This window comes from Oryzomonas rubra (genome assembly GCF_008369015.1).
In the GTDB taxonomy this organism is placed as follows: domain Bacteria; phylum Desulfobacterota; class Desulfuromonadia; order Geobacterales; family Pseudopelobacteraceae; genus Oryzomonas; species Oryzomonas japonica.
In genome coordinates, this window is the sequence record NZ_SRSD01000005.1 from 171112 (window position 1) to 353860 (window position 182749).

The 182749-nt window shown below is 61.2% G+C and carries 162 protein-coding genes, 1 pseudogene and 2 riboswitches; of the genes and pseudogenes, 57 read left to right on the forward strand and 106 right to left on the reverse strand.

Going from position 1 to position 182749, the window contains the following annotated elements:
* Nucleotides 1-62: 62 nt before the first annotated feature.
* The 3 genes from gatB to gatC all read right to left on the reverse strand — a co-directional run bounded on the left by gatB (nt 63) and on the right by gatC (nt 3663).
* Entirely contained in the window at nt 63-1505 is a 1443-nt protein-coding gene (gene gatB, locus ET418_RS09770; protein ID WP_149307420.1) for an Asp-tRNA(Asn)/Glu-tRNA(Gln) amidotransferase subunit GatB, read from the reverse strand.
* A gap of 255 nt (nt 1506-1760) precedes the next feature.
* Entirely contained in the window at nt 1761-3218 is a 1458-nt protein-coding gene (gatA, locus tag ET418_RS09775) for an Asp-tRNA(Asn)/Glu-tRNA(Gln) amidotransferase subunit GatA (RefSeq protein WP_149307421.1), read from the reverse strand.
* A 157-nt stretch (nt 3219-3375) separates the two neighbouring features.
* On the reverse strand, nt 3376-3663 hold the full coding sequence (gene gatC / locus ET418_RS09780; protein ID WP_149307422.1) for an Asp-tRNA(Asn)/Glu-tRNA(Gln) amidotransferase subunit GatC: 288 nt from the start codon (nt 3661-3663) through the stop codon (nt 3376-3378).
* Nucleotides 3664-4175: 512 nt separating this feature from the next.
* Here gatC and ET418_RS09785 point away from each other — a divergent pair.
* From ET418_RS09785 to ET418_RS09800, 4 genes are all read left to right on the forward strand, one after another.
* A complete protein-coding gene (locus ET418_RS09785) occupies nt 4176-5678 on the forward strand; it encodes a histidine kinase (RefSeq protein ID WP_149307423.1) in 1503 nt (500 codons plus the stop codon).
* A 168-nt stretch (nt 5679-5846) separates the two neighbouring features.
* Nucleotides 5847-7382, forward strand: a complete 1536-nt coding sequence (locus tag ET418_RS09790) for a VCBS repeat-containing protein (RefSeq protein ID WP_149307424.1) — start codon at nt 5847-5849, stop codon at nt 7380-7382.
* A gap of 130 nt (nt 7383-7512) precedes the next feature.
* Nucleotides 7513-8835 (forward strand): ATP phosphoribosyltransferase regulatory subunit, encoded by a 1323-nt coding sequence (locus ET418_RS09795; RefSeq protein WP_149307425.1) that lies wholly within the window; start codon nt 7513-7515, stop codon nt 8833-8835.
* A gap of 142 nt (nt 8836-8977) precedes the next feature.
* Nucleotides 8978-10270 carry an adenylosuccinate synthase gene (locus tag ET418_RS09800; protein WP_149307426.1) on the forward strand — a complete coding sequence of 431 codons (1293 nt, stop codon included), beginning with the start codon at nt 8978-8980 and terminating at the stop codon, nt 10268-10270.
* Between the two features lie 74 nt (nt 10271-10344).
* Here ET418_RS09800 and ET418_RS18140 read toward each other — a convergent pair whose 3' ends face one another.
* From ET418_RS18140 to ET418_RS09825, 5 genes are all read right to left on the reverse strand, one after another.
* Nucleotides 10345-12321, reverse strand: coding sequence for a TraB/GumN family protein (locus ET418_RS18140; protein WP_188055459.1), 1977 nt, complete (start codon nt 12319-12321; stop codon nt 10345-10347).
* Nucleotides 12322-12549: 228 nt separating this feature from the next.
* Nucleotides 12550-13374: an AAA family ATPase gene (locus ET418_RS09810; RefSeq protein ID WP_149307427.1), complete on the reverse strand. Its 825-nt coding sequence runs from the start codon at nt 13372-13374 to the stop codon at nt 12550-12552.
* Between the two features lie 4 nt (nt 13375-13378).
* On the reverse strand, nt 13379-14134 hold the full coding sequence (locus ET418_RS09815) for an NADH-quinone oxidoreductase subunit B family protein (RefSeq protein ID WP_149307428.1): 756 nt from the start codon (nt 14132-14134) through the stop codon (nt 13379-13381).
* Nucleotides 14073-17627 carry an alpha-amylase family protein gene (locus ET418_RS09820; protein ID WP_149307429.1) on the reverse strand — a complete coding sequence of 1185 codons (3555 nt, stop codon included), beginning with the start codon at nt 17625-17627 and terminating at the stop codon, nt 14073-14075. Before ET418_RS09820 ends, ET418_RS09815 begins: the two co-directional genes overlap by 62 nt.
* A 95-nt stretch (nt 17628-17722) precedes the next feature.
* On the reverse strand, nt 17723-19666 hold the full coding sequence (locus tag ET418_RS09825; protein WP_149307430.1) for a tetratricopeptide repeat protein: 1944 nt from the start codon (nt 19664-19666) through the stop codon (nt 17723-17725).
* A gap of 181 nt (nt 19667-19847) precedes the next feature.
* On the opposite strand from ET418_RS09825, the gene ET418_RS09830 reads away from it, so the two are divergent.
* Nucleotides 19848-20693, forward strand: coding sequence for an HDOD domain-containing protein (locus tag ET418_RS09830; RefSeq protein WP_149307431.1), 846 nt, complete (start codon nt 19848-19850; stop codon nt 20691-20693).
* A gap of 19 nt (nt 20694-20712) precedes the next feature.
* Here ET418_RS09830 and ET418_RS09835 read toward each other — a convergent pair whose 3' ends face one another.
* Nucleotides 20713-20898: a hypothetical protein gene (locus ET418_RS09835; protein ID WP_149307432.1), complete on the reverse strand. Its 186-nt coding sequence runs from the start codon at nt 20896-20898 to the stop codon at nt 20713-20715.
* A gap of 165 nt (nt 20899-21063) precedes the next feature.
* Here ET418_RS09835 and def (ET418_RS09840) point away from each other — a divergent pair, with 165 nt between their 5' ends.
* The 3 genes from def (ET418_RS09840) to ET418_RS09850 are packed head-to-tail and all read left to right on the forward strand — an operon-like array spanning nt 21064 to nt 23332.
* Nucleotides 21064-21579 carry a peptide deformylase gene (gene def / locus ET418_RS09840; protein WP_149307433.1) on the forward strand — a complete coding sequence of 172 codons (516 nt, stop codon included), beginning with the start codon at nt 21064-21066 and terminating at the stop codon, nt 21577-21579.
* Nucleotides 21576-22535, forward strand: coding sequence for a methionyl-tRNA formyltransferase (gene fmt / locus ET418_RS09845; protein ID WP_149307434.1), 960 nt, complete (start codon nt 21576-21578; stop codon nt 22533-22535). The genes def (ET418_RS09840) and fmt overlap by 4 nt, the downstream gene beginning before the upstream one ends.
* The gene (locus ET418_RS09850; protein WP_149307435.1) at nt 22535-23332 is read left to right on the forward strand and encodes a DUF116 domain-containing protein; all 798 of its coding nucleotides are present in this window, start codon (nt 22535-22537) and stop codon (nt 23330-23332) included. The genes fmt and ET418_RS09850 overlap by 1 nt, the downstream gene beginning before the upstream one ends.
* A gap of 45 nt (nt 23333-23377) precedes the next feature.
* On the opposite strand, the gene ET418_RS18540 is transcribed toward ET418_RS09850, so the two are convergent.
* The 3 genes from ET418_RS18540 to mtnA are packed head-to-tail and all read right to left on the reverse strand — an operon-like array spanning nt 23378 to nt 27865.
* Complete coding sequence (locus ET418_RS18540) at nt 23378-23632, reverse strand: GSU3128 family (seleno)protein (protein ID WP_274596130.1); 255 nt, start codon at nt 23630-23632, stop codon at nt 23378-23380.
* A gap of 18 nt (nt 23633-23650) precedes the next feature.
* Nucleotides 23651-26821 carry a bifunctional [glutamate--ammonia ligase]-adenylyl-L-tyrosine phosphorylase/[glutamate--ammonia-ligase] adenylyltransferase gene (gene glnE, locus ET418_RS09865; protein ID WP_149307436.1) on the reverse strand — a complete coding sequence of 1057 codons (3171 nt, stop codon included), beginning with the start codon at nt 26819-26821 and terminating at the stop codon, nt 23651-23653.
* 3 nt (nt 26822-26824) lie between these two features.
* Nucleotides 26825-27865 carry an S-methyl-5-thioribose-1-phosphate isomerase gene (mtnA, locus tag ET418_RS09870; RefSeq protein WP_149307437.1) on the reverse strand — a complete coding sequence of 347 codons (1041 nt, stop codon included), beginning with the start codon at nt 27863-27865 and terminating at the stop codon, nt 26825-26827.
* A 282-nt stretch (nt 27866-28147) separates the two neighbouring features.
* On the opposite strand from mtnA, the gene ET418_RS09875 reads away from it, so the two are divergent.
* Nucleotides 28148-30676 carry a helicase C-terminal domain-containing protein gene (locus tag ET418_RS09875; RefSeq protein ID WP_275937953.1) on the forward strand — a complete coding sequence of 843 codons (2529 nt, stop codon included), beginning with the start codon at nt 28148-28150 and terminating at the stop codon, nt 30674-30676.
* 98 nt (nt 30677-30774) lie between these two features.
* On the opposite strand, the gene ET418_RS09880 is transcribed toward ET418_RS09875, so the two are convergent.
* Nucleotides 30775-31263 carry a hypothetical protein gene (locus ET418_RS09880; RefSeq protein WP_149307438.1) on the reverse strand — a complete coding sequence of 163 codons (489 nt, stop codon included), beginning with the start codon at nt 31261-31263 and terminating at the stop codon, nt 30775-30777.
* 98 nt (nt 31264-31361) lie between these two features.
* Here ET418_RS09880 and ET418_RS09885 point away from each other — a divergent pair, with 98 nt between their 5' ends.
* From ET418_RS09885 to selB, 4 genes are all read left to right on the forward strand, one after another.
* Nucleotides 31362-32282 (forward strand): metal ABC transporter substrate-binding protein, encoded by a 921-nt coding sequence (locus ET418_RS09885; RefSeq protein WP_149307439.1) that lies wholly within the window; start codon nt 31362-31364, stop codon nt 32280-32282.
* A gap of 1 nt (nt 32283) precedes the next feature.
* Entirely contained in the window at nt 32284-33219 is a 936-nt protein-coding gene (locus ET418_RS09890) for a sensor histidine kinase (protein ID WP_149307440.1), read from the forward strand.
* Nucleotides 33220-33232: 13 nt separating this feature from the next.
* Nucleotides 33233-33937 (forward strand): response regulator transcription factor, encoded by a 705-nt coding sequence (locus ET418_RS09895; RefSeq protein WP_149307441.1) that lies wholly within the window; start codon nt 33233-33235, stop codon nt 33935-33937.
* Between the two features lie 256 nt (nt 33938-34193).
* Nucleotides 34194-36104 carry a selenocysteine-specific translation elongation factor gene (selB, locus tag ET418_RS09900; RefSeq protein WP_149307442.1) on the forward strand — a complete coding sequence of 637 codons (1911 nt, stop codon included), beginning with the start codon at nt 34194-34196 and terminating at the stop codon, nt 36102-36104.
* On the opposite strand, the gene ET418_RS09905 is transcribed toward selB, so the two are convergent.
* Nucleotides 36101-38113: a molybdopterin oxidoreductase family protein gene (locus ET418_RS09905; RefSeq protein ID WP_149307443.1), complete on the reverse strand. Its 2013-nt coding sequence runs from the start codon at nt 38111-38113 to the stop codon at nt 36101-36103. The two genes, selB and ET418_RS09905, sit on opposite strands and share 4 nt — an antisense overlap.
* A gap of 113 nt (nt 38114-38226) precedes the next feature.
* On the opposite strand from ET418_RS09905, the gene ET418_RS09910 reads away from it, so the two are divergent.
* From ET418_RS09910 to ET418_RS09925, 4 genes are all read left to right on the forward strand, one after another.
* Complete coding sequence (locus tag ET418_RS09910; RefSeq protein ID WP_149307444.1) at nt 38227-38787, forward strand: glycine cleavage system transcriptional repressor; 561 nt, start codon at nt 38227-38229, stop codon at nt 38785-38787.
* A 3-nt stretch (nt 38788-38790) separates the two neighbouring features.
* The gene (def, locus tag ET418_RS09915) at nt 38791-39297 is read left to right on the forward strand and encodes a peptide deformylase (RefSeq protein WP_149307445.1); all 507 of its coding nucleotides are present in this window, start codon (nt 38791-38793) and stop codon (nt 39295-39297) included.
* A gap of 8 nt (nt 39298-39305) precedes the next feature.
* Nucleotides 39306-39854, forward strand: a complete 549-nt coding sequence (amrA, locus tag ET418_RS09920) for an AmmeMemoRadiSam system protein A (RefSeq protein WP_149307446.1) — start codon at nt 39306-39308, stop codon at nt 39852-39854.
* A 130-nt stretch (nt 39855-39984) separates the two neighbouring features.
* Nucleotides 39985-41166, forward strand: coding sequence for a methyl-accepting chemotaxis protein (locus tag ET418_RS09925; protein ID WP_149307447.1), 1182 nt, complete (start codon nt 39985-39987; stop codon nt 41164-41166).
* Between the two features lie 290 nt (nt 41167-41456).
* On the opposite strand, the gene ppdK is transcribed toward ET418_RS09925, so the two are convergent.
* Nucleotides 41457-44117 (reverse strand): pyruvate, phosphate dikinase, encoded by a 2661-nt coding sequence (ppdK, locus tag ET418_RS09930; protein ID WP_149307448.1) that lies wholly within the window; start codon nt 44115-44117, stop codon nt 41457-41459.
* A gap of 136 nt (nt 44118-44253) precedes the next feature.
* On the reverse strand, nt 44254-44694 hold the full coding sequence (gene gspG / locus ET418_RS09935) for a type II secretion system major pseudopilin GspG (protein ID WP_149307449.1): 441 nt from the start codon (nt 44692-44694) through the stop codon (nt 44254-44256).
* 441 nt (nt 44695-45135) lie between these two features.
* Here gspG and ET418_RS09940 point away from each other — a divergent pair, with 441 nt between their 5' ends.
* The gene (locus ET418_RS09940) at nt 45136-45402 is read left to right on the forward strand and encodes a cytochrome c7 (protein WP_149307450.1); all 267 of its coding nucleotides are present in this window, start codon (nt 45136-45138) and stop codon (nt 45400-45402) included.
* 91 nt (nt 45403-45493) lie between these two features.
* On the opposite strand, the gene ET418_RS09945 is transcribed toward ET418_RS09940, so the two are convergent.
* The 8 genes and pseudogenes from ET418_RS09945 to thiS form a co-directional block, all read right to left on the reverse strand.
* Complete coding sequence (locus tag ET418_RS09945; protein WP_246153016.1) at nt 45494-46360, reverse strand: HhH-GPD family protein; 867 nt, start codon at nt 46358-46360, stop codon at nt 45494-45496.
* Between the two features lie 137 nt (nt 46361-46497).
* Nucleotides 46498-48555, reverse strand: coding sequence for an excinuclease ABC subunit UvrB (gene uvrB / locus ET418_RS09950; protein WP_149307451.1), 2058 nt, complete (start codon nt 48553-48555; stop codon nt 46498-46500).
* 15 nt (nt 48556-48570) lie between these two features.
* Nucleotides 48571-49980, reverse strand: coding sequence for a Ni/Fe hydrogenase subunit alpha (locus ET418_RS09955; protein WP_149307452.1), 1410 nt, complete (start codon nt 49978-49980; stop codon nt 48571-48573).
* Nucleotides 49981-50163: 183 nt separating this feature from the next.
* A complete protein-coding gene (gene gltX, locus ET418_RS09960) occupies nt 50164-51564 on the reverse strand; it encodes a glutamate--tRNA ligase (RefSeq protein ID WP_149307453.1) in 1401 nt (466 codons plus the stop codon).
* 120 nt (nt 51565-51684) lie between these two features.
* The gene (gene mnmL, locus ET418_RS18300; protein ID WP_218043387.1) at nt 51685-52614 is read right to left on the reverse strand and encodes a tRNA modification radical SAM protein MnmL/YtqA; all 930 of its coding nucleotides are present in this window, start codon (nt 52612-52614) and stop codon (nt 51685-51687) included.
* Between the two features lie 9 nt (nt 52615-52623).
* Nucleotides 52624-53241: pseudogene (gene thiE, locus ET418_RS18305) on the reverse strand (thiamine phosphate synthase); the annotation flags it as partial.
* A 203-nt stretch (nt 53242-53444) separates the two neighbouring features.
* Nucleotides 53445-54224, reverse strand: a complete 780-nt coding sequence (locus ET418_RS09970) for a thiazole synthase (RefSeq protein ID WP_149307455.1) — start codon at nt 54222-54224, stop codon at nt 53445-53447.
* 89 nt (nt 54225-54313) lie between these two features.
* Nucleotides 54314-54514 (reverse strand): sulfur carrier protein ThiS, encoded by a 201-nt coding sequence (thiS, locus tag ET418_RS09975; RefSeq protein WP_149307456.1) that lies wholly within the window; start codon nt 54512-54514, stop codon nt 54314-54316.
* Nucleotides 54515-54615: 101 nt separating this feature from the next.
* A riboswitch (TPP riboswitch) is annotated at nt 54616-54715 on the reverse strand.
* A 167-nt stretch (nt 54716-54882) separates the two neighbouring features.
* Between thiS and ET418_RS09980 the strand changes: the two genes are divergently transcribed.
* From ET418_RS09980 to ET418_RS10000, 5 genes are all read left to right on the forward strand, one after another.
* Nucleotides 54883-55209, forward strand: coding sequence for a PilZ domain-containing protein (locus tag ET418_RS09980; protein WP_149307457.1), 327 nt, complete (start codon nt 54883-54885; stop codon nt 55207-55209).
* A gap of 67 nt (nt 55210-55276) precedes the next feature.
* Nucleotides 55277-56368 carry an AAA family ATPase gene (locus tag ET418_RS09985; RefSeq protein ID WP_149307586.1) on the forward strand — a complete coding sequence of 364 codons (1092 nt, stop codon included), beginning with the start codon at nt 55277-55279 and terminating at the stop codon, nt 56366-56368.
* Between the two features lie 98 nt (nt 56369-56466).
* A complete protein-coding gene (locus ET418_RS09990) occupies nt 56467-56787 on the forward strand; it encodes a flagellar FlbD family protein (protein ID WP_149307458.1) in 321 nt (106 codons plus the stop codon).
* A gap of 3 nt (nt 56788-56790) precedes the next feature.
* Entirely contained in the window at nt 56791-57537 is a 747-nt protein-coding gene (locus ET418_RS09995; RefSeq protein ID WP_149307459.1) for a flagellar motor protein, read from the forward strand.
* A 6-nt stretch (nt 57538-57543) separates the two neighbouring features.
* Nucleotides 57544-58329, forward strand: coding sequence for an OmpA family protein (locus ET418_RS10000; protein WP_149307460.1), 786 nt, complete (start codon nt 57544-57546; stop codon nt 58327-58329).
* 329 nt (nt 58330-58658) lie between these two features.
* Here the strand turns inward: ET418_RS10000 and ttcA are convergent, their stop codons facing one another.
* Entirely contained in the window at nt 58659-59489 is an 831-nt protein-coding gene (gene ttcA, locus ET418_RS10005; RefSeq protein ID WP_149307461.1) for a tRNA 2-thiocytidine(32) synthetase TtcA, read from the reverse strand.
* Nucleotides 59490-59493: 4 nt separating this feature from the next.
* A complete protein-coding gene (gene metX / locus ET418_RS10010; protein ID WP_149307462.1) occupies nt 59494-60609 on the reverse strand; it encodes a homoserine O-acetyltransferase MetX in 1116 nt (371 codons plus the stop codon).
* Nucleotides 60610-60666: 57 nt separating this feature from the next.
* A riboswitch (SAM riboswitch) is annotated at nt 60667-60765 on the reverse strand.
* A gap of 267 nt (nt 60766-61032) precedes the next feature.
* Here metX and ET418_RS10015 point away from each other — a divergent pair.
* Complete coding sequence (locus ET418_RS10015) at nt 61033-62013, forward strand: hypothetical protein (protein WP_188055461.1); 981 nt, start codon at nt 61033-61035, stop codon at nt 62011-62013.
* A 108-nt stretch (nt 62014-62121) separates the two neighbouring features.
* Here ET418_RS10015 and ET418_RS10020 read toward each other — a convergent pair whose 3' ends face one another.
* The 8 genes from ET418_RS10020 to ET418_RS10055 form a co-directional block, all read right to left on the reverse strand.
* A complete protein-coding gene (locus ET418_RS10020) occupies nt 62122-62451 on the reverse strand; it encodes a DUF3147 family protein (protein WP_149307463.1) in 330 nt (109 codons plus the stop codon).
* Entirely contained in the window at nt 62439-63146 is a 708-nt protein-coding gene (cobI, locus tag ET418_RS10025) for a precorrin-2 C(20)-methyltransferase (protein ID WP_149307464.1), read from the reverse strand. Before cobI ends, ET418_RS10020 begins: the two co-directional genes overlap by 13 nt.
* Nucleotides 63146-64369 (reverse strand): precorrin-6y C5,15-methyltransferase (decarboxylating) subunit CbiE, encoded by a 1224-nt coding sequence (cbiE, locus tag ET418_RS10030; protein WP_149307465.1) that lies wholly within the window; start codon nt 64367-64369, stop codon nt 63146-63148. The genes cobI and cbiE overlap by 1 nt, the downstream gene beginning before the upstream one ends.
* Before the next feature lie 91 nt (nt 64370-64460).
* Entirely contained in the window at nt 64461-64958 is a 498-nt protein-coding gene (locus tag ET418_RS10035) for a DUF3124 domain-containing protein (protein WP_149307466.1), read from the reverse strand.
* Between the two features lie 44 nt (nt 64959-65002).
* A complete protein-coding gene (gene def / locus ET418_RS10040; protein WP_149307467.1) occupies nt 65003-65530 on the reverse strand; it encodes a peptide deformylase in 528 nt (175 codons plus the stop codon).
* A 20-nt stretch (nt 65531-65550) separates the two neighbouring features.
* Nucleotides 65551-66075: a shikimate kinase gene (locus tag ET418_RS10045; RefSeq protein ID WP_246153025.1), complete on the reverse strand. Its 525-nt coding sequence runs from the start codon at nt 66073-66075 to the stop codon at nt 65551-65553.
* Nucleotides 66068-66385 (reverse strand): MTH1187 family thiamine-binding protein, encoded by a 318-nt coding sequence (locus tag ET418_RS10050; protein ID WP_149307468.1) that lies wholly within the window; start codon nt 66383-66385, stop codon nt 66068-66070. The genes ET418_RS10045 and ET418_RS10050 overlap by 8 nt, the downstream gene beginning before the upstream one ends.
* A gap of 185 nt (nt 66386-66570) precedes the next feature.
* On the reverse strand, nt 66571-67527 hold the full coding sequence (locus tag ET418_RS10055; protein WP_149307469.1) for a rhomboid family intramembrane serine protease: 957 nt from the start codon (nt 67525-67527) through the stop codon (nt 66571-66573).
* 203 nt (nt 67528-67730) lie between these two features.
* On the opposite strand from ET418_RS10055, the gene ET418_RS10060 reads away from it, so the two are divergent.
* Both ET418_RS10060 and katG read left to right on the forward strand, forming a co-directional pair.
* Nucleotides 67731-68165: a Fur family transcriptional regulator gene (locus ET418_RS10060; RefSeq protein ID WP_149307470.1), complete on the forward strand. Its 435-nt coding sequence runs from the start codon at nt 67731-67733 to the stop codon at nt 68163-68165.
* 189 nt (nt 68166-68354) lie between these two features.
* Nucleotides 68355-70565: a catalase/peroxidase HPI gene (gene katG, locus ET418_RS10065; RefSeq protein ID WP_149307471.1), complete on the forward strand. Its 2211-nt coding sequence runs from the start codon at nt 68355-68357 to the stop codon at nt 70563-70565.
* 164 nt (nt 70566-70729) lie between these two features.
* Here the strand turns inward: katG and nifK are convergent, their stop codons facing one another.
* The 6 genes from nifK to ET418_RS10095 form a co-directional block, all read right to left on the reverse strand.
* Nucleotides 70730-72199 carry a nitrogenase molybdenum-iron protein subunit beta gene (gene nifK, locus ET418_RS10070; RefSeq protein ID WP_149307472.1) on the reverse strand — a complete coding sequence of 490 codons (1470 nt, stop codon included), beginning with the start codon at nt 72197-72199 and terminating at the stop codon, nt 70730-70732.
* A gap of 79 nt (nt 72200-72278) precedes the next feature.
* Nucleotides 72279-73724: a nitrogenase molybdenum-iron protein alpha chain gene (nifD, locus tag ET418_RS10075; RefSeq protein ID WP_149307473.1), complete on the reverse strand. Its 1446-nt coding sequence runs from the start codon at nt 73722-73724 to the stop codon at nt 72279-72281.
* Between the two features lie 58 nt (nt 73725-73782).
* On the reverse strand, nt 73783-74649 hold the full coding sequence (nifH, locus tag ET418_RS10080) for a nitrogenase iron protein (RefSeq protein WP_149307474.1): 867 nt from the start codon (nt 74647-74649) through the stop codon (nt 73783-73785).
* Between the two features lie 361 nt (nt 74650-75010).
* Complete coding sequence (gene nifV / locus ET418_RS10085) at nt 75011-76141, reverse strand: homocitrate synthase (RefSeq protein ID WP_149307475.1); 1131 nt, start codon at nt 76139-76141, stop codon at nt 75011-75013.
* Between the two features lie 160 nt (nt 76142-76301).
* Nucleotides 76302-77111, reverse strand: coding sequence for a GNAT family N-acetyltransferase (locus ET418_RS10090; protein WP_149307476.1), 810 nt, complete (start codon nt 77109-77111; stop codon nt 76302-76304).
* 19 nt (nt 77112-77130) lie between these two features.
* Nucleotides 77131-78003, reverse strand: a complete 873-nt coding sequence (locus ET418_RS10095; protein ID WP_149307477.1) for a radical SAM protein — start codon at nt 78001-78003, stop codon at nt 77131-77133.
* Nucleotides 78004-78342: 339 nt separating this feature from the next.
* Here ET418_RS10095 and draG point away from each other — a divergent pair, with 339 nt between their 5' ends.
* On the forward strand, nt 78343-79248 hold the full coding sequence (gene draG / locus ET418_RS10100; RefSeq protein ID WP_149307478.1) for an ADP-ribosyl-[dinitrogen reductase] hydrolase: 906 nt from the start codon (nt 78343-78345) through the stop codon (nt 79246-79248).
* Nucleotides 79249-79385: 137 nt separating this feature from the next.
* Here the strand turns inward: draG and ET418_RS10105 are convergent, their stop codons facing one another.
* The 4 genes from ET418_RS10105 to ET418_RS10120 form a co-directional block, all read right to left on the reverse strand.
* Nucleotides 79386-79949, reverse strand: coding sequence for an ANTAR domain-containing response regulator (locus tag ET418_RS10105; protein WP_149307479.1), 564 nt, complete (start codon nt 79947-79949; stop codon nt 79386-79388).
* Nucleotides 79950-80082: 133 nt separating this feature from the next.
* Nucleotides 80083-82056: a heterodisulfide reductase-related iron-sulfur binding cluster gene (locus ET418_RS10110; RefSeq protein ID WP_149307480.1), complete on the reverse strand. Its 1974-nt coding sequence runs from the start codon at nt 82054-82056 to the stop codon at nt 80083-80085.
* Between the two features lie 215 nt (nt 82057-82271).
* Nucleotides 82272-83600 carry an electron transfer flavoprotein subunit alpha gene (locus tag ET418_RS10115; RefSeq protein ID WP_149307481.1) on the reverse strand — a complete coding sequence of 443 codons (1329 nt, stop codon included), beginning with the start codon at nt 83598-83600 and terminating at the stop codon, nt 82272-82274.
* 150 nt (nt 83601-83750) lie between these two features.
* Entirely contained in the window at nt 83751-84566 is an 816-nt protein-coding gene (locus ET418_RS10120; protein ID WP_149307482.1) for an electron transfer flavoprotein subunit beta/FixA family protein, read from the reverse strand.
* 487 nt (nt 84567-85053) lie between these two features.
* Here ET418_RS10120 and gdhA point away from each other — a divergent pair, with 487 nt between their 5' ends.
* Nucleotides 85054-86400 carry an NADP-specific glutamate dehydrogenase gene (gdhA, locus tag ET418_RS10125; protein WP_149307483.1) on the forward strand — a complete coding sequence of 449 codons (1347 nt, stop codon included), beginning with the start codon at nt 85054-85056 and terminating at the stop codon, nt 86398-86400.
* 244 nt (nt 86401-86644) lie between these two features.
* Here gdhA and ET418_RS10135 read toward each other — a convergent pair whose 3' ends face one another.
* Together ET418_RS10135 and ET418_RS10140 are read right to left on the reverse strand one after the other, a co-directional pair.
* On the reverse strand, nt 86645-87460 hold the full coding sequence (locus ET418_RS10135) for a DUF169 domain-containing protein (RefSeq protein ID WP_149307484.1): 816 nt from the start codon (nt 87458-87460) through the stop codon (nt 86645-86647).
* Nucleotides 87461-87481: 21 nt separating this feature from the next.
* Nucleotides 87482-87952 carry a MarR family winged helix-turn-helix transcriptional regulator gene (locus ET418_RS10140; protein ID WP_149307485.1) on the reverse strand — a complete coding sequence of 157 codons (471 nt, stop codon included), beginning with the start codon at nt 87950-87952 and terminating at the stop codon, nt 87482-87484.
* Between the two features lie 179 nt (nt 87953-88131).
* Here ET418_RS10140 and ET418_RS10145 point away from each other — a divergent pair, with 179 nt between their 5' ends.
* The 5 genes from ET418_RS10145 (at nt 88132) to ET418_RS10165 (ending at nt 94676) form a co-directional block, all read left to right on the forward strand.
* Complete coding sequence (locus ET418_RS10145) at nt 88132-90366, forward strand: ATP-dependent helicase (protein ID WP_149307486.1); 2235 nt, start codon at nt 88132-88134, stop codon at nt 90364-90366.
* Nucleotides 90367-90677: 311 nt separating this feature from the next.
* A complete protein-coding gene (locus tag ET418_RS10150; RefSeq protein ID WP_149307487.1) occupies nt 90678-91142 on the forward strand; it encodes a (2Fe-2S)-binding protein in 465 nt (154 codons plus the stop codon).
* The gene (locus ET418_RS10155; RefSeq protein WP_149307488.1) at nt 91139-93316 is read left to right on the forward strand and encodes a xanthine dehydrogenase family protein molybdopterin-binding subunit; all 2178 of its coding nucleotides are present in this window, start codon (nt 91139-91141) and stop codon (nt 93314-93316) included. The genes ET418_RS10150 and ET418_RS10155 overlap by 4 nt, the downstream gene beginning before the upstream one ends.
* Nucleotides 93313-94080 (forward strand): XdhC family protein, encoded by a 768-nt coding sequence (locus ET418_RS10160; RefSeq protein WP_149307489.1) that lies wholly within the window; start codon nt 93313-93315, stop codon nt 94078-94080. The genes ET418_RS10155 and ET418_RS10160 overlap by 4 nt, the downstream gene beginning before the upstream one ends.
* The gene (locus ET418_RS10165; protein ID WP_149307490.1) at nt 94077-94676 is read left to right on the forward strand and encodes a nucleotidyltransferase family protein; all 600 of its coding nucleotides are present in this window, start codon (nt 94077-94079) and stop codon (nt 94674-94676) included. The genes ET418_RS10160 and ET418_RS10165 overlap by 4 nt, the downstream gene beginning before the upstream one ends.
* Nucleotides 94677-94706: 30 nt before the next feature.
* On the opposite strand, the gene bfr is transcribed toward ET418_RS10165, so the two are convergent.
* A complete protein-coding gene (gene bfr / locus ET418_RS10170; protein WP_149307491.1) occupies nt 94707-95174 on the reverse strand; it encodes a bacterioferritin in 468 nt (155 codons plus the stop codon).
* Nucleotides 95175-95356: 182 nt separating this feature from the next.
* Between bfr and ET418_RS10175 the strand changes: the two genes are divergently transcribed.
* The 4 genes from ET418_RS10175 (at nt 95357) to ET418_RS10190 (ending at nt 98478) form a co-directional block, all read left to right on the forward strand.
* Nucleotides 95357-96985 carry an ABC-F family ATP-binding cassette domain-containing protein gene (locus ET418_RS10175; RefSeq protein ID WP_149307492.1) on the forward strand — a complete coding sequence of 543 codons (1629 nt, stop codon included), beginning with the start codon at nt 95357-95359 and terminating at the stop codon, nt 96983-96985.
* Nucleotides 96986-97115: 130 nt separating this feature from the next.
* A complete protein-coding gene (locus ET418_RS10180; RefSeq protein WP_149307493.1) occupies nt 97116-97316 on the forward strand; it encodes a cold-shock protein in 201 nt (66 codons plus the stop codon).
* Between the two features lie 91 nt (nt 97317-97407).
* A complete protein-coding gene (gene greB / locus ET418_RS10185) occupies nt 97408-97893 on the forward strand; it encodes a transcription elongation factor GreB (RefSeq protein WP_149307494.1) in 486 nt (161 codons plus the stop codon).
* A 150-nt stretch (nt 97894-98043) separates the two neighbouring features.
* The gene (locus tag ET418_RS10190; protein WP_149307495.1) at nt 98044-98478 is read left to right on the forward strand and encodes a hypothetical protein; all 435 of its coding nucleotides are present in this window, start codon (nt 98044-98046) and stop codon (nt 98476-98478) included.
* 94 nt (nt 98479-98572) lie between these two features.
* Here the strand turns inward: ET418_RS10190 and ET418_RS10195 are convergent, their stop codons facing one another.
* The 11 genes from ET418_RS10195 to pruA form a co-directional block, all read right to left on the reverse strand.
* Complete coding sequence (locus ET418_RS10195) at nt 98573-99643, reverse strand: NADH:flavin oxidoreductase/NADH oxidase (RefSeq protein WP_149307496.1); 1071 nt, start codon at nt 99641-99643, stop codon at nt 98573-98575.
* A 53-nt stretch (nt 99644-99696) separates the two neighbouring features.
* Nucleotides 99697-100236: a DUF2284 domain-containing protein gene (locus ET418_RS10200; RefSeq protein WP_149307497.1), complete on the reverse strand. Its 540-nt coding sequence runs from the start codon at nt 100234-100236 to the stop codon at nt 99697-99699.
* A 91-nt stretch (nt 100237-100327) separates the two neighbouring features.
* A complete protein-coding gene (locus ET418_RS10205; RefSeq protein ID WP_149307498.1) occupies nt 100328-100765 on the reverse strand; it encodes a hypothetical protein in 438 nt (145 codons plus the stop codon).
* 13 nt (nt 100766-100778) lie between these two features.
* Nucleotides 100779-101102: a peptide chain release factor family protein gene (locus tag ET418_RS10210; protein ID WP_149307499.1), complete on the reverse strand. Its 324-nt coding sequence runs from the start codon at nt 101100-101102 to the stop codon at nt 100779-100781.
* A 37-nt stretch (nt 101103-101139) separates the two neighbouring features.
* On the reverse strand, nt 101140-101559 hold the full coding sequence (locus ET418_RS10215) for a DUF4124 domain-containing protein (RefSeq protein ID WP_188055463.1): 420 nt from the start codon (nt 101557-101559) through the stop codon (nt 101140-101142).
* A 100-nt stretch (nt 101560-101659) separates the two neighbouring features.
* Entirely contained in the window at nt 101660-102130 is a 471-nt protein-coding gene (locus ET418_RS10220) for a hypothetical protein (RefSeq protein ID WP_149307501.1), read from the reverse strand.
* Between the two features lie 115 nt (nt 102131-102245).
* Nucleotides 102246-103451, reverse strand: a complete 1206-nt coding sequence (locus ET418_RS10225) for a class I SAM-dependent rRNA methyltransferase (protein WP_149307502.1) — start codon at nt 103449-103451, stop codon at nt 102246-102248.
* Nucleotides 103452-103617: 166 nt separating this feature from the next.
* Nucleotides 103618-103941, reverse strand: coding sequence for an AzlD domain-containing protein (locus ET418_RS10230; RefSeq protein WP_149307503.1), 324 nt, complete (start codon nt 103939-103941; stop codon nt 103618-103620).
* Nucleotides 103938-104639 (reverse strand): AzlC family ABC transporter permease, encoded by a 702-nt coding sequence (locus ET418_RS10235; protein WP_149307504.1) that lies wholly within the window; start codon nt 104637-104639, stop codon nt 103938-103940. Before ET418_RS10235 ends, ET418_RS10230 begins: the two co-directional genes overlap by 4 nt.
* Before the next feature lie 231 nt (nt 104640-104870).
* Nucleotides 104871-105755 (reverse strand): DMT family transporter, encoded by an 885-nt coding sequence (locus tag ET418_RS10240; protein ID WP_188055465.1) that lies wholly within the window; start codon nt 105753-105755, stop codon nt 104871-104873.
* 182 nt (nt 105756-105937) lie between these two features.
* Nucleotides 105938-108952: an L-glutamate gamma-semialdehyde dehydrogenase gene (gene pruA / locus ET418_RS10245; RefSeq protein ID WP_149307506.1), complete on the reverse strand. Its 3015-nt coding sequence runs from the start codon at nt 108950-108952 to the stop codon at nt 105938-105940.
* Nucleotides 108953-109157: 205 nt separating this feature from the next.
* On the opposite strand from pruA, the gene ET418_RS10250 reads away from it, so the two are divergent.
* On the forward strand, nt 109158-109871 hold the full coding sequence (locus ET418_RS10250; protein WP_149307507.1) for a FadR/GntR family transcriptional regulator: 714 nt from the start codon (nt 109158-109160) through the stop codon (nt 109869-109871).
* 100 nt (nt 109872-109971) lie between these two features.
* On the opposite strand, the gene ET418_RS10255 is transcribed toward ET418_RS10250, so the two are convergent.
* The 6 genes from ET418_RS10255 to ET418_RS10280 form a co-directional block, all read right to left on the reverse strand.
* On the reverse strand, nt 109972-111159 hold the full coding sequence (locus ET418_RS10255) for an ABC transporter substrate-binding protein (protein WP_149307508.1): 1188 nt from the start codon (nt 111157-111159) through the stop codon (nt 109972-109974).
* 30 nt (nt 111160-111189) lie between these two features.
* Nucleotides 111190-111468 (reverse strand): hypothetical protein, encoded by a 279-nt coding sequence (locus tag ET418_RS10260; RefSeq protein ID WP_149307509.1) that lies wholly within the window; start codon nt 111466-111468, stop codon nt 111190-111192.
* Nucleotides 111469-111530: 62 nt separating this feature from the next.
* Nucleotides 111531-112928: a hypothetical protein gene (locus ET418_RS10265; RefSeq protein ID WP_149307510.1), complete on the reverse strand. Its 1398-nt coding sequence runs from the start codon at nt 112926-112928 to the stop codon at nt 111531-111533.
* 71 nt (nt 112929-112999) lie between these two features.
* A complete protein-coding gene (locus tag ET418_RS10270; protein ID WP_338045080.1) occupies nt 113000-113743 on the reverse strand; it encodes an ATP-binding cassette domain-containing protein in 744 nt (247 codons plus the stop codon).
* Nucleotides 113730-114518, reverse strand: a complete 789-nt coding sequence (locus tag ET418_RS10275; RefSeq protein WP_149307512.1) for an amino acid ABC transporter permease — start codon at nt 114516-114518, stop codon at nt 113730-113732. Before ET418_RS10275 ends, ET418_RS10270 begins: the two co-directional genes overlap by 14 nt.
* A gap of 51 nt (nt 114519-114569) precedes the next feature.
* On the reverse strand, nt 114570-115313 hold the full coding sequence (locus tag ET418_RS10280) for a basic amino acid ABC transporter substrate-binding protein (RefSeq protein ID WP_149307513.1): 744 nt from the start codon (nt 115311-115313) through the stop codon (nt 114570-114572).
* 237 nt (nt 115314-115550) lie between these two features.
* Here ET418_RS10280 and ET418_RS10285 point away from each other — a divergent pair, with 237 nt between their 5' ends.
* Nucleotides 115551-116471: a DMT family transporter gene (locus ET418_RS10285; protein WP_149307514.1), complete on the forward strand. Its 921-nt coding sequence runs from the start codon at nt 115551-115553 to the stop codon at nt 116469-116471.
* A 6-nt stretch (nt 116472-116477) separates the two neighbouring features.
* On the opposite strand, the gene trmFO is transcribed toward ET418_RS10285, so the two are convergent.
* The 5 genes from trmFO to ybgF form a co-directional block, all read right to left on the reverse strand.
* Nucleotides 116478-117779, reverse strand: a complete 1302-nt coding sequence (gene trmFO / locus ET418_RS10290; RefSeq protein ID WP_149307515.1) for a methylenetetrahydrofolate--tRNA-(uracil(54)-C(5))-methyltransferase (FADH(2)-oxidizing) TrmFO — start codon at nt 117777-117779, stop codon at nt 116478-116480.
* The gene (topA, locus tag ET418_RS10295; RefSeq protein WP_149307516.1) at nt 117780-120104 is read right to left on the reverse strand and encodes a type I DNA topoisomerase; all 2325 of its coding nucleotides are present in this window, start codon (nt 120102-120104) and stop codon (nt 117780-117782) included.
* A 70-nt stretch (nt 120105-120174) separates the two neighbouring features.
* A complete protein-coding gene (gene dprA / locus ET418_RS10300) occupies nt 120175-121269 on the reverse strand; it encodes a DNA-processing protein DprA (RefSeq protein WP_149307517.1) in 1095 nt (364 codons plus the stop codon).
* 87 nt (nt 121270-121356) lie between these two features.
* Entirely contained in the window at nt 121357-122364 is a 1008-nt protein-coding gene (locus ET418_RS10305; protein ID WP_149307518.1) for a LysM peptidoglycan-binding domain-containing protein, read from the reverse strand.
* Nucleotides 122365-122416: 52 nt separating this feature from the next.
* A complete protein-coding gene (ybgF, locus tag ET418_RS10310) occupies nt 122417-123130 on the reverse strand; it encodes a tol-pal system protein YbgF (RefSeq protein WP_149307519.1) in 714 nt (237 codons plus the stop codon).
* 359 nt (nt 123131-123489) lie between these two features.
* On the opposite strand from ybgF, the gene ET418_RS10315 reads away from it, so the two are divergent.
* From ET418_RS10315 to ET418_RS10325, 3 genes are all read left to right on the forward strand, one after another.
* Nucleotides 123490-124725 carry a peptidase U32 family protein gene (locus tag ET418_RS10315; RefSeq protein WP_149307520.1) on the forward strand — a complete coding sequence of 412 codons (1236 nt, stop codon included), beginning with the start codon at nt 123490-123492 and terminating at the stop codon, nt 124723-124725.
* Complete coding sequence (locus ET418_RS10320) at nt 124722-126449, forward strand: phospholipid carrier-dependent glycosyltransferase (RefSeq protein WP_246153018.1); 1728 nt, start codon at nt 124722-124724, stop codon at nt 126447-126449. The genes ET418_RS10315 and ET418_RS10320 overlap by 4 nt, the downstream gene beginning before the upstream one ends.
* Nucleotides 126450-126605: 156 nt before the next feature.
* Nucleotides 126606-127775, forward strand: coding sequence for a DegT/DnrJ/EryC1/StrS family aminotransferase (locus tag ET418_RS10325; RefSeq protein WP_149307521.1), 1170 nt, complete (start codon nt 126606-126608; stop codon nt 127773-127775).
* A gap of 252 nt (nt 127776-128027) precedes the next feature.
* On the opposite strand, the gene ET418_RS10330 is transcribed toward ET418_RS10325, so the two are convergent.
* Nucleotides 128028-128582 carry an Hsp20/alpha crystallin family protein gene (locus ET418_RS10330; protein WP_149307522.1) on the reverse strand — a complete coding sequence of 185 codons (555 nt, stop codon included), beginning with the start codon at nt 128580-128582 and terminating at the stop codon, nt 128028-128030.
* 208 nt (nt 128583-128790) lie between these two features.
* Between ET418_RS10330 and ET418_RS10335 the strand changes: the two genes are divergently transcribed.
* From ET418_RS10335 to ET418_RS10370, 8 genes are all read left to right on the forward strand, one after another.
* Complete coding sequence (locus ET418_RS10335; RefSeq protein ID WP_149307523.1) at nt 128791-130047, forward strand: glutamate-5-semialdehyde dehydrogenase; 1257 nt, start codon at nt 128791-128793, stop codon at nt 130045-130047.
* Between the two features lie 19 nt (nt 130048-130066).
* Entirely contained in the window at nt 130067-130471 is a 405-nt protein-coding gene (locus tag ET418_RS10340) for a CoA-binding protein (RefSeq protein ID WP_149307524.1), read from the forward strand.
* Between the two features lie 188 nt (nt 130472-130659).
* Nucleotides 130660-132465, forward strand: coding sequence for a translational GTPase TypA (typA, locus tag ET418_RS10345; protein WP_149307525.1), 1806 nt, complete (start codon nt 130660-130662; stop codon nt 132463-132465).
* Nucleotides 132466-132956: 491 nt separating this feature from the next.
* The gene (locus tag ET418_RS10350; protein ID WP_149307526.1) at nt 132957-135716 is read left to right on the forward strand and encodes a bifunctional nitrogenase iron-molybdenum cofactor biosynthesis protein NifEN; all 2760 of its coding nucleotides are present in this window, start codon (nt 132957-132959) and stop codon (nt 135714-135716) included.
* Nucleotides 135717-135933: 217 nt separating this feature from the next.
* Nucleotides 135934-136320, forward strand: coding sequence for a nitrogen fixation protein NifX (gene nifX / locus ET418_RS10355; protein ID WP_149307527.1), 387 nt, complete (start codon nt 135934-135936; stop codon nt 136318-136320).
* Nucleotides 136321-136372: 52 nt separating this feature from the next.
* A complete protein-coding gene (gene fdxB / locus ET418_RS10360) occupies nt 136373-136636 on the forward strand; it encodes a ferredoxin III, nif-specific (RefSeq protein WP_149307528.1) in 264 nt (87 codons plus the stop codon).
* 59 nt (nt 136637-136695) lie between these two features.
* Nucleotides 136696-137025 carry a NifB/NifX family molybdenum-iron cluster-binding protein gene (locus ET418_RS10365; protein WP_149307529.1) on the forward strand — a complete coding sequence of 110 codons (330 nt, stop codon included), beginning with the start codon at nt 136696-136698 and terminating at the stop codon, nt 137023-137025.
* Between the two features lie 52 nt (nt 137026-137077).
* The gene (locus tag ET418_RS10370) at nt 137078-137875 is read left to right on the forward strand and encodes an NAD(+)--dinitrogen-reductase ADP-D-ribosyltransferase (RefSeq protein ID WP_149307530.1); all 798 of its coding nucleotides are present in this window, start codon (nt 137078-137080) and stop codon (nt 137873-137875) included.
* Nucleotides 137876-138015: 140 nt separating this feature from the next.
* On the opposite strand, the gene ET418_RS10375 is transcribed toward ET418_RS10370, so the two are convergent.
* From ET418_RS10375 to ET418_RS10515, 29 genes are all read right to left on the reverse strand, one after another.
* The gene (locus ET418_RS10375; RefSeq protein WP_149307531.1) at nt 138016-138246 is read right to left on the reverse strand and encodes a YgaP family membrane protein; all 231 of its coding nucleotides are present in this window, start codon (nt 138244-138246) and stop codon (nt 138016-138018) included.
* 76 nt (nt 138247-138322) lie between these two features.
* A complete protein-coding gene (locus ET418_RS10380; protein WP_149307532.1) occupies nt 138323-138754 on the reverse strand; it encodes a C-GCAxxG-C-C family protein in 432 nt (143 codons plus the stop codon).
* 80 nt (nt 138755-138834) lie between these two features.
* A complete protein-coding gene (locus tag ET418_RS10385) occupies nt 138835-142050 on the reverse strand; it encodes an efflux RND transporter permease subunit (protein ID WP_149307533.1) in 3216 nt (1071 codons plus the stop codon).
* Between the two features lie 3 nt (nt 142051-142053).
* Nucleotides 142054-143169 (reverse strand): efflux RND transporter periplasmic adaptor subunit, encoded by a 1116-nt coding sequence (locus ET418_RS10390; RefSeq protein ID WP_149307534.1) that lies wholly within the window; start codon nt 143167-143169, stop codon nt 142054-142056.
* Nucleotides 143166-144512: a TolC family protein gene (locus ET418_RS10395; RefSeq protein ID WP_149307535.1), complete on the reverse strand. Its 1347-nt coding sequence runs from the start codon at nt 144510-144512 to the stop codon at nt 143166-143168. The genes ET418_RS10390 and ET418_RS10395 overlap by 4 nt, the downstream gene beginning before the upstream one ends.
* 183 nt (nt 144513-144695) lie before the next feature.
* Entirely contained in the window at nt 144696-145283 is a 588-nt protein-coding gene (pal, locus tag ET418_RS10400) for a peptidoglycan-associated lipoprotein Pal (protein ID WP_149307536.1), read from the reverse strand.
* 194 nt (nt 145284-145477) lie between these two features.
* On the reverse strand, nt 145478-146758 hold the full coding sequence (tolB, locus tag ET418_RS10405; RefSeq protein WP_149307537.1) for a Tol-Pal system beta propeller repeat protein TolB: 1281 nt from the start codon (nt 146756-146758) through the stop codon (nt 145478-145480).
* Nucleotides 146759-146768: 10 nt separating this feature from the next.
* Nucleotides 146769-147521 carry a cell envelope integrity protein TolA gene (tolA, locus tag ET418_RS10410; RefSeq protein ID WP_188055467.1) on the reverse strand — a complete coding sequence of 251 codons (753 nt, stop codon included), beginning with the start codon at nt 147519-147521 and terminating at the stop codon, nt 146769-146771.
* 34 nt (nt 147522-147555) lie between these two features.
* Nucleotides 147556-147969: a protein TolR gene (gene tolR / locus ET418_RS10415; protein WP_149307539.1), complete on the reverse strand. Its 414-nt coding sequence runs from the start codon at nt 147967-147969 to the stop codon at nt 147556-147558.
* A gap of 3 nt (nt 147970-147972) precedes the next feature.
* Nucleotides 147973-148644 carry a protein TolQ gene (gene tolQ, locus ET418_RS10420; RefSeq protein WP_149307540.1) on the reverse strand — a complete coding sequence of 224 codons (672 nt, stop codon included), beginning with the start codon at nt 148642-148644 and terminating at the stop codon, nt 147973-147975.
* Between the two features lie 81 nt (nt 148645-148725).
* Nucleotides 148726-149511 (reverse strand): TIGR00282 family metallophosphoesterase, encoded by a 786-nt coding sequence (locus ET418_RS10425; protein WP_149307541.1) that lies wholly within the window; start codon nt 149509-149511, stop codon nt 148726-148728.
* A gap of 74 nt (nt 149512-149585) precedes the next feature.
* A complete protein-coding gene (rny, locus tag ET418_RS10430; RefSeq protein ID WP_476703886.1) occupies nt 149586-151133 on the reverse strand; it encodes a ribonuclease Y in 1548 nt (515 codons plus the stop codon).
* Nucleotides 151134-151237: 104 nt separating this feature from the next.
* Entirely contained in the window at nt 151238-151831 is a 594-nt protein-coding gene (locus tag ET418_RS10435) for a 5-formyltetrahydrofolate cyclo-ligase (RefSeq protein ID WP_149307543.1), read from the reverse strand.
* Between the two features lie 315 nt (nt 151832-152146).
* Nucleotides 152147-152419 carry a cell division protein ZapA gene (locus tag ET418_RS10440; RefSeq protein WP_149307544.1) on the reverse strand — a complete coding sequence of 91 codons (273 nt, stop codon included), beginning with the start codon at nt 152417-152419 and terminating at the stop codon, nt 152147-152149.
* Between the two features lie 96 nt (nt 152420-152515).
* Entirely contained in the window at nt 152516-152692 is a 177-nt protein-coding gene (gene zapB, locus ET418_RS10445) for a cell division protein ZapB (protein WP_149307545.1), read from the reverse strand.
* A gap of 118 nt (nt 152693-152810) precedes the next feature.
* Nucleotides 152811-153881, reverse strand: coding sequence for a signal recognition particle-docking protein FtsY (ftsY, locus tag ET418_RS10450; protein WP_149307546.1), 1071 nt, complete (start codon nt 153879-153881; stop codon nt 152811-152813).
* The gene (locus tag ET418_RS10455) at nt 153881-154237 is read right to left on the reverse strand and encodes a roadblock/LC7 domain-containing protein (protein ID WP_149307547.1); all 357 of its coding nucleotides are present in this window, start codon (nt 154235-154237) and stop codon (nt 153881-153883) included. Before ET418_RS10455 ends, ftsY begins: the two co-directional genes overlap by 1 nt.
* Before the next feature lie 119 nt (nt 154238-154356).
* On the reverse strand, nt 154357-157887 hold the full coding sequence (gene smc / locus ET418_RS10460) for a chromosome segregation protein SMC (RefSeq protein WP_149307548.1): 3531 nt from the start codon (nt 157885-157887) through the stop codon (nt 154357-154359).
* A gap of 304 nt (nt 157888-158191) precedes the next feature.
* Nucleotides 158192-158419: a hypothetical protein gene (locus tag ET418_RS10465; RefSeq protein ID WP_149307549.1), complete on the reverse strand. Its 228-nt coding sequence runs from the start codon at nt 158417-158419 to the stop codon at nt 158192-158194.
* A 351-nt stretch (nt 158420-158770) separates the two neighbouring features.
* Nucleotides 158771-159232, reverse strand: coding sequence for a hypothetical protein (locus ET418_RS10470; RefSeq protein ID WP_149307550.1), 462 nt, complete (start codon nt 159230-159232; stop codon nt 158771-158773).
* Between the two features lie 58 nt (nt 159233-159290).
* A complete protein-coding gene (locus ET418_RS10475) occupies nt 159291-161177 on the reverse strand; it encodes an ATP-binding cassette domain-containing protein (protein WP_149307551.1) in 1887 nt (628 codons plus the stop codon).
* A 145-nt stretch (nt 161178-161322) separates the two neighbouring features.
* Complete coding sequence (locus ET418_RS10480; protein WP_149307552.1) at nt 161323-161553, reverse strand: DUF1653 domain-containing protein; 231 nt, start codon at nt 161551-161553, stop codon at nt 161323-161325.
* Complete coding sequence (locus ET418_RS10485; RefSeq protein ID WP_149307553.1) at nt 161550-162524, reverse strand: homocysteine S-methyltransferase family protein; 975 nt, start codon at nt 162522-162524, stop codon at nt 161550-161552. The genes ET418_RS10480 and ET418_RS10485 overlap by 4 nt, the downstream gene beginning before the upstream one ends.
* Nucleotides 162525-162611: 87 nt before the next feature.
* Nucleotides 162612-163703 carry a type IV pilus twitching motility protein PilT gene (locus ET418_RS10490; protein WP_149307554.1) on the reverse strand — a complete coding sequence of 364 codons (1092 nt, stop codon included), beginning with the start codon at nt 163701-163703 and terminating at the stop codon, nt 162612-162614.
* Nucleotides 163704-163885: 182 nt separating this feature from the next.
* Complete coding sequence (locus ET418_RS10495) at nt 163886-165538, reverse strand: ATPase, T2SS/T4P/T4SS family (RefSeq protein WP_149307555.1); 1653 nt, start codon at nt 165536-165538, stop codon at nt 163886-163888.
* 60 nt (nt 165539-165598) lie between these two features.
* Nucleotides 165599-166975, reverse strand: coding sequence for a replicative DNA helicase (dnaB, locus tag ET418_RS10500; protein WP_275937954.1), 1377 nt, complete (start codon nt 166973-166975; stop codon nt 165599-165601).
* 19 nt (nt 166976-166994) lie between these two features.
* On the reverse strand, nt 166995-167420 hold the full coding sequence (locus ET418_RS10505; protein ID WP_149307557.1) for a chemotaxis protein CheW: 426 nt from the start codon (nt 167418-167420) through the stop codon (nt 166995-166997).
* Nucleotides 167417-168697 carry a methyl-accepting chemotaxis protein gene (locus ET418_RS10510; protein ID WP_149307558.1) on the reverse strand — a complete coding sequence of 427 codons (1281 nt, stop codon included), beginning with the start codon at nt 168695-168697 and terminating at the stop codon, nt 167417-167419. The genes ET418_RS10505 and ET418_RS10510 overlap by 4 nt, the downstream gene beginning before the upstream one ends.
* 25 nt (nt 168698-168722) lie before the next feature.
* On the reverse strand, nt 168723-169628 hold the full coding sequence (locus ET418_RS10515) for a CheR family methyltransferase (RefSeq protein ID WP_149307559.1): 906 nt from the start codon (nt 169626-169628) through the stop codon (nt 168723-168725).
* A gap of 244 nt (nt 169629-169872) precedes the next feature.
* Here ET418_RS10515 and ET418_RS10520 point away from each other — a divergent pair, with 244 nt between their 5' ends.
* Nucleotides 169873-170673, forward strand: a complete 801-nt coding sequence (locus ET418_RS10520; RefSeq protein WP_149307560.1) for a hypothetical protein — start codon at nt 169873-169875, stop codon at nt 170671-170673.
* The gene (locus ET418_RS10525; protein WP_149307561.1) at nt 170670-171557 is read left to right on the forward strand and encodes an NlpC/P60 family protein; all 888 of its coding nucleotides are present in this window, start codon (nt 170670-170672) and stop codon (nt 171555-171557) included. The genes ET418_RS10520 and ET418_RS10525 overlap by 4 nt, the downstream gene beginning before the upstream one ends.
* Nucleotides 171558-171702: 145 nt before the next feature.
* Here ET418_RS10525 and ET418_RS10530 read toward each other — a convergent pair whose 3' ends face one another.
* A complete protein-coding gene (locus tag ET418_RS10530; RefSeq protein WP_149307562.1) occupies nt 171703-172479 on the reverse strand; it encodes a uracil-DNA glycosylase in 777 nt (258 codons plus the stop codon).
* 106 nt (nt 172480-172585) lie between these two features.
* Between ET418_RS10530 and ET418_RS10535 the strand changes: the two genes are divergently transcribed.
* On the forward strand, nt 172586-173494 hold the full coding sequence (locus ET418_RS10535) for a zinc dependent phospholipase C family protein (RefSeq protein ID WP_149307563.1): 909 nt from the start codon (nt 172586-172588) through the stop codon (nt 173492-173494).
* A gap of 11 nt (nt 173495-173505) precedes the next feature.
* Here ET418_RS10535 and coaBC read toward each other — a convergent pair whose 3' ends face one another.
* Nucleotides 173506-174711 carry a bifunctional phosphopantothenoylcysteine decarboxylase/phosphopantothenate--cysteine ligase CoaBC gene (coaBC, locus tag ET418_RS10540; RefSeq protein ID WP_149307589.1) on the reverse strand — a complete coding sequence of 402 codons (1206 nt, stop codon included), beginning with the start codon at nt 174709-174711 and terminating at the stop codon, nt 173506-173508.
* 13 nt (nt 174712-174724) lie between these two features.
* Nucleotides 174725-175348, reverse strand: coding sequence for an MBL fold metallo-hydrolase (locus ET418_RS10545; RefSeq protein WP_149307564.1), 624 nt, complete (start codon nt 175346-175348; stop codon nt 174725-174727).
* 75 nt (nt 175349-175423) lie between these two features.
* Between ET418_RS10545 and ET418_RS10550 the strand changes: the two genes are divergently transcribed.
* Nucleotides 175424-175609: a ferredoxin gene (locus ET418_RS10550; RefSeq protein WP_149307565.1), complete on the forward strand. Its 186-nt coding sequence runs from the start codon at nt 175424-175426 to the stop codon at nt 175607-175609.
* Nucleotides 175610-175633: 24 nt separating this feature from the next.
* Entirely contained in the window at nt 175634-175792 is a 159-nt protein-coding gene (gene rd, locus ET418_RS10555) for a rubredoxin (RefSeq protein WP_149307566.1), read from the forward strand.
* 81 nt (nt 175793-175873) lie between these two features.
* Here rd and ET418_RS10560 read toward each other — a convergent pair whose 3' ends face one another.
* Nucleotides 175874-176053 (reverse strand): hypothetical protein, encoded by a 180-nt coding sequence (locus tag ET418_RS10560; RefSeq protein ID WP_149307567.1) that lies wholly within the window; start codon nt 176051-176053, stop codon nt 175874-175876.
* Nucleotides 176054-176107: 54 nt separating this feature from the next.
* Complete coding sequence (locus ET418_RS10565) at nt 176108-177181, reverse strand: pyridoxal-phosphate-dependent aminotransferase family protein (RefSeq protein ID WP_149307568.1); 1074 nt, start codon at nt 177179-177181, stop codon at nt 176108-176110.
* A gap of 440 nt (nt 177182-177621) precedes the next feature.
* On the opposite strand from ET418_RS10565, the gene ET418_RS10570 reads away from it, so the two are divergent.
* Entirely contained in the window at nt 177622-179475 is a 1854-nt protein-coding gene (locus ET418_RS10570; RefSeq protein WP_149307569.1) for a cytochrome c3 family protein, read from the forward strand.
* 392 nt (nt 179476-179867) lie between these two features.
* Nucleotides 179868-181352: a cytochrome c3 family protein gene (locus ET418_RS10575; protein WP_420819520.1), complete on the forward strand. Its 1485-nt coding sequence runs from the start codon at nt 179868-179870 to the stop codon at nt 181350-181352.
* A gap of 71 nt (nt 181353-181423) precedes the next feature.
* On the opposite strand, the gene ET418_RS18145 is transcribed toward ET418_RS10575, so the two are convergent.
* The gene (locus ET418_RS18145) at nt 181424-181588 is read right to left on the reverse strand and encodes a hypothetical protein (protein ID WP_188055469.1); all 165 of its coding nucleotides are present in this window, start codon (nt 181586-181588) and stop codon (nt 181424-181426) included.
* A gap of 10 nt (nt 181589-181598) precedes the next feature.
* Nucleotides 181599-182549, reverse strand: coding sequence for a thioredoxin-disulfide reductase (gene trxB, locus ET418_RS10580; protein ID WP_149307571.1), 951 nt, complete (start codon nt 182547-182549; stop codon nt 181599-181601).
* Between the last annotated feature and the right edge of the window lie 200 nt (nt 182550-182749).

Consider the following 182749-nt stretch of genomic DNA (forward strand, 5'->3'; position numbering starts at 1 on the left):
GCAAATCGGGTACATAAAACAGCGAGATGCGGCGCGAAACCATCCGTGACGGCTACCGGGTATTATCCTTTGAGTTTGGCCAATAAAAGCTCGTTCACCACCGCCGGGTTGGCCTTGCCCTTGCTGGCCTTCATGACCTGCCCGACAAAGAAGCCGAACACCTTTTCCTTGCCCCCCCGGAACTCTTCCACCTGGGCGGCATTGGCGGCAATGATCTCATCGATAACGGCTTCAATCGCTCCGCTGTCGGAGACCTGGGCCAATCCCTGTTTTTCCACGATCGACTTGGGGTCTCCGCCGTTTTTCCACATCTCTTCAAAGACCGTCTTGGCTATCTTGCCCGAAATGGCGCCGCTGTCGATCAGCTTGATCAGTTCGGACAATTGGCGCGGGATGACGGGACATGCCGCGATGGACGTTCCCGAATCGTTGAGCGCCCGGGTCACCTCGCCCATCAGCCAGTTGGATACGGCCTTGGCGTTGTGGTGAAAGGCCACGCACTCTTCAAAGTAATCGGCCAGTTCGTGGCTGACGGTGATAACCTCCGCATCGTACTCCGACAACCCCATCTCGGTGATGAAACGCTGCTGCCGATGCTCGGGGAGTTCCGGCAATTCCTTTTTCGCACGCTGTACCCAATCGGCGCCGATTACCAACGGCACCAAGTCGGGATCGGGGAAATAACGGTAGTCGTGGGCCTCTTCCTTGCTGCGCATGGAACGGGTCGCTCCACTGTTCGGGTCAAACAGGCGCGTTTCCTGAACCACGCTGCCCCCGTCCTCGATCAGGTCGATCTGGCGCTGGATCTCATACTCGATGGCCTGTTTGACGAACTTGAACGAGTTGACGTTCTTGATCTCGGCCCGGGTGCCGAGGGTATCGGAACCGACCGGCATGACCGAGACGTTCGCATCGCAGCGAAAACTTCCCTCTTCCATGTTGCCGTCGCAGATCCCCAGCCAGGTCACGATCCGGTGCAACTGTTTCAGATAGGCCACCGCTTCATCCGATGAGCGCAAATCCGGTTCGGAAACGATCTCCAGAAGCGGCGTGCAGGCCCGGTTCAGGTCAACCCCGGAGCCGTTCTCCAGGCCGGGAACGTCGCCATGCACCAGCTTGCCCGCATCCTCTTCCATGTGGATACGGGTGATGCCGATACGCTTGGGTCCCTGCCCTTCCAACTGGATATCGAGCCACCCCTTGCGGCAGATCGGATCCTCGAACTGGCTGATCTGGTATCCCTTGGGGAGGTCGGGATAAAAGTAGTTCTTGCGGGCAAAGACGCTATGATGGGCGATGGTGCAATTGGTGGCCAGCCCGGCCCTGATGGCAAATTCAACCACCTTCTTGTTGAGCACCGGCAAGGCGCCCGGCAGCCCCAGGCAGACGGGGCAGGTCTGGGAGTTGGGCTCGGAACCGAAGGTCGTGGAACAGCCGCAGAATATCTTTGACCCGGTTTTTAGCTGGGCATGGACCTCAAGGCCGATAACAGGCTGAAATTTCATATGTAATTACTCCAATAAAAATGTAAACTGCACTGCGAGGTTGAATCCGCCACAGAGACACAGAGACAATTGGTCATACACAAGGGGCGGCGCTTGGGGCAAGGCCCGTAGCTCCCCTACTTCAACAGGCTCAGGTTGTTCAAAAATAGTCAGATCGTCGCACCCGCAGAAAAGCCCCGCGGAAGCGTAGCAACGCTACGCTGCACAAGGGGTTTTCGAGGACGGCGGCGAGATGGCTGTTTTTCAACAACCTCTTTATATCTCCGCCTTCCTCGTATGCCACTCCGTGGCCTGCTCAAAGGCGTGGCCCGCACGCAGGATGGTCTCCTCGCCAAAGGGCTTGCCGATCAGTTGCAGGCCGATGGGGAGGCCGGAAGCGGAGAAACCGGCCGGCACGGACATGGCGCAGGTACCGGCCAGGTTGACCGGGATGGTGAAGATATCCGACAGGTACATCTGCAGCGGGTCATCGACCATCTCGCCGATCTTGAAGGCCGGCGTCGGCGCCACCGGGGTCAGGATCACATCCACATCCTCGAAGGCGCGGGTGAAATCGCCCATGATCAGCGTGCGCACCTTCTGGGCCTTGACGTAATAAGCGTCGTAGTAACCGGAGGAGAGGGCGTAGGTGCCCAGCATGATGCGGCGCTTGACCTCGGCCCCGAACCCCTCGCTACGGCTTTTGGTCATCATGTCGATCAGTCCTTCGGCCTGCTCGCTGCGATGCCCGAAACGGACGCCGTCGTAACGGGCCAGATTGGAGCTGGCCTCGGCAGTGGCGATCAGATAATAGGTCGCCACGGCATAGTCGGTGTGGGGCAGGGATATTTCAACGAATTCCGCCCCCAGCCGGCGATAGGTCTCGATGGCCCGGTCCATGGCCGCCTGAACGTCCCGGTCGAGGCCATCGATATAGTACTCCTTGGGCAGGCCGATCCTCAGGCCCTTGATGTCGCCGGTCAAGGCGGCCGTGTAATCGGGAACCGGCGTGTTGACACTGGTGGAATCCTTGGAGTCGTAGCCGGCAACCGCCCCCAGCATGATGGCACAATCGGTTACGTCACGCGTGATCGGGCCCACCTGGTCAAGGGAGGACGCAAACGCGATCACGCCGTAGCGCGAGACGCGGCCATAGGTGGGCTTGAGGCCGACGCAGCCGCAGTGGGAGGATGGCTGACGAATGGAGCCGCCGGTATCGGTGCCCAGGGTCGCCGTTGCCTGTCGGGCGGCAATGGCCGACGCCGAGCCGCCGGACGAACCACCCGGGATGCGGGCGGTATCCCAGGGGTTGCGGGTAACGCCAAAGGCGCTGGATTCGTTGGATGATCCCATGGCGAATTCGTCCTGGTTGAGCTTGCCCAGCAAAACGGACCCGCAATCGCGCAGCCGCTCCCAGGCGGTGGCGCTGTAGGGGGGGATAAAGTTATGGAGCATGCGCGAACCGCAGGTGGTGCGGATACCCTCGGTCAGAAAGATGTCCTTGAGGGCCAGGGGAATCCCCGTGAGTACGTGAGCATCTCCGGAAGCGATGCGCCGGTCGGCGGCCGCCGCTTCAGCCAGGGCCGACTCAGGGGTCCGGGTGATGAATGAACCGACACGGGGCTCAACCGACTCGATGCGCGCCAGCATGGCCCGGGTCGCTTCGGCCGAGGACAACTCCCGCGCATTCAGCTTTCCGTGCAGTTCATGGATGGTAAGTTCAAAAATATCCATTTGAATGACATCTCCGATTCAAAGCGTTTCTCAACAATTATCCCGCATGTAACGCAAACGAAACATTACGGCAACCTCATCTCCAATTTTGCAGCGTATGGTGTGCAACTTATGTGCTTTGAACCTTGCGGCAAGCAGGCCCGCCACACAGGCATCATCATTCGATGACCTTCGGCACGCGGTAGAAGCTGTCGGCCCTGTCCGGAGCATTGGCAAGGGCCTTCGCGACACCAAGGGAAGGGCTGGTTGCGTCCTCGCGGAAAGCGTTTTCCACCGGAACGGCATGGGAGGTGGGACGGATATCGGCGGTGTCGAGTTCATTCAACTTTTCCACATAGCCGAGAATCGCATCCATCTGTCCGGCAAAAAGGTCCGTTTCGGCCTTGTTCAACTCCAGGCGGGCCAAACGGGCCACATACTCAACGTCGGCAACCGATATTTTCATGACACCATGCTCCACTAACAGAGAAATTAGTCCTTGCGAGGACTGTTTTGTAGCATGAAACAGGACTCTTGACAACCACGTTCACGGCACCGCCCAAGGGCTGCGAAGCCCCGTGGAAACCACTTTTTGCTTGACTTCGGTTTTATTTATTGTATATTTTGCACAACTTTTTAGAACATATCCTGAAACAGACGATCCGCCAAAATAGCTATCCTGTTGTTATATTGTCACTTTTATCATTTCAAGCGACAACGACCAAGGGAGCGAATGACACTGTGAACCGTTTCGGAGAATCATCGAAAAAAGCGCGAAGGTCTTCTATTACCTCCAGACAACCTGTCTCAGACAGGATGTTTGGAGGTATTTGTGTTTTATAGCCATGATTTCACAGCAGTTACTACGTTGCCTGATGCCAAATTTTGCAATGAAAGGTGGTGATCATCGAAAACGAAATTGATCTGTTTGCAGCTTGCAGTAGTACCAGCATTTAATAAAAATTGAAGGAGGCACACATGAGTATCAAAAAAAGAATTCTGGCAGTTGCAGCAGCAAGCGCCCTCGGCGCCATGGCCGCTGTGCCGGCAATGGCATTCGAGAACGAATTCCACGGCAACTACACCTTGAAGTATTTCCTGGACAACTATGAGAACGGTAGCGGCGGCACGATCCTTTCTCCGAGCACCTCTGGCGCGACTAACCACTATGTCGCGCCTACAACAGGAAACACCACGCAAAACCTCAGACCCAACAACTATTTCGAGCAGCGCGCCCGCCTGTTCTACACCGCCAAAGCAAACGACGATCTGAAACTGGTGACCGGTTTCGAGATCGACTCCGTCTGGGGCGACAGGGCTCAGGGAGCAACATTCCGCAACAGCGGCGCCGCCCTGGAATCAGACGCCGTCAACCTGGAAACCAAGTGGGTTTACCTGCAGTTCAAGATACCATCCACCCCCACCACGGTTACTGCCGGTGTCCAGCCTTTCAAGGACAACATCAAGGGAATCTTTGCCGATTTTGATGCGGCTGGTGTCGTCACCGCAACCAAGCTGGACAATGCAACCGTTGTTGCCGGCTATTTCCGCGGTTACGATGGTGCCTACAGCGGAAGCGGCGTTGACAACAATATCACCAAGACCAATGTCCTCGGTTACCAGGATCTGCATATCGGTACCGTTGCGGTCAAGTATGCCCTCAGCAAGGACGCAAACGTCGGCCTCGACTATTACATCTATGACGATAGCCGCGGCACTCTCTCCACCAGCGACATCATGCTGCATACTTTTGGTCTCTACGGCGATGCAAAGGTTGGCCCCGTGGCCCTGAGCGGCTTTGTCGCCTACCAAGGCGGGGTCCTCAAGAACCTCAGCGGCACTGCTGACAGTGCCTACCTGAACGCCTTGGCCTACAATGTGGCCGCCAAAGTCGCCGTCGGCCCAGGCACTCTGCGTACCGCGCTGCTCTTCACCTCCGGCAACAGCAACAACACCGGCAAGCACCTCACCGGCTGGGTCGGCACCGCTCAGTCGCAGAATGCCACCTGGGCAGGAAACAGCGGCACCTGCAGCTACAACGAGTCCGGCATGATGCTGCTCAACCGCAATGCTGCCTCCCAAGGCACCACCACTGACTATGGCATCGCCTACAATACGGGTAACGGCACCACCCCCGTCAACGCACAGGGGATGTACCTCTACACCCTTGGTTACGACATTAACGTGACTCCCAAGGCCTTTGTCAACACAAACCTCGGTCTCCTTTGGGCTGCCCACACCAACAGCCTGAAACCGTATGACAAGAAAACTGGCCTCGCGAATGCCACCAACTTCCAGGGTACTGAAATCAACGTGGAAGCCGGCTACAAGATGTACGACAACCTGACCGCCAAGATCCAGGCTGCTTATGTCGTGCTGGGTGGCTACTATAATGGTTCGTCTACTATCGGCACCGCTGCTGCTCCTCATGATCCGGATAACCCCTACACCGCACGCGTTGTGCTGAGCTACGCATTCTAAACCGTTTCATCTGTAATAAACCCTTGAGGGCGGGAGCAATCCCGCCCTTTTTTTTTGACATGTCCGGCCTATTTTGCGATAATCCCACGGCCTACTGCTCTTCATCATCTCAATGCAAAATTAACCGTCCCGAAACAAATGTTCCCCGAAACAGGCTGAGGAGAAACCATGAAAAAATTGATCGTACTGCTTGCCGTGCTATTCCTTCCGCTGGTGGCACTGCCGGCTTTTGCAGCCCAGGTGCGGGTGTTCGTGGCCGACATGAACGCCATCGGCGTGCCGAACAAAGATGAGATGAAAGCCACACTCCAGGCCCTGCTGGCCGCACGTCTGAACAGCGACAAGATCATAGCCGTCGGCAGCGCGGCCGAGGCCGATGCCGTGGTGAGCGGAACCTATATCGTTCTGGGCAAGGTGTTCAGCATGGATGCCATGGCCAGGACGAGCGCCGGCAAAACCCTGACCCGCGCCTACATCCAGGGCGACAGCAGTGAGGAACTGATCCCGTCGGTGGGAAAACTGGCGGAAAAACTGGCCGCCGAACTGGACAAGGTTTATTTCAGCGGGCAACCGGCACCCGGCGCTCCCGTGGCCGCCATTCCCAGGGTTGCAGCAGCAGTCACCGTAGCCGCTCAGGCACCGCTTGCTGCGCCAAAGTCCGATATCATCAAAAAAGAGCAGGTCAGCGTGGCCCCGGTCGGTGAGTTCATCAAACCCAAGGAAGTGGAACAGGGGAACATCGGCGGCTGGCAGAGCAAGCGCCTCACCGGGGCCGCCAATCTGGTGGCCCTGGGAGCGACCCTGCCCGACGGCAGCAGTGAGGTATTTCTGGCCGAGGACCGACGCCTCTCGTACTACCGCAAGGGCGGCGATATGAAACTGGTTGCGGAGACGGAATTCAGGAGTTCCGAGAAGATCCTCTCACTGGATACTATTGCAGGCAGCAAGGGCCTTGAGATCTACGTGACGCTCATTCGCGGCGACGAACTCGCCTCCCAGGTCTGGCAGGTGCAGGGCGACAAGCTGGTGAAGCTTGCCGGAGACCTGTCCTATTTCTTCCGCACCTTCAGCTTGGCCGGCGGGCCGAAAAAACTCTATGCCCAGGCAATGGGCCGCGATGCCGATTTCTATGGCGAGGTATTCGAGGCAAACCGCTCCGGCGACGAAATCTCCCTGAAAAACCCCATCAAGATGCCGCGATTCGGCGACATCTACTCCTTTAACCAATTCCGCGACCAAGACGGCAAGATGCTCACCGCGGTCATCAACCCGGATGGCTACCTGATCGTGTATGACCAGGACCGGAAAGAGCTATGGCGCAGCAACGACAAGTTCGGCGGTTCGGAACTGTATTTTCAGAAAGAGGACACCAGCGTCAATGCCCGTGTGACGGGTGATAAGTACCGCTGGATATTCATGAACATGCGGGTTCAGGTAACGGCCGGAGGACTTATCCTGGTGGGTAAGAACGACGGGTTCTGGGTGCTGGGCAATGCCCGGGCCTATAAGAAGGGCACGGTCTACTGCATGGCTTGGAATGGTTCGACCCTGGAAGAAAAGTGGCGTACCCGCGACACCCAGAATTACATGCCGGACTATTATTTCGACGAGGCCAAAAACGAGCTCTTGATCCTGCAAACCGTGCAGCGCTCCGGGGTAACAACCCGCGGGGCGTCATCCCTGGCGATCAAGATGGTGGAATAGCCCACCCACCCGGCCCTAGGCAACACGGACCGGGAAGCCTCCCCTCCTTGGACGGCTTCCCGGTCCGAATTCTTTGTACTCGTCGCAGGCCGGGCGTGTGAAAGACAATCCTTTTCAGGAATAGATCTACATGACCATATTATCACCCGACATTTCACTCCCCCGCGGCGTCAGCGACTTCCTGCCCGACGCCGCCGCCAAGATCGGTTTTATAGAAGCGAAGATTCGCCACGTCTTCGAGCTGTGGGGGTTTCGGCGCATCATCCCCCCCAAACTGGAATATGAAGATGTGCTGACCATCGGCATGGGAGAGGAGCTGAAGGGCAAGACCTACCGTTTCGACGACCGTCAAACCGGGCGCCTGCTGGCTTTCCCGCCGGATATTACGCCGCAGATCGCCCGTATCGTGGCGACCCGCCTGTCCGGCTGGCCCCTGCCCCACCGCATCAGCTACAGCGGGCGTGTCCTGCGTCAGACCGAAAGCCAGACCGGCCGCAGCCGGGAACTCTTTCAGTCGGGGGTGGAACTGATCGGCCTCGACTCGCCCGAGGCTGATGCGGAAATGGTGACCATGGCGATCGAGGCCATGCAACAACTCGGCTTCAACAACTTCAAGATCGACCTGGGACAGGTGGAGTTCTGCCGCGGGATCATGGCCGCCTCCGGCCTGGACGGCCAGCCGCTGCGGGAATTGCAGGAGGCTATCGCGCGCAAGGATGTGTCGGCCGTGTCGAAGGTGCTGGCCGCCAGCACGGTTACGGAAGCATCCCGTCGTGAGATCGCGGCCCTGCCGCGCCTTTTCGGCGGGCGCGAAGTAGTGGCGGAGGCAGAGAAAGTGGTGGTCAACCAGCGTTCCCGCGCGGCGCTTGCGAACCTGCGCCAGGTGTTGGATATCCTGGATATCCACGGGGTCAGCGACCACCTGACCATAGACCTGGGAGAGATCCGTGGGCTGGGCTACCACACCGGCATCACCTTCGAGGGATTTGTCAGCGGTCTGGGCGAACCGGTCTGCAGCGGCGGCCGCTACGACAACCTGACGGCCCGCTATGGTTTCGCCGCCCCGGCCACCGGCTTTACCTTTAACGTGCTCAGCCTGCTCCAGGCGCTGGAACGGCGACCCGACGTTGAGGCCAGCACCACCCGCGACTTCCTGTTGTTCAACAGCCGCGACGACCGGCGCGAGGTACTGGAGGTGGCGCGCCTGCTCCGTTCCCGCGGCTACACCGCCGCACGGGACATCATCCGCAGGGAGTACGAAGACTCTCTGACCTATGCCCGACGTATGAATATCCGCAGCATGCTGATCATTGGAGATGAAGCGTGCGGCAACGACACCTATACCGCCGTGCGTGTCCGTGACGGCAAACGGTTCAACATCACCAGGGAAATGCTACTGAACGAAGATCTTGTTACTTTTATTGAAGAAAACCAGCAGGCTATTGAAAACTAAGGTTGTTCAAAAATAGTCAGATCGTCGCACCCGCTAGACAAGCCCTGAGGAGGCGTAGCAGCGCTACGCCGTACGAAAGAGCGTTCGAGGATGGCGGCGAGATGGCTGTTTTTCAACAACCTTCATAGGGAGACCACGAGACATGGCAAACGTTGTAGTTGTAGGAGCCCAATGGGGCGATGAAGGCAAGGGCAAGGTTGTCGATATCTACACAGAGCACGCCGATGACATCGTACGCTACCAGGGGGGCAACAACGCCGGTCACACCCTGGTGGTGGGGAGCGAAAAGGTCGTCCTGCACCTGATCCCCTCGGGCATACTGCACGAGGGCAAGCGCTGCATCATCGGCAACGGTGTGGTGCTGGACCCGGAGGTATTCATCCGGGAGATCACGAAACTGAAGGAGTCCGGCCGGATCAGCGACGATTCCTGCCTACTGCTCTCCGAATCGCTGCACATCATCATGCCCTACCACAAACAGATCGACATCGCCCGTGAGACACAGAGCGGCGACAAGAAGATCGGCACCACCGGCCGGGGCATCGGCCCCTGCTACGAGGACAAGATCGGCCGGCGCGGCATCCGCCTGATGGACCTGCTTGACAAGGACATCTTCACCCGCAAGCTGCGGGAGGTACTGACCGAGAAAAACGTCATCCTGGAAAAACTGTTGGGCGAGGCGCCCTGCGACTTCGATGCCATCCTGGCCGAATACAGCGGCTATGCCGAGGTGTTGAAGAAGTACGTCGCCGATACCTCGCTGGTCCTCAGCAAGGATCTGAAGGCCGGCAAGAAGGCGCTCTTCGAAGGGGCACAGGGGACACTCCTGGACGTGGACCACGGCACCTACCCCTACGTCACCTCGTCATCCACCTGCGCCGGCGGCGCCTGTACCGGCTCCGGGGTCAGCCCGCGTGATATCCACGAAATCATCGGCATCTCCAAGGCCTATGTCACCCGCGTGGGGAGCGGCCCCTTCCCGACCGAACTGCTGGACGCGACCGGCGAGCAGCTGCGCCAGGACGGCGGGGAATTCGGCGCAACCACCGGCCGGCCGCGGCGCTGCGGCTGGTTTGACGCCATGGTGGTCCGCTATGCCGTGCGGGTCAACGGCCTGACCGGCATTGCCCTGACCAAGCTGGATGTGCTCTCCGATTTCGACACCGTCAAGATCTGCACCGGCTACACCTGCAACGGCAGGACCCTGGAAACCTTACCCGCAAGCCTGGAACTCTTCGAACAGTGTCAGCCGGTCTACGAGGAACTGCCCGGCTGGAAGAGCGATATTACCGGAGCCCAGACCTACGGAGACCTGCCGCAGAAGGCCCGCGATTACGTCAAGCGCCTGGAAGAACTGGCCGGCTGCCCGATCGTGCTGGTTTCCGTCGGTCCGCGCCGCGACCAGACCATCATCCTGCGCAACCCGTTCGAGTAACCGGGCCTTTGACCAATAAAAAGCCCCCCGAGGTCTGAAGACTTCGAGGGGCTTTTTATTGTCCGCCCCACCCGCTACCAGATATAATCCTTAGCGATCTCCCGCTTGTCATGGCCGAACAACAGGTGCATCACCCTAATCCGCTTCAGCGCGGGGGGAGACAGGCTCCCCAGGGGGATGTAGACAATCTTCTTCCCCATGCCGGCCGCTATGCGCTTGAAGATGCTGCGCGGCGGACGGGCGGCCGCATAGACCACATGGGGGTCCGGCGAGTAATCGAGGGCGGCCATGAGGAGGATTTCGGCCTTTGTCCCCCATCCCCGGTATGATGGGTCCTGCCACACATCCCGCATCCGGCGCGGCGGATAGGAGAGCAGCAGCCCGCCGTACTCGCAACGGCAGATGCCCGGTCCGCTCACGTTGTCGCTCGGTTCGGTGGCGTAAAAGGCCATGTCGGATTCCTGTTCGTGCTCTCCCAGCCAGGTCATGGCAAAAGGGTAGCGGTTGCGGCGATCCTCGTCGAAGATGACCACCACACTTCCCACGCCGCCTTTGATCCGCATCCGTTCCCACACATAGATACGCCCGTCGTGGGGTTGGTTGCGGATCGTTTCGCGCAGGTCGATGCCGTCCAGCAGCGAGGTGCTCAGGGGTTCCACCCGGCTCTGCTCCTCGGAGAGTTGCCGTATCCCGGTCCGCCGCAGAAGCTTGCCGTAGTTTTCGATGATGATGTCTTCGGGCGGCCAGGAGCAGATCGAACCGTCGTTGAATCCCTCCAACCATTCGCCCGGCCGCTGTTCCCGTTTCCGCTTGAGGAACCGCAAGCCGGAGCGCCCCTTGTCCGATCGCTTGCGGGGGCGAAAGCGGATCGTGCGGCTCTGGTCCCACAGGTCCTCGACCCGCAGGCGCAGCAGCGGAATCTCCGCATCCTCCCGTTGCCAGGGATAGCATTCGGCCAACCGCCAGAAGGCGTAGGCGAAGTTGTCGTCCACGCACCCCCGGGCAGCGGCCAGGAGCTGGAAGAGGTCGGGGAGCAACTGTCCCGAAAGGGCGGCATAGTTGCGACAGAAACGAAAGAAGGCCCGTTTCTGCCAGTAGTGGATCGGTTCTCCCGTTTCCTGCCGGTAATGCCGGGCGGCCTGTTCGAACAGGCGCAGATGGATACGCTGCCGGTCCGGCATCTCCCCGCTCGCCCCCACCTTTCGCGCGCTGCTTTCCATGGCCGCGCGCATGACCTCCTGTTCGGGAATGGCCTGTTTCCCCCCCGCGATCAACTCAAGCGCGTTAAAGTGCCGCCGCAGGGAGGGCGCCGCCTCTTTCCGCTCCGGCGGCAGACCGTTGCGGCGCATCTCGTAGATGGCCGAGGCAAAGGGGAATTCGCCCATGACCTCTCCGCAGGAGTCGGGGTGGAGGTTGAAAATGCGGACATCGTTGCGGCGCACCCTGCCCAGCGGTTCGCTGCGCGGTTGCCCGTAAAACTCCTTGATCCGCCCCACATGGGCCATGCCGCCCACAAACAGGATGCGTTCATGGCACTGTGCCAGTTGTTGCAACCGGAAAGCCATCCCCTGTTCGCGCCGGAGGTCCTCGCGGCACGGTGCTGCACCCTCTGTGGCGCGGCAGTATTCCCGAAAATAGTCGGCCAAGCCGATGCGCTGAATGGCATAGGAATCGGGTAGAAACTCCTTCACCGCCGGGTAGTCGTCCAGGTCGACATCCACCAGGTGGAGCGGGATCGCCTGTTCCAGGGCGCAGCGGGCGGCCTCCGCCAGCGGGTCTGCCGGCTCCACCAGCAGATGGATGGTTCTGTTTGGGGCGGCGTTGGAAGCGGAACGGGGGATGGTATCGTAGGAGATAACCGAGACTTGGGGCAGTCTGCGTACCGCCTGGATGAAACGTTCCTCCAGGGTGGAGGGTAGTTCAATGGCGATGCAATCGGGCCGGACCTCTTGGACGGCCTGGCGCACCAGATGGGCGAACTCCATACGGTAATGCAGTATGGGCAGGGCGTGGACGGGGCCGAAGGTTTCCAGGTGGAGGCGGCTGGGCATAAGTCAAAACTCTGAATTTTGAAAGCGGCGGTTATGCACCACAAAGGCACAAAGAGCACAAAGGATTCACAAAGTTGCCGGCGAAACGTCATTCGTCCAAAAGGTGAGTCCAGCCAATCATAAAATTGTCATATAACCAACTGAAATCATTCTTTGTGTAGCTTTGTGTCCTTTGTGTCTTTGTGGTGAACTACTTTTGCAGGTTGAATGCAGGAAACTCGGCATGCGTCAGGGACGATCCAGGTATTCCAGGGCCTCGCCCCCCAGCACCCGCTCCACGGCCAGCGGGAGCAGCTCCACCGCCTCCGTGCCCTGCATGCGCATCATCTTGAGGGCGTAGCGGGCGATGTTGATGCCGTCCCGCACGGAATAGGCTTCATCGGCGGCATGGGCGCGCTGCAGGAAATCCACCACGTACTGGAGGATGCGGCCGCTGCTGAAGGGGAGGTTCTCCCTGAGGATCAGCAACTCCTCGTCGGCAGCCGGAAAGTCGATGTAGATCTGGGGCTGGAGCCGGGAGTGGATGTATTCCGGCACCTCGAAGGTGGAGGAGTCCTCGTTCATGGTGACGACGATGCGAAAATCCCGGGCCGCCGGGATGCGCAGGCCGGTGACGATGGACTCCACGTAGCGGCGGTCATCCAAGAGCGGCGCCAGTGAGGCCCAGGCCTTCTCGCTCATGCGGTTCCCCTCGTCCAGGATCAGCACCCCTCCGGCGAGCATCGCCGAAACCAGGGACGAGGCGGCGTACTGGATCTTCCCGTCCGGGCTGATCACCGGCGAGATGATCAAGTCTTCGGGCCGGGTATCCATGGTGGCCTGGTAGAGATAGACCGGCCGCCCCAGACGCAGGGCCGCTGCATAGGCCAGGGTGGTCTTCCCAACCCCCGGCCGCCCCACCAGGCGGGGATTGAAGGGGATGTCCCGTGCGTCGATCACCATCCAGGCCGCCAGCAACTGGGTGAGCAACTCTTCCTGCCCCACCCATTTCAGCGTAAGGTTCACCGGCGAGGCAAGGTTCAGGGCAATACCGTCTATGGTCGTCTGCTTCATCGGTCTATCTCCTCCCCAACAGCCGCAGCAACCCGTCCAGGATGGTCAGGGGATGGGGTGGGCAGCCGGGGATGTAGAGATCCACCGGCAGAAAGGTATCGACCCCGTCATGCACCTCGTGGTGCCCGTGAAACGGGCCGCCGTCGATGGCACAGGCCCCGGCGGCAATGAGCACCTTGGGGCCGGGGATCGCCTCCCAGGTTTTGAGCAGGGCGATGCGCATGTTCTCCGTAACCGGCCCGGTGACGAACATGCCGTCGGCATGACGCGGCGAGGCCACGAACTGGATACCGAAACGCCCCAGGTCGTACCCGACCGTGGAGAGCACATTGGTGTCGGCCTCGCAGGCGTTGCAGCCGCCGGCGCTCACCTCCCGCAGCTTGAAGGAGCGGCCGTACAGGGACACCAACTCTTTGCCCAGGTCATGGGCCAGCCGACGTTCTTCCCCCTCCCGGACCACCAGGTCCTCACGTTCCGACGTGGCCAGCTTTTCGTCGGCGGTGAAGCGCACCGCGCCGGTGGGGCAGGCCCGTTCGCATTCGGGGCAGAAGAGGCATTTGCCCAAGTCCACGGCCAGACCGTTGGCGTGGTAGATGGCAGCCACCGGGCAGGCCTCGGTGCAGCAGGTGCAGCCGGGCGGGCACCTGGCCGGGTCGAGCTGCGGATACCCCCGGAACAGCTCCGGCAGGGACGCCGGCTCAGCGGGGTAGCGTGTCGTCCGATGTTTTTGACGTATGCGCTCGAGCGTCGCCTTGAGCATCAGCGCCCTTTCCCTTGTCTCGTTTTGCCGGAGTTCCAGCGCCGGTTTTCAGCGTCGGTTCCAATAATTGCTGAAACAGGTTGCTGCGGTAGCCGGCATGGGCGGCCAGAGCGCTACAGGCCTCCCGTTCCCGGCCGGCCGCGGTCAACCACGCCGAGACGGTGCGGCTGGCCGGCCGTTGCAAGGCCAATTCCACCAGGCCGATCACGGTGAGCCATGCGGCCAGTTCCTCAAAGCGCTCCTTGTTGAACCACTCGACGCCGCCGCTTTCGTGAACCAGCATGAAATCACGGCAGGCCGGGGAGGAAAAAGCTCTCGCCATGGCAGCCAGTGGCACCCCGACCTGTCCGAGGCCATCCGGGGCGGCCTCTGCCAGCAAGGCTCCGAGGAGTTGAGCGGCACGGTGCGCTCCCTCCCGGCCCGAATCCTCCTCCAACGTGCGGCGCAGGGTGCAATCGAGCCCAAAGGTATCCAGGCACTCCGCCCCGGCATCTCGCAGGAGCAGCCACCCCAACAACACCCGGGCGCCCACGGGGGCATCCAACAGTCCCACCAGCCCGGCATGCGCTGACCGGGCGGCCTTGGCAGCGGGTTTCAGCGCCGTGAAGGCCGTCATGAACTCGTGCCAGACCGCTACGGTCTTCAGCACGGCATCAGCCCCGCTCACGCCCCCAGCCAGGTGGGCATGCAGGACCGCCAGGAAACGCTGGGCGGCCCGCGCCACATCGGCCGACTTTGCCGGAACAGCGCTCTCCCTGGGCACCGGGACCAGTTGCAGCAGGGCCCGGAAGGCGGCATTCAGGGAGGCGTAACGCTGTTGTTTGCGTTCGTCTTCCAGATTTTCCACGCCGCGGCCGCCCAGGGACGCACAGAGATTCCGCCAGCTTCCCTCTCCATCGTCGCGGATTTCCCGAAAATCCATGAAGACGTGGAACTGGTATTCGCCAAGCTCCACATAGAGCCCCTTGCCCGCCAGTTCCTGGCCGCTACGCACATACTCCAGCCCCTGGGTGTGGTCGCGGAAAGCGTAATAGAGATGATCGTCCGCCGTAACGCCGAGGGCGGCGCCCAGTGTCGTCCGGCGCAGTTCGGCGGCATCGCCGTCGGTCTTGACGGCAAACGCGGCGGAATCCTTGATCCATCCCGCGCAACTGGCGTACCGGTTGTGGTACAGGACCAACGCACGCTGTTCGCCCACCCGGTTTGAATAGGCGAAGACATTCTCGTCAACCGCCTGGCCGGCGTAGAAATCGTACAGCACGAAGTTCTCCGCACCGGAGAAAAGCCAGCGCCGGCGCAGCAGCGGGAATATCCACATCTCGTGGCCGCGCACCAGCCCCGCGTCAACCGCCTCGTCCCAGTAGGCCCGTTTGTACTCCATGCCGTACTTTTCGTGGAAGCCTTCGATCTGGCCATGGCCGAGCATGGGCAGCCCCGGCATGGTGGCCAGCAGCACACAGGCGCCAAAGTACTTGCCTTGGGCCCCGAACTGCTCCACGGCGGTCTTCTCGTCCGGGTTGTTCATGAAATTGACGAAGCGTTTGAGCACCTCGGGATTGAATTCCAGGACATTCTTGATGGTCTGACGGTACTTAGCGTTTTCCTCCATCTTGAGCATGTTCATGAAGGCGCTGTTGTAGACCCGGTGCATGCCCAGGGTCCGCACGAAATAGCCCTCCATCAGCCAGAAGGCCTCGGCCAAAAGCAGGGTGCCGGGCGCCTCGGCCGCCACCCGGTCCACCACCTCGCGCCAGAACTCCACCGGGAAGAGGGCGTCGAACTCCTCACGGCTCATGCCGTGTTCGGCCCGGGACGGGATACCGCCCCCCAGGCCGCGGATCGGGAACCAGAGGCGCTGGTAGTGCTTCTTGGCCAGGGTCATGGCGGCGTCGAAACGGATGATCGGAAAATTGTGGGCCACATGCAGGATGGTCTGGATGACCGCTTCCCGCACCTCGGGAATCAGGTAGTTGAGCTGGGCCGTGTCGTTCCAGGGGATGCTGGTGCCGTCGTTGCCGTGGTAGATGTAACGGATGCGGCCGGTGGCGTGTTCGATCAGCCGGAAGACCACGGCGGCATCGGTCTTGGTCCAGTAGCCATCCTCGATCTGGATGCAGGCGTCGCCCGAACGGGACAGGTCATCGCCATTGAAGTGATAGGTGGGAAACGGGGGATAATCGGTCTGAACGAACCAGTCCGGGTGCTGGATGACCCAGCGGGAATAAATGCCGGTATGGTTGGGGACCATGTCGCTGGCCAGGCGGATGCCCCGCTGGCCGGCCCGCTCCCGCAGGCTGCCCAGCGCATCCCATCCCCCCAGATCCGCGGCGATCTCGTAGTCGTACAGGGAATAGGCCGAGGCGATGGCATCGGAATTGCCGCACAACTGTTTGATACGCTGGGAGGCCGGCGAACGTTCCCACACCCCGATCAGCCAGAGCCCGGTGATGCCAGCGGCCGCCAGCCGGTCCAACTCCCCGTCCGGCACCTGGTCGAGGCGGGTGATGGGCCAGCCGTACTGCTTCGAGAGCTGGTCGAGCCAGACATAGACCATCTTGGCGATCAGCACCACGTTGGACATCCAGTCCGCATCCGGCGAGAACCCCTCGTACTCGGGGTAATCATAGCCGCCGAAGACCGAACTGCCCCCAGCCTGCCCCTGATGACCGGCCCGGCCGAACTCCAGAACCGGCGGCGGTCCCGGCTCCCCGGCACCGCCCCACTCCCGTTCCTCTTCAACCAGGATATCGAAGGCGACCGCCACCTCTTCCAGCAGTTCCGGCGGCAGCAGCTTGGCCCATTGGGTGCGGATAAAGCCGAGTTGGCCGGCGAGCGAGGTGGGGGCCGAACTGATGGGCGCCCATAATGCCTCGCCCAGGGTACAGCGCAACTCAGCCAGAAGAGGACCCTGTTTCAGGGCGGTCTGCATGCCGGCGGCCATGGCCGGGTACGCGGTTTCATTCGCCAGGACCCGGTCGTCGAGGAGAGGGCGAAAGCTGTCGAGGGCCGGGTTTTGGGCGGCCAGCCTGAGCAGCAGCAGTTCCCGCAGGACCAGGCGGCGCCCCCTTTCACCGGCGGCACCAAGCCACTCGTCGCTCTGCTGCACGCCTTGCAGGACATCGTCCGGCGGGAAGAGCGCCACGAAACGCTCCAAGGTTGCCACCGTTCCAGCCCCGGCGGGATCATACCCCCCGCGTTGCAGGGCATCCACCATCACCCCCGGTGTTGCGCGCTCCCCATAGACGTCGATGATATGGCGGTAGGCCTTGAGCAGCATGGCGTACAGGACAAGATGGCCGGCGGAAACCGGCGGCGCAGCGGAACCTTTGCCGCGATTCAGCTTGAAGGCGAGTTGGCGGTAAAACATGACGGCGGGGATGCCGCGGATGGCGATGAGTTGCGAAAGCGCTCCCAGGTCGAGGTCGCGCCAATATTGGGCGGATATCTGGATGGTGCGGGGGAAGTAGGCTAGCGCGCTGCTCAGTTCAGTCATATCTGTGTCCAGCCGTGAGCGTGAGGGGTACGGCGGCGGGAACGGCGGAACGGGACTGCCCGTAATCCGCCGAACCGATGAACGCAACATGAGTGCTAATGCTTTTTCTTGGCTTTGCTCTTTTCCGTTTTTGTGGACTTGCCGCTCTTGGACGCTTTCGTCTTCTTTGTCTTTTTGGCCTTGATTTTCTTGCTCTTGCCGCTGATTTTGCTGCTGATTTTTCGCGGTTCCGGGCTGAACTCGTCACGGATATTGTTCAACAGCACCGAGGCTTCTTCAAGGGAGGGATCGGCCTTTTTGGCCGCTTCGAGTGCCACTTTTGCCTCTGTGAGCCGGCCGGTCTTCAGATAGAGGCGTCCCAGCGCGTTAAGAGAGCGGGCGTGGTCCGGTTTCAGCGCCAGGGCCTTTTTATAGCAGGCAATGGCGTTTTCATAGTCTTTCTTGAAATCGTAGATCAGGCCCAGCTTGTAATGGTTGTTGGGGTCATCGGGGAAGAGTTCCGCCGTGCCCTTGAGCAGGTCGGTAATCTCATCGTAGCGCTTGTCCTTGACGTAGAGCGACACCAGGGCGTTGCGTGTTTCCACGTCGTCTTTCTGTTGCGTCAGCACCCTTTTGTAATGCTCGATGGCCTTGTCGTTCAAACTTTTGGTCTTGTAGAGGGCGGCAATCTCCCGGTTTGCGTCCACGTTGTCGGGCGACTGCTTCAGCACCGCCAGATACCCTTCGATGGCCAGATTCGTTTCCTTGTTGCGGGCAAAGAGGCGAGCCAATTTGAGCTGGATATCGGGACTGTTCGGCTTGAGCTTGAGGAACTCGCCGTACTGCTCCACCGCCGGGGCGTTGCTTCCACGGTTCAGGTAGATATCCGCCAGGCGCAGCCTGGCGTCGGCGTTCTGCGGTTTGATCTGAACAGCCTGCTTGTAGGCGACCACCGCCTCGTCCAGCATATCCTGTTTTTCATAGAGAATGCCGAGATTGAGGTACACGTCACTGCTGGTGCTGTTGCGGTAGGCCGCTTCCTTATAGGCCGCAATGGCTTCGTTATCCATACCCGCGGAACGGTACAAATTGCCGAGTTCTTCGTACGCCGCCACGGCATCGGGTTGATCCTTGATGGTCGTCTTCAACCTTTCGATCGCCTTTTCCAACTCTGCCTTGGGGCGGGGTTCGACAACCGGCTTGGCAACGGCAGGTGCCGTGGAAGCGAGCGGGGGCGGGACAATGGCCGGGGCGGGTGGAGTGGCCGGGGCCGGTTTGCCTTTGCCCCCCAGGAGTTTTTCATACTCGGCCTGTTTGCTATCGCCCTTTTTCGTATAAATATCGGCCATCATCAGATGGATCTCGCGATTTTGCGGGCTGGACAGCGAACCTTTTTTGAGTTCGTCCAGCGCCTTGTTCAGATCGTTGCGCTCCAGATGGATGGCGGCAATGCCCATATGGGCCTTTTCGGAATTCGGATCGGCCTGGAGCGCCCGGCGATACTCCTCCAGCGCCTTAGCCTGTTGGCCGATGGCGACGTAGATCTCCGCCAGGCCGGTGAACACGCTGGCGTCCGTGGTCAGTTCGCGGCCCGCTTCATTGAAGTGATAGATGGCCAGCGGGTAAACCTTGCGCTCCGCCAGGATCAGGGCCATGGCCTTATGGTATTTGGGATTGGAAATCGTCGCCAGGCCGCGGGCCAACTCCACCGAGGCCTCGTCGTTCATCCCTTTCTGGGCGTACAAGAGCCCCAGATTGCCGCTTGCCAAGGGGAAAGACCGTTCCAGCTGCAGCGCCTTGCGATACTCCGCAATCGCGCCATCCAGATTGCCGACCCGCTCTAACTGCAGGGCAGTGACGTAATGACCGGCGGCGCCGTCGGGGCAGATGGAAAGGATCTCCGCCTCGGCCTGACGCACCTGGGCTTCATCGCGAAGCGCCCCCAACTGCCCGGTAAGTTCCAGGGCCTTGGGGCATTTGTCGGCCCCGAACCCCCAGGTGAAACCGGTCAGCATGAGTACCGCGCAGGGCAGGGCAAGATATGAGCGAATCATTGGCATGTTCTTGGATTGTCCTTGGCAAGATCGATGTATTGGGAGCGGATTATACATGGCGCCCGTTCAAAATTCAATTATTTAGGCAAATATCTTTGATTATTTACATTTTTATGCAATAATTCTCCGCGTGTGAGACCTGCCGACCGCACACGCCCGCAGCCGGTACGCATTAAGGAGCAGAGAGATGAATCAAGAACTAGAGACGTTGATCATGAATGCCAGCGACCTGCCCACCATCCCGGTGGTTGCGACCAAGGTCATGCAGCTTATCGGAAGCGAAACCACCACATCGGAAGAGTTGGCCAAGATCGTGGCGGCCGACCCAGCCGTTGCCGCCCGCGTCCTGAAGATCTCCAACTCCTCATTTTACGGGTGCCAGCGTCAGATTCAGACGCTGTCCCACGCCATCATGATCTTAGGCTTCAGCACCTTGAAGAGCCTCGTGGTAGCAGCCTCGGTCAAACAGGTGTACAAACCCTATGGCTTGACCGAGAAGATGCTGTGGGAACACTCCTTCGGCGCCGGCCTTGCCGCCCGCATCATTGCCGGCGTAACCCGACTGGTGAATGAGGAGGAGGCATTCCTGGGGGGGTTGTTCCATGACATCGGCAAGATCATCATGAATACCATGGACAGCCAGCAGTTCCAGGCCGTCATGCAGAAATGCTATAATGATAGAATATCGTTCCTGGAGGCCGAACGACAGGTCTATCCTTACAGCCATGCCGATGTAGGGGCACTGGTAATCAAAAAATGGAACTTCCCCACGATCCTCATGCAGGCGGTCCAGAAACATCACACCTTTGATTTCGCCGACGACGAGGACCCCTATCAAATGCGCCTGACCAGTGTCGTCGGGCTGGCAAATCTCTTTTGCCACCGGGTTGGAGCGGGCATGCGCGAACCGGAGGAGATTTCTCTCCACGAAACACCGCCCGCCATCATTCTCAACATCGACGAGGAAGAGATGAATTTCCTTCTGGAAACCTTCGTGGAGTCATTCAACCGGGACAAGGTCTTCTTCAGCTAGAAAAGGCACCGGAAACGCTTCAGGGACCGTTCCCCGCCTTTTCTTCCAGCGCCTTTTCACTGGCCTCCCTGGAAATATCGACACGGTCCTCTTCAGGCTCATTCCGGTGCCCCACCCCTTTTCCCCGCTTGAGGACGCCCCCGCCCTGGGAGCTGTTCCTGCCGGTTTCCTTCACCCCGCTGATACCCCTGACCGAATCCGTCATATCTCCCCCACGCCGTCGACCAAGATGATAAATTGATTTTTTTCCTCTGAAATAGTATCGTTATATTTTATATGATGTCAAAATAGTCGCTGAGTCTCTAAACTCTCAACTCAGGCAGCGCCCCACGATGGCGCCGAGCATACCGAACACGCCGCAAGGATGTCTATGATCCGTACAATTCTCACCTATCCCAATCCCGAACTCAAAAAGAAGTCGGCACCCGTCACCGTGATCAATGATTCCATCCAGCAACTGGTCAAGGACATGGCAGAAACCATGTACGACGCACCGGGGGTCGGCCTGGCCGCCCCGCAGATCGGCGTACACCAGCGCATCGTGGTGATCGATGTCTCCGCCAAGGACGAACCGCCGGCATTGATTGTAGCAATCAACCCGGTCATTGTCCATGCCGAGGGGGAAGCCTACGAAGAGGAGGGATGCCTTTCCGTTCCGGGTTACTCCGCCAATGTCCGCCGGCATGCCAGCGTCGTGGTCAAGGGCCTGGATCCGGCTGGAAACGAAAAAACCTGGCGGGCGGAAGATCTGCTGGCCATCGCCTTCCAGCATGAGATCGACCATTTGGACGGAATTCTTTTTGTCGATCACCTTTCCCCGCTCAAGCGCGACCTGTTCCAGCGCAAGTTCCGCAAAGCCGCCGAAGAGAAAAGGGGCGACAAATGACCGGCTGGCGGATAATTTTCATGGGGACTCCCGAATTCGCGTGCCCCACACTGCAGGTCCTCATCGACCGCGGCGAAAACCTGCTGGCAGTGGTCACCCAGCCGGACCGGCCCAAAGGGCGCGGCCAGAAGCTGATGCCGCCGCCGGTAAAGGAAGTGGCGCAGCGTCACGGCATCCCGGTGTACCAACCCCTCAAGGTGCGCGACCCCGCCTTCATCGAAGAGATCCTCCGGCTCGAACCGGATGTGATCGTGGTGGTGGCCTTCGGGCAGATTCTTCCCAAGGCGCTCCTGGAAATCCCCCCCCATGGCTGCATCAACGTTCACGCTTCGCTCCTGCCCCGGTACCGTGGGGCCGCACCCCTCAACTGGTGCATCGTCAACGGCGAGAGCGAAACCGGCGTTACGACGATGCTGATGGATGTCGGCCTGGATACCGGCCCGATGCTGCTCTCCCGGGCCACCCCCATTGACGAGAACGAGAATATCACCGCTCTCCACGACCGCATGTCCGTAATGGGCGCGCAATTGCTGGCCGAGACCCTGGACGGGCTCAAGACCGCCTCCATACCGCCCCGGGAACAGGACAATGCCGCATCATGCTACGCCCCCATGCTGAAGAAGGAAGACGGCCTGATCGACTGGTCCCGCGACGCCCGCGCCATCCACAACCAGGTGCGCGGCCTGAGCGTCTGGCCCGGCGCCTATACCTTCATGGACGGCCATGTGCTCAAAATCTACCGCACCCGGGTCGGTAACGGCAGCGGCCAACCCGGCACGGTGTTGCGGGCGGCCAAAGGCGCGTTCGAAATTGCCTGCCTGGCCGGGAGCATCATTATAGAGGAATTGCAGACGGCAGGGAAAAAGCGCTTGGATGCTGCCAGTTTCCTGGCCGGCTACCCGGTTTCGGAAGGCTCCCTGCTTGGGACAGAAACCAGTGGCGGAGAGACACCGTAATGACCGACACACAAGGGACCACCACCCCACCCCGCAAACGCCTGTTCATCTCCCTGATGGGCTTCACCTGCCTGATCGTGGTCGGCCTGACCTTTCTTGCCTGGTGGGTCCCCAATCGCGGCCTTGCCAACATCCACCCCCAACTACCCCACATCGTCGGCATCGTCGTGGCGGCGCTCTCGGGGGTGGCCATCCTGGGGACCGGCCTGCTGGTGCTGACCACCGCCCTGGGCAAGGATATCTTTTTCACCCGTTTCATGCGCCTGGTGGTCATCAAGTTTCTCCTGCCGATGATCGAACTGGTCGGCCGGGGGCTGGGGCTCGACAAGGACAGCATCCGCCAGTCCTTCATCGCCATGAACAACAGCCTGGTCATCTCCCAGCGCCAGAAGGTCAAGCCCGACCGCATCCTGGTGCTGCTCCCCCACTGCATCCAGTTGTTCGACTGCGAGATCAAGGTCACGGGCGACATCAAGAAATGCGTACAGTGCGGCCGTTGCGACATCAAAGGATTGGTGGGCATCGGCAAAAAATACCATGTGGACATCTCCGTGGCCACCGGGGGCACACTGGCCCGCAAGGTGATCGTGGAGAAGCGCCCGAAACTGGTGTTGGCCGTGGCCTGCGAACGTGACCTCACCTCCGGCATCAAGGACTGTTATCCCTTGCCGGTAATCGGTATCCTCAACGACCGCCCTTTCGGCCCCTGTTTCAATACCACCGTCGATATCAACAAAATCGACGAGGCGTTGAGCCAGGTGATCCTCCAGGAAGAGCCAGCTTCAAAAACCGCCTGATACATAAAAGATACGGGCGGAGACCTCCCCCGCCCGTATCTTTTGCTATTCCTTTTCTATCTCCGCCAGCATGTCCAGAGCAAAATTCTTGGCCCTGCCACCGGGGGCTATCGCGCCGTAGGCGATCGCCTCGCGGAGTTCCGCATCCGTAGCGCCATGGGACTTCGCGGCCGCGAAGTGCTTCTTCAGTCAGGTGGGGCACCCCACGGCGATGGCGCATCCCACACGGATCAGCTCGCGCGTGCGGCCGTCCAGCACCTCTTCGTACTCATAGTCAAGGAACTTCTTGCGGATGTTCATGGCTTCCCCCTCTCCTTGTTACGCCAATTCCCCCAGGATCCGGGCGTAGCAGTCCCGGATTTTCCCGGTGATCTCCTCGTAATCGCTGATCAGCGCCGCGCCCGGGTTTTTCAGGGCAGGATCATAGCCCAAGCGCCGGGCCAGCTTGTTCAGGTAGTTTTTCGACCCGGCCAGATCGTTCACCGAGTAGTCGTGGATGATGCGCAGGCGATTTTCCAGCTTGCGCAGGAAGGTGAAACCGGAGAGCAGCACCTCGGCGCCGTTTTCCGGCACAAGGCCCAGCCCCCCGATCTCCCTGAGGGCCACGAAGGTACTGGTGGTGCGCAGTTCAGGATACCGGCACCCGTACTTGAGTTGCAGATACTGAGTGACGAACTCCACGTCAACGATGCCGCCCCGGCCGGTCTTGATATTGTAGCTGCCGTCCTTTTCCCGCGCCAGTTCGTTCTCCATGCGCATCCGCAGCCGATGGATCTCGCGGCGTCCCTCGTCATCGATCGAGGTCCCGTAGACCGTATGACGGATCACGTCGTGCAACTGGACCCCCAGATTCTCGTTTCCCAGCACCACCCGCGCCTTGGTAAGCGCCTGGCGTTCCCATATCTGCGCCTCCTTGCGGTGATATTCCAGGAATGAATCCAGGGAGGTGACCAGCGGTCCGGCGTTGCCCGACGGTCGCAGGCGGGTGTCGATCTTGTACACATATCCCTCGCGGGTCTGCATGCTCAGGATCGAGATGATCTTTTGGGCTAGTTTGGCAAAGTATTCGTGGTTGGAGATCTGTTTCTCACCGTTCGTGGTACCCTGGCGATCATAGACGAAGATGATGTCCAAGTCGGAATGATAGTTGAGGTCGCCTCCCCCCAGCTTGCCCATGGCTATCACCGCCAGGGACGCCTCGGCATCGTTCCCCTCGAAGCGGAACATCGGACGGCCGAAACGCTTCAGATCCTGCACCGCCAGGCGGTAGGCCGCCCCCAGGCAGGCCTCGCCCAGCACGGTCAACTGGGCAGTGGCCTCTCCCTGGCCCAGCTTGCCATGGATATCGTTCAAGCCGATGCGCAGAAATTCCTCGTTGCGGTATCGCCGCAGCACGTCCAACTGTTCTTCGAAATAGTCGGACCGCTCCAGCAGGCCCACCAGTTCCCTGTCCATCATCTCCCGAGGTTTGAGCGTGGAGGCATAACTGCGGGCCACCATACTGTCCAGCAGTTCAGGATGGCTGATCAGGATCTTGGAGAGGAATTCGGACATGCCGAACAGTGAAACCAGCAGCTTGAGCGTCTCACGATTTTCGGCCAGCAGGGCATAGTAGGAGGAGCGGGTGCCGATGATGGCCAGAAAACGTTCCAGGTTGGCAAGGGCCATATCGGGGTCGGGCGACAGGAAGATCTCCTGTAACAGCAGGGGAGCGATCTTTTCCAGGGTGCGGCGGCCGCGCTCGGTGAGGTTGCCGCTCTCAGGACCGCGCCGCAGCGCCTGGAGGTTCTCGTAGGCACGCTCCACGTCCTCGAAACGGCGCTCGGCCAGCATATCCTTGACCAAGTCGGGATCGGCCTTGGCATCGAGGAAAAGGAGCACCTTGGGGTCCACATCCTGTTTGAGCTTCTCGTCGCGGGAAAGGAACAGATTGCCGTAGATGGAGGATACGTTACTGCGATGCTCCTCCAGGGTTTCCATAAATCGTTCCGGGCCGTTGGGGCGCAGAAAACCGCAACGGCGGGCCAGGGCCTCCAACTCCTCCTCTTTGGCGGGTAGATTATGGGTCTGGCGCTCCTGAACCACCTGGATACGGTGTTCGGCCGTGCGGAGAAAACGGTAGGCCTCGGAAAGTCTGCGATGGTCGTCGTCCGTGATCAGGTGCGCCGCCAGCAGGGTGTCCAACGCCTTGAGTGAATTACGCTCCCGCAGATGGGGATTCTTGCCGGCATAGACCAGTTGCAGGGCCTGGATGAAAAACTCGATCTCCCGTATCCCCCCACGCCCCAACTTGAGGTTGGCCTCCCCCTCCATGGAGCGGGCCAGGGAGGCATCGATCCTCTGCTTCATGTTCTTCATATCCTCGATCAGGTTGTAATCGAGGTATTTGCGGTAGACGAACGGCTGGAGCATCTTCAGCAACTGATTGCCCAGTTTCAGGGAACCGGCCACCGGCCTCGCCTTGAGCATGGCCGTACGCTCCCAGGACTGGCCCCAGGATTCGTAGTAGATCTCCGCAGAACGCAGGGAAATCGCCATATCGCCGGACTTGCCCTCCGGTCGCAGCCCCACGTCCACCCGAAAGACGAAGCCATCCTCGGTAACCAGGGAGAGCGCCTTGCTGATCATCTCCCCCAGTTTGTTGAAAAAGGTGTGCAGGGAGACAACCCCCTTCCTCACACCGGGGCCGTTCTCTATGCCACTGGTCTCTCCACGGTCCGACTCATAAAAATAGATGATATCGATGTCCGAGGAGAAGTTCAGTTCATCCCCCCCCAGCTTGCCCATACCGATCACGGTCATCTCCGCTTCCCGGAGGCCGTCTTCGTCCTCCACCAGAGGGATACCGTACTCCCGGATCAGACAACGGCGGCAGACCTCGTAGGCCACCTGCAGCGACGCGGCCGCTAGGCTGGAAAGTTCGCCGGTCACCTCCTCCAGGGAGGCCAGGCCGTTCAGATCGCGCGCGGCGATCCGCAGGATCTCGGCCCGTTTGAAACAGCGCAACACCCTGAGCAGTTCCGTGAAATCGGTCCCCTCATCCACCCGGGAGCGGAGGGTGGCCAGCATCTCCCCATCCTTGCGGGCAAGATCGACGGCGTTCTCCAGAAACAGCCAGCGGAATGTGGCGGGGGTCTTGTAGATCAGGTTGACCAGGAACGGGGAGGAACCGCACACCTGGATGAATTGTCCCAGACGCTTTCGGCGCTGGGCAACTTCGGCCAAGTCTTGGGTGGGGATGACGCCGGTCAGGCGTTCAAAGGCGTTGAGCGCCATGTCGGGCAAAGGGGTCAAAAGCGAGCCGACAATAATGCGGTGCAATGCGTCGACGGAAAAGTGCGACCCGGACAGGATGGCATTTTCTGCCGAACGCTCACCGTGGAGATAGCCGTGGAACTCCAGAAAGGAGGCTAGCGCCCGTGCCCGGTCGCCCTGGTCGGCAAGGCCCATGATGCGGCTGAACTCATGGGAAAAACGTTCCACGTGCATAGGTCAGATACCCGCGGCCTTTCTGAGCCCGAAGAGGTAATCACCGCTGACGATCCCTTTTTCGGTGATAATGGCGGTAATGTAACGGGCCGGCGTAACGTCGAAGGCGGGGTTGCGCACACTGACCCCCGCCGGGGCGATGGCAATACCCTTGATGTGGGTTACCTCGTCCCTGTGGCGTTCTTCGATGGGAATCTGGCTGCCGTCGCTCAGGGAGAGATCCAAGGTCGATATCGGCGCGGCCACATAGAACGGAATGTTGTTCTCTTTGGCCAGCACGGCCACCGAATAGGTGCCGATCTTATTGGCCGTGTCACCGTTGGCGGCGATCCGGTCGGCCCCCACCACACAGCAGGTAATCTCGCCCCGGTTCATGAAAAACCCGGCCATGTTGTCGGAGATCAGGGTGGCGGGGATTCCCTCCTTCACCAGTTCCCAGGCGGTCAGTCGAGCCCCCTGTAGCCAGGGTCGGGTTTCATCGGCAAAAACCTTGATATTCTTGCCCGCCTCATGGGCGGCCCGGATCACCCCCAGGGCGGTGCCGTAGCCGGCGGTCGCCAGGCCTCCGGCATTGCAGTGGGTCAGGATCGTGGCCCCCTGGGGGATCAGGGTGGCGCCCCATTTGCCGATATTGCGGCAGATGGTCAGGTCCTCCTCCTCGATGCGGATGGCCTCCTTTTTGAGCGCCTCCCGGATCTGATCGAGGCTCTTGCCGCGGTGGGCCTCGGCCACCCGCTTCATGCGCTCGATGCCCCAGAACAGATTGACCGCCGTGGGACGGGTGCGGGCCATGATCTCGCAGACGTTCTCCAACTGGCGAAAAAAGGACTCATGGGTATCGGCGATGATCTCCCGCGCCCCCAGGGCGACCCCCATGGCCGCCGCAACACCGATGGCCGGGGCTCCCCGGATGATCATACCCTTGATGGCCTCGGCCACGGATTTAAAATCCTCATAGGTATTGTAGACCTCTTCCCCCGGCAGACGGGTCTGGTCGATCATGATCACGGCGTTGTCACGCCACTCGATGGTGCGGAAGGACATACAAAGCTCCTTTAGGTTGTTGAAAAACAGCCATCTCGACGCCGTCCTCGAAAGCCCTTTCGTGCGGCGTAGCGCTGCTACGCCTCCTCAGGACTTCCTGCGGGTGCGACGATCTGACTATTTTTGAACAACCTCAGTTTTTCAGCAGTCTGTTAGTACAATAGTGCAACCGCTTGATATATGTATCACGGAGGCCCGGACTCAGGCAATCATTTCAACCGGGCACCGCACCCTTTTTCCTTGCCGCTCCCCGGCAGCGCTGCTAAACTTGATAAAATCTGTATGAAAGAAGTCCATACCCCCATGCACAAGTATTTCAGCGACGACGCGTTGCTGCTGATGCGCCACGAGATAGAGGCGGCCGCCGGCAACGAGGTCTTTTTCATCGGCCGGGCCACTATCGAAGGCATCGTTTTTGAGGTTGAGGCCATCGCCCGCGGCAGCAAACAGGCCGTACCGGCCATCCTCACCCGTGCGGCCTGCGGCGACGTGGTCATCCACAACCACCCCTCAGGTGACCTGACCCCCTCCGGGGCCGACATGGACATCGCCTCGGTGGCCGGCAACCAGGGGATCGGTTTCGCGATCATCGACAACGGTTGCACGCGCTGCTATCAGGTGGTATCCCCCTTTACCGAGAAAAAGGGGGAGTTGCTCTCCCTGGACGAGATCGCCCGGGTCTTTGCGCCGGACGGCATGATGGCTCACCTCAAGGGGTACGAGCAGCGGGACGAACAGGTGCGGATGGCCTTTGCCGTGGCCGAGGCGTTCAACCACGACCGGGTGGTCCTGGTGGAGGCCGGCACCGGAACCGGTAAATCCCTGGCCTACCTGGTGCCCGCCATCCTCTGGGCGGTGCGCAACAACCAGCGGGTGGTGGTTTCCACCAATACCATCAACCTCCAGGAACAGTTGATCCGTAAGGACCTCCCCTTTCTGGCGCGCAACTCCTCGATGGAATTCAAGGCGGTGCTGGTTAAGGGGCGCGGCAACTATGCCTGCCTGCGCAAGCTGGAAAACGCCGAGGCCGAGCCCTCCCTGTTCCCGGACGAGGCGGCGGCGGAGTTGACCGCCATCATCGAATGGAGCAAAAGCTGCCAGGACGGCTGCCGCAGCGATCTGGCCTTCACCCCGCGGGAAGGTACCTGGGAGGAGGTCTGCTGCGAGGCGGACCAGTGCAGCCGCTCCCGCTGCAAGCATTTCAACCGCTGTTTCTTCTACCGGGCCCGGCGCGATGCCTCGGCCGCCAAGGTGCTGGTGGTCAACCATGCCCTCTTGCTGTCGGACATTGTCCTGCGCAAGGAGACCGGCTACGACGCCACCGCCATCCTCCCCCCCTTCACCCGCCTGATTTTCGACGAAGGGCACCACCTGGAGGATGTGGCCACCAACCACCTCTCCCTGATAATATCCCGCGGTGGTATCCTGCGCCAGTTGTACCGACTGGTCCCCCCGAAGGCCAACCGCAGTGGCCTGTTGACCATCATCTCCGCCCGCCTGGCCCGGGATCTGCCGGACACCATGGAGGCGCTCTATACCGAACTGTCGGCCCTGCTTGAGAGCCACCTGCTTCCCAAGGCCCACGACCTGACCGGCCTGACCGAGCAGAGCATGGATTGGCTGGCCCTGGCCGTTGAGCGGGAGGCAGGGGGCGAAGGGGGGCGGGAGCGCAAGCTGCGGATCACGCAGACCCTGGAGCAGGGCGCTTTCTGGCAGGAATGCCGCCAACGGGCCCACGCTCTGGCCGATGCGGTGAACGACTACACCTCGGCCCTGCGCAGCCTGTTGCGCCGTTGCGAAGACCTTCCGGACAAGCTGCGGGAGAAGATGGCCGACCAGTTGCTGGATGCCGGCGGCATCGAAGGGCGCCTCCAGACCATGGCCGACGGCCTCCTGTTCTTCATCTCCGATGCCGAAGGCTACTGCCGCTGGATCGAGGCCCGTTCCGGCCACCGCGGCGTGCAGGCTCGTCTCTGCGCCGCCCCGCTGGACATCTCGGGCCAGGTCAAGGAGACCATCCTGGACCGGATCAAGACCATCATCGTCACCTCGGCCACCCTGACCGTGGGGGGCGATTTCGGCTACCTGAAGAAACGTACCGGCTTTGGCCTTCTGGCGCCTGAGCGCCTGGGAGAACTGCGTCTGGCCTCTCCCTTCGACTACGCCTCCCAGGTCTTCGCCGGCATCCCGGAGGACATGCCCGAGCCGACCGCGCCCGGGTTTCGCCAGGCGCTGGAGGAACGCATCCTGCAAGCCGTGACCATCTCAAAAGGGGGGGCCTTTATCCTGTTCACCTCCTACGACCTGCTCAACCGCGTCCACGGCGCCCTGGCCCCGGAACTGGCCAGACTTGGGCTGGTGGCCCTCAAACAGGGCGAAACCGGCCGCCATGCCCTGCTCTCCCGCTTCCGCAAAGAGAACAATGCCGTACTGTTCGGCACCGATTCGTTCTGGGAGGGGGTGGACGTCAAGGGGGAGGCGCTCAGACTGGTGATCATCGCCCGGCTCCCCTTCCAGGTGCCGACCGAGCCGGTACAACAGGCCCGCACCGAACAAATCCAGGCCGCCGGCGGCGATCCGTTCCGCGAATTTTCCGTGCCCCAGGCGGTCATCAAATTCCGCCAGGGGTTCGGTCGCCTGATCCGTAGCAGGGATGACCGCGGCGCGGTGCTGATCCTCGACCGGCGGGTGACCACCAAGAATTACGGCAGGATTTTTCTGCGCTCTCTGCCCGATACGGCGCTGGTGAAAGGTACTACGGAGGAGGTCTTCAGAAAAATGGCGGTGTTTTTTGGCGAGCCCGCCTCGTAAGGGCGTAGCCGATTCCACCGCGCAAGGTGGTTGCTGCGCACGGCAAGGGGATACAGCATGGCGATATCGCCGCCGCGATCCTTCTCAGGGCGTCCCGGTCACTCCGCCTGTTTCAGACGCTTCCTGACACTGAAATTAAAACATTGGAAGTAGGACAGGCAGGCGAAGAGGAACGAGAAGAGAGTACAGGAAAGCACCAGCGGCGCCGCCTTCGCCTTTGCCTGATCGGGGGCCATGACGACGAAGGTGAGAAAAAAGATGACGGCGCAGGATTTCCACAGGTCGCCCATCAGGCGTCTCTTACGCAACGCGGCCAGTTGTTCGCTGGACAGGCCGGGCACGCTCCCCTCGATCTCGATCCCGGCGTCGCGCCAGGCAAGCCGGTAAATCGGATAGATCAGGATCAACTGGACCACGATGGCGGTGACGATACTGGTGATGAATTGGTCCGGCCGGCCGCGCAGGGCAAAGAGCCTCTGGAAATTGAACGCCATATATCCCAACAGGGCAATCAGCACAACCTGGACAACGCGGTAAACAATCATGGTGCGGTGAACCCGCTTTACATCGGGATTGAGCATGGTCATTTATTCTCCCCGGTGGTAATAATGGATTGCGTTGGCGGCGCCCTGAGTTTATAACAGAATAACACGGTTATACGCAAGCCTTCATAAGGAGCTGTCAGATGGTGGTAACATCGCTCAGAACGATCACGATCGTGATCCTCTGGCTTACCGTTCTCCCCTTTGCCGCTTCGGCGGCCGATGGGCCGATCAGGGTGGTCGGCACGGTATCCCCCTTGAGTGACATTGTCCGCAAGATCGGCGGGCGGCATGTGGTGGTGTCCACCGTCCTCGCGCCCGGGATGTACCCCTCCGAATACGTCTTTCGCGAAGGGTACCTGGCAAAAATGAAAGGGACGGAACTGGTCATCCGTATCGGGGAGGGGGGAGACCCCTGGAGCGACCGCCTCATCGCGGCAGTCGGAGCAAACGTGCCGGTCATCAACGCCGCCCGTCAGGAGGATCTTGCCGTCGCGAACCGCTTTGCCAGGTCGCGGGAACCGGCTGTTGCCGGAGGTCCCTCCATCCCGCAACTCTACGTCTGGCTGGACCCGCGGATCGTACGCGACCGCATCGCTCCCGCCGTACTGCGGGCTCTTGTCGAACTACGCCCCGCGCGGGCGGCGGACTTCAAACGCAATTCCCGCCGCTTCTTCTTTGAACTTTCAAAGATGGATAACGAAACCGGAGCCCTGCTGGCGCAGATGCCTCCCAAACCCTTTATGGCCCAAACCGGGGCCTGGAGCTTTCTCTTCAACCGCTATGGCCTGATGCCTGTGGAGGTGGTCGTGCCCGATGAGAGGACAGAGATCAGCGCGGAAAGGATGTCGCGGATGATCGCCAGGGGCAGGCTGGCGGGGGTGCACCTGATCTTCCGCAACCACCGCCCCCCTACCCGACCGCTCACGCAGATCGCCAAAAGGATCGACGCCGCCCTGGTGCCCCTGGGGGTGATGGGAAACGAACATCCGGATATGATGAACGGCAGCTATCTTGAGCTGATGCAGGTCAACATCAAAAAACTGCTCATGGCGTTCCACTGACATGCGACTCCTCCGACGCATATTGAATCCGGTCATGGCGCTGATCGCCGTCCAGGTGGTCTGGATCACCCTGGTGGTCTGCTGGATCTATTGGTTCATCGGCAAGCACCGCGAGTTTCGCAAACTGGCGGAGAAATACCGCCCGGAGCTGTTGGGCCAGGGGTACAATTGGCCGGTCATGGTCGAGGGGCTGGCCATGCTGGTGGCCATACTGGTCGGCGTGTACGTCATCTTCCACTTTTGGAACCGCCAGTCGAACCTTTACGCCCAGCAGCGTAACATCATCTCCCAGGTGACCCATGAACTGAAATCGCCCCTGGCCTCCATCCAGCTCCACCTCGAAACCATCCGCCTGAGACGACCGTCCGAGGAAAAGCTGGACAACTTCGTGGGCACCATGTTGGCCGATACGGAACGCCTGCACTACCTGATCAACAACCTGCTCATGGCGGCGCGCCTGGAACAGCGCCGCAAACCGCCCGAGCGGCGCCTGACCGATATTTCGGCACTCCTGGAAGAGCATGTGGAGCGGGAACGCAACAGGTTGGCCCAGGGGGGGAATATCTCCCTGGAAACCGAGGCGGGGCTCAAGGCCTCCGTCGATCCCGAAGAAATGGGCATGGTGCTGCGCAATCTTTTTGAAAACGCCGAACTCTATTCGCCCGAGTCCCCCGATATCTCCGTAACACTCAGCAAAGCAGGGGTTCATCTCATTCTCTCGGTCAGGGACTGTGGGCGTGGCTTGGAATATAAGGAACTGAAAAAAATCTTCGAGATGTTCTACCGCGTCCGCCAGACCGACGAATATGTGCGGGGGACCGGGCTGGGGCTCTATATCGTCCAGTCGGTCATCAAGGGATACGGAGGAACGGTCGGCGTAACAAGCGAAGGGCTTGGCAAAGGAAGCACCTTTACCATCAAAATCCCCGCTGCTTGAGGATATGCAGAGTATGACAAACGATAAACCCCACATCATGCTTGTCGAGGACGAGATCCACCTGGCCCGCGGCATCTGTTTCAACCTTGAGGAGGAGGGTTGCCGCGTCAGCCATTTCGACTCGGGCGAAAAAGCGCTGGTCACCCTGGAGGTGGAACATTTCGATCTGATCATCCTGGACGTCATGCTGCCCGGCATGGACGGCTTCCAGGTCTGCCGCGCCGTGCGCAAACTGGACCCGCGCGTGCCGATCCTCATGCTGACCGCCCGCTCCGAGGATAGCGACCGGGTGGAAGGGCTGGAGAACGGGGCCGACGACTACCTGACCAAACCGTTCAACCTGATGGAGTTTTTGCTGCGGGTGAAGGGAATGCTGCGCCGGTCGTCCTGGTATCGCCCCGACCCGGTGGAGGAGGGGTACCGCTTCGGGGCCAACGAGGTGTTTCCGCTTTCCTACCGCGCCCGCACCGCCCAGGGGGAGATCGATCTGACCGAGATGGAGGTGCGCGTTCTTGCGCTCTTCTTTCAGAAGGAGGGAGAGATCATCCCGCGGGGCGAGTTGCTCCAGTCGGTCTGGGGCTACACCAGCGACACCGAGACCAGAACCCTGGACAACTTCATCGTCCGCCTGCGCAGGTACTTCGAGCCCGACCCCGGCAAACCGGTCCATTTCCAGACCGTGCGCGGGGTGGGCTACCGCTTCAGCCGGCAGGCATAACACCCCTTTTCCCGTCCCCCTCACGGGACTGAATCCTAGCAGACTGTTGGAAAACTCAGGTTGTTCAAAAATAGTCAGATCGCCGCACCCGCAGAAGGCCTTGCGGAGGCGTAGCAGCGCTACGCCGCACAATTTCACTCGTGGAATTGGACCGCGAAGGCGCCCGAAGGGTGAGGCCAAAGGCCTCAGTCACAAAAGGGACTTCGAGGACGGCGACGAGATGGCTGTTTTTCAACAACCTCCTGAAGGAAATCCCATGAAACATCTCATTCTCGGCACCGCCGGGCACATCGATCACGGCAAAACCTCGCTGGTAAAGGCCCTGACCGGCATCGACACCGACCGCCTCAAGGAGGAGAAGGCCCGCGGCATCACCATCGAGTTGGGATTCGCCCACCTCGAACTAGCGGGCGGCATCCGCTTCGGCATCGTGGACGTGCCGGGCCACGAAAAATTCGTGCGCACCATGGTGGCCGGCGTGGGGGGGATGGACCTGGTCATGCTGGTGATCGCCGCCGACGAGGGGATCATGCCCCAGACCCGGGAGCACCTGGACATCTTGCGGCTTCTGGGAGTGAAGAGCGGACTGATCGCCCTGACCAAGCGGGACATGGTGGACCCGGAGTGGCTGGCCCTGGTCACCGAGGAGGTGCGGGAATTCACGGCCGGCAGTTTTCTGGAAAACGCGCCGATCATACCGGTCTCGGCGCGCACGGGCGAGGGGCTGGATGCGCTGAAGGCAGAACTGGGCAGACTGGCGGAACTGAGCGCGGAAAAACGGCGGGAAGGGCACTTCCGCCTGCCGGTGGACCGGGTCTTCACCATGGCCGGCTTCGGCACGGTGGTGACCGGCACCCTGCTCTCGGGCGAGATCAGGGTGGGCGACGAACTGGAACTGCTCCCCTCGGGCCGGGAAGGACGGGTGCGCGGCATCCAGGCCCACGGCAGCAAGGTCGATACCGGGATGGCCGGACAGCGCCTGGCGGTGAACGTGCAGGGCGTGGACCTGGATCAGGTGCACCGGGGCAACGTGCTCGTGCCTCGGGGGGTCTTCCGGGCGACCCGGACGGTGGATGCGCGCCTGGACCATCTGGCCTCGGCGCCGCGGGAGTTGAAACATCGCGCCACCCTGCGGCTCCATTCCGCCACCTACGAAGTGCCGGCCCAGGTGATCCTGCTGGACCGGGACACACTGCTGCCGGGGGAGAGCGCGTTCGTGCAGTTGCGCCTCAAGGAACCGGCCTTGCTGCTGCCGGGGGACAGCTACATTCTGCGGGTCGCCTCTCCCGCCACAACGGTGGGGGGCGGCCTGGTGCTGGACCCCTTTCCTCCCCGCCGACGCCGGCGCAGCGACGAGGCACTCCAGTTGCTGGGGGTGCTGGGAAGCGAAGAACACCAGCGCATCTGCGCCCTGCTCGTCAGCCAAAGCCTGCTCTCGGGGATCGCTTTCGAGGAGATCCTGTTCCGTTCCGGCATCCCGCGCAAAGCGGCCGAAACAGCCCTGTCCGGGCTGCTCACCTCCGGGGAAATCCTCCAGGTGATCCGGGAGCCACGCACCTTTCTGTCACGGGAGGCGTTTGCGACCCTGAAGAGCGGTCTGCTGGGGGAGGTCACCGCCTTTCTGGCAGCCAATCCGCTCAGGGAGGGGATGGGCAAAGAGGAGCTCAAGACGCGTCTGCCCAAGAGGAGCGACCAGCGCTTCTTCACCCCGGTACTGTCGGCCATGGAACGGGACGGCGCCCTGATCTCCGACCGGGATATCGTGAAACCGGCCGGCCGGGCGGTGCAGAGTTCCACCTCAAGCGACAGCTTGGCCGGAAAGATCACAACGTTCCTGGGGGAAAAGGGGAACGAGCCGCCGACGATCAAGGAGACCATGGAGCGGTTCCGCTGCGACGAGAAGACCGTTCGCGACAACCTGGCCCTCTTGGTCAGGAAGGGAGAGGCGGTGCGCATCTCCAGCGACCTGTTCTATGCCGCCCCGGCCCTGAACGGCCTGCGGGAGAAGCTGGTGGCCCTCATCCAGGCCAAGGGGGAGATCACCCCGCCCGAATACCGGGAACAGACCGGTCTGTCGCGCAAATTTCTCATCCCGCTGTTGGAATACTTCGACAGCGAGAAGCTGACCATCCGGGTGGGGGATAAGCGGGTGCTACGGAAACGCTAACCTCCCCGCACCTCCACCGCCACATCGTACAACGTGCTCCCCCGGCCACCGTCGGTCAGGCGTTGGGACGTCAGGGCGTTCACCCCCCGCTCGCCGGGGCAGAACTCCCGCCACCAGACCCCTTCCGTGACCACGGTCCCTGCGGGGACCCAATCCGTCACCCTGAGGACAAACGCCACCTCGCCGAGATTATTGTAGGCCGTCACCCGTTGGCCGTCACACAACCCCCGCCCAGCCGCATCCAACGGGTGCATCCGCAACGCCACAGGCCCCTGTTTCTCACGCAGGTCGTCCTGCTCGTAAAAGCTGGAATTGAGGGCATAGGGGGTGGTTGCCGGCTGCAGCCACAGGGGAAAGCCGTCACCTGCGGCATGGGTGGGGAGCAGGCGCGGCAGGGGCTCCGGCTCCCGGATGTTCAAGATCTCGATCCTGCCGGAGGGGGTCTTCCAGTCCCCTTTGGGATTCGAGGGGGGCGTTAGTAGTACCGGCTCCCCATCCCGCAGGCGTTGGGTCGTCTCCCGATCCCGCCATGGGGTGTCGAAGTCAAGCAACTGTTCAACCAGATCGTCGGCCGACAGCCTGAAAAAGGGCTCGTCCCATCCCATGCCGGCTGCCAGGAGCGAGAACACCTCCCAGTTGGATTTGGCCTCCCCCACCGGCGGTATGGCTGCGCTGCAACGCTGACTATGGTAGCCGCCGTAACAGCGGTACAGGTCCGGCTGTTCCAGGGACGTGGTGGCCGGCAGGACGATGTCGGCATAGCGGGCCGTATCGGTCAGGAAGCGCTCATGCACTACCGTAAACAGGTCGTTGCGCTCAAGCCCCCTGATGACGGCGTTCTGGTCGGGGGTCACGGCAGCCGGATTGGAGTGATAGACGTAGAGGGACATGATGGGCGGGTCGTCCAGTTCGGTCAGCGCACTCCCCAGTTGGTTCATGCTCACCAGGCGCGTCGGCCGCTCCATGAACTCCTCCCGCGTGATCCGGTGCAGGGGGAAGGCTCCCCCGGTGGAGGTGCCGGGAAACACGCCGCCGCCGGGGCGCTGCCATGCCCCGCTGACGGCGGGGAGGCAGGCGATGGTGCGGACAGTCATGGCGCCGTTGCCGTAGCGGGAGAGACCGCTCCCCAGGCGGACGAAGGGGGCCTTTGCAGCCACAAACTCCCGCGCCAGGCGCTCGATGACAGCGGCGGGCAGGCCGCAGACCTCCGCCATCCGCTCCGGGGTGCAATCGGGGAGCACCTTTTCGGCGAACTCCTCGAAGCCGAGCACGTTATCCCGGATAAATTCTCGATCCGCCAGGCCGTCCCGGACCATGACGTGCATCATCCCCAGGGCCAGGGCGCCATCGCCGCCGGGGCGCACGATAAAGGCCTCGTCCGCAGCCTCGCAGGTCGGGGTGCGGTAGGTGTCGATGGCCCAGACACGAGCGCCGCGCCGCCGCGGCGCCTGGACGTCCCGCATGGCGTGGATGCTGGTGGCGCTGGCGTTGATCCCCCACAGGATCACCAGATCGCTCTGCTCCACCTCCTCCGGCTCCATAGCGGGGGTGTCCCCCATGACCGCTTTCCACCCCGCGTCCTTGGCCGGGGAGCAGATGGTCCGTTCCAGGCGCGAGGCCCCCAGCTTGTGGAAGAAGGGGTGCCCGCTGTTCCTCTGCACCAGCCCCATGGTGCCGGCATAGGAATAGGGGAGGACGCATTCCCCCCCGTAGCTGGCGATCAGCCCCTTCCAGCAGGAGCAGATGCGCTCGATCGCCTCCGGCCACGAAACAGGTTCGAAGCGCCCCTCCCCCTTGGGACCGGTGCGCATCAGCGGGGTCGTCAGGCGGCGCGGCGAGTGGACCGTACGCTCGTAGTGATGCATCTTGGGGCAGAGCAGGCCGCGGGTCATGGGGTGGTCGGGGTCGCCGGCGACACGCACGGCACGGCCATCCTCCACCTCCACCAGCAAACCGCAGGCGTCGGGACAGTCGTAGGGGCAGACGGAACGAACAATGTTGGGGCTCATGGAGATTTTCCTTCCTGATATGCGGGATAAAATATTATACTTGGATTTTCTTTCTTGTGCAGACCAAATCCGATTCCGTCACGAAGACCATGACCGAATCCCGTGGGGGTTATATGACACCGCAGCCTGACATCCTGCATTATGCCGTATCCGTTGTCGGCAAGGACCGCACCGGCATCGTTTCCGGCATTGCCGCAGCGCTCTTCCGCTTGGGGTGCAACCTCGCCGACTCCAGTTGCACCATGCTGGCCGGCGAGTTTGCCGTGATCCTGATCGTATCCCATGTAAAGCCGTTCAGCAAGAGCCGCCTCTACGACGAACTGAAGCCGGTTTGCGACGGGCTCGGTATGTCCCTGGCCGTACGCACCCTCCAGGCCGACGAGATCGCCCGCCTGGAAACCCCGGGGGAGATCTGTCTGATCTCGGTCTACGGAGCCGACCAGCCGGGCATCGTCTACCGCGTGACCAATGAACTGGCGGAGCGGGGCGTCAATATCACCGACCTGAATACCAAACTGATCGGCACGGACGACGAGCCGGTCTACGTGATGATGCTGGAAGCGGCCCTGCCGGACGGGCAAACCCCTGAAGAGCTTGAAGCGCTGCTGGGAGATCTGAAAAAGGAGCTGAACGTGGAAATCGGCGTGCGGGTGGTTACGCCGGTGGCCTTCTGACATATGGCAACTCAACCTATTCTGCGCTATCCGCACCCGGTGCTCAAAAAGCTCTGCCACCGGGTTATAACCATTGACAACGCGATACATGACCTGATCCGGGATCTACTCGACACCATGCGCGAGGGACCGGGATCGGTGGGAGTGGCGGCGCCCCAGATCGGGGTTACCCTGCGGGTCTGCGTGGTGGACGTGTCGGCCAGCCGGCACGGCAAGGACAACAACCACGGCCAACTGTGCATGATCAACCCGGAGATTACAGCCCGGAGCGGAACGGCCGTCATGCGCGAGGGATGCATGAGCGTGCCGGACTATACCGGGGATGTGGAACGGGCCACCGAGATCACGGTCAGATACGACGAACCGGACGGAACGGAGCGGATTTTCACCGCAACCGGATTCGAGGCGGTGGCCATCCAGCACGAGATGGACCACCTGGACGGTATCCTGTTCCTGGACCGGATCGTCAGCCTGAAGACCGGGCTGTTCCGGCGCAAGAACTACAGGTAGGAGGCGTTATGGCGGAACTTTTGACCAAAAGGGAACAGAAGGAACTGCTGAAGATTGCCCGCAGCACCATCGTTGCCTATGTCGCCACCGGGCAGATCCCCCCTGCCGGGACCACCTCAAAGGGGCTCGCCTGCGAAAACGGCTGTTTCGTGACCATCAAGCAGCACGAACGCCTGCGAGGCTGCATCGGCAACTTCGTCTCGGACAAGCCGCTCTACAGCCTGGTGCAGGAGATGGCCGTGTCGGCCGCGACCCGCGACCCGCGCTTCTACCCCATGAAGTCCCAGGATCTGGACGATTTCAACCTTGAGATATCGGTACTCTCCCCTCTGGAGAAGATCACATCGGTTGATCAGATCCAGGTGGGAAAGCACGGCATCTATATCGTCAAGGACAGCTACCGGGGCGTTCTGCTCCCCCAGGTGGCCACCGAATACGGTTGGGATCGGGACACCTTCCTGAAACATACCTGCATCAAGGCCGGTCTGCCCGAGAACGCCTGGCAGAAGGAGTGCGACATCTACATCTTTAGCGCCCTGGTGTTCGGCGAGCAGTAATCGCGAAGCGATTTCTCCAACAGGGGCTGACATCGCATCATCCGGACCCGTGGCATGTCGTCATGGGATACCCCTGAGCCGATGGTATGCCGGCACACGGTCCAAACATTGCACAGAATGGGGACGTTCAATGAAAACTCTCTGGAACATGTATCTTAACCTGACCATCCGCGTCCGCATCATCATCCTCTGCGTATGCTACAGTTTCTGCATCATCGCAGCCGGAGCGGTCGGCCAGACCCAATCCCTCTCGGCCACATCCCTGGCCGTCATACTCTTCACCATTCTCGGCACCCTGTTCAGTTGGATCAACATCTGGTCCATCACCTCGCCCATCAACAGGACCATTGGCTATCTCAAGGAGATGGCCACCGGCGACCTGCAGCGGGATATCCAGATCAAACGCAACAATGAGGTGAGCGCCATACTGCGTTCCCTTCGGGAACTTCAGCACTCGATGCGGGGAATCGTCATGGGGATCCAGACGACGTCGGGCCAGATCGCCGCTTCCTCGGAGCAACTGCGGCAGACCTCCGCAACCATCGCCGACGGCACCGAAAGTGCCGCCACCCAGGCCGCCTCGGTCAGCGCCGCGGTCGATAACCTGGCGACCGCGAGCACGGACATATCCACCAGATGCCTCGAAATGTCCGACATGGCCAGGGAGGCGGAGCAGGTGTCACGGGAGGGGGAACAGATCATTTCCGGCATGTCCGGAACCATGGGGGCCATCGAGGGGGTAATCACCGAGACCACGGAGGCGGTAAAATCCCTGGGGGACAATTCAACGCGCATCGGCGACATCCTGGCCACCATCGGTGACATCGCCGACCAGACCAACCTGCTGGCCCTGAACGCAGCCATTGAAGCGGCGCGGGCAGGCGAGCAGGGACGCGGATTTGCGGTGGTCGCCGACGAGGTGCGCAGCCTCGCCGAGCGGACCACGTCGGCGACCCGCGAGATTCAGACCATTATTGACGCTCTCCAGAAGGATGTCGGAAACGTGGTCTCTTCCATGGAGCAGAGCTCAGGCAGCGTACGCGAAGGTGGCGAAGGGGTACGCCACTCGTGCGAGGCCATTGGCGCAATCCTCCGTCAGATCGGCGTCCTCCACGGCCAGGTGTCCCAGGTGTCGACCGCCGCCACCGGCCAGTCCACAACCACCTCGGCCATAACCGAGAACATGCATCTCATTACCCGCGTCATCAGCGAGGCAGCCTCCGGGGCGGAGCAGACGGAGTCGGCCGCCTCCGGCCTGGCCACGTCGGCCGCGGAACTCCAGCAGATGGTGAACCGTTTCAAACTTTCCTAGCCACGTTTATACCTGTGGCAACCACTTTTCGAGCAGTTTTGCCACGAGCCTGGAATGGGAACGTAGTCGATATCTAAAAAGAGGGGTAATTTAAAATAATTGCCCGCCAGAGCGGCGGTGCCATGGTAGAGTATATTCTCTCAAAACGACATAATGAAGAACGCTTTTGAAAAATATACCTGCATATTCAGTGCGTTAAAATTTTAATTCCCAACAACGCAACGAAGGCCCCCCGGAGAGAACTATTCCGGGGGGCCTTCGTAATCAGGCTCTGTTGCGGGGAAACGGAATCAGGGGGCCAAGGCCGCGTGGGCCGCCGCCAGCCGGGCGATGGGTACCCGGAAGGGGGAGCAGGAGACGTAGTCCAGCCCGGCCTCGTGGCAGAAGATGACCGAAGACGGGTCGCCGCCATGTTCGCCGCATATGCCCAGCTTGATCTTCGGGCGAGTGGCGCGCCCCTTCTCCACCGCAATTTTGACCAGCTGGCCGACGCCGTTCTGGTCCAGCGACACAAAAGGGTCCTCCGCCAGGATACCGTGGTCCACGTAGAACGGCAGGAATTTACCGGCATCGTCCCGGGAAAGGCCAAAGGTGGTCTGGGTCAGGTCGTTGGTGCCGAAGGAGAAGAATTCGGCCTCGCCGGCGATCTCGTCGGCGGTCAGCGCCGCGCGGGGCAACTCGATCATGGTGCCGATCAGGTACTCCAGCGTGACGCCGTACCGGGCGATGACCTCGTCGCAGATGGCCACGGCGTTCTGCTTGAGCACCTGAAGCTCCTTGACCGTCGCGATCAGGGGGATCATGATCTCCGGGACGATGGAGAACCCTTCATTCTTGACCAGTTCGCAGGCCGCCTCCATGATGGCCCGCACCTGCATGTCGTAGATTTCGGGAAAGGTGATGCCCAGGCGGCAGCCGCGATGACCGAGCATCGGGTTGAATTCGTGCAGGAACTCCACCTTGTGCCTGAGGGCGCCTACCGGCACCTTCATGGTCTTGGAAAGCTCCTCCAGGTCCTTTTCCTCCTGGGGCAGAAACTCGTGCAGCGGCGGGTCCAGCAGACGGATGGTTACCGGCAGCCCTTTCATCTCGCGGAAGAGGCCGATAAAATCCCCCTTCTGCATGGGCAGAATCTTGGCCAGGGCCTTTTCGCGCCCTTCCAGCTCCTCGGAGAGGATCATCTCCCGGACGGCCGCGATACGCTCGGCGTCGAAGAACATGTGCTCGGTGCGGCACAGGCCGATTCCCTCGGCGCCGAACTGACGGGCAACCTTGGCATCGTGGGGGGTATCGGCATTGGCACGGACCCTGAGCTTGCGGTAGGTATCGACCCATGCCATCAATTGGGCGAAGTCTCCGGTCATGGCCGGGGCGACCGTCGGCACGGCGCCCAGCATCACTTCGCCGCAGGACCCGTCCAGGGTGATCGTGTCCCCCTTCTTCACCACCACGCCGCCCCTGGCCGTAAAGGCTTCGCCGGCGTAGTCCACCTTGATGTCGCCACAGCCGGCCACGCAGCATTTCCCCATGCCGCGGGCCACAACCGCCGCGTGGGAGGTCATGCCGCCCCGGGCGGTGAGGATACCCTGGGCGGCGTGCATGCCGTGGATATCCTCGGGGCTGGTCTCGATGCGCACCAGGATCACCTTCTTGCCCACCTTGGCTTCGGCCTCGGCTTCATCGGCGCTGAAGACCACCTGGCCGGAAACGGCGCCCGGCGAGGCCGGCAACCCCTTGGCGATGATCTGCTTGGCGGCGGCGGGATCGAGGGAAGGGTGCAGGAGCTGGTCGAGCTGGGAGGGCTGGACCCGCAGGACCGCCTCCTTCTCGTCGATCAGCCCTTCCTTCACCATATCCACGGCGATCTTGATGGCTGCCGGCGCGGTGCGCTTGCCGTTGCGGGTCTGCAGCATGAAGAGCTTGCCCTTCTCGATGGTGAATTCGATGTCCTGCATGTCCTTGTAATGCTTTTCCAGGGTGTCGCGGATATCCGCCAACTGCCGGTAGCATTCGGGCAGGACCTCCTCCATGGAGGGTAGCTTGCCGTCCTTGTCCTTGACGCGGTTGATCGGCTGGGGGGTGCGGATGCCCGCCACCACGTCCTCTCCCTGGGCGTTGACCAGGAATTCGCCGAAGAAGTAGTTTTCGCCGGTGGAGGGATCGCGGGTGAACGCCACGCCGGTGGCGCAATCGTCGCCCATATTGCCGAACACCATGGATTGGACGTTGACGGCGGTGCCCCACTCGGCGGGGATGTTGTTGAGCTTGCGGTAGGTAATGGCGCGCGGGTTCATCCACGAGCCGAAAACGGCGCCGATGGCCCCCCACAGCTGTTCATGGGGATCTTCGGGGAATTCCTTCCCCAACTCATCCTTGATCTTGAGCTTGAACGCCCCGACCAATTCCCGCCAGTCGGCGGCCGTCAGCTCCGTATCCTGGTGGACGCCCCGCTGCTCCTTCTTCTGTTCCAGCAGGTGTTCGAGGATATCCTTCTCCATGCCCATGACCACGTCGGAATACATCTGCACGAAACGGCGGTAGGCGTCATAGGCGAACCGTTCGTCCCCGCTCTGGGCGATGATGCCCTGGACCGTGGTATCGTTGAGGCCAAGATTGAGGATGGTGTCCATCATACCCGGCATGGAGGCGCGGGCGCCGGAACGGACGGAGACGAGCAGGGGGTTCTTGGGGTCGCCGAATTTTCTCCCCATCAGCGCCTCGACCTTTGTGAGGTTTTCGGCCACGGTCGCGGTCAGGGATTCGGGATACGCCTGGTTATTCTTATAAAATTCGGTGCAGACCTCGGTGGTAATGGTAAAGCCGGGGGGGACCGGAAGGCCGATACTGGTCATTTCCGCCAGATTGGCCCCCTTGCCCCCCAACAGATTTTTCATCTCTGCCCGACCCTCGGCCTGGCCGTTGCCAAAGAAATACACATACTTCTGCGTCATAGTGCTGCCTCCTCAAGGATGATAGAGAACCGTGCTTTAGACCGGCTAAAAACTTTTATTCATAATTAAAATAATAGGTTAGGCGGTCAACTATAACGCAGAAAAACAAAATTTCAACCTTAAATGCGAAAAAGGGCTACTTCAGATCCCAACTGTTGATATCGGCGTTCTTCCCGTCGCCCCCTTTGGCTCCGTCGGCACCGTAGGAGTAGAGGTCGTAATCCCCGTGTTCGCCCGGCGACACATAGAGGAAGTCGTTGCCCCAGCCATCCTTGGGCACGTTCTTGCTCTCCAGATAGCCCCCCTCCTTGAAGTTCTTGGGGATAGCCCCCACGGTCGGCTTTGTCACCAGGGAGTTCAACCCCTGTTCCGTGGAGGGATAAGCGCCGTTGTCGAGCTTATAGAGCTTAAGGGCCGACTCCAGGTTTCTGATCTGGGTCTTGGTGGTCTGGATCTTGGCGTCATCGGTGCGGCCCATGATCTTGGGGCCGACCAGCGCAGCCAAAAGCGCCAGGATGACGATCACCACCATGATCTCGATGAGGGTGAAGCCGCGCCTGTTGTTGAGTTGTTTCATATCTCCGTGTCCTCCATCTGTGTGATTCCCTGCTTCTAGGGATTTTACATGAACAGGGCCGCATGGCAAGGCTTTTTCAGGCCGCCGCCATCTATCCCAAAAGAACAAGCCACCACCTCAATTGCGGTAGAGAACGGGCACATCCCTCCGGCGCCAGTTCAACCAACCAAAATGATTTCAACATATTATGACATCATCATCTTTTGGCACATGATATGTATATAACCAGTGTAACAAACTGCGGAGCATGAGAAAATACCGACGTCTCGCTGACGCAACCGCCCGTGCCCCGGGCGAATCGGCAGCCGGAAGCCGCAGAGAAAGCACGGCGCGCAGCCGACAAAGGCGCGGATAAAAAATAGATTGACGGACCTCGGCCTTACAATGCATTATCGCGTATACAAATTTTTGCAGCACACCACCTTCAAGGAGAGAGAAATCATGAAAAAGACCGTAATCGCCATCCTCGCCATCGCAGCCTTTGCCGGGACCGCTTTTGCCGCCGACGTGATCACACTGAAAAGAGGCGTCACGTTCAATCACAAGGCCCACCAGGAAATGCTGAAGGACTGTACGAAATGCCACGCTTCCGCAGCCGGCGGCAAGATCGAAGGGTTCGGCAAAGACTGGGCTCACAAGACCTGCAAAGGTTGCCACAGCACCATGGCCAAAGGGCCGACCTCCTGCAAAGAGTGCCACAAGCAGTAACCGTTTGAACGGTTGACGACGTTCCATGGGAGGGCAGCGACGATGCTGCCCTCTCCTCGTTTTAGTGTCCCGTGCGGTTAGTCGTGGGACACTACCCCCTGATACCCATCCCCTTCCCCTGTTTGCAGAGAAATCCCTCGCGCTGCATGGCTTCAAGATTGCTCTGCACCGTTTCCTGCTCGGCCCCAAGCAGTTTGGCCAACGCCAGGGCCGTTATACCCGGATGTTCCATAACCGCCCGCAACATGCGGCTGCGCAACTGGCGGTTCGACCCCTCGAATCGCGACTGTCGGGTGTGGTGGGCGCTGCGGCGGCCGGGATTGGGATGGCTCTGCTTGAGCATCACGCCGTAGTCCATCAACCCATAGAACCATGTGCGGGGGTCGCCTCTGTCCAGAGTCGCCGCGACCAAGGGCATGATCTCCCGGTCCCCTACTTTGTCCCTGTTGTGGAAAAAGAAATGGATGAAGACCGTGCGGATATTGGTCTCGATGAACGCCTCTACCGCACCGAAGGCAAAGGTCGCCACGGCCCGGGCCGTGTACGGGCCGATACCGGGCAGGGATTCCAACTCCTCGATTGTTGTGGGGAATTGGCCAGCAAAGCGGTCCACGATCTCCTCGGCGCACCGCTTGAGGGCCAGGGCGCGGCGGTTGTACCCCAGTCCCTGCCACACCCGCAATACCTCCGGCAAGGGCGCGGCGGCAAGGTCGGCGAGTGTGGGAAAGGCCGCCAGGAACTCGGCATACTTGGCCTTGACCCGCTCCACCTGGGTCTGCTGGAGCATGATCTCGGAGATCAGGATGCAATAGGGGTCGCGGGTCTCGCGCCACGGCATGGGGCGGGGGTTGGCGTGGTGGTAGGCCAAGATACATTTCTGGAAGGCCTTGACCGTTGCAAGGTCGAGGGTGCCGGTTTCGTGGTAGCGGTTGGTGAGATGTTCAGGGTTCAATGTCAAACTTTGATCCTATGATCCAAACGGCAATTCTGCCACAGAGACGCAGAGACACGGAAAAAGTGAAGCGTGAATAGGTGAAAGGTACAAACCCTGAAGCCGCCAGCCCTTCACTCTTCACTCTCCACCATTCACGATCTTCACCGCAAAGCCAACTCCATCTCCTCCAGCCGCTTGATCCGGTCCCGCAATCCTGCGGCGGTTTCGAAATCCAGCGCCTTGGCCGCCGCCAGCATCTCCTTGCGCAGCTTCTTGACCAGCTTGGGGATTTCCTTGGGCGCCACATACTCCTCGGTCGTCTCGGCCACGCCGCTCGCCGGGGTGTAGTAATCCTTCTCCTCGATGGACCCCAGGATCGTGCCCATCCCCTTTTTGACCGTCTCGGGGGTGATGCCGAACTCCTCGTTATAGGCCAACTGCTTGACGCGACGGCGCTCGGTCTCGTCGAGGCAGGCCTGCATGGAGCGGGTCACCACATCGGCGTACATCAGCACCCGGCCGTCCACATTGCGGGCGGCCCGGCCGCAGGTCTGGATCAGGGAGCGGGCGGAACGGAGGAACCCCTCCTTGTCGGCGTCCAGGATGGCCACGAGGGAAACCTCCGGCAGGTCCAGCCCCTCCCGCAGCAGGTTGATGCCCACCAGCACGTCGAACTCCCCCATCCTCAGGTCACGCAGGATCTGCATCCGCTCGATGGTGACGATGTCCGAGTGCAGGTAGCGCACCTTGACCCCCAACTCCTGATAATAGTTGGTCAACTCCTCGGCCATGCGCTTGGTCAGGGTAGTCACCAGCACACGTTCACCCTTGGCCACGGTTGCCCGGACCTCGTGAAGGAGGTCGTCCACCTGGCCGAGTGCAGCCTCCCTCCCTAGTTTAGGGGGGGATTGAGGGGGGGTAGCCGTCGCCGGGCGGATCTCGATCTTCGGGTCCACCAGCCCGGTGGGGCGGATGACCTGTTCCACGAAGACGCCGCCGCTCCGCTCCATCTCGAAATCCGCCGGCGTGGCCGAAACGTATACCGCCTGGCGGATGCGCCGTTCGAACTCCTGAAAATTGAGCGGCCGGTTGTCCAGGGCCGCCGGCAGGCGGAAGCCGTACTGCACCAGCGTTTCCTTGCGGCTGCGGTCCCCCCGGTACATGCCCCCAACCTGTGGAATCGTGATATGGGACTCGTCCACGAAGAGCACGAAATCCTCGGGGAAGTAGTCGATCAGGGTGTAGGGGGGCTCCCCCTCCGTGCGCCCGTCGAAATAGCGGGAATAGTTTTCGATCCCCTGGCAGAACCCCATCTCCTCCATCATCTCGATGTCGAAGAAGGTGCGCTGCTCGATGCGCTGGGCCTCCAGCAGCATGTTCCGCTCCCCGAAATAGCGGAGGCGCTCCCCCAGGTCCACGCGGATCTGCTCCACCGCTTTTTCCAAGGTCTCGCGGGTGGAGACGTAATGGGATGCCGGATAGATGGCGCACTTGGGCAATTTCTGGAGCACCACCCCCCGCAGGGGGTCGATCTCGCTGATGGCCTCAACCTCGTCGCCGAAGAACTCGATGCGCAGCGCCTTGTCGCTGTCGTAGGCGGGGAAGACCTCCACCACGTCGCCCCGCACCCGGAAGGTGCCGCGGTGAAAGTCCATGTCGTTGCGTTCGTACTGGATCTCCACCAGCTTTTTCAGCAGGGTGTCGCGGCCGTACTCCTCTCCCTGGTGGAAGAAGATGTGCAGGCTGGCATAGGCCTCGGGCGAGCCGATGCCGTAGATGCAGGAGACCGAGGCCACGATGATCACGTCGCGCCGGGTCAGGAGGCTGCGGGTGGCCGAGTGGCGCATCTTGTCGATCTCGTCGTTGATCGATGAATCCTTCTCGATGAAGGTGTCGGTGGTGGGGAGATAGGCTTCCGGCTGGTAATAGTCGTAGTAGGAGACGAAGTATTCCACGGCGTTGTCCGGGAAGAGCTCCTTGAACTCCCCGTAGAGCTGGGCTGCCAGGGTCTTGTTGGGAGCCAGCACCAGGGCCGGCCGGCCGGTCTGGGCGATGACGTTGGCCACGGTGAAGGTCTTGCCCGAACCGGTCACCCCCAGCAATACCTGATGTTGGTCGCCGCGCTCGATCCCTTCCACCAGTTCGGCAATGGCCTGGGGCTGGTCGCCGCGGGGGGTATAGGATGTGGTCAGGTTGAAGAGGGATGCACTCGAACTCATGGGGTTATTCTAGCCTTACCGGACAGCCCTGTCCAGCACCTTCCCGTCGGCCGATCTCAGCATGACGGTCATGCCCATCCTGCCGACCGCATGGGTGGCGCAGGAGAGGCAGGGGTCGTAGAGGCGGATGCCGTGTTCGACCCGGTTAAGGAGCCCCTCGCCGAGCGCCCCCCCCTGGAGATGCTGCCGGGCGATGTCGGTGATGGTCCGGTCCATGGCGCGGCTATTATGGGCCGTTGCCACGATCAGGTTGACCCCGGTCAACAGGCCGTCACGGTCCACGTGGTAATGGTGGATCAGGGTGCCGCGGGGGGCCTCGGTGACGCCGACCCCCTCGGAGGCATTCACCCCGGCCCGGGCCAGGACCTGGCGATCGACGCACAGCGGGTCATCCACGAGGCCCGCGATGCGCTCCACGGCATAGAGCATCTCGATCAGCCGGGCCTGATGATAATCGAGGCTGGCGGTGGCGGTCCGCCGCCCCCCCAGAAGTTCCTTGCGGGCTTGCTCCGCCTGGGGCGCAGCGGCGAACGGGGCCACGGAAAGGCGGGCCAGGGGGCCGACACGGTAGAGGCGATCCCCGCCAAAAATACATTCCGTGGGCTTCAGGTAGCTGTCGGTGGCCACGGTCTCCCGGATGGCGGCGGCGTACTCCTCCGGCGCCAGGTCGCCGACCGTCCCGCCGGCCGCATCCGCGAACCGCAACCGGCCGCTGTAATGGTCGAGGCACCCGCCCACGCCCACCAACCCCAGGAACAGGCTGGGGAAATCGCCGCAGGGCCCCATCTCGGACCGAAAGCCCTCGCTCCGTTCCTGCCACAGATCGAGGGCAAAGCGCGTCAACTCCCGCGCCTCGGGGAGCAGGGCGACAATGGCGTCACGCCCCTCCTCATCCAACGGCTCCCCCATGCCCCCTGCAACGATATGCTCCGGGTGCAGGCGGCCGCCGCCGATCAGGTTGACGATCTCCTGGCCGATCTGGCGCAGGCGGACGCCCTTGCGGATGACCTCGGGGCGGTGGCGCGCCAGGCCGACGATATTCCGTTCCGTGGGGTCGCTGTCAAGGCCGAGGACGATGTCCGGGGCGGAGAGGTGAAAAAAGCTGAGGGAATGGCTGAGGATCAGTTGGGCCAGGGAGAGAATTCGGCGGAGGTGCTGCGCTGCCGGGGGGATGGCTACCCCCATGAGGCGTTCCCCGGCCATGGCCGCAGCCAGGGCGTGGCTGACCGGGCAGATGCCGCAGATCCGGGCGGTGATGGTCGGCATCTCCCAAAAGGGACGCCCCAGGCAAAAGGATTCGAATCCGCGGAATTCCCGGACGTGCAGGCGGGCCTCCGCCACCTGTCCGGCCCCGTCCAATTGGATGGTGATGGCGGCGTGCCCCTCGATGCGGCTCACCGGGGATATGGTGATGGTCGTGCCCATGGTGAAGAGTGTACCACGTTTCGGGGGGATGTCCGGCGGAGGGGGGTGGGACGGTCCGCCTGTTTCCTTTTCCCCTCATCCGCCCCTGCGGGGCACCTTCTCCCTTGGGGGGAAGGGTTATGTCCCCCTTTCCCCCGGGGAGAGGGTGGCCGAAGGCCGGGTGAGGGGAAAAAGCGGGTGGTGCTACGCAGCCACGGTTTCCCTGGCCCTGGCAATCCGTTTGACTGCCTCCCCGATCCCCAGGGTGACGACGATCTCGCCGATACCGGGGGCTTGGCTGCCGCCCGAGAGGGCGACGCGTACCGGCTGTCCCACCTGGCCCATCTTCCACCCCTTGTCGGCGCAGATCTCCTTGAACAGGGCGTCGATATCCTCGGCCGTGGCGGTGGCGACGGTTGCCAGCCTTTGGGCCACCGCGTCGTAGACCGCCCGCAGGTGTTCCTTGTCGAACTTGGCCAGGGCGGCCTCGTCGTAGGCGTCGGGGGCCTTGAAATAGAAGGCGGCCCGGTCGGCCATCTCTTCCAGGGTCTGGGCCCGTTCCTGAAGCGTCTTTACCACCGCGGCCACCTCGGGCCCGCCCTGGGGGTCGATGCCGCGTGATTCCAGATGGGGCAGGAGCAGCCCGGCCAGACGTGCCGGATCGCCGGTCTTGATGTAATGGGCATTCAGCCACAGCAACTTCTCCGTGTTGAAGACGCTGGCGGAGCGGCCGATGTTGGTGATGTCGAATTTTTGGATCATCTCCTCGCGGGTGAAGATCTCGTCGTCGCCATGGCTCCACCCCAGACGTACCAGATAGTTCACCAGCGCCTCGGGGAGAAAGCCCATGTCGCGGTAGGCCATCACGCTGGTGGCGCCGTGGCGCTTGGAGAGACGCGCCTTGTCGCTCCCCAGGATCATGGGAACGTGGGCGAACTGGGGCACCGGAAAGCCCAGTGCCTCGTAGAGTTGGATCTGGCGCGGGGTGTTGTTGACATGGTCGTCGCCGCGGATCACGGTGGTGACCTTCATGATGGCGTCGTCGATCACGACGCAGAAGTTGTAGGTCGGCGTACCGTCGCTGCGCTGAATGATCAGGTCGTCAAGCTCCTCGGCCGGGAAGGCGATGCGCCCCTTGATCAGGTCGTCGAAGGCCACCTCCCCCTCCTGGGGGGCGCGGAAGCGGACCACGAACGGCTTGTCGGCCGGCTGCTCGCCCAGTTCGCGGCAGGTGCCGTCATACTTGGGCTTGCGCCCTTCCTTCATGGCCTGTTCGCGCTTGGCCGTCAGCTCTTCGGCCGTACAGTAGCACTTGTAGGCCTTGCCCGCCTCCAGCAGCTTCTGGACATACTCCCGATAGAGGTCGAAGTTGTCGGTCTGGTAGAAGGGGCCCTCGTCCCAGTCCAGCCCGAGCCATTCCATGGCCTGCAGGATGGCGTCGATGGAGGCCTGGGTGGAACGTTCCACATCCGTGTCCTCTATGCGCAGGATGAAGGTGCCCCCCTGTTTTCTGGCCAGCAGCCAATTGAACAGGGCGGTACGGGCTCCCCCCACATGGAGGTAGCCGGTGGGGCTGGGTGCGAAACGGACGCGCAGGTCGGACATAGTGAATCTCCTTGACTATTTTAAGTGCGGCAGAGGCGTGGCATCTTTGCGGACGGTTACTATAGCACCGCCGGGCGGTCGAAAAAAGCACTTTCCCGGCGGAAAACGAATACATCCCCGCTAGCCGACCCGATACCCCTGCCACGTGCCGCGCCGCCGCAGTTCGTTGACCACCGCGAACCACATCTGGTTGTTCTTCAGCCCCCATCGGGGAGCGACACAGATCGCCAGCGGTGCCGAACCGTACAGACGCTGTATCGTGACATGGGCCGGCAGCCGTTCCAGAAAATCGGCGGCCGCGGCCACGTATTTCTCCAGGGTGAGCGGTACGAATTCGCCCCGGCGGTACATGGCGGCCAACTCGGTCCCCTCGACGGCATGGAGCTGATGGAGCTTGACCGAGTCGATCGGCAGGGAGGCGATCAGGTCGGCGCTTTTGAGGAAATCCTCCCGCCGTTCCCCGGGAAAACCGTGGATCAGGTGGGCGCAGATGTCAAAATTCCGCCCCGCCGCCCGTTTCACGGCCGTGCAAAAATCGTCCACGGTATGGCCGCGATTGATACGCGCCAGGATGGCGTCGTCCCGGGATTGCAGCCCCAACTCCAGGCAGACGTAATGATCGCGGGCGATCTCCGTCAACAGTTCCAGCGCCCCGTCGGTCAGGGAGTCGGGCCGGGTGCCGACCGAGATACCGATCACATCGGGATGGGCCAGAGCGCGGCGGTAGAGGTCGGCCAGCACATCCGCGGAGGCGTAGGTGTTGGTGTATTTCTGGAAATAGACGATGAACTTCTCGGAGCCGAGACGGTGCCGATGGTAGGCCATGCCCGCCGAGAGCTGTTCTTCCAGCGGGATGACCGGCTGGGTGTCCTTGGGGGAGAAAGAGACGTTGTTGCAGTAGATGCAACCGCCGGTCCCCTTGCTGCCGTCCCGGTTGGGACAGGTGAAACCGGCATCCACGTTGACCTTGCTGATCCGGCAGTCGAAGCGCCGGCGCAGGTAATGGCCGTAGGAGTTGATGCGCAGTTCGTGATGGACGGCGGTGGGCAGCGGGTTTCCCAGGTTTGCCAGGAGTTCCCGGGTTGCGCGGCACGGGTCGGGGGCGGCGCTGACGGCCGAAATCAAGGCGATGTGGGAACAGCCGGCTTTCCGAACTGCGGGCAGGTTCTCCGGCTTCACGCCGCCCAGGGCAAACACCGGGACCGGCAGCGCCTCCACCGCCCGCTGCAGGACTTCACACCCCAACGGCTCCCCATAGGCCGCCTTGGAGGGGGTCGCAAAGACCGGGCCGAAGGTGATGAAATCCGCCCCGTCACGCACCGCTTGGCGCGCTTCAGCCAAGCCGTGGCTGGAATAGCCGATCAGCATCGCCCGACCGCAGCGGCGGCGCACCTCGGCCACGGGTGCGGAGGCCGCCCCGAGATGGACGCCGTCGGCCCCCACCGCCAGGGCGACATCGACCCGGCGGTTGATGAAGAGCAGGGCTCCGAACTCCCGGGTCAGTACCCGAAGCGCCCGGGCAAGTTCCACGTACTCGCCGTCCGGCAGGTCCTTGTCCCGCAGTTGCACGGCGCGCACCCCGCCGGCCAGAGCGGCGCGCAGCACGTCCAAAAGCGGCCGGCCGGCGGTCTGGGTGCGGTCGGTAATCAGGTAGAGAGGAAAATCAATGGGTTTCATGGGTACATGGTGAACATAACGTAAGAGAAGCCGTGAAGGTGTCACGGATTCAAGTATCAGGCAGTTTCCGATTCGGAAAGGAGGTATTTTTCGTCCAGGCAAGGAAATCGAGGGATTGCGCGGAGGCGTACATCGGTACGCCGCACAAGCAAGCCCGAAGATTGACGCCGCATGGGCGAAAAAGAACCCTTTCCGGGCGGAAACTAGACAATCATGCCGTCCAGCGGGCTGGATGCGTTCGCATAGAGCTTGCGGGGAATCCGGCCGGCCTTGTAGGAAAGCCGTCCCGCCTCCACGGCCAACTTCATGGCGCGGGCCATGGCAATGGGGTCCTGGGCTCCGGCAATGGCGGTGTTCATGAGCACGGCGGCGCAGCCCAACTCCATGGCGACGGCCGCATCGGAGGCCGAACCGACCCCGGCGTCCACGATCACCGGGATTTTGACCGACTCCAGGATGATCCTGATGTTATAGGGGTTGCGGATACCCAGGCCACTGCCGATGGGGGCCCCCAACGGCATAACCGCAGCGCAGCCGATATCCTCCAGCTTCCGACACATGATCACGTCGTCGCTGGTGTAGGGGAGCACGGTGAAGCCTTCCTTGACCAGGATCCGGGCGGCCTTGAGCAACTCCTCGTTATCCGGGAACAGGGTCTTCTCGTCCCCCAGCACTTCGAGCTTGACGAAATCCGACATGCCCGCCTCGCGGGCCAGGCGGCAGGTGCGCACGGCGTCGTCAGCCGTGTAGCAGCCGGCGGTATTGGGGAGCAGGGTGTATTTCTTGGGGTCGATATAATCCAGGAGCGATTCCTTGCTCCGGTCCAGGTTGACCCGCCGCACCGCCACGGTAATAATCTCGGCCCCCGAGGCCTCCAGGGCCGCGGCAGTCTGTTGAAAGCTGGCGTACTTGCCGGTGCCCACCATCAGGCGGGAGGTAAACTCGCGGCCGGCGATCGTCCATGTATCCTTTTGGGTTGTCATAGCAGAATGTCTCCTTGTGCAACAACGTGTTGACTTCAGGCGCAGGGGGCTGACGCGCGATTTTTCCCCACCGTTCCCCTACCCGTTTTTCATCCTCCGCCCACGAAGTGGACGACCTCTATCCTGTCCCCCTCCGCCAACCCACGGCTGTCGTAGGCCGCCTTGGGAACGATAGCCAGGTTGACCTCCACCGCCACCCGTTCGCGCGGGAGTTGCAGATGCTTCAGAAGCCCGGCGACCGTGCTCCCCTCGGCGATGTCAGCCTGTTCGCCATTCAGTGTAATGTGCATGCTTTCTCCTTCAGCGCCCGGTACGAACTGACTGCACGGGTCACGAACAGGCTGTTGAACAACCTTCTAAAACGCAAAAAGCCGCGGAAGCGGCTTGGAACATCTGAATGTTTGCGCTTCCCTACGCCGGCATTACCCGGATCAGGTACTAAGGGTCGCGACGCACCGCCGCTCTCAGTCGAAACTCCCCCAGCGTTTACATTAACCTAGTGTATTGACGCGGCTCTGTCAATTGAATTTATACCGGCACAGGAGCGAAAATAAAAAACTGAAACCCGCGTTTTTTCGATTCTTCTCCCGCATCCGCTATTTTGTGATATAGTCTTGGCGCTTTTGTCACATAATAAGCTCTTTAGTTTGAGGCCATAATGACCGAAAAGAGGATTATACGGCGGCTCAAAAAGCGTTTAACGATCCGTTTCGGCATAGACGGCGCCAACCGTGTGGCATTCAGCGAGGATATATCGACAACCGGCATGTTCATCAAAACCGCCAATGTCTGCCCGCCCAACAGCAGAATCAGGATCGAATTTACCGTCGATGACCATCTGGTTCAGGTTGATGCCCGGGTCATGTGGGCAAAGAAAGTGCCGCAAAACCTCTTCCACCTGGTCAAGAAGAGCGGCATGGGGGTGCGTTTTTTACATTTCCAGGCCGGCGAAGAGCACTTCCTCCGGTTTCTAGAAGCGGCATAACCACGGTTGGCGGCAGACGGTCGGACTCTCGACGGTTTTATGGCTTTGGGAAGGATGGCAGAGTATGGTGTGCAAAAAGATATTCATAGCCGCCACCGGCCAGCATTGCGGCAAAACCACCATCAGCCTGTCGCTCATGCATCTGGCCCGCAAAAAATATGAGCGGGTCGGCTTCATCAAGCCGATCGGCCCCAAGTGCATCGAGTACAACGGCCTGACCATGGACATGGATGCGGCCATGGTGGCCAGCGTTTACGGACTGGATGAGGACGCGCACCTCATGTCGCCCATGACCCTCACACCCGGTTCGACCAGAAAATTCCTGGACGGCAAGATTGCCCCGGAAACGCCCCGCATGCTTATCACCGGCGCGATTCGCGAGCTTGAGCAGAAATACGATTTTCTGATCATTGAGGGGGCGGGCCACGGTGGCGTCGGATCGGTGGTCGGGGCGAACAATGCCCAGGTGGCGACCATGGCGGGCGCACCGGTGCTCATGGTTACCAACGGCGGCATCGGCAACGTGGTAGACGCCGTGGAGTTGAACCTGGCACTCTACGAACGGGAAAAAGCCGACGTTCGCGTTGTCATGGTCAACAAGCTGCTGCCGGAAAAGCGCGAACGCTCCCTTGCCTATCTGAAAAAGGCCTTTAGCGGAAGCGACCTGCTGGTGACGAGCGCCTTCGATTACAGCCCGGTCCTGGCCCATCCGACCTTGCAACATGTGGCTCAGATGCTCGGCCTGCCGCTCATGGGGAACCCCACAGAGAGGAGCCGCATCTGCCATAATATCCAGTTGGGAGCGGCATCGTCGCAGCGGGTCATCGACCATCTTGAGGAGTCCACGCTGCTCATCGTGACCAGTTCGAGGGATGAGTTGATTGTCACCGCCTCTTCGCTGCACCATATACCGGATTTCAAAAAGCGCCTGACCGGCCTGGTCATCAGCGGGCACGCACCCATGTCGCTCATCACCCAGCAGATTCTCGACGACAGCAAAATCCCCTATATCCGCGTCGAGGAGACCTCTTCGGAGGTTTTCTACCGCCTCAGGGAGCATGTCTCGAAGATCGGCCCGGATGACCTGGAAAAGATCGAGCTGATCAACTCCACCTCTGAACGTTACATCGACTTTGCGGCTATCGATGCATTGTTGTAACGAACGATAATGTGCCGCTTTCAATTTCAGGCAAAAACTTCTTGACCTGACACGGTTTTTGATATTTATAGACAAACATTCATATTTCCGGTGGTATTATGATCCCATTGACCCGTCTGGACAAGCAGGTGATGTATGTCAACCCCGACCACATCGTCAGTATCGAGGAGACACCCGATACGGTCATAACACTCTTCAACGGTTACCACTTCATTGTCAAGGAACCCGCTACCGACATCATCACCAAGGTCGTGGCATTCCGCGCCAGGATCATTCGACGCGCCGGAGGCCCCGCAGGCAAGAAGTACCTCGATAAGACGAAAAAAAATCTTTTTAGCAGTGCCACGCTGAACAGAGACCGTTCCATCGCCAATCGCGACGAGCACGAGCGCGTTCCATTTCACAGCCAGGAATTCTAGGACATGGATATAGCAACACTTATAGGTTTGTTAATGGGATTCGGGGCCGTCTTCGGCGGCGCTGCGTTGGAAGGGCTGCACATGAGCGCCCTGATTCAGCCGACCGCAGCCCTGATCGTTCTTGGTGGCACCTTTGGAGCCACATTCGTAAGCTTCCCGCTTCCTGCCATCATCAAGGCCTTCAAGGATGTCAAAAACGCCTTCCTCCCCCCCAAGGTCGATCACGAGGCGGTTGTCAAGGACATCATCAACTATGCCACCAAGGCGCGGCGCAACGGCCTCATATCGTTGGAGCAGGAGGCCCAGTCTGCCAAGGACCCCTTCATCAAGAAAGGGATTTCGCTGGTGGTTGACGGCATTGACCCGCAAAAGCTGCGGGAAACCCTGGAAGCCGACATCATGTCCTACGAAGATCACACCAAACATAGTGTCGAGTTCTTCGAATCGGCTGGCGGCTACTCACCGACCATCGGTATCATCGGCGCCGTCCTCGGCCTGATCCATGTCATGAGCAACCTTTCCGACACCTCCAAACTGGGGGCCGGTATCGCCGTGGCCTTTGTCGCCACCATCTACGGTCTGATGGTGGCCAACATCGTCTGCATCCCCATCGGCACCAAACTCAAGATCCGCATGAAGGAAGAGGTGCTGCGGCGGGTCATGATCCTTGAGGGGTTGATCGCCATCCAGAACGGCGAAAACCCGCACTTCATCGAACAGAAGCTCAAAGCCTTTGTAGGCGCCCACTAATTCGCCATGGCACTGAAGCGAGAACCCGAAAAGCATGTAAACCACGAACGCTGGCTGGTCTCCTACGGCGACTTCATCACCCTCCTGTTCGCGGTATTCGTCACCCTGTATGCCATGTCCCAGACCGACAAAAAAAAGGTCGAGGAGGTCATGCAGTCGCTTCAGCAATCCTTCGGCATGGTCACCGCCGGCGCGCCCACACCCAAGATCAACGTCATCCAGTCCAAACCGATCAGCATCATACCGACCATCAAGCCGGAGATGTCCGTTGCCCCGTCCGGAAGGTCACGGAGCGGCCAGGCCCGTACCCGAGCCGAGGAGAAAGACTTCCGCCAGATCAAATCTTCCATAGAGGCTTATCTGGTGAAACAGGGCGCCCAAAGCAAGGTCAACCTCACCATTACCCGGCGGGGCCTGATCGTCAGCCTCAAGGAGGCAGGCTTTTTCGATTCCGGCCAGGCCCAGATCAAACAGAGCGCCTATGAACTGCTCAACACCATCGCCGAGGTCATGACCCAGTATAACAACCCGCTGCGGATCGAGGGGCATACGGACAACGCCCCCATCAGCACCGCCCAGTTCCCGTCCAACTGGGAACTGTCCACCACCCGCGCCACCAATGTCCTCAAATACCTCCTCAAATACTACGACGCGGAGCCCGAAAAGATATCCGCCACCGGGTACGGGGAATTTCGCCCGGTCGCGGACAACTCCACACCTGAAAACCGTGCCAAGAACCGTCGCGTGGATATGGTCCTGCTCTCCGGAGAGGGCGAGCGCGGCGAGCCTTAAGAGGTTGTTGAAAAACAGCCATCTCGCCGCCCTCCGCAGGGCTTGTCTAGCGGGTGCGACGATCTGACTATTTTTGAACAACCTGAGTTTCGCCATTCACACCGGCCGGCAATTCCTTATCCACGTCATCATGCCTTAGAACGCCCTAAGGCGGTCCTGCTCCCCCCAAAATCACTGCATTTTCAGCATGCGACATTTACTGTCGCACCCCCATGCTATTGTTTCCTAAAACAATGTGGAGGTGCTCGATGGAACCGATGGTATTGCTGGGATTGATCGTAGTGGCGTATGGCGGGTATGTTGCGTGGCTTGACCTGCGGAAGGATGTTTCAGCCGTGCTGCCCATCCGTGCCGCCAGGCGGGACGGACGTGCACGGGTCGGGGAGCGCTACCTGCAATCGCCGATCAAGAAGGTGGCGGGGGTGTACGTTTGAAATTGCCTTCAACAGGCTGTTCTTGACGTGGGGAATATCCTTTTCCAACTCTTTCAGAAGCCGCTTCATCCGCTTGCGTTGCAGGTCGGCGGTGCCGCAGACCGGGCAGCAGCAGCAGACCACCGGCAGGGCGGCTTCGTGGGAAAAACGGATGATATCCTCTTCGGGCAGATACACCAGCGGCCTGATCACCACGGTCTCGCCGTTGTCCGCCAGCATGGAGGCGGCCATGGACTTGAGCGAGCCGACAAAGAACTGGTTCAAGAGCAGGGTTTCGATGAAATCGTCCTGATGGTGTCCCAGTGCCAGCTTGTTGCACCCCAACTCCTGGGCCGCCGTATAGAGGGCGCCGCGCTTGAAGCGTGCGCAGATCGAACAGTAGGAGGAGCCGGGCCGGCGCTTCTCATTGATCAGGGTGTAGTGCTCGGTGGGCACCATGCGGTAGGTGAAACCGTTCTCCCGCAGGAACCGCTCGATGACGTCCGTGCGGTAACCGGGGTACCCGGAATCGATGTTGACCGCCACGATCTCGAATGAAACGGGCGCGCGCCGCCGCAACTCCTCCAACAGCAGCAGCAGGGTATAGGAATCCTTCCCCCCCGACACCGCCACGGCAATACGGTCCCCCTCCTCGATCAGGCTGAAGTCGGCAACGGCCCGGCCGACCCCATGCCGCAACCTTCTGAGAAGTCCCTTGTTTTTGAATTCGTCAAGCGCCAGCGTCATAGCGTTACAAGCCCCCGCTTTGTTCCACACGGGAGAAGAAGTCCCGCACCAAGGGGGTAAAGGTTTCGTGTTCCAGCAGGAAGGCGTCGTGGCCGTACGCGGAGGTGATCAGGTGATACTCCACCGGCTTCCCGAGGCCGCGCAGGCACTCCACCATCTCCTCGGTCTGGTAGGCGGGATAGAGCCAGTCGGAGGTGAAAGCGAAGAACTGCACCGGTGCAGCGACCGGGGCAAAGGCCTCGGCCAGCGATTCATACCCCAGGGCCACGTCATAAAGATCCAGCGCCTTGGCCAGGTACAGGAAGGAGTTGGCGTCGAAGCGGTCCACGAAGTTGTAGCCGTTGTAATTCAGGTAGCGCTCCACCTCGAACTGGCCGAAAAAGTCGAACTGGCCGTCCTTGGCCGAGAAACGCCGGCCGAATTTCGTATTCATGGATTCGTCCGACAGGAACGTGATGTGGCCGATGCCCCGGGCCAGGGCCAAACCGTCCTTGGGATTGTGCTTGTACTCCCCCTTGCGCCAGGTAGGGTCGTTGAAGATGGCCCAGCGGGCAACGGCGTTGAGGGAGATGGCCTGGGGCGAAGGACGCGGCGTCGTTGCCAGCATAATGGCCGAGGCGACGCTCCCGGGATGTTGGGTGGCCCACTCCAGGGCCTGCATCCCCCCCATGCTCCCCCCCATGACGCAGAGCAGCTTTTCGATGCCCAGGGCATCGATCAGCAGCTTTTGGGCGCGCACCATGTCGCGTACGGTGATGACCGGAAAGGCGAGGTTGTAACGTTTGCCGGTTTTGGGGTTGATTGAGGTGGGGCCGGTAGAGCCGTGGCACGAACCGATTACATTGGAGCATATTACGAAATAGCGGTCGGTGTCCAGCAGGCGCCCCGGCCCGACGATGGCGTCCCACCAGCCCGGCTTGGTATCTTCTTCCCGGTGTTTGCCCGCCAGGTGGGCGTCACCGGTCCAGGCGTGTTCCACCAGGATGGCGTTGGAACGGGATGCGTTGAGGTGGCCGTAGGTTTCATACACAAGCGTGATCGGGGCAAGGAGGCGCCCGCTGTCCAGCCTGATGCCGGACTCGAAGGTTCTGGATTGTGCCGTGACGATGCCGACGGACATGAAAAAACCCCTTCACGCGGTATGAGAAGGGGCTGAAACGCTACGTTTACAGCACACCCCTCATCTTTGCCTTTCGGCAGGAATTAGCACCTGACGCCTCATTGGCCGGTTGCTGTGGCTTCGCAGGGCCTTTCCCTCCACCACTCTCGATAAGCAGGTCTATCGAACAAGAATAGTGGAAGAACACGAACATTGTCAACCAAATATGCTGCCGCAGTAACCAGCGTGCCGCCCGCCCTGCGACGCGCGAGGGGAGGAGCGTGGTGGGGTGCGACGGCCCCGTATCCGGCAGATGATGGCGAGACGGGAAAAACCTGGCCCAAGGCGGCTCCCTGCGGTGTCAAATTAGCTGGAAAAGGGGCGGGGCATCTGATATAAAACATGCTGAAATCATGAAGGATCAAGCACGTCCGAGGAGGAAATATGAAACGCCTGTTCTTGTTGCCGTTTTTGGCGGTGATGTTCGGTTGCGCCCAGAATCATTTCAATGTCCCTGCGGAACATTTTGCTGCACAGGTCAAGGTCCTCGGCGTGGCGCCCATCATCGTCGATGTGAACTCCGAGATCAAACACCCCGAGAAAGAGCAACTCGTCGCCCTGCTTGGCGACATGAACCGCAAGTATGAGCAGCAACTCGTGCGCAAGCTCAAAGCGACCGGCAACTTCTACACCGTGGCGCTCCTGGACGGCGACCCGCAGCGCATCTTCGCCAATCTCTTCTTCCGCAGCGAAAAACGGGACGACGCCACCATACGGTATAATAAATACTTTTGGAAAACCGACGAATTGCGGGACTACCTCAAGAAAAACAATCTGGATGCGGTCATGTTGTTGGTAGTCAGCGGCCTCACCCAGAACGAAAAGGTGTATTCCAACACCCTGCTGGCATCCCAGACCAGCGACTATAACTACCTCATTCTGACTGCCCAGATACTTGACGGCGACGGCACCATCCTCTGGGAGTACCCCAACTTCCGCGGGCGGATACTATCATACTCGCCCCTGATCAATCTCCAGTATCCCGATTTCAGCGAGGCGGAAGCCAACTTTTCCAGCAGGGCCGACCTGAAGTTCAAAACCATCGACGGCATCAGGCGAACACTGGACCAGCGGCAAAAGGACCTCCTGCTGCGGGAGACCCAGGAATCCGAGGTCTACGGCAAGCAGTTCGGGGATATCGTCTCGCTGCTGAAATATGATTCCGACGACGAGAAGAAGGGCACCATACCGGCCAGCAAGCCGGTGCCCCGCCTGGCGGAACAGCCGAAGCCGGTCGAACAGCCCGCCCCACCCGCAGCGGCAAGCCAGCCTGCCGCCGTGCCGTCCGTTGCTCCGGCCGCACCTGCTACACCGGCCGCGCCAGCCACCGACGAGATCGTCCCCGCCAAAGGGAGCACGCTATAACGCATTGTTCTACCGGACTTATCCAGTTAGGGGGTCATGCCCAGAAAACAACAACGCCTTTCCGGTTCTATTCGGAAAGGCGTTGTTGTTTATGACGTTACACTATTCTCAGCGCAAGAGCCATTGGTGTACGAGCGCCCCTCCCAGCCACAGGACGCCCCCCATGCCCAACGCCGCCGGCAGCCCCATCCCCTTGCGCAGACAGAGGTATGCCGCCGCAAAAAAGGCGCAGGTGGGCACCAGGCCCCACAGCACCCCCTTGAGATAGCCGTCGATGAGCGCTCCGTCTCCCGGCCGGTCCGTGGCCAGCCAGACCAGGACGATCAGGCTGATGAGCGGCATGGCGGCGATCAGCCCCCCCAGGGACGGGACGCGCCTGCCCAGCAGTACGCAGGCGATGATGAGGAGGTTGGTGGCGGCAAGCTTCAGCAGGAACATCTGATGATCATCAGCGACAGGTAATCGGGCGCATGGGCGGCGATCTCGGCAAAATCGGTCAGGACCTTTTGGCGGTCGCTCCCGACCCGTTCCACAAAAACCGTGCTCTGTTCGCGGCCCGTCTGCCGGATAAGCTCCAGAATATCCCCGAAGACCGGCTTGACCTTGAGCAGCACGACCGTTTCGAACCGCGCCAACGCCTCGGCGATCTTCTCCACGCCGGCGGTGGCGGGGATGACCGCCATCTTCTCATCGGCCTCCACCAGCGGTATGCCGGCCGCGGCCGCGGCCGCGTTGACACTGGAGATGCCCGGGACGATCTCGATGGGGATCTGGGGGCAGATTTCCCGCAGGATGCGCTGCAGATAGATAAAGGTGGAATAGAAGAGCGGGTCGCCGATGGTCACGAAGGCCACATCCTTGCCGTCCTCGGCCCGGACGGCGATCAGGGCGGCCGCTTCCTGCCAGGCGTGCAGCAGACGGGCCTTGTCCGAGGTCATGGGAAACTGGTGGACGATGACCTCCTGGCGGCTTTCATCCAGAAAGCCGCGGATCGTCGCCAGGGCGACGCTGGCCTCGGAAGGATTGGATACCGGCGCAAGGATCACGTCCGCCTGGCGCAGGACGCGCTCGGCCTTGCGGGTCAGCAACTCGGGATCGCCGGGGCCGACACCGACGGCAAAGATCGTTGCCATTACTCGTTCCCCTTGCGGGCGGTGATCACGTAGACCGGGTTCTGGGCCTCGAACATCTTGTACTCGGTCAGGTTGCGGGTCTTGGCGATATTGACGCAGGCCGCCTCGGTCGTAAAGCCGTGGTCTTCCAGAAATTCAACCGACTTGGTCAGGGTATCCAGGGTCACGGCGTTCAGCACCACCACCCCCTCCGGTTTGAGGCGGCCGTCCACCGCAATGATGATCTCCTCCAGGTGCCCCCCCGAGCCGCCGATGAAGACCCGGTCCGGGTCCGGCAGTTCATCCAGGGCGTCCGGCGCCTCCCCTTCCACCAGCTTCACGTTGCGGGTCGTGAACTTTTTCAGGTTCTCCCGGATAAAGGCCAGGCACTGGGCGTTCTGCTCCACGGCAAAGATACGGCCATTGGGCATCAGGTTGGACGCCTCGATGGAGACGGAGCCGCTGCCGGCCCCCACGTCCCACAGCACCAGGTCATCCTGCAACTGGAGTTTGGCCAGGGTGACGGCCCGCACCTCCTGCTTGGTGATCAGCTTCTTCGAGGTCTGGAACTCCTCGTCGTCGATGCCGATCAGGGGGTAGTGGGTGAGATTCGGCGCGTAGGTCCGGATCAGGATCAGGATATTGAGGCCGGAAGGCTGCAACGGCAACTCCAGTAGGCCGCGCACCGAGGTTTTGGTGAACTTCTCTCCCGGCAGCCCCAGGTCCTCGCACAGCCACGCCTCATACCCCTCGGCGCCCCGCTCGATCAGTTCGGCTGCAATGGCGGCCGGGGTATTGTTCTTGTCGGTCAGTACGCACGCCTTTTCAGCGGCCACGATCTTGTCCACCGCCGGTTGCAGGCCGCGGCCATGCACCGACACGAAGATGGAATCGTCCCACGGTTCCTTGATGCGGGCAAAGGCGTACTGCATGCTGGTGACATTGGGGAATATCTCGATGCGTTCCTTGGCCAGGTTGCGCAGCAGGAAACGGGATACGCCGAAGAAGGTGGGATCGCCCGAGGCCAGTATGGCCACGCGCTTTTCGGTCTTTTTCAGAAAATCCAGAATGTCGGAAAGCTCGCCGAAGGGCATCTTTTCGCCGGCGAAATCGGGAAAGCAATCCAGGTGCCGCTGGTGGCCGATCATCACCTCGGCCGTGCCGATGATCTCCAGCGCCTTGGAGCCGAAGCCCTCCCAGCCCGTGATGCCCGCCCCCACCAGATAGATCTTCTGCTGTGTCATTGCCTGCGTCCCCCGCATGGGATTCAAACCTGCTTGTGGGCAGGGACTATAGCATCCCGGCCGGTAAAAATCATCTCTTTACTGCCCGATGTCAGCGCGTGTTCTCTTTAATCACCTGCCCCGGACTGACAAAGGAGATTCCCTGCCCGGATCTGGCGCCGATCATGACGCACTCCACGATGGGCGTGTTGATGACCTTGTGGGCGTCCCAGCGGACGACGAAATTGGCGCCGAATCCGCCGGCCGTATCCTGCTCACCCAGGTAGATATACGTGGATCCCAGCGGCGGCAGCGTCAGCGGCGCGGCAAGGTGCGAGCGGAGCAGTTTGCCGCCGGTGTCGTAGTAGTCTATGGCGGTGACCCTCATCTGGTTGTACAGGTCCACATTCCGGATGCTCAGCATGGTCGCCAGACTGAAAGGCAGCGCTTTCGGCCCGCTGAACACATTGGAATAGACCGGCACGTACACGGTCTGTCCCTTTGAAAGCCGGTATTCGCCGGCAGGAGAGGCGGCCGAGGCAGGATGGTAGCCGAAGATGGCCAGGAGAAGGGCCAACCCTGCCAGCGCGATACGTGGGTGGTGTTTCATGTCATACTCCTCAATGGGGACTGGAATTCAACGGCACCTCCGGCTCAGGCCGAGACGAGCCGCAGGTACTCCCGTTCGCTGATCAGGTCACGGCTGTTTGCGACCCGGTCGAGGAAGACCATGCCGCTGATGTGATCGTATTCATGCTGGAAGACGCGGGCGATGAAGCCGGACAGCTCCTCCTCGCACACCCCGCCCCCGCGGGACAGGTAGCGCACGCCGATGCGCAGGCTGCGCGGCACCAGACCGCGGATGCCGGGCACGCTGAGGCACCCCTCCCACCCCTGTTCGCTCTCATCGGACCGCCACAGGATCTCGGGATTGAGCATGGCGGTGGGTGCCATTGCCGGGGCCTGGGGGTAGCGGGGAGTGGGGCGGGAAGCCACGATGAACAGGCGCAGCGGCTCGAAGACCTGTGGGGCGGCGATACCGACGCCATTGGCCTCGGTCATGGTCGCCAGCATGTCGTCGATCAAGGTCTGGATGAGCGGATCGGCCGGGTTGCCGACACAGGCGGTTTCCTGGCGGAGAACCGGCTGGCCCAGTTGGGCGATCTGGCGAAGAATAGGCATGGAAATTTCTCCTTTACCTCCTAGCCCGCCACGTGCAGCGTGCCGAGGATCTCGGTGCAGACCAGGTCGTGCCCAAGCCCGTGGCAGTCGATCACCACATCGGCACACGCCAGGTAGAGCCTGCGGCGTTCTTCGAAGAGTTCGGCAAAGCTCTGGTCCGGGTGTTTCGCGATCCCTCGCCTCCCCAGGTTCAGAGCCCGCGACTCCAGGGTAGCCAGGTCAACATCCAGGAAAACGACAACCCCGTTCTCGGCCAGATGCGCCATGGCGGGCCGGCTATAGACCGCGCTCCCTCCCGTGGCGATGACGTGCCCCCGGCACTCCAGGCCGAGCAGGATGCGTTCCTCGATCTCCCGCAGGGCCAGATACCCCTGGGAGTCGATGATGCTCTGGAGTGAACGGCGCTCGCAACTCTGGATAAGGACGTCGGTGTCGATGAAGTCCAGCGAGGCCAGCTTGGCGAGGATAACGCCGACCGTGCTTTTGCCCGCCCCCGGCATGCCGATCAGCACGATATTGGCGGTATCGCCCCGCCGGTCAGACACCTTCAACCGCCCCTCCCAGCTTACCCTGCACGCTCTTCACCTTGTCTTCCATGGTCTGGATACGATCCGTGCGCGTCCCGACCCTCATGGTCGTGGAGATCCGGGGGGCGCCCATGCCATGCACGACCTCGTGGCACCGTTTGACCGCCGCGAACACCGCATCCCACTCGCCTTCGATATTCGTCCCGTTCGCATGCAACACCCCCTTCAAGCCCGCCTGGGAAATGACCTTTTCACAGGCAGCCACATACGGCGATAACGATACGCCCACACTGATCGGTATGATACACAGATCCACAATCACGTTCATGGAGAACCTCCCTCCCCGCCACCCACGGGTATCCTGTCGAACCGCGGCCATCCAAAATCCGTCTGCACCCGGCATTCTTGCTTATTATAGCATTTGTTTTAGGATTGCTATATTCTTGTTTGCCATTTTGGTCCCAGGCGAGCCGCTTGCAGCCTGCCAGATGGAGCGGCGAACAGTTCTCCGCATTACTCCCCGAACGCCAGCGCCGCCCACCAGGCGGCAATGACCACGACAGCGCTGAGCAGCGCCAGCAGGACGTTCATCAGGCGGCCGGGGCGGCCGTACCTTCCCAGCAGATACTCCGTCAGCAGGCCGAGACAGGTCCCGAACAGAAAACCGAACAGGTGCGCCCCCAGATCGGTATTTTTCCCCTCTGTGCCGAGCAGGGCCAACAGAGCCAGGGCCGACGCCACGGGGAGCGGCCAGCGCCGTTGCAACTGCTGCCGGTACCGCACCAGGCTGAGCGCCGCCAGAATGCCCACAGCGCCGAATACCGCGGTGGAGGCCCCCACCGAACTATGGCCGGGTGCCTGAACGTAGGCATTGGCGAGGTTACCGAGGATGCCGGCCCCCAGGAGCAGGCTCCAGGCCAGGCCGGAGCCGAGTTCGCGACAGAGGAAGAGGACAAAGATGCCGCCGATGGCCAGGTTGCTGACCAGGTGCAGGCTGTCGGCGTGCAGCGTCAGGGCGGTCACGAGCCGCCACCACTGACCGCCCCTGATCTCGGCGGCCTGGGCGGTGCCGAGCGCAACCCAGTCCGGTTGGGAAAAAGTGAGCAGCATGCCTTCAAGCTGAGTCAGGTTGTGGAAGGTTGCCAGGAGCACCAGAATGGAGAGGGTCGCCAGGGTATTCTCGGCCAGGGGATGGGCTGGGAGAGCCGCCGGGGGCCAGTCGCGGTTTTTCTCCTCAAAGAGCCGCAACTCTTCCCGGGCCCGCTCCAGTTGGCTGGCCGGCACCGACAGGCATAAGCCGCCCCCGCTGCGTTCGAGACGGCACGGCACGGAGCGGGCATCCAGGACCAGCGCCCAGAGCTGGACTCGCCCCGTGGAAGGAGGCATGATCGCCGACGATGCGACCGGCCAGGGAGTGACCTCCGACCATTCTTCCTCGTATGGCTCGCGTATTTCGCCCGTGTGTTCCATGGAGTAACTATAACCACCCATGCCACACTTTACCAGGGTACCGCTTAAAATTGCGCCGGCCGTGCCGCCTCCCTGCGAGGGCGATGGTGGTTTATCGGCAGCGGCATGCACGTGCCGCCCACGCGTTGCTTGACACGCCCGCGGCAAATAGTTATTATTCTTATATAGTAATAGTAACTTCAACGTGGATCAGAGGACGGGCTATGGACGCTTTGCAGGAGCAATTACGGCGGTTTGGGAATGCCTGCCGGGAAGCCGGTCTTAAGCTCACCCATCAGCGCCTGGAGATTTTCAGCGAACTGGTCCGGTCACCCGACCACCCCTCTGCGGAAGCGCTTCACCAGCGGTTGCGCAAAAAAATCCCCACCTTGTCGCTGGATACGGTGTACCGGACACTGGCAACCTTCGCACGGCATGGTATGATTACCAAGGTGGAAACCGTCGAGAGCCAGGGGCGCTTCGAGGTGACGCTCGCTCCCCACCACCACCTGATCTGCAGCAGATGCAACACGATCATGGACTTCCAATGGCCGTCCATGGACGAAGCGACGCTTCCGGAAGCGGTCAAAGATTGGGGCAGGATCGACAACCGGAGCGTAGTGGTCTATGGAATCTGCAAAAACTGTCTGGATGGCTAGCTGCCACCAGAGGTCGGTATTTTTTTATCATATATATAGTAATTTTTACTATCTAGTAAATATACTTAAAAAATTCCATACATCGGCAATGATGTTTAAGGCGGCGCCTGTTACCCAAGCGGGCTCCCGGGAGGGCCAACCGGTTCACACGGTATGGCAGGCATAATCTACCATGAAAGGAGAGCAGCGATGACGAAAGAGAGCAAGTGCCCGGTAACGGGCAGAGCTGGCAGGCCCACTGCCGGCAGTGGGCCCTCGAACCGGGACTGGTGGCCGAACCAGTTGAACCTGAAGATCCTTCATCAGCATTCTCCCCAGGGCAACCCCATGGGCGAGGGGTTCAACTACGCCGAGGAATTCGGCAAACTCGACCTTGAGGCAGTGAAGAAGGACCTCTTTGCGCTCATGACCGACTCCCAGGAGTGGTGGCCGGCTGACTGGGGGCACTACGGGCCGTTCTTCATCCGCATGGCGTGGCACAGCGCGGGCACCTACCGCACCGGCGACGGCCGCGGAGGCGCGGGGTCCGGCGGCCAACGCTTTGCGCCCCTCAACAGTTGGCCGGACAACGTCAATCTCGACAAAGCGCGCCGTCTGCTGTGGCCGATCAAACGGAAATACGGCAGGAAGATCTCCTGGGCCGACCTGATAATCCTCGCCGGCAACTGCGCCCTGGAGTCCATGGGGTTCAAGACCTTTGGCTTCGGCGGCGGGCGCGAAGACGTCTGGGAACCGGAAGAAGATATCTACTGGGGAGGTGAAAAGGAATGGCTGGCCACCAGCGACAAGCCCAACAGCCGCTACTCCGGTGAGCGGGATCTGGAAAATCCCCTCGCCGCCGTGCAGATGGGGCTGATCTACGTAAATCCGGAAGGCCCTGACGGCAACCCGGACCCGGTCGCCTCCGGCCGCGACGTTCGAGAGACCTTCGCCCGCATGGCCATGAACGACGAGGAGACCGTCGCGCTCATCGCCGGCGGGCACACCTTCGGCAAGTGTCACGGCGCCGGACCGGCGTCACATGTGGGTCCTGAACCAGAAGCCGCCCCCATTGAGGAACAGGGCCTCGGCTGGAGGAGCAGCTTCGGCAGCGGCAAAGGCGGCGACATGATCGGCAGCGGCATCGAGGGCGCCTGGAAACCGAACCCGACCACCTGGGACATGGGCTACCTGAACACGCTGTTCAAATACGAGTGGGAACTGGTGAAGAGCCCGGCCGGCGCGAATCAGTGGCTGGCCAGGGACGTGGCCGAAGAGGACATGGTGGTTGACGCCCACGACCCGTCGAAGAAGCGCCGGCCGATGATGACCACGGCGGACCTCTCCCTCCGCAACGACCCGATCTACGAGCCGATCGCGCGGCACTACCAGCAGAACCCCGAGGAATTCGCGGACGCCTTCGCCAGGGCGTGGTTCAAGCTGACCCACCGCGACATGGGACCGCGCTCGCGCTATCTCGGCGCGGAAGTGCCCGAGGAAGACCTCCTGTGGCAAGACCCGGTCCCCCCGGTCACTCATCCATTGATCGACGAACGGGACATCGCCTCCCTCAAGGGCAAGATCCTTGCTTCGGGCCTGTCCGTCTCCCAACTGGTCTCCACGGCCTGGGCGTCGGCTGCCACATTCCGCGGCTCCGACAAGCGGGGCGGGGCGAACGGCGCGCGCATCCGCCTCGCACCGCAGAAGGAGTGGGAAGTCAACCAGCCGGCCCAACTGAAGACGGTGCTGCAGACCCTCGAGGGGATCCAAAAGGAGTTCAACGGAGCGCAGTCGGGCGGGAAAAGGGTTTCACTCGCCGACGCGATCGTTCTGGGCGGATGCGCCGGCATCGAGCAGGCTGCGAGGAATGCCGGCCACGAGGTGACCGTTCCCTTCACGCCGGGACGCACGGATGCGTCTCAGGAGCAGACCGACGCGGCGTCGTTCGCCGTACTCGAGCCGATTGCAGACGGATTCCGCAACTACCTCAAAACCGCATACACCGTATCGGCGGAGGAGTTGCTCGTTAACCGGGCGCAGTTGCTGACGCTGACCGCCCCCGAGATGACGGTTCTCCTTGGCGGCATGCGCGTCCTGGACACCAACGTCGGCCAGTCCCGGCACGGCGTCTTCACCAAGCGGCCGGGGACGCTCACCAACGACTTCTTCGTGAACCTGCTCGACATGCGCACCGCGTGGCAGGCAGCCCCGGAAGCCGACGGCGTGTTCGAGGGGCGTGACCGCACGAGCGGCGAACTCAAGTGGACCGGCACCCGCGTCGACCTCGTCTTCGGTTCCAACTCCCAACTCAGGGCCCTGGCGGAAGTCTACGGATGCGAGGACTCCCAAGAGAAGTTCCTGCACGACTTTGTAGCGGCGTGGAACAAAGTAATGAACCTTGACCGTTTCGACCTCGTCTGAACCGGAGTTGGGTGAGAAGCCGCACCGGCATTGGTACATGCCGGTGCGGCTTTTTTATGCATCCATCTTTTCTGTGCCATTGTCCCGGCCGCGGCCTCAAAACGAAAGAGGCGGCACCATGGCCGCCTCCCTCTGTTATCTGTACTGCATGGATTCCATCCAACCTACCGCATCAATTCGAACAGACGATCCTCACACGTGTCATCCTTGATATCGATAAACTTGTTGCAGATCTCGGTCATCATGTTGATGGCGCCCTGGTAGCCGATCAGCGGGTAGCGATGCTTGTTGACCCGGTCGAAGATCGGGAAACCAAAGCGGAACAGCGGAACCTTTGCATCGCGGGCGGCGAACTTGCCGTGGGAATCGCCGATGATGCCATCCACCGGATCGGTCATCAAAAGGCTCCGCAGGTGCCACAGGTCCTTGTTCATGTAAATCTTGCACCCCTGGCCGAACGGGGAGCCATCCAACAGGGCCTGCAGATCCTTCTCGACCTTCTTGTTACCCCTGCTGCAGAGGATGTGGTGCGGACGGGCGCCCACTTCCAGCAGGAAGGAGACGTAGCCCATCAGGTAGTCCGGGTCTCCGTACACGGCGAACTTCTTGCCGTGGATGTACTGATGGGAGTCGGTGATGGCGTCCACGGCGCGGCCGCGCTCGTTTTTCAGCGAGGCCGGCACATCCTTGCCGAACAGCTCGGCCACCTTCATGATAAAGGCGTCGGTCTTCTCGATCCCCATGGGCATCGGCAGGGAAGCATGCTTCCCGGAGAAGTTGTCCTTGACCCAGCCGAAGGTCTTGGCAGTGGAGTAGGAGCCGATGGCAATGGTGGCCTTGCAGTTGATGGAGTCGGCGGCGTCATCCAGCTTGGTGCCCCCGGCGTAGAGATGGTAATTGCCGTCGCAAGGCGAATCGAAGCTGTCGGAGATGTCGGCCAGGACGGTGTAGGGGATGCCGAAGGCCTCCAGGATGCGTTTGTACTCCCGGTAGTCGCCGGTGTTGAAGTCGCAGCCGGGGATCAGGTTGAGCTTGCCGGTGCAGCGTCCTTCAATCTGCTTCCCCTCGGTCAGGTTCTGCAGGATCGAGAGCAGCATGGAGTCGTAGCCGTTGATATGGGTGCCGCTGAAGCTGGGGGTATTGGCGTAGGGAACCGGCATCTCCTTGGGCACAAATCCCTTCTGCTTGGCGTTCTTGATGAAGGCGGTCAGGTCGTCGCCGATGACCTCGGGCATGCAGGAGGTAAAGACCGCAATCATCTTCGGCTTGTAGATGGCATAGGCGTTTTCCAGCCCCTCGTGCAGGTTGTTCTGGCCGCCGAACACCGCGCCGTCCTCGGTCATGGCATCCGATACGGCCGGAGCCGGTTCACGGAAGTGACGGTTGAGGGTCGAGCGGTAGTAGGATGCGCACCCCTGGGAGCCGTGGACAAAGGGGAGCGTCCCTTCAAAACCGTGGGCTGCCAGCTGGGCGCCCAACGGCTGGCAGGCGTGAGCCGGGTTGATCACCAGAGCCTGACGGGCAAAGTTTTTCTCTTTATACTCATCCGTATTGATCCATTCTTTGACCCGCTCCACCTCTTCCGGCGGCGTCTCGACGATCGTTTTGACTTCAAGTCCTAGTGCGTTTGACATGATTTATCTCTCCTTAAGCCGTCCGGGACCAATCTGTCCACGGTACGGTTATTTTTTCCCGTAGGGGCAACCGACATGATCAGAAAGGCGCCTTCACCAGCTTCCATGTCGGGCTGTTAATCGCCATGTCAACATCGCGGGCAAACACCTCGAATCCCTTGTAGCCGTGATACGGACCGGAATAGTCCCAACTATGCATCTGGCGGAAGGGGACACCCATCTTCTGGAAGACGTATTTCTCCTTGATGCCGGAACCGACCAGGTCGGGCTTGAGGGCGGCGGCAAACTTCTCGAACTCGTACTCGGATGGGTCGTCGTAGACCACGGTGGCGTCCGGCATCTCCGGCGCGGTACGGTCATAGTCGTCCGTGTGGGCAAATTCGTAGCCGGAGCCAACGCAGTCCATGCCCAAGTCCTCGTATGCGCCGATGGTGTGGCGCGGACGAAGTCCACCAACCAGCAGCATGACCTTCTTCCCATCCAGGCGCGGCTTGTACTCGTCGACGATGGCCTGCATGATCGGGTCATATTTGGCTATCACCGCCTCCACCTTGGCTTTGATGGTGTCGTCGAACAATTCGGCAAGCTGCCTGAGGCTGTTACGAATCTTGGTCGGGCCGAAGAAATTGAGCTCGACCCAAGGAATACCGTATTTCTCTTCCATAACCTTGCACATGTAGTTCATGGAGCGGTAGCAGTGGATGACGTTGAGCTTGACCTTGTGGGTGGCGGCGATCTTCTCCAGTTCGCCGTCGCCGGTCCAGACGGACTTCACGTTGAAACCGCACTCTTCGAGAAGCGGCTTCGTTGACCAGGCATCGCCGCCGATGTTGTATTCGCCGATCAGGGCGATGTCATAGGGGCTTTCCGGTTCGGCGTACTCGCGGGTCCCAATGATGAAGTCGCGAATCGTATCGTTGGAGATATGGTGCCCCAACGACTGGGAGACACCGCGGAACCCCTCGCAGTTACAGGGGATGATGGGGATGTCCAGCTCCTTGGCCGACTGTTTGGCTACCGAGTTGATGTCATCGCCGATCAGGCCGACCGGACATTCGGAAAGGACCGAGATCCCCTTGGCCAGCGGGAACAACTCATGGGCCTCTTCCAGCAGGGTCTTGAGCTTTTTGTCGCCGCCGTACACGATGTCCTTTTCCTGGAAATCGGAGGTAAACTGCATCGGGAAGCTGGTAACGCCGGTGATGCCGCTCATCATATTGCGGCGGGTGCCCCAGGAATACCAGCCGCAGCCGACCGGACCATGAGAGACGTGGACCATATCGCGGATCGGTCCCCAGACCACCCCTTTGGCGCCGGCATAGGCGCAGCCGCGGGCGCTCATGACGCCGGGGACGGTCTTCTTGTTGGACTTGACGCAGGCTGAACCGGATGCCGGGTCATTGGCGCCCAGATGCGGGGCGCGTTTCTTTTTGGCCTTTTCGGGGTATACCGACAAGGTTTCGGCGATCAAGGCTTCCGTCGATTCCTTGGTGATACCTTCAACTTTTCGTATCTTGTCTGACATAATAGGTCTCCTCTGATTATGAGAGGCGAATCCAGCCTCTGCTGTATGCCTTCCGAAACTAGGCCGCTGCCTCTGCCACGCCGACGATCGTTTCATCCTCGACTTCCATGACGCCGAACTCCATCAGAAGTTCTTCAAGTTCTTCCATCTCCAGCGGGGTCGGAACCACCAGCATCTTGTTGTCGGCGATCTTCTGGGCCAGGGTACGGTACTCCTGGGCCTGTTTGTGTTCGGGCGAGTACTCGATGACCGTCATGCGGCGCAGCTCGGCGCGCTGCACCTGGTTGTCGCGGGGCACGAAGTAGATCATCTGGGTACCGAGCCGTTTTGCCAGGGCCTCGATCAGTTCGTCCTCCCGGTCGGTGTTGCGCGAGTTGCAGATAAGTCCCCCGAGGCGAACCTTGCCGGAGGAGGCGTATTTGAGGATACCTTTGGCGATGTTGTTGGCAGCGTACATGGCCATCATCTCGCCGGAGGTGACGATGTAGATCTCTTCGGCCTTGTTCTCACGGATCGGCATGGCGAACCCGCCGCAGACAACGTCGCCGAGAACGTCGTAGAAGACGAAATCCAGGTCGGGGGTATAGGCGCCGTTCTCTTCCAGGAAGTTGATGGCAGTGATGACGCCGCGGCCGGCACAACCGACACCCGGCTCGGGGCCGCCGGACTCGACACATTTCACATTGCCGTAACCGACCTTCATGACGTCCTCAAGCTCCAGGTCTTCGACCGTGCCCAACTCGCGAACCAGATCCATAACCGTATTCTGGGCCTTGGCATGCAGGATCAAACGGGTGGAGTCGGCCTTGGGGTCGCAACCGACGATCATGACCTTTTTGCCGATGGATGCCAAGCCGGCTACCGTGTTTTGTGTTGTCGTCGATTTGCCGATGCCGCCCTTACCGTAGATTGCGATTTGTCTCATGATACTGCTCCTTTCGCTCACCAATCCGTGAGCCTTCGAGATATGTTCGGGGCAACAAAAAAGGCGCCCCATTCCTCTGAATGGCGGCGCCTTTGCCGAATTCGATTATTGCTATTACCAAGCATGCCGAATGTTTTGTTATTGGCTAATGCATCCTGCATGCCAATTTGTAACCAGCTGAATTCAAAGCAACTCAGCCAAAAACTCTTCCACAGTGCCGAAGGAGCGCTTTCAAACTGCTCATATATTATGCATCCATGCATACTCCCGGTTCGCCCTCCACCTAACGGGTATGCCCACAAAAAAGGCACCATGGTTGGTGCCTTTCGTGTGATGCGTTCCTGCCCGTAGAAAAACAGGGTCAAGCGGCTTTCTTCAGGCCATACAGCTTGATCAACTGGTTGTTGTTGAGCGGCCGCCGCGTCTGCTGGGCAATCTTTCTTACCTTGTCCATCAGGTGCATGGCCTCGGAACGGCTGATGGCAATACCCATATCCTTGTACCGTTCGATCAGCCCACTGGTGCCGGAATGCTTGCCCACCACGATCTGCCGCACGAGGCCCACTTCGGCCGGGTCGAATCCTTCGTAGTTTCTGGGGTCCTTGATGACCCCGTCGGCGTGCAGCCCCGATTCGTGGGCAAAGACCCGTTCGCCGACCACCGCCTTCCAGGCCGGCAGCGGCCGATTGGAGGCCTTGGCCACAAACAGGGACAGTTCCCGGAAACGGTGGGTATCAATGCCGGTGTCGATGCCGCTGGCATGCTTGAGCCCCATAATTACCTCCTCCAGCGCGGCGTTGCCGGCCCGTTCCCCCAGGCCGTTGACCGTCGTATTGACGAATTGGGCACCGGCGCGGATACCGGCAATGGCGTTGGCGGTGGCCATCCCCAGGTCGTTATGGGTATGCACCTCGAGGGGGAGTTCGGGCACGGCCGTACGCAGGGCGCGCACCATGTCGAACGTGCCGAAGGGATCGAGGATGCCCAGGGTGTCGCAAAAACGGAAGCGGTCGCCCCCCATGGCCCAGGTGATCTGCATCAGTTCGATGAGGAAGGGGATATCGGCCCGGCTGGCGTCCTCCCCGCCGACCGAGACGTACAGTCCCTTCCCCTTGGCGAATCCCAGGGCCACCTTGAGCTGTTCCTTGACCCACTCGCGGGTCTTCCTGATTTTGTTGCGGATCATGATATCCGAAACCGACAGGGAGATATCCACCGCCGTGACGCCGCTGTCGATGCTGGCCTGGATATCCGGCACCGTGGCCCGGTTCCAGGTGATCAGCCGGGCATTGAGCCCCAGGTCCACCAACGCCCTGACATCGCTCTGCTCATCCTTGCCCATGGCCGGGATGCCGCATTCCAGCTCCTGTACGCCGATGGAGTCGAGCATGCGGGCAATGGCGATCTTATCGCGCCTGCTGAAGACCACGCCTGCGGTCTGTTCCCCGTCCCGCAGGGTGGTATCGTCAATGATGATGGTTGGCTCGCTCATAGTCGCCTCCTTCGTTAGGCTGTTGAAAAACTCAGGTTGTTCAAAAATAGTCAGATCGTCGCACCCGCAGAAAGCCCTGCGGAGGCGTAGCAGCGCTACGCCGCACAAAAGGGCTTTCGAGGATGGCGGCGAGGTGGCTGTTTTTCAACAACCTCTTAAATCATCCACAACTGCCCATGGTTGCCAAACCGTAGATGTACTCCGGCCGATAATCCGGCTTGACGCCGGCATACATGAGTACATTGGTACCATGATCCCTGAAGCCCCGTTCCTGGAGCAGTGCAACCGCTCCCGAGTTGCAGGCCGGGGTGTCGATATATACGGTGATGCCCGCCGGCAGGCTGCTCAGGGCCTCGTCGAGCAGGCGCGCCGCCCGATCCGGCGAAACGGCGCTGAACGGTCCCAGCTGCACCGCCTGGCCGCAGGGCTGAATAACCGCAAAGGCGGAATCCGCCGCCAGAACCGTCCCGCGCCGGCAGGTAGCGGCAAGCAGACCGTCGCGCCGATCCCCCCACCCGAGCCGGTCAAGGGCCGCGTCCCACGCCCCTGTCGCGGCAGGGGCCGTATCCGTTGGCGCGCCGGCCCTGCCGGTCCAGCGGATGATGGTGTCGGTGCTGTTGAATCCATGCTTTTCGTACAGGGCCTTGCCCATTTTCGAGGCGGTCAGCCAGAAGGTCTCGGCGCCGGCGCCCCGCAGGCTGTCAAACGCCCCGAGGAACAGCGCCTCGCCGATGCCGGTGCCGCGACAGTCCCGATCGACGATAAGATTGCCGATCCAGCCGCTGCAATCGTGGCGCAGGGAGGTCACGAAACCGACGGCAGCACCCGACTCGTCCCGTGCCGAGAGGCAACCGTCAGGGAACGCAGACAGCAGGAAATCGAATTCCCACGGTTCCGCCACCCAGTTCTCACCGGCGGCCAGCCTCAGAAAGCGAGGCACATCCTCTTTTCGAAACGGCTCGATGGTCATGCCCGACAACTCCTTACCCCTATGCCTGCGGCGGCACCGCGCAGGCGGATTCCCCGACCGTCACATCCTGCCCGATCAGGCCGATGGCGTCGGCGCGGCACTGCTTGCAATGGCTAAACTGCCCGATGATGGTCTCGTTGGCCTTGCGCACCTCCGCCAGCCGCTGTTCGTCGGGCGCTTCGATATGTGCCAGTTCCGCCTGGGGAATGAGCGGCATGATGTTCATCACAAAGGCGCCCAATTTCTTGACCCGCTCCGCGATCAACGGCACCTGGTCATCGTTAACCCCCGGCACCAGCACGGTATTGACCTTGATGGTCAGCCCCAGTTCGGCGGCCCGCTTCAGCCCTTCGAACTGGTTGGCGATCAGGATTTTGGCGCCCTCCACACCGGTATAGTGGTGGCCGTGATAGATGACATGGCGATAGATCTGGGCTCCGACCTCGGGCTCGACGGCGTTGATGGTGACGGTCAGGCTGTGCAACCCCATCTCGTACAGACGGTCGATGGACTCGGGGAGCAGCAGGCCGTTGGTGCTCATGCACAGCATGAGGTGCGGGAATTCCTTTTTGACCAGTTCGAAGGTTTCAAAGGTCTGTTCGTTGGCCAGCGGGTCGCCGGGGCCGGCGATGCCGATCACCTTGATGATCGGCCCCACCACCGGGCTGGCCATTACCTCCCGCACCTTGACGATCGCCTCCTGGGGGGTCAGCAGGCGGCTGGTCACACCGGGCCGGGATTCGTTGGCGCAATCATGCTTCCGGGTGCAGTAACCGCACTTGATGTTACACTGGGGGGCCACCGCCAGATGCATGCGGCCGTTTTTGTGATGGTTGCCGCCAAAGCAGGGGTGCCCTTGAATCCTGTTCTTCATGTCACATGCACTCGCCATGGGTATGCTCCTTTCAAACAAAAAGCCTGCGGCTCTCTCCGCAGGCTCCGTTGCCTTGTCGCTGAGTTGATTTCATGTCCTCTGATGCGTCCTACGCATAGGGGTAAGGCATAGAGCGTGCCAGAGAGTCATTTTGATTTAAAATTATGCTGCAAAGGCTCGTATAACGGCCCATTGCCATCCGATCCCCCAAAGTTTTACCCTTTGGTGGCGGCGGAGCGGGCCGAGATAATGCCTATTTATTGAGCACTAATATTATTTTGCATTCTGGTTTCGCTTTTGCAGGCCTTAGCAAGGATGCGTTGAAGTTCTGCCAATTCCCCTCTGGACGGTTGCCCCATGTTCAACCTGTACAATCCCGCAGAAATCAGCAGCAGAGCCACGGCAGCCTTTATCGGCATGGCCATCGGCGACGCCCTCGGCGCGACGGTCGAGTTCATGACGGCGTCGGAGATTGCCGCAAAATACGGCACCTTCAAGGAAATCATCGGCGGCGGCTGGCTCCGCCTGAAGCCGGGGCAGGTAACCGACGACACCGAGATGGCCCTCTGCATCGCCCGGGCAATCGTCGAAAACCAGGGATGGTCCGTGGAGAAGATCGCCCACAATTTTGCCGCCTGGCTCAAATCCCGGCCGGTGGATTGCGGCGACACCTGCCGCAAGGGTATCCGCGCCTACATGTTGAACGGCACCCTGGAATCGCCCCCGAACGAGTGGGACGCCGGCAACGGCGCTGCCATGCGGATCGTGCCGGTGGCGCTCTTCTCCCTCCCCGACGGTGAACTGTTGAAGAAATATGCGCTCGAACAGGCCCACATCACCCACAACAACCCCCTGTCGGACGCGGCCTGCATCTGCCTGGGAGAACTTCTGCACCTGGCGATCTGCGGTGCATCCCGGACTCGTCTGCGCCGTCAGGCCGACGGCCTGGTGGCCCGATTCCCCACCTTTCATTTCGAGCCCTACCGGGGGCTGGCCACCGGCTACGTGGTGGATACGCTCCAGACCGTCTTTCATTGGTTTTTCAAGGGGAAGAATTTCGAGGAGTGCGTCGTGGGGACCGTCAATCAGGGGGCTGACGCGGATACGACCGGCGCCATCTGCGGCATGCTGGCCGGGGCCTACTACGGTATGGAAGGCATTCCCCAACGTTGGCTGAAGAAGGTGGATAGGAACGTGATTAGCGAGATCAACATGCTGGCCGGGCGGCTTATTGCCGCCAGCCCGGCGGGAAGTATGATGTAGACCATGTTTTACCTTTAGCTGGACCCAGGTTGTTCAAAAATAGTCAGATCGTCGCACCCGCAGAAGGCCCTGCGGAGGCGTAGCAGCGCTACGCCGCACAAAAGGGCCTTCGAGGACGGCGGCGAGATGGCTGTTTTTCAACAACCTTTTAGGATGCCGTCCGCAACCTGGCGCAGGCTCTTGCGTTTGTCCATAGCCAGCTTCTGCATGGCGCGATAGGCGTCGGCCTCGCTCAAGCGCTGTTTTTCCATCAACGTCCCCTTGGCTTTTTCAATCACCTTCCGATTCTCGATGGTTTCCTTGAGGTCTTCGATCTTTTCCTTGAGGTCCTCCACCTGCTCCGTATGGGCCAAGGCAATCTCGATCGCCGGGATGAGATCCTGCTCCCGGAGCGGCTTGGTTAAAAAAGCGGCAATTCCGCTCTCCGCTGCCCGTTTCGCGGTCTGGGCATCGTAGCAGTTGGTCAGGAGCATGATGGGGATCTTGAGCTTTTTCTTGATCTCTTTTGCCGCGGTTATACCGTCCATTATGGGCATGGCAACATCCAGCACCGCCATATCGGGAAAGCTCGCCATGGCCATCTCCACGGCGCTTTTGCCGTCCCCGCACTCCAGCACATCCTCGAAGCCAAGATCCATGAGCATGGCCTTCAGGCTCATCCTGATGAGTGGCTCATCGTCGCATATCAAAACTGTTTTCATGTATCATCCTCCCGGTAACCATCGGATACGGACTTGATGTGCATCTAATATGCCATTGTCCACAAAAAAGCCCCGGCATTTACCGCCGGGGCCACGAATTTGCACAATTGTTTCAGTCCCTTATCCAGCAGGCTTACCGGAGCGCCGCCTCGGCCAGGACCTCCGCCACGTCGCGCACCTTGACGCTGTCGGCCTTCACGTCCTTGAGCCCGTCCTCGAACATGGTCAGGCAGTAGGGACAGGAGACACAGATGGTGTCCGGCTTCTCTTCCAACGCTTCCCTGACCCGAGTGAGGTTGATCCGCTCGCCGGTATGCTCCTCCATCCACATCCTGCCGCCGCCGGCCCCGCAGCAGAAGGCGTTGTTGCGGTTACGCTCCATCTCGACCGGGGCCGCCCCGGTAGCCAGCTCGATCACCTCGCGCGGCGCGTCGTACACGTCGTTGTGCCGCCCCAGGTAGCAGGAATCGTGGAACACGGTGGCCCCCAACTCCGCGGACGTCCCCTCCAGCTTGAGATGGCCGTCCTGCACCAGGTTGCGCAGGAACTCGCTGTGGTGGATTACCTCCAGTTCGAGCCCATACTGCTTGTAATCGTTTTTCAGGGTCGAGAAACAGTGGGGGCACTGGGTGATGACCTTCTTGACGCCCCGCTCGGTGAAGATCCGCACGTTCTCTTTGGCCATGCGGTCAAAGACGTACTCGTTGCCCAGGCGGCGCAGACTGTCGCCGCAGCATTTTTCGTCCTTGCCCAGGATGCCCCAGGAGACGCCGGCCTTGTCCAGCAGTTGGGCCAAGGCCACGCTGACGTGCTTGCTGCGCGAGTCGAACGAACCGGCGCAGCCGACGTAGAGCAGGTACTCGGTGGTATTCTTGTCGAAAGGCTTGACCTCCATCTGGGCGCACCACTTGGTGCGCTCCGACGGGGCGATACCCCAGGGGTTGCTGCGCCCCTCCATGTTCTCGAACAGATTGAGCAACTCCTCGGGGAAGCGGGCCTCGTTCTCCACCAGGTGGCGACGCATCTTGACGATCTTGGGCATCTGCTCGATGAAGACCGGGCAGGCCTCCATACAGGCTCCACAAGTGGTGCAGCCCCAGATCACCTCTTCGGCCACGCTCCCCTCGCCCCCGTCGCCGATCAGGGGGATAGCCGGCGTTGCCCCCTGCTTGAGCAGGGCGCCGTTCTCCAGCAGGTTGACCTTGATATCGTGGACAACGGCCCGCGGGTTGAGCGGCTTGCCGGTGATATTGGCCGGACAGACCTTCTGGCAGCGGCCGCATTCGGTGCAGGCCATGGAATCCAGCAGGTCCTTCCAGGTGAAGCGGTCCGCCTGGGCGACGCCAAAGGTGTTGCCGCTGACGAACTCCTCGCGGGGTTGGGTATTGGGCTTCTCCAGCCGCCGGAAGAAGCAGTTGGGGATGGCGGTCAGGATGTGCATGTGCTTGCTGTGGGGCAGATAGCACATGAAGAGCAGGAGGGCGGCGGCATGGGCCCACCAGCTGACGCCGAACACCAGGGCTCCGGCGGAGGGTGTAATCAGGCCGGCCACAAAGCTCGAAACCGGCATATAGGTGCGGGCAACGGCGAGATAGATCACCGGCATGTGGGATATTCTGGCCCCGTTGATGCCGAAGTTGGCCATCATCAGGGTGGCGATCAACGCCAGGATGAAGAATGCCTCGATGGTGCGGGCCTCGGGATAGGGAGGCGCGATGATCCGCCTGACCATGGCGATGACCACCGCCACGAGGGCCAGAAGCGACACGATATCGATCACCAAGAGGAGCGGGAAATAGATGCCGTCGGGCAGATGCGCCAAGCTGATGGACGGGAAGACGCCGTGCAGCAGGAACTCGGTGTTGGAGACCAGCAGGATGATGAAGGACCAGAAGATGACGAAATGATTGAGGCCGAATGGCTTGGCCAGGACCCGTTTTTGGCCGAAGGCGTACTTCAGCATTTCGCCGATGCGCTGGCCTATGTTGTCGAACCGGTTCTCCGCCTGGCCTAGGGCCACCAGGCTGAACCTGCGCCAGCAGCCCCAGGCAAAGATGCCGAGGGAGATGATCAGGAGGGGGGTGAAGATGGTCGGATTGGGTGTCATGTCTAAACCTCGATCTTTTGCAAATGAAAACTGCCTGAATCCGTGATGCCTGAGTGCCGCAGTGACCGGAAGAGCCGGAGCCCGCACGTCGCCCGTGTCGTAGCAAGCCACTCACTCTGCCGGCCCTCCGACGGGTTGCCGGCATCTTCTTAACGGCAAAGGCTGAGGCCTTCCGGACACGGTGGCATGGAGGCGTCACGGATTCAGGAGCTATGTTAGTGGGTACTTTGCTGTTGTTTCAATTCCCGGATCCGTTTCGTTATGGCCGGCACCACCTGGAACAGGTCGCCGACGATGCCGTAGGTGGCGACCTCAAAGATCGGCGCCTGGCGGTCGCGGTTGATGGCGATGACCATGTCCGAGTCCTGCATGCCGACCAGGTGCTGAATGGCGCCGGATATGCCGCAGGCGATGTAGATCTTGGGGCGGACGGTCTTGCCGGTCTGGCCGACCTGGCGGTCACCCGGCATCCAACCGGCATCCACGGCGCTGCGGGAGGCGCCTACCACACCGCCCAACTCTTCGGCCAGCTCCTGCAGGATGGTGAAGTTTTCGGGCGCCATCATGCCGCGGCCGCCGGAGACGATGAAGTCGGCGCCGGTGATGTCCACATGGCTCTTGCTCGTGGCGTCGCGGATGATCTCCATGACCTTCGTGAGGATGCTCTCCTCCGGGACCACGAAGTCCACCCGGACGATGGTGCCCGTGGCCCCCTCTTTCCGTTCCGGCATCGACATGACATTGGGGCGGACCGTGGCCATCTGGGGCCGGAATTTGTCGCACATGATGGTTGCCATGATGTTGCCGCCGAAGGCCGGGCGGGTCTGCATCAGGTTACGCTTGTCGTCGATATCCAGACCGGTGCAGTCGGCGGTCAATCCCGTCCCCACGCGGGTCGCGACGGCCCCGGCCAGGTCGCGCCCCATGCCGCTGGCGCCCATCAGAATGATTTCAGGCTTGTACGTGGCAATCAGATGGCAACAGGCCTCGAGATACGCCTCGGTGCGATAGTTGCGGTACACCGGCGCATCCAGCAGGTAGACCTTGGCAGCCCCGTGGGCGAAGGCCTCGGTGCAGAGGTGCTCCACCTTTTCGCCGATCACCAGGGCGCACAATTCGACCCCCAGGGATGCGGCCAGCCGAGCCCCCGCCCCGAGCAGTTCCCACGAGACCTTGGCCGGCTCCCCCTCGGTCTGTTCGACGAAGACCCAGACCCCCCGGTAGGCGGCCAGTTTTTTGGCCAGGGCCGCGGCCTCCTCGTCCACCTCTTCTTCGGCCGGAGCGGCGACTGTCGCCAGTTGCTCCAGTATCTTCAACTCCTCGGGGGTAAAGAACATCTCCAGGGCGCTGGCCGGGCAGATCTTGACGCATTTGACGCAGCCGATGCATTTTTCCGGGATGATGATCGGCTCGCCGGCATCGTTCATCTCAATGGCATTGACCGGGCAGACGCTCTGACAGCGGGCGCCGCAGGCGATACACTTGCCGGCGATGAGGTGCGCCTTGCCCCGGGGTTTTTTCACTTTGGGTTGCGATTCACTCATGGGAATTCCTTGGATAAAATGTGAATGGTGAAAAAAACCTTCAAAAAAACAGGTGAATGGTGAATCGTGAATGGTGAAAGAAACTTCAAGCATTTGTTCACTATTCACTATTCACGTTTCACAGCTTCACAGCTTCACAGCTTCACAGCTTCACAGCGGCAGCATATCCTTCGCCAGCAGCTTGTCGATCAAAAGTGCCGCCGTACCCTCGGGATCGGCGTAGCCGTCTCCCAGGATCTCGCCCTTGACCCGCTCCGGCGAGAAGATCTTGCTGACCCAGGTAGGCGACCCCTTGAGGCCGATGGACTGCTCGTCCAGCTTGAGGACCTGATTGTTCCAGACCTCCACCTGGGCATCGGCCGCGGCCAGGCGCATGGGGACGCGGGGATAGCGCGGCCGGTTCAGTTCGCGCACCACGGTCAGCATGGCGGGCAGGGGCGCCTCCACGATCTCGTGGCGTCCTTCCAGTTTCCGGCTGACACGGATGCGTTTGCCCCCGACGTCCAGATTGTCGATGCGGTCCACCAGGGTGAGCTGTTGGTAGGCGAGGCGGGTGGCTATGCCGGGGCCGACCTGGGCCGTATCGCCGTCGATGGTCTGCTTGCCGCACAACACCAGGCCGACCTCGTCCACCTCGCTGTTCAGCTTGCGGATTGCCGCCGAAAGCACATTGCTGGTGGCCAGGGTATCGGCTCCGCCGAAGACCCGGTCGGAGAGCAGGATGGCCATATCGACCCCCAGGGCCAGGGCCTTCCTGAGGGTTGCCTCGGCGTTGGGCGGCCCCATGGAGAGGACGGCGACCTTGCACCCAAAACGGTCCTTCAGGCGCAGCGCCTCTTCCAGGGCATGGGTATCATAGGGGTTGACGATAAAGGGTATGCCCTCGCGCACCAGGGTGTTGGTGACCGGATCGATCTGCACCTGGGTGGTGTCGGGGACCTGTTTGATACAGGCAACTACGAGCATGGATGAAGTTCTCCTGCAGTGCCTCGCGGCTGAATTTTAAAAAAGAATAAGCCCGGCACTCTGGTCAATGCCGGGCTCCGGTGCCCAATCTCGAATCCCGCCAAAGACGGAATGGAGTTTAGCATGAGCAGGAAGCGTGCCGATTTGACCCACATCAAAAGTATACACAAGGCAACAAAGACCAACTTTGCTGCTACGTTAAGGGGTTGCCAGGGGCAACTCACCCACAGGGGGTGACGTAAATGCGAGCCCCCAGCAAACCCGACGAGCCGTTGCTGTGCAAATTTTCGCGCCAAACGCCTAAAAAAAATGCACAGGGGTTTAAAAAAGGTATCAGCTTTGGCCGAACAAGCAACGGCACAAAAACCGGTCACATGGATTTAGTTTGCCCCCACCAGTGCATAATATTTAAACACGTGATTAATAAATTTGCAATAAATCCTGTTTTCGACTACTATATGCCACATTTTTAATCACTGGAGGGGACATGGCAAAGCTCGATGAAAAGCTTGAAGGTGTTTACCAAGAGGTCTTAAAGCGCAATCCCGGGGAGGCGGAGTTCCATCAGGCGGTTCTGGAGGTTCTGGAATCTCTGGGGCCGGTCGTCAGCAAACATCCCGAGTACCTGGAACGCAAGATCATCGAACGCATCTGCGAACCGGAGCGCCAGATCATTTTCCGCGTTCCCTGGCAGGATGACAAGGGAAAAGTGCATATCAACCGAGGTTTCCGCGTTGAATTCAACAGCGCCCTGGGCCCCTACAAAGGAGGCTTGCGCTTCCACCCGTCGGTCTACCTGGGGATCATCAAGTTCCTTGGATTCGAGCAGATATTCAAAAACTCACTCACCGGCATGCCCATCGGCGGCGGCAAGGGCGGTTCCGACTTCGACCCAAAAGGCAAGTCGGATGACGAGGTAATGCGCTTCTGCCAGAGTTTCATGACCGAACTCTACCGCCATATCGGCGAGCATACCGATGTGCCGGCCGGCGATATCGGCGTGGGCGGCAGAGAGATCGGCTACATGTTCGGGCAGTACAAGCGCATCACAAACCGCTGGGAGGCGGGCGTTCTCACCGGCAAGGGGCTCAAGTTCGGCGGCTCCCTGGTACGTACCGAAGCGACCGGCTACGGTGCCGCCTTTTTCATCAACGAGGCGCTCAAGACCCGCAAGGACTCGTTCGACGGCAAGACCTGCCTGGTCTCCGGCTCCGGCAACGTGGCCATCTACACCATAGAAAAGATCCACCAACTGGGCGGCAGGTGCATCGCCTGCTCCGACTCCAACGGGGTCATCGTGGACGAAAAGGGACTGGATGTGGGGTTGATCAAACAACTGAAAGAGGTGGAGCGCCGGCGCATCCAGGATTACGCCTCCTTCCACAAGCACGCCACGTACGTACCCAACGGCAAGATCTGGGAGATTCCCTGCCAGGTGGCCATGCCCTCCGCCACCCAGAACGAGATCAACGGCAAGGATGCGGCAACACTGGTGAAAAACGGCTGCCTCGCCGTGGGCGAGGGGGCCAACATGCCCACCACCCCCGAGGGGGTCAAGGTGTTCCTGGACGCCAAGATCGTCTACGGCCCCGGCAAGGCGGCCAATGCCGGCGGGGTTGCCACATCGGCCCTCGAAATGCAGCAGAATGCCCAGCGCGACTCGTGGAAGTTCGACTACACCGAGAAGAGACTGGAAGACATCATGGTCAACATCCATCAACTCTGCCACGACATTGCAGAGGAGTACGGGGCACCGGGCAACTACGTTCTCGGCGCCAATATCGCCGGCTTCACCAAGGTTGCCGACGCCATGGTGGCCCACGGTCTCGTGTAGCCCCTTTGAGGGCAGTTTCCCCAAGCCCGGCCCGACGGCCGGGCTTTTTTCGTTGACGCGCCCCCCTCCAGCGACTAAAAAAGAACCATGAATCTCCTTACCAACCTCAACCCGCCCCAGAAAGAGTGATCAACTTTATGAACAAAAGCCCGAACTTCTTCTCCTTTCGATGATAAAGCCCGAATTATTGCCCGACCAGCTTGTCCATTGACTCCAGTTATAAGAATCATTAATCCGATCCCCCTCACTCCAGGACACCAGCCCAGGTGCTGCCCAGCAGGAAACTGCCTTCCACGTTGCCTTCCATCTGGTTCAGGCGCCGAAACGGAACCGTGAAGGCAAGTTTGTTGGCACATCCCTGACCTTTAAGGTACTTGCGCGCCGAAATGTCGGTGAGGCCGATGAGGCAGCGCGGGTTCTCCGACTGCGCCTCCTTGTAGGAGAGTATCCCCATAACCTGGCAGGCCGCAGCATAGGGAACCGCTGTGTTTTCCAGGCCGGGTCGGTCATAGTTGGCGAAGATGACCAGCGCCGAAAGCTGATCCGGGTTTACCAGGAAGGTCACGGAGACGGGCTCTTCCTTGGTGGGGTCAACCTTTGACAACGGTTTCATCACTACGTATTGCGTCGGCACCTCAGTGATCGGCAAACCCTTTACGAACTGTTCCGCCAGATCCGGAGTCCGCTTGTATCGCTCTCCGTGCAAGAAGTGATCGACAAAAGTGGCAGGCGCACCCGCCGCCTTCATCCCCTCCCCAATCGCTTTGCCGGTAGCATCGTTCTCGTTGCCGGTAGAGAGAAAGCGGCAAAAACCGGGAAGGCCACCGGGAAACTTCTCATACGCATTGCCAAAGCCGAGCCCGATCCCGCCACCGGGGCAGGCATACGATTCTCGATCGAATACCGCCGTCTTTCCCCGAGCAGCCGAGGCAAACATGAACATGACACAGGACTGGACCCCCTGCTTGAATTGCGCTGCCTCCTCTGGTTTTTGGGCCGAAAAGAGCAGCGCAACCGGTTCCGCTTCCAAATTCAATGCCTTAGCAATTGCAGATTCCATGTGAATTTATCCTTTCTGAATTTATTTACGCCGTGGCAAATCGTGCCCGAGCCGTTCCGTAAGCACCGTCATCAATGAAACAGCCTCGGTAAGTTGGGTAGGACCGATTCCGTCAGCAATCCGATTAGCCCACTCCGCCTGGCGATGGTTGACTTCCTCCATCACGGTTGTTCCATGTGGCGTCAGCGAATAGAGTTTTGCACGGCGATGGGCGGGATTAGCAGAGGTAGTGACAAATCCGCCTGTGGCCAAACAATCGGCGATGCGCTGGACGTTCTGCCTAGTGAGACCCATCCGGCGGGCGATCTCCGCCACTGTTGCGGGGCTTTCGCACAAAGCCCCAAGGACCTGCCAGCGGGCACTGGTCAGCCCTAGATCATCTACCAACTGGTCTCCAGCAGCAATAAGGGCACCATTCAGACGAAATGCCTCCAAGATAAGCTTGGTGAAATTGGTCCCTCCAGGGGTGTGGTTCGTATGGTTTATTGTCATTTAGCCTCCATTGACAACAAAGTGTCATGTTGACAATATATTGTCAATAATAAAAAAACAGAAGTAACGGCAACAATTGCAACCAGTGAACTGCCGACCCTTTCGAAAATTGCATTAGGCCATTTTTAGAGCACGGCTTTCCACTTGACGCGCCACCCTCCAGCGACTAAAAAAGAACCATGAATCTCCTTACCAACCTCAACCCGCCCCAGAAAGAGGCCGTGCTGCACGGCGAGGGGCCGCTTTTGATCCTGGCCGGCGCCGGATCGGGCAAGACCCGCGTCATTACCCACCGCATCGCCCACCTGATCCGGGAGAGGGGCGTACACCCCCGGAACATTCTGGCCGTGACCTTCACCAACAAGGCCGCCAACGAGATGGCCGAACGGGTCAGAAAACTGCTCGACGGCGGTGAAGTGCCCCAGATATCCACCTTCCACGCCGCCTGCGGCCGCATCCTCCGCAGGGAGATCCACCATCTGGGCTTTGAGTCGTCCTTTGCAATCTACGACGACAAGGACTCGGAACGGCTCCTGAAGGATGTGCTGGCCGAACTGGACCTGGACGACAAACGCTTTCCCCCCAAGACCATCGGCGCCAAGATCGATGATTTCAAGAACCGCGGCCTCTTCCCCGAGGACCTGGACGCCCTGGCCACCGGCGACATCTTCAACGAACGGCTGGTGCGGATCTATGCCGCCTACCAGGAACGTTTGAAGAAGTGCAACGCCCTGGACTTCGGGGACATGCTGATCCAGACCGTCCGCCTGCTGGCGGATTTTCCCGAGGTTCGCCACTTCTACCAGGAACGTTTCCAGTGGATCCTGGTGGACGAATACCAGGACACCAACCCGGTGCAGTACAACCTGATCAAGCTTCTGGCGGGGGAACGGCGCAACCTGTGCGTGGTGGGGGACGACGACCAGTCCATCTACTCCTGGCGCGGGGCCGACATCCGCAACATCCTGGAGTTCGAGAAGGATTTCCCCGGCGTGCGCGTGGTCCGGCTGGAACAGAACTACCGCTCCACCGCCACTATCCTCAAGGCCGCCGGCGAGGTGGTCAGGCATAACTTCGGCCGCAAGGGCAAGACCCTCTGGACCGAAAACCCTGCCGGTGAGAACATCCGCTACCTGCGGGTGGAGTCGGACCGGGACGAGGCGCGCACCGTCTGCCGCGAGATATCCCGTTTGCGGACGGATGGCGTCCCCCTGGAGGAGATGGCGGTCTTCTACCGCACCAACGCCCAATCGCGCCAGGTTGAGGAGGCGCTCGTGTCCGAGGCGCTCCCCTACCACATCGTGGGGGGCGTCAGGTTCTACGCCCGTATGGAGGTCAAGGACATCCTGGCCTACCTGCGCGTGCTGGACAACCCGGCCGACGAGATCTCTCTGAAACGGGTCATCAACGTGCCGGCCCGGGGCATCGGCAACGCCACCATCGACAAAATCTCCCTCCAGGCCAGCCGGGGGGGAATCAGCATGTACGCCGCCCTGCAGGATGCCGCCGAGAGCGGACTCTTGGGGACCGGGCCGCGAGGCAAGGTCGCGGCCTTTGCCGCCATGATGGAGCGTTTCCGGGAGACCGGCGCATCCCTGGGGCTGCCGGAACTGGCCCGCATGGTGATGGAGGAGAGCGGCTACCTGACCCGGCTCAAGGAGAGCCGGGACGAGGAGGATACGGAACGGCTGGAGAACCTGGAGCAGTTGCTGGCGGCCATGGAGGAGTTCTGCGAGAAGAACCCCGAGACCGGCCTGTCCGAATTCCTGGAGCAGGTATCCCTGGTGTCGGACCTGGAACAGGGGGAGCAGGGCAAGCCCTCGGTGACGCTCATGACCCTGCATGCGGCCAAGGGGTTGGAATTCAAGGCGGTCTTCATGATCGGCATGGAGGAGCGGCTCTTCCCCCATGTGCGCGCCCTGGACGATATGGACGGCATGGAGGAGGAGCGACGCCTCTGCTACGTCGGCATGACCCGCGCCCGGGAACGGCTCTACCTGCTGAACGCCCGCCGGCGTTACCTGTTCGGCCAGGACCAGTCCAACCCGCCCTCCCGTTTTCTCAAGGACATACCGGGGGAGCTGTTGGATGAGGAGGGAACCGGGGGGGGGAGCGGTTACCGGACGGAACGGCCGTTCGGGCAAACGTCAGCGATCCGCCAGGAATTTGCCCCAAGCCACAATCTGGCCGCTGCCGCCCAGTTCAGCACTACCAACGAGGTCGAGATCGTCCCTGAGCCGCCGGAGGAATATGGCGAGGTCTTTGTGGGCATGAAGGTGCGGCACGCCAAATTCGGCCAGGGCACCATCAGGAAGATCGAGGGGAGCGGCGAATCCCAGAAGGCCATCGTCTGGTTCAACTCGGCCGGCCCCAAGAAGCTGCTGCTCCGGTTCGCCGGTCTGGAACGGGCCTAGCAGATTGTTGAAAAACAGCCATCTCGCCGCCATCCTCGAAGGCCCCCTTGTGCGGCGTAGCGCTGCTACGCCTCCGCAGGGCTTGTCTCGCGGGTGCGACGATCTGACTATTTTTGAACAATCTGAGTTTTTAAATCATCTCTTAGATGCTACCTTGCACTTGTGTCCCACCCTCCCCGGACGCCGGCCGCGCCATCGCGATCTTCATCCCCACCACTTGCCGCCGCACGATTTTCGGCTATAATTTTTCAAAAGATACGCCCCCCGCCCAACTCACTCCCGTGGAACATTCCGAACCAAAGGAGGAAACCGTGATCACGTTCTCTCTCAACGGCAAGAAACAGTCCGTGGACCTCAGCCCCGATACCCCGCTCCTCTGGGTGCTGCGGGACCACCTGCACCTCACCGGCACCAAGTTCGGCTGCGGCGAGGGTCTGTGCGGCGCCTGCACGGTCCACATCGACGGCCGGGCGGAGCGCTCCTGCATCACGCCGCTGTCCGAGGTGCAGGGCAAAAAGGTCACCACCATCGAGGGGATCGCCGAAAACCATCCCGTGAAAAAGGCCTGGCTAGCCGACGAGGTCTCCCAGTGCGGCTACTGCCAGCCGGGGCAGATCATGAGCGCCGTGGCGCTCATGAAAGAGAAGCCCCACCCCACCGATGCGGACATCGACAGCGCCATGAGCGGCAACCTCTGCCGCTGCGGCACCTATGTCCGCATCCGCCGGGCGATCCATACCGCCGCCACGGGCGGGAAGGGAGGTAAACGGTCATGAGCGAGATCATCAAGGTGAGCCGACGGGACTTCATCAAGACCGGCCTGCTGGTGGGAGGCGGGCTGGTGCTGGCCTGCCATATCCCCCTGGGGGGCCGCGCCGCTGCCGCCGCTCCCGCGACAACGGCCTTTGCCCCCAACGCCTTCCTGCGCATCGGCACCGACGGCAGCGTGACCGTCATCGTCAACAAGTCCGAGATGGGCCAGGGGGTCTACACCTCCCTCCCCATGCTGATCGCCGAGGAGTTGGCGTGCGACTGGCACAAGGTGCGGGTCGAGGCGGCACCGGTGGCGCCGGAATACAACCATGCCCAGTACGGCCCGCTCATGGTGACCGGCGGCAGCAGCAGCGTGCGCTCCGAATGGGATCGGCTCTCCAGGGCCGGCGCGGCGGCCCGCGAGATGCTGGTGGCGGCGGCAGCCAAGGGTTGGCAGATGGAGCCTGCGGCCTGTAGGGCCGAGAACGGCGTGGTCATCGGCCCCGGCGGCAAGCGCTCCGGCTACGGCAGCCTGGCGGCCCGGGCCGCCAAACTGCCGGTGCCCCAGGAACCGAAGCTGAAGGGCCTAAAACAAAGGCAACTGCTCGGCAAAGCGATCCACCGTCTGGACAGTCCGGCCAAGATCAACGGCACGGCGACCTTCGGCATCGACGTCCACACCCCCGGCATGTTGACCGCGGTCATCGCCCGGCCGCCGGTCTTCGGCGGGACGGTGAAGGGTTTCGATCCGCAGAAGGCCCTGGCGGTGCCGGGGGTGAAGCAGGTGGTGGCCGTGCCCGCCGGGGTGGCGGTGGTGGCCGACGGCTTCTGGCCCGCCCAGAAGGGGCGCGAACTGCTGGAGATTACCTGGGACGAGGGGCAATGGGCGCAAATCTCCACGCCCGCCATGCGCGAGGAGTATAGCCGGCTCTCCGCCATGCCGGGGCTGGCGGCACGCCACGACGGCGATGCCCCGGCCGAACTGGCCAGGGCGGACCGCCCCCTGCAGGCCGAATACGAGGTGCCCTACCTGGCCCATGCCACCATGGAGCCGCTCAACTGCTTCGTGGACCTGCAGGCGGACCGTTGCCTGATCCGCACCGGCTCCCAGTTCCAGACCGTGGACCGCAACGCCGCCGCCCGCGTGGCCGGACTCAAGCCGGAACAGGTCAGCCTGGAGACCACCTTTCTGGGCGGGGGCTTCGGCCGGAGGGGCTGCCCGGCGTCGGATTTCGTCATCGAGGCGGTTGAGGTGGCCAAGGCGGTCGGGAAACCGGTCAAGGTGATCCGCTCCCGCGAGGACGACATGCGGGCCGGCTACTACCGCCCCATGTGGCATGACCGCATCGCCGCCTGTCTGGACGACAAGGGGTACCCCCTGGCCTGGCGCCACACCATCGTGGGGCAGTCGATCATCGCCGGCACCCTCTTCGAGTCGGCCATGGTGAAGGGGGGTATCGACCACACCTCGGTTGAGGGTGCCTCAGAGATATCCTATACCATCCCCAACCTGCTGGTTGACCTGCACACCACGAAGAACGGGGTGCCGGTGCTCTGGTGGCGCTCGGTGGGGCATTCCCACAACGCCTTTGTGGTGGAGAGTTTCCTGGACGAGTTGGCCCACAGCGCAGGCTTAGACCCCTACCAGTACCGTCGCGCGCTACTGGCGAACCACCCCCGCCACCTGGGCGTGTTGCAGACTGCGGCCGAAAAGGCGGGCTGGGGCACGAAGCTGCCGGCCGGCACCGGCCGGGGCATCGCCCTGCACGAATCCTTCGGCAGCTTCATCGCCCAGGTGGCCGAGGTCTCCCTGGATAGCGCGGGACAGGTACAGGTCCATCGCGTCGTCTGCGCCATCGACTGCGGCCGGATCGTCAACCCGGACACCATTGCGGCCCAGATGGAATCGGGCATCGTCTTCGGGCTCTCGGCGGCGCTCTACGGGGCCATCACCCTCAAGAACGGCCGGGTGGAGCAGGGGAATTTCGACACCTACCCGCTGGTGCGCATGCAGGGCTCGCCCCGGGTGGAGGTGCACATCATCCCCAGCGACGAGCCACCCGGCGGCGTGGGCGAACCGGGCGTCCCCCCCATCGCGCCGGCCGTGGCCAACGCCCTGTTCGCCGCCACGGGCGCCCGGGTGCGCTCGCTGCCCCTGACGCCGGAAAAGGTCACGGCAGCCCGGGGACAGGCATGACCGATCTGGAACTCTACGAGGAGATGGCACGGCTCGCCCGGCAGGGCGAACCGTTTGCCCTGGCCACCGTCGTCGCCCACAGCGGCTCGTCCCCCCGCAAGTCCGGCGCCAAGATGCTGGTGCGGAATGACGGGACCGTGCTGGGGAGCGTGGGAGGCGGCAGGGTGGAGTTGGAGAGCGTCCAGGCGGCCCTGTCCGCCCTCGGCGACGGCGGACAGCGTACCCTCCCCTTTGTACTGACCGAGGAACAGGGCTTTGCCTGCGGCGGCAGCATGACGGTCTTTATCGACCCCCAGGGGCGCCGGCCGCTCCTGGTCATGTTCGGGGCCGGTCATGTGGGCAGGGCGGTCACACTGCTCGCCCATACCTGCGGCTTCCGCGTGATCGTGGTGGACGAGCGTCCCGACTGCAGCACCCGCGCCATGCTCCCCGGGGCCGACGACATCGTCTGCGCCCCGGTGCGGGATGCCTTCGGGCAATTGACCCTCAACCGGGAGAGCTTTGCCGTGATCGCCACGCCGGGGCATCTGCACGACTTCGACGCCGTGCGGGGGTGCCTGGCCACCGAGGCCGGGTTTATCGGCCTGTTGGGGAGCCGCCGCAAGCGGGAGACCCTGCTGGCGCTTCTGGAGCGGGAGGGGTTTGGCGAGGAACAGCGCAGGCGGATCGTTACCCCGGTCGGCCTGGACATCGGCGCCCAAACCCCGGAGGAGATCGCGGTCAGCATCGTGGGGCAACTGATCCAACTCAGGAAAAAACCGTGACGGGCCGGGTCGGGGCCATCCTCCTGGCGGCCGGCCTCTCCCGGCGCATGGGGACCTGCAAGCAACTGCTCCCCTTGGGCGGTACGACGGTCATTACCCGCTGCCTGGAGAGCCTGTTGGCAGGAGGAGCCGAAGAGGTCATCGTGGTGGTGGGCCCCCAGGGGGAGGCCGTGGCCGAGGAGGCCCGCCGCCAGCCGGTCCGCATCGTGCGGACCACGGACCCGCACGGCGATATGGCATGCTCGGTCAGGACCGGCCGCGCGGCACTGCCGCCCACCGTCAGCGGGGTCCTCATCGCCCCCTGCGACCACCCCCTGGTCTTGCCCGCAACCGTCGCCGGGTTGCTGGCAGCTCACCACCGCGACCCGAGGGCCATCATCATCCCCTCCCACGGGGGGAGGCGCGGCCACCCCACCTGCTTCCCCCGCGGGATACTCGACGAACTCGACGACACCGGCACCCTGCGCGACCTGGTCCGCCGCGACCCGGGGCGGCTCCGCCATCTGGATACCGAGGATCAAGGGGTCGTGTTGGACATGGACACCCCCGAAGACTACCAGCGCATCGTCCAGATCTGCCGAGAGGGGTCAATTTAGCGCCGTTCGCCGAAGTAACCGCACGGGACGCTAGTGCATCTGCTCCACCAGGTAGTTCTGGGCACCCATCTGCTTGATCTGGTCGAGCTGTGCTTCCAGCCAGTCGATGTGCACCTCTTCCTCCTCCAGGATGTCCTCCAGCAGTTCTCGGGTCCCGTTGTCGCCCACCTCCACCGCCACCCTGATGCTCTCGTTGTATCCCTTGATGGCGGCCTCTTCGGCACTCCAGTCGTTTGCATGCATCTTGGGCACCTCGGCACCGATATGGATCTTGTTGAGATCGCTGACGATGGGGCGCCCTTCCAGGAAGAGGATGCGGGCAATCAGTTTTTCGGCGTGCTTCATCTCGTCGATGGCCCGCTTCTCGATGGCCTTGTGCAACCGTTCGTAGTCCCAGTTGTCGCACATCTCCGAATGGACCATGTACTGGTTGATGGCGGTCAACTCCTCTGCCAGGCGCAAGTTGAGATGCTCGATGATCTTGTCATTTCCCTTCATGGTGGCTGCTCCTTTACACGGCAATTTTGTTCCGGCCCCGCTCGGGACATTTGATTTAATTGAAACACACTTCCCCCGCCGGTCAAGTGCGCGCCGCCATCATCATAAAAATTGGTTGCGGGGCGACGCCGCTCGTGCTATCTGGTGCAGTCCATTCCAGCACGAGGAGCAACGTCACAGCAATGATCCACCTTTCCAATATCACCAAGCAGCACGGCTCGCAGGTCCTGTTCCGCGACGCCAGTTTCCAGATACTCCCCGGCACGCGCAACGGTCTGGTGGGGCCGAATGGGGCCGGCAAGACCACCATCTTCCGCATCATCACCGGTGAAGAAGAGGTGGATGGCGGCGAGATCACCTGTGCCAAACGCACCACTATCGGCTATTTCTCCCAGGATGCGGGGGAGATGGCGGGACGCTCGGCCCTCGCGGAGGTCATGGCAGGCTCGGCGGAAACCATGCGCCTTGCGGCCGAGTTGAAGGAGATGGAGGCGGCCATGTGCGTGCCCCGGTCCGACGACGACATGGCCGCCCTGCTGGAGCGCTACGGCGTGGCCCAGGAGGAGTTCGAGCATCGCGGTGGCTACGACCTGGACACCCGGGCCCAGACCGTGTTGACCGGCCTCGGCATCGGACCGGACCGCTTCGACCACCCGGTGGAGTCCTTCAGCGGCGGCTGGAAGATGCGCATCAACCTGGCAAAGATACTGACCCTCAAACCTGACGTACTGCTCTTGGACGAACCGACCAACCATCTGGACGTGGAGTCGATCATCTGGCTGGAGGAGTGGCTGGCCAACGACTTCGACGGCGCGCTGCTGATGACCAGCCATGACCGGGACTTCATGAACCGCATCGTCACCCGCATCATCGAGGTGGCCAACAAGGCCGTTACCACCTACGGCGGCAATTACGATTTTTACGAACGGGAGCGGGACATCCGCCGGGAGCAGCTTCTGGCCAGCCATCGCCGCCAGCAGGAGATGCTGGCCAAGGAAGAGGAGTTCATCGCCCGCTTTGCCGCCCGCGCCTCCCATGCGACCCAGGTGCAGTCGCGGGTCAAGAAGATCGACAAGATCGAGCGCATCGAGATCCCGCCCGAGGAGCGGGTGGTGCGCTTCGAGTTCAGCGAACCGCCCCGGAGCGGGGACGACGTGGTGGCCATGGAGGGGCTGGCCAAGAGCTGGCAGTTGCCCGACGGCCGGGAACACCCGGTTTTCAGCGGGGTATCCGGCATCATCCGCCGCCAGAACAAGATCGCCGTGGTGGGGGTCAACGGCGCCGGAAAATCCACCTTCCTCAAGGTCCTTGCCGGCCAGACCGGACAGACCGCAGGCCACGTCAGCCTGGGTGCCAATGTGGAGTTGGGCTATTTCAGCCAGCACGCCATGGATATCCTCGACCCGAAGAAGACCGTCTTCGAAACGGTCCAGGCAGCCATGCCCCTGGCCAATATCGGCGTGATCCGCAACCTGCTGGGCGCCTTTCTCTTCCAGGGGGACACGGTGGACAAACGCATCGAGAACCTGTCCGGCGGCGAGAAAAGCCGGGTGGTGCTGGCGACCCTCCTGGCGCGGCCGGTCAATTTTCTGGTGCTGGACGAACCGACCAATCACCTGGATATCAGGTCACGGGAGGTCCTGTTGGGCGCCTTGCAGGGGTTCGGCGGAACCGTCGTGCTGGTCAGCCACGACCGCCATTTCCTGCGTTTGTTGGTGGACCGGGTATTCGAGATCGACCACGGCGAAATGCGCGTCTACGAGGGGAATTACGAATATTACCTCGGCAAGTCCCATGCCGTGGTCTCTTAGATGGAATAAATTATTTTGCTTCGGATAATTAATAAGTTTGACATTGTGGATAAAATACTGTTACGTTGGCATAACGTCTAGGGTTCGTCCCGGACACATTAAACGAGCAGTATCAGGAGAAGGTAACGACATGGTAAACGGAACAGTGAAATGGTTTAACGACAGCAAGGGGTTTGGTTTTCTTGAGCAGGAAGGTGGCGAGGATGTTTTCGTTCATTTTTCCGCGATTGTTGGCGACGGCTTCAAATCCCTCGCTGAAGGCGACAGGGTTACGTTCGAAATAACCCGTGGTCCGAAAGGTCTGCAGGCCGCCAACGTTACCAGGGTTTAATCACTTATATCCTATAGCGTGATTAATAAAGCCCCGGAGAAATCCGGGGCTTTATTTTTGTTGGTTGTAAAAAAAACGACACGGATGGCCCATGACAAACCTGATTTCCCCGGAAGGACTGAAGACACTGGAAGATGAATTCCACTACCTCTGGCGGGTGGAACGCCCCAAGATCGTTCAGGGAGTGTCCGACGCGGCGGCGGAAGGGGATCGCTCCGAGAATGCGGAATATATCTACGGCAAAAAACGGTTGCGGGAGATCGACCGCAAGCTGAAACATCTGAGCAGCCGGCTTAAGCTGCTCAAACCGGCCACCCCCCCGGCCAACCCCCAGATGGTTTCCTTCGGCTGCTGGGTAACCTACGAAGACGAGGATGGCAACGAGCGCTGCTATCAACTGGTCGGCCCGGATGAATTCGACGTTAGCCTGGGGCGAATCAGCATCGATTCGCCGGTCGGCCAAGCCCTGCTGCAGAAAAAGCTCGACGACGAGGTTGTTATCAAGCGTCCCAATGGCGATCTGACGGTCTATATTACCGACATCAGCGCCACGCGCCCGGCCGGAGCCCCCCGGTAAAACACCTTCCCGCCTGCCCCCTCAGTATACTCCTGCACCGTCCCAAGCAAGCCGCCGCAGGGCCGATAACGCCCAGAGTGCAATTCGCAATGGCCGGCCGGCACCACACTTGCTATAATTCGAATAAAAACCGTCGCAAAGGAGATCTCCATGCGCACGAGCTTCGTGGTATCAATCGCCGCCGTTCTGCTCATGGCGTCCACCGCACCGGCTGCGGCCACGGGGGACGTCACCGGCAGCGTCCCGCCCCCTCAGCCAGCCGTTGCCGTTGGTCCGCCCAACGTGGTGATCCCGAACCCGCCGCTCTTCATCACGCCGCCACGCCTCGGCTTCTATGCAGGTGTGGAGACCCCTTATGATATTATCTTTGCCTATGACACCTATTACCTCTACTGGGGCAACTCCTGGTACCGGGCGGCCAGCTACAAAGGTCCCTGGACAATTGCGCACCACGACAGCCTGCCGCCGATCATCCGCAAGTACAGGATCGAGAGCATCCGCCAGTTTCGCGATCTGGAGTACCGCACCTTTCTCAAGGAGAAGAATCATTACCGCGGCCGCTCCTTCCGTCCCGACAAGCGGTGAGGAAACGGGGGGAGCGGCAGTTCGGGCATTCCAGAGATGATGGGATCAAGTAGTGCCGAGGTCAGCAGGCCGGCCAGCCCAGGCGGGCAGTTTTTCATCCCTGTTTCCCGGCCCGCAGGTATTGATCCGGCCAGACAGCCTCCACCCCCAGTTCGCGGGCGGCATGCAGGGGCCAGTAGGGATCGCGCAGCATCTCCCGGGCCAGGAATACGGCATCGGCCTGGCCGGTAACCAGAATCTGTTCCGCCTGGACCGGGTCGGTAATGAGGCCGACCGCACCGGTGGGGAGGGCCGCCTCGGCGCGGATTGCGGCGGCAAAGGGGACCTGGAAACCGGGGGCAAAGGGCACCCGCTCGCCCGAGGCAACAAAACCGGACGAGCAATCGATCAGATCAACCCCCAGATCCTTGAGCAGGCGGCAGAGACATACCGACTGGTCAAGGCTCCAGCCCCCCTCGGCCCAGTCAACGCAGGAAAGCCGCACGAACAGCGGCAAATCCAGGGGCCATTCCTCGCGCACGGCCCGGGCCACCCGCAGCGGGAAGCGCATCCTGTTTTCGAGGCTGCCGCCATAATCGTCCTCCCGCAGGTTCGACAGTGGGGAGAGGAATTCGTGCAGCAGGTAGCCATGGGCCATGTGAATCTCCGCCACCTGGAAACCGGCCGCCAAGGAGCGACGCGCCGCGGCGCGGAATTGGTTTTCGACCGTATCCAGGTCGGCAAGGGCAAGTTCATGGGGCACGGGGTGGCCGGGGGCAAAAGGCTCCGGGCTGGGGGCCAGCGGCTGCCACCCCCGGGCATCCGGTCCCACCGGTCCACTGCCGCGCCAGGGGAGGTCGCAGGACGCCTTGCGTCCGGCATGGGCCAACTGGACACCCGGCACGGCCCCGTTCTCGCGGATGAAGCGGACGATCGGCTTGAATGCCGCGACATGATCATCGTTCCAGATGCCGCTGTCGTCGGGGCTGATGCGTCCTTCGGGACTCACGGCGGTGGCTTCGACCATCACCAGACCGGCGCCCCCCACGGCCCGGCTGCCCAGATGGACCATATGCCAGTCGGTGGGCAGGCCGTCCCGGCTGGAATACTGGCACATGGGAGAGACAAAGATACGATTGCGGAAGGTAACGGAACGCAGGGCGAGCGGGGTGAAGAGTTTACTCATGACGACTGCCTCCTTGGGCTGCGGTCGGGGGAAGAACCCTTTCCGGACGGAAACTACTCTATCATCAGAAATGCGTAACGGTTCATCTCCTGTTCGTAATCGGGCAACACCGCAAGGGGGTAGCCGAACTTGGCCACGGTGGCAAAGACATCCACGCCCATCCCCTCGGGTGACGGGCGTGCCAGCTTGCGATTGCGGCAGTGGTCCCGGCTGCCGGCGCACTCCCGGCAGAGTGTGCAACTGTCCATGAAGAGGAGGAAGGCCTTGTGATAGCCGCTGATGAACGCCTGCCGTTCCACCTCCAGCAGCGCGCGGTTGACCTCCCGAGACCAGTCATGACGCTGTTCCGGGTCTTCCAGACGCATGGGGATATGGAAGAGCACACCCAACCGAAATTCATGGAAGAACTTCCGGCACTCGTCCACGTCAGGGGTGTTGGGGGGACAGGAGGCGTTCCTGCCATACTCGTTGCAGCCGAACCGGCATTTCATCCGCACCCATTGTGCAACAACGATCTCGGAAGGATCGATCCAGCGGAAATCGGAAAATCCCGCATCATTGAATATCCGTTGCAGTATCGTCTGGTCAGCCATCGCCCTTCCCTGTTCCCAGGCCGCAAACTCCAGCCGGCAAACTGGTACAACCTGTTCCATGATTATTGACAAAAAACTTGCCACCCGGAGGCTACGGCAGGGTCACCAGCCACACATAGGGCACCATGCCGTAATTCCAAGCCAGACAGAGCCGCCGGTAGCCGGAAAACAGCAGGGCCTCCTCCCGGCAGCAGAGGATGATGGGAGCCTTCAGGGTCAGGGTGCCGGCGCGTTGCAGGGCATCCTCCATGGCGCTATAACTCTTCCGGTAGCCCCGCTTGGCCTTGGCCAGGTATGTGGCATAGTCGTCATAGGTGTGATAGGCACCGCTCACCACGATCCCCACGATCCGGTCGGAACGGGGGTACGCTTCCAGTCGCCCCCGGTCGAAGGCCACAACCAGCCGTTCCCATTCGATGTCATGGCGCCGGTAGAACCCCTGCTTGTCGGGGTGATTGAGGAACTCCCACTCTTCCTCGCCGATGTCGGGTTTGAGCCATCGGATGGTATGGCCGGATGCGGAAAACATTGATCCCCGTTTCTCAATCGAGCGTCGTACGCAGCCGCTTGCGCTGGGACACGATCTTCTTCGCGCTCAGGCGTTCTTCCCGGGCCTTCCTGGGCACACGGGTGGCGATACGCTTCTTCACCTTGCGTTCACGTTTTTCCAGGGCAACCCGCAGACGTTCCATGGCAACTTCCCGGTTCTGGAGCTGGGAACGGCTCTCCGAGGCCTGGGCCACAATGCCGGTCGGCAGGTGGCGGATGCGCACCGCCGAGTCGGTCACGTTCCGGTGCTGCCCGCCCGGCCCGGACCCACGGTAGAACTCCACCCTTATGTCGGATTCACGAATCTCAACCGCCATGGTATCTCCATCAAATTAAACTCTACAGCCATTCCCATCACTGGGATTGCTGGCTTCCGGGCTGTTGGGCCTTTTCCTCTTCGGCCTTGCGCCGCTCTATGTTGTCCCGAATCTTCTGGCTCCGCGTCCGTCCGGGAGGGAGCTCGTCGCTCTCAACCTTGGGCGGCGCGACCTCCATCGGGGGCGGCACATAGTCAGGCGTCGTGGTCACCGGCGGCCGGGATGCATCCTCCTGGCGAGCCCGCTCCTCCTGCTGTCGTATCTCTTCCTTGATCCGCGGGTCGCGGGTGGTGATATCCGGCCCCTTGAGAACCTTGTGGCGATACTTGGCCGGCACCGCCTCCAGGCTATCGGTAAAATTGACCACTCCCTGGTCGTCGATCCAGCGGTATGTCTCGGCATTGCCCCCGGCAGCCGTGCAACAGAGGGCTATCGCCGCCATGGCCACGATTTTCATGGCAAACCTCCTGCACCTCGAACATTCAGACGCGTACGCATCCCTGTTCCTATTGTAGCACCCTTTCATGGCCACCGACAGACATGGGGTGGAAGCAGCATCAGAAGCGCAACTTGCGCCGATCGAAGACAAAGGTGGTCTCCATGCGTTTCATCTCCCGGGCAAAATCGTGGAACAGGTTCCAATAAATCTCGTCGAGGGTCAGGTTGGCCCAGAAATCCTTGCTCTCCATGCATTTAAGCGTGTAGTAGCCGAACATGTAATGGGCCAGTTCCGGGCGGATCAGCCCGGAGTTCATCTGGAGGGCCACCTCCTCCAGCAGACCGACGAAATCCCGTTTGTCCTGGGCATCGATCTGGGCCAGGCGCGGATCGTCGGCGAACATCAGGGAGCAGATCTCCTTGAACCGCGGGTTTTCCTTCAGGCGGCGGCGCAGCAGGGTGAAATGCTCCTCCCGCTTCTGCCGCCCCTGGCGCCGGTATTCCAGAAGGCCGTTGACAAAGGCGAAGATGGTCACCAGCCCGCCGACGATAATGGCAAAATCCTTGAGGAACCCGTAGTTCATGTTCATGACGCACCCTCGTGCATTGTTTTTTCCTGAATCCGTGACGCCGGAATACCTGAGCTGCCGGAAGAGCCGGAGCCCGCACGCCGCCCGTGCCGCAGCAAGCCAATCACCAGCCTGTTCAGGAGCCCTTCACGCAGAGGGCGTACTTGAGATAGCGCCCCTCGGGGAAGGTGACCGGATAGGGGAAATCCTCCGGCTGCCCCGCCAGGCCGACCACCCTGAGGTCACTGCCCGCCTGGAGCGCGCCGCGGCGCAACTCCTTGAGATACTCTGCCGTATCCACCTTCTGGTGGTTGGAGGAGGCGATCAAAAGGCCGTTGGCGCTCAAGAGCGGCAGGGCGGCCGCCACCAGGTCCGAGGTGCCGCCGCGGGTCGTGAAGCGGCTCTTGGCCGTGGTGGAGAAGGAGGGGGGGTCCATCAGCACCACATCGTAACGGCACCCTCGACTACCCAGGTCGGCCAGCACCTTTTGGCAGTCCCCCACAATGAACTCATGCCGCTTGGGATTGAGCCGGTTGAGGCCGAAATTCGCCTTGGCCCACTCGGTATAGCCGGGCGAGGCGTCCACGCTGGTAACCTGGACGGCCCCGGCCGAGGCGGCAGCCACCGAGAAGGCGCCGGTGTAGGCGAACAGGTTGAGCACCCGCTTGCCGGACACCCTGGACATCAGGTCCCGGCGGTTTTTGCGCTGGTCCAGGAACAGCCCGGTGTTCAGCCCCTGCTCCAGGCTCACCAGGAACAACAGGCCGTTTTCCCGCACCTCCAGGCGCTGGGGCGCGGCGGTGCCGGCAAGCAGCCTGCCGTAGCTCTTGGTGTCGCTGACCGCTTCCAGTTCGCGAGTCTTCTGGGGGCGGCTCTTCTCGTAGATCCCCTGGGGTGCAAGCAGGTCGCCCAGGGCCTGGGTCACGAGCTTCAGATACGGCCGCCAGCCGGCGCAGTAGATCTGCACCATCAGGTAGTCGCCGTAACGGTCAACAGTCAGGCCGGGAAGCCCGTCCCCCTCGGCGTTGACCAGCCGGTAGGCGGTGGTGTCCCCCAGGTCGGCATGACCGTGGCGCAATTCGAGGGCCGCCTGAAGACGCTTCGTCAGCCAGGCGCGGTCCAGGCGCATCCGCTCCCGAGACAGCACCCGCGCCACGATACGATCCTGCGGATCGAGCAGGGCCGTTGCCAGGAAACGCCCCTGGCCGTCGGCCAGCTCAATCAGTTGGCCGGCCTGACCGGTCGGCCAGCGCTTGGTATACGTGTCGGCAATGATCCAAGGGTGCCCCAACTCCAGCATCCGCACCGACTCCGCCCCTATCTTCCATTCGGACGCGTGCATTGTTGCCTGTCTCCGATCTTTATTGTCTACCTGTTCCTTTTACCCACAAACCGCCCCTTTGGCAACCACAAAGCCCTGTTCCGGGTGGGAAGAGAGCTGAATCCGCGACGCCTGACCGGCAGAGCGAGCGAGAGGAGCCGTGAAGGTGTCGCGGATTCAGGTCGAATTACATCAGGTAATGCAATCCCCAGTAGCAGAGCATCCCCACCACCACCGTCCCGGCCAACGAGCGGGTCTTGAGGGCGAAGGCCAGGGTCGGCAGGGCGGCCACCAGCTCGATCTTGCCCAGGACGAACACCCGGGGCGCCGCCTGGGTAAACAGCGTCGGAGCGATCAGGGCGCTCAGGATGGCGGGCGGGATCAACTCCAGCCACTCCACAAACCAGGGGGGAAGTTTCCGACGGGAGAAGGTCACCAGGGGCAGCATGCGCGGCAGGTAGGTCACAACGCCCATGCAGAGGATCAGCAGGAGATAGCCGGCGGCGCTCATGGCCGCCCTCCCCGGTGCCGCAGGGAGCGTTTCAGCATGAATCCGGCCGTGGCCGCCACAGTGGAGGCAACGATCACGTAGGCGTTGCCCGGCAGCCAGAGATAGGCTACCACGGAACAGAAGGCCGCCATCAGGGCGGTGGCAACGAAAACCGGGCCGCGCAACTGGAAGACCAGCAGACAGATGAACATGCCGGTCAGGGCGTAGTCGATCCCCAGGGCGCCGGAGGGAATGAACTGCCCCACATAGACACCGGCCACGGTGCTGACGAACCAGGTAAAGTTGGTAGCCTGGTTGAGCGTCAGGGCGCTCTGCCGCTCCCAGCCCCCCCGGTTGAATCGGACCATGTTGACGGCAAAGCTCTCGTCGGTCAGGCCATAGGCGAACAGGGCCAGGAACCGCCGTGAGACGCCGGGAAAATGCACCGCCAGAGCCGAGCTCATCAGCATGTGGCGCAGGTTGACCATGAAGGTGGTGGTAACGATGGCCGGAATGGAGGCGCCGCTGCCGATCATGGCAACGGCGATGAACTGGGAGCCGCCGGCATAGACTACGATGGACATGAGCCCTACCTGCCAGGGGAGCAGTCCCCCCTTTTGGGCGAGCACCCCCAGGGAGAGGCCGATGGGGAAGTAGCCAAGGCAGATCGGCCACGCCGCCTTCATCCCCTCTTTCACGCAATCGAATGTCTGTGCCATAGATTTATTATCCCGGAGAGGGGCGTTGCCCAAACCAACCGCATCCGGCCGCACCCCGAATCCGTGGGGCCTGCGCGGCGGAGCGAGCGATATGCCGGGGTCCCAACGTCGCCCATGCATGCCGCGCCGCCTCTATCGCCCGCACGCCGCCCGGGAGAAAAATACGACAGGCAACGCAGGGACAGAGGCATGCAAGCGAGAGGAGCCGCGCGGGCCCCGCGGATTCGGGGCTCACGCCTTTGATACGTTTGCCAGCTTGACGTTCAGGAAGACCGAGCCGATGACGACCGCCATGCCCACCCCCTGCATGCCCGAGACGTGTTCCTTCAGCACCAGGGCGATGCAGATCAGCGACAGGATCGGCACCAGCAGGGCGCAGTTGGACGAGCGGCTGGTGGGGATCATGCGCAGGGCGCGGTTCCAAAGGATCAGGGCCAGGGCGGTGGTCACCACCCCCAGGTAGGCCAACAGGAGCATGTCGCCCCCACCGGGCGTCCAGCGTACGGGGTAGAAGGGCACGAGGCAGAGCAGGAACAGCAGCCCGAACAGATTGAAGAGAAACATACCGGCCGTTACCGAAAAACGGGCATGCTTGATCAACACGCAGAACAGGCCAAAGGAGAGGGAGGTCCCCATGGCCAGCGCCACCCCGACCGAGAGGCGCACATCGCCCAACCCGCCGCCGGCTGTCACCAGCACGCAGACCCCGGCGAACCCCAGCGCCACGCAGAACACCGCCCACCAAGTGGACCGTTCCCGAAACACCAGCCACGACAAGAAGAGCATGACCAGGGGATAGGTATAGTGCAGGATCACCGCCTGGCTGGCCGGGATATATTCGTAGGTCTTCAGGCAGAGCAGCTGCTGCACCCCCAGGCCGATCACCCCGGCAAGGACGAAAAACAGCGGCCGGCGGCGGAACTCGGCCGCCATGAGCCCGAGCTTGCGCTCCCATGCCAGCCATGCCAAGAGGGCAAGGGTCGCCCAGATGCCCATCCAGACCACGACCGAGAAGCTGCCCAGATGCGTTACCGCCACCTTGAAGCCGGTGCCGAGGGTGGCGAACAGCCCCACCGACAGCAGGGCGTAGATGGTGCCTTTGGTTGATTCCGTCATGCCGCGTATTTTTCCAGAGTTTTGCTGCTTTGAAAAGAAAAAAGCCCGCCAAGGCGAGCTTTTTCTTTGGGACATGGTCAGGTCAGGCTGTGAATCGTGAAAGGTGAATGAAAGGCCGTTTACTTCTTCACTATTCACCATTCACTATTCACGATTCACGATTCATCGTTCACACCTTATCCCTATTCGACCCAGTCGTCGTCCGCTTCTATGGGTGCAAACCCCCGGCGCATGGTATTTTCCGTCACCACCCTCGGGTCCATGAAGTGCAGCAGGTAGTCGGGGCCGCCCGACTTGGTGCCGACGCCCGACATGCGCGCCCCGCCGAAGGGCTGACGCTCCACCTGAGCCCCGGTGTTGTTGCGGTTGATGTACAGGTTGCCCACCCGGAAGTCGCGGCGTGCCTGGGCCAGATGCTCGGGGCTGCGGCTGAAGATGCCGCCGGTCAGGGCAAAGCGGGTCGAGTTGGCCCACTCCACGGCCTGGTCGAAATCCTTGGCGCGCATGACCGCCAGCACCGGGCCGAATACCTCTTCCTGGGCCAGTCGGTGCTGCGGGGTGATGCCGCCGACAATGGTCAGCGGCACCCAGTATCCCTCTCCTTGGGGGATCGGGCTTTCGTAGAGCAACTTCCCTTCCTGCTTGCCCAGGGCGGCATACTCGAGGATGCTCTTCTGAGCAGCGGCGTCGGCCACGGCCCCCATGGTGTTGGCCGGGTCCTCGGAGGGACCGATCCGATAGGCCTGGGCAGCCTTTACCAGTCGTTCCGTGAACCTGTCGTAGACCGCATCCAGGACGATGACCCGCGAACAGGCCGAGCACTTCTGCCCCTGGAAGGCGAACGCCGAGTAGAGTACATGCGGCACGGCCTCGTCCAGGTCGGCGTCGTCGTCGATGATGATCGCGTTCTTGCCCCCCATCTCGGAGATGATCTTCTTGACGTTGGGCTGGCCCGGATAGACCTTGGCGGCCCGTTCGACGATGCGCAGGCCGACCTCCATGGAACCGGTGAAGGCGATGAGACTGATGTCCGGGTGATCTACCAGGAAGTCCCCCATCACACTGCCACGGCCGGGGACGTAGTTGAACACGCCGGCCGGCAGCCCGGCCTCCTTGAAGATCTCCATCAGGTGATGGCCGATGATGCCGGTGATGTTGGAAGGCTTGTAGATCACCGGATTGCCGGTCACGATGGCGGCGGAGGCCATGCCCATGCTGATGGCCAGCGGGAAGTTCCACGGTGCGATGACCGCCGCCAGCCCCTTGGGCTCGTAGAAGTAGTGGTTCAGCTCGCCGGGGGCGTTGCCGACCCGTTGGGGGGTTCCCAGACGGATCATCTCCCGTGCATAGTACTCCAGGAAATCGATCGCCTCGCCCACGTCGGCATAGGCCTGGTCCCACTGTTTCCCGATCTCCAGCACCTGCCACGCCGACAGTTCGAAGGCGCGCCTGCGGGCGATCTCGGCCGCCTTGAGCAGGTACTGGGCACGTTCGCGTGGCGGCGTGTCGCGCCAGGCCGGGAAGACCGCCTTGGCGGCGGCGATGGCCCTGGTCACCTCGGGGATGCCGGCCTGGCAGATCTGGCCCAGCACCTCCGACGGCTTGGCGGGGTTGACGGTCGGGATCAGGTCGGCAGTGGTCACCTCCTGGCCGCCGATAAAGAGCGGATAGGTCTTGCCAGCGTTGGCGCGCACCTGGGCAAGGGCGGCGGGGAAGGCGGCGCGATGGTCAGGGCGGGTGAAATCCACCATGGGGTCGTTGGCGAAGCGGGGAAGGCCGCCGGGCCCGGCCACCGCTTTCTTCGGCTTTGCGGCCCGTTCGCTCCGCTCGCGATCCGCAGTCTTATCCGGGTCTTCCAGGAGGCGCTCGATCTGGGCATCTTCGGCAAAACTCTGGCGCAGGAAGGATTCATTGGCGGTATTTTCCAGCAGGCGCCGCACCAGGTATCCCATGCCCGGCACCATGTCGCCGTAGGGGCAGTAGAGGCGGATGCGCCCCGCGACCTTGAGGATTCCCTTGCGGACCGGTTCGGCCATGCCGTACAGCACCTGAAATTCGTAGCGCGACTCGGGCACGTGCAGTGCGTTGGCCATCTCCATGACGGCCGAGATGGTGCGGATGTTATGGGAGGCGCAGGCGAAGTGGCAGATCTGGTGGTTTTCCAGGATCAGGCGCGCCTGGCGTTCATAGGCGGCGTCACTTTCGGCCTTGATCGTCCAGACCGGGATCGGCCAGCCCATCTGCTTGGCCTTGACCGTCTCGTAATCCCAGTAGGCACCCTTGACCAGGCGGATCGATATCTGCGTATTCTGGGCCTTGGCCCAGGCCAGCATATTGGCCAGGTCCTTGTCCGTATCCTTCAGGTAGGCCTGGAACACGATGCCGATGTGGGGATATTCCTTATATTCCATCTTCAGGCGGCGGAACACCTCCTGGGTGATCTCCTTGAAGCGGTAGGACTCCATGTCGATGCAGAGGAAACCTTCCATCTCCACGACCTTGGCGCAGATCCGGCGCATCTGGCGCAGGATGGCCTCCACCGACCCCTCGAAATCCTGGGGGTTGGCCAGGCAGAACAGGGCGGTCGGCTTGACGGCGATATTGACCTTGGGCGCGTGGCCCCAGTCCAGATTTCCATCTCCACCGTGGCCGGCCAGCCCCTTCCACCCCTTCTGTTCATTCTTGAGGGCGTCCAGCAACTCCAGGTAGGTCGTCACGTAGACCTCGGCCTCTTCCTCCGAGAGGGTGGCCTCGCCCAGCACGTCCACCACGGCGGCAAAACCGTCCTTACGCAGCTTTTCCATGTTCTTTATGGCTTCTTTGGTATTTTCGCCCACGATGAACTGGCGGGCCATCTCCTGGATATTGGCCGAGATGAACTTGTTGAGCATCGCTCCACCCAGGGAACCGAGCATCCCGGCCATCTTGGCGCCGGTGGAGAGCACCGGCGGCATGTCTTTCTCCTCGCCGAAATACTCGCGGATATGGTCGGTCAGGAGCTTGGAGGTCGTCAGGGAGGGAAAGGCGTCCACAAAGCGGAACATCTGGACCTTGAACTGCTCGTTCTGCATGCTCCAGTCCATGACCTTACCCATCCAGGCCCCTTTGTTGAAGAGAGAGGGCTTTTCACCGGAGATGGTGGAGAAAAAATCTTTGCCGCGCGCTACGATCTTCGTGTTGAGCTCTGGATTCTGCATATGACTCTCCTTGTGCCACTGTGAGTGTGATACGGAATCAGTTGCAAATGGTTTAACCATTAGTACGAAATTTTATTCCTGGTGTCAAGCGAACAAAACGGCAAATGACCAGGCTGCGCTTGTCTCAGGCCGGTAAAAATGGTAGTGTGGTTTAACCATTTGAGGCGGAAAATGAGTAAAAAGCGCCTTGAGGAAGGATAGCAACATGTTCAAACATGTCAAACAGAGCCGTGCCTATCAGGATGTGGTCGAACAGATCCAGGACGGCATCATAGCGGGCACGCTCAAGCCGGGGAGCCAACTCCCGGCCGAACGGGATTTGAAGGAACAGTTCGGCGTCAGCCGGGGGACACTGCGCGAAGCGCTGCGGGTACTGGAGCAGAAGGGGCTGATCGAGATCCGGACCGGCGTGGCCGGGGGGTCCATCATCAGGGAGGTCAACAGCGAACAGCTCAGCGAGAATCTGGGATTGCTGATCCGCAACCGGACGGTTTCCCTGCGCGACCTGGCCGAGTTCCGCGAGGGGATGGAGGGGGGCGTGGCGGCCTTGGCGGCCCAGCGGGGGCAGGAACAGGACATGGCCCTGTTAAGGAAGCTGCTGACCGAGGCCGAGGAACATCTGAAAGAGGGACGCAAGGGGTGGGACGCCTTCATCCGCACCGACGAGATGCTTCACATGGCCCTGGCCCGCATGAGCGGCAACCAACTCTTCATCTCCGTCCTGGAAAGCGTCTATTACAACATCCACACCTACTACGAGAACTACCTGTCCCGGGGGAAGAAGATACTCCAGGAGAATTTCAACGATCTGCGGGCAATCGTGACCGCCGTAACGGAAAGGAATGAAGAGGCGGCGCGGGAACTGGCCCAGGGGCATGTGCGGCGCTTCAACGCCTACATGGAGGAGAAGGAGGCCTGAACTTTTTCCGGTCCCCCCCAAAAAACAAACGCCGCGCGACCATAAAGGTCGCACGGCGTTTGCATTCGCGGAGGCACCCACGAAAGCGCTGCGATGTAACTTAATCCATCTTGACCGGGACCTTGGCCTTCAGGACATATTTGCCGCCTTTGACTTCCAACAGGCAGAGCGGCGACTTGATCGGCTCGCGGTTGTTGCGGATGGTGATCGTGCCGGAAACGCCTTCGAAGTTTTTGATCTTGGCGATGGCATCCTTGAACACCTTCGGATCGTTGCTCTTGGCGGCGGTCATGGCAGAGGCGATAAGCTTGACCGCATCATACCCCTGGGCGTCGAACAGGCCCGGAAGGGCACCGTTGTTCTTGCTCTTGAAGGCTTCGATGAATTTGGCGGTCACCGGTGACGCCTGTTCGGGGGAGAACCCGACATAGGACATGGCACCTTCGACCGCTGTGCCGCCCAACTTGATGAACTCGGGCGAGAACAGGCCGTCGCCGCCGAATATGTTGACCTTGATCCCCTGCTTGCGGGCTTCCTTCATGAGCAGGGCGCCCTCGGTGTAGTAACCGGAGTAGAAGAGGATATCCGGTTTTTTGGCCTTGATGTTGGTCATCTGGCCGGAGAAATCCTTGTCCCCGTCCTTGATCTTCTCGTCAGCCACGATCTCGATGCCGGCGCCTTTGGCGGAGTCACGGAAGAGCTGGGACATGCCGACGCTGTAATCGTTGTTGTCCGAGGTGAGCATGGCCACCTTCTTGAATTTGAGGTTCTTGGCGTAGTAATCCAGCAGGGCCGGGATCGCCACGCTGTCCAGCAGCGTGTCGCGGAAGATGTACTCACCGATCTCCACCACGCCCGTACCGGTGGCGCCGGCCGAGAGCAGCACAACCTGGGCCTTCTGGGCAATCGGGGCGGCAACCTTGGTGATGCCGGTGGTCGGGTCGCCGACGATGGCCACAACGTTGTCGCGGCTGATCAGTTTCTGGGTGACCGAGGCCCCTTCCTGCTTGTCGCCGCGGTCATCGGCTTCAACGATCTCGATCTTCTTGCCATTGACGCCGCCGGCCGCATTGATCTCTTCGGCCGCCATCTTCATGCCGACCAGGGTCGGCGCACCGAACATGGCGACGTCACCGGTCAGGGCGCCGAGAAAGCCGATCTTTACCGTGTCGCCGGCAGCCTTGGGAGCCGCATCAGGTTTTGCCTCTTCCTTTTTCTTGCAGCCGGCGGTTACGGACAGGGCCAGTACGCCAGCCAACAACAGGGCAGCACTCTTCTTGAAGTTCATGGTTTCCTCCTTTGGAGAGATAGTGTCTGGTTAGCGACCCGGCTTATCGAGGTTGTTCAGGATTTCGTCCGCTTCCTTCAGCTTCTGCTGCAGTTTTTTCAATTCCTCTGCGGAATAAACCTTCTTGCCCTTCTTGATCTCGGTGTTGATCTTCCTGATCCGCTGCTGGATGCTGTCCACCTGATCCTTGCATCCCTTGGAGGCCAGGAGGCACTCGTCTTTTTCACTGCTCTTCACATCGGCTGCAAACGCCGCGGTAGCGGCGGAGAGGGCAAAGGCGGTCAGTACGGCAATCAAAACTTTTTTCATGGGTCTGCTCCTTTTCTTTGGAATGAAGCAGGGGCGCAGAAGCGCCCCATGGATTTCAGAAATTAGAACGCGTACTTGAAGATGATCTTGGCATCATAGGGGTTGACCGGTGTCTCACCGTTCAGGGCAACTCCCTTGTAGTAATCGCCCAGGAACACATAGGCGACACGGACACCGCCGGTAAGGTTTTCGAGCAGCTTGTAGTTGGCCTCGGCGTTGATCTCGGTGCCCAGGTAGTTGCTCTTGTGAGCTTTGCCGAACGCACCGTTATCCTTGGCCACAGCGGCAAAACCGGCATTGGCGGCGGTGGTCAGCCGGTCGGTGAGCGGCAGTTCATAGCCGATATAGCCGCCGATCTGGCCCTGGCCAAAGTTCCCGGCAGTGGCAATGATTGAGTTGTCGGTGGTCATGGCGTTTTTATCGCGGCCCAGGATGACCATTTCGTTGTCATAGTAACCGTGCTCAGCAGTGCCAACATTATTGAACACTGCGTAGAAGGCGTTGCTGTGGCCGGTCGTACCGGAATCACCGGATACATACAGGAACTCGGCATGGGCTTTACCAGAGCCAACTTTGTACTTGGCACCGGCATTGAGGGCATAGGCGGTGGTGGCACGCGCGTTGACCGTGCCCACTTCCAGGATACCGAACCCGTTCAGGGTCAGCGGACCGGCGGTGTACTCGGCGTTCAGGCCCAAGGTATGGAGCTTGACGTCCTGCTGGAAATCAATATTGGTGAGATCATTACTATCGGTAGTAATAGCATTGTTTCTGAAGAAGTAGTAGGCAGCGCCGACCTTCAGGTCCTTGTTCACTTCATACTTGCCGTCCAGTACGAACAGGTCGTTGGTCAGGTGGCCCAATACGTTGTCTTTACTGTTGCCGGTGTCGTTGAAGCGGAAGAAGCCGATGGTGGGGGTGAATTTGTTGTAGCTGCTGGAGAAGGCGATGCCGGCCATGTCGGCGTCGAACATGATGCTTTTGAAGGAGTCGTTATAGGGCATCATGCCCAACCTCATGTTGACGTCCTTGAAGATGTTGGCATCCAGGTAGATGTTCTTGGTCTCGATGTTGGTCTGGTCGGCACCGATAGCTGCGCCGTGATTGCGATGCGTGCCATAGGAGCTGTCGCCCCAATAGGCGTAGTCCAACTCAAATTGGGTGACCAGTTTCAGGTCGCTGCTGGCCTTGGCGGTATAGCCGAGACGGGCGCGCTGTTCAACGAAGTTGGCCGAGTACACATGTTTGGGCAGGCCAAAGGGGACGTACTGGGTGTCCCCGCCGTAAGACGCGGCGTTATTACCGGGGAAACTGGTAGTAGCTGCTCCGTTGAAGTTGGAGTTGATGTACTGCGCCTGGAACATGCCGTGGAACTCGTTTTCCAGCGCCATTGCCGGAGTGGTCGCAGCGGCGGTCACGCCGAGAATGGCCAGCGCTGCAAGGACATTACGTCTTTTCATGGTACTTCCTCCTTGTGTGTGATGTTCTGCTGATTACATCCCCCCTTCAAAGGGAGTGCGCGTACTGCGCATTACAATATTTGGCTCAGAAACAGCTTGGCCCGCTCATGGTCGGGGCTGGTGAAGAAATGCTCCGGCGTTCCTTCCTCCACGATTTGGCCATGGTCCATGAAAATGACCCGGTCGGCCACCTCGCGGGCAAAACCCATCTCGTGGGTCACCACCACCATGGTCATCCCTTCCTGAGCCAGGTTCTTCATGACATCCAAGACCTCGCCGATCATCTCCGGGTCAAGGGCCGAGGTCGGTTCGTCGAACAGGATCGCCTTGGGGTTCATGGCCAGGGAGCGGGCAATAGCCACCCGTTGCTGCTGGCCGCCGGAAAGTTTGGCCGGATAGGCGGCGGCCTTCTCGGCGATGCCGACCTTCTTGAGCAGTTCCAGGGCAATCTGTTCCGCTTCCCGCCGGTTGCGCTTGCGGACGACCGTCTGGGCCAGTGTCAGGTTCTCCAGCACGGTCTTGTGGGGAAAGAGGTTGAAGGACTGGAACACCATCCCGATCTCTTCCCGCACCTTGCAGATATCGACCTTCGGGTCGCTGACATCCATGCCGTCCACGATGATGGTGCCCCGGTCGATGGTCTCAAGACGGTTGATGGAGCGCAGGATGGTACTCTTGCCCGAACCGCTGGGGCCGATGATGACCACTTTTTCGCCGTCCCGGACGCTGAAGGAGACATTCTTCAGCGCCTGGAACGGCCCATAGAACTTGGAGACCCCGCGCGCCTCTATCATAAGTCGGCTATTTTCCTGCATTGAGCCGTTCCTCCATGATACCGATCAACTTGGAAAAAAACAGGGTCATGACCAAGTAGATCAGGGCGATAACCGTATAGGTTTCAAAATAGCTGAAGGTTTCCGATGCATACTCCCGGCCGCGGCGCAGCAGGTCGGAGACGGCCAGGATGGAGACCAGGGAGGAGTCCTTGAGCAGGGCGATGAACTCATTGCCGATGGGGGGCAACACCACCTTGAAGGCCTGGGGCAGAATGACCTGCCGCATGGCCTGGCCGCGGGACATGCCCAGGGACAGGGCCGCCTCCATCTGCCCCTTGGGTATGGACTGGATGCCGGCCCGGAAGACTTCGCCCATGTAGGCGCCGTAGCAGACCGCCATGGCGATGATGGCGCTCAGCATATCCGGGATTTTCACGAAACGGCCCAGGGCGTAATAGATGTAGAAGATCTGGACCAGAAGCGGGATGCCGCGAATCACCTCCACATACAGTGAAGCGACGCCGTTGATGAATCGGTTGTCGGAGATTCTTCCCAGTCCGGTGATCAGGCCGATGCACGTGGCCAGCAGGATGGCCCCGAAGGTGACCTTGAAGGTGACCAGGATGCCGTCCGGGACGAATTTGAAGATCTCGTAATAAGGGTCAGACTTGCCAAAGGCAAGATACAGGGAGACGAAGATCGCACCAAAAAAAGCGATGCGCCAGGCGGTAAACAACCCGGCGTCGTTCTTGTTGGGGATGGCGGCTCCGTCGCCGACATCTATGGGGGTATGGGATGTAGGATTCTTTGGCATGGGCGTTGAGCAAGGGAAGGGGCGGCCGGAAAGCCGCCCCTTCTCAGCAAATTATTTCACCCACTTGGTGTGGATCTTGGTGTCCAGCTTCTTGGCCTTCACCGCCTTGATCCCCTTGTTGAGAAGGGCGACCAGGTCCTTGTTACCCTTTTTCACGACAATGCCGTAGGCTTCCTTGGTGAAGGATTTGCCGACGATCTTGAATTTGTCCTTGTACTCTTTTTTCTGGAGGGCAAAGTGGGCGGCAACCGGCTCGTCGCACACCACGCCGAAGATGCGGCCGGCTGCCATGTCCTCGAAGGCCAAACCGATCTCGTCATAGGTCTTGAGTTCGACGCCGGTGACCTTCTTGATCTCCATCGCACCTGTCGTGCCGATCTGGGCACCGACCTTCTTGCCCTTCAGGTCGGCAATGACCTTGGCGGTCTTGTTGGTTTTGGGGACGACAAGGATTTGGCCGATGCTGGTATACGGCTCGGTAAAATCATATTTTGCCTGGCGTTCTTTCGTGATGGTGACGGAAGAGATGATGGCGTCGTACTGGCCGGAATCAAGACCGGCAAAGATGCCGTCCCAGGCGGTATTTTTGATCACGACCGCCACGCCCGCCTCCTTGGCGACAGCTTTCAAGAAGTCGATATCATAGCCGACGATCTGTTTGTTCGTGTCAACCATCTCCATCGGCGGCCAGGTGGCGTCGGTGGCGACCTTGATGCTCTTGGGGGCGGCAAATGCGGTGAGGGACAAAGCGGCCAGCAATGCCGCAGTTGCAGTAAGCGTACACAAAAATTTCATTGGATCCTCTCCTTTTTCATTAAACTGTAAACGATAATGGTAAGACCACGCTGTTCTTTTAGGGGATGTAACGCAGTATTGTCAACAAAAAAACACCGGTTCGTAACGTTTCGGAAACCATTGGCACGATGTCGCAGCTTTTTTCTTGCCCTCACGGGCTCCTTCGTTTATGAAACATGTGGATATTACTATTTTTGATAAAAATAAACTATTCCATGGATTCTGGAGTATCAGGCAATGAACCGATTCAAAGCAGCAGTGTTGCTGCTGACCACCACCTTTTTCTGGGGGGTGACCTTCACGGTCGTCAAGGAGGCCGTGGAAAGCGTCGATGTTTTCGTATTTCTGGCCCAGCGCTTCATCCTGGCCTTCGCCCTGATCCTGCCGGTCAGCATGATCAAGGGCAAGCGCCTGGACAGGGGGACCCTGCGCCAAGGGTGTCTGATGGGGATCTTCCTGTTCGGTTCCTATGCCTTCCAGACCGTCGCGCTGCTCTACACCAGCGCCTCCAATACCGCCTTCCTGACCGGGTTGAACGTCGTCATGGTGCCGGTCATCTCGGCACTCATGCTACGCCAGCGTATTCCGAGGACCGTCAGGGTCGCCGTGATCCTTTCCGTTGCCGGCCTGTTCCTTCTGTGCGGCAACGGGTCCTGGCACTTCACCACCGGCGATATCCTGGCCGCCATCTGCGCCCTCTGTGTCTCGCTGCACCTGATCTATACCGGCGAGTTTGCCCGCCAAAGCGACTACTACTGGCTGACCGCCATACAGTTGGGCATGGTGGCCCTCTTGAGTACCGCCGGCGCCGTTATCCGCGGCAAGCAGGTTTTTGTCTGGCATCCCCAGCTTCTGGGGACACTGATCGTCTGCTCGCTGATCGCAACCGTGTTCGCCTTTCTGGTGCAGACGTCCATGCAGCGTTTCATCAGCCACACCAACACGGCTCTGATCTTCTGCACCGAACCGGTTTTTGCGGCCCTGTACGCCTGGTACGCGATCAACGAGCGGCTGGGCATCTATGGTCTGGCTGGGGCTCTGTTGATTCTGGGGGGGATGATCGTCTCCATCCTGCCGGATGATCTGGGCAAGCTGGCAAAGGGGGGGAGCGCTGAAGCGGAGATCGGTGAACTGGATGAGTACCGGGCCGGAGAGTAGGGACGCCTACAAACCGGCGCGCCAATCCTCAAGCTTCTCCAGTGCGCGTTCCGCCAGTTTCTGACGTTTTTCCTTCTTCTTCACCCGCCCCGCAAGCTCGGGGAACAGTCCGTAATTGACGTTCATGGGCTGGAAGTGACGCACGTCGGCGTTGGTGATGTGATGCACCAGCGCCCCCAGGGCCGTTTCGGCGGGGGGCACCGGCAGGGGGCGTCCCTGTTGGAGACATGCGGCGTTTATGCCGGCCAGGAAGCCGCTGGCCGCCGATTCCACATACCCCTCCACCCCGGTGATCTGGCCGGCAAAGATGATGCGGGGGTCGCTTTTGAGCTGCTGGGTCGCCAACAGCAGGGCCGGGGCATTGATGAAGGTATTGCGGTGCAGGGAGCCCAGCCGGACAAACTCAGCCCGCTCCAGTCCCGGAATCATACGGAAGATGCGCCGCTGCTCCGGCCAGGTCAGCTTGGTCTGGAAGCCTACCAGATTGAACATGGTCCGTTCCCGGTTCTCGGCCCTGAGTTGGATCACGGCGTGGGGCTCGACACCCGTGCGGGGATCGCTCAACCCCACCGGCTTCATCGGGCCGAACCGGAGCGTTTCCACGCCCCGCTCCGCCATCTCCTCAACCGGCATGCACCCCTCGAAGTGGACGATCTTCTCGAAATCCCGCGGCGGAACCTTTTCCCCTCTGACCAGTTCATCCACGAACCGCAGGTACTCCGCCTCGTTCATGGGGCAGTTGAGATAATCGTCCCCGTCCCCCTTGCCGTAACGTGAGGCGGCGAAGATCGTGGTCATGTCGAGGGAGTCGGCGGCAACGATGGGGGCGATGGCGTCGTAGAAGTACAGCCGGTCGCCGGTCAAGCGGGCCAGCGGTTCCGCCAGGGCATCGCTGGTCAGGGGGCCTGAGGCGATGACCACGGTACCGGCGGCGGGCAGGTCGGTAACCTCGCCCCGCTCCAGGCGGATCAGGGGGTGTGCAGCGATCTTCGCGGTGATATAGTCGGAGAAGAGTTGCCGGTCCACAGCCAGTGCGCCGCCGGCCGGGACGCGGGTGGCTTCGGCAGCCTCCATGGTCAGGGAGCCGCTGCGCCGCAACTCCTCCTTGAGGAGCCCCACGGCGTTTTCAAGGGAGTCCCCCCGCAGGGAGTTGGAACAGACCAACTCCGCCAGGCCCGCCAGATGGTGGGCCGGGGAGAAACGCTCGGGCTTCATCTCGTGGAGGACGACGGAAACACCGCGCTGCGCCGCCTGCCACGCCGCTTCGCAACCTGCCAGACCCGCTCCGATGATGGTAAGAGTTTCCAATTATTTCGCTTCCTTGCCGCCCTCTTTGAAATCGCACCCTTCCTTGGGGCACTTGACGTACTCCCCCTCGCGCTTGCTGATCTTCTTCACCAGCAACGGGAAGCCGCATTTGGGGCATTTCCGTTCCACCGGCAGGTCCCACAGGGCAAACTTGCACTGGGGATAGCGGTTGCAGGAGTAGAACATCTTGCCGTAGCGGGATTTCTTTTCGGTCAACTCCCCTTCCTTGCACTCAGGACAGACCACACCGGTGCCCCGGGGCTTGACCAGCGGCTGGATGTTCTTGCAGGCCGGATATCCGGAACAGGCCAGGTACTTGCCGTAGCGACCGTCCTTGATCAGCATCGGCTGGCCGCATTTTTCGCACTTCTCGTCGGACAGGACCGGCTCCGCCGATTCGGCACCTTTTTCCGCATCGATGTTGCGAGTGTATTTGCACCCCTCCTGGAAGCCGGAACAGGCGATGAACTTGCCCCGCTTGCCCAGCTTGACCACCAACGGCTTGCCGCATTCGGGGCAGGCCTCGTCCATGGCCTCAGTGGTCAGGTCGGACTTGTTAACCTCCCCCTCCTTCTGCTTGAGCAGGGTGGAGAACGGCTCCCAGAACTCCTTCAGGAGCGGCTTCCACTGTTTTTCGCCCCGGGAGACCTGGTCCAGTTCCTCCTCCAGGCCGGCGGTAAAATTGTAGTCCACGTAGCGCGCGAAATGGGCCGTCAGCAGGTCGTTCACCACCATGCCCACATCCTCGGGGAAGAAGCGTTTCTTGTCCAGGCGGGTATACTTGCGCTCCACCAGGGTGTTCATGATCGAGGCATAGGTGGATGGGCGGCCGATGCCGTACTCCTCCAAGGTCTTGACCAGGGTGGCCTCGGTGTAGCGCGGCGGCGGCTGGGTGAAATGCTGTTCCGGGATGATCTCGTGCTGTTTGAGGGAGACACCTTCAGCCATGGCGGGCAACAGCCCTTCCTTTTCCTCGTCCTGATCGTCCAGCCCCTCGATATAGAGCTTCATGAAACCCGGAAACCGGATCACCGTGCCGCTGGCGCGCAGACCGGCCTGCCGGGCTCCGCTGAACGGGCCGGCGGCGGGGGGCGCGGCAAGGTCCGCCGCAATGTCCACCGAGGTCTGATCCAGCAGCGCCTCGGCCATCTGGCAGGCCACGGTGCGTTTCCAGATCAGTTCGTACAGCTTGTGCAGATCGGGGGTCAAGAACTTCTTCAACTCGGCCGGGGTCTTGGAGATATAAGTCGGCCGGATGGCCTCATGGGCCTCCTGGGCGTTCTTGGTCTTGGTTCGGTAAAGACGAGGCTTGGCCAGGGCGTATTCCGGGCCGTAGGCGGCAGAGATGACGTCGTGGGCCTCCAGAAGGGCCTGGTTGGAGAGATTAACGCTATCGGTACGCATGTAGGTGATCAGACCGACCGTGCCCCCCTCGCCGATGTCGATCCCCTCGTAGAGCTTCTGGGCCGTGGACATGGTCTTCTTTGCCGAAAAGCCCAGCTTGCGGGAGGCTTCCTGCTGGAGGGTCGAGGTGGTGAACGGCGGTGCCGGGGTGCGTTTTTTCTCGGTCTTGGTGATCTTGTCGACCCGGTAGCTGCCCGACTGGAGGGCCGCTTTCAGACCGGTCGCCACCTCTTCGCCGGGGATGTCGAACTTGCCCAGCTTCTTGCCGCCCACCGCCACCAGGCCGGCCTTGAACTCCTGCCCCGGTGCAACCCCCAGGCGGGCCGCTATGGTCCAGTATTCCTGCTCGACAAAGGCCTGGATTTCCTTTTCCCGTTCGCAGACCAGGCGCAGGGCCACCGATTGAACCCTGCCGGCCGAAAGGCCGTAACGGATCTTCTTCCACAGGAAGGGGGAAAGGTTGAAACCGACCAGGTAATCCAGCACCGAACGGGCTTGCTGGGCGTCCACCAGTTCGGCGGCAATGGCGCGGGGATGCTCCACGGCATGGATGATGGCATCCTTGGTGATCTCGTGGAACACGACGCGCTGGATCTCGATGCCCGGATTCTTCTTTTTGTCCAGCCCCAGGGCCGCCAGCAGATGCCAGGAAATGGCCTCTCCCTCACGGTCGGGGTCAGTTGCGAGAAGCAGTCGGTCGGACTCCTTGAGGGCCTTTTTGATGGCGTCGAGGTGTTTTTTGCTCTCGGGCAGCACATGATATTTGGGTTCGAAATCGTTCCCGATATCCACCGAGCCCTGTTTGCTGGGCAAGGCCCGTACATGGCCGAAAGAGGCCAAGACCTTGTAATCCTTGCCCAGGAACTTCTCTATGGTCTTCGCCTTGGCGGGCGATTCTACGATAACGAGATTCTGCGACATAAATGCATCCTTCTGAGATAATTAATAATAATTCAGCGCGCGGGGGAGAGGCCCGTAGCCTGCTTCACCATTACCCTGCTACGGCAAAATGCTTGCCCGGCAGCGGTGTTATCGCCCCCTTGAGCTCAAGGTGCAGTAACATAGAGGAAACCTCTCCGGCTGTCAATTCCGTTTGGGCGATGATGTCGTCGATGTGCAGTGGCGAACGGGCCAGGAGCTCATATACGGCGGCTTCCCTGGGGGTCAGGCTGAAGGTTCGTGCGACGGCCTGCTCCGGGGCACGCTCCCCGTTCAGGGCCAGGGGACCGGGCAGTTCCTCCAGGATATCCTCCACGCAGTCAACGAGTTTGGCCCCCTGCTTGATCAGACGGTTACTGCCGCGGCAGGCGGCAAAGGAAATGTTGCCGGGAACGGCAAAGACGTCGCGGCCGTGTTCAAGGGCATACTGGGCGGTGATCAGGGAGCCGCTGTTTTCGGCAGCCTCCACCACCAGCACGCCGCGGGACAGCCCGCTGATAATCCGGTTGCGGCGGGGAAAGTTCTCCGCCAGCGGCAACGCCCCCAGGGAAAACTCCGACACCAGACACCCCGTTTCGGACACCGCCTCGAAGAGCGTGCGGTTTTCGGGCGGATACACCTTGTCGATGCCGCATCCCAAGACGCCGACGGTTCTGCCGCCACCCTGGAGCGCCCCCTTGTGGGCCGCGGTATCGATCCCGCGCGCCATGCCCGATATCACGGCCACGCCATGCCCGGCCAACGCCTCGGCGAGACGTCCCGTGGCCATGAGCCCGTGGGAGGTCGCCCGGCGTGAGCCGACGATCGCCACGGCCAATTCGCTACTACGCAGCTCGCCCCGCACGTACAGAAAGGGGGGCGGATCGGGGATCTCGAACAGGGACTTTGGGTAGTCGGCCGAGACGAACGTGACCAGCCGCGCGCCACTTCCCGCCAGCCGGCGGCACTCCTCGTCGGCAAAGCGCTTCCAGCTCCCTTCCCTGATCGCTCCAACCACGGCCGGGGTCATCCCCCTGACACCCGCCAACTCCGACGGCGATGCGGAGAGCGCCGCCCCGGGGGCGTCGAAACGTTCCAGCAGGCGTCGAAAGGTGACATTGCCGATGCCGGGCACCGCCTTGAGACCCAGCCAGTAGAATTCTTCCATATCCCACACCCTCCAGTCGCCGCTCCCGCGGACATGAGAGAAAAAAAAGACCGGCCTCCCGGCCGGTCTCGTGTGGTGCGTTCATCCCTATTTTGTCAGGCTGACGAGCTTGTCGCCCTTATAGATCGCATCGATACTTTTGACCACCAACGCGGTCGCCGTTCTTCTACCGGTTTCCAGAATGACCAATGCCCCCAGCAACTCCTGGGGCAAGCGCTCGATACGCCCCTCGACGTATTTTCGGTCAAGGGTCACATCGCGGACAATATAGAGCATATTGCCTGCCTCGGCTCCCTGGGCGCTTCCCAGGTCGATGTAGACGATGTCGCCGGCGGCGATGATCTCAGTCCCGCTGTAGCTCTCGACGATATACCCTTTCAACTCCCTGGTCGGCATCTTGAGGGAGACCTCCCGGCGTTTGTCGTCGCGATACGGCATAAGGTAGGAGCCGGGGGAGATTTCCTGATAGGTCTTGGTAATGATGGCGCGCGAGGCCTTTTGCTCCAGGTCGGTCAATTGCAGCGTTCCCAGCGGAATTACCTTGGTGCCCATGATCTCGCTTGTGACGGGGTGGCTGACGGTCCCCTCCTTCCGGTAGACCGAAAACTTTTCCCCTCCTTTCGCGCCTTGCGCCTTTCCAATATCGGTGTAGACGATATCGTCGTCCCCGGCCACGATACGGTCATGGTGCATGGCGACGACAAAACCGGCCGGCTTGGCGTCGGTCTCCATCAGAAAGCCTTCACTCCCCCGCACACTATAGGTGCGTTCGGCAACCACCTCGGCCATGGTTTCCGCCTGAGCCGCCGCCTTTTGAGCTGCCGGTGCGGCCTGTTCCCTGGGCTCGAATTCCAGCCGGTCGGAGAATACCCGAACCTTTTGCCCCGGATAGATCAGGTGCGGATTAGTGATTTGGCTGTTCCTGGACCACATGTTCGGCCAGTAGCGAGGGCTTTTGATAAAGCGGTCGGACAGGCCCCAGAGGGTATCACCCTGCTTTATGACGTAGATGGTCGGCTCCTCATCCGCGGCCAGGGCCAGGCCGGGCACGAAAAGCGCTACGGTAAACAACAGCATGGCAAGTCTGATTCTCATACGCACCTCGGTCGTTCCTGAAAGAGTAAACAGCGGGAAACGCTACAAGCTCTTAATTGGCGGTCAGTCGCTCCCGCGCCTTGGCCGCTACCGGGCTGCCGGGATAGGCCTTGATCAGGCGTTCATAGGCGACGGTAGCCTTATCCTTCTCACCCATGGCCGCCAGAGTATACCCCAGCTTCAGAAGTGCATCCGGGGCCTTGGCGCTTTTGGGGTAATCGTCCACAACCTTTTGGAAGGCGTCGCGCGCCTTGGGAAGCGCGGACAGGCTATAGTGGCATTCGCCGATCCAATAGACGGCGTTGGCGGCATAGCCGCTTTTGGGGTCGTTTTTGAGAAACGCTTCAAACGCCTCGATAGCGGCCGGAAAGCTGTTGGCGCTATAGAGGCCGAACGCCCTGACATAGTCGGAAGGAGGCCCATAATCCTTGCCCTTGGAGGCGGCCTCCTGATTGATGACCTCGATCTTGGGCGCCGCCTGCAGCGAGATGCGCGCCTTGAGTTCATCCTGGGCGGTCCGCAATTCCCTGATGGTGTCCTGAAGCTGCTTGAGTTGGGCGCTAACGGCCTTGGCCTGATCTTCCTGGGACTGGACCTGGCCGGACAACTCATTCATACGCTGTTCGGCCCTTTTGTCGGACTGGATGAGATGTTCGACCTTCGCCTCGGTCTCGGTCTGGCGTTTGACCATGAGGTCGTTCGACGCACAACCGGCCAGCGCGAGAGAAGCGGCAACGCATACGGCCCACCGGATGCCGGATGGCATAATTCCTCCAAATGTCAGGATTTTTTCATAAATTAAAGCTATAAACTTTCGTTTGTCAAGCGAAAGCTGGCTTTTCGACCAGAGGAAAGGCGGCGGGAGCCGTCAAGCAGAAGAATGAAACTCCGACCGACGGCCTCTTTTTGCCCGTTACGGGAAAGAGGAGTCGCTTATGCCGCTATTCACGCTCTGCCGGGGCAAAAACCACTTGTTATAGTATGGACTGCCTTTTCGTCGTATTCTTGGTGGTTCCGGACAAACTGCGGCCAACCGTTTTTCTTGGTTTAATTAACGGGCAGAATATGTTAGCATTTTCTTTCCACGCATGCAGCCACCACATCACATCACGACGGGAACCATCCGTGAACACCCCCGAACTTCTGGCTCCGGCCGGCAACATGGAAAAACTCAAGATCGCCGTCCATTACGGCGCCGATGCCGTCTATTTGGGCGGGCGCTCCTTCGGGCTGCGCAATCTGTCGGACAACTTCGACATCGAGGAGATGCCGGCAGCCCTGGACTATTGCCACAGCCACGGGGTGAAGGCATACCTGACGGTCAACAGCTACCTCCACAACGATGCACTGCCCCGGCTCGAAGAATTTCTCCGCCAGACGGCGCCGTTTCCCTTCGACGCCTACATCGTGGCCGACCCGGGCGTCATGGCCATGGTGCGCACCATCTCCCCCCAACGCGAACTGCACCTCTCCACCCAGGCCAACACCATCAACTGGCAGAGCGCCCGGTTCTGGGCCAGCCAGGGGGTCAGGCGGATCAACCTGGCGCGGGAGATGAGCCTGGACGCCATCAATGAGACCATCGCCCACGTCCCGGAGATGGAATTCGAAGCCTTTGTCCACGGCGCCCTGTGCATCTCCTATTCGGGCCGCTGTCTGATCTCCAGCGCCATGGCGGGCCGCGACGCCAATCAGGGGGAATGCGCCCACCCCTGCCGCTGGAGCTATCATCTGGTGGAGGAAACCCGCCCCGGCGAATACTTCCCGGTGGTGGAGGACGAGAATGGCACCTTCATCTTCAATTCCCGGGATCTCTGTCTGCTGGAGCATTTGCCGGCACTGGTGCAGAGCGGGGTTGCCGCACTCAAGATCGAGGGACGCATGAAGGGGATCAATTATGTGGCCTCGGTGCTGCGGGTCTACCGCCAAGCGCTGGACGAGTACCGTGCAAACCCGTCCGACTGGCACTGCCGGCCCGAATGGCTGGAGGAGTTGGCCAAACTGAGTCACCGGGGGTATACCACCGGTTTTCTCTTCGGCGCTCCTCGCAACGTGGGGCAGGAATATCACGCGGCCTACATCCGCAGCCACGAGTTCGTCGGTCTGGTGGAAACGGCACGCGCCGACGGCGAGGTCGTGATCGGGGTGCGCAACCGCATCCGCTCGGGTGACGAACTGGAGTTCATCGGTCCGGGCATGCGGGCGGGCTGGTTTACGGTAAAGGGCATGAGGGTCCTGACGCCGGAAGGCGATTCCGTCGAGGCCGATACCGCCAACCCAAACCAGCGAATTCTCCTTGCCCCCCCCTTTGCGGTCGAGCCCTTTGACCTCGTGCGCCGGGCAAAGGGGGAAACGCCGTGAGGGACCTGAAGGGGTACGTCCACGACGGGGGGAGCGGCTGGCTGCGGGACATGGTGATCCTAGCCTTTGTCCTGGGTATCCCCTTTTTCCAGTTTCTGGGAGGATTGCCGCTGATCGATCCCGATGAAGGACGCTATGCGGAGATCCCCCGGGAGATGGTGGAGCAGGGGGATTTCGTCACCCCGACCCTCAATTACGTCAAATATTTTGAGAAGCCACCGCTGTTGTACTGGCTGAACGCCGTTTCCCTCAAGCTCTCCGGCCTCACCGAGCAGGCCGCCCGCTTCCCGTCGGCACTGTGCGGCCTGCTGACCATGCTGGCAACCTATATCATCGCCCGACGTCTTTACGGCCGGCGCACGGCCCTGATTGCGGCGGCGATCCTGGGGACTGCGGCAGGTTTCGTGCTCCAGTCGCGTATCATCCTGACCGATATGCTGCTGACCTTCTGCCTCACGGCAGCGCTGGGGGCCTTTATCATAGCCAGCCAGCGCGAGGGGCGTCGCAGCACTGCGGGGCCCTGGTACGCTTTCTATCTGTTCTGCGCCCTTGCGGTGCTGGCCAAGGGGTTGATCGGCATAGTTTTCCCGGCCGGCATCATCTTCTTTTACCTTTTGTTGAGCGGACGTTGGAAACTGCTCGGCGAGATGCGCATCCCCACCGGCCTGACACTGTTCCTGGCTCTGGCCGCTCCCTGGTTCGTGGTGGTGTCCCTGCGGAATCCCGAATTCGCCCGCTTTTTTTTCATCCACGAGCACTTTGAACGCTTCACCAGCACCGTGCATGGCCGCTATCAGCCGTTCTGGTTTTTTCTACCGGTCCTGGCGGCAACCCTGCTCCCTTGGTCGTTCTTCATCCCCGGAGCCCTGAAACGGGCTTGGCGCGACCGCCATCACGACGACAGCCAGGCCGGGCTCTACCTCCTGATCTGGACGGTGCTGATCTTCCTGTTCTTCTCCAAGTCCAACTCCAAGCTGGTCCCCTACATCCTGCCGATCTTTCCGCCCTTGGCCATCCTGATCGCCAACCGCATCGACCGGGTGCTGGATGGCCAGGGACGAGAGCTCAAGCTGGCCTCCATTCTGCTGGGCATGACCCTGACCATTCTGGGCATCGCGGCCCTGGCCTATGCCCGCCTTCCCGAGCTGGCCGACCTGCTTGCCGGAGTTCTGCCGAGGCTGAGCGACCCGCTGCACCAGTTCATCAACAACGCCCCGGCGGTGACCGCAGCGGGAGGCACGTTCATCGCAGCACTGTTTCTGATACAGGGGATAGCCGCCATGGTCTTTGCGGGCAGTAACCCGCACCGCATGGTGGTTACGCTCTGCCTCTGCTCCTTTCTGCTTGTAATTTTCATCCCGCGATTGATAATGGTGCCCATCGCCCAGGCCGAATCCTCCCGCCCCCTGGCGCTGCAAGCCCGTTCCCTGGCCGGACCGCAAACACGCATCGTGACCTTCGGTCCCCAGCAGGGGGTCTCCTGGTACACCCAGCGTCGGATCATGGTCACCGATAAACTGGACGAACTGGAGTTCGGCAGCAAACAGGGGGATCAATCCGCCTGGTTTCCCGACCAGCAGGCGTTGCTGCGGATGTGGGAGAGCGATACCCCGGTGCTGATCATCCTCAAAAAGGGCGAACTGGACCGCCTGCTTCCGCTGCTCCACCCCGCCCCGCGAATTATGGGAGAATCGGGCCGGCGGCGGCTGATATCGAACCGGTAAGGTTGTTGAAAAACAGCCATCTCGCCGCCATCCTCGAAAGCCCTTTCGTGCGGCGTAGCCCTGCTACGCCTCCGCAGGGCCTTCTGCGGGTGCGACGATCTGACTATTTTTGAACAACCTGAGTTTTTCAACTGCCTCTTAAAGGAGTACCACAATATGCGCGAAACCTTTCTCCCCTTTTCCACCCCCACCATCGAAGATGCCGAGATCAACGAGGTCGTCGACTCCCTCAAATCCGGCTGGATCACCACCGGCCCCAAGGTCAAGCGTTTCGAGGAGGCTTTCAAGGCCTATGTGGGGGCTCCCTACGCCATCCCCCTGAGCTCGGCCACCGCCGGCCTGCACGTGACCCTGCTGGCCCTCGGCATCAAGGAGGGGGACGAGATCATCACCACCCCCATGACCTTCGCCTCCACGGTCAGCATGATCATCCTCTGCGGCGCCACGCCGGTATTGGCGGACATCGAACCCGGCACCCTCAATATCGATCCGGCCAGGATCAGGGAAAAGATTACCCCCCGCACCCGGGCCGTCATCCCGGTGCACTTTGCCGGCCAGTCCTGCGACATGGACCCTATCTTCGCCCTGGCCCGGGAACACAACCTGACCGTCATCGAGGACGCGGCCCACGCCGCAGGCACCGAATACAAAGGGCGACGCATCGGCTCCCTGGACTCCATCTCCATTTTTTCCTTCCACCCCAACAAAAACATCACCACCGGCGAGGGGGGCATGGTCTGCACGGCCGACGAGGCGTTGGCCGAGGAGATCTCCCTGCTCAAATTCCACGGCATGAGCCGCGAGGCCTGGAAGCGCTTTGCCGCCAGCGGCACCCCCAACTACGACATCCTCCTGCCAGGCTTCAAATACAACATGATGGATATCCAGGCCGCCATCGGCATCCACCAACTCCCCAAACTGGACAACTTCATCCAAAAGCGGACCGAGATCGCGACCTATTACAACCGGGAGTTCGCCGACGTCGCCGAGTTGGCGCTGCCCGCCTATGCCCCCTATGACCAGCGCCACGCCTGGCACCTCTACACGCCGCTGGTCAGGATCGAAAAACTTGACATCGACCGCGACCAGTTCATGGCGGAGTTGAAGAAGCACAACATCGGCAGCGGGCTACACTACAAGGCCATCCACCACCATCCCTACTATCGCGACCACCTGGGCATAGCCGACAGCGACCTGCCGGTGGCCACCTATGCCTCGGAGCGGATACTCTCCCTGCCGCTCTTCCCCAAGATGACGAAAGAGGATGCCGCCGACGTCGTGACGGCGGTGAAAGCGGTGATTGCGGCCCACCGCTGCACCCGGTAAGCCGGAGGGCGTCCTGAATCCGTGACGCCGGAATGCCGCTTTGACCGGAAGAGCCGGGGCCCGCACGCCGCCCCTGTCGTGGCGAGCCACCCACCCTGCCGGTCCTCCGTCGGGTTGCCGGTATCTAAAGGCAAAGACTGAGGCCTTCCGGACAAACAAGGCATGGAAGCGTCACGGATTCAGGGACGTAAAAAAACGGGGCAGCATTTTGCGCCGCCCCGCGTCTGTTGCACCTTCTCATGGCTGGTATCGTCATTTAATGGCGATATTCTTCACCACCCGCTTGTCCTCCACTTTGGGGACCCTGATCTCCAGAACCCCCCCGTCGAACTTGGCGATCACCTTGTCGGCGTCCAGCCCTTCCGGCAACCGCAAGGTTCTGCTGAATTTGCCGTAGCCACGTTCAAGCCTCAGGTAATCACGCGTGTCGATCTTTTCCTCGGTCTTCTTCTCGCCGCTGATTTCAAGCATGTTGTCAATCAGCTTCACCGTGATGTCGTTCTTTGTCAGACCCGGCAAATCGGCCTTGACGACGATAGTGCCGGCGTCCTCGAAGACATCCACCGATGGCGACATCCCTTCGCGCCCCATGTCGTGCAGGAAACCCCTGAACGGTGCCATGCCCGTTTCAAAGAACGGGCGCCGGAACATCTCATTCATCATCCGTTCCATGTCGTCGATCAGGCTGGGAAGCCGTGTGGTTTCGAGCCAACTCCCCCGTGTTTCGGGCACATGCTCCGCCGTTACCGGCACCGTTGTGGTTTCACCGGTGTCCCGTACAGATCTGAGATGTGTCGTGCCTCTCATGACCATGCACCTCCTTTGTACACCATAGTCACCTACGACATAATTATACCACTTTGAAAATGCAGGTCAATATCATTACAATTACTCCGGACACCCGGCGGTGACGGGTGAACCCCTTAATTATCTTGAAGGATGGGGACTTTTTGCGTAAACTGACACCATGCCGATACTACTGGGCCCGGGATCGTGGCCGCAGGAGAAACCAATTATGAGTATTGCCGAACAGATCAGACAAATCGCCGTGGAGGCTCGTCAGGCTTCGCTGGTTACGGCGCGTCTGTCCACCACCGCCAAGAACGACATGCTGTTGCGGATGGCCGATGCCCTGGAAGGGGACACGGCCGGGATCATCGCCGAAAACGGCAAAGACCTGGAGTCGGGGCGCCGGAAAGGGCTCTCCGCCGCCATGCTCGACCGCCTGATGCTGGATGAAAAGCGGATAGCCGCCATTGCCGCCGCCCTGCGCGAGGTGGCCGCCCTGCCCGATCCGGTGGGTGAGATCACCGGGATGCGCAAGCGCCCCAACGACCTGATGGTGGGCAAGATGCGCATCCCGCTGGGGGTGATCGGCATCATCTACGAGGCCCGCCCCAACGTGACCGCCGATGCGGCCGCCCTCTGCCTCAAGGCAGGAAACGCCGTAATCCTCAGGGGCGGATCGGAGGCGATCCACTCCAACCTGGCCATCGCCGCAATCCTGACCCGGGTCATGGCCGACATGAACATCCCGCCGGCGGCCCTGGCGGTGCTCCCCTTTACCGAACGGGAAGGGGTGCTGGAGATGCTCAAACAGGAAGAGTCCATCGACCTGATCATCCCCCGGGGGGGCGAGAGCCTGATCCGCTTTGTCTCGGAGAACTCGCGCATCCCGGTCATCAAGCACTACAAGGGGGTCTGCCACGTCTTTGTGGATGCCACGGCCGATTTCGACAAGGCCGAAAAGATCGTCGTCAATGCCAAGGTGCAGCGCCCGGGCGTCTGCAATGCCCTGGAAACCCTCCTGATCCACAAGGATGTGGCGGCCGCCTTCATCCCCCGCATCGCCGCCACCCTGGAAGGGCTCCAGGTGGAACTGCGCGGCGACGAAGCCTTCCGGCGGTATGCCCCCTCGGCCACGCCTGCCACCGAGGAGGATTGGCATGCGGAATACCTGGAACTGATCCTCGCCTGCCGGGTGGTGGACGACATGGATGCGGCCATCGACCACATCAACCGTTACGGCTCCCTGCACACCGAAGCCATCGTCACCAGCGACTACGGCCGGGCCCAGCGCTTCATCCGCGAGGTCAACTCGTCCTGCGTGCTGGTCAACGCCTCGACCCGCTTCGCCGACGGCGGCCAGCTCGGCCTGGGGGCCGAGATCGGCATCTCCACCACCAAGCTGCACTCCTTCGGCCCCATGGGGTTGGAGGATCTGACCACCACCAAGTTCATCGTCTACGGCGACGGGCAGGTCCGGGCTTGACCGGAGAAAAGAGCCGAACATGACCGCTCAACAACAGATCGACACATTCCTCGCCTCGCCGGCCTTCGGGGTTGTGGGGGCATCGAAGAATCGCTCCAAATACGGCAACAAGGTGCTGCGCTGCTACCTGCAGCACGGCTACGAGACCATACCGGTCAACCCCAATGAAAAGGAGATCGAAGGGGTTGCCTGCGTTGCCGCCATCAACGATCTTCCACCCCAGGTCAAGAGCATCTCCATGATCACCCCGCCCGAGGTAACCGCCCAGCTTGTGCCCATGGCCCTGGAGAGAGGGATCGAGAACATCTGGATGCAGCCGGGGGCGGAGCACCCCGAGGCGGTGGCCTTCTGCCGGCAGCGGCACATCAATGTCATTGCCGACGGGAGTTGCCTGCTGGTGGTGCTGGGGTACCATGACCACTAACCCGGAATGCGGACGTTTAAAACCGGCCTGAGTCTATTTTCAACGCCACAGAGACGCGAAATATCCGGCATAATGAATTGTTACACGATATTTGCTTGCCAGCGGCCTGAAAAGCTGACATAGTAATAGGAGTTAATCTGGACGGGCGTATGCCCGTCCTTTTATTTTGAAAGATTAGGAGTTTTACCATGCAGGAACGTATCAGAAATATCGCCATCATCGCACACGTCGACCATGGCAAGACCACATTGGTCGACGCCATGCTGCGCCATTCCGGCGTCTATCGGGAGAACGAGGCCATCACCGAACGCGTCATGGATTCCAACGACCTGGAGAAAGAACGCGGCATCACCATTCTGGCCAAAAACCTCTCCATCCACCATGGCCGCTACAAGATCAATATTGTGGATACCCCGGGCCACGCCGACTTTGGCGGCGAGGTGGAACGCGTCCTGAAGATGGTCGATTCGGTACTCCTGCTGGTCGACGCCCTGGACGGCCCCATGCCCCAGACCCGCTTCGTACTCAAGAAGTCCCTTGACCTGGGACTGAAGCCGATCGTGGTTATCAACAAGATCGACCGTCCCGGCAGCCGGCCGGACGAGGTGCTGAACATGGTCTTCGACCTGTTCTGCGAATTGAACGCCAGCGACGAGCAACTGGAATTCCCGGTAGTCTACACCAGCGCCAAGATGGGCTACGCCAAATTGGACGTCAGTGCCGATTCCAGCAGCATGGAACCGCTCTTCGCCGTGATCGAGAGCAATGTCCGCCCCCCCCAGGGAGATGCCAAGGCCCCCTTCCAGATGCTGGTGGCCAACATCGACTACAATGACTACATCGGACGCATGGCCACCGGCCGCATCTTCAACGGCGGCGTCTCCTCCGGCGAGACCGTCGCCATGATCAAACAGGACGGCACGATCCAGCGGGGACGCATAACCAAACTGCTGGGGTACGAAGGGCTGAAACAGGTGGAAATCAGCGTGGCGGAAACCGGCGATATCGTTACCGTGGCCGGCTTCGACGAGATCAGCATCGGCGAGACCCTGGCCTCGGCGGAGAACCCCATCGCCGTCCCCTATGTCTCCATCGACGAACCGACCCTGGCCATGAACTTCATGGTCAACGCTTCCCCCTTTGCCGGCCGGGAAGGGAAATGGGTCACCTCGCGCAACATCCGGGAGCGCCTGACCAAAGAGTTGCGCACCAACGTATCCTTGCGAGTGGAAGATACCGACTCCCCGGACACCCTGAAGGTTTCGGGCCGTGGCGAGCTGCACCTGTCGATCCTGATCGAGAATATGCGCCGCGAAGGCTTCGAGCTGGCCGTGTCCAAACCGGAGGTCATCATCCGCGAGAAGGACGGCCAGAAGATGGAGCCGATGGAATACCTGGTGGTTGACGTGGCCTCCGAATTCCAGGGCGCCATCATCGAGAAGATGGGACCGCGCAAGGGTGAAATGGCGGCCATGAGCCCCATGGGCGACATGGTGCGCCTGGAGTTCATCGTCCCGGCCCGCGGCCTGATCGGCCTGCGGGGCGAAGTACTGACCGATACCCGCGGCACGGCGGTCATGACCCACACCTTCCACGAATACGCACCCTACAAGGGTGACATCCCGGGCCGCAAGAACGGCGTGCTGATGGCCATGGAGCACGGCGAGACGACCGCCTACTCCCTGGACGCCCTCCAACCCCGCGGCACCCTCTTCATCGGAGCCGGGGTAGAAGTCTACGGCGGCATGATCATTGGCCAGCACGCCAAGGACAACGACCTGGACGTCAACCCCTGCAAAGGGAAAAAGCTGACCAACGTGCGCGCCTCCGGCACGGACGACGCCATCAAGCTGATACCGCCGCGCATCCTGACCCTGGAGCAGGCCCTGGAATTCATCGACGACGATGAATTGGTGGAGGTCACCCCGCTCTCGATCCGCATGCGCAAGAAGGAACTGGACCCGACCAAACGGAAACGGGCCTCAAAGGGCTAACTGCCCGGTACCTTTCAAATATCTGCGGGATGGAATCGGCTGATTCCATCCCGTTTTTTTGTATCTGCGGCCGGGCGAGGCCACCGTCTGCCGACAGGCATGCTGCGGCGTCGGCCAACGACCCTGGTGACGGTTGTGGCACCGGCGCACCGGGAACAGCCCCTCTCCCGCTGGAGTTGCGAACGCAAATGCCCACATCTTAGTCATCGCCGGCACCTCCCCCTGCTCTCCCGCGGCGCTTCGGTGCACAAAAAAACAGCAGCCACATCCCGTATAGACCTCCCTTCGCCCCACCTCCAAACATAACGATTCGATATTGCTACAACAATTAGTTTGGCATACCACATGCAAAGTGCCTGCATACCTGAAAAACAGACATGCATAACCGAAACAGGGGAAGATAATTGGCAAAGGCGCCAACCATTTACCGAAATGGCGCGCCTTTTTTATTGGGGGCCGACAGGTTTGCCCAGAGAGAGGTGAGGGACATCATGGCAAAGCCCGACTGGTACGACACAACCGACTGCGAAACCCACGACAAGGGCGCGCCGAAGTTCTGCAAGAAATCCGAACCCGGCGAAGGCACCGAACGCTCCTGCGCCTACGACGGCGCCCGTGTCGTATTGATGCCGATTACCGATGTGATCCATCTGGTGCACGGCCCCATCGCCTGCGCCGGCAACTCCTGGGATAACCGCGGCGCCCGTTCTTCCGGGTCACAGCTCTTCCGGCGGGGCTTCACGACCGAGATACTGGAAAACGACGTCATCTTCGGCGGCGAGAAGAAGCTTTACAAGGCCATTCTGGACCTGGCGGAGCGTTACAAGGGACAGGCCAACGCCATGTTCGTCTACGCCACCTGCGTGACCGCCATGACCGGCGACGACGTGGAGGCGGTCTGCAAGGCCGCCTCGGAGAAGACAACTATCCCGATCATCCCGGTCAATACCCCCGGCTTTATCGGCGACAAAAACATCGGCAACCGGCTGGCCGGCGAAATACTGTTCAAATATGTCGTCGGCACGGCCGAGCCACCGGTGCTGGGTGACTATCCCATCAATCTGATCGGCGAGTACAACATCGCCGGCGACCTGTGGGGCATGATGCCGCTCTTCAACCGCCTGGGCATCCAGATCCTCTCCTGTATCAGCGGGGACGCCAAATTCGAGGAGTTGCGCTACGCCCACCGGGCGAAGCTCAACATCATTATCTGCTCCAAGTCCCTGACCAACCTGGCCAAGAAGATGCAGAAAACCTACGGCATGCCCTACCTGGAAGAGTCCTTTTACGGCATGACCGATACGGCCAAGGCGCTCAGGGACATCGCCCGCGAACTGGACAATGCGGTCAACGGCCTGGAGAAGCGGACCATGCAGGACCGGGTGGAACAGCTCCTGGCCGAGGAAGAGGAGCTGTGCCGCCAGCGCATCGCCCCCTATCGCGCCCGGCTGGAGGGGAAGCGGGCCGTGCTGTTCACCGGCGGCGTCAAGACCTGGTCCATGGTCAACTCCCTGCGGGAACTGGGCGTCGAAATCCTGGCGGCCGGCACCCAGAACTCGACCCTGGAAGACTTCTACCGTATGAAAAGCCTGATGCACAAGGACGCCAAGATTATCGAGGACACCTCCACCGCGGGGCTCCTGGGGGTCATGGCCGAAAAGATGCCGGACCTGATCGTGGCCGGCGGCAAAACAAAGTATCTGGCGCTCAAGACCAAGACGCCGTTTCTGGACATCAACCATGGCCGTTCCCACCCCTACGCCGGTTACGAGGGTATGGTGACCTTTGCCCGCCAGCTCGACCTGACGGTCAACAACCCGATCTGGCCGGTGGTGAACGCCCCGGCGCCGTGGGAAAAGAGCGATGACGAACTCTCCGCCGATGTTGCCGCGGCTGCGGGTCACGCCGCCACGTTCCTGGCCGAGGACCTCTCGGCCTCCCGGGTCAAGGTTTCCACAAAATGCGCCACGGTCAACCCGCAGAAGAATTCCCCGGCACTGGGTGCAACCATGGCCTATCTGGGGATCGACAATATGCTGGGACTGCTGCACGGCGCCCAGGGGTGTTCCACGTTCATCCGCCTGCAACTGTCGCGGCATTACAAGGAGTCCATCGCCCTCAACTCCACCACCATGAGCGAGGAAACGGCTATCTTCGGCGGCTGGGAAAACCTCAAGAAGGGCATCAAGCGGGTGATCGAAAAGTTCAAGCCCGAGGTGGTGGGCATCATGACCTCCGGCCTGACCGAAACCATGGGTGACGACGTGCAGAGCGCCATCGTCCACTTCCGCCAGGAAAATCCCGATTGCGCCAGCGTGCCGATTGTATGGGCATCCACCCCCGACTACTGCGGTTCCCTCCAGGAAGGATACGCCGCCACCGTGGAAGCGATCCTCGCAACCCTGCCGGAAGCGGGCCCGGCCGTGGAGCGGCAGGTCAACCTGCTGCCGGGCGCGCACCTCACGCCCGCCGACGTGGAAGAGATCAAGGAGTTGGTCGAGTCCTTCGGCCTGACGGTGCTGACCATCCCGGACATCGCCAATGCCATGGACGGGCACGTTGACGATGTGGTTTCGCCTCTCTCCACCGGCGGTATTACGGTGGACGCTATCCGCACGGCGGGCCGAAGCGTCGCGACCCTGTATATCGGCGACTCCCTGGCCAAGGCCGGCCTGAAACTCAACGAGCGATTCGGCATCCCGGCCTATGGATTCAACTCCCTGACCGGACTGGCCGAGACCGACCGCTTCATGGAGACGCTCAGCGCCATCGCCGGGCTCCCCATCCCGGAAAAGCACCGCCGCTGGCGGAGCCGCCTCATGGACGCCATGCTCGACAGCCACTACCAGTTCGGCACCAAGAAGGTGGCCCTTGCCCTGGAGTCGGACAACCTCAAGGCGCTGACCACCTTCCTGAGCGGCATGGGATGCGAAATCCAGGCGGCCCTCAGCGCTACCCGCACCAGGGGGCTGGACGCCCTGCCGAGCGCAAACGTCGCCGTGGGCGACCTGGAGGACCTGGAAGAGGCGGCCGCGGGTGTCGATCTGCTGGTGGCCAACTCCAACGGCCGCCAGGCAGCCGGCAAGCTCAAGATCGGGGCACACCTGCGGGCGGGAGTGCCGGTCTTCGATCGCCTGGGCGCCCACCAGAAGGTCTGGGTCGGCTACCGGGGAACCATGAATCTGGTCTTCGAGGTAGCCACCCTGTTCCAGGCCAATGCCAAGGAAGCGCTGCGGGTGGCGCATAATTAGACCTGAGAACGACAGTTATTCACCACAAAGACACAAAGAGCACAAAGGATTCACAGAGTTACCGATGAAAGGGCATTCTCTCGAAGTTGAGTCCCCCCAGTTGTGAAATTGCCATACAACTAACTGAAATCATTCTTTGTGCAGCTTTGTGTCCTTTGTGTCTTTGTGGTGAACTGCATTTCCCCTGTTGGAAAGTTTTTCAGCAAAGGAGTCAACCATGAAAATAGCATTCACCACTTCAACCGGCGAGATGATCGATCAGCACTTCGGCCAGTGCCAGAGCTTCCACATCTGGGAGGTCGGCCCGGACGAGGCGGAGTTCCTCACGACCGTCAGCGCCATCACCACGGCCGAAGACGAGGAGGACCGCATCATGGCCCGGGCCAGCGCCATCGCCGACTGCGCCATCGTCTATACCATGCAGATCGGCGGCCCGGCGGCGGCCAAACTGGTTGCCAAGAAGATCCACCCCATGAAAACCGGCTCCGAAGTCAGCCTGAAGGAGACCGTCGAACGGCTTCAGGAAGTGCTGCGCGGCAACCCGCCGCCATGGATCAGAAAGGCGATGAACAAGGAACAGGCCACCTCGTTTTTAGAGGATTGATGTACCCGCAGGACACGCGCCACACCACACAATCATAACGGAGGAAAGAACCATGTCTTACATCACCGCCCTGACAAAGAACAAACAGGAATGGACCCCCCAATTCATCAAGTCCATCGACGAAGAGCTCTGTATCGGCTGCGGACGCTGTTTCAAGGTCTGCGCCCACGACGTCCTGGCCTTCGAGGAACTGGACGAGGACGACTCGGCCAAGATGTTCATGAAGATCGAGAACGACGGCAACTGCATCGGCTGCCAGGCGTGCGGCCGCACCTGTTCCAAGAAGTGCTTTACCTTTGAGCCGGTTTCACTGTAGAAGACCGGTCGGGATTCGGCGGATTTGAAAATTCTGCCGGATTGCGGCAAGGAGGTGGTATGCTCATCGCAGTCGCATCCAAGGACGGCAAGGAAATCAACCAGCACTTCGGCCATGCCGAGCGTTTTTTGATCTATGACGTGGAACAGGACGAGGCCAAACTGGTCGATGAGAAGAGGGTGGAGCGCTACTGTAGCTTTGATCCGGAGAACCCGCTGCGCGGCCACGCCCTGAGAGGGATTGCCGACGCCCTCCAGGGATGCCGGGCGGTGGTGACGGCCCAGATGGGCGAGCACCCCCAGGGTGAGCTGGAAAAACTGGGGATTACCGCTTTCGCGGTATCCGGCCCCATTAAAGCCACGCTGGTGGAACTGGCAAAGATACTGTAGCCTAGTATCCATCCGTTCGAGAGAGTAACCTTTCACAATGAGGTGATAACCTGTGGAAAACGGTTCATTCAACTACTGCAACCTGCCGCCGTGGGTTATCGCCTCGCGCCACTTCAACGACAATCCCCAACCGCTGGAGATTCAGGGCGTCAAGGAGGGCAACCGTTTCCTGTTCGAGAAGCTGGCCTCCATCTCCTCCCAGGAGGAGCGCGCCCTGATCTTCAACGACTTCATGTCGGTCAAGTTTCAGCTCCACAACTGGCAGGACCAGGCCACCGACACCGCCCGCAAAAGCATCAAGAACAGCTACCTGCGTTTCCTGCGCGGCTGGATGATGGATTCCAACTCCATAGAGGGGGCGGTGCTCAAACGCTGGGTAGAGAGCCGCATGGGCATCACCCCCACCTTCCACCGCGCCAGGATTTCCGACATCCACAGCGAGGCATATTTCGATTTTTCGGTGGATGTCATGAAGGGGAGCGCCCGCACCAACGCCATCCAGTCCCAACTGGACCTGCTCTACGAGTACTGCCAGTTCGAGCTGGTCCGCAAGTACCCCGCAACCCCCACCATCCCCCTCTACCGGGGCACCTACGATGCCAATGAACACAGCGTGCTGGAGCAGATCGGAAAACGCGAGCAGATCGTCCGCCTGAACAACCTGGTCTCATTCACCTCGGACGAGGAGCGGGCCTGGGAGTTCGGCTCCACGGTGTGGCGGGTCGAGGTGCCGCTCAGCAAGATCTTCTTTTACAACGACCTGCTGCCCGGCAGCATCATGAAGGGGGAGGGAGAGTATCTGATCATCGGCGGCGAATACCGGGTCCGCCAGGTGATGTGCACGCTGTAGGAGGTTGTTGAAAAACAGCCATCTCGTCGCCGTCCTCGAAGGCCCTTTCGTGCGGCGTAGCCCTGCTACGCCTCCTCAGGGCCTTCTGCGGGTGCGACGATCTAACTATTTTTGAACAACCTGGGTTTTTCAACAGCCTGCTAGTCCCGCGGCGGGCAACATCCCTTGGGAAACCGCGGCACCCCCATCTTCCCCAGGATCGTGAACAGGGGGCAGAACTGGGTAAAGCCGGACTGGAATAGGTTGAGGCCGACAAAGCCGGTGAACCAGAGCCAGTAGGGCGAATGGAAATGGGCCAGCAGCAACGAGACGATGATGAATGACCCGGCAATGATGCGGACCACCCGTTCGACGTAATATTCTTCTTTCATGTGCATTTCTCCTCTGTTTCTCTGCGACGGAACACTCACAAGCATTCCATCCTCCGGAAGCGCAAATTGCCCGCTTCTACCTTTTTGCCAACATCTCCGCTATCTTCCCCGCCACCTCCCCCGTCAATACCGGGCAGATACCCTTGTCGTTGGTGGCGCGGATGGTCTTGCAGCAGGTTACGCCATACTTTCCCTTGAACCAGGTATGCAGTTCGCGGGTAATATGGGTGATCTGCTTCTTATCTTCCTTCAACACCAGCCCCAGTCCCACGGTGGCGCCGGAGACGGCGCCGCAGATGCAGCCGGAGCCGGAGCCGCCGCCGAAACCGCTGGCCATCTGCACCACCTCCTCGGGCAGGTCGGGGCGGAAATGGTTCCTGACCACCGCCAGCACCGCCTCGGCGCAATGATATTTTCCCGAGCGGTACAGCGCCTCGGCCTCGCTCCGACATTGTTCGGACAGTTCCACCCCTCCCGGCGATGGTTGTGTGCTTTTCGACCAGAACATGAAATCCTCTCTCGTACGTTGGTATGGGGATGGACAGGATGCGGGCACCGTGGCCCCCCTGCTCTGTCACCCCTGTGTCGTCATGCCTCTTGCTTCTTACCGTTATGCCGTTCCTTCCAGCTCTGCACCAGATAGTACAGGACCGGTATGGTCACCCGGGACAGGGTCGTGGAGGCGATCTCGCCGCACATCATGGCGATGGCCAGTCCCTGGAAGATCGGATCGAAGACGATCACGAAGCTCCCCACCACCACGGCCGCGCCGGTCAGGAGCATGGGGCGGAAGCGTACCGCGCCGGCCTCGATGATGGCCTCGTCCAGGGGCATCCCCTCCCGGCGCTTCATCTCGGCGAAGTCGATGAGGATGATGGAGTTGCGTACGATGATGCCGGCCAGGGCGATGAAGCCGATCATGGAGGTGGCGGTGAAGAACGCCCCGAACAGGGCGTGCCCCGGCAGGATGCCGATCAGGGTCAAGGGGATGGGGGCCATGATCACCAGGGGGGTGGTAAAGTCCTTGAACCAGGCCACCACCAGGATGTAGATCAGCACCATCACCGCGCCGAAGGCCATGCCCAGATCGCGGAAGACCTCGTAGGTGATGTGCCACTCGCCGTCCCACTTCATGCCCACGTGTTCCTCGCTCCACGGCTGCCGCGAGGCCAGCACCTCGATCTTTGCCCCGTCCGGCGTCGGCAGGGCGGCAATCTCGTCGCGCACCTTGAGGATGGCGTAGACCGGGGCCTCGATCTCGCCGGCCACGTCACCGATCACGTAGACGACATTCTTCAGGTTTTTGCGATACAGTGTCTTTTCCTCGGCCCCCGTGGTGGCCCGCACCAGTTGGGAAAGCGGTACGTTACCCCTGGGTCCGGGGAGGGAGATCGACGCGAGGTCGGCCACGGAGCTTCTCTGGGTGACCGGCAGACGCAGGTTGATGGTGACCGGCTCCTTTTCCCGGGGCAGATGCAGCAACCCCACATCCTGCCCCCCCAGGGCGATCTTGAGCGTCCGCGCCACATCCTCCACCGGGATGCCGGCCAGGGCGGCCTTTTCCCGGTCAACGGCGAGGGTCACCTTCTGCTGGTCGTCCTCCCGATACCAGTCCACGTCAACCACCCCGGCGGTCCGGGCCAGGATCGCCTTGACCTTGGCGGCAACCCCCGCACGGCTGGCGTCGTCCGGCCCATAGACCTCGGCCACCAGGGTCGAGAGCACCGGTGGTCCGGGGGGAATCTCGGCCACCTTGACCCGCGCCCCGTACTTGTCGGCGACCGCCTTCAACAGGGGCCGAATGCGCTTGGCAATGGCATGGGACTGGTCTTTGCGCTCGTCCTTGCGCAGCAGGTTGACCTGGATATCGGCCAGGTTCGGCCCACGGCGCAGGTAGTAGTGGCGCACCAGACCGTTGAAGTTGAAGGGCGCGCTGGTGCCGATGTAGAGCTGGAAATCGCTGACCTCGGGCACGCCCCGCAGGGCATCCCCCATCTCGCGGGTAATGCGGGCGGTCTGCTCCAACGGCGTTCCGTCCGGCGCATCGATGATCACCTGCAACTCGTTCTTGTTGTCGAAGGGGAGCATCTTGACCGTAACGGCCTTGAACCAGATCAGCGAGCAGGAGAGCAGCAGGAGGACCACCACACCTGCCAGAAAGCTGTGGCGCAGAGTGACGTTATGGATCAGGGCTCCCATGCCCTTGCGGTAAAAGGCGGTCAGCTTCGAATCCTCGGGCGCCTCGTTGGAACCGTAATGGGATTCCCCCTTCATAAAGCGGTAGGCAAAGTAGGGGGTCACGATAAAAGCGATCAGCATGGAGAAAAGCATGGCCATGCTGGCCCCCACCGGGATGGGACGCATGTACGGTCCCATCAGCCCACCTACGAAGCCCATGGGCAGGATCGAAGCGATCACCGCGAAGGTGGCCAGCACCGTCGGGTTTCCGATCTCGTCCACCGCGCGGACGGCGGCCTCCAACGGCTTGAGCACCGTGGTGGTGAAGTAGCGATGGATGTTCTCCACCACCACGATGGCGTCGTCCACCAGGATACCGATGGAAAAGATCAGGGCGAACAGGGTGATACGATTGAGCGTGTAGCCGATCAGGTAGAAGATCAGCATGGTCAGGGCCAGGGTGACCGGGATGGCGATGGCGGCCACCGCTCCGGCCCGCCACCCCATGAACAGGGCGATCAGGATCGTGACCGAAAGCGCCGCCAGGAACATGTGGAACAGGAGTTCGTTATTCTTCTCCTTGGCGGTCTCGCCGTAATTGCGGGTTACGGTGACCTGCACATCCGATGGGATCACTTTCCCCTTGAGTGCCTCGACCTTTTTCAACAGGTCCTCGGCCACCCAGGTCGCGTTGGCCCCCTTGCGCTTGGCGATGGAAATGGTCACCGCGGCGTAATCCTGGTTCGGGTTGCCGGTCAGGCCTTTGGCACGGGCCCCCGGTCCCAATCCCATGAAGACATACGTATCCGGGACCTTCACTCCGTCAGAGACTTGGGCCACGTCGGCCAGATACACCGGTTTGCCATTGTACACCCCGACCACCAGACGCTTGACCGCATCGCTACTCTCCAGGAAATTGCCGGTTTCCACCAGCATCTCCCGGTTGCCGCTGGTGAAGGAGCCGGAGGCGAGCGCGGCGTTACCCTTTTGCAGGGCCGCCGCCACCTGGAGGGGCGAGAGGCCATAGCCGGCCAGTCGCGGGGCATCCAGGGTCACCCGCACCTGACGCGTCAATCCGCCCTTGATCTCCGTTTCGGCGGCATTGTCACCTTTCCTCAGGTCATCGCAGATCTCCCGGGCCAGGGTACGGAGGGTGGCGTGATCATAGCGCGGGGACCAGAGGGTCAGGGCCATGATGGGGACATCGTCGATGGATTTCGGCACCACCAGCGGCTCCCCCGCTCCCGGCGGGAGGATGCCGTGGTTGCTCATGACCTTGTTGTAGAGCTTGACCAGCGACTCCTCCATGGGTTGCCCCACCAGGAAGCGCACCGTAATGATCCCCATGCCGGGCCGGCTCATGGAGTAGAGGTATTCGACCCCCTTGATCTCCCAGAGCTTGCCTTCGAAAGGCTTCACCACCCGCTCCTGCACCTCCTGGGGTGAGGAGCCGGGGAGGGGGAGGTAGATGTCCACCATCGGCACGACGATCTGGGGTTCTTCCTCCCGTGGGGTCATCTTGACCGCAAAGACGCCCAGAAGGAGCGAGGCGGCAACGATCAGCGGCGTCAGCTTGGAGTCGATGAAGGCGTGGGCTATTTTTCCGGCAAAGCCGAGACGTTCCATGGTCTATTCCACCTTCGCGCCTTCGCTGACCTTCTCCGCGCCCGAAACCACCACCCGCTCGCCGTCGGAAAGACCGGAGAGGATCTCCACCTTGCCGCCAACGCTCTTGCCGCTCTTCACCAGCCGCATGCGGGCGATATTACTCTGATCCACCACCCAGACCGAGGTCAGCGCCCCGCGCTCCACGACAGCGTGCTCCGGCAGCAGGATGCCGCTGGCCGTACTTCCCAGACTGATGGAGGCGCGCCCGAACATACCCGACGTCACCCCTTTCCGGTCCAGGGGCACCTTGGCGATGAACGTGCGGCTCTGGGGATCGGCCGAAGGGACGATCTCGGCGATCCTGGCGCTGAGGGTTACCTTCAGGGCATCCAGCGTAACCTGAACCGGCGTCTGGACGTTGGCCCTGGTTGCCAACGATTCCGGCAAGGCCAGCTCAAGCTGGTAACTCCCTTCGCTGTCGATGGTCATCAGCGGCTGGGCCGGAAAAACCGTGGACCCCAGGTCAACCTGCTTGACGGTAACGACCCCGGAGATCGGGGCAACTATCGTTGCGTAATCGGCCATGCGAGAGGCGGCCCGCGCCCCTTCCCTGGCTTGCCGGTAACGGGCCTGGGCCCGGGCGACACCCTGGGCAGCCACCTCCTGTTCGGTCTGTTTGGTGTCGAACTCCTGGCGGGTAACGGCCTGCTCCTTATAGAGGCGCTGATAGCGGTCGAACGTCACATCGGCCAGCCGCTTGCGGGCCTGAGCTTCATCCAGCGCGCGCTGCGCCTCGTCACTGCCCGCCACGGCAGCGGCTCCGGTCGCCCCGGTTTCCTGGGCATCAAGGCGGGCCAGGAGCTGTCCCTTCCTGACCCGGTCCCCTTCCCGCACCTTCAGCACGGTGACGGTGCCGGGGATACGGGCCGAAACCACGGCGCTGGTACGCGCCTTTACGGTGCCGACCACCTCCATGAGATCCGGCACAGCAACGGCCTTCACCGTTTCCACCTGAATGCCCTTGACGACCGGTGCCGACGAACTTCCCCCGTGCCCGGCCTCCGGCCCTTTCCCGCCGCAACCGGCGAGGATTGCCGCCCACAGCGTTACGGCGAGCAGATTCGAAAACCTCGTCATTTCATAATCTCCTTCAGGAATGTCCCGGCCGCATAATAGACCCGCCCACCGGCCAGGGCATCGTTGGCCTCGCTTTCTGCCAGGTTCGAGCGGACCTGATTGAGGGCGTTCTGGGCATCCAGCAACTCAACCATGGTCGCCAGGGAATTTTCGAAACGCCGCGTCAGCAGACGCACCGTCTCTTCGGCATCCCGCAGGGCATTGCGGGCCACCTCAAGCCGCTTGCCCATCTCCTCCCTCCGCAGGCGGCTTTCCTGCACCTGGAGGGCGATATCCCTGTTTGCCTGTTCAAGTTGCTCGGCCGTTGCCGAACGTTCGGCACCGGCCCGGTCCCGGTCGCGATAGCGGCGAAACCCGTCGAAGAGTTGCCACTTGAGGCTCACCCCGGCCGCCCAGGCGTCGTTATCGGAGCCCAACGGGACATCCCTGGCGTTCATCTGGTACGAGGCGAAAGCGTCCACTTCGGGCAGGTAGGCGCTGCGGGCCAGCTTGAGGGCCGCCTCGGATTTCCCCAGTTCGGCACGGTACTGTTGCAACTCTTTCCTGTTCTCCCGTGCTACGGCCGCCAGGTCTTCGGAGGTAAGGATCGGGGCAAAGGCTGGCGCCGATTCCGCGATATCCAGTTCCTGTCCGCTTTTGAGGCCGACCACATCGGCCAGGTGCAGCTTTGCCAGCTCCAGGTCGTTGCGGGCGCTGATAAGTCGCTGCTCCACGGTGGAGAGGTGCGTCCTGGCGCGAAGTTCGTCGGAAAGCAGTCCAACCCCCGCATCACGGCGCACCCCTGCCAGCCTCAGGTTTTCACGGGCATCCCCGATCGCCTGGTCGGCGGCCTTGAGTTGGGCAACCGCTTTCTGCACCTCCAGATAGCGCCTGAAAACCTGGAAGGCGGTATCCTGCCGGGCAGCCTCCACTCCCAGGTCCTGTTTCTCGGACTCCCGGGCGGCCAGTTCCCTGGTCGGAGCGATGGAGGGCCGGTATAACGGCTGATTGACCGTCAGGGCAGTTCTGAAGTCATGGGAGGCGGAGGGGTGATTGAGATTATTGGTAAGAAAGTCGTTCTGGGTGAAGCGTGCCTCGTCAAGCTTCATCATGAAGGCTTGGGTAGGGGCATTGGAGGCGGTAAGGGCCTCCTCGAAGGTGAGGGAGGGATAGTAGTACGATTCCGCGATGGCAACCCCCTGGCGCGCCGCGTCGGCATGGTGGCCGGCGGCCCTGATGAGATGGTTATTCTCCAGGGCTGTGCCGATGGCCTCCTTCAGGGTCAGGCGCTGAACCGCGGGCGCAGCGTGTGTCTGCCCCGCCATCACCACAACCAGCATGAGAATAATGAATGCCTGTTTCACCGCGTAGCTCCCTGAAATAGATTAATATATGAAAAACAATATATATTATCTTTCGGAATGTCAAGGGAAACGTCTTCGAGAATTCCTATCTCGACGTGCGGGGCAGCCCGAAAATGAATACGCCGGGATGCGGTCAGCATTCCGGCGTATATCATCACGGCCGCCTATGTGTAGCAGACGTGCTTATTGCACGATAACGAATTCATCCCTTCTGTTCTTGGCCCAGGCGGCCTCATCGTGGCCGTCAACCGCCGGTTTTTCCTTGCCGTAGCTGATGATGGAAAGGCGGTCGGCGGCAACCCCCAGGGTGGTCAGGTAGTGCAGGGCCGATTTTGCACGGCGCTCACCCAGGGCCAGGTTGTATTCGGCCGAACCGCGTTCATCGCAATGGCCGGCGATCTGAACCTTGATGCCGGGCTTGTTTTTCAGCAGGATATCGGCGTTTTTGCTGAGCACGTCACGGGCATCCTGGCTCAGGTCTGATTTGTCGAAATCAAAATAGACGCTTTCAAAAGCGGTTTCCGCAGCCGGGGCGGCGGCAACAGGGGCCTCAGCCTGCTTGATCGGCTCGGCCGCCGGGGTAGCCTGCTCTGGCTGGGCCTGCTTGGTCGGAGCGGGTGCGACTTCCGGCTTGGCAACTTCCGGGGCCTTTGGCTGTTCGGCCCTGACAACCGGTTCCTCACTCTTGACGACTTCCTTGTTTGCGCAACCGCTGGCCAGCAAAGCCGCCAGACTAAGCGCTGCCAGCACTACCATGGTTCCTCGTTTCATAACAATTCTCCTTGGTCTTGGGTTTATTATGATCTGCTGCCTAACCATCAAAGTGTTAACGAATTATACAACAGACAAAAAGATTTGCAATTGCAAATAGGGAATAATTTCAGACCTGTTGGGGAAGCGAATCCCCGGTGTTTGGCCGGTTACGCCGTCGCAGAACGGCCCCGCACCGGTTCTTCAATAACCTGTCAGCGGGGCGACCAAGCCGGCTGGCTCCCATTTCCCTTGCCCTGGCTGACCCTGATCTGGCCACTGCCGTCGGCCCGCATCACATAGATCCCATCGGGGCCGCCCCTCTTCGAACTGAACGCAATGAAACGCCCGTCCGGCGACCATGCGGGATTTTCGTTGCTCCCCGTGGTGGTAAGCTGGGTGTCGCCGCTGCCGTCGGCATTGATGACATAGATATGGAATGCCCCGCTATGCATGCGGGCATAGGCGATCTTGTCCCCCTTGGGCGACCAGCGGGGGTTGACGTTATACCCCCCGGCGGTGGTCAGCCGGCGCACATTGCCGCCGTTGGCGTCCATCACGAAAATCTGCGGCTTGCCCAACCGGTCGGAGACAAAGGCGATGCGTTTGCCATCCGGCGACCAGACCGGCGAGACCTCGATAGCAGGGCTGACGGTCAGGCGCACCGGGTTGCTGCCGTCCCTGGCGATGGTGTAGATTTCCGCGTTGCCGTCCTTGCTGAGGGCTAGAGCGATCTTCGTGCCGTCCGGCGACCAGGCGCCGGTGATGTTGAGCCCTTTGCGTTTGGACAGGGGGACTTCGACCGTGCTCGACAGGGCGCGCTTATACAGGTCGGGGTTGCCCCGTTTGTATGAGGTGAAGACGATCTCCCGCCCGTCGGGCGAGAAGTCGGGGTTAAGGTTGATGGAGCCGTTTCTGGTCAGCGGCAGCAGGTTGTGCCCGTCCCAGTCCATGACGGCAACCTCCTTGTTGCCGTACTGGGTCGAGATAAAGGCGATATGGGTCGTAAAGGGGCCACGTTCGCCGGTCATCTGCAGCAGCACCTCGTCACAGAAGGAGTGGGCGAACCGGCGCAGATCCTTGCTCTTCCCCAGGTAACGCTTGGCGGTCATCATCTTGTTGTTGAGGGCATCGTACAGGCGGAACTCCACCGTAAGATTGTCGCCGCTGATGCTGTATTCGCCGCGCACCAGCATATCGAACCCCGCAGCCAGCCACGGGGCGAAATCGGTCGCCCCGAACATGAGGCCGCCGGCAAGCGGCAACGGCTCCCTGATCTCGGCATTTGCCAGACCCGACATGTTCATGTCGAAGGCGATCACGCCGGCCATCTCCTTGGCGGCGCTCGCACTCGACGCGGCGTTTTGCGCGTGGGGTATTTCGACCGCAAGTTTGAGCTGGCGATTGCCCGGCGCCGTTACCTCGACATATCCGGACTGGGCATGGAGGGCGGTCGGCAAGACAAATAGCAGCATCAGGGTTAAAAACAGTTTCATGGAGACCTCGTTACAGCTTGTTGCGGGAAATGCCTTTGGGTTTGAAGACAAACGTCCCCTCGAAGACCTTGTGGTTGGGAGGCGGAACGAGTTTATCTCCAGCCTTTTCCACCGCCCGCAGCACCGACAGTTCAAACGTCCGGTCGCCGCTGCTCTTTTCGATCTTCTGACGGGTCACCTTGCCGTCGGCGTCGATATATAAGTGGACAACGACCTCGGGATTTTTGCTGGTATAGGAGATGGTCTGATAGAAGGCGTCCTTCAGGCGCGACTGGACGTATGCAGTGTAATCGCTGCCGGCCTCGCTACCGCTGCCGGCCGGCATCCCGGCCCTGCCGCTCCCGGTCGTCCTGACTTTTTTGCGGAGCCGCTCCAGGGCGGCCTCCTGTTGCTGGGACTCGGCCTTGCTCTCAAGCTTCGCCATTTTTTCGGCAAAGGCCGTATCGCTGGAGGTATCCGTCTTTTCGGCTTTCTCGGCCTTTTGGACTTTTCCGGTCGGTGCGGTGCGCGCCTTAGTGCTCGGTTGCGGGGGGGACGGCATGCTCAACGGGGATTCGTGGGTCTGGGGCGGGGGCGGGGCTTCGGCATCGTTCCCCTTCTGGGTCGGACTACCGGCCCGGGGGTTGGCTACCGGCAGGTTGACCACATCGACATAATAGGTTTCCTGAACGGTTGCTGTGGTCGGGAAAAGCTGCCCCCACCACAGCAGCAACAAAAAAACCGCCAGATGAATGACGGCGGAGATACTGAAGCTAACGCCCATTCCGGCGTCATGTGTGTCCTGCGTTGTGATCATCTTATTTCGGAGACGGTTCCGTCACCATACCGAGCCGTTCTATGCCGGCCCCTTTGATATCGGCCATGATCCTGACAACCTCGCCATAGGGAACGCCGGCATCGGCCTTGAGAAAGACCTCTTTCTTGGTTCGCGATTCGAACATGCTGGTCAGCTTGGAGCGCAATTCCCCCGCAGGGGTTTCCTCTTTGTTGATGAAGACCTTGTTGTTCTTATCGACGGTGACCACCACCGTTTCCTCCGCCGGGTTCATGGCCTTGGTGTCGGCCTTGGGGAGGTTGACCTGCACCCCCTGCTGCATCATCGGCGCCGTCACCATGAAGATGACCAGGAGCACCAGCATAACATCAACCAGCGGGGTGACGTTTATCTCCGCCATCGTGCCCCTGTTGTCATTACGTCCGCCCATTGCCATCGCTTATTTTCCTGCCACGTTTCGTTGCACGATATTGAGGAACTCGGTGGAGAAACTGTCCATCTCGTTGATCAGCACCCGAATCTTGTGCTGGAAATGGTTGTAGGCCATGACGGCCGGAATGGCGGCCACCAGGCCGATGGCGGTGGCGATCAGCGCCTCGGCGATGCCGGGGGCGACTACGGCCAGCGAGGCGGAGCCGGTCTTGCCGATCCCCTCAAAGGCGGTCATGATGCCCCAGACCGTCCCGAACAGACCGATGAACGGCGATGTGGAGCCGGTGGTTGCCAGGAAGGTCGTATACTTTTCGAGACGGGTGATCTCCGAGTTGGTGGCGCGGCGCAGGGCGCGGGAGACGTTTTCGATCCCTCCCAGGTCGGTGCTGAGGACGCTGGGGTCGGCCTTGCCGCTCCCCGCGACGAATTTGCCCAACTCGCCGTACCCCTCGTTGAAGAGCACCGTCAGCGGCGAACCGGTGAAACGGTCCACCTGGGAGGCGATGGCGTCAAAACGTTTGGATTTCCAGAAAAAGTCCATAAAGCGTTCCGAATCGCTGTTGGCCTTGTAGATCTGGAAAAACTTGAACATGATGATGGTCCACGACAGGACCGAGAAGGCGATGAGAATAAACAGGACAATCCTGACAACAAGACCGGTACCGACTAAAATGCCCACGGGGAGCACCTCCGAGTAAATATGTTCGCTTAAAAACTAGCCCGTTCAATGGATCAAGTCAAGCCAAAATCATCAAAGCACTCAACAACCCATGGTAATGCGCTCAATGCTGAGCGCCTTGCCGTTTTCCGGGTCAACCCCGACCAGTACCCCATTCAGGCGGATATCCTTTTTGGGAATTTCAAACTTTACCGGCAGTTGGGTGAGAAACTTGCGGATGGCCTCTTCCTTGCCGATGCCGATCACGGAATCAAAGCTTCCGGTCATGCCGGCGTCGGTCAGGTAGGCCGTTCCCTGGGGGAGGATACGCTCATCGGCGGTCTGCACGTGGGTGTGGGTGCCGACAACGGCGCTGACCCGGCCGTCGAGATACCACCCCAGGGCCGACTTCTCCGAGGTTGCCTCGGCATGGAAATCAACGAAGATGAGCGGCGTTTCCTTCCTCAGCAGTTCGATCTCCCGATCCGCGACGCGGAAGGGGCATTCCAGGTTCTTCATGTAGACCCGCCCCTCCAGGTTGAGCACCCCGACCTTGACGCCACCCGGGGTGGTGACGACGACGCTGCCGGTACCCGGCACCTCCGTGCCATAGTTGGCTGGCCGGAGGATGCGGCGGTCGGCCAGCACGAGCGGAACCTGTTCCCTCTTGTCCCAGATATGGTTGCCGCTGGTCAGACAGTGTACACCCGTGTCGAACAGCTCCTTGGCCGTTTCGGTGGTCAGGCCGAAACCGCCAGCAGCGTTTTCGCCGTTGGCGATGATCAGGTCCACCGCGTGCCGGTCAACCAGACGGTGCAGTTCACGGGAAAGGGCCTGACGCCCCGGCTTGCCGATGATGTCGCCGATGAAGAGGATTTTGATGCTCATTGAGTGCTTTCTCTACGCCCCCCTCCCATGGGGAGGGGGGATACGGGGGATATGAGGGGGCTGGCGCCAGAGGATCAGCGGGCGAACTCGACGGCTCGCGTCTCGCGGATCACGTTGACCTTGATCTGCCCCGGGTAGGTCATCTCGGCCTCGATCTTCTTGGCAATGTCCCGGGCCATGATCAGCGATTGTTCGTCGCTGACCTGTTCGCTGGACACCATCACGCGAATCTCCCGGCCAGCCTGAATGGCGAAGGAGGAGCTTACGCCGCTGAAGGAGGTGGCAATGCGCTCCAGGTCTTCCAGACGCTTGACATAGGTTTCCATCATCTCGCGCCGAGCCCCGGGGCGTGCGCCGGAAAGGGCGTCGGCCGCCTGGACCAGCACCGCCAGCACGGTGGAGGGTTTTTCGTCCTCGTGGTGAGCCATGATGGCATGCACGATCTTCGGGGATTCACCGTACTTCCTGGCCAACTCGGCCCCGATCACGGCGTGGGACCCTTCCACCTCGTGGTCAACCGCCTTGCCCAGGTCGTGCAACAGGCCGGCACGCTTGGCCTGCTTGACGTTGATCCCCAGTTCGGCCGCCATGATACCGCACAGGAACGCCACCTCCAGCGAATGCTGGTAGACGTTTTGGGTGTAGGAGGTGCGGTATTTGAGACGCCCTATCAGCTTGAGCACCTCGGGATGGATGCCGTGGACCCCCAGGTCGAAGGCCGCCTGTTCGCCCGCTTCCTTGATGGAGAGGTCCACCTCTTCAGTGGACTTGGCCACCACCTCTTCGATACGGCCGGGATGGATGCGGCCGTCGCCGATCAGCTTCTCCAGGGAGAGACGGGCCACCTCGCGGCGAACCGGGTTGAAACCGGACAGGATGACCGCTTCGGGGGTGTCGTCGATAATCAGATCGATGCCGGTAGCCGCCTCCAGGGCACGGATGTTGCGCCCCTCGCGCCCGATGATACGGCCTTTCATCTCATCGGAGGGGAGCGGCACCACCGATACCGTCCGCTCCGCCACGTATTCGCCGGCATACCGCTGAATGGCCAGAGCCATGATCTCCTTGGCCTTCTTGTCGGCAGTCTCCCGGGCTTCCTCTTCGATAACCTTGATGAGCTTGGCCGCATCGTGTTTGGCCTCGCTCTCCATGGCGTTCATCAGTTCCTTTTTGGCCTCGCCGGCCGTCATGCCCGAAATCTGCTCGAGTTTGGCCATCTGGGCGCCGACCGCCTTTTTCAGTTCGTCTTCGCGCTCGGCAAGGGCCTGCTCCTTGGCGGAATGAACCTGCTCTTTTTTCAGGATATCCAGCTCTTTTTGGTCAAAAAGGGCAACCTTCTTGTCCAGATTTTCTTCCTTTTGCAGCAAACGCTTTTCGAGATTCTGGAGCTCGCGCTTCTTCTCCCGCATCTCGCGTTCGTACTCTTCCTTGGCCTCGATGGCCGCGTTCTTTGATTTGAGCTCGGCCTCTTTGGTGATGGTCTCGGCCTCGCGCCGGGCATCCTCGATGACCTTGTTCGCGAGGTCATCCGCCTGACGGACGATGGCGTCCGCATCCTTCTTGCTGAACCTGCTGCCGGCGAAATACGCCCCGGCGGCCACCGCCAGGATGGTGACAACCATCCAGATACTCACTTCCATATCAATAACCTCCTCTATCAGGCCGTTGAAGCGTTGCTGCGGGGTCGTGTCCCACTCTCCCCGCTCCGGTCGCACCAGCCTGTTTTTTAATCCGGATCACCGAGATGACTCCGGTTACTTCCGCAGCGGACAACCCGCCGATCGCTGACGATGATCTCCATTCGTATATCGTGCCCTTCTGCCGGGATCGCCCCCCCGACAATCTGAAAATCATGGCACAGTCCCACCAAGTGGGCCGTGCGTCCCGGATGTCGCAGAAAGCGGTCGTAAAACCCCTTGCCGTAGCCGATACGATGCCCGCTCAGGTCAAAGGCCACCCCCGGCACCACGATCAGGTCCGGCTCATCGGCGTGGTGATCGACACCGGTGGGACACGGTTCAAGAATGCCGAAACTCCCCTGTTCGAGACTAGCCAGCCCCTCCACCTGACGGAACACCATGTGTTCCCCGCAGACGGCCGGGTACAGCACCCGCTTCCCGGCCCTGAAGGCGGCTGCCACGATCTCGGTGGTATCGGCTTCGTTGCGCGCCGGGGCGTAGAGGGCAATACACTCTGCCCGGGAGTACTCTTCGAGGCTGAGCAGGTTTTGCTGGGCCAGCAGGCTGGAGGCATGCCACGCTTCCCGGCTGAGTGCCAGACGCTGGGCCAACATCTGCTGCCGTAATGACCGCTTGGGCATACTATCGATTCCACGCAAAATTCGTTTAAAACAGACAAGTAGAGAGTGCCCAGAGGAAGAGGGTCCTGGGAAGGTCGATCAGGGAGGGTGAAAGGGGAATGGCTCGTGAGTGCCGCAGAATTTGGTTGGGCGCTGTTTTTTCCTCGGGAGCGATTCCTTCCTTTCGTCGTTGAATATATTCTGCGGGTGTCAGGTTATCAGCAGGTGGGGACCAGCGTCGCCACACCTACCGGGACTGATTGTGATGCTGGTGCGAATATATGATCAAGTCTCCCTTACGAGACCTTGTACGTGCAGCCGGATGTTCCGAGCTCATCACGCTTTTTCCAACTTTTCCAGCAACCGGTGCAGCGATGCATCGATCGGGCCGCCTCGCTCTGCGGAACTGCGCAGTTCCAGCAACTCTTCACTGATGTTGAGCAGCGCCAGCATGAGCACCAACTGGGCATCGCCGTTCTTGAGGGCACTGCCGATTTCGTGCAGCCTGGCATTGACAAACGATTCCACCGCCTGGACCTTTTCGGCGGGAGCCGAACTCCTGACCGAAAGCTCCCGGCCAAGCACCGTCACCAGATGGGTCGTCTTCATAGGGGCTCACCGGCACCTGTCGCGTTTACCGGTATCCCGGCACACCTGCCGCACCTGTCGGCAGAGACGGTCCGGTATCGGCGCCTTCCCGGCAATTCAAATCCCTTCGAGCTTGCCGAGAATGGCATCGACACGCGACTTGAGGCCTTCGCGCTCCGACAGGAGGCGCCCGTTTTCCTCAGCCAGCCGGGCATTGTCGGCTTTCAGGCTTGAATACTTGTCAAGCAGGTCATCGACCTTCTTTTCCAGTGCTGTAAACAGTTCCTGATCCATGGTGCAAGTTCCCTTTCGTGACAGATCACTATACCCAGGGGGTGCAGTGAAGTCAAGCCCTAATTGCGTGAAATCTCGGGCTTCTCCGGCCCTTCGGCGTTGTTTGGCGGTGGGCTTGTCAGGCCTGAAAGAGGGCATCCGTGAACTCCTGCGGATTAAAGTCGCGCAGGTCGTCAATCGCCTCCCCAACACCGATATAGCGGACCGGCAGACCGAATTCATGGCTGACCGCCACCACGATCCCCCCCTTGGCGGTGCCGTCCAGTTTGGTCAGAGCGATGCCGGTGACCCCGGCCGCCTCCTTGAAAAGCCGTGCCTGGGAGACGGCGTTCTGGCCGGTGGCCGCGTCCAGCACCAGCAGCGTCTCATGGGGGGCGCCGGGGATCTCGCGGCCGATGACACGATGGATCTTCTTCATCTCCTCCATCAGGTTGACCTTGGTATGCAGCCGGCCGGCCGTATCGACGATCAGGATATCCACCTGCCGGGCCACGGCAGCCTTGCAGGCGTCGAAGACCACCGCAGACGGGTCGGCCCCCTCCTTGTGGCGGACGACATCCACGCCGGAGCGTTCCCCCCAGGCCTCGAGCTGCTCGGCAGCCGCGGCGCGGAAGGTATCGGCGGCAGCGAGGAGCACCCGTTTCCCCTTGCCGGTGAAACGGGAGGCCAGTTTGCCGATGGTGGTGGTCTTGCCGACCCCGTTCACGCCGATGACCAGCAGCACAAAGGGGTGTCGGGCATCGGTGTCGAGCACGCTATGGTGGGCGTTCAGGCGCGCCAGGATATCAGCCTTGAGGGCCGCCCGCAGCGCCTCGCCGTCCTTGAGTTCATTGCGTCCCAGGCGTTGTTCCAGGGAGCGGATCAACTCCACCGTGGTCTTGACGCCGATGTCCGAGGTGATCAGGATCTCTTCCAACTCCTCCAGGGTGTCGGCATCGATCTCCTTTTTTCCCAGCACCAGGGCGTCGATGCGTCCCACCAGCCCATCCTTGGTCTTTTTCAGGCCGTTTTTGAGGCGCGAGAAAAAACCGGGCCCACTATCCGGGCGTTCTTCCGCCCCGGCCGCCGGAGCACCTGTCGGCTCCACGGCCGTCGGTGGCGGTTCGATATCATTCGTCTGCGGTTGCCCGGTCCCGGCAATTTTATCCACCAATCCCCGGAAAAAACCCTTCTTTTCCTGCTGCTCCATCAGATCTCCTTCTTGAGCCGCGTCACGGCAGCACGAAAATGATGCAACGCCAAGGCCACCGGGCAGGCGCGGTCGACATCCATCACCAGGGAATAATCGTCGTCGATGCAGCCGATGATCAGGTGGCGCTCGCTGGCGGTCACCACCACATCCTCAATGGCCCCCACCTGCTCACTCCCCTGCATCTCCTTCAACCGGGCCAGGATAATCCCCTTGTGGGCGCCGATGAAGCGCATCTCATAGGGATCGCAGAGACACCACTCCTGTACCGCCTCACCCTCCCAATCCACCAGAATGGCTCCCACTGCACGGGGGGTTTCCTCGACCAGCGTTTTCAGAATACGTTGAAACGGCATTATCATATCCTCACGACAAAATACAAGCACCCGCACGGGGCATAAAAACAAATGTCATGCCGTCTTGCCGGACCGCGGGGCAGCGGCGAGCCCCAACTTCCTGTTTCCCGGCACCACCTTCAGTGCAGCCTGACCGACACGATCCGCGACGCCCCCGGCTCTTCCATGGTGATGCCGTAGAGGGTGTCGGCCACCTGCATGGTGGCCTTGTTGTGGGTGATGATGATGAACTGGGAAACGGCGCTCATCTCCCGTACCATGTCGTTGAAACGGCCGATATTGGCATCATCCAGAGGCGCGTCCACCTCATCCAACAGACAGAAGGGCGTCGGTTTGATCAGGAAGATGGAGAAGATCAGCGCCACCGCCGTCAACGCCTTCTCCCCCCCCGAGAGGAGGGTCACATTCTGGAGCTTCTTGCCCGGCGGCTGCACGATGATGTCGATGCCGGTCTCCAGAAGGTCTTCCTCGTTGGTCAGGCGCAACTCGGCCCGCCCCCCGCAGAAGAGGCGCGGAAAGACCTCCTGAAACGTGGCGTTGACCTGATTGTAGGTCTCCAGAAAGCGCTGCCGGGTGGTGCGGTTGATACGCTGGATGGCCTGCTGGAGGCTGCGCAGCGACTCTTCCAGATCGTTTTTCTGGGATGACAGGAAGTTGAAGCGTTCCTCCATGCCGGCGCACTCCTCGATGGCCAGGAGGTTTACCTCGCCCATGTCGTCCAGGAGGCGCTGCAACTCAACTTGGCGCGCCCGGCGGGCCGCCTCGTCGAATTCCACCCCTTCCAGCCGCGCCAGGACCTCGGCCATGCTGGTACGACTATTTTCCTGCACGGAACGTTCCAAATGTTCGGCCTGCATCGTCAATGTGGAAAAACGCAGATTCAGATCCGCCTGGAGTTGACGGACCGCGTCGCTCTCCTCACGGGCCTTCTTGGTCCGGGCTTCGGCCTCGGCCAGGGCCACGGCGGCCTCTTCGCTGGCGGAGCGCACGCCGGCCAGCAGGCTCTCCGCTTCGGCCTGACGGCGGACGAGCCCTTCCAGGCGCTCGGCTTCCGTGGCAATGGCACTCTCCAGGCGCACCCGCTCGCCGCCACCCGTTTCCAGTTCCAGCCGGTCGGCGGCCAGGCGCCGGGTGAGTTCCTCCACCTGGCGTTCCAGGTCGGCGATGTCGCGCAGGTGGGCCTCATGCTGTTCCTTGAGGGTGGCCGTCTGCACCCGGATGGCGGTGACCCGCTCCCGGGCAACGGCGAGATCCTTCCGGCGGGCCTCCAGCTCTTCCTTCAGGCGTCCCACCTCCTGCTCAAGCTCCCGGGAAACGTCGTCGGTCTCTCCCAAACGCGCCTGGGACTGTTTCAGTTCGGCCTCCAGCCCTTCCCGTTCCTCGTCCAGGGTTGCCGTCTCCAGGGCCTGCAGGGCCAGGCGTTCCTCGATCCGGGCGATCTCGTCGGCCGTCTGCTGGCGGTCCTTGGCCAGGCCGGTCCGCTTCAACTCGGCCTGGTGCAGCTGGCTCCCGGTGACCTTCAACTCCTCCGCCACCTCCAGGGAGCGGCGCCGCAGCTCGTCACGTTCCTTGGCCAGGGATTCGGTTTCCCGCTCCAACCCGGCCACAGCCTCCTCCAACTCCTTGATTTCGCGCTTTTTATGGATGATCCCCTTCTGTACCTGTTCGGCGGAGCCTCCGGTCAGGATCCCGCCCAATGCCGCCATATCACCATCAGGAGTGACAAAAATGAGCTCAGGGTGCTGCCGGGCCAGCCGAATGGCATCGGCAATCCCATCCACCAGCAGGACATTGGCCAGCATGAACCGGATCAGGCCGCCGAACGGTCCGCTGACCGCCACCCGGTCGGCCAGCGCCGTAGCGCCCGCCACAACAGGGACAGTTCCCGTCTTAGGCTCCAGGGGGAGAGCGATACCGGCCCGGCCGCCGTTATTCCCCTTGAGAAACCGCAGGGCCGCCAGGGCGTCGCCATCATCCGCACAGAGTATGCACTGGAGCCGGTCCGCCAGGACCGCCTCCACCGCCGCCTCAAGCTCGGGCGGGGCCTCGACGGCATCGGCCACGACCCCGCTGAAGCGGGAACGCAGCCCCTCGTCCTTCATGAGCTTGCGCACCCCCTGGCCGTAACCGGCAAACTGGTTTTCCAACTCCCGCAGGGAGTGGAGACGAGACGAACTGCGGTTCAGTTCGTCCCGCCGGGACTGCCATTTTTTTTCCACCTCGGGCAGGCGCTGCCGCAACTCGGCCTCCCGTCCGCGCAGGGCGTTCAACTCCACCTGGAGTTGTTCCTGCTCCAGCTGCGCCTCGGCCACCTGGGCATCCAGCGCACCGGCGCGCTGGCCGGCCAGTTCCAGGCGTTCCCTGAGTTGCAGCTCTTCACGGCGGTGCCGCTCGAACCGTTCCGCCAGGCCGGCCAAGCGCTTCTGGGCCGTTTCGTAACGGAATTTGTGTTGGGACGACTCGGCCAGGGCCGCGAACAGCTCCTTGCGCCGGGCCTCCTGCCTGCGGTTGAGCTCCTCCTCGGCCTGCTGGTGCCCGGTCAACGCCTCCTCGGCCCGTTGCAACTCAGCCTGCATGGCAGCGGTATCGGTCGTGGAGCTATCCCGGCGCAATTGCAGCAATCCCCGGCGCTCGGAACACTCGTCCAGACGCTTCTCCCGTTCCCCGGCCTCGCCTCCAAGCCGCTCCAGCCTTCCCTCCAGGGCGGCCAGCTCCTTGCGCTGGAACATCACGCCGTTCTCGGCGGCGCTGAACTCGCTCCTGACCCGGAAGATATCCTCCTGGGTCGCGGCCAGGCGCTTCTCCGCCTCCACCAGCCGGAGCCGGGCCTCTTCCACCTGGGATTCCCCCAGGGCAGCCCCGGCAAACGCCCCGCGAATACGCTCGTTGAGCGCCGCCAGTTCCCGCTCGGCCTCGCCGCGCCGGACCTGGGTGTCGCGGTACTCGCGCCCCACGAAGAGCAGTTCGATCTCCCGCAGTTCATCCCGGTACGCACGGAAATTCTCGGCTTTTTTCGCCTGGCGCTGCAACGAGGCCAACTGCCGTCGGATCTCCCCCAGCACGTCGTTCAGGCGGGAGAGGTTCTGGCGGGTCCCCTCGATCTTCTTCAAGGCCAGATTTTTGCGTGACTTGAACTTGGTGACCCCGGCGGCCTCCTCGATCAGGAAGCGCCGTTCCTCCGGGCGGGAATGGAGGATCATGCCGATCTTGCCCTGTTCGATGATCGAATAGGCGCGGGTGCCGACGCCGGTATCCATGAACAGTTCGGTGATATCCAGCAGGCGGCAGGGGGTCTTGTTGATCAGGTAATCGCTCTCGCCGTCCCGGTAGAGGCGGCGGGTAAGCTGAATCTCGGCATAATCCAGGTATTTGGCCGGCGCCCGGCCGTCCTCGGTGGAGAAGACCAGCGAAACCTCGGCCACCCCCAACTGCTTGCGGGTCTCGCTGCCGGCAAAGATCACGTCCTCCATGGCCTTGCCGCGCAGGTTCTTGGCCGACTGTTCACCCATGCACCAGCGGATGGCGTCCACGATATTGGACTTGCCGCAGCCGTTGGGGCCGACCACGCCGGTCACCGCCTGCTGGAAGTCCAGCACCACCTTGTCGGCGAAGGACTTAAAGCCTGATATTTCGAGCCGTTTGATTTTCATAGGGGTGGCTACTTTATCAGAGGGGATGAAACTCTGTCCAGAGGGATGTTCCAATGGCGCCCCAGGAGGGACGTTACAGCCGCTGTCTCTTACTGCGCATCCAGGCGCCCGAGAATGTTCGGAGACCATTCTCGGCCAGGTCCTGAATCTCGCTCCTGGGATGTTCGGTCGCCTACTGTAGGCAACTTTATCGGTTTGTCAACACGAGAAGCACGGGGCCCGGATGAGGGCAAAAGAAAAGGGGCCGCGCTTCGCGGCCCCTTCACCTGAGGTCCTGTTGCATGTTTACCTCCTTGATTTTGTGCTAGGCCTTGTGTTCCGCCGTTTTTGCTTCGCCCTTGGCCACGTCCTTCACGCCTTTCGCCATGCCGAACATGAGCAGGATGGCCGGCATGAGCTGTGCCGCGACGATCAGTGCACAGAAGCCGAGAAAGATCCAGACGAAGAGCCCGCTGTCATCGACGCGCGGAGTAGTGGCTGCAAATGCGGTTGCGGGTGCGATGGTTCCGATAATGGTAGCTAACGTTTTCATGGCGTCCTCCTTTTATTTTGTGATCCGTTACGCTCTTGACCTTTATCTAGCATCGTGCGTGCCAAAACACTCCCCAGGAGAAACCGGCTTCATAACATATTGACATAACTATATTTAATAATTTTACAGGGAGATTGCGGCCGAGATTGGGGGGTGGCAAGCGCCGGGAGGTGTATTGCAACGCCATACACCCGTAGAGAGGTAGAAAAACGACAACCCCGCTACGGATGGGGCTTTGACGACTTTAGGCCGAATCAAAGGAGGTGTATATAATTATACGCAAGATTGAGGGGATAGATCACGGGAACCATCCCGGCCCGTGACCGGCATTACGGATCCTCCCACGCCCCGTCAGGATGCAGCCCCATCCTCCATGACCACCGGCAGTTCATACCCGGTCAGACGATAGAGGTTGTGCCAGGCGGTGGCGCAGCGGCCGCAGGTGTGCCACTGTTCCAATTCCCCTTTCGCCGAGGTGATGTGGCCGGGGTTGATGTCCCGGGAGCCGCACTTGGGGCAGCGTTCACCATGCTGTTTGACGAACACCTCCTGGGGCACGAACTCCGGTTTGATGGTCCCCTGGATGGCCTTGTAGACCGTGGAGGTGGTGGCAACGCCGGAGATGCAGGCGTCGGCTTCCGATGCGCTGGCATCGGCGATCAGTATCTCGGGCGGCGTGCTGTCCCGGTACACCAGGCTGCAGGTGTACCCCCGGGAGGTGCGCTCGATCTTCAGGCCAAAGGCGGTATCCTTGAGCGGTCCCAGGTTCAGGTCGGTGCAGCGGGCCTTGAGTTGCTTTTCCGTGACTTTCATTGTTTCCTCGTACGCTTCGCGTGTGATAGGCGGCCTCCCGGCCGCCGGATTGCGTATCCTATTGCAGTGCCTCCAACTCTTCCCAGCGGCCATAGGCGGCGGCCAACTCCTGCTCCAACTCCCCAAGCCGGGTGTTGATCGCGGCCACCTCGGCGCCGGCCGACTTGTAGAAATCGGGGTCGGCCAGGGTGACGTGCAGCCGCCCCTGTTCCTCCTCAAGGGCGGCGATGCGGTCCGGCAGGGCGGCCAACTCCCGCTCCTCCTTGAAGGAGAGTTTGCGGGGGCGCTCCTTCTGGGGCCGCCCCTTCTCCTGTGCCGGTTTGGAGGTAACGGGAGCAGCGGGCGCCTCCGCGGCGGCCTGGCGGAGCCAGTCGTCGTATCCCCCCACGTATTCGCGGACCGCGCCATCGCCGGAAAGTACCAGCGTGCTCCCCACCACATTGTTGAGAAACTCCCGGTCATGGCTCACCAGAAGCAGGGTCCCGGAATACTCCAGGAGCAGATCCTCCAGCAGATCCAGGGTCTCGGCGTCCAGGTCGTTGGTCGGTTCGTCCATCACCAGCACGTTGGAGGGCTTGGTGAACAACTTGGCCAGGAGCAGCCGGTTGCGCTCGCCGCCGGAGAGGATCGAGACCGGGCTGCGGGCCCGTTCGGGTGAGAACAGGAAGTCCTGGAGATAGCCGATGATGTGGCGGCTCTTGCCGTTGATCACCAGGGTGTCGTTCCCCTCCCCCACGTTGTCCTGCACGCTCCGGTCCGGGTCGAGCTGTTCCCGCATCTGGTCGAAATAGACGATCTCCAGGCGGCTGCCCGCCTTGACCGCGCCCTGGTCCGGCGTCAACTCCCCCAGCAGCAGGCGCAGCAGGGTGGTTTTGCCCGAGCCGTTGGGGCCGATGATCCCCACCCTGTCCCCGCGCATGATGGTGGTGGTCAGGTCGGTGATGATCGGACGGCCGTCGTAGGCAAAGGAGACGTGTTCCACCTCCGCCACCAGGCGACCGGAACGCTCCCCCTCCTGGAGCTGGATCTTGGCCGTGCCCTGGCGCTCCCGGCGCTGGCGGTACTCCTCGCGCAGGCTCTTCAGGGCCCGCACCCGTCCTTCGTTTCTGGTCCGGCGGGCCTTGATCCCCTGCCTGACCCAGGCCTCTTCCTGGGCCAGCTTCTTGTCGAACAGCGCCTGGCGGGTGACCTCGGCCTCCAAGAGCGCCTCCCGGCGCTCCACGAACTCGTCGTAGCCGCAGTTGAAGGCATAGATCCGCCCCCGGTCCAGCTCCGCCACCCGGTTGGCCAACCGCCGGGCAAAGGCCCGGTCATGGGTCACAAAGACCAGGGTCTTGACCTGATGCAGCAGAAAATCCTCCAGCCAGAGGATGGTGTCGATGTCCAGATGGTTGGTCGGCTCGTCCAGGAGCAGGATGTCCGGCGCGGCGATCAGCGCCTTTGCCAGCAGCACCCGGCGCTTGGTGCCACCGGAGAGGGCAGAGAAAGCGACCTCGGCGTCCAGTTGCAGCCGCTTCAACACCCGCTCCACCTCATGGTGCAGGCTCCAGCCGCCGCTTTCCTCCAGCTTGTGCTGCAACTCCTCCAGTTCGGCCAGGAGCGCCTCGCTCCCCTCCAGGGAGAGACTGTGGGCGACCCGGTGGTATTCGGCCAACAGTTCGGCCGCGTTGCCCATGCCCGAGGCCACCACGTCGAAGACCGTGCCGTCGATCCCCATGGGCACATCCTGGGAGACCAGGGCAACCCGGAGCCCTTGCTGGCGCTGGATTTCGCCCCCCTCCAGGGGGAGTTCGCCGCCGATCAGCTTGAGAAGCGTCGATTTGCCGGTGCCGTTGCGCCCCAGCAGGCAGAGCCGGTCCCCCGGCTCGATCTGGAGGTTGATGCCGTCGAAGAGCGGCGGCCCGCCGAAGGCCAGGGTTATGTCGCGAAGGGTGATGAGTGCCACGGGTACCTCATGATGATGTGATTGGCTGTAACGATTGTGCGGATCACGTGGTGCGGATGTATCGCGGTAGCGTGCATTCGCTGGTTATGACAATTCGTCGTCGTTGCGTTATACCTCGGATGGTGAAAATTGGCACGTTCAACGTTCAGATTTCACCCAGCCACTGGAATCTCGGCACCTTGCGCCCGCCCACCGGAACCTCCTCCAGAAACATGCCGAGCGGCCGGACCCACAGGGAACGGTCGCCGTACAACTGGCGGTAGACCACCATCTCCTCCTCGGTCTCGCTGTGGCGGGCGATGGCGACCACCTCGTATTCGTTCCCCTTGTAGTGCCGGTAGCGGCCGGGACGCGGCCGAGTCGGGGCGGCAGTCATAGCCCCTCCTGCAATTGTGGCAACCGGGCGGCAAGGCGCCGTGCCAGGGAGTCGATATGGCGCTCGTCCGTGCCGCAGCACCCTCCCAGCACCTTCATGCCCAGATCACCGTGCAGGGCGGCCACTGCCGCGCCGAAGACCTCCGGCGCCTCTTCCACCAGTTCGGTGCTGTTGTCCAGCTCTTCCGGGCTCAGGGCGGCGGTGTTGGCCAGCAGGCCGATCACCCGCTCCCTGACCAGCGGTGACGAGTTACGCTCGTGGCAGAGGGCGCGGCGGAAGACCGAGGCGTGGGTGCAGTTGATCAGGTAGGCCAGGGGGGGCGGTGAGGCCTGGCTGTCGATGGCGGCGATGGCGTCCTTGAGCGGCGTGCCGTCCAGCAGGGTCCCTTCAGGGCGGGCCACGAAGCTGATCAGATAGGGAAGCCCGGTGGCCGCCAGGGCCTGGGCCAAGCCGATGGCCTCGCTCAGGGCCGGCAGGGTGGTGGCCAACAGCAGATCGACCCCGGCAACGGCCAGGGCCTCGGCCTGCCAGGCGTGGAAGGCGCGCGCCTCGGGGGCGCTCAGGGCTCCTTCCGGCTTATAGGCATCCCCCTTACAGCTCATCAGCCCGCCGATGACCACATTCTTGCCGTAATCCCCCTGCTCCCGGCGCAGACCGTCCAGGAAGCGGAAATTGTCGCCGTTCAGGTCGCGACCGGCCAGCCCGGCGGCGGCGATACGCTCGCGGCCGGCACGCCAGGTGGGGGTGGAGAGCAGGAGCGGCAGGCCGTAGTTGCGGCCGATCTCAAGGTACTGGCGGCAGATCCCCCCGAGGGCGCTCCGTCCGTGGTCGTCGTAGATCAGGGCCGAGTTGACCACCTGATCGTCCAGACGGATATCGGGCATGCGCCGCAGGCGTTCGATGACCGCCCCTTCGGCCAGGATGACGGGGAATGTTGCCAAAAGTCGCTGGAAAACGCTCGGATGATTCATACGCCCCCTCCCCGTGCACCCACGGCAACAGCAGCGCGGGGCTGCTCCAAAACGAAAGGCCCCGTGCGGGGCCTGGGCCTTCGTCCCTCAATGCCCCGGCATCCCCGGCGCCCCCCCTTGCTGGGCGGGCAGGTACTGTTCGAACTGTTTCTTGTCGATGGAGCAGCGGTAGGCCTCTTCCGGGTTGATTTGCTTGGTTTTGAGCAGGTCCAGCAGGTGCTGGTCCATGAGCTGCATGCCGTCCTTCTTGGCGGTCTGGATGATGGAAGGGATCTGAAAGGTCTTCGCCTCCCGGATCAGGTTGCCGATGGCCGGCGTGCCGATCATGATCTCCAGGGCCGCGGTGCGCCCCTTGCCGTCGGCGGTCTTGAGCAGTTGCTGGCAGACCACACCCTTGAGGGATTCGGACAGCATGGCGCGCACCTGTTCCTGCTGATCGGTGGGGAAGACGTCGATGATACGGTCGATGGTCTTGGCCGCGGTGTTAGTGTGCAGGGTGCCGAAGACCAGATGCCCGGTTTCGGCGGCGCTCATGGCCAGGGAGATGGTGGTCAGGTCGCGCATCTCCCCCACCAGGATGATGTCCGGGTCTTCGCGCAGGGCCGCGCGCAGGGCCGAGGCGAAGCTTTCCGTATGTTCGCCGATCTGGCGCTGGTTCAGGAGGGACAGCTTGTTCTCGTGGATGAACTCCAGCGGGTCCTCAAGGGTCAGGATGTGTTCCTTGCGGGTGGAATTGATCAGGTCGATCATGGCCGCCAGGGTGGTGGATTTTCCCGAACCGGTCGGCCCGGTCACCAGCACCAGCCCCTTCTTGAAGTTGGTCATGCGCCGCACCCCCTCCGGCAGATGGAGGTCGTCGGCCGAGAGGATCTTGGTGGGGATGATGCGAAACACGCCGGCGATGCCGCGGTGCTGCATGAAGACGTTACCGCGGAACCGGGCCAGGTCGGGCACGGCGTAGGCAAAGTCCAGGTCCTTGGTGGCCTCGAACTGGGCGCGCTGCTTTTCATCCAGGATCTCGAACAGAACCTCCCGGAGTTCTTCATGTGCCAGGCTTTTGAAGTTAAGCCGCACCATCTCGCCGTTCAGACGGAAAATAGGCGGATTCCCGGTGGAGAGATGCAGGTCCGACGCCCCCTGCTCCCTCATCATCCTGAAAAGCGCATCGATCTTTGCCATGTGTAGGACTCCTTCACTGTTCTCAAGGAAATGCTTGTCCGTAAATAACTGCCGCGAGGACCGCGCCCGGATTTGCGGCAGATTTGACCTGGCTGATTGAGCAAAACCGCAGGCGTAGCAGGGCTACGTCGAGGATTTTGCGATTGAGGCCGGGGCAAAGATGCCGTGAATACGGGCGCGGGTTACAGCACCACCGAGGCGATGTACTCCTCCGGCGATACCTGCCCCTCCATCAAAAGCCGCAGCCCTTCCTGGTCGCTACCGTGATACTCCACCTGGCGCAGGTAATTGTCCAGGGCCGTCACATCCGATGACTGCGTGAAGACCCGCAGGAATTCGTCGTCGAAGACCAGCGCGTCCATCAGGAAACGCCGCGTGCTGAATCCGCTGTGGCCGCACTCGTCGCAGCCGCTGGTGCGGTAGAAACCGGCCGGGGGCTGGTCCAGATGCATGACGGTCTGCTCCTCCTGCGGCGGGACGTAGGCGGTCCGGCACGCGGGGCAGAGGATCTGGATCCCCTTGAAGGAGACCAGGCCGTTGACGAACCCCGGCAGGAAGTAGTTTTTCTGCTGGTAGAGCAGGAGGTGCCGCAGGACATTACGGGTGCCGCGGATCTCCAGCCCGGCGAGCACCAGTTTGCCGCGCATGGCGGCGCGGCAGGCGGCGGTGAAGGGCATCCCCTCGGTGGCGTCCTCGATCACCAGCACATCCGGATCATGATCCAGGGCATCCATGATCAGCCGGGCCCGGTCCGCCTCGGAACGGGGCAGGGGGATGCGCGGAAACCGTTTGTTCATCCGACCCGGCCCCTCTCCCAGGATGATGACGTTCTTTCCGGCGGTATCGGCCTCCTCCAGCATGAGATCCATGAAACGGCACCGTTCCTGGCTGTTGCGCGAGGCGAAAAAGGTAATGCCCTGATGCGCCCGGGCCAGCAGGTTGAAGGCGGCCTCCTGGGCCACCGGCAGGTGCAGCTCGGCTACCCGGGGAGGAACGGTGGCGCTGACATGGGTCCGCAGGGTGACGTAGTCGCCCCCCTGGCCCTGCATGACCACGACCTGGAAGGTCACCGGGCGGGATTGGTAGGTAAAGGGGAGCAGGCCGATGGCGCTCCGTTCGGCCAGGGGACCGATCGCGGCGCTCTTGTGCAGCCGGAGGATGACGTCGGGGTAGTAATTGGGGGCCAGGGTGCCGATGGGACGGGTGATCCCCCCCCGCTTCCCGGTAATGGCCACCTCGTCGCCGAGGGGTTGCAGGGAGAGGGACGAGAGGCGATTCTGGATGATGAAAACCATCAGGTAGTTGAGCAGCGTGTCGCCGCCGATATCGTCGTTGATGGCCTCGAGGGCCTTGTCGGAAAAGGCGGTGGAACTGAAGCCCAGACGCTCCTGGCCGACCGGGCCGTACCACGCGTCGACCATCTGGCGGATCTCCCGGATCAGCGCCACGGACAGGTTGACCCGCAGACCGGTGTGGGCTTCGACCGCTTCGACCGCCGCCCGGTTGAGCGGATCGGCAACGGCAACGTTCAGTTCGCCGCCGGTGCAGATCAGGGGGATGAGGTTATAGGCCCGGGCCACGTCGGCCGGCACCAGGGCAATGGCTTCCGGGTCGATCATCTCCTTCTTCAGTCGGATGTAGGGAAGGTCCAACTGGTTGGAGAGCGCCCAGTCGATGTCCTCCTGGGTAACGACCCCCAGGTTGACCAGCGCCTCGCCGAAACGGATGCCGAAACGTTTCTGTTCTTCCAGGGCGTTGACGATATCCGACTCGGTGATGATCTGTGAAGACGAGAGGATATGGCCCAGGGACCCTTTTTTCACTAACTCTGCCATGCTGCCCTCCTGGAGTCGCAACGCACGTCTGCCGCCCCGTCGAGATGCCGGGAAACGGCATCACGCATCGGGCCGGTCGCTTTTGTTCTCAAAACGGGTATGCTCGCCGAGGAACACCAGTTCCACCGTACCGATGGCGCCGTTACGCTGCTTGCCGATGATGACCTCCGCATTCCTTTCATGGTTCTGGGTACAGGAGCCGTCCCGCTTGCGGCAGTGCTCGCAATAGACCGATTCGCGGTAGACGAACATGATGACGTCGGCATCCTGCTCGATGGCGCCCGATTCGCGCAGGTCGCTCATCATGGGGCGCTTGTCGCCGCGACTCTCCAGGCTGCGGTTGAGCTGGGAGAGGGCCACTACCGGCACGTTCAGCTCCTTGGCCAGGGCCTTGAGCGAGCGGGAGATGTCCGAAATCTCCTGCTGGCGCGATTCGGTATTGGCGCCGCCCCGCATGAGTTGCAGGTAGTCGACGATGATCAGGCCGATGTCGTGCTCGCGCTTCAGGCGCCGCGCCTTGGAGCGCAACTCCAGCACGCTGATGGCCGGAGTGTCGTCGATGAAGATCTTGGAGTCGTAGAGGATGCTGGCGGCCCGTTGCAGCCGGGGCCAATCCGAATCCTGGAAGTGGCCGGTACGCATCTTGCCGGAATCGACCCGGGCGATGGAGGCAAAGAAACGCATCACCAACTGCTCCTTGCCCATCTCCAGGGAGAAGATCACCGAAGCGACCTTTTTCTTGGCTTCGGCGCTGGCGTACTGGGCGATGTTGAGTGCCAGGGTGGTCTTACCCATGGAGGGGCGGGCGGCAACGATGATCAGGTCGCCCGGCTGGAAGCCGGCGGTCATGTTGTCCAGCTCCGTGTAGCCGGTGGGGACGCCGGTGACGTGTTCCTTGCGGTCGTGCAGTGTCTGGAGGATCTTGAAGGTATCCTTGATGATCTCCTGCACCGGCACGTACTGGGGCCGCAGCTTGTTCTCGGAGATCTCGTAGAGGTCCTTCTGCGCCAGGTCCAGAAGCTCGTTGACGTCCGTTTGCCCGTCGTAGCCGCGGGTGGCGATCTCGGTAGCCACGGAGATCAGCTTGCGGTTGATGGACTTTTCCTTCACCAGCTTACAGTAATAGCTGACATTGGCCGCCGTGGGGACATAGTCCACCAGGGTCGCCAGGTAGGCCGCCCCCCCCACCTCCTCCAGTTCGCCCTCTTTCCTGAGCATGTCGGTCATGGTGATCAGGTCGCACGGCTCGCGCTGATCGGAGAGGCGGATCATGGCCCGGAAGATCTTGCGATGGCTTTCGCGGTAGAAATCGTCCGGCCCGATGACCTCCAGCGCACGGTTGATGGCGTCGTTGTCGATCAGGACCCCCCCCAGGATGGACATCTCCGCTTCCAGGCTCTGGGGGGGGAGTTTACGTGAATCGTCTGTCATACTCATACCTTTATCTTCAAACGGATTATGGATTTATGGTTTCCGCAGCCCGCTGCGCAATGGCGGCCACGTCAAGCAGGACGCATTCGCCTTCCGGCAGATGGAGCAAGGCGGAAACGCAGGGATCGTCCGGGGCTTCCCCCAGGGTGGCCTGCTCCGGCGGTGCAATCCTGATGACCCGCTCAACCAGAAAGGCCAGTGCGGCGATGCGGGGATCGGCCACGACGACCTTTTCCAGGTCGTGGCAACTGGGCAGCCCCAGGAAGGCGGCCAGATCCATGACCGCAACAATGGTGTCGTGGAAGTTCATGGCACCGACATAACAAGGAGCCGCGCCAGGTAGGGGCCAGGTGAGCGGCGGTTCGTCAACCTCGGCCACCTGCAGCAGGTTGACGGCGAACCGCCGACCCTGCAGGGTAAAAAGGAGGTATCCGTGCTGGTGCCGGGTCATGCCTGATCCGGTTCGCCGCGGTCGACCTTGAAGCGTTCCACCACCACCAGCAGCCCTTCCGCCAGTTTTGCCAACTCATTGGTGGCCAGCGCCATATCCTGCATGGCGGCCAGCTGTTCTTCGGTGGCGGCCGAGACCTGCTCGGTGGCGGCGGCGTTATCGTCGGCCACCTTGGCGATCTCGTCCACCGACTTGACCATCTTGCCCGAGCCGTCCATCTGCATCTGGGAAAGGTCCGCGATGCTGTTGGCCCTCCGTTCGGTCTCCAGGACGGTCGTAAGGATTTCCTGAAAGGCCGTGGCGGTGACGTCGATGTTTTTCTTCCCTTCCCTGATGGTGCGGGAGCTTTCCTGGATGATCTCATGCACCCGATGGCTCTCTTCCCTCAGGCTTTCGATCATCTCGTTGATATCCGCCGCCGACTGGGCCGACCCATCGGCAAGCTTGCGCACCTCATCCGCCACCACGGCAAAGCCTTTGCCGTATTCCCCGGCCCGGGCCGCCTCGATGGAGGCGTTCAGGGCCAGCAGATTGGTCTGGCGGGCCACGTCGGCGATGAAATCGGCGATCCTGCCGACCTTCTGCAGCTTGGAGCTGAAGACGTCGAACTGTCGGCCGATCTGTTCCTGGCAGTCGAAAAAATCCTTCATCCGCTCCAGGGAATCGGTGGCCAGGGTGCCGCCGTGCTGGGCGGTGAGGCTCGTCTCCCGGGCCGCCTTGGCGGTTTCCTTGGCGCGGGAGGCGACCAGTTCGATGGAAATGGCCATCTCGCGAATGGTCTTGGAGGTCTTTTCCACCATCTCGGCCTGGGTTTCGGCGCCGCGGGAAATCTGTTCGATGGCCTGAGCGACCTCTTCGGTGGAGGCGCTAATCTCCAGGGCGTTGGAGTTGATCTCCCGGGCGGAATTGGTGAGTTTGCCCGAAGCCTTTTTGATGTGCCCCACCAGATCGCGCAGATTCTGGAGCATCAGGTTGATCAGGTCGGCCAGCTCATGGGTTTCGTCAGGTATCCGGGTGGGGGGCATGTCCACCGCCCGGGTCAGGTCGCCCCTGCTGATGGATTCGGCCGCTTCGGTCAGGCGGCTGATGTTGGCCGTAAACCCTCTGGAAAAGAGCCACCCCAGGATGAGCCCCAGGGTCAGCGCCATGGCATACCCCAGGATGCCGGATATCTCCGGAGAATAGCCGAATAAGGCGACCAGCCGGGGACTGAAAGCCACCGCCGCCACGACCACTATGAACCCGAGGATAAATTTATAGCCTATGGGAATCCTCATACCACCCCTCCGCCCATGATTCAATTCATGATATCCGCCGATAGATGCGTTCGGTGCGGCAAACCGGCGCGAAACGGCCGCGCGAGCTGCCGACCAGCACCTCGGATTTGCCCAGCACAAGTATACCATCCGGCCTGAGAATATCCGCGATCCTGTTGAGGATCCTCTCCTGTTCGGGCCGCGCGAAATAGATCAGGGTATTACGGCAACAAACCAGGTCGCTGGGCACGTACTCTTCCGGATTGCAGATGTCGCCCCGCTGAAAAGCCACCATATCCCGGATCTCCGGAACCAAGCGGAATAACCGCCCGTCCTGGCGAAAATAGCGTTCCCGCAGATCGACCGGCATCTCCTTGAACCGCCCCTCGTCATATTCGGCCGCCCGGGCGGCCTGGAGCGTTTTGTCGTCAATGTCGGTAGCCAGCAGGGACACCCGCTCATGACGGATATCCCTGCCGAAGAATTCCCGCAGCATGATCGCCAGGCTGTACGGTTCCTCACCGCCGGCGCAGCCGAGACACCAGAATCTGAGCGGCTCGTCCCGGTGATCCGTCCGTGCGGCGAAGAGCTCCGGGATGACCTCCTTGCGCAGTTTTTCAAACACGGAGTGGTTGCGAAAAAACTGGCTGACATGGATGGTAAGCGATTTCTGGAGCAGGTCAAGCTCCTGGTCGCTCCGGCTCAGCAGCTCGCAATAGGCGGCGGCATCGCTGCTGCGTGTCGAACGGATCCTGATGGCCACCCGCCGCTTCATGCAGGTGTCCTTATAGACGGCCAGGCTGAACCCGCGCCACCTCTGCAGGATCGCGCCGATCGTCGCGAGTTCCTCATCGCTTATCTCCGGGAGCGCCGGAAAGATACTTACGCCAAAGGGCACCTTTTCTGCCGCCTCTCTTGTCCGGGCCGGTCGCGCCGGAGTATGCAGGGACATTCCACCACGTGCAAACCGGATGCCTTTATGCTGCCCCGCACCGGAATATTTCCCCAGGCCCCATCTGTACCACGAAGCCGCTCCCGGCGCAACCGCATGTATGGACCTTCCGCCCGGGTTTGCCGATAAGCTGTTTCTCTGGCAGGCTGTTTGCAGTATCATTATCCGGCAGAGGAACGCATACGAGGCGCAAACCACCCGGAGAAAGCCGCTTCGGAACATCCCACAGGAGATTTACCCCCCCATGAACCAGTCTGCAAATTTTGCGGATAGTGATCAAAAACTGTCACACGACCTCCAACGGGTCCTTGCGGCCGACAAGGACGAGTTGTTCGAGATCATGCAGGAATCCGACGGCGAGGTTTTGCTGGCGGCCCTGCGCAACCGGGCCCTCGACGAGAACCATCTGCTGGCCCTGCTGAAGCGCCGCGGCCTGCCCGGAGAGCTCTTCACCACCCTGTATAACGGCAGGCGTTTCAGCGAAAGCTACCCGCTCAGGTTCGCCCTGGCCAGCCACCCCGACACCCCCGCACACATCGCCGGCAACCTGCTGCCCCAGCTCAATATCTTCGACCTCATCAAGCTCTGTTTCATCCCCGCCGTGCCGCCCGACCAGCGCCTGTGCGCCGAACGCATCATCATCCAGCGCCTGCCCGCCCAACCCCTGGGCAACAAGCTCACCCTGGCCCGGCGGGGAACCGCGACGATTGTGGAGGCGCTGCTGCGGGAAGGGCTGGCGCCGGTGGTGGAGGCCTGCCTGGACAACCCGCACCTGAAAGAGGGGGCGGTTCACCAGTTCATAACCTCTGCGGCGTCACATGCCGAAACCATCTCCATGATCGCCCGGAACGGCCGCTGGAAAAACAAACCCAATATCCGCCTGGCGCTCCTCAAGAACCCCCGGACACCGGTCATCTGGTTTACCCTGCTTCTGCCGGGGCTGCCCCCCGGTACGCTTCGGGAACTGCTCTCCGTGCCGCGCCTTACCGGAGCCCAGAAGGAACTGGTCCGGCAGGCCTTGAGCAGCAGGGGGGGCAGGGCATGATGCGGCCGCTTCCCGTCATCCTGATAATGCTTCTCGGCTGGAGCGGCACCAGCGGGGCCGCCCCCTACGGCGTGGCCCGGAGCGCGGCGCCGGTGCTGAACAGCCCGGCCTTCAGCCGCATCTTTGGAGGAGCGGACGGCAGGTCCCTGAAAACCGACCGCTGCGGCCAGGTGCGGGAGATGGAGTTCATCGCCCTGCCGGGAACCGTCTTCAGGGTGCGGGAAACGATCCCGGGGGCCGGGGCCACCGTCTACCGGGTGGAGACCGACGACTATCCCGCCCCGGCCGGCATCTCGCTGTATGTGGACAGCCGCTTCATCGAACTTCGCGACGAACAGCCCCCGGCACGCTCCCGAATCCTGCCGCCCCGGGAACGGATCATCGCCGCGCTCCGGGAGGCCGTCGGCAGCCCCTACGTGTGGGGCGGCAACCTCCGGGAGGGGGCACACGCCCTGTTCGGGACACTCTACCCTGCCGAGGCGTCATGGGACGACAGGGCCAAACGTCGCATCACCCTGGCCGGGCTGGACTGTTCAGGGCTGCTCTACCAAGCCACCAACGGATGGACGCCCCGCAACACATCCCAGTTGGTTGCCTACGGCACCGGGGTGGCCGTGGAGGGGAAAAGCGCCCGGGAGATCGCCGAGCGGTTGCAACCGCTCGATCTGCTCGTCTGGAACGGCCATGTGATCATCGTCCTGGACCGGGATACGACCATCGAAAGCCGCCTGGAGTGCGGCAGGCCCGGCAATGGGGGGGTGGTGAGGACACCGTTGCGCCAACGGCTGGCGGAGATCATGCGGACCCGCCGACCGCTGGATGCGTGGCCGGCACCGGGGAAGCGGCAGGGGGTCTTTGTGGTCAGAAGGTGGTACGGTCTCTAGCATATTGCACCGAAAGACGGGCGAGCCGTTGGCGTCGCCCCTACGGAAATTTATATTGACCTATATTTTCCAGATGTAAATCCAATAAACCGTAGGGGCGATCCCAATGGGTCGCCCTTGGTGCAATGGGCAATAAGTCTAACAACTACCTCTTTCGCGATTTCTCCGGCACCGGCAGTTTCAGGAGCCGCAGCACCTGGGTCATATCCTCCCAGACCTCCCAGAAGGGCCCCGAATCGCCCCGGTTGCGCAGCAGGTAGGAGGGATGATAGGTCGGCATGACCGGCACGCCGTGATAATCGCGGAACTTGCCGCGCAGCTTTGAGATCGCCTCCTTGGTGCCCAGCAGGGTCTGGGCGGCGAACCTGCCCAGCGCCACGACCACCTCGGGCTGGACCGATTGCAACTGCCGCAGGAGGAACGGGGCGCAGGCGGCAATCTCGTCCGCCTCCGGGTCACGGTTGTCGGGCGGACGGCACTTGACGACGTTGCAGATATACACGTCCTCCCGCTCGAGCCCCATGGCGGTGATGATGCGGTTCAGGACCTGCCCGGCCTCACCCACGAACGGCTCCCCCTGCCGGTCCTCGTCCCCCCCCGGCCCCTCTCCCACAAACACCAGCCGCGCCTGGGGGTTGCCCACGCCAAACACCAGATTCCGCCTCCCCTTCGCCAGCTTGCAGCGTTGACAGTCACCCAGGCTCTTCCGGATCTTTTCCAGGGATTCATGCTTCTGGTCGTGGGGCGGCTCTCCGGTCTCCACCGCTGCCGGCGGGACCGCTGCCGTTTGTTGCGTCGTTGCCGTTTGCGGCATCGTTGCAGGAGGTGCGGCGACAGGGAGACCGTCCAGGCCGCTTTCCTGAATGGTCAACAGGTATTCCCGCAGGGACGATGCCGCCACTGCCTTGAACGATTGAGCCATTACTATCCCTTGTGTTGTATCATTCCCCATTCCGGGGTAGCATTATCGTGGTATACTCTCTGAACTGTACCAGTTCCTTCAAAGCCATGTCAAAGCGAAAGAGACCATGTTTCCATTCGTGTTGTTGCTGACCATCTGCGGTGTGCTCGTCCCCGACGCGGCCCACGCCTGGGGCGGCGGAATCCATCTCCAGACGGGCCTGAGCGTGCTGTCCGCCCTCGACACCCTGCCCCCAGCAATTGGGGCGGTTCTGGGGGCATACCCCCGCGACTACCTTTACGGCTGCATCGCGGCCGACATCATCGTGGGGAAGAAATATACCCATTACCTGCTCAACTGCCACCGCTGGCGCATCGGGCAGAAGGTGCTGCAGGCGGCCCACAGCGACGGCGAAAAGGCCTGCGCCTACGGCTACCTCTCCCACCTGGCGGCGGACGGCATTGCCCACAATTATTTCGTACCCTACAAGATCATGCGTTCATTCGCCTCGGTGACCATGAAGCATACCTACTGGGAGATGCGGTTCGAGACCTTTGCGGACAAGGCGGTCTGGGAGCGGGCGCGGGAAATCTGCCGCTCCGATCAGCACGCCAACGACGCCATGCTGCGCAGCGTTCTGACCAACACCCTCTTCTCCTTCGGCACCAACAAGCGCATCTTCAACTCCATCATGCTCCTGTCGCGTCTGGAAAAATGGCAGAAGGTCATGCAGACCCTGTCGGACAACTCCCGCTACACCCTGGCGGAGAGCGATCGGGATGAATACATGACCCTGACCGAGGAGGCGGTCTTTGATTTTCTCCGCCATCCCGAAGAATCGGAATGCCTGATGACGGACCCGACGGGGGAAAAAGCGCTGGCTGCCGCGGACGCCCTGCGGAAGAACCTGCGGCTCCTCTATAAAAACGGGCGGATTTCCAAGGCCGATGGCCTGGAACAGGTGGATATGCTAAAGCACAAACTGCGGCAGGCGTTGCACAAACCGGAACTGCTGAAGGAATTGCACCGGGGGTGAGTGGCGCGGACCTACCGGGGCCGCTGGGCGGGGAGACGTGAGGCGATCTGGTCCAGGATGCGGTTTGCCAGTTCATCCTTGGACATCAGGGGGCACTCCTGGCGAGAGCCGTCCCTGAAGAGGAAGAGCGCCCGGTTGGTGTCCACATTGAAACCGGCATCCCCCAGGCTGACGTCGTTGGCCACGATCATATCCAGATTCTTTTCCGCAAGCTTTCGGGCGGCGTACTCCTCCAGGCGGGAGGTCTCCGCGGCAAAGCCCACCAGGAACGGACGTTTCTTCAGGCGTCCCAGTTCCGCCAGGATATCCGGGTTTTTGACCAGCGCCAGGGTCATCTCGGCCGCCTGTTTCTTGATCTTGTCCCCCTTGCGCTCGGCCGGCCGATAGTCGGCCACCGCCGCTGTCTTGACGACCACCGCGCATTCCTTGACATGCTCCATCACGGCTGCCTGCATATCGCGGGCGCTTTCCACGCAGATTCGCTCGACGCCCGCCGGGGCGGCAAGACCGGTAGGGCCGCTGACGAGAATCACCCGCGCGCCACGCTGCCGGGCGGCCCGTGCCACGGCATAGCCCATCCTGCCCGACGAGTGGTTGCTGATGAAACGGACCGGATCGATTTCCTCCCGTGTCGGACCGGCCGTGACCATGACGGTCTGCCCCTCCAGGTCGCCGGGTCTGAGCGCCGCCACAACCGCTTCGAAGATCGTCTCCGGCGCGGCCAGTTTCCCCTCCCCTTCCCAACCGCAGGCCAGGGTGCCAATTTCGGGGGCCACGAAAAGGTAGCCGAGCCGGCGCAGCTTGTCCTCGTTTTCACGGTAGATCGGATTGGTGTACATGTTGACGTTCATGGCCGGGGCGATCAGTACCTGCGCCTTGGTCGCCATGACGGTGGTGGTGAGCAGGTCGTCGGCGATGCCGCCCGCGATCTTGCCGATCACGTTGGCCGTGGCCGGGGCAATGACAAACAGGTCGGCCCGGTCGGCCAGGGAGATGTGCCCGATCTCCTGCTCGGCGATCAGGTTGAACAGTTCGCTGTGCACCGGGTTGGCCGAGAGGGTTTGGAAGGTCAGGGGGGTGACGAACTCCTGTGCCGAGCGGGTCATGACCACGTGCACCCGGGCGCCGGCCTTGGTCAGAAGACGCAGCAACTCCACCGCCTTGTACGCGGCAATGCCCCCCGTAACACCTAGTACAATCCGCGTATCCTTCAGCATATCGTCATGGTCCTCAGAAGTAGGGGTTATGGCGTTTTTCATGGCCAATGGAGGTCTCGGGGCCATGCCCCGGATAGGCAGCCACATCGTCCGGCAGGGTAAAGAGCTTGGCTTGGATGGAGGCCAGGAGTTGGTCGTGGGAACCGCCGGGGAGATCGCTCCGGCCGATGGAGTCGGCAAACAGGGTGTCGCCGGTGATGATTTTGTTCTCCTCGGCCAGATAGAGACAGCACCCGCCCTGGGTATGGCCCGGCGTATGCAGCACCTTCATGCGGTGGGTCCCGAACTCGATCTCCATCCCATCGGTGAGAAAACCGTCGGCCTCCGGGGAGTTCTCACCTTGGATACCGTACATGCGCCCCACCTCGGCAACGAGGCCGAGCAAGTGGGCATCCTCCCGGTGGATCAGCAGCGGGGCCTTGAACGTCGCCACCGCCTCGCGGTTGCCGCCGACATGGTCGAAATGTCCATGGGTGTTGATGATATACCGTACCGTCAGCCCATGGCGCCGAACCGTCTGGATAATACGCTCCACATCGCCGCCCGGATCGACCACCACCCCTTCGCGGGTCTCTTCGCACCCCAGGATGAAGCAGTTGACCGACAGGGGCCCGACTACCACCGCATCAAATATCATCGTTTTCTCCCGCTTGGTTGACATCCGTTTTGAAGCTGCTACAATACCTCCCCAGGATTCGGGAGGGGGTTACCAATGAAACGACCGGTTGTGGATCAGGAAAGTTGTATCAGTTGTGGTCTCTGTATTTCGACCTGCCCCGAGGTCTTTCGCTTCAACAGTTCCGGGAAGGCGGAATGCTTCGCCCCATCCGGCGCCCCTGAAAAGGATATTCAGCAGGCTATCGACGGCTGTCCCGTCCAGTGTATCAGCTGGGAATAATCTCTATCACAAAGGAGCATTGCTATGGAACGTTGGATCTGCACCATCTGCCAATATGTCTATGATCCCGCCACGGGAGATCCCGACCGGGGAGTTCCTCCCGGAACGCCCTTCGAGTCTCTGCCCGACGACTGGACATGCCCCCTGTGCGGCGCGGGCAAGGATGCCTTCGAAAAGGAATAGTACGTCGGGCTGAGGTCAGCCCCAGGCGGCACCGCACAAAGAAACGCTGCACCATCAAGCCCTCCGTCAGGAGGGCTTTTTTCATTTTTTCTTGTCGGGTGGCTTGATGATGTCGATCTTCATCTCGCCCGCCTCGGTCTTGACCCGCCAGACAAGCCCGCAGACGCCGCACTCCTTGAGCGGCGATTCGTCGGAAGAAAATCCACCGGAATGCATGTCAAGATTCAAGGATGTCCTGTTACCGCAATTTGGGCACTTCATGGCATGTTCCTCCTGTGTATCGGTGCGGGACCGGGTCGGTGCAACGGGCGAATTTCAGGCCAGGTCGGGCATAATGCTGATAATGGCGCTAAAGAGTTCCTCCAGGTCGTGGCGGGTCATGTCCCCCATATGGGCGATACGGAAGGTCTCACCCTTAATTTTGCCATAGCCGTCGTCAAAGGCAAAGCCTATTTCGGCCAGTCCCTTTTTCAAGCCGGCCAGATCGACGCCGCGACTGTTGCGGGCGCAGGTCAGGGTGAGCGAACAGTATTCCCGGTCGGGGAAAAGTCCGAAACCGCGGTCGGCCAACCATTGGCGAGTATACTCGGCCATGTCCCGGTGGCGCGCCCAGCGCGTCTCCAACCCTTCGGCAAAGATCCGCTCCAACTGGCGCTCCATGGCGAAGATCTGGGAAATACAGGGCGTGGAGGGGGTGTTGTGTTTGGCGTCGTTGGCGGCAAACTCCGTAAAATCGAAGTAGTAGCCGCGGCCCTCCATGGTCGATGCCCGTTGCAGCGCCTTGTCGCTGGCGGTGAAGATCGTCAGGCCCGGCGGCAGGGCAAAAGCCTTTTGCACCCCGAAGATACAGCTGTCGATGCCCAGTTCATCCACCGGGATCTTCAAGGCGCTCATGGAGGAAACCGTATCGACGATAAACATGACATCCGGGAATTTGCGCATCACCTCGGCGATTTCGGGCAAGGGAGACATCACCCCGGTCGAGGTTTCGTTATGGATCATGGTCATGCTGTCATACAGGCCGGTGGACAGGGCCTGTTCGACCGCCTCGGGCGTAACCGGCTTGCCCCAGTCGAACCGGATGGCATCGGCCTGTTTGCCGCAGCGGAGGGTGACATTGTGCCACTTGTCCGAGAAGGCGCCGTTGCAGAAGTTGGCGCACCGTTTTCCCACCAGATTGCGAATGGCCCCCTCCATGACCCCGAAGGCGCTGGAGGTGGCCAGGAAGACCTTCCCTTCCGTGGCCAGGATCTTTTGCAGACCCGAGGTCACCCGTTCATGCATTTCGGCATATTCCTTCGTGCGGTGACCGATCATGGGGGTCGCCATGGCGGCGAGGATGTCGGGGTGGACCGGCACGGGGCCGGGGATAAAAAGTTTTTTGTACATGATGGGGCACTCCGGGTTTGCCCTGAAGCTATGTTCAGCGGCAGAGTTTTTTCGACGAACCGAGATGTTACTTTGGCAAGCTAACAAAAGCCCTGGGCAAAGTCAAGGGCACAGCATTGCCAAGGGTCGTAAATTCGCGAGGTTAGGTATACATTGACGCCATCCGTCGGCCGGTGACCCGGCGCATGGGCAAGGGCACGACCGGGATGCCGCAACGGAAGTTGCCGTCATGAGCCGTGATTTACGTGGGCACCGTTAATGCAGATGTTGGGGACCTCATTTATCTTGTTGTAATTTCACCTTCTTTTTTCACTGCATCCATTCAGAAAGTGTGTATGCAGTATTCAATTTTCGTTGATTTAGAACTTTCTGTTGTGTAGTGTATATCAAATTTATACACCCATCTTCATTACACCCTATTGGTATGGAGGAGCACTGTCATGCAGTTTGTTTTCTGTCGTATGCTGCCGTTTCTGATGCTGCTAATGGTCTGGGTCGGTCCGTCGCTGGCCCAGCAGGGAATGGCGATCGACCCGGCCACCTGTCTGGGATGCCACGGCGACAAGATTTCCGTGCGGGCGTTTGCCGAGTCGGTCCATGGCAAAAATGGCTGTACCAGTTGCCATGTGGATATCACCGATCTCGCCAAACACATGAAAAAAGAGATCAAGGTCCAGAAGGTCCAGTGCGAGCGCTGCCATAAAAAGCAGAACGCCGAACATTATGCCAGCGTCCACATTGCCAAGGGTGTCATGTGTGCCGACTGCCATACCGATATCCATGTCCACAAGTACTGGAAGAACGACAAGCGCATCGTCGTCGCCAAATGTGTTCAGTGCCACGACAAGGAGTCGGTCTACCAGAAATCGGTCCACGGCAAGGCGGTTGCCGCCGGCAACGAGGACTCGGCCGCCTGTAATGATTGCCATGGCCTGCACGAGATCAAACCTCTGGGAGACCCCAAGAGCCGTTCCAACCGGGAATTCCACACCAAAGTCTGCCTGAAATGCCACAGCAACGAAGAGATGATGAAGCGCAACAACGTCTTCAACGTTGCCGTCAAGACCTACATGGAGAGCTACCACGGCAAGAACTACCGCCTCGGTTTCCCCGAAAAGGTCGCAGGCTGCGCCGACTGCCATACGGGACACTCGGTGCTCCCCAAGGATGACCCCAACTCAAGCGTCAATCCGGCGAACCTGGTAAACACCTGCGCCAAGTGCCACGCCAAGGCGACCACGCTCTTTACCAAGTTCTATGCCCATGGCGAGCATACCGACCGGGAGAAGTATCCGATCCTGTACTACACCTTCCTCGGCATGACCGGCCTGCTGCTGGGCACCTTTACCGTCTTCTGGATTCACACCCTGTTCTGGATGTTCCGCGGCTTCGTGGAAAACAGGGAAAAGGCGGCCAAACTGGCCAGCGGTGAATACCACCATGTCGTACCGGAAGCCCACAAGCAGTACCGTCGTTTCAACCGTATCCATATCTTCATGCACATCCTGGTGATCACCAGCTTCCTGGGGCTCTCCCTGACCGGCCTGCCGCTCAAGTTCAGCACCCAGCACTGGGCCATCTCCCTGATGAATCTCTACGGCGGCTCGGCCCATGCCGGCTTCATCCACCGGATCTGCGCCGGCATCACCTTCGTCTATTTCGGCATGGCGATCGTCATGAGCATCAACTTCCTCTTCTTCAAGAAGGGTATACAGGGGAACCCGATCCAGCGCCTGTTCGGCCCTGACTCGCTCTGTCCCAATCTGCGGGACATCAAGGACGTCGGCGCGATGTTGAAATGGTTCTTTTTCAAAGGGCCGAAGCCAACCTTCGAGCGCTGGACCTACTGGGAAAAATTTGACTTTCTCGCGGTCTTCTGGGGTATGTTCGCCATCGGCGGATCGGGCCTGATGCTCTGGTTCCCGGAATTCTTCGGCCTGTTCCTGCCCGGCTGGGTATTCAACGTAGCGACCATCGTCCACTCTGACGAGGCCCTTCTGGCAACCGGCTTCATCTTCACGGTCCACTTCTTCAACACCCACGGCCGTCCGGAGAAGTTCCCCATGGACTTCGTCATCTTCAATGGCCAGATCGGCAAGGAAGAGATGCTTGAGGAGCGCGGCGATCAGTGGAAGCGTTACGAGGAGCAGGGCATCACCGAACAGTACGCCTGCAAGAAGACCAGCGGCGTGGCCTATGACTTCCTGGTCAAAGGGTTCGGCTTTACCGCCCTCTTCATCGGCATCAGCCTGCTGCTGCTCATGATCCTCGCCTTTGGGAACGGCGCCCACTAAACCGGGGCCGCACCTGCCTGACTCACCAGGGGGGCGAACTTTCGCCCCCCTTTCTTTTTGGCACTCCCCTACCTCAGTGTGAATCCTCGATCCCGGAGACCCCACTGGCCGAGGTAACGCGGGACCTTATCACGTATGCCCCTGAACGGCCGCTGCACGTGCTGCAGCAACGCCATTATGGGCACCGAGAGCGATCGAAACCTTATACAGTGCGGGATGTTCCGCCAGCAAAACCCATAAGTGCGAAAGAAACCGCGGACTTATTTTGTTTGACAAATACACGACCATCGATGTAATAATAAAAATTTACTGTATACTCAATTTTTTTGGCATACAGACACGCAGGGAGGTGTACCTTGGAACTTAAAAACTCAAGTATTTACCGCTATTTGATGAACAGCACCAGCATCATCGGGGCACTCATGGCATTGATCGCAAGCGTCCTGATCATTGCGTTCCTGCTCCTTGAGGCCTTCACCGGGCTGGAAAACCCCTATTTGGGCATGTTTGTCTACTTCGCCTTCCCCGGCATGCTCATCTTTGGCCTGCTCCTCATCCCGGTCGGCGCGTGGAGGGTCCGCAGCCGGTTCCGCAAACACCCGGAACTGGGCATCCCCCGCTTGCCGCGCCTCGACCTGAACGACCCCCACACCCTGAAGCTTTCCATCTTCTTCATACTGGCGTCGGTGGTCTTTATCATCGTCGTCGGCACAGCGTCCATCAAGGGGTTCGAGTTTACCGAATCAACCACCTTCTGCGGCGAACTCTGCCACGTGGTGATGCAGCCGGAGCATACCGCGTGGTCGAACTCGCCCCATGCGAAGGTAAAATGCGTGGAATGCCACGTCGGCCCCGGCGCCGAATGGTACGTCAGGGCAAAACTCTCGGGCCTGCGCCAGGTCTGGGCCGTCCTGACCCACTCCTGGCCCACGCCGATCGAAACACCCATAGAAAACCTGCGCCCCGCGCGCAGCACCTGCGAACATTGCCACTGGCCCGAGAAATTCTACGCGGGCCGCCAGAAGATCTTTTACCACTACGCCCCGAACGAGGATAACACCCCTCGCGAGATCAACATGCTGATCAAGATCGGCGGCACCCCCAAAACCCCCAACGCCATGGGAATCCACTGGCATATCGGCCGCGAGGTAACCTTCATCCCCGGCGACAAGAAGCGTCTGACCATCCCCTACGTGGCGGTCAAGGGCAAGGACGGCACGGTCACCGAATACATGGACCCCTCCAAACCGCTTTCACGGGATGAAATCGCCAAGGCGACCAAGCGTATCATGGATTGCACCGACTGCCACAACAAGCCGACCCATATCTACTATTCCCCGGGCGAGGAGATGGACAGGAACTTCGCATCCAACACCATCGACCGCGGCCTGCCCTACATCAAGAAGGTGGCCGTGGACCTGCTCGAAAAGCCCTACGCAAGTACCGAAGAGGCAGTGAAAGCCCTTGACGCCGGCATCAAGGACTACTACACGAAAAATTATCCCGAGGTCGCGGCCAAGAAGGGCGCCGCCATCACCCAGGCCATCGGGCAGATCCAGAATATCTACAAGCGTAATTACTTCCCGAAGATGAAGGTGTCGTGGAAGACCTACCCAAATCATATCGGCCATTTCTACACCGCCGGCTGCTTCCGCTGCCATGACGGCAAGCACAGATCGCCCGAGGGGAAACTGATCTCCAAGGATTGCAAGCTCTGTCACGAAGTGCTTGGCCAGATTCAGGAGAATATCCCCACCGGGAAGAAGGTAACCGAATTCGTGCACCCGGTGGACATCGGCAACGAGATCTACAAGACCAATTGCAGCGAGTGCCATGCCGCCGGCGGATATGACGTCCCCGGAGGGGGGAAGCACTAACTCACCGCTAAACGCAAAAAGCCCCTGGAAGAAACCTTCCAGGGGCTTTTTGCGTTTCTGGGCGTTCATGCTCAGAGTTCCTCAAAATCCTCCCGCTCACCTCCGTCGTCCTCATCATCCTGTTCCTGACCGTTGTCGGCATCGTCCGCCAGGGCCTGGAGGAAACGGCGGTTATCATGGATAGTTTTGTGGATGTCGCCCAACAGGACATCCAGGTCGTCAGGGGTCGCCGACATGGCACGTTCCTTACTTGCGAAGTGTTTCCAGATACTTTTCGGCGTCCAGCGCAGCCATACAGCCGGTCCCGGCCGACGTGATCGCCTGGCGATAGATGTAGTCCTGCACATCGCCGGCGGCGAAGACCCCCTCGATGTTGGTGGCCGTGAGATTCCCCTCGAGACTGCACTTGGTCCGGATATAGCCATTTTCCATATCCAGCTGCCCCTCGAAGATGGTTGTGTTGGGCGTGTGGCCGATGGCGATGAACACGCCGTGGAGCGGCACCTCCTTGGTCGAGCCGCTACGATGGCGGATGCGGATGCCGGTCACGCCGCTGGCGTCCCCCAGGACCTCGTCCAGGACATGGTGCCACTCGATCGTGACGTTGCCGTTCTTCGTCTTTTCGATCAGCCGGTCAGTCATGATCTTTTCGGCGCGGAACTGCTCACGGCGATGCACCACCGTCACGTGGCGGGCGATATTGGAAAGGTAGAGCGCCTCCTCGACCGCGGTGCTGCCGCCGCCGATGACCGCCACATCCTGGCCGCGGTAGAAAAAACCGTCGCAGGTGGCGCAGGCGGAAACACCTTTTCCCTTGAAGGCCTGCTCGGATGGGAGCCCCAGGTACTTGGCCGAGGCGCCGGTGGCGATGATCAGGGCATCGCAGGTATAGGTGGCACTGTCCCCTTCAAGCACGAATGGCCTCTGGAGCAGGTCGGCGCGCTTGATGTTGTCGAGGACCATGCGCGTGTTGAACCGTTCCGCGTGCTGCCGCATGCGCTCCATCAGGTCAGGCCCCTGGACCCCACCATATTCTCCCGGCCAGTTATCGACCTCCGTCGTCGTGGTCAATTGCCCGCCCGGCTGCAATCCGGTTATGATAAGGGGGCTCAGGTTGGCCCGTGCGGCATAAATAGCAGCAGTGTAGCCGGCCGGCCCGGCGCCGAGAATGATCAATTGATGGTGCTCTGCCTCCATAATGCCTCCTCTAGGATGTTCTTCTGCTAATGTACCAGCAAAGCGAAAACTTGCCAAGGGCTCAAAACGGCGGCGACTTGACTCAAATTAAATGTAACCGAAGGAGTGGCAAAAAGGAAACGTTGCATCATATTACAGGTAACCGAAAGGAGGCCGTATATGGTGCTACGTTCCCGTCAGGAATACCTGGAAGCCATCCG

Coding starts and splice junctions, on each gene's coding strand:
- gatB (WP_149307420.1), bottom strand. CDS start 1,505: ATGAAATTTCAGCCTGTTATCGGCCTTGAGGTCCATGCCCAGCTAAAA.
- gatA (WP_149307421.1), bottom strand. CDS start 3,218: ATGGATATTTTTGAACTTACCATCCATGAACTGCACGGAAAGCTGAAT.
- gatC (WP_149307422.1), bottom strand. CDS start 3,663: ATGAAAATATCGGTTGCCGACGTTGAGTATGTGGCCCGTTTGGCCCGC.
- ET418_RS09785 (WP_149307423.1), top strand. CDS start 4,176: ATGAGTATCAAAAAAAGAATTCTGGCAGTTGCAGCAGCAAGCGCCCTC.
- ET418_RS09790 (WP_149307424.1), top strand. CDS start 5,847: ATGAAAAAATTGATCGTACTGCTTGCCGTGCTATTCCTTCCGCTGGTG.
- ET418_RS09795 (WP_149307425.1), top strand. CDS start 7,513: ATGACCATATTATCACCCGACATTTCACTCCCCCGCGGCGTCAGCGAC.
- ET418_RS09800 (WP_149307426.1), top strand. CDS start 8,978: ATGGCAAACGTTGTAGTTGTAGGAGCCCAATGGGGCGATGAAGGCAAG.
- ET418_RS18140 (WP_188055459.1), bottom strand. CDS start 12,321: ATGCCCAGCCGCCTCCACCTGGAAACCTTCGGCCCCGTCCACGCCCTG.
- ET418_RS09810 (WP_149307427.1), bottom strand. CDS start 13,374: ATGAAGCAGACGACCATAGACGGTATTGCCCTGAACCTTGCCTCGCCG.
- ET418_RS09815 (WP_149307428.1), bottom strand. CDS start 14,134: ATGCTCAAGGCGACGCTCGAGCGCATACGTCAAAAACATCGGACGACA.
- ET418_RS09820 (WP_149307429.1), bottom strand. CDS start 17,627: ATGACTGAACTGAGCAGCGCGCTAGCCTACTTCCCCCGCACCATCCAG.
- ET418_RS09825 (WP_149307430.1), bottom strand. CDS start 19,666: ATGCCAATGATTCGCTCATATCTTGCCCTGCCCTGCGCGGTACTCATG.
- ET418_RS09830 (WP_149307431.1), top strand. CDS start 19,848: ATGAATCAAGAACTAGAGACGTTGATCATGAATGCCAGCGACCTGCCC.
- ET418_RS09835 (WP_149307432.1), bottom strand. CDS start 20,898: ATGACGGATTCGGTCAGGGGTATCAGCGGGGTGAAGGAAACCGGCAGG.
- def (WP_149307433.1), top strand. CDS start 21,064: ATGATCCGTACAATTCTCACCTATCCCAATCCCGAACTCAAAAAGAAG.
- fmt (WP_149307434.1), top strand. CDS start 21,576: ATGACCGGCTGGCGGATAATTTTCATGGGGACTCCCGAATTCGCGTGC.
- ET418_RS09850 (WP_149307435.1), top strand. CDS start 22,535: ATGACCGACACACAAGGGACCACCACCCCACCCCGCAAACGCCTGTTC.
- glnE (WP_149307436.1), bottom strand. CDS start 26,821: ATGCACGTGGAACGTTTTTCCCATGAGTTCAGCCGCATCATGGGCCTT.
- mtnA (WP_149307437.1), bottom strand. CDS start 27,865: ATGTCCTTCCGCACCATCGAGTGGCGTGACAACGCCGTGATCATGATC.
- ET418_RS09875 (WP_275937953.1), top strand. CDS start 28,148: ATGAAAGAAGTCCATACCCCCATGCACAAGTATTTCAGCGACGACGCG.
- ET418_RS09880 (WP_149307438.1), bottom strand. CDS start 31,263: ATGACCATGCTCAATCCCGATGTAAAGCGGGTTCACCGCACCATGATT.
- ET418_RS09885 (WP_149307439.1), top strand. CDS start 31,362: ATGGTGGTAACATCGCTCAGAACGATCACGATCGTGATCCTCTGGCTT.
- ET418_RS09890 (WP_149307440.1), top strand. CDS start 32,284: ATGCGACTCCTCCGACGCATATTGAATCCGGTCATGGCGCTGATCGCC.
- ET418_RS09895 (WP_149307441.1), top strand. CDS start 33,233: ATGACAAACGATAAACCCCACATCATGCTTGTCGAGGACGAGATCCAC.
- selB (WP_149307442.1), top strand. CDS start 34,194: ATGAAACATCTCATTCTCGGCACCGCCGGGCACATCGATCACGGCAAA.
- ET418_RS09905 (WP_149307443.1), bottom strand. CDS start 38,113: ATGAGCCCCAACATTGTTCGTTCCGTCTGCCCCTACGACTGTCCCGAC.
- ET418_RS09910 (WP_149307444.1), top strand. CDS start 38,227: ATGACACCGCAGCCTGACATCCTGCATTATGCCGTATCCGTTGTCGGC.
- def (WP_149307445.1), top strand. CDS start 38,791: ATGGCAACTCAACCTATTCTGCGCTATCCGCACCCGGTGCTCAAAAAG.
- amrA (WP_149307446.1), top strand. CDS start 39,306: ATGGCGGAACTTTTGACCAAAAGGGAACAGAAGGAACTGCTGAAGATT.
- ET418_RS09925 (WP_149307447.1), top strand. CDS start 39,985: ATGAAAACTCTCTGGAACATGTATCTTAACCTGACCATCCGCGTCCGC.
- ppdK (WP_149307448.1), bottom strand. CDS start 44,117: ATGACGCAGAAGTATGTGTATTTCTTTGGCAACGGCCAGGCCGAGGGT.
- gspG (WP_149307449.1), bottom strand. CDS start 44,694: ATGAAACAACTCAACAACAGGCGCGGCTTCACCCTCATCGAGATCATG.
- ET418_RS09940 (WP_149307450.1), top strand. CDS start 45,136: ATGAAAAAGACCGTAATCGCCATCCTCGCCATCGCAGCCTTTGCCGGG.
- uvrB (WP_149307451.1), bottom strand. CDS start 48,555: ATGAGTTCGAGTGCATCCCTCTTCAACCTGACCACATCCTATACCCCC.
- ET418_RS09955 (WP_149307452.1), bottom strand. CDS start 49,980: ATGGGCACGACCATCACCATATCCCCGGTGAGCCGCATCGAGGGGCAC.
- gltX (WP_149307453.1), bottom strand. CDS start 51,564: ATGTCCGACCTGCGCGTCCGTTTCGCACCCAGCCCCACCGGCTACCTC.
- ET418_RS09970 (WP_149307455.1), bottom strand. CDS start 54,224: ATGACAACCCAAAAGGATACATGGACGATCGCCGGCCGCGAGTTTACC.
- thiS (WP_149307456.1), bottom strand. CDS start 54,514: ATGCACATTACACTGAATGGCGAACAGGCTGACATCGCCGAGGGGAGC.
- ET418_RS09980 (WP_149307457.1), top strand. CDS start 54,883: ATGACCGAAAAGAGGATTATACGGCGGCTCAAAAAGCGTTTAACGATC.
- ET418_RS09990 (WP_149307458.1), top strand. CDS start 56,467: ATGATCCCATTGACCCGTCTGGACAAGCAGGTGATGTATGTCAACCCC.
- ET418_RS09995 (WP_149307459.1), top strand. CDS start 56,791: ATGGATATAGCAACACTTATAGGTTTGTTAATGGGATTCGGGGCCGTC.
- ET418_RS10000 (WP_149307460.1), top strand. CDS start 57,544: ATGGCACTGAAGCGAGAACCCGAAAAGCATGTAAACCACGAACGCTGG.
- ttcA (WP_149307461.1), bottom strand. CDS start 59,489: ATGACGCTGGCGCTTGACGAATTCAAAAACAAGGGACTTCTCAGAAGG.
- metX (WP_149307462.1), bottom strand. CDS start 60,609: ATGTCCGTCGGCATCGTCACGGCACAATCCAGAACCTTCGAGTCCGGC.
- ET418_RS10015 (WP_188055461.1), top strand. CDS start 61,033: ATGAAACGCCTGTTCTTGTTGCCGTTTTTGGCGGTGATGTTCGGTTGC.
- ET418_RS10020 (WP_149307463.1), bottom strand. CDS start 62,451: ATGTTCCTGCTGAAGCTTGCCGCCACCAACCTCCTCATCATCGCCTGC.
- cobI (WP_149307464.1), bottom strand. CDS start 63,146: ATGGCAACGATCTTTGCCGTCGGTGTCGGCCCCGGCGATCCCGAGTTG.
- cbiE (WP_149307465.1), bottom strand. CDS start 64,369: ATGACACAGCAGAAGATCTATCTGGTGGGGGCGGGCATCACGGGCTGG.
- ET418_RS10035 (WP_149307466.1), bottom strand. CDS start 64,958: ATGAAACACCACCCACGTATCGCGCTGGCAGGGTTGGCCCTTCTCCTG.
- def (WP_149307467.1), bottom strand. CDS start 65,530: ATGCCTATTCTTCGCCAGATCGCCCAACTGGGCCAGCCGGTTCTCCGC.
- ET418_RS10050 (WP_149307468.1), bottom strand. CDS start 66,385: ATGAACGTGATTGTGGATCTGTGTATCATACCGATCAGTGTGGGCGTA.
- ET418_RS10055 (WP_149307469.1), bottom strand. CDS start 67,527: ATGGAACACACGGGCGAAATACGCGAGCCATACGAGGAAGAATGGTCG.
- ET418_RS10060 (WP_149307470.1), top strand. CDS start 67,731: ATGGACGCTTTGCAGGAGCAATTACGGCGGTTTGGGAATGCCTGCCGG.
- katG (WP_149307471.1), top strand. CDS start 68,355: ATGACGAAAGAGAGCAAGTGCCCGGTAACGGGCAGAGCTGGCAGGCCC.
- nifK (WP_149307472.1), bottom strand. CDS start 72,199: ATGTCAAACGCACTAGGACTTGAAGTCAAAACGATCGTCGAGACGCCG.
- nifD (WP_149307473.1), bottom strand. CDS start 73,724: ATGTCAGACAAGATACGAAAAGTTGAAGGTATCACCAAGGAATCGACG.
- nifH (WP_149307474.1), bottom strand. CDS start 74,649: ATGAGACAAATCGCAATCTACGGTAAGGGCGGCATCGGCAAATCGACG.
- nifV (WP_149307475.1), bottom strand. CDS start 76,141: ATGAGCGAGCCAACCATCATCATTGACGATACCACCCTGCGGGACGGG.
- ET418_RS10090 (WP_149307476.1), bottom strand. CDS start 77,111: ATGACCATCGAGCCGTTTCGAAAAGAGGATGTGCCTCGCTTTCTGAGG.
- ET418_RS10095 (WP_149307477.1), bottom strand. CDS start 78,003: ATGGCGAGTGCATGTGACATGAAGAACAGGATTCAAGGGCACCCCTGC.
- draG (WP_149307478.1), top strand. CDS start 78,343: ATGTTCAACCTGTACAATCCCGCAGAAATCAGCAGCAGAGCCACGGCA.
- ET418_RS10105 (WP_149307479.1), bottom strand. CDS start 79,949: ATGAAAACAGTTTTGATATGCGACGATGAGCCACTCATCAGGATGAGC.
- ET418_RS10110 (WP_149307480.1), bottom strand. CDS start 82,056: ATGACACCCAATCCGACCATCTTCACCCCCCTCCTGATCATCTCCCTC.
- ET418_RS10115 (WP_149307481.1), bottom strand. CDS start 83,600: ATGAGTGAATCGCAACCCAAAGTGAAAAAACCCCGGGGCAAGGCGCAC.
- ET418_RS10120 (WP_149307482.1), bottom strand. CDS start 84,566: ATGCTCGTAGTTGCCTGTATCAAACAGGTCCCCGACACCACCCAGGTG.
- gdhA (WP_149307483.1), top strand. CDS start 85,054: ATGGCAAAGCTCGATGAAAAGCTTGAAGGTGTTTACCAAGAGGTCTTA.
- ET418_RS10135 (WP_149307484.1), bottom strand. CDS start 87,460: ATGGAATCTGCAATTGCTAAGGCATTGAATTTGGAAGCGGAACCGGTT.
- ET418_RS10140 (WP_149307485.1), bottom strand. CDS start 87,952: ATGACAATAAACCATACGAACCACACCCCTGGAGGGACCAATTTCACC.
- ET418_RS10145 (WP_149307486.1), top strand. CDS start 88,132: ATGAATCTCCTTACCAACCTCAACCCGCCCCAGAAAGAGGCCGTGCTG.
- ET418_RS10155 (WP_149307488.1), top strand. CDS start 91,139: ATGAGCGAGATCATCAAGGTGAGCCGACGGGACTTCATCAAGACCGGC.
- ET418_RS10160 (WP_149307489.1), top strand. CDS start 93,313: ATGACCGATCTGGAACTCTACGAGGAGATGGCACGGCTCGCCCGGCAG.
- bfr (WP_149307491.1), bottom strand. CDS start 95,174: ATGAAGGGAAATGACAAGATCATCGAGCATCTCAACTTGCGCCTGGCA.
- ET418_RS10175 (WP_149307492.1), top strand. CDS start 95,357: ATGATCCACCTTTCCAATATCACCAAGCAGCACGGCTCGCAGGTCCTG.
- ET418_RS10180 (WP_149307493.1), top strand. CDS start 97,116: ATGGTAAACGGAACAGTGAAATGGTTTAACGACAGCAAGGGGTTTGGT.
- greB (WP_149307494.1), top strand. CDS start 97,408: ATGACAAACCTGATTTCCCCGGAAGGACTGAAGACACTGGAAGATGAA.
- ET418_RS10190 (WP_149307495.1), top strand. CDS start 98,044: ATGCGCACGAGCTTCGTGGTATCAATCGCCGCCGTTCTGCTCATGGCG.
- ET418_RS10195 (WP_149307496.1), bottom strand. CDS start 99,643: ATGAGTAAACTCTTCACCCCGCTCGCCCTGCGTTCCGTTACCTTCCGC.
- ET418_RS10200 (WP_149307497.1), bottom strand. CDS start 100,236: ATGGCTGACCAGACGATACTGCAACGGATATTCAATGATGCGGGATTT.
- ET418_RS10205 (WP_149307498.1), bottom strand. CDS start 100,765: ATGTTTTCCGCATCCGGCCATACCATCCGATGGCTCAAACCCGACATC.
- ET418_RS10210 (WP_149307499.1), bottom strand. CDS start 101,102: ATGGCGGTTGAGATTCGTGAATCCGACATAAGGGTGGAGTTCTACCGT.
- ET418_RS10215 (WP_188055463.1), bottom strand. CDS start 101,559: ATGAAAATCGTGGCCATGGCGGCGATAGCCCTCTGTTGCACGGCTGCC.
- ET418_RS10220 (WP_149307501.1), bottom strand. CDS start 102,130: ATGAACATGAACTACGGGTTCCTCAAGGATTTTGCCATTATCGTCGGC.
- ET418_RS10225 (WP_149307502.1), bottom strand. CDS start 103,451: ATGCACGCGTCCGAATGGAAGATAGGGGCGGAGTCGGTGCGGATGCTG.
- ET418_RS10230 (WP_149307503.1), bottom strand. CDS start 103,941: ATGAGCGCCGCCGGCTATCTCCTGCTGATCCTCTGCATGGGCGTTGTG.
- ET418_RS10235 (WP_149307504.1), bottom strand. CDS start 104,639: ATGGCACAGACATTCGATTGCGTGAAAGAGGGGATGAAGGCGGCGTGG.
- ET418_RS10240 (WP_188055465.1), bottom strand. CDS start 105,755: ATGACGGAATCAACCAAAGGCACCATCTACGCCCTGCTGTCGGTGGGG.
- pruA (WP_149307506.1), bottom strand. CDS start 108,952: ATGCAGAATCCAGAGCTCAACACGAAGATCGTAGCGCGCGGCAAAGAT.
- ET418_RS10250 (WP_149307507.1), top strand. CDS start 109,158: ATGTTCAAACATGTCAAACAGAGCCGTGCCTATCAGGATGTGGTCGAA.
- ET418_RS10255 (WP_149307508.1), bottom strand. CDS start 111,159: ATGAACTTCAAGAAGAGTGCTGCCCTGTTGTTGGCTGGCGTACTGGCC.
- ET418_RS10260 (WP_149307509.1), bottom strand. CDS start 111,468: ATGAAAAAAGTTTTGATTGCCGTACTGACCGCCTTTGCCCTCTCCGCC.
- ET418_RS10265 (WP_149307510.1), bottom strand. CDS start 112,928: ATGAAAAGACGTAATGTCCTTGCAGCGCTGGCCATTCTCGGCGTGACC.
- ET418_RS10270 (WP_338045080.1), bottom strand. CDS start 113,743: ATGCAGGAAAATAGCCGACTTATGATAGAGGCGCGCGGGGTCTCCAAG.
- ET418_RS10275 (WP_149307512.1), bottom strand. CDS start 114,518: ATGCCAAAGAATCCTACATCCCATACCCCCATAGATGTCGGCGACGGA.
- ET418_RS10280 (WP_149307513.1), bottom strand. CDS start 115,313: ATGAAATTTTTGTGTACGCTTACTGCAACTGCGGCATTGCTGGCCGCT.
- ET418_RS10285 (WP_149307514.1), top strand. CDS start 115,551: ATGAACCGATTCAAAGCAGCAGTGTTGCTGCTGACCACCACCTTTTTC.
- topA (WP_149307516.1), bottom strand. CDS start 120,104: ATGTCGCAGAATCTCGTTATCGTAGAATCGCCCGCCAAGGCGAAGACC.
- dprA (WP_149307517.1), bottom strand. CDS start 121,269: ATGGAAGAATTCTACTGGCTGGGTCTCAAGGCGGTGCCCGGCATCGGC.
- ET418_RS10305 (WP_149307518.1), bottom strand. CDS start 122,364: ATGAGAATCAGACTTGCCATGCTGTTGTTTACCGTAGCGCTTTTCGTG.
- ybgF (WP_149307519.1), bottom strand. CDS start 123,130: ATGCCATCCGGCATCCGGTGGGCCGTATGCGTTGCCGCTTCTCTCGCG.
- ET418_RS10325 (WP_149307521.1), top strand. CDS start 126,606: ATGCGCGAAACCTTTCTCCCCTTTTCCACCCCCACCATCGAAGATGCC.
- ET418_RS10330 (WP_149307522.1), bottom strand. CDS start 128,582: ATGAGAGGCACGACACATCTCAGATCTGTACGGGACACCGGTGAAACC.
- ET418_RS10335 (WP_149307523.1), top strand. CDS start 128,791: ATGAGTATTGCCGAACAGATCAGACAAATCGCCGTGGAGGCTCGTCAG.
- ET418_RS10340 (WP_149307524.1), top strand. CDS start 130,067: ATGACCGCTCAACAACAGATCGACACATTCCTCGCCTCGCCGGCCTTC.
- typA (WP_149307525.1), top strand. CDS start 130,660: ATGCAGGAACGTATCAGAAATATCGCCATCATCGCACACGTCGACCAT.
- ET418_RS10350 (WP_149307526.1), top strand. CDS start 132,957: ATGGCAAAGCCCGACTGGTACGACACAACCGACTGCGAAACCCACGAC.
- nifX (WP_149307527.1), top strand. CDS start 135,934: ATGAAAATAGCATTCACCACTTCAACCGGCGAGATGATCGATCAGCAC.
- fdxB (WP_149307528.1), top strand. CDS start 136,373: ATGTCTTACATCACCGCCCTGACAAAGAACAAACAGGAATGGACCCCC.
- ET418_RS10365 (WP_149307529.1), top strand. CDS start 136,696: ATGCTCATCGCAGTCGCATCCAAGGACGGCAAGGAAATCAACCAGCAC.
- ET418_RS10375 (WP_149307531.1), bottom strand. CDS start 138,246: ATGAAAGAAGAATATTACGTCGAACGGGTGGTCCGCATCATTGCCGGG.
- ET418_RS10380 (WP_149307532.1), bottom strand. CDS start 138,754: ATGTTCTGGTCGAAAAGCACACAACCATCGCCGGGAGGGGTGGAACTG.
- ET418_RS10385 (WP_149307533.1), bottom strand. CDS start 142,050: ATGGAACGTCTCGGCTTTGCCGGAAAAATAGCCCACGCCTTCATCGAC.
- ET418_RS10390 (WP_149307534.1), bottom strand. CDS start 143,169: ATGACGAGGTTTTCGAATCTGCTCGCCGTAACGCTGTGGGCGGCAATC.
- pal (WP_149307536.1), bottom strand. CDS start 145,283: ATGAAACGAGGAACCATGGTAGTGCTGGCAGCGCTTAGTCTGGCGGCT.
- tolB (WP_149307537.1), bottom strand. CDS start 146,758: ATGAAACTGTTTTTAACCCTGATGCTGCTATTTGTCTTGCCGACCGCC.
- tolA (WP_188055467.1), bottom strand. CDS start 147,521: ATGGGCGTTAGCTTCAGTATCTCCGCCGTCATTCATCTGGCGGTTTTT.
- tolR (WP_149307539.1), bottom strand. CDS start 147,969: ATGGCAATGGGCGGACGTAATGACAACAGGGGCACGATGGCGGAGATA.
- ET418_RS10425 (WP_149307541.1), bottom strand. CDS start 149,511: ATGAGCATCAAAATCCTCTTCATCGGCGACATCATCGGCAAGCCGGGG.
- rny (WP_476703886.1), bottom strand. CDS start 151,133: ATGGTTGTCACCATCCTGGCGGTGGCCGCCGGGGCGTATTTCGCCGGC.
- ET418_RS10435 (WP_149307543.1), bottom strand. CDS start 151,831: ATGCCCAAGCGGTCATTACGGCAGCAGATGTTGGCCCAGCGTCTGGCA.
- ET418_RS10440 (WP_149307544.1), bottom strand. CDS start 152,419: ATGAAGACGACCCATCTGGTGACGGTGCTTGGCCGGGAGCTTTCGGTC.
- zapB (WP_149307545.1), bottom strand. CDS start 152,692: ATGGATCAGGAACTGTTTACAGCACTGGAAAAGAAGGTCGATGACCTG.
- ftsY (WP_149307546.1), bottom strand. CDS start 153,881: ATGGAGCAGCAGGAAAAGAAGGGTTTTTTCCGGGGATTGGTGGATAAA.
- ET418_RS10455 (WP_149307547.1), bottom strand. CDS start 154,237: ATGCCGTTTCAACGTATTCTGAAAACGCTGGTCGAGGAAACCCCCCGT.
- smc (WP_149307548.1), bottom strand. CDS start 157,887: ATGAAAATCAAACGGCTCGAAATATCAGGCTTTAAGTCCTTCGCCGAC.
- ET418_RS10465 (WP_149307549.1), bottom strand. CDS start 158,419: ATGAAAACGTTAGCTACCATTATCGGAACCATCGCACCCGCAACCGCA.
- ET418_RS10470 (WP_149307550.1), bottom strand. CDS start 159,232: ATGAAAGTCACGGAAAAGCAACTCAAGGCCCGCTGCACCGACCTGAAC.
- ET418_RS10480 (WP_149307552.1), bottom strand. CDS start 161,553: ATGACTGCCGCCCCGACTCGGCCGCGTCCCGGCCGCTACCGGCACTAC.
- ET418_RS10485 (WP_149307553.1), bottom strand. CDS start 162,524: ATGAATCATCCGAGCGTTTTCCAGCGACTTTTGGCAACATTCCCCGTC.
- ET418_RS10490 (WP_149307554.1), bottom strand. CDS start 163,703: ATGGCAAAGATCGATGCGCTTTTCAGGATGATGAGGGAGCAGGGGGCG.
- ET418_RS10495 (WP_149307555.1), bottom strand. CDS start 165,538: ATGGCAGAGTTAGTGAAAAAAGGGTCCCTGGGCCATATCCTCTCGTCT.
- dnaB (WP_275937954.1), bottom strand. CDS start 166,975: ATGAGTATGACAGACGATTCACGTAAACTCCCCCCCCAGAGCCTGGAA.
- ET418_RS10505 (WP_149307557.1), bottom strand. CDS start 167,420: ATGACCCGGCACCAGCACGGATACCTCCTTTTTACCCTGCAGGGTCGG.
- ET418_RS10510 (WP_149307558.1), bottom strand. CDS start 168,697: ATGAGGATTCCCATAGGCTATAAATTTATCCTCGGGTTCATAGTGGTC.
- ET418_RS10515 (WP_149307559.1), bottom strand. CDS start 169,628: ATGTCCCTGCATACTCCGGCGCGACCGGCCCGGACAAGAGAGGCGGCA.
- ET418_RS10520 (WP_149307560.1), top strand. CDS start 169,873: ATGAACCAGTCTGCAAATTTTGCGGATAGTGATCAAAAACTGTCACAC.
- ET418_RS10525 (WP_149307561.1), top strand. CDS start 170,670: ATGATGCGGCCGCTTCCCGTCATCCTGATAATGCTTCTCGGCTGGAGC.
- ET418_RS10530 (WP_149307562.1), bottom strand. CDS start 172,479: ATGGCTCAATCGTTCAAGGCAGTGGCGGCATCGTCCCTGCGGGAATAC.
- ET418_RS10535 (WP_149307563.1), top strand. CDS start 172,586: ATGTTTCCATTCGTGTTGTTGCTGACCATCTGCGGTGTGCTCGTCCCC.
- coaBC (WP_149307589.1), bottom strand. CDS start 174,711: ATGCTGAAGGATACGCGGATTGTACTAGGTGTTACGGGGGGCATTGCC.
- ET418_RS10545 (WP_149307564.1), bottom strand. CDS start 175,348: ATGATATTTGATGCGGTGGTAGTCGGGCCCCTGTCGGTCAACTGCTTC.
- ET418_RS10550 (WP_149307565.1), top strand. CDS start 175,424: ATGAAACGACCGGTTGTGGATCAGGAAAGTTGTATCAGTTGTGGTCTC.
- rd (WP_149307566.1), top strand. CDS start 175,634: ATGGAACGTTGGATCTGCACCATCTGCCAATATGTCTATGATCCCGCC.
- ET418_RS10560 (WP_149307567.1), bottom strand. CDS start 176,053: ATGAAGTGCCCAAATTGCGGTAACAGGACATCCTTGAATCTTGACATG.
- ET418_RS10565 (WP_149307568.1), bottom strand. CDS start 177,181: ATGTACAAAAAACTTTTTATCCCCGGCCCCGTGCCGGTCCACCCCGAC.
- ET418_RS10570 (WP_149307569.1), top strand. CDS start 177,622: ATGCAGTTTGTTTTCTGTCGTATGCTGCCGTTTCTGATGCTGCTAATG.
- ET418_RS10575 (WP_420819520.1), top strand. CDS start 179,868: ATGAACAGCACCAGCATCATCGGGGCACTCATGGCATTGATCGCAAGC.
- ET418_RS18145 (WP_188055469.1), bottom strand. CDS start 181,588: ATGTCGGCGACCCCTGACGACCTGGATGTCCTGTTGGGCGACATCCAC.
- trxB (WP_149307571.1), bottom strand. CDS start 182,549: ATGGAGGCAGAGCACCATCAATTGATCATTCTCGGCGCCGGGCCGGCC.